The organism is Actinokineospora globicatena, from assembly GCF_024171945.1.
GTDB classification, from domain to species: domain Bacteria; phylum Actinomycetota; class Actinomycetes; order Mycobacteriales; family Pseudonocardiaceae; genus Actinokineospora; species Actinokineospora globicatena.
On record NZ_JAMTCR010000002.1, the window covers coordinates 1426882 to 1654542 of the forward strand.

A 227661-nucleotide genomic window follows, 5' to 3' on the forward strand; every position below is an offset into this window, starting at 1 on the left:
CTCGTCGCCAACCACGGGAGCAAGATCGACTGCGTTGAGCCGGGGCGGGTCCAATTGACCGTCGAGGCCGGTGAGGACTGGGACACCGTCGTCGCCGGGACGGTGGAGGCCGGGTTGGGTGGGCTGGAGTGCCTGTCCGGGATCCCCGGGCTGGTCGGGGCCACGCCGGTGCAGAACGTCGGCGCGTACGGGGTCGAGGTGTCGCAGGTGCTCGTCTCGGTCGACCTGCTCGACCGGGCCACCGGCGAGGTCAGGACCCTGCGGACCGACGAACTCGGGCTGGACTACCGGACGAGCGTCCTCAAGGGCACCGACCGGGCCGTGGTGCTGCGGGCGCGGTTCGAGCTGTCCGACGACGGGTTGTCCGCGCCGGTCCGCTACACCGAGCTGGCCAGGGCGCTCGGGGTCCGGCAGGACGAGCGGGTCCCGGTGGCGGACGCTCGGGCCGCGGTGCTGGACCTGCGGCGCGGCAAGGGCATGGTGCTCGACCCGATCGACCACGACACGTGGAGCGCCGGGTCGTTCTTCACCAACCCGATCATCCCGCTCCCGGCGGTCGACGACGTCCTCGCCCGGATCGTCGCCGTCGTCGGGCCGGAGACCACCGTCCCCCGGTACCCGGCCGGGCCGGGGGCCGCCAAGCTGTCCGCCGCCTGGCTGATCGAGCGGGCCGGGTTCGGCAAGGGCTTCGCGCGCGGGCCGGTCGGGTTGTCGACCAAGCACACCCTCGCCCTCACCAACCGCGGGTCGGCCACCACCGCGGACCTCCTGGCGCTGGCCAAGCAGGTCCGCGATGGCGTGCACACCGCGTTCGGGGTCGCGCTGCACCCGGAGCCGATCCTGATCAACTGCGCGCTGACCTGAGTCCCGGGTACGTCAGCCGGTGCGGTGCGCCCGGGTCGCGGAGGCCTGGGCCCTGGGCTTGAGGACGATCTGGTCCAGGTTCACGTGCGGGGGCCGGGTCAGGGCGAACGCGATCACCTCGGCGACGTCGTCGGCGGTGAGCGGCGTGATGCCCTCGTAGACCTTGTTCGCGCGGGTGGTGTCGCCGTTGAACCTGACCAGGGAGAACTCGGTCTCCACCATGCCGGGCAGGACCTCGGTGAACCGGACGGGCTCGCCGAGGTGCTCGCCGCGCAGGGTGCGGTGCAGGGCGGACTGGGCGTGCTTGGCCGCGGTGTAGCCGGAACCGCCGTCGTAGACCTCGATGGCCGCGATGGAGGTGACGGTCACCACGTGGCCGTTGCCGGAGGCGATCAGCTTGGGCAGCAGCGCCTTGGTGACCCGCAGCGTGCCGAGCACATTGGCCTCGTACATCCAGTTCCAGTTGTCCTCGTCGGCCGCGTCGACGCGCTCGAGGCCCTTGGCACCACCGGCGTTGTTCACCAACGCGTGGCACTCTGGAACCCGGTCGGCGAACGCCGCGACTGAGGCGGGGTCCGTCACGTCCAGTTCGATCGCGGTGCCGCCTACCGAGTCGGCGACCTCGGTGAGCCGGTCCAGCCGCCGGGCGCCGAGCACCACGTGGAAACCGGCCGCGGCGAGGTGGCGGGCGGTGGCCGCGCCGATGCCCGCGCTCGCCCCGGTGACTACTGCGATTGGCTTGTTCACGGTTGTCGATCCTGCCCCGCGACCGCGTGCGGGGACCGGGCGCGGGACTATGAGCACTGTCACACCCGACGTGGCGCACCCCATCGCCACCCGGGCGTCCTTCATCGGTGGGGGAAAGACTAGACACTGGAGGTTCCACGGTGAGACGACCGGCTTCGAAGGTCAGGACCAACGGCATCCTCGGTGCCCTTGCCCTGGTCCTCGCGCTGCTCGCCGGCTGCACCTCGGAGCAACCGGGGACACCGGGCGGCGGTGGGGGTGGCGGGGACGGCGGCCAGCAGCAGGCGGCCGAACCCAAGGCGAAGCTGACCGCGAGCCTCGCCGCGGACGCCGCCGACGTGCCGCCGGGGGACCCGCTCAAGATCAGCGTCACCGACGGCGCCATCGACTCGGTCCAGGTGCTCAGCCCGGACGGCAAGGCGGTCAAGGGCGCGGTGGCGCAGGACAAGCTCTCCTGGGCCTCGGCCGAGGTGTTCGGGTACGCCAAGAAGTACACCTACACCGCCGCGGCCACCGGGTCCGACGGCAAGAAGGTGGAGCTCAAGGGCGCGTTCACCACGCTGCAGCCCGCCAAGACCCCGCGCGCGACGATCAACCCGGCCGACAACGCCACCGTCGGTGTCGGCATGCCGATCAGCGTGAAGTTCCCCGAGGGCAAGGTCACCGACAAGGCCGCGGTGGAGAAGGCGCTCGCCGTCGAGACCTCCAAGCAGGTCGAGGGTTCCTGGGCCTGGCTCAACGACCAGCAGGTCGACTGGCGGCCCAAGGAGTACTGGCCCTCGGGCACCAAGGTCACCGTCACCGCGAAGCTCTACGGGCTGGCCTACGGCGGCGGCGCCTACGGCAAGGCGGACCTGACCACCTCGTTCACCATCGGCCGCAACCAGGTCGTCAAGGTCAACACCCCGGACCACAAGATGAACGTCTACCGGGACGGCAAGCTCACCGCGAGCTACCCCTCCAGCAACGGCAAGGACGCCGACCCGGACCTGAACACGCCCAACGGCACGCTGATCGTCATGCAGAAGGACCCGATCGGCGACTTCTCCAACCCGCGCTACGGCTACACCAACGTCAAGAAGAAGTGGGCCGTGCGGATCTCCAACCACGGCGAGTTCATCCACGAGAACGAGGAGAACCGCGGCAACATCGGCAAGGCCAACACCTCGCACGGCTGCGTGAACCTGCTCGAGCCCGACGCCAAGGCCTACTTCGACTCGGCGCTCATCGGCGACCCGGTGGAGATCACCGGCTCCAAGGCGAACATGCCCACCAGTTCCGACGTCTTCGACTGGCTGATCCCGTGGAGCCAGTGGCAGAAGATGTCGGCGCTGCGTTGACCCACTCCGTGCTCGGTGCGGGCGGCACCAGGTTGGCCGTCCGCACCGCCGGGGACCCCGCCGCGCCGCCCATCGTGTTCGTGCACGGCTGGGCCCAGTCCAGCCGCTGCTGGGCGGCCCAGTTCGCCGATCCGGCGTTGGCCGTGGCACACCACCTGATCGCCGTCGACCTGCGCGGGCACGGCGAGTCAGACGTTCCGGACAGCGGCTACGACGAGTCCGCCGTGTGGGCCGAGGACCTGGCCGCTGTGCTGGCGTTCGCGGGCGTGCCCGCGGTGCTCGTCGGCTGGTCCTACGGCGGTCTGGTGATCACCGACTACGTGCGCGAACGCGGCTGCGCCGACCTCGCGGCCATCGTCCTGGTCGGCGCGATCACCGAGATCGGCAAGGGCCACCCGGGCGGTCGGATCGGTCCGGCAATGGCCGCGGCCTTGCCCGGAGCGTTCGCCGAGGACCCCGCGGTGGCCATCCCCGCTGTCGCGTCCCTCACAGTCGGGATGACCGCCGAGCCCGTCGCCGGTGCTCTCGCGCAGTCCTGGCTCGGCGACTCGCTGCGGGTGCCGCCCGCGGTCAGGAAGGCGTTGTTCAGGCGCGATGTGGCCAGCGCGGACGTGCTGGCGTCGATCACCGTGCCCACCACCGTGGTGCACGGGACCGCTGACGCGGTGGTCGATCCTGCCGGTGCCGAGTTTTCGGCGGGGAAGATTCCCGGTGCCACACTGCGTTGGTTCCCACGGGTCGGGCACGCGCCCTTCGCCGAACGGGTCGATGAGTTCAACGGTGTGCTCCGCCAAGCCGCTCCGGCCGCGGAGGGCCGGAAGGGGTGAATCCGGGGTGACTCCCACGCAGCTGCGCAGGCCTCGCCGCATCGCGGTCCTGTCAGTGCACACGTCCCCGTTGGAGCAGCCCGGCACGGGGGACGCGGGCGGGATGAACGTCTACATCACCGAGACGACGACGCGGATGGCGCAGCGCGGCATCGCCGTCGAGGTGTTCACCCGGGCCACCGCCTCCGACCTGCCGCCGGTCGTCGAACTCGCCCCCGGGGTGCTGGTGCGGCACGTCTCGGCAGGCCCGTTCGAGGGCTTGCAGCGCGCTGAGCTGCCGGACCAGCTGTGCCCGTTCACCGCGGGCGTGCTGCGCGCCGAGGCCAGGCACGAGCCGGGCCACTACGAGCTGGTGCACTCGCACTACTGGCTGTCCGGGCAGGTCGGCTGGCTGGCCCGCAAGCGCTGGGGGGTGCCGCTGGTGCACACCGCGCACACCCTGGCCAAGGTCAAGAACGCCGCGCTCGCCGCTGGGGACTCCCCGGAGCCGCTGGTGCGGGTGCTCGGCGAGCAGCAGGTGGTCGACGAGGCCGACCAGCTGATCGCCAACACCGCCGTGGAGGCCGCGCAGCTCGTCGAGCTCTACGACGCGGCACCGGAGAAGGTCCGCACCATCGCGCCGGGGGTCGACCTGGACCGCTTCCGCCCCGGTGACCGGGCCGCCGCGCGGGCCAGGCTGCGGCTGCCCCAGGACGCCGTGGTGGTGGCCTTCGTCGGCCGCATCCAGCCGCTGAAGGCGCCGGACGTGCTGCTGCACGCCGCCGCCGAGCTGATCGCCAGGGGCACCGTGGCCAGGGACAAGCTGGTCGTCCTGGTCGCGGGCGGGCCGTCGGGCACCGGTCTCGACCAGCCCGCCGCCCTGCAGGACCTGGCCGTCGCGCTGGGCATCACCGACGTGGTGCGGTTCCTGCCGCCGCAATCCGGCGCCGCGCTGGCCACCGTCTACCGCGCCGCCGACGTGGTCGCCGTGCCCAGCCACAACGAGAGCTTCGGCCTGGTCGCCCTGGAGGCCCAGGCCTGCGGGACACCCGTGGTCGCCGCCGCCGTCGGCGGGTTGCCGGTCGCGGTCGCCGACCGGGTCTCCGGCCTGCTGGTCGACGGGCACGCCACCACCGACTGGGCCGACTCGCTCGGCCGCCTGGTCACCGCCCCCGGGCTGCGCGCCGAGCTCGGCGTCGGCGCGGTGCGGCACGCCAGGGCGTTCTCCTGGGACCGCACGACCGACGCGCTCATCGCCGCCTACGTCGAGGCCGACCACGTGCTGCGGTACGCCTCCGCGCGTGCTGAGGTGGCGGTGTGACGGATGCGCATTCACTCGACCAGGTCATCGCGGACGCGCTCACCGAACGGGAGCTGGACTACGAGCGGCCCCAGCCGGGGCGGTTCCACGTCACCCTCCCCGGGATCAAGAAGCAGCGCACCAATTGCTGGCTCATCCTGGGCCGCCACGCGCTGAGCGTGGAGGCGTTCGTGTGCCGGGCGCCGGACGAGGCGCACGAGGAGGTCTACCGCTTCCTGCTGCGCCGCAACGCCCGGCTCTACGGCGTGCACTACACCGTCGACCGGTTGGGTGACATCTACCTGGTTGGCAAGGTCAGCCACGCCGCGGTGAGCGCCGACGAGCTCGACCGGCTGCTCGGCCAGGTCCTCGAGGCGGCCGACGGCGACTTCAACACGCTGCTGGAGATCGGGTTCGCCTCGGCGATCCGCCGCGAGTGGGACTGGCGGACCTCGCGCGGCGAGTCGCTCGCCAACCTGCAGGCCTTCGCCCACCTGCTCGAACCGGCCGGACAACGGGCCCGTGTCGCAGACGAGGCCGACTCGTGATCACCCCCGCCGCAACGCCCTGACCCGCCCGTCTCGTCTGCATGCCAGACGGACAGCGCGAGAGGGGAGCTCGACATGGTGATAGGGAAAGTCGGATTAGCCGGGTTGCTGTTGGTGGCGGGTGCCTTCGCGGCGGGGTGCACGTCCAGCGAGAGCATGTCCTCCGGCGCCGCCGCCCCCGCACCCGCGATGCGGCAGGAGCCCGGCGGACCGGGTGACTACACGGCCGACTCCGCGACCGGGGGCAAGGCCGCGGCGCAGTCCGCGCCGACCGAGGCCAACGGGCAGCCGCAGGAACAGCCCCGGGTCACCCAGCCGGGCGTCGACCGCAAGCTCGTCCGCACCGCGACGGTGGAGCTGACCGCGGGCAAGGTGTCCGACGCCGCCGACCAAGTGCGCGACGCGGTGACCTCCGAGGGCGGGTTCTCCGGCCAGGAGCAGGTCAACGACCGGTACGCGACGCTGACCCTGCACGTGCCGTCCGACCGGCTGGACAAGGCGCTGGAGAAGATCACCGCCGCCGGGCAGGTCCGCAACCGGGCGCAGACCGCGCAGGACGTCACCGAGCAGGTCGTGGACGTGGAGAGCCGGATCGAGACCCAGCGGGCCAGCCTGGCCCGGGTGCGCGCACTGCTCGACCGCGCGGGCACCATCTCGGAGATCGTGCAGCTCGAGGGTGAGGTCACCCGGCGCGAGGCCGAGTTGGAGTCGCTGCTCAAGCGGCGCGAGGCGCTGGCGGGCAGCGTGGCGCTCTCGACGGTCACCGTGCGGATCAGCGTCGACGGGGCGGCGCCGCCGGTCACCGAGGACGACGACTCGTTCCTCGGGGCGCTCGCGACCGGCTGGCGGGCGTTCCTGGACGCCGGGTCGTTCGTGCTGCGCGTGGTCGGCACGGTCCTGCCGTTCGCCGTCGTGCTCGGCGTCCCGGCCTACCTGCTGTGGCGCGCCCGGCGGCGCAACCGACCCGCGGTGACCGCACCGCCCGCGGTAGCAGTACCGGCGACTGAGAACTAATCCCGAAGCTGCCGGTTGTGAGTCGCGGGGCGGTTCGAGCGCACGGGCGCAGTCGCGTTCCCGAAGCTGCTGGTTTGGCTGAGTTTGTGAGTCGCGGGGCGGTTCGAGCGCACGGGCGCAGTCGCGTTCCCGAAGCTGCTGGTTCTTGAAGGTGTGAGTCGCGGGGCGGTTCGAGCGAGGGGGAGTCGCGTTCCCGAACCGCCCCGCGGCTGCCCGCTGCGTCCCGTGGCGGGGGGCACCCGGGAGCCTCGCGGGTCGCGGCTCGGCAGGGGAGTCGAGCCGCGCGGGGCGCCGCCCAGATCAGGGAGTGCGTGGGAGCTGACCCGGGGCGCCTATAGGTCAACTTGGCAGAAGCCGGAGCACCGCACAAGGCCGACACTTACGCCATTCGTGTCTGTCGCAGACCGTTAGTAACTATTCGGTCACGGAAGTCGGTGATCCGACAACTATCCGTGCCTTTGGCGGCGTTTGGGGGTACAAGCTGGGCCAAATCGGGTGTCACTCGATCGGGAGCACCGCCGACTGGCGCAACCAGCGCACCCCTTCAGTCCAGACCGACCGTCGGGTCCGATGGTGAGTAGCGGCACACCGGGCGGGCCCGCCCGGGTCTGGCAGGCTTTCGCCATGGCCATCGGAACCTTGGTGCTGCTCCGCCACGGCGAGAGCGTGTGGAACGCGCTGAACCTGTTCACCGGTTGGGTGGACGTCGCCCTCTCCGAGAAGGGGGTGGCCGAGGCGTCCCGCGGCGGTGAGCTGCTGCGCGACGCGGGCATCCTCCCGGACGTGGTGCACACCTCGCTGCAGCGCCGCGCGATCAACACCGCCCACCTCGCCCTGGACGCGGCCGACCGGCTGTGGATCCCGGTCAAGCGCGACTGGCGGCTCAACGAGCGGCACTACGGCGCGCTGCAGGGCAAGGACAAGAAGCAGACCCTGGCGGAGTTCGGCGAGGAGCAGTTCATGCTCTGGCGCCGCTCCTACGACGTGCCGCCGCCGCCGATCGAGCCGGGCGCCGAGTTCAGCCAGGACGGCGACCCGCGCTACGCCCACCTCGGGTCGGCCGCGCCGCGCACCGAGTGCCTCAAGGACGTCGTGGCCCGGCTCGTCCCGTACTGGGAGACCGAGATCGTCCCCGACCTGCGCGCGGGCAAGACCGTGCTGGTCGCCGCGCACGGCAACTCGCTGCGGGCGCTCGTCAAGCACCTCGACGGGGTCTCCGACGCCGACATCGCCGGTCTGAACATCCCGACCGGCATCCCGCTGCGCTACGACCTCGACGAGGCGCTCAAGCCGACCAACCCCGGCGGCACCTACCTCGACCCGGCCGCCGCGACGGCCGCGATCAGCGCGGTGGCGAACCAGGGTCGTTAGGACCGAGTGGACTGACGGACCGGACGAAGTGGACGCCCAAGCGGGTGTTGGAGTGTCCACTTCGGCCGGTCCGCTCGCGTCGACACGGCGGGCAGTCGTCGACCCGGTGGTGATCCCCCCAACGGACGGTTTACCCCTGACGGTGCCGTCGCCCATACGCACGGAGCCCGATGGTTACTGGCCAGTAGGACACGATCGAGTGAACTAGGCTTGGCCGGGTGGGGAACAAGCGGGCCCAACGGTGTCGGCACGGTCACCAATGCCGTTCCCGGGCTGGTCAAACCGGCGGGGGCCCTGCCTACGATCCTCGGTGTGGCCGCCCCGGTCTATCTCGCGCTGTCGTTCGGCACCCTGCTGATCGGCCTGTTCGTCGGCTTCCTCCTCGGTCGGTCCCGCTCCGGCGGGGCGGGGAGGGCCCCGGACGGCCCCACGGTCGCCGACCTGGTCCAACGGATCATCCAGTCCACCCACACCGGTGTGGTCGTGCTCAACCGGTTCGGTGATGTGGTGATCCACAACCCGAGAGCGGAGGAGCTCGGCCTCGTCCGCAACAACCGCGTCGACGACCGCGCCCGCAAGGCCGCCGAGGTCGTCGTCGAGACCGGCGACCCCATCGAGGTCGACCTCTCGCCGCTGGAGTCGCGCGGCGGGCGCACCCCGGAGGCGGTGCTCGGCGAGGTCCGGCCGCTCGGCGACGGGTTCACCGCCGTCGACGCCGACGACCAGTCCGAGGCCGTCCGGCTGGAGGCGACCCGGCGCGACTTCGTCGCCAACGTCAGCCACGAGCTCAAGACCCCGGTCGGCGCCATGGCGCTGCTGGCCGAGGCCGTGCTCGACGCCGCGGACGACCCGGTCGAGGTGCGCCGGTTCACCACCAAGATCCTCAACGAGGGCAACCGGCTCGGCACGCTGGTCACCGAGTTGATAGCGCTGTCGCGGTTGCAGGGCGCCGAGCGGCTGCCGGAGATGCACACCGTGGAGGTCGACGCCGTCGTGCGCGAGGCCATGGGCCGCGCCCGGCTGGTGATGGAGTCCACCGGCATCGACGTCACCACCGACGACGACAGCGGTCTGCTCGTGCAGGGCGACCGGACGCTGCTGGTCACCGCGCTGTCCAACCTGCTGCAGAACGCGCTCGCCTACTCCACGGCCGGGAGCCCGGTCTCGGTGAGCCGCAGCGTGGCCGACGGCTTCGTGGAGATCGCCGTCACCGACCGCGGCGTCGGCATCCCGGAGGACGAGCAGCAGCGGGTCTTCGAGCGGTTCTACCGGGTCGACCGGGCGCGCTCGCGGGCGACCGGCGGCACCGGCCTCGGCCTGGCGATCGTCAAGCACGTCGCGGCCAACCACGGTGGCGAGGTGCGGCTGTGGAGCAAGCCGGGCCTCGGGTCGACCTTCACCATGCGCGTCCCGGCCCACGCCGAACCCCGGGACCTCACCACGAACGGTGCGGAACCCACCCTGGTGGGCGGCCGCGCGACCGCTCCGTCGAAATCCGACGGCGCCGCTACCGATGGAGGAATGGCATGACGAGAGTGCTGATCGTGGAGGACGAGGAGTCCTTCGCCGACCCGCTTGCCTTCCTGCTGCGCAAGGAGGGCTTCACCGCCGCCGTGGCCGTGACCGGCCAGCAGGCGCTGGAGGAGTTCGACCGCAACGGTGCCGACATCGTCCTGCTCGACCTGATGCTGCCCGGCATGAGCGGCACCGACGTGTGCAAGGCGCTGCGCCAGCGCTCCGCGGTCCCGGTGATCATGGTGACCGCCCGCGACAGCGAGATCGACAAGGTCGTCGGCCTGGAGCTGGGCGCAGACGACTACGTCACCAAGCCGTACTCGGCCCGCGAGCTGATCGCCAGGGTGCGCGCCGTGCTGCGCCGCGGCGGCGAGACCGGTGGCGACGGCGAGCTGCTGCCCCAGGTGCTCGCGGCCGGACCGGTGCGAATGGACGTCGAGCGGCACGTGGTCACTGTGGACGGCACCGACGTCCCGTTGCCGCTCAAGGAGTTCGACCTGCTCGAGTACCTGCTGCGCAACGTCGGCCGGGTGCTCACCCGCGGCCAGCTCATCGACCGGGTGTGGGGCGCGGACTACGTCGGCGACACCAAGACCCTCGACGTGCACGTCAAGCGGTTGCGCTCGAAGATCGAACCCGACCCGGCCTCGCCGCGGCACCTGGTGACGGTGCGCGGTCTGGGTTACAAGTTCGAGTCCTGATCGTCTCCCCGGTACGGTGCCCCAGTGCGCCTAGGTGTGCTCGACGTCGGGTCCAACACCGTCCACCTGCTCGTGGTGGACGCTCGTCGGGGTGCCCACCCCACGCCCGCGCGGTCTGAGAAGACCGTGCTGCGGCTGGCGGAGCGGATCACCCCGTCCGGTCAGCTGTCCAAGGTGGGCGCCGACGACCTGGTGCGCACCGTCGCCGCGGCCAAGGAGTCCTCGGTCCGGCTGGGCTGCGCCGACCTCATGGCCTTCGCCACCTCCGCGGTGCGCGAGGCGGGCAACTCGGCCGCGGTGCTGCGCCGGGTGCACAAGGAGACCGGGGTCGAGCTCAAGGTCCTCTCCGGTGAGGACGAGGCGCGGCTCACGTTCCTCGCCGCCCGCCGCTGGTACGGCTGGTCGGCTGGCAACCTGCTGGTGCTCGACATCGGCGGCGGCTCGCTGGAGATCGCCGCCGGTATCGACGAGGACCCGGACTTCGCCTGGTCGCTGCCCCTGGGTGCCGGTCGGCTGACGAGAACCCGGTTCACCAGCGACCCGCCGACCCGCGACCAGGTCGAGCGCACGGTCGGCTGGCTGGCCGAGCAGTTGGCCCCGGTGGCCCGCAGGGTCGCCAAGTACGGCACCCCCGACCGGGCGGTCGCCACCTCCAAGACCTTCCGCACCCTGGCGCGGCTCACCGGTGCCGCGCCGTCCTCGGCCGGACCGCGGGTCCGCAGGGTGCTGACCGACACCGCGCTCAGCCAGTTGATCGCCTTCATCTCCCGGATGTCGGCGGCCGACCTGGCCCAACTCGACGGCGTCAGCCCCGGCCGGGCGCACCAACTGGTAGCCGGTGCGCTGGTGGCGCAGGCCACTATGCGAGCGTTGTCACTGCCCGAGGTGGAAATCGGGCCGTGGGCGCTGCGCGAAGGGGTCATCCTGCGGCGGCTGGACCAGACGAATGGTGAGGACCACACTGTTCACTCGGATTGACGAGATCCGGGTGGCCCCTGACCCCGAGGGGGCGGTGCCGCCCGCGGCGCGGGTGGGCACTGGACGGATCGGCCTGCACGGGGCACGGTGGAGTGGATGAGTCAAGAAGGTGGTTCGGAGCGCACGCAGCGCACCGTGGCCGAGTTGCTGGCCAAGTACGGCGGCTCCCCTGGCGACGGCGCGCCACGCAGGCGCCGCCGCAAGCCGGACGACGCCTCGGAGACCGCCCCCCAGGCGATCATCGACCGGGTGATGTCCGACAGCGGCAAGCTGCTGCCGATCCGCGAGGACCAGCCGCCGCACGAGCGCGTCTCGCACCGGCAGGACCGGGGGCCCGCACCGCAGGGTGCGCAGCCGTCCCAGCCGCTGCCCAGGCGCGGTCGGCCGGAGCAGCCGCCGGTCAGGGCTGAGCAGCAGCCGCCGAGGGTGGAGCCGCCGCAGGCCCGCGTCGACCAGCAGCCGCCGACCCAGCAGCACCCGCCGGTCGCGCCGCCGCGCCGGGAACCGCAGGTGGACCCGCGCCAGGCCGTCCGGCCCGCCGCGGAGCCCCGCCTGCCCGAGCCGCCGCGCCCGCAGCCGAGACCGGACGACCCGCGGCTCCCGCAGGGCAGGCCGGAGCAGCTCGACCCGCGCGCCGAGCCCCGGCGACCGGTCGACCCCCGTGACCAGCAGCACACCCCGGTGGCCGCGCCGCGGCCGCGCCCGGACGCCGAGCCGCACACCGAGCAGCTGCCCAGGGTGCCCGCCGACGACCAGGCCCCTGACCCGGGCGAGCCGCCCGCCGGGCTGGCCAAGGCGCCGAACCGGGCACCGCTGCCCAGGCGCGCGCCCGCCGGTGGCAGGCGACCGCAGAACCCGCCGCCGCAGGTCTCGCAGCCGCTGCCGGTCCCGCCGCAGGCGTCCCAGCCGCTCCCCGTCCCGCAGGTGTCGCAGCCGTTGCCGGTGCCCCCGAGGCAGCAGCCCGGCTACCACGGTGAGTACGCGGGCGACTCGGCCGAGACCGCCGTGGACCCCGCGGGCCCGCCGCCGGAGTTCCGCGAGGAGTTCAGCGGCTTCGACGACAAGGCCGCGACCCGGTTCACCGACTACTCCGCGCACGACGAGTTCGCCGACACCGACGACCGGCTCGACGACGACCTGGACGACCGGTTCGACGAGGACGACGAGCCAAGCCGCGACCGGGTCCGTGATCGCGACCGCGACGACCTGGACGACGACGAGGACGAGCCTGCGGCCGACGGGGAACCCCGCTCGGCAGGCCGCGAGTGGCTGATCATGGTCGGCCAGCTCGGGCTCGGCGTGGTCGGCGGCGCCGTGGTGTGGCTGATCTTCAACTGGCTGTGGCGGGTGCTGCCCGCCGCCGCGCTGGTCGGCGCGCTGGCGGTGATCGTCGGGCTGGTGCTGATCGTGCGCAAGGTCCGCCGCGCGGAGGACCTGCAGACCACCGTGCTCGCGGTGCTTGTCGGGTTGTTGGCGACGGTCTCCCCAGCCGCGTTGTTGCTGCTCGGCCGGTGATCCCGGTCGGTCTGTCGACCGCGTCGGTGTGGCCGAGGACCGCGTCGACGGCCTTCGCCCTGGCCGGGTCGCTCGGCTACGACGGGGTCGAGGTGATGGTCTGGGCCGACCCGCTGAGCCAGGACGTGCCCGCGCTGGCCCGCCAGTCCCGCCGCAGCGGGGTGCCGGTGCTGGCCGTGCACGCGCCGTGCCTGCTGGTCACGCAGCGGATCTGGTCGCCGGACCCGGTTGTCCGGTTGCGCCGGGCCGTTGAGGCGGCGCAGGACCTGGGCGCGCCGACCGTGGTGGTCCACCCGCCGTTCCGCTGGCAGCGCGGGTACGCCGAAGGATTTGCTGATCTGGTCTCGGGTCTAGAGGAGACCAGCGGTATCGCGGTCGCTGTGGAGAACATGTTCCCGGTGCGACGCGGCGCCGTCGCGGTCAGCGCGTTCCGCCCCTCCATCGATCCGACCGACGTCGGGCACCGCCACTACACGTTGGACTTGTCGCACACCTCGGCCGCGCATGTGGACGCCATGGCGTTGGCCGCGCGGATGGGCAGCGGGCTGCGGCACGTCCACTTGGCAGACGGGACCGGGCTGCCCAAGGACGAGCACCTGGTGCCCGGGCGCGGTGACCAGCCGTGCGCGCGGCTGTGCCGACACCTGGCGGAGACCGGGTTCACCGGCCAGGTCGTGGTGGAGATCAGCACCCGGCGTGCGCGCACGAGTCGCCAGCGTGCGGACGACATCGGCGCGGCACTGCGGTTCGCGCGGTCGCACCTGGGGCGAGAGTAGACAGTTCGGCGCAAACATAGGACGACCGGATGGCTGGTTGGTTCGAGAGGACACGAGCCGTACAGTTCCCCCCGTGAACCCGTTGCGTTCCTTGATCCTGGCTGCCGCCCGAAACGGCACCATCCGCCGTCTGGTGGCCACCGCTCCCGTCAGCAGGGACGTGGTGCGCCGCTTCGTGGCGGGCGAGACCACAGCAGACGCCGTCGCCGTCACCCGGCGACTGGTCGACTCCGGCCTCACCGTCACCCTCGACCACCTCGGTGAGGACACCACCGACACCGCGCTCGCCGAGCAGACCGTCCAGGCCTACCTGGAACTGCTCGACCAGCTGCACGCCGAGGGCCTGTCGGACCGGGCCGAGGTGAGCGTCAAGCTCTCCGCCGTCGGGCAGATGTTCGACGAGGACCTCGCGCTGGCCAACGCCAAGCGGATCTGCGCCGCGGCCGAGGCGGCGGGCACGACAGTCACCCTGGACATGGAGGACCACACCACCACGGACTCCACGCTGCGCATCCTCGCCGAGCTGCGCCGCACCTGGCCGTGGGTGGGCGCCGTGCTCCAGTCCTACCTGCACCGCACCCTCGACGACGTGAACGCGCTGGCCACCTCGGGCTCGCGGGTCCGGCTCTGCAAGGGCGCCTACAAGGAGCCCGAGACGGTCGCCTTCCAGGACCCGATCGAGGTCGACAAGAGCTACGTCCGCTGTGCGAACGCGCTGCTGGCAGGCGACGGCTACCCGAAGTTCGCCACCCACGACCCGCGCCTGGTGCGGATCATCGGGGAGCGCGCCGAGGCGCACGGCCGCAAGCCCGGCAGCTTCGAGCACCAGATGCTCTTCGGCATCCGACCCGACGAGCAGCTCCGGTTGGCGCAGCTCGGCCACACCGTGCGGGTGTACGTGCCCTACGGCGGGGAGTGGTACGGCTATCTGATGCGCAGGATGGCCGAGCGACCCGCGAACACCGCCTTCTTCCTCCGCGCCCTCGCCAGCCGGAGCTGAGAAGATCGCCGATCCGTGGCACAGCGCAAAATCGCGGACGCGGGCGTGGCAGGCTATCGCCCATGAGTAGTGCTGCAGGGCACGGCGACGTCCGGGCGGGCGGGCCCGCGCAGGCTGGTGGGGCGTTCGCCGCGGCGGTCCGGGTGCGGCCGCTGGGGGACGGCACCTTCACCGCCGACCTCCCCGCGCCGTGGACGGTCGGCGGGCGCCCGCACGGGGGATTCCTGATGGCGTTGCTGGCCAAGGCGGCGGTGGCCACGCACAACGGCGCCGGTGCGCCGCTGGTCGACCCGCTCACGGTGAGCGCGCAGTTCCTGCGCCCACCGGGGGTCGGGCCGGTCCTGCTGCGCACCGACGTCCGCAAGTCCGGGCGCCGCACCACGGTCGTGGCGGTGCACCTGGAGCAGAGCGGGCACAGTTGCGTCGAGGGCGTGGTCACCACCGGCCGGTTACCCCGGGAACGCGCCGCCTGGACGGATTTGCCGAACCAGTCGGCGGAACCGCCCGGCAACGCGATCGACCTGTCCACGGTGCCCTCGGCCTCGGTGTTCAAGCTGAGCGAGGTCTGCGACGTGCGGCTCGACCCCAACGGGGCCGGGTTCCTGCACGGGCACATCGGCGACCCGCTGCGGTTGCGGCTGTGGGCGCGGCCGCGCGGTGAGCACCCGGACCCGCTGTTCGCCTTGGTGGCCGGGGACATCTCGATGCCGGTGACCTTCAACCTCGGTCGCCTCGGCTGGTCGCCGACGGTCCAGCTGACCGCGCACCTGCGGTCGCGGCCCGCCCCGGGCTGGTTGCGGATCCAGGTGGAGTCCAAGGCCGTGCACGGTGTCTGGTTCGACTCCGACGCGACCGTGGTCGATTCCACCGGCAGGCTTGTCTGCCAAGCGCGCCAGTTGGCGCTATCGGCGGCCGGTTAGTACATCACCGTTCTCGCTCTCTTTTTCACTGTTTTCCACAAAGGGCCGCCGGTTGGTCTGGACCACGCTTTCCGGCGGTCGCGCATTCGCCACCGGCGCACCCGATCGGGGACCGCTGCCGGGAAAACCGGTACCGGGTCGTTAGCCTGTCGGCCATGACTGAGGCGAACGCGCGACCGGTGATCGCCGTGCTCGGCGCGGGCAAGATCGGCGAGGCCCTGCTCTCCGGGCTGCTGCACGGCGGCAGGCAGGCCGACGAACTGCTCTTCACCGAGCGCTCCGCCAGCCGCTGCGCGCAGCTGACCGACACCTACGGCATCGACGCCGTCGACGTGCCGACTGCGGCCAAGACCGCCGACGTCCTCGTGGTCGCGGTCAAGCCGCAGGACATCGACCCGCTGCTCGACGACCTGGCCGCCTCGGTCAGCGCCGACACCCTCATCGTCTCGCTCTGCGCGGGCCTGCCGACCGCCCTGTTCGAGCGCAGGCTGCCCCCCGGCGTCCCGGTGGTCCGGGTCATGCCCAACACCCCGATGCTCGTCGGCGAGGCCATGAGCGCCATCTCACCGGGCAAGCACGCCAGCTCCGCGCACCTGGCCACCGTCGAGGAGCTGCTCTCGGTCGTCGGCAAGGTCGTGCGGGTCCCCGAATCGCAGCAGGACGCTGTCACGGCGCTGTCGGGCTCCGGGCCCGCCTACTTCTTCTTCCTGGTCGAGGCCATGATCGACGCCGGGATCCTGCTCGGCCTGCCGCGCGCGGTGGCCGAGAAGCTGATCATCCAGTCGGCGGTCGGCGCGGCCGCGATGCTGGCCGAGACCGGCGAGCACCCGGTGACCCTGCGCGAGGCCGTCACCTCGCCCGCGGGCACCACCATCATGGCCATCCGCGAGCTGGAGCGGCACGGGGTGCGCGCGGCGCTGCTGGCCGCCATCGAGGCCGCCAGGGACCGCTCGCGCGAACTGGGCGCCGCGCACGACGCAGATTGAACCCGAAGTGACGTCGCACTCGTCACACGTGTCCCGCTACTCTCGATCGGTACACGTGCGTGTCGAATCCGCCGGTGGGGAAGCCGACGGCGCGACGCGTGGTTAAGGACGCGGTGGATCATGCCTGCGAGCAAGCGCGACTCCGATCCGCCCGGCCTCCCGCAGGTGCAATTCCTGACGGTGGCCGAGGTGGCGGCCCTCATGCGGGTCTCGAAGATGACGGTGTACCGGCTGGTGCACAGCGGTGAGCTGCCCGCGGTGCGGGTCGGCAAGTCGTTCCGGGTTCCGGAGAAGGCGGTGCACGACTACCTGCAGAACGCCTACTTCGACGCGGGCTGAGCGGGCCGCGCACTGCCCGCCCGCGAGCACGCCGAGGCGGCCCGGTAGGCTGGCCAGCCGTTGTGCCTGGTGTCTTGGCGCGCGTCGTTGACGTGTCCGCCGCACCGGAGCGCCGGACACCTGGAACGACCTAGAAACACGTAAGGACACACATGGGCTCGGTCATCAAGAAGCGTCGCAAGCGCATGTCGAAGAAGAAGCACCGCAAGCTGCTCCGCAAGACTCGCGTCCAGCGTCGCAAGCTCAAGAAGTAGTGTCTGCCGGCGGCGTCCGCTGGTGCGGGCGCCGCAGGTAACACCCCGTGTGACCTGCGTTAACAGTGCGTTGCCCATCCGGGGTGGCTCGGCGGGCGCGAGTAGGCTCGTCCCTGCAAGCGCCCACTGCCCCCGGGGGTTCCCATGGCACCACGGACCGTCCTGGTCACCGGTGTCGGCGGGTACCTGGGTGGCCACCTGGCCGCCCGGCTGGCGGCGAACCCGGCCGTCGGCCGCGTGCTCGGCGTCGACACCGTCGGCCCGCACCGCGCGGTCGCGGGTCTGCTCGGTCGCGCCGAGTTCGTCCGCGCCGACATCCGCAACCCGCTCATCGCCAAGGTCATCACCTCGGCCGAGGTCGACACCATCGTGCACGCCTCGCTGACCGCCAACCCGCCCGGCCCGTCCCGGCGCAGCGCGGTCAAGGAGATGAACGTCATCGGCGCGATGCAGCTGCTCGCCGCCTGCCAGCGCGCCCCGTCGGTGCGCAAGCTCGTCGTCAAGTCCACGGCCGCCGTCTACGGCGCCGGTGCCCGGCTGCCCGCGGTGCTGACCGAGGACGACCCGCCGCGTGAGCTGTCCTCCAGCGGTTACGCGAAGGACGCCGTCGAGGTGGAGGGCTACGTCCGGGCCTTCGCCCGCCGCCGCCAGGACGTCGACGTCACCGTGCTCCGGCTGACCAACATCGTCGGCCCCAGCATCGACACCGTGCTCACCCGCTACTTCGCGCTCCCGGTCGTGCCCACCGTGCTCGGCTACGACCCGCGCATCCAGCTCCTGCACTCCGAGGACGCCCTCGCCGCTCTGGAGCTCGCCGCCACCGGTTCGGTCCCCGGCGTGTTCAACGCGGGCGGCGACGGGGTGCTGCTGCTGTCCCAGGCCATCCGCCGCGCCGGGCGGATCCCGTTCCCGGTGCCGCGCGGGGCCATGCCCACCGCGGGCAGGCTGCTGCGGGGCTCCCGCCTGGTCGACTTCTCCGCCGACCACGTCCGCTACCTCAACCACGGCCGGGTGCTGGACACGACCCGGCTCCGCTCGGTCTTCGGGTTCACCCCGCGGTGGACCACCCGGCAGGCCTTCGACGACTACGTCCACGGCAGCGGGTTGCGCCCGGTCGTCGACGCCTCGGCCATCGAGCGTCTCGAACGTGCCGTGGCGGGTACCCGATGAGGGTGACGCGCACGCAGCACGCCCAGGTGATCCCGCTGGACCGCGCCGAGCGGCAGCGCAAACCGACGCAGGACGGTCCAACGGTCGAACCGACCCCGTTACGCCCGACCCCGGCGGTTGAGCCTGCCGCGGGCCTGCGGGGTGCTCTGGCGGACGCTCTGGGCTTCGCCCGACGGCGCCTCACGGGCGACTACACCGTCGACCAGTTCGGTTTCGACCCCGAACTCACCGACGCCGTGCTCCTGCCCCCGCTGCGGGCGGTCTACCGCCACTGGTTCCGGGTCAAGGTCACGGGCGCGGAGAACCTCCCGGAGACCGGCGGGGCGCTCGTCGTGTCCAACCACTCCGGCACGCTGCCGTGGGACGCGCTGATGACGGCGGTGGCGGTCAAGGACAACCGCGACCGCTACCTGCGGATGCTCGGCGCCGACCTGGTGTTCCAGACCCCGGTGCTCGGCGCGCTGGCCCGCAAGTCCGGGCAGACGCTGGCCTGCAACCCCGACGCCGAGCAACTCCTGCGTTCCGGCGAGCTGGTCGGGGTGTGGCCGGAGGGGTTCAAGGGCGTCGGCAAGCCGTTCTCGGACCGCTACAAGCTCCAGCGCTTCGGCCGCGGCGGGTTCGTCTCGGCCGCGCTGCGCACCGGCGTGCCGATCGTGCCCTGCTCCATCGTGGGCGCCGAGGAGATCTACCCCAAGATCGCCGACGTCAAGCCGCTCGCCCGGCTGCTCGGCCTGCCCTACTTCCCGATCACCCCCTTCTTCCCGCTGCTCGGTCCACTCGGGGCGGTGCCGCTGCCGTCCAAGTGGCACATCCACTTCGGCGCTCCGGTGTCCACAGCGGACTACGCCACCGACGACGACCCGGTCGTGGTGTTCACGGTGACCGACCAGATCAGGGAAACCATCCAGCAGACCCTGTACCGGATGCTCAACCAGCGCGGGAACCCGTTCCTCGGCTAGCGGGCTCCACAGTGGTGCGGCCGTTCAGTGGTGCAGCCGCAGGGACCGCAACCCCCTGATCACCGTGGTCGGCCGCCACCTCGGGGTCCCGACGACGTTGAGCGTGGGGAAGTGCGCGCTCAGCACCCGCAGCGCGACCTCGGCCTCCAGCCGCGCCAGCGGGGCGCCGAGGCAGTAGTGCGCGCCACTGGAGAAGGCCAGGTGGTCGTTCTGCCCGGTGCGGCCGATGTCGAACTCGTCGGGCCGGTCGAACGCGGCCGGGTCCCGGCCAGCGGCGCCGATCAGCACGATGACCATGCCGTCCTTGGCGACCGGGACGCCCGCGATCTCGGTGTCCTCGTGCGCGAACCGCGCGGTCATCTGCACCGGCGCCTCGTAGCGCAGCACCTCGTCGACGGCCGGGCCGAGCAGGGTGTCGTCCGCGCGCAGCCGGTCCCACTGGTCGGGGTTGCGGGCGAAGGTCCACACCGCGTTGCCGATCAGGTTGATCGTCGTCTCGAAGCCAGCGAGCAGCAGCAGTTCGCAGGTCGTGGCCAGTTCCAGCTCGGTGAGCTCGGCGGAAGCGGCCAGTGTGCTGATCACGTCGCGACCGGGGTTCGCCCTGCGCTCGGCGATGAGCCGGGTGAACAGCCCGCGCAGCTCCCGGTTCGCCCTGCGGACCAGGAGCGCGTGCCGCACCGACTTCACCCCGTCCAGCGACGCGCCGAGCACCCGGCCGTAGCGGGCGAACACCGTCGCGTCGACGTCCGGGACGCCGAGCAGCGAGCTGATCACCGCGATCGGCAGCGGCGCGGCGAACTGCGCCATGAGGTCGAAGTCGTCGTCGAACAGCAGCGGCACCATCAACTTGGACGCGACCCCGCCCACGTCGTGGCGGTAGCCCGCGATCTTCGCCGGGCTGAACGCCGGCCTGGCCAGCGCGCGCAGCCTGGTGTGGTCGGGCGGGTCCAGCTCCAGGAACGACGGGATGACCGGCACCCCACCGGGCAGCCCGGAAGCGGCGAACGGCGGCGGCTCGACCCCGTCGGCGGTGCGCACGCCGAATGTCCGGTCCCGCAACACCTTCGAGCACAGCTCGTGCGACGCCACCACGGTCAGGCCGGTGCTGCTGCGGTGCACCCCGGCGCCCTCCCGCAGTCGCTTGTAGACGGGGTACGGGTTGCCGCGCCAGGGTGCAGACACCAACCGCGCCAGGTCGTCGCCGCGGGCCGCCATGGCCCACAACGCCGCGCGCTGCACCCCTAACCGCGCACCGAGCGCGAGTTCCGCCTTCATGTCCCGATTCCCCCCAGCAACGTGTCGTACGCCAGTCTCGGCGCGTCCAGCGGCGCCAGCTTCCCCTCGGCGACGCCCTCCCACGCGGTGTAGACCACGGCGTAGAGCGACGACACCGCCCACCACGGCGCCACCCCGGGCCGCAGCACCCCCGCCTCGGCCGCCTCGCCCATGAACCGGGTGAGCGGGCGGTCGACCTGCTTCCAGCGCTCCAGCAGCTCCGGCTCGGCGTCGAGCGAGGGCTGGCGCAGCAGGAACTCCAGGCGCGGCCCCAGCGGCACCAGCGCGTCGACCAGCCCGCGCAGCCCCGCCGCCGGGTCGACACCCGCCGGGAGCGCCGCGCCCACCGCCCGGTCGAGCAGCTCCAGCGAGTCCTCGGCCACCGCGACCAGCAGGTGCTGGCGGGTCGGGTACCGCTTGTGCAGCGTGGTCCGGCCGATCCCCGCGGCCGCCGCCACCTGCGCCAACGACGCGGTCGCGTCCCGCAGCAGCACCTCGGCGGCCACCGCCAGAACGGACTTCGCTGTTCGCACCTGAACACTCATGTTCACAACGGTACAGACGACTCCGCCCAGCATCGAGCGATCAGGGGATCAGACCGCGCGCTTGCGGTACGCCAAGCCCGCGGCGACCGCGCCTGCCAGCGCGCCCGCGCCGAGCACCGACGGGACGCCGATCTTGGCCGCCTTGCGCCCGGTGCGGAAGTCGCGGATCTCCCAGCCCCGCTTGCGGGCCACCTCGCGCAGACCGGAGTCCGGGTTGACCGCCACCGCGGTGCCCGCCACCGACAGCATCGGGATGTCGTTGGACGAGTCCGAGTACGCGGTGCAGCGGCGCAGGTCCAGCCCCTCGCGGGCGGCCAGCGAGCGCACCGCGTGCGCCTTCGCCGGGCCGTGCAGCATCTCCCCGACCAGCTTGCCGGTGAACACGCCGTCGGTGCTCTCCGCGACCGTGCCGAGCGCGCCGGTCAGCCCGAGCCTGCGGGCGATGATCGCCGCCAGCTCCACCGGGGTCGCGGTGACCAGCCAGACCCGCTGGCCCGCGTCCAGGTGCATCTGGGCCAGCGCCCTGGTGCCCGGCCAGATCTTGTCCGCCATCAGCTCGTCGTAGATCTCCTCGCCGAGCGCGCTGAGCTCGGCGACCGTGTGACCGGCCACAAAGGACAGTGCCTGCTCCCGGCTGCTGCGGATCCCGTCGGCGTTCTCCTTGCCGCCGACCCGGAACATCACCTGCTGCAGCGCGAACTTGGCCAGGTCGGAGTTGGAGAAGAACTTGCGCGCGGCCAGGCCGCGGGCGAAGTGGAAGATGGACGCGCCCATCATGATCGTGTTGTCCACGTCGAAGAACGCCGCCGCGGTCAGGTCGATCGGGACCGGGGTGTCGGACTGTTCGATCGCGACGGATGCCGCCTCGGCGCTCGCCTCACCCGCGAGCGCGGCGAGGCGTTCGAGTTCGGGGTTCTTCTGACCCCCACGCCGCACGGACACCGCACGCCTCCCCGCTGGATCTCACCTGTGCCCACCAGGGTAGCGATCCGCCGCCCGGTTCGGCGCCCGCCTCAGCCGATCCGGATGGGGCCGATGCCGAGCAGGGGCGGCAGTTCGATGGTGGGCAGCGGCAACGGCAGCGGCACCGACACACCGGGGGCCGGTGTGCTGGTGCCGGAGGTCGGGCTGGGGGAGCCGATGATGGGCGGCAGGTCCACCAGCGGTGGTGGCGTCGTGGTCCGCGGCGCGCCCGGTGTCGTCGTTACGGGTTGTCCACCCGGTGGCGGCGCGGTCGGTTGCACCGTGGGCGACGCGCCCGGCTGCCCGTCCGGGCCGGTGCCCGCCTGCGAGCTCGGCGGGGTCGTCAACACCCGCGGCGCGTCCGGTCGCACCTCGCACACCGCGGTCGCGGGCAGCGCGCCGATCTCGTCGAGGTCACCGGAGGTCACCTGGTAGCACGGCACCCTGGCCAGCAGCGCGGCCGCGCGGCCCTCCACCTGGTCGAGCAGCGCCAGGGAGGCCGAGAGCCTGCTGTCGGTGGCCTGCGGGAGCTTGGGGCGCAGCGCGGCCAGCCGGGCGCCCTGCTGGTCGGCCCACGTGCGCAGGGTGGCCAGCTGGCTGCCGTCGCCGGAGGCGGCCACCGAGGTCAGGCCGCGGCTGCCCGCGGTGGCGTCGTTGTCGAAGTCGCCGAGCGCGTCCAGGTAGCCCGCGGTCGGGGCGCCGTCCCGGTCGGCCTGGCGCAGCGCGAGCGTCTCGATCTCGCTGATCCGGGCGGTGGCGAACTCCAGGTGCTTGAACGCCTTCTCCTCCTGCCCGAAGGTCAGGCCGAGTGCGGCGGCCTCGCCGGTCCGCTTCACCCCGTAGAGCGCGTCACCGGGCAGCGCGTCGCGGGCCAGCAGCAGGCTCATGCCCGCCAGCGAGAACACCAGGGCGAGGGCGGCGACGGCGGCGACGGTGAACCGGGCACGGGCCGACCCGCGCGGGGTCGGCGACGGGCGGGTCGCTGGCGCCGAGTCCGGATCGCGGCGCCCGCGGGGAGCCCTCCCGGAGCGCGGCGGTCTGCCAGGTCCCACGGCACCGGCCCGGCGCGGGGTCGGTGACGGGGGCACCTGGTCGGGTCTTTGCTCGGCGCGGGGCTCCGGGTGGATCGGCTCGGCGACCAGGCTCGCGGTGATCCTGGCCCGCATCCTGGACCTGGCGTCGTCATCGGGTGCGGTGTCGCGGGCGAGCGCGGCCAGCAGTTCGACTATGGCGTGGTCGTCGTCGGTGAACTCGGGTCCCAGTTCGTCGACCAGACCAGGGTGCGCGCGGCCCGCGCGCGGTCTGTCCGCCCGCTCGCCCTGGGGTCCGGTCGACCCCGCTCCGCTGTCCACCATCCCGCTCCGACTCCTGTGGGTCTCGCTGTGGATGAAACGACTCGCCTGCCTCCGGGTTACGGCCCGGCCACGTGGCACATATCGATTGACCCCAACGGGTCAACGCACACTCTCCCACCGGGGTGCGCCGAATCGGCTCGAACCCACCGGATCACCGCAGTTCGGTCGGCAGCAGCTGGGCCAGCCTGCGCACCGCGCGGTGCTGCAGCGCCTTGACCGCGCCCTCGTTCCGGTTCATGATCTCCGCCGTCTCGGCGACGGACAAGCCCTGCAGGAACCGCAGGACGATGCACTCGCGCTGGTCGTCGCCCAGTTGGTCGACGCAGCCGAGCAGCGCCTCCCTGGTGACCTTGGACATCACCTGCTGCTCGGGACCGGCCTCGACCCGCTCGGAGTCGCGGATCTCCGGGGTGGTCACCTCGAGCCGGAACCGGCTGGACTTGACGTGGTCGAGCACCAGGTTGCGGGCGATGGTGACGAACCACGCGCCGACGTCGCGGCCCTGGTAGGTCACGGAGGTGATGCGGCGTAAGGCGCGTAAGAACGTCTCGCTGGTGACGTCCTCGGCCAGTTCCCGGTCGCCGACGCGGAACAGGACGTAGCGGTAGACCACGTCCACGTACCGGTCGTAGAGCTGCCCGAAGGCCACCGTGTCGCCCTGCTGCGCGGCGTGCACCAGCGCCCACGACTCGCTGTGCGCCTGGTCCGGCACCGCCCCGTCCTGCCCGGCGCCGTCGGTTGTCGACCGTGCCGAGGGCACGTTGCGGCTGGACGGGTCGGATCGCGTCTGGCGGGTCATCGGACGGCCGCACACTCCCTCGGGACCCGGCGGTCGCGCCACCGCCGGGGCATCGCAGCTTGGCTTGGTGTTACTTCTCGGTCGTGAGCGGTGTCGTGACCAGGACGGGAACGGAACGAGTAGTTAACCGTGACGTGGGTGATGCGTGCCACACTGCGGTGCCGCTGCTTCCTGGTTGGTGATCGATGTGGGTGGGATGGAACGAGGGAGGTCCGCCGATGGCCGACACACCGACCCGCAACGTCGCCGACCTGGTGACCGCGGCGAGCGAGAACGTACCTGCCCACCTCGGGCTGGTCGACGTCCCCGAGTCGCGTTCACTCAGCTGGCAGCGGCTGGACACCGCCGTCAGCCGGTACGCGAACACCCTGGTGGGGGTGGGGCTCGCCCCGGGTGACCGGGTGGCGCTCGTGATGTCCAACGACCTCCAGGCCTGTGTCGTGCTGTTCGCGGTGCTCCGGGCGGGTGCGGTGGCCGTGCCGCTCGGCACCGACGCGGTCCCCCGCGAAGTCGAGCGGGTTCTCGACCACAGCGGTGTGTGTTTCGCTTTCGGCGTACCCAGGGTTACCGATCGCACCGGCGGAGTTGTCACCGCCCTCCCCGATCCGGTGCTGGACGACTCCCCGGAGCCGGTGCCGCCGTTCCCGGCCGTCGGCGGCGGCGAGGACATCGCCCTGCTCTGCCACACCTCCGGCACCGCGGGCACCCCGCGCGGCGTGATGCTGTCGCACCGCGCGCTGCTGGCCAACGCCGCCCAGTGCGCCGCGCTGCGCCCCGCACCGGTGACCCCGACCGACCGGGTGCTGCTCGCCGTCCCGTTGGCCCACGCCTACGGGCTGTCCGGCCTCTGGCAGGTCGCGCTCACCGGGGCCACGGGCGTGCTGACCGGCAGGTTCACCGTCGACACCGCGCTCGACGCGTGCCGCGAGCACCGGGTGACCACCCTCGTCGGCGTCCCCGCCATCTACCAGGCGCTCGCCACCGCGGGCCGCGACCGGCTCGGCGACGCGCTGGCCACCGCCCGGATGCTGACCTCCGGCGCCGCCCCGCTCGACCCGCGCACCCTCGCCCTGTTCCAGCAGCAGACCGGCCTGCCGATCTACGAGGGCTACGGCCTGACCGAGACCGGCCCGGTGCTCACCTCGACCCTGGTCGGCGGCGCGGCCAAACCCGGCTCGGTCGGCCGGGCCATCCCCGGCGTGGAGCTGCGGCTGGTCGACGCGGACGGCGCCCAGGTCGCCAACCCCGCCGACGAGGACGACCCCGACTTCGGCGACGACTCCGACACCGGCCTGGTCGCCGCGCGCGGGCAGAACCTGTTCAGCGGCTACTGGCCCGACGGCGCCGACGGCCCGGACGCCGACGGCTGGTTCCGCACCGGCGACGTCGGCTACTTCGACCCCGACGGCGACCTGCGGCTGGTGGACCGCGCGGGCGACCTGATCATCGTCAACGGGTTCAACGTGTACCCGCACGAGGTCGAGCAGGTCGTGGCGGAGCTGCCGGAGGTCGCCGAGGTCGCGGCGGTCGGCGTGCCGGACGAGCGCGCGGGCGAGCGGGTGAAGCTGGTCGTCGTCGCGCGGGCGGGCGTCGAGCTGACCCGCGAGCGGCTGCTCGAGCACTGCCGGGTCAACCTGGCCCGGTTCAAGGTGCCGACCGTGGTCGAGTTCGCCGCCGAGCTGCCGCACTCGGCCACCGGCAAGATCCGCCGGGCCGGGCTGCGCGGTAGCGTCGAGGCATGAGCAGGGTGACCGTCATGACCAGGCAGGGCTGCCACGCCTGCGAGGTCGCCGAGTCCGATGTGGCCCGCGTCTGCGCCGACCTGGGCGTCGACTGGTCCGCGGTGGACGTCGACAGCGACCCGGAACTGCGCGCCGAGTACGGCGACCGGGTCCCGGTGATCCTCGTGGACGACGCCGAGCACGGGTACTGGAAGGTCGAGGAAGACCGGCTGCGCGCGGCGCTCACCTGATCGAGTCCCGATCCGCGGGGCCGTCCGCTCCGAATCACCCCCGTGGACACTTCTGACAGGCTCGGCAAGAGGGTGGCCGCACTTGTCGGCGTCCTCGCCGTGGCCGCCGCACTCGCCGCTGGTCACGTCGTCGCCGGGTTCGTCGGCCCGAACGCGTCCCCCTTCCTCGCCGTCGGCAACACCGCGATCGACCTGACGCCGTCCTGGCTGAAGAACTTCGCGGTCCGCACCTTCGGCACCTACGACAAGGTCGTCCTGCTCGGCGGGATGGGCCTGACGATCGTGGTGTTCGCCGTCGTGGCCGGGCTCCTGTCCCGCCGGACGCCGTTGCCGGGTCTCGTGCTGGCCAGCGTGCTCGGGCTGCTGGGTGTGGCCGCGGTCTTGAACCGGCCGGACCTCGGTGCGCTCGCCGTGGTCGCGCCGCTCGCGTCCCTTGTGGTCGGCGTGGTGGCGTTCCGGTTCCTGCACAACTCCGCTCGCGCGCGGGGGTCCTCCGACGAGTCCCGGCGGACGTTCCTGAAGGTGTCCGGTGGGGTCGCGGTCGGGGCGGGCGTGCTCGGCGGGTTCGGGCAGTTCCTGTCCGGGCGCGTGGACGTGGAGGGTTCGCGGGCCGCTGTCGGTCGGCTGACGCCGAAGGTCGCCGCACCGGCCATCCCGCGCGGGGCCGAGTTCCCGGGCAACCCGACGTTCATCACGCAGAACCGGGACTTCTACCGCGTCGACACAGCGCTGACCGTGCCCCGGCTGCGCGCGGAGGACTGGCACCTGCGCATCCACGGCCTCGTCGACACCGAACTCAACCTGGACTACGGCGACATCCGCGGTCGGCCACTGGTGGAACGCACGATCACCATGACCTGCGTGTCCAACGAGGTCGGCGGCCCCTACATCTCGACGTCCAACTTCATCGGCATCCCCCTGCGCGACTTGCTGATGGAAGCAGGAGTCCAGCCCTCGGCCGACCAGCTGTTCTCCTCCAGCATCGACGGCTGGACCGCGGGCACCCCGGTCGCCGACCTGATGGACCAACGCCGCGGCGCCCTCCTCGCCATCGGCATGAACGGCGAACCGCTCCCGCTTGAACACGGCTTCCCCGCGCGGATGGTGGTGCCGGGCCTGTACGGGTACGTCTCCGCGACCAAGTGGGTCGTCGACATGGAACTCACGCGCTTCGGGGAGAAGCCGTTCTACTGGGAGGAGCGCGGGTGGGGCACTCGCGGGCCCATCAAGACCCAGTCCCGGATCGACGTACCGCGCGGCTTTGCTTCTGTGCCTGCGGGCCCCGTGACGATCGCCGGTATCGCTTGGGCGCAGACGGTGGGGATCGCCCGGGTGGAGGTCCGGATCGACGGCGGGGCTTGGCAGGAAGCGGACCTCGGGGTGGAGGTCAACGACCAGACCTGGCGGCAGTGGCAGACGACATTCCAGCTGACCGCGGGCAGTCACCGGGCCGAGGTACGAGCGACCGACCGCCGGGGGATGGCGCAGACCGAGATGCGAGTGCCGCCGATCCCTGATGGCGCAACGGGTTGGCACTCCTCTCTGTTCACTGTGGAGTGATCATTTCCGGGTGTCCCGGATTTCATCCTTGCGGGGTACAGAAGTTATCCACATGTGGATCTCCGCGGGGGTCGGTTCAAGATCGACTGTCGGTGGGTCCCGGTAGACTGGCCCAGGGACGCCCCCCGGAGAGGGTGGGGGCTGGGCGGGGGAGGGACCGCGCGCGGGCGCGATCCGGGGGCGGTAGGCCAGAGGGGGCGCTCGGCGAAGCCGCGCCGGTAGACCGGGAGGGGCGTCCGGCGGAGTGGGGCGGGTAGGCCGGGAGCAGCGTCTGGCTAGGCGGGGGCGGTCGTGGCGGCCGCGATGGTGAAGCTCCGGGTGGTCAGGGCGCTTGCGTCCGAGCGTGGGGATGGCCGGTAGGTCGGGGTCGCGTTTGGTGGTGTGGAGCCGCTGGGGGATGGGCCTGGGGTGTTCGAGGCGTGTTGTGGTCGGCCTTGGCGGTGTGGAGCGATGTTGGGGGCGCGCGAAGTCGTGGCGGGACTTCTGGGGGAAATCACCCGTTCGTGAGGGGGAAAGTGTTGTGTGGGGCCAAACCGGGGGTGGGGTGGGGGCGAATTCCTGGGGATTGTCCACAGTTGGAGGAGATTCTGGTGAGCAACCTCAAGCCGGTCCTAGGCGCTGCCGCTGTTCTGGTTTTGGCGCTGGGTGGGTGTGGTGACAAGGATTCGGGTACGGCGGCTTCGACGGCTGCTGTGCCGACCACGACGACTACCGCTGGGGCGCAGATGGGGGCTGCCGCGGCGGCGGCGGATGGGGTGACCACGGCGGCGGAGGTGTTCGGGCCCAGTTGCAAGGACCTGCCGCAGGGGGACGCGGCGGGTGGGTTGACGTCGATGGGGCCGCAGCCGGTGGCGACCGCTGCCAGTACGAACCCGTTGTTGACGAAGTTGGTGGCCGCGGTGAAGGCGATCCCGGGGTTGGTGGACACCCTGAACACCACCGACAACCTGACGATCTTCGCCCCGGCGGATCCCGCGTTCGCGGCGCTGGGGGACGCGCAGTTCCAGGAGTTGGCGGCGAACCCGGCCGCGTTGGCGCCGATCCTGCAGTTCCACGTGGTGCCCAAGCGCTACAACCGGGACGGGTTGGTGGCGGCGGGCACCGTCAAGTCGCTCAACGCGGCGGGTGGGGATATCAAGATCGAAGGCACCGGGGACGACATCACGATCAACGGGGCCAAGGTGCTGTGCGGGAACATCCCGACGAAGAACGCCACGGTGTTCGTGATCGACACCGTGCTCACGCCGAAGGGCTGACCGGCGGGCGGACCGCGGTACTGATCGATCGGCGCAGGTGGGCGGGTGCGCACCCGCCCACCTTTCGCGTCCCCGGGGCCCCCGGTGTGGGCTTGGTCAAGCCGCTGGCCACTGACTTTGTGCACACGTTCACAAGCGGTACCGTTATGGCGACCCGGAGACGAAAACCCTCGAGGAGCTACAGCGTGGCGGCACAGCGAGGCCAGCGGAACGGGGTCGGCGTCACCCCGCCCGCCCCCACCGCCGCGGAGATCACCACCCCCATCCCGAGGGTCACCGAGGTGCCCGCCGCTCGGGAGCGGGCGCGGGCGATCCCCGAGGCCGCCGTCGCCAGGCTGGCCGTCTACCTGCGGGTGCTCTCCGGCATGCAGGAGCACGGCTCCGGCACCGTCTCCAGCGAGGAGCTCGCCGCCGCCGCCGGGGTCAACTCGGCGAAGCTGCGCAAGGACCTGTCCTACATCGGCTCCTACGGCACCCGCGGCGTCGGCTACGAGGTCGCGGTGCTCATCGAGGAGATCGAGCGGATCCTCGGGCTGACCCGCAAGCACAGCGTCGCGGTCGTCGGGATCGGTAACCTGGGACACGCCCTGGCCAACTACGGGGGGTTCCCAGGACGGGGTTTTCCCGTGACCGCTCTGTTCGACGTCGATCCCGACCTGGTCGGCGTGCCCGTCGGCGGGCTGCCGGTCGGCCACATCGATGACATCGCCCGCGTGTGCGCCGAGCGCGAGGTCTCCATCGGTGTGATCGCCACGCCGCCGCCCGCAGCGCAGGCCGTGTGCGACCGGTTGGTCTCCGCCGGTGTGCAGTGCATCCTCAACTTCGCGCCGGTCGTGCTGCAGGTGCCCGACCACGTCGAGGTCCGCAAGGTCGACCTGGCCGTCGAGCTGCAGGTCCTCTCCTTCCACGTGGCCCGCCGCGCGGACAACGCCGCGGTCTTGGCCGAGGCGAACGGTCGAGCAGCGAACGGCAGGGCGGTGGACGGGATGGTGGTCTCGTGAGCGTGATCGCCGTCGGCATGTCGCACCGGTCCGCCGAGGTGCGCCTGCTCGAGCGGGTCACCGTCGCCGCCGTCGACGTGCCCAAGCTGCTCGGCGAGCTGCTGGACTGCCCGAACGTGTCCGAGGCCGTGCTGGTCTCCACGTGCAACCGGGTCGAGGTCTACGCCGTCGTCGACGCGTTCCACGCCGGGCTCGCCGACATCGCGGGCGTGCTCTCGCGGCACTCCGGCACTGACGTGGCCGCCCTCTACGACCACCTCTACGTGCACTACGCGGCGGCCGCCGCCCAGCACCTGTTCACCGTCGCCGCTGGCCTGGACTCCATGGTCGTCGGCGAGTCGCAGATCCTGGGCCAGGTCCGGCTCGCCTACGGCGCGGCCACCGACGCGGGCACCGTCGGGCGCACCCTGCACGAGCTGGTCCAGCAGGCGCTGCGGATCGGCAAGCGGGTGCACACCGACACCGGTCTCGACCAGGTCGGCGGCTCGGTGGTGTCCGAGGCGCTCGCCGACGCCGACGCCGCCCTCGGTGGGCTGGCTGGTCGCCGGGCGCTGGTCGTGGGCGCCGGGTCGATGGGCGGGCTCGCCGCCGCCGCGCTGCGCCGGGCCGGGATCGGCGAGGTCGTCATCGCCAACCGGTCCGAGGCCAACGGGGCCCGGCTGGCCGCGTCGCTGGTCGAGCAGGGCGTGCCCGCGAGCGCGACCGGGCTCGACGCGCTGCCCGCCCGCATCGCCGAGGCCGACCTGGTGGTGTCCTGCACCGGCGCGGTCGGCGCGGTGATCACCGAGGACTCCGTGCTCCCCCGCTCGGGCAAGCCGCTGGTCGTCTGTGACCTCGGCCTCCCGCGCGACGTCACCGACGCGGTGGCCGACCTCGCCGACGTGCGCGTCGTCGACCTGGCCAGCCTGCAGCGCCGGTTGGCCGACGCGCCCAGCGGCACCGACACCGCGCTGGCCACCGAGATCGTCGCCGAGGAGGTGCGCGGCTACCTCGCCGCGCAGCGCTCGGCCGAGGTCACCCCGACCGTCACCGCGCTGCGCCGCCGCGCCGCCGAGGTCGTCGACGCCGAGCTGCTGCGCCTGGACGCGCGGCTGCCCGAGCTGGACGCCCCCGTGCGCGAGGAGCTGGCCCGCACCGTGCGCCGGGTGGTCGACAAGCTCTTGCACACCCCCACCGTCCGGGTCAAGGAACTGGCCTCGGGACCGCGGGGCACCGGTTACGCCGAGGTGCTGCGCGAGCTGTTCGCGCTCGACCCGCAGCACCCGGCGGCCGTCACGACCCCGCACGAGTCTCCTGTGGACGGTGGTAAGCCATGGACCGAGTGATCAGGATCGGTACCCGGGGCAGCGCGCTCGCCCTGACCCAGACCCAGTTGGTCGCCGACGAGCTCGAACGCGCGGGCGCCAAGGTCGAGATCATCACCGTGTCCACCCCCGGTGACCGCTCGTCCGCGCCGATCGCCGAGATCGGTGTCGGGGTGTTCACCTCGGCGCTGCGCGACGCGCTCGCCGAGGGCGCCATCGACGTGGCCGTGCACTCCTACAAGGACCTGCCGACCGCGCCGGACTCCCGGCTCTCGCTTGCCGCGGTGCCGCGCCGCGAGGACCCGCGCGACGCGCTGATCGCCCGCGACGGCCTCACCCTCGGTGAGCTGCCGCCCGGCTCGCGCCTGGGCACCGGCTCGCCGCGGCGCGCCGCCCAGTTGCGCGCGCTCGGCTTCGGCCACGAGATCGTGCCGATCCGCGGCAACGTGGACACCCGCATCGCCATGGTGACCTCGGGCGCGCTCGACGGTGTCGTGCTGGCCCGCGCTGGCCTGTCCCGGCTGGGCAGGCTCGACGAGATCACCGAGACCCTCGACCCGATCCAGATGCTGCCCGCGCCCGCGCAGGGCGCGTTGGCGGTGGAGTGCCGCGTCGACGACGTCGACGTCGAGCACCTCCTCCAGTCCACAGTGGACGACGAAGCAACCCGGGTGGCCGTCGCGGCGGAGCGGGCGATGCTCGCCGCGCTCGAAGCGGGCTGCAGCGCGCCGGTGGGCGCGCTGGCCGAGGTAGTGGAAGACCTCGACGCCGACGACAGGGTGGTCCACCGCCTGTCGTTGCGCGGGGTCGCCGCCGCGTACGACGCCAACGACCCGGCCGGGGCCGTTGACATCATGCGCGCATCGGCAACCGGTGACCTGACCGCAGGAGAGCAGCTCGGTCGCGCGCTGGCCGCCGAGCTGCTGGAACTCGGGGCCGGGGTGCTCTCCGGTCCCGAGGCGTAGTTGATGGGAAGTGGCCTGACAATGACCACCCGTGCACGAAAGTCCCCCGGACGCGTCGCTTTCGTGGGCTCCGGCCCCGGCGACGCGGGACTGCTCACCGTTCGCGCGAAAGAGCTGCTCCAACGCGCGGAGCTCGTGGTGACCGACCCCGACGTCCCCTCCGGCGTGCTCGCGCTCGCCAGGGCGGGCGCCGAGGTGCGGCCAGCCGTCGGCGAACCGGCCGACGTGGCCAAGGACCTCGCAGGCGAGGCCAAGGCGGGGCGGGTCGTGGTCCGCCTCGTCGCGGGCGACCCGCTGACCCACTCCGCGGTGGTGGCCGAGGCCCAGGCCGTGGCCCGCACCAGCGTGGTGTTCGACGTGATCCCCGGCGTCTCCGCCGCGACCGCCGTGCCCGCCTACGCGGGCATCGCGCTCGGCTCGACGCACACCGAGGTCGACGTGCGCGGCGACATCGACTGGGCCGGTCTTGCCGGGGTGCCCGGACCGCTGGTGCTGCACGCCAGCGCCAGCCACCTCGCCGAGGCCGCGTCCTCGCTGGTGGAGCACGGCCTGGCACCGCAGACCCCGGTCGCGGTCACCGCGGACGGCACCAACACCAGCCAGCGCACCATCGACACCACGCTGGCCTCGTTGGCCGCCGACGCCGGGGAGATCTCCGGCCACCTGGTGGTCACCGTCGGCGCCGCCGTGGCGCAGCGCTCGAAGCTGTCCTGGTGGGAGTCGCGGGCGCTCTACGGCTGGCGGGTCCTGGTGCCGCGCACCAAGGACCAGGCTGGCGAGATGAGCGACCGGCTGCACCTGCACGGCGCGATCCCCAGCGAGGTGCCGACCATCTCGGTCGAGCCGCCGCGCAGCCCGGCGCAGATGGAGCGCTCGGTCAAGGGCCTGGTCGACGGCCGGTACCAGTGGGTCATCTTCACCTCGACCAACGCGGTGCGCGCGGTGTGGGAGAAGTTCGCCGAGTTCGGTCTCGACGCCCGCGCGTTCTCCGGTGTGAAGATCGCCTGCGTCGGCGAGGCGACGGCGGCGAAGGTGCGCTCGTTCGGCATCAACCCCGAGCTGGTGCCCTCCGGTGAGCAGTCCAGCGAGGGCCTGCTCGCCGACTTCCCGCCCTACGACGACATCCTGGACCCGGTCGAGCGGGTCCTGCTGCCGCGCGCGGACATCGCCACCGAGACCCTGGCCGCCGGTCTGCGCGACCGGGGCTGGGAGATCGACGACGTGACCGCGTACCGGACCGTGCGCGCGGCGCCGCCGCCCGCCGAGACCCGCGAGATGATCAAGACCGGCGGGTTCGACGCGGTGTGCTTCACCTCGTCGTCCACCGTGCGGAACCTGGTCGGCATCGCGGGCAAGCCGCACGCGCGGACCCTGGTCGCCTGCATCGGGCCCAAGACCGCGGAGACGGCCCGCGAGTTCGGCCTCCGGGTCGACGTCCAGCCGGAGCACGCGACGGTGCCTGCCTTGGTGGACGCGCTGGCCGAGCACGCGGCCAGGTTGCGGGCCGAGGGCGCACTACCCCCGCCGCGCAAGACCAAGCGCGCGCGGCGCTAGACCGCTTGCGGGCGGCGTGCACACCAGCACGCCGCCCGCACTGCTTCAAGACCAGCCTGGAGAGGCTCTTCAGGCAAGCCCGGAGAGGCGACCATGTTCCCCAACCACCGCCCGCGCAGGCTCCGCCGCACGCCTGCCTTGCGCCGCTTGGTCAGTGAGACCGAGGTGCGCCCGAGGCAGTTGGTGCTGCCGATGTTCGTGAAGGAGGGCGCCACCGAGCCCGTCCCGATCGCGAGCATGCCGGGCGTCGTCCAGCACACCCGCGACACGCTGCGCAAGGCGGCGGTAGCTGCGGTGCAGGCCGGGGTCGGCGGGATCATGCTCTTCGGCGTGCCGCAGACCCGGGACGCCACCGGGTCGGGCGGGGTGGACCCGAACGGCGTGCTCAACGTGTCGCTGCGCGACCTGCGCGCCGAACTCGGCGACGACACCGTGCTCATGTCCGACCTGTGCCTCGACGAGTTCACCGACCACGGCCACTGCGGCGTGCTCGACGACAACGGCAACGTCGACAACGACGCCACCCTCGCCATCTACGCCGACATGGCGCTGGCGCAGGCCGAGGCGGGCGCCCAGTACCTCGGGCCGAGCGGGATGATGGACGGCCAGGTCGGGGTGGTCCGCGAGGCGCTCGACGCCGCCGGGCACGTCGACACCGGTGTCCTCGCCTACTCGGTGAAGTTCGCCTCCGCGTTCTTCGGCCCGTTCCGCGACGCGGTCGAGTCGCAGCTCACCGGCGACCGGATGAGCTACCAGCAGGACCCGGCCAACGTCCGCGAGGCGCTGCGGGAGACCGCGCTCGACCTCAACGAGGGCGCTGACCTGGTCATGGTCAAGCCAGCGCTGGCCTACCTGGACGTGATCCGCGCGGTGCGCGAGGTGGCCGACGTGCCGGTCGCCGCCTACCAGGTGTCCGGCGAGTACGCGATGGTCGAGGCGGCCGCCGCGAACGGCTGGCTGGACCGGCGGCGCACCGTGCTGGAGTCGCTGCTGGCGATCCGCCGCGCGGGCGCCGACGTGATCCTGAGCTACTGGGCCACCGAGGCCGCGGGCTGGCTCGACCAGCGCTGACGGGTATGTTCGCCCGGTGACGGTGCCCGAGGAACCCCCGGTCATGCCCACCGCCGACGAGGCGGAGGTCCGGACCGACCCACCCATCGCGGTGCGGGTCTCGTTCTGGATGTGGGTGCTCGCGGGCGCGCTCGGCATCGTCGGCGCGGTGCTGTTCTTCCGGCTGCGCGACGACTGGGCGCTGCGCGAGTACGAGCGGTTCCGCGCTGCGGGCAAGTCCGAGGTGAGCGCGGCCGACCTGGCGGCGACCGCGAACGGGCTGTCCTGGTGGCTGCTGCTCGGGTCGGCGATGTTCTTCGGCTTCTTCCTGCTGCTGGCCTACCAGGCGCGGCGCGGGGTGCGGAAGGCGCGGACGCTGCTGCTGGTCGTCGCGGTGTTCGCCGCGCTGTTCCAGTACTCCGTCGGCCGGGTCACCATCTACGGCCTCGGCAGCTCGCTGGTGATCATCGTCGCGGTGGGCCTGCTGTTCGGCAAGGGCGGCCGCCGGTTCTTCCGCGCCGCACCGTGATCGACCCCGACGAGGGGCCGGTGCTGTTCGCCGAACCCGGGTCGACGCGGTGGCCGCTGCTGTGGGGGCCGCTGTTCAGCGCCGCGGGCATCGGGGTGGAGGCCGCGAGCGGGCGGGTGCACTGGTTCGCCTGGGCGATGGTCGGCCTCGGGCTGTTCGCGATGACCGCCGGGTGGGTCGGCGTGCGGCGCAAGGTGTGCCGGGTCGTGCTGACCCCCGCCGCGCTGCACCAGGGCCGGGAATCGTTGCCGGTGGCCAGGATCGTGTCGGCGACCGACGTCGGCACCCCGGTCGGTGCCCGCCCGCTCGGGGGTGGCTGGACGGTGCCGAAGAAGACCACCGAACTGCCGCTGGAGCTCGACGACGGCACCGTGGTGCTCGCCTGGGCGCTCGACGCGGTCGCCCTCGCCGCCGCGCTGCGGCCGCTGATCACTGGACCACCCCGGTGAACTCCGGTGACCGCTGGGGCACAACGCCCGAAACGGGCGTGCGTCGCCTCTCAGGAACCAATAACTTCTCCGCATGACTACGAGCGGACCCGGTCCCCAGGACAACGAGCCCACCCCGCAGCCGCTGCCCGCCGCGCCGCCGGTGCAGATCCCGCTGCCGCACCAGGAGTGGCCGACCGAGCGGCCCAAGGCCGTGCGGACCGCGTTCACCCTGCTGCTGGTGCAGGCGGGCCTCAACCTGCTCGCCGTGGTGCTGGTGCTCGCCATCGGCCGCAAGGGCTTCGAGAAGGTGATCAGGGACGGCCTCGTCGAGTCGGGGCAGGCGGCCACCGCGGAGGCCGTCCAGCTCGGCGCCACCACCGCGTTCGCCTTCGCGCTGGTGCTGGCCCTGATCCCGGTGATCGCCTACGGCGCGCTCAGCTTCCCGGTGCGCAACGGGCACAACTGGGCGCGGCTGACCGTCTCGATCTTCGCGGTGGTGCACGCCGTGCTGCTGCTCCTGGGCCTGCTCACCGGCGGCGGCGGCGCGGTGCTCTCCGTGCTGCAGATCGTGCTCCTGGGCATCACCGTCGCCCGCCTCTACGGCAAGGAAGCCAAGCCGTACTTCGACAAGCAGCGGCTCGCGAGCTGACCCCGCTGGTCACGGGTCCAGCGCGGCCAACGGGTCGACGACATCTCGGCTAACAATCGTGCGTTCGCACCCGGGGTCCAATAACTTGCCAGCATGACTACGAGTGGACCCGATCCCCAGAACAACCCGTACCAGCCCTTGCCCGCCGCGCCGCCGGTCACCGGGTACGGCCAGCAGGCCCCCAAGCCCGCGTCGGTCGAGAACGCCTTCAAGCTGTGGGTGCTCAGCGGCCTCCTCGGCCTCGTCGGCTTCGTCCTCACGCTGCTGCTCGGCATGGACGCCCTGCGGGAGAACGCCGCGCGCGAGCTCGCCAAGAGCAACGCCGCGGGCCTCACCGTCGACGGCGCGGTCACCGCGGGCCTGGTGTTCGGCGGTGTGGTCGCGGTGGGCTTCTTCGCGCTCTACCTGCTCTTCGCGTTCAAGATGCGCGCCGGGCGCAACTGGGCCCGGATGACCCTGGCCATCCTCGGCCTGCTCGGCATCCTGGTCTCCGTGCTCGGCCTGGTGACCGAGGGCGCGGCACCGGTCGACATGGTGATCAGCGTGATCCAGGTGCTCATCGTCGGCGGCGCGATCTACTTCATGTTCACCGCCGAGGCCAAGCCGTACTTCGAGCAGCGGCACGCCGGCTGAGATCGGTCATGGCGGCGTCCTGACCTGGGTACACCTGTCCGAGAGGGCGGGGGGCCCGGTTCGGGACGCCGCTGCCGACGTGGCGAGCGCCTCGTAACACCGGGATGGCCTGGGGCTACATAACTCCCGTGACCGAGCCGACCCCCAGCACGGACCCGGACAACACCCCCGACGAGTTCACCGGCAGGCCCGCCGCGGTGACGCTCGCGGTCTGGGGTGCGGTCGTGAGCGCGGTGCTGACCGGGGGGCTGCTGGTCTCCGGCGACCGGCCACCGGGGTACCTGGGGTTCGGCGCCGGGCTGTCCGCGATCGCCGCACTGCTGCTCGCCTGGCCGGTGCGCGCGGGCAAGCCGTGGGCGCGGGTCGCGCTGATGGCCACCGCGCTGGTCGGTGCGCTGGGCGCCCCCGCCGCGGCCAACGCGCACGCCAGCTCCTCGCTGGCGTTCCTGCTGTTCGTCCTCATCGTCGTCATCTGGGTGACTGTGGTGACGCTGCTGCTGCGGGTGGACACCCGGGTGTACTTCACCGCCGCGCCGGTTGGCGAGGCGTGAGGGCCCCGGCATGAGAGGCTGAGCGGGTGAGCACACCGCAGACCTCGGAGCCGGAGGCCGTCGGGCTCGGCTGGCCGGACCCGACCGGTGGGCTGAACCGGCCCCGCCGCGCCGTGGCCGCCGCCGTCGAGCTGGTGCTGGTCGGCGCGCTGGTGTGGTTCGCGCTGTGGGCCTACGACCGGGGCACCGTGCAGCTCGCCCCGGTGGCCGAGCGGCCCGACCTGGACTTCCAGCACTTCGCGGGCAACTGGATCGGCATCTCGGTCGCGGTGGGCACCCTCGCCGCGCTGCTGCTGCTCGACGCCGGTCGCCAGCTCGCGCTCGCGGTGCGCACCAGGTCACGCCGGGCGTGAGCGCGGCCACCCGACCGGGTTTGCGAGACTGGTCGGGTGACAGCGCAGGAGCAGGCACACGTGCGCGGCTCGGCCGCGCTCTTCGAGCGGGCCAAGGCGGTCATCCCGGGCGGGGTGAACTCGCCGGTGCGGGCCTTCAACGCGGTCGGCGGCACACCCCGGTTCATGGTCAGCGGGCTCGGCGCGTACCTGTGGGACGCCGACGACAACCGCTACGTCGACCTGGTGTCCTCCTGGGGGCCGATGGTCCTCGGGCACGCCCACCCGGCCGTGGTCGACGCGGTGCGCTCGGCGGCCACCAGCGGGCTGTCCTTCGGCACCCCGACCCCGGGCGAGCTCGACCTGGCCGAGGAGATCATCCGGCGGGTCCAGCCGGTGCGGAAGGTGCGGCTGGTCAACTCCGGCACCGAGGCCACCATGAGCGCCATCCGGCTGGCGCGCGGGTTCACCGGCCGCAAGCGCGTCGTCAAGTTCGCGGGCTGCTACCACGGCCACGTCGACGCGCTGCTCGCCGAGGCGGGCTCCGGGCTCGCCACGCTCGGCCTGCCGACCACCCCCGGGGTCACCGGCGCGCAGGCCGAGGACACCCTGGTGCTGCCCTACAACGACCTGGACGCGGTGCGCGCGGTCTTCGCCGAGCACGGGCCGTCGATCGCCGCGGTGATCACCGAGGCCGCCGCGGGCAACATGGGCGCGATCGCCCCGGTGCCCGGGTTCAACGCGGGCCTGCGGGAGATCACCGCCGAGCACGGCGCCCTGCTGATCATGGACGAGGTGATGACCGGCTTCCGGGTCTCGGCCGGGGGTTGGTACGGCATCGAGGGCGTCGAGGGTGACCTCTACACCTTCGGCAAGGTCATGTCCGGCGGGCTGCCCGCCGCCGCTTTCGGTGGTCGCGCCGACATCATGGACCACCTGGCCCCGGTCGGTCCGGTCTACCAGGCGGGCACCCTCTCCGGTAACCCGGTCGCGGTCGCCGCGGGCCTGGCGACGCTGCGCGCCGCCGACGCCGACGTGTACCGCGCGCTCGACGACAACGCGACCCGCCTCGGCGCGCTGCTGACCACCGCGCTGTCGGAAGCCGGTGTGGCGCACCGGGTCCAGTTCGCGGGCAACCTGCTCAGCGTGTTCTTCACCGAGGACCCGGTCGTCGACTACGCGGGCGCCAAGGCCGCGCAGACCTGGCGGTTCCCCGCGTTCTTCCACGCGCTGCTCGACCACGGCGTCTACCCGCCGCCGAGCGCCTTCGAGGCCTGGTTCGTCAGCGCCGCGCTCGACGACGCGGCGTTCGAGCAGATCGCCGCCGCACTGCCCAAGGCAGCGGCCGCCGCCGCGGCCGCGAAGGAGCCCGCGTGACCCAGACGATCGTGCACCTGCTGCGCCACGGCGAGGTGCACAACCCCACCGGCGTCCTCTACGGCAGGCTCCCCGGCTTCCGGCTCTCCGACACCGGCAAGCGCCAGGCGCTGACCGTCGCCGAGCACCTCGCCGACCGCGACATCGTGCACGTGGTCGCCTCGCCGCTGCAGCGCGCGCAGGAGACAGCCACCCCGATCGCGGCGTCGCACCGGCTGGAACTGGCCACCGACGACCGGCTGATCGAGTCGTCGAACGTGTTCGAGGGCAAGAAGGTCTCCGTCGGCGACGGTGCGCTGCGGTCCCCGGCCAACTGGCCGCACCTGCGCGACCCGTTCACCCCGTCCTGGGGCGAGGCCTACCTGGCGATCGCGCACCGGATGCTCGGCGCCGTGCACCGCGCGCGGGCGGCCGCGGTCGGCCACGAGGCGGTGTGCGTCTCACACCAGCTTCCCGTGTGGACGGTCCGGCGCTACCTGGAGGGCAAGCGGCTCTGGCACAACCCGAGCAAGCGGCAGTGCTCGCTGGCGTCGTTGACCAGCCTGGTGTTCGAGGACGAGCAGCTGGTCGGCCTGCGCTACACCGAACCGGCGGGCAGCAGCGACCCGAAGAACACCGGCGCGTGATGCGGGTCCTCGCCGGCGTCCTCGGCGCGCTGCTGCTGGTGTCGGGCTGCTCGTCGTCGAAGGACGCGGTCGCCAGCGGGACCGAGTTCGTGTTCGTCTCCCCGGGTGGCAAGACGGACATCACCTACGACGGCGCCGACCGCAAGCAGCTGCCGGAGGTGTCCGGACCGTCGCTCATGGACGACACCCGGATTTCCCTTTCGTCCTACCGGGGCAAGGTCGTCGTGCTCAACATCTGGGGCCAGTGGTGCGGCCCCTGCCGCGCCGAAGCCCCGCAGCTGCAACAGGTCCAGGACCGCTACCCGGACCAGGTCCAGGTCGTCGGCATCGATGTCCGCGACAACCAGCGCGACGCCGCGCAGGACTTCATGCGCGACCGCGGCCTCACCTACCCGTCCATCTACGACCCGCCTGGGAAATCCCTCATCGTGCTGAAGGGCTATCCCCGGGCGGTCGTGCCCGCCACTTTCGTGCTCGACAAACAGGGCCGGGTCGCCGCGGCATTCATGCGCGACCTGCTGGCCGAGGACCTGACCCCGCTGGTCGACCGGCTCATCGCCGAATCGGCGACTAATTGACGTGAATTGACTGGAATGTCCTGACCTCGTATTTGTCGCGAGCCCGGCGCCGAACCGCGCGCAATGCCCGGTCCACCTCGGACACCGATCGCCCGGACACCTCGGCGATGTCCTGCCTGCGGTAGCCCGCGCTGACCATGTCGAGCATCCAGACGTCCGGCTCGCGCAGCACCCCGCTGTGCCGCAGCAGCCACTGGGCGTGCACCCGCTCGACCACTGCCTCCGCGTGGTCGCCGGTCGGGGCGGGCTGCAGCGCGGCGTGCCTGAGCAGCCGCCGCCGCGCCGCCTCGCTCGCCGCGAGAACCAGGCAACGCCGCCACACCACGGTCTCCAGCAACGCGTCGAACCCGTCCGGGTAGAGCCTCGGCATGGCCATGACCGCGACGAACGCGTCGTGCACGACGTCGTCCACCTGGTCGTCGAGGCCGAACCGCACCACCATCCCGCTCAACCGCTCCCGGCGGCCGACGCACCGCTCCCACGCCTGGCGGCTGGTCAACAACGACGCCTCAGCCATTCCCGCTCCACCGCCCACCACTCGGTCGGGACCGCTGGCGCGGCCGGGGCGGGGAGTGCGGGGACACCACGGGCACCGGTCGACCGGTGCCGACCAGACGGCGACGTGCGCGGTGTCCCCGCACCATGTGGGGTATTCCCTGCAAATACCCACTGCGCTGAGCGAGCGCTGGTGACGACATTGCCGTGCTCGCCGCGCGAGGGCAAAGGTTGCGATTTCCGGAGTTTCCCCGCCTAGTCTCATCAGGTGAAGTCCGGGGCGCCGTGCGGATGGTGTCGCAAATGACGCCGGATGTGATCGCTGTCATATTTGTCTCCAGACGTGGTGGTCACCAACGCCGGGGTCTGGAGCGCTCTCCAACTATTCCCCCGGCCGGGACCACCCGCCACGCGCACCACTCGAAGGGACCAGTACCGCCCGGTCCCGGGGTCCACAGTGCGGGACTAGGGTGTTGGCGTCGTGCTCGCCGGGTGCGGAGGTGACTCGCTCAACAGGAAGTGGCGAGTACGTGACCGATGCGGGACGGGCTGGCCACCTCGCGGAGTTGACCGAGTGGATCGCCGCCGCCACCGCGGCGCACGGCGGTGCCCTGACCCCGGACCGGTTGTGCGACCTCGTCCAACGCAGACTCGCCGTCGACGGCGCGGTCCTGGTCGTCGCGGTCGACAACGGCGCCTTCGGCACGCACTCGACCGGCGAGACCGGCCTGCGGTTGGCCGAGTGGGAGCTGACCGTCGGCGAGGGACCGCTCACCACGGCGTGGGCGACCAGCGGGCCGGTGCTGGTGCCGGACCTCGCCGGGGCGCTCGCCGCGGGCACGTGGCCGCTGTACGCGGGCGCGCCAGGACTCGCCGGGATCGCGTCAGTGTTCGCGTTCCCGATGACGATCGGTGCGATCCGCCTCGGCGCGCTCGGCGTCTACCGGCACACGGCGGGGGAGTTGTCCTCCCTCGCCCGCGCCGACGCCGTGTTCTTCGCCCGCGTGGCGATGGACCTGCTGATCTCCGAGCCCGCCGTGCTGACCAGCCCGCAGATCCACCAGGCCACCGGGATGGTGGCCGTCCAACTCGGCACCGACGTCTCCTCGGCGTTCGCCAGCCTGCGGGCGCGCTCGTTCGCGGAGGGGCGCCCGCTGGTCGACCTCGCCGACGACGTGGTGGCCCGCAAGGTGCGGTTCGCCGACCCCGGCCGGGACCTGTCCCCGGAAGACCCCGACACAGGAGGTGAGTCCCCGTGAAGCACCAACGACTCTTCGAGACCTTCGTCGAACTCGCAGACACCCTCGTCGACGACTTCGACGTCTTGGACTTCCTGCAACTGCTCGTGGGCCGCTGCGTCGAGCTGCTGGCCATCGACGCGGCGGGGATCCTGCTCGCCACCGTGGACGGCGAGCTGCACATGGTCACCAGCTCGAGCGAGGCGGTGCGCAGGTTGGAGCTGTTCCAGCTGCGCCACGGCGAGGGGCCGTGCCTGGCCGCCTACCGCAGCGGCCGCACGGTCTCGCGGCCGGACCTCACCCGGGTCGACGCCGCCGACGCGCGGTTCGCCTCGGCCGCCATCGCCGACGGGTACCACGCCGTGTTCGCCCTGCCGATGCGCCTGCGGTCGGAGACGATCGGCGCGCTCAACCTGTTCCGGTCCACCCCCGGCGACCTCGACGACCTGTCCATGCACACCGCCAAGGCACTGGTCGACGTCGCCACCATCAGCCTGCTGCAGGCGCGCGCGGTCCGCGACCACGCGCTGCTGAGCGAGCAGCTGCAGGAGGCGCTCACCAGCCGGGTGATCATCGAGCAGGCCAAGGGCGTGCTCGCCGAGCGGCTCGGGCTGGACATGGCGGCGGCGTTCGACCTGCTGCGCGGGCACGCCCGCGACACCAACACCAAGCTCAGCGAGCTGGCCAGGGTCGTGGTCACCGAGACCGGTTGGACCCCGCCGGACAGCCGCTGAGGCCCCGGTGTGACCCACGTCCTGCGGTAGGCCACCCCAGGACAGCCCTCAGGACCGCTTCCCTACGCTGACCCGGTGGACCCGACGCAGCTTGCCATCTCCGGGCCGCTGCTGGTGGCGGCCGGTTTGTCGCTGCTGGCCGGGTTCCTCTCCTTCGCCTCGCCCTGCGTCGTCCCGCTGGTGCCCGGCTACCTCGCCTACCTCGCCGCGCTCGTGGGTGCCGAGGCGCCCGCGGTGAGCGACCAGGAGGAGCGCAAGAAGGGCCGCTACCGGGTGCTCGGCGCGGCCGGGTTGTTCGTGCTCGGGTTCACCGCGGTGTTCACCGCGACGATCGGCAGCCTGGTGTGGCTGGCCGACGCGCTGCTGATCAACGAACAGGTGCTGCAGCGGGTCGGCGGGGTGGTCACCATCGCCATGGCGCTGGTGTTCATCGGGCTGGTCCCCGGGCTGCAGAAGGACATCCGCATCCACAAGACGCCCCGGTTCGGGCTCGCGGGGGCGCCGGTGCTCGGCGGTGTCTTCGCCCTCGGGTGGACGCCCTGCGTGAGCCCGACGCTGTCCGGGGTCATGACCATCGCCGCGTCCACCGGGGGCACCGCAGCGCGCGGGTTCCTGCTGGTCATCGTCTACTGCCTGGGGCTCGGCATCCCGTTCCTGGTGATTGCCCTGGGCGCGCGGTGGGCGGTGCGCGCGACCGCGTGGCTGCGCGCGCACGGCCGCGGCGTCCAACTCTTCGGTGGCGCGCTGCTGATGGTCGTCGGCATTCTGCTGGTCACGGGGCTGTGGGCCGACCTGGTGTCGTGGCTGCGCAACACCGTCGTCTCCGACTACGAGATCCCGCTGTGAGCCGGGTGGCCCGGGCGCGGGCGTTCGTGCGCAACACCTGGCGCGGCCTGACCTCCATGCGCACCGCGCTGATCCTGCTGTTCCTGCTCGCCCTCGCCGCGATGCCCGGCGCCCTGCTGCCGCAGCGGTCGTTGAACCTGCCGCGCGCGCTGGACTACATCGAGGCGCACGGCTGGTGGGGCGCGCTGCTCGACCGGCTGCAGTTCTTCGACGTCTACGCCAGCGTCTGGTTCTCCGCGATCTACCTGCTGCTGTTCATCTCGCTCGTCGGTTGCCTGGTGCCGCGCACGGTCGAGTACGCCAAGGCGCTGCGGGACAAGCCGGTGCTCACCCCGCGCAACCTCACCCGCCTGCCGCACCACCTCAGCGCCGAACTCGACACCACGCCCGAGCGGGTCATGGCCGACGCCAGGGCCCGGCTCAAGGGCTGGCGGCTGGTCGAGACCGAGGAGGACGACGGCGCCCGCAGCGTCAGCGCCGAGCGCGGCTACCTGCGCGAGGCGGGCAACCTGGTGTTCCACTTCGCCATGCTCGCGCTGATCGTGTCGCTCGCGGTCGGCAAGATGACCAACTACGAGGGCCAGGTCATCGTCGTGGCCGACGGGTCCGAGTTCTGCAACGCGGGCACCCTCGGCTACGACTCGTTCCGGCCCGGCCTGCGCGTCGACGGCACCGACCTGACACCGTTCTGCGTGCGGGTCAACAGCTTCGAGGCCAAGTACCTGCCCAACGGGCAAGCCGACTCCTTCTCCGCGGGCATCGACTACCAGGCGGGCGACGAACTCGCAGGCGACACCTGGACCCCGTACAAGCTCAAGGTCAACGACCCGCTGCGGGTCGCCGGTGACCGGGTCTACCTGCTCGGCCACGGCTACGCGCCCACCTTCACCGTCACCTTCCCCGACGGGACCAAGCGCACCCAGACCCTGCAGTGGCGGCCGGTGGACAACCTGACGCTGCTCTCGGAGGGCGCCACCAAGTTCGACCCGCCCGGGGTCACCGACGCCGCCGAGCGGCGCAAGCGGCAGCTCGCGGTCACCGGCCTGTTCGCCCCGACCGCGCTCATCGAGGACAAGCTGCTCACCTCGGTGCACCCGCAGCTGTCCGACCCGGCGGTCGCCGTCGACGTCATGCGCGGCGACCTGGGCATCGACTCCGGTCGCGGGCAGTCCATCTTCCAGATCGACCAGTCCCTGGTGGACAGTGGGCGGCTCACCAGGGTGGCGCGGCAGAACCTGCGCCAAGGCGAGGCGATCACCCTCGACGACGGCACGAAGGTGAGCTTCGACGGCGTCGTCCCGTGGGTGTCGCTGCAGGTCTCGCACGACCCGACCCAGCTGTGGGTGCTGGTCGCCGCGGTCACCATGATCCTCGGGCTCGGCGTGTCGCTGACCGTGCGCCGCCGCAGGCTGTGGGTCCGCGCGACCCCCGGCGACGCGGGCCGTACCGTGGTGCGCGTCGGTGGCCTCGCCCGCACCGACCAGGCGGGTTACGGCGAGGAGTTCCACAGGCTCGCTGCCCAGCTGCTCGGTCGAGGTGCCGGGTCAGGCGGGGCGGGGACAAGCAGGAGAGGTACCTGACATGCCGGTCAATGACACGCTGGCCACCTACAGCGACTGGCTCTACCGCGCCGCCGCGCTGGTCTACGTGTTCGCGATGATCTTCTACACCATCGAACAGGCCTTCACCCGCAAGGCGAAGAAGTCCGAGTTCGCCAGGGAGCTGATCGGCGCCGGGGCACCGACCACACCGGACACCCCGGCCGTCGGCCGCATCGAGGAGCCTGCGGGCGCGGGCAAACCGGAGCGGTTCGGGCGGATCGCCGTCGCGCTGACCGTGCTGGGTGCCCTGCTGCACCTGGGTTCCATCGTGACGCGCGGTGTCGCGACCGGCCGCGCGCCGTGGGGCAACATGTACGAGTACGGGGCCGCGACGATGTTCGTCGCCGTGGTGGCCTGGCTGGTGCTGCTGCGCAAGTTCGACGTGCGCAGGCTCGGCGCGTTCGTGCTGACCCCGGTGGTCATCCTGATGTTCCTCGGCGGCACCGCGCTCTACACCTCGGCCGGTCCGGTGATGCCCGCGCTGCAGTCGTACTGGTTGGTCGTCCACGTCTCCGCGGCGATCCTGTCCAGCGGGCTGTTCCTGGTGCCCGGTGTGGTCAGCGTGCTGTACCTGGTCAAGGTCCGCCACGACGCCAACCCGGCGAAGTTCGCCAAGATCGGCCCCCGGCTGCCCGCCGCGGAGTCGCTCGACCGGCTCGCCTACCGCACCACGATCTTCGCCTTCCCGATCTACACCTTCGGCATCATCTGCGGCGCCATCTGGGCCGAGGCCGCCTGGGGCCGGTTCTGGGGCTGGGACCCCAAGGAGACCGTCGCTTTCGTCGCCTGGGTCGTCTACGCCGGGTACCTGCACTCGCGGGCGACGGCGGGCTGGCGCGGCAGCCGGGCCGCGATCATCAACTCGGTCGCCTTCGCGCTCGTCGTGTTCAACCTGTTCTTCATCAACCTGGTCATCGCCGGGCTGCACTCGTACGCCTGACCCCCTCCGACCTGCGGTTGCTTGTGCACACCGCGTTACCCCCTTCGGTGGGTGGCGCGGTGAGCGACTACCGTCGCAGCCACAGGGTCGAGGTTCGCGGGAGGGGTCTCAGGGGTGACTGGACGCCATGACGAGTCCGAGGTGGCCTGGCGGCCGCCGGTGGTGACCGGGGGAACCGGTACCGGCACGCCCGACTTCGGTCCGGATCCCGAGCTCGCGGAGGCGCACCTCGCCGGACCGGAGCAGGCGGCGCCGCTCGAGCAGGCCGTCGACCCGGCCGCGCTGTACCTGCCGCCCACCGGCGGTCCTGACGCGCCTGCCGCCGGTACCCAGCCGATGACCCCCCGGGGCCCGGCCCAGCAGGCACCCGCGGTCGCCGAAGAGCCGAACCCGAACGAAACGCAGATCGTGCCCAACCCGGCGCGCGTCAACCCGGGCCAGCCCGCGCAGCAGCAGGGCCAGCAGCCCCCGGCGCACCAGCACCAAGCCCCGCAGCAGCCGGTCCAGCCGCAGGTCCCGCCGGTCCAGCACCAGCAGGCGCGGCCGCCGGTCCAGCACCAGCGCCCGGCGCAGCAGCCGGTCCCGCAGCAGCAGCCGCCTCAGCACCACGCGCAGCAGCAGCCGATGCAGCAGTTCCCGCCGCCGATGCAGCACTTCCCCGGCCCCGTACCGCAGCAGGGCCAGCAGAACCCGTACGCGCAGAACCCGGCCGTCACCGGGCCGCACCAGGTCGGCCCGGGGTACGGCCAGCCGGGCCACGGTGAGGAGCTGTCCTCGGCCAGGCTGCTCAAGCAGTCCAAGCGGGCGCCGCAGTCCGGCTGGCGCAAGGCCGTCTACGTCGCCACCGGCAGGCTCATCAACGTCGGCGAGAGCCCGGCCGAGGTGCGCAGGCGGGAGCTGATCGGGCGGGTCAACCAGCCGCTGCGCGGGTGCTACAAGATCGCGATGCTCAGCCTCAAGGGCGGCGTCGGCAAGACCACCACGACCACCACGCTCGGCTCGACGTTCTCGTCGCTGCGCGGTGACCGGGTCATCGCGGTGGACGCCAACCCCGACCGCGGCACGCTGAGCCAGAAGATCCCGCTGGAGACCACCGCCACCGTGCGGCACCTGCTGCGCGACGCGGGCCGCATCCGCCGCTACAGCGACATCCGGGCCTACACCTCGCAGGGGCCGTCGCGGCTCGAGGTGCTGGCCAGCGAGCAGGACCCGGCGGTGTCGGAGGCGTTCAGCGAGGACGACTACCGGCGCACCGTGTCGCTGCTGGAGCACTTCTACAACATCGTGCTCACCGACTGCGGCACCGGACTGATGCACTCGGCCATGAAGGGCGTGCTCGACGTCGCCGACTCGCTGGTGATCGTCTCGTCCGGCTCGGTCGACGGCGCCCGCAGCGCCTCGGCGACGCTGGACTGGTTGGACGCGCACGGCTACCGGACGCTGGTCGCCCGCTCGGTCGCGGTGATCAACTCGGTGCGGCCGAAGTCCGGCTCGGTCGACCTGGACAAGCTGGCCCAGCACTTCGGCGCCCGCTGCCGGGCGGTCTGCCGGATCCCGTTCGACCCGCACCTGGAAGAGGGCGCGGAGATCGAGCTGGAGCGGTTGGCGCCGGAGACCAGGCTGGCACTGCTGGAGATGGCCGCCACCGTCGCCGACGACTTCGCCAGCGGCCCGCGGCCCCGCACGGCCTAGAAGGGTAAAGCCCGCCTTGACCCGTTCGGGTCAGGCGGGCGGCTTGTCCTCGCCGTCGGGCTTCTCACGGAACTTGTCCAGGCCCCGCAGGAACTCGGGGTCGTCGTCCGGGGCGATCACGTGCCTCGGGCGCTGGGCGACCTCGGCCGGGCGGACGCCGAACGCCTTCCACAGCAGCACGCCGACGGTGATCGCGCCGACCGCGGCGAGCAGGTAGAGCATGCGTGGCCACCTTTCGAACGGGTCAGGTGTTCGAGGTTAGCCGGTTTGTCGGGTTAGCGGGTGGGCCGGTCGACACGGGTTAGCGGGTGGGCCGGGGATCACTGGGTGGGCCGGTCGACCTGGGGACCTGCGGGGGGCGCCTGCCGGGGCGGGCCGACCTGGTGGTGGCGTGGTCGGCCCGTGCCGGTCAGACAGCCTGGTCGATGGCCTCGGTGGTCAACTCGGCCAGCAGGGTCTTGACCTCGGACTCGCGGAACCGGCGGTGCCCACCCGGGGTGCGGATGGAGCCGATCCGGCCCGCCGTCGCCCACCTGGTCACCGTCTTGGGGTCGACCCGGAACAGCGCGGCGACCTCCCCTGGGGTCAGCAGCCGCTCTCCGACGTGCGCCACAGTCATGGCCGCCTCCTTGGCTCGTCGATCGGGGGTACCCGTCGATCGGGGGTGAAACCAGGAGCAATCGTGGCACTTCGACCATCGGGTACTCGAACGGTTGGGTGATGGTAAAGAGGTAGTAAGGGACAAATCGACCGGTTCGGACACCGGGTGCGCACGCCGTACGCTTTCGCCCCGTGGACAACGTCGATCGCCGCATCATCGCCGCGCTGCGCACCAACGGCCGGGTCACCTACGCCGACCTGGGCCGACAGGTGGGGCTCTCCGCCTCCGCCGTGCACGAACGGGTCGGCAAGCTGGAGTCGTCCGGGGTGATCACCGGCTACCACGCCCAGGTCGACCCGAGGGCGGTCGGTCTCGGGGTGACCGCCCTGGTCGGGATCCACCCGACTGACACCGCCGACGACGAGGAGGTCGCCGACGCGCTCGGCGAGCTGGTCGAGGTGGAGTCCTGCTACCGGGTGGCGGGCGACGAGGCGTTCGTGGTCAAGGTCAGGGTGGCCACGGTGGACGACCTGGAGCGCGCGCTCGGCCGCCTGCGCCGCATCAAGGGGGTCGCGCGGACCCGTTCCACGGTCGTGCTGTCCACCCGGTTCGAGGGCAGGCCGAACACCGTGGACGAGGACGACGAGTAGCCTCGGGGCCGTGGACAAGCCCGACAGCACCCTGGGTCGTGACCTGGCTCTCTACACCGCGTTGCGCCTGGTCCTGGTGGCCGTGGTCGCGGTGCTGCTGGTGCTGTTCGACATCCCGCTGCTGGTCGCCATCGCGGTCGGGCTGGTGGTCGGGTTCCCGCTGGGCCTGCTGCTGTTCCGCGGCCTCAACGCCCGGGTCACCGCCGGTCTCGCCGAGCGGCACAAGGACCGCAACGCCGAGCGCGCCCGGTTGCGGGCCGAGCTGCGCGGCGACTCCTGATCCTCGTTCGCCACCCGTTGGGGCGGTGGTGAAAGCGCTGCTGGGCGATAATGTTGGTACATGACCGCCGTGGACAGGTGCAGCGACAAGACCCGGGCCTGGGTGTGCGAGGCCGTGCGGATCATCGAGGCCGACGCCAACCGCAGCGCCGACACGCACCTGCTGCCGTTCCCGCTGCCCGACGAGTGGGGCGTGCGGCTCTACCTCAAGGACGAGTCAACCCACCCCACTGGCTCCCTCAAGCACCGCCTGGCCCGGTCGCTGTTCCTCTACGCGCTGTGCAACGGCTGGATCGTGGAGGGCACCCCGGTGATCGAGGCGTCCTCCGGCTCGACGGCGGTCTCGGAGGCGTACTTCGCCAGGATGCTCGGCCTGCCGTTCATCGCCGTCATGCCGCGCACGACCAGCCAGGAGAAGGTCCAGCTGATCGAGCGCCAGGGCGGCCGGTGCCACTTCGTCGACGAGCCCAGCCAGCTCTACGCCGAGTCCTACCGGCTGGCCGCCGAGCTGGGCGGGCACTTCATCGACCAGTTCACCCACGCCGAGCGGGCGACCGACTGGCGCGGGAACAACAACATCGCCGAGTCGGTGTTCGACCAGATGTCGCTCGAACCGCACCCCGAGCCCGCCTGGGTGGTCGTCGGCGCGGGCACCGGCGGCACCAGCGCCACCATCGGCCGCTACATCCGCTACCGCAGGCTCGGCACCCGGCTGGCCGTGGTCGACCCGGAGAACTCGGTCTTCTTCGACGCCTGGCGCGACACCGAGCCGGGGCTGACCGGCTGCCGGGGCTCGCGCATCGAGGGCATCGGCAGGCCGCGGGTGGAGCCCTCGTTCCTCGGCCAGGTGATCGACCGGATGATCAAGGTGCCGGACGCGGCGTCGGTCGCGGTCATCCGGCGGGTCGAGCGGGTGCTCGGGCGGCGGGTGGGCGGGTCGACCGGGACGAACCTGTGGGGCGCGTTCGAGATCGTCGCCGAACTGGTGGCCGCCGGGGTCAGCGGGAGCGTCGTCACGCTGCTGTGCGACGGCGGGGAGCGGTACGCGCACACGTACTACGACGACGGCTGGCTGGCCGCGCAGGGCATCGACCCGACGCCGTACAACGAGGTGCTGGACGCGTTCCTCACCACGGGCGTCTGGAACGGCTAGGACAACCCGCTGTTCTTAGGACAAGCCAGCTTTAAGTCAAACCAACTGTTCTTAAGTCAACCCGACAGCGGTAGCGGTGACCACGGCCCAGGTCAGCATCGCCAACCCGGTCTGCTTCAAGACCGGGATCAGGTTCAAACCCGTCTCCCCGCGAGCGACGCGCCGCGCGGCGGGTACGACGAAGACGATGGAGACCAGGCCGACGAGCGCGATGGGCGTCGCGAACGCGGCCGCGACCGTCACGACGAACGGGATGGTGACCAGGACCTGGTAGAGCACCCGGGTGCGGACCTCGCCCAGTCGCACCGCGAGCGTGTGCTTGCCGGCGACCCGGTCGGTGGGGACGTCGCGGAGGTTGTTCGCGACCAGCACCCCGGCCGAGAACGACCCCATCGCGACAGCGCCCGCGGCGCCGAACCAGCTGACCCGGTCGGCCTGCACGTACTCGGTGCCGAGCACGGCGATGACGCCGAAGAAGAGGAAGACGGCGATCTCACCGAAGCCCGAGTAGCCGTAGGGCTTCTCACCGCCGGTGTAGAACCACGCCCCCGCGATGCACGCGGCGCCGATGGCCAACATCCACCACTGCCCGGACAGCGAAACCAGCACCAGACCCGCGACCGCGCCGAGGCCGAAGCAGGCGAAAGCGGCCGCCTTCACAGCGCCGGGGGACGCCACGCCGGAACCCACGAGCCGCAACGGGCCAACCCGATCGCTATCGGTGCCCCTAACGCCGTCGGAGTAGTCGTTGGCGTAGTTGACGCCGATTTGCAGTGCCAAGGACACGAACAACGCCAATGCCGCTCGGGCCAAGGAGAAAGCGCCGATCGCGGCCGCCGCCCCTGAGCCGACGAGGACCGGCGCCACCGAGTTCGGCAACGTGCGAACCCGCGCGCCCTCGATCCACTCCGCGACTGTCGCCATCGGTCCATCTTCACCGATCACGAGCAGTCACGTGTTGAGGGACTGGTCACGTCTTGTGCCGGACCCAGACATTCGGCTCGATGTACACGGCGTAACCGTGTTCCGCGTCGCAGTGCACCGGTACCAGGGCGCCGGGGACGAGCACCGGGCCGGTGCGGTCGAACGGCAGGCCGGTCCACTCCCGCCACTCGACGAGGGTGCCCGCGATGGTCATCGACCGCACCGCGATCGCCTCGACCACCCCGCCCGCGCGCACGTGGACCCGCAGCCACGGGTCGACCGGGAGGCCGTCCTCCCTGGTCCAGCCCGCGTACTCGCCGGTGGGCACCTCGGGGTGCGCGGGTTTCCCGTTCGGCCGCACCGGGGCGACGAGGGTGTCGTACCCGAGCGCGCGGACCGAGTCGCGCATCGCGGTCAGCATCACCGACGAGAGACCGGTGCCGCGCAGGTCGGTTTGGACGTTGATCTCCAGCGCGGAGACCAGGTTCGGCTCCTCGCCGGTCGCTCGCCCGATCGTGGCCCGCTCGATCACCCGGTCCCAGCCGCCGGGCGGCAGGAACTCCTCGGTCCACCGGAACGGGACGCTGTGCGCCTTGGCCACCAGCCGTTCGGGGTGGTCGCGGTCGTAGGCGACCAGCACGTGCTCCGGGTAGTGCTGAGCCGCCACCGAGTAGTACAGCCCGGAGGTCGGGTCCTTGCGCATGAACTCGGGCCAGCTGTCCGGGAAGTGCTCGAGCAACGGCTCCAGGTCGGGTCGCTCGGCCAGGGAGGAGATGACGAGGTCCACGGTCGCTGGACGCTACTCCGCCCCCACCGGCCCCTCCACCGATTTCGCCTGGCTAGAGTCGGCCCGAGGGGGATGATCATGCGCTGGGTGGTGCTCGCCGCGGTCGTGGGGCTGGTGGCGGCCGGTTGTGGGACGACGGAGCCGCCGCGACCGAACGGCGCGCTGGTCCCGGTCGGTGCGCGGGATGTGGTGGTCGAGGTCAGCGGGGAGGAACTGCTGACCGGGGCGGCCGTCGCGACGCGGGACCTCGACGGGACCGCGCTCGTGGTGAACGTGTGGGGCGCTTGGTGCGCGCCGTGCAGGCACGAGTTCCCGCAGTTGCAGAGGGTCCACGCCGAGACCCGCGAACTCGATGTGGACTTCCTCGGCATCGACGTGCGCGACAACGACCGCGAGTTCGCCGTCGACTTCGTGCGTGACCGCCAGGTCGAGTACCCGTCGCTCTACGACCCGGCGGCGCGGTCGTTGCTCGGGTTCGGCAAGTACCGCAACGCGACAGTGCCATCGACGTTCGTGCTCGACAAGCAGCACCGGGTCGCGGCCGTGTTCTACGGCGGCGTGTTGGCCGACGAGTTGTTGCCCCGGGTGCGTGAGGTTGCCGCAGAGGCAAGCAGTTGAGCGACGGCGGCGCGGTCGACCTTGCCTGGCCCGCGTAGCGGTATCTCGGCGATGACGTGGACCTGCTTCGGGGCAGCGTGTAGGCCGAGTTGGGCTCTTACGGCAGCGATGAGGGATGCCGTGTCGACATCGCCGTTGGCTACGATCGCGGCCGCGACTCGTTGGCCCCATTCCGGGTCCGGTAGGCCCACCACACACGCTTCGGCGACTCCGGCTTGAGCGGTCAGCACGCGCTCGACGGCCGTTGGCGCGACCTTCTTGCCCCCGGTGTTGATGAGATCGTCGGTGCGGCCCAGGATCTCCAGCTTGCCGTCGACGATGCGGCCGAGGTCGGAGGTGTGGAACCAGCCATCCGTGAAGGCAGGGTTATCCGGGTCGAGTCGGTAGCCGTGCGCAAGAGTCGGGCCGCTCAGGTGGACCACTTCGTCCTCTAGTCGCACTCGAACACCGTCGAGCGGAACGCCGTCGTACACACACCCGCCTGCTGTTTCCGACATGCCGTAGGTGGTGACCACCTTGATCCCGGAGTCCTTGGCCTGGGCGAGCGTGGTCGGGCTCGTCGCCGCGCCGCCGACCAGAACCGCGTCGAACGAACGGGCAGCGGCCAGCGCGTCCCCCCCTTCGGTCAACAACCGGGTCAACTGTGTCGGCACCAACGCCGTGTACCGCGGACCGTCGGCGGCGAGCACGTCCGATGCCGCCTCTACGAACCGCCGCCCACGGAAGCCCCCTGCCGGTAGTACTGCCAGTGGCGTTCCCGCCAACAGCGACCGGATCACGACCTGGACCCCGGCGATGTGGTGCGCGGGCATCGCCAGCAACCAGGTCCCCGCGCCACCGAGCCGCGCGTGCGTCGCCGTCGCGGAGGCCCGCAACGCCGCGGCCGACAGCAGGACCCCCTTGGCGGCGCCGGTCGACCCCGAGGTGCGCACGATCAACCCCGTGCCCGGCTCCACCGGCAGGTCAGGCCGCATGTCCGACGGTGATTCCCCCGGGGCCAGCGGCAGCACCGCGGAGCCGCCCGAGCCGTCCAGGAGCGGCCGCAGGGCCCGCGCGAGGGCGTGGACCGCCGCCTCGGTGCCGTCGAGCGTGACGGGGTGCATGGGGGCCATCCTGGCAGCTGTGTCGGTGCCGGTGCTTACGCTCGACGCACAACGCGAGAGGAGCGGTGACTGTGTCCACAGCGCGACAGAAGGTGACGACCTTCCTGATGTTCGAGGGCAGGGCGGAGGAGGCGATCACCTTCTACACGTCCCTGTTCGACGACGGCGAGGTCCTGCTGCTCAACCGGTGGGGCGTGGACGGCCCGGGCAAGGAGGGCACGGTCTACCAGGCGAGCTTCCGGGTGGGCGGCCAGGTGATCAAGGCGTTCGACAGCCCGCCCGCGCACGCGTTCACCTTCACGCCGTCGACCTCGCTGTGGGTCGAGTGCGACACCGAGGCCGAGCTCGACCGCCTCTACGCCGCGCTCAACGAGGGCGGCCAGGCCCTGATGCCGTTGGGCGACTACGGCTTCAGCACCAAGTACGGCTGGACCAACGACCGGTTCGGCGTCTCCTGGCAGCTGAACCTTGCCTGAGCCGCTCCCACTCGACGACCCCCGGCGCGCCGACCGGTCGTGGCGGCGGCCGGTCGACACCGACCTGCGGGACGCGTACCTGCTGCGCCTGGGGGTGGTCGGCGCCGCCCAATCCGACGCTGGACACCCTGGTCGCGCTGCACAAGGCGCAGACCGCGCTGGTGCCCTACGAGGTCGTGTGGATCGCGCTGGGTGAACGGCGCACGGTCGAGCCGCTCGACTCCGTGCGCTACGTGGTCGCCGGTCGTGGCGGCTACTGCTACCACCTCAACGGCGCGCTTGGGTGCCTCTTGGACTGGCTCGGGTTCGACGTCCACTGGCGCGTCGGCGGTGTCCAGGGTCCGCAGTGGGCGGAGCCGGTTGGCGCTAACAGCAACCACTTGGTCATCGAGGTTCATGGCCTGCCCAGCCCCGACTGCCCAGACGGTGTGTGGGTTGTCGACACGGGGATGGGCGACGCGCTTCACGAACCACTGCCTCTTGTCGCGGGCAAGTACCGGCAGCCGCCGTTGGAGCTGACACTACGACCGTCAGATGTCGTCGAAGGCGGTTGGCGGCTAGACCACGACGACTGGGCACGCTGCCCCGGCATGGATTTCGCCCCTTACGAAGCGACCGTCGAGGACTTCCTCGTCGAACACGAGAAGCAGTCCACCAGCCCCGACTCGGGTTTCGTCCGCATCGCCGCACTGTGTCGACGCGACGGCGACAGCGCCACGGTGCTGCGTGGTCTCCTGCTGGACCGCCACAGCACTGCGGGCGACGACCGGCGGGAGATCGGCAGCGCGGGGGAGTACTTCGCCACCCTCGCTGACGTCTTCCACCTCCCACTGTCCGATGTGGACGAGGAGCGCAAGGCGGCCCTCTACCGCAAGGTGCGCGCGGACCACGAGGAGTTCCTGCGGAGCCAGCGCGAGCAGGCCCAGCAGGAGCAGGCTCAGTAGTAGTACGGGAAGCGGGACCAGTCCGGGTCCCGCTTCTCCAGGAACGAGTCCCGGCCCTCCACGGCCTCGTCGGTCATGTACGCCAGCCGGGTCGTCTCGCCCGCGAACACCTGCTGCCCGATCAGGCCGTCGTCGATGGCGTTGAACGCGAACTTGAGCATCCGCTGCGCCGTCGGCGACTTGCCGTTGACCTCCCGCGCCCACTGCAGCGCGGTCTCCTCCAGCTCCGCGTGCGGCACGGCCTCGTTCACCGCGCCCATCCGCACCATGTCCTCGGCGGTGTAGGTCCGGCCGAGGAAGAAGATCTCCCTGGCGTACTTCTGGCCGACCTGCCTGGCCAGGTACGCCGAGCCGAACCCGCCGTCGAAGCTGCCCACGTCGGCGTCGGTCTGCTTGAACCGCGCGTGCTCCCGGCTCGCCAGGGTCAGGTCGCAGGTCACGTGCAGGCTGTGCCCGCCACCGGCCGCCCAGCCGGGGACGACCGCGATGACCACCTTCGGCATGAACCGGATCAGCCGCTGCACCTCGAGGATGTGCAACCGGCCCGCGCGCGCGGGGTCCACCGTCTCCGAGGTCTCCCCGGACGCGTACTGGTAGCCGGTGCGGCCGCGGATGCGCTGGTCCCCGCCGGAGCAGAACGCCCAGCCGCCGTCCTTGGGCGAGGGCCCGTTGCCGGTCAGCAGCACGCAGCCCACGTCGGAGCTCATCCGCGCGTGGTCGAGCGCGCGGTAGAGCTCGTCGACGGTGTGCGGCCGGAACGCGTTGCGCACCTCGGGGCGGTCGAAGGCGATCCGCACGGCCCCGGTGTCCACCGCCCGGTGGTAGGTGATGTCGGTGAAGTCGAAGCCGTCGACGGCGCGCCACCGCGCCGGGTCGAACAGTTCGGAAACCTCGCGCTCAGCCACGTCCACGAGGATGCCGGCGGGGCTGTGGACAGTCGTTCGCGGGGTTGGCCGTCGCCGTGTCAAGCTGGGTTCGTGCACGACCTGGACTCGGCCCTGGAGGTCATTCGCGCGCGTGATGACACCGCCGCGAAGCACGCGCACGCGCTCTGGCACGTCATGCGGGCCACCGCGGCCCACCCGACCAAGGTCACCCGCTACGACGTGCAGCAGATGGTGTGGGGCACGCTGCCGCAGGCGCACCGCAGCCCCGGCGGGCAGGGCGCGTTCGACGACCTGCACCAGACCTGCGAGTCCTTCGCCGAGCTGCTCGACCTGCTCGGCCACGACGGGTACGCCCAGGTCTGCCGGGCGGAGGCGACGCACACGATCCTCGACGCGGCCGAGGACGAGGACCGCTACCGGCGGCTGGTGGCCGCCGCGTGGCGCGCGTCCGGGGTGTGGCCGCCGGACACCCCGCTGATGACCTGGTCCGAGCACGGCGGCCCGATCGAGAGCGCGCTGCACGCGGCGGCGGGCAGGCTGCTGGAGGAGGCGGTGGACGCCGGGACGCTGCCGGTCGACGGCGGCGACGCGATGCGGGTCGGCCTGGTGATGCGGCTGCTGACCAGCCCGGAGAACGAGGGCGACGAGACCTGGTTCGTCCGGCTGCTCGACGAGCGGCTCGACGAGTGGACCCTGGGGCACGGCAGCCAGACCCGGCGCGAGCTGATGGTCCGGCTGCGGCCGGAGGTCCGCCGCGCCCCCGACAGCGACGGCGCCCAGCTGCCCGCGTTGAGCTACCTGCTCACCCAGTGCCGCGAGCAGGGCGCCCGGTTGACCGGCAGCGGCTACCTGCCGACCACGCTGGTCAGCGAGTTGATCGACCTGATGCCCACCTGCGCCGAGGTCACCGCCGCCGGTCGCAGCGAGTCGCAGTGGCCGCCGGTGAAGCTGCTGCGCGAGCTGTCCGGTGACTTCGGCCTCACCGCCCGCGCGGGTGCCCGGCTGCGGCTCACCGAGCAGGGCGCCGCGCTCGTCGACGATTCCGACTCCCTGCTGATGACCGTCGGTGAGCGGTTGGTCTCCCTGGAGCGCTCCGCGCTCGGCACGGTGCAGGAGGTCGTCTTCGCGGCGCTGCTGCTGGAGGACCGGATGTCGCCGAGCCGGGTGTTCGAGAAGGTCGCCTACGTCCTCGCCGAGGAGGGCTGGTCCGAGGGCGGTGGCGCTGACTTCGGACCGACGCGGGCGGCTGAGGTCGGCTCGTGGTTCTTGCGCCGCCTCCGCGTGCTCGACGCTGTTGACGCTGACTGGAACGCGCGCCGGATAGGGCTGACGGACGCGGGTCGCGCGATAGCCCGCTGGAGCCTGCGCGCGCGTGTGCTGTTCCGGCACCGCCCCGACGACCTGACCCTCGCGTGAGCCCGGCATCGGAGGGTTCCAGTCCGACGCCCAGGTCACCTGGGCGCGGGAGGACCACCGGTCCGGTTGGGCGCGCTCCCATTCCCTTGCGGGCGCAACGGGATCCGGCCGATCTTCGCCCAGTTGGCGGGCGCCGGTTGCCGGTCGGGGCGGCGGCGGTGAAGGGTCGGGGGCGGGTGGGTGCCCTGGCGTGCCGGTCGGGGGACCCCGGGACGGTCGTCGACGTCATGGTCCTGAGGGGACCTGACGCGGCGGTGGACGGCGCTGGGAGGGGTGCGGCGGTGGGGGGATCAGCACGGCGGGCAGTGGTCCTGAGGGATTTGGCACAGCGGGAATCGGCGCAGCGGGCAGTGGTTCTGAAGGAACTGGCACAGCGGGAACTGGTGGAGTGGGACGTGGTGGCGCGGGAGTCGGGCGTGGACGTGGGTGTCCTGGGTAGCGGGTCGAGCGCTGTGGACAGTGCCACCGCGGTGTGGACCGGGTCGCGGTGAACCCGTCCACCGCGATGGCCACCGTCGTGGTCGACGAGTTGGTGCGCAACGACGTCCGGCAGGTCGTGCTGTGCCCCGGGTCGCGCAACGCGCCGGTCGCGTTCGCGCTGTTCGAGGCGGCCAACCGCGGCGAGCTGACCCTGCACGTGCGGGTCGACGAACGTTCGGCCGGGTACTTCGCGCTCGGCCTCGGCCGGGCCTCCGGTAGGCCTGCCGCCGTGGTGTGCACGTCGGGGACGGCGGTGGCGAACCTGCACCCGGCCGTCCTGGAGGCGCACCACTCCGGGGTCGGGCTGCTGCTGATCACCGCGGACCGGCCGCCCGAGCTGCACGGCACCGGCGCGAACCAGACCATCGACCAGCGCGGCATCTTCGGCAGCGCGGCGGTCACCGTCGACTTCCCGGTGGCCGAGCGACGGGCCGGGTTGAACCCGGTCTGGCGCGGCCTGGTCTGCCGGGGTGTGGCCCGCGCGGAGACCGGGCGCCCGGTGCAGCTGAACATCCCGTTCCGGGAGCCGCTGGTGCCGACCTTCGGCGACGAGTGGCCGGACCAGTTGGTCGGCAGGCCGGGTGGGCTGCGCTGGACGACGTCGTCGGCAGCCCGTTCGGTCCCGGGCAACCGGGTCGACTTCCCGTTGCCCGCGCGGACGCTGATGGTGGTCGGTAGCGGTGACGCGGCTAGAGCGACGTCTGCCGCCGGGGTGGCCGCGAAGGCGGGGTGGCCTGTTGTCGCTGAGCCCGTTGGTGCTGCCGCCGCGATCGCGGGCGGCGCGCACGTGCTGCGCGGGGGTCCGTTATTGCTGGGGACCGGTGCGCTGCCGGAGTCGCTGAGGCCAGACGCGGTTGTCGTCGTCGGTAGACCTACCTTGTCGCGCGGGGTGCGCGGGTTGATGGACCGGGTGCCGGTGTACGGCATCGGCGACCATCCACAGTGGACCGACCCGCAGTTCGTCGCCACCCACGTGCGCGGCTGGCTCGACCAGGACGACCTGGTCCACGTCACCGGGCACGACCACTCCTGGCTGGCGGGTTGGCAGGACGCCGAGGACGGCGCGGCCGAGGCGGTCGGCGCGCTGCTCGCCGCCGAGCCGTGGCCGACCGGGCTGCACGTCGCCAGGGACGTGGTCGCCGCGCTGCCGCCGGGGGCGACGCTGTTCCTCGGCTCGTCCAACACCGTGCGCGACGTCGACCTGATCGCCCGGCACCGGGTGGACATCGCGGTCCACGCCAACCGGGGTGTCGCGGGCATCGACGGCAACCTGTCCACGGCGGCCGGGGTGTCGCTCGGCGGCGGCGCGCCGACCTACGCCCTCGTCGGCGACCTGACGTTCCTGCACGACGCGAACGGCCTGCTCATCGGCCCCGGCGAGCAGCGCCCCGACCTGACCGTCGTCGTGCTCAACGACGACGGCGGCGGCATCTTCTCGCTGCTCGAACAGGGCGCGGCCGAGCACCGGGCCAGCTTCGAGCGGGTGTTCGGCACGCCGCACGGGGTCGACCTGGCCGCGCTGTGCCGGGCCCACGGCGTCGCGCACACCGAGGCGGCCACCCCGGCTGACCTGCGCCGCGCGCTCGACCCGGCACCCGGGCTGCGCGTCGTGGAGATCAAGGCGACCAGGGACGGGCTGCGCGACCTGCACGCCCGCCTGCGGTCCGCCGTCGGCGCCGCGATCGCCTGACGCCCGCCACCGGCGGTGGATACCCTCCACCCGTGGATGACCAACTCACCCGCCCGCAGCGCCGCCGGGCGGTCGCCGCGCTGGTGGCCTACGTCCTGGCGGGGCTGGTCGCCGCGCTCGGCGTGCTGCTGGTGGTGGGCGCGTTCACCGAGGACGCGGCGATCGAGCGCTACACCGGCAACGCCAACGCCGACGTGGTGAGCGTGTCGTTCAGCCGGACCCTGGTCCGCTTCCAGACGCCGGACGGCGCCGAGCACCTGCCCAGCGTGGGGGTGCTCTACCCGGAGGCGCTGGAGGAGGGGCAGGTGGTGCGGGTCGAGTACGACCAGCGCAACCCGGACCTGGTGCGGGTGGCCGGGCGCGGCGCGGCGCTGACGATCCTGCCGGTGAGCACGGCCGTGTTGGGCGTGTGGGTGGTCGCGGGCGCGTTCCTCTACTGGCTGCGGCGGCAGGGTCCCCTGAACGTGCGGCGCCTGCGCCCCCGTCGGCGGATCCGGCTATGACACTTCTCCGCAGATTTGGCGTTCAGGTGTAACATCTGGGGCGTGGACCTGGAACGCGAGTTCGAGCAGACCGTCGCCGCCGACCACCGGGTCGAGCCGCGGGACTGGATGCCGGACGGGTACCGGGCGACCCTGGTGCGCCAGATCGCCCAGCACGCGCACTCCGAGATCATCGGGATGCAGCCGGAGGGCAACTGGATCAGCCGCGCGCCCTCGCTGCGCCGCAAGGCGATCCTGCTGGCCAAGGTGCAGGACGAGGCCGGGCACGGCCTCTACCTCTACGCCGCCGCCGAGACGCTGGGCGCGGACCGCGAGGAGTTGACCGAGAAGCTCATCGCCGGTCGGCAGAAGTACTCCTCGATCTTCAACTACCCCACGCTGACCTACGCCGACGTCGGCGTGATCGGCTGGCTGGTCGACGGCGCCGCCATCTGCAACCAGGTGCCGCTGTGCCGCACCTCCTACGGCCCGTACGCGCGCGCGATGATCCGGGTCTGCAAGGAGGAGTCCTTCCACCAGCGGCAGGGCTACGAGCTGCTGATGACCATGATGAGCGGCACCGAGCAGCAGCGGGCGCTGGTGCAGGAGTCGGTGGACCGCTGGTGGTGGCCGTCGCTGATGATGTTCGGCCCGCCGGACGCGGAGAGCTCCAACACCGAGCAGTCGATGCTGTGGCGGATCAAGCGGCACACCAACGACGAACTGCGCCAGCGCTTCGTGGACATGTCGGTGCCCCAGGCGGCGAAGCTGGGCGTCACGCTGCCCGACCCGCACCTGGTGTGGAACGCCGAGCGCGGCCACCACGACTTCGGTGAGATCGACTGGACCGAGTTCTGGCAGGTCGTGAAGGGTGCCGGTCCGTGCAACGCGCAGCGGGTCGAGCACCGGCGCAAGGCGCACGAGGACGGCGCCTGGGTCCGCGAGGCGGCGACCGCGTACGCGCGCAAGAAGGAGCAGGCGGCATGACCAGGTCTTCGTGGCCCCTCTACGAGGTGTTCGTGCGCGGCAAGCGCGGCCTCAACCACGTCCACGTGGGCTCGCTGCACGCCCCTGACGACGAGATGGCGCTGCGCAACGCGCGCGACCTCTACACCCGGCGCAACGAGGGCGTGAGCATCTGGGTCGTGAAGGCCGAGGCCATCACCGCCTCCAGCCCGGACGAGAAGGACCCGTTCTTCGCCCCCAGCGGCGACAAGGTCTACCGCCACCCCACGTTCTACGCCATCCCCGAGGACGTCCCGCACCTCTAGAACGGACCCGCCATGGATAACGCCTACGACGGCCTTACCGACGCGGGCGAGGAGAAGCACTGGGCGTTCGGCACCGGCTTCACCGCAGCTCTCGCCGGGGTCGGCCGCGACATCCCCGCCGTCGACCGCGACAGCCTCACCGCGTACTGCCTGATGCTCGGCGACGACGCGCTCGTCTACTCGCAGCGCCTCGCCGAGTGGTGCTCGCGCGCGCCCGAGCTGGAGGAGGACGTCGCGCTGGCCAACATCGCGCTCGACCTGCTAGGCCAGGCCAGGTTGCTGCTCTCCCGGGCGGCCGAGGTCGAAGACGCCGGGCGCGACGAGGACGCGTTGGCCTACCTGCGCGACGAGCGGCAGTTCCGCAACGTCCGGCTGGTCGAGCTCGACTGCGGTCCCGGGCCCGGCGGCGACTTCGGCACCACGATCGCCCGGCTGCTGGTGTTCTCGACCTGGCGGCTAGCGGTGTTCCAGCGGCTGGTCGGTTCGGCCGACCCGGTGCTCGCCGCCGTCGCGGCCAAGGGCGTCAAGGAGCTGGCCTACCACCGCGACCACGCCGCCCAGTGGGTGCTGCGGCTCGCGGGTGGCACCGAGTACTCCCGGGAGCGGATCGTCGCCGGGCTGGACAAGGTGTGGGCGTTCACCGAGGAGCTGTTCGCCACCCACCCGATCGAGGCGGAGTTGGACGGGGTCGCGGTCGACCCCGCCGCCGCCCGCGCCGAGTTCGACCAGGTCATCGACACCGTGCTGTCCGCCGCCGGCCTGGAACGGCCGCGGACCACGCAGGTCGCGGCGCTCGCCGGTCAGGCCGGGCGCGACGGCATCCACACCGAGGCCATGGGCTACCTGCTGGCCGAGCTGCAGCACATCGCCCGGTCGATGCCAGGAGCGGTCTGGTGAGCGCCCGCCAAGTCGCCGAGCAGGTGCTCGACCCCGAGCTCCCGGTGCTGACCCTCGCCGACCTCGGGGTGCTGCGCGACGTGCGCGAGGACGACGGCCGGGTCACCGTGACGATCACCCCGACCTACTCCGGCTGCCCCGCGATGGACGAGATGCGCGCCGACCTTGTCGACCAGCTGACCGCCGCCGGGTACGCCGACGTCGAGGTCAGGACGGTCCTGCACCCCGCGTGGACCACCGACTGGATCAGCGAGGACGGCCTGCGCAAGCTCGCCGACCACGGCATCGCGCCGCCCCAGCGGATCGGGCCGCGCGCGGTCGGGCCGGTGCCGCTGAACCTGGAACCGCCGTCGCGGCGGGTGCCGTGCCCGCGCTGCGGGTCCGCCCGCACCACCGAGCTGTCCCGCTTCGGCTCCACCGCCTGCAAGGCCCTGCGGCGCTGCGAGGACTGCCGGGAACCGTTCGAGCAGATCAAGGAACTGTGACCGTGCGCGCCTTCCACCCCCTCCCGGTCGCCCGCGTCGACCGGCTCTGCGACGACGCGGTCGCGATCACCTTCGCCGTGCCCGCCGACCTCGGCGAGCGGTTCGCGTTCAAGGCCGGCCAGTACCTGACGCTGCGCCAGGACGTCGACGGCCGCGAGGAACGCCGGTCGTACTCGATCTGCGCCCCGGTCGGCGCCGCGCCGCGCATCGGCGTGCGCCGGGTCGAGGGCGGGCTGTTCTCCGCGCACCTGGTCGACTCGCTCAAGGCGGGCGACACCCTGGACGTCCTGCCGCCGCTCGGCGCGTTCACGCCGGTCGTCGAGCCGGGCAGCCACCACGGCCTGGTCGCCGCCGGGTCGGGCATCACGCCGGTGCTGTCGATCGCGGCCACCGTGCTCGCCGACCCGACCACCCGGGTCACGCTGCTCTACGGCAACCGCCGCAGCGACACGGTGATGTTCGCCGAGGACCTCGCCGACCTCAAGGACCGCTACCCGAGCAGGCTGCAGCTCGTGCACGTGCTCTCCCGGGAACCGGGCGACGTGGAGCTGTTCTCCGGCAGGCTCGACGCGGCCCGGCTCGGCTCGTTGTTCGACCGGGTGGTGCCCGCCCAGGACGTCGACCACTGGTGGCTGTGCGGCCCGTTCGGGCTGGTCCAGGACGCGCACGCGTTACTGACCGCCCGGGGCGTGCCCGCCGAGCGCCTGCACCGCGAGCTGTTCTACGTCGACGAGCCGCCGCCGGAGCCCAAGCGGGTCGAGGAGGGCGTCGACGGGCCAACGTCGGCGGTGACGGTGATCCTCGACGGCCGGGAGACGACGCTGTCGCTGCCCTACGACGAGCCGATCCTCGACGCCGCCCAGCGCGTCCGCGCCGACCTGCCGTTCGCCTGCCGCGGCGGGGTGTGCGGCACCTGCCGGGCGAAGGTGGTCACCGGTGAGGTCCGGATGCGCCGCAACTACGCGCTGGAGCAGCACGAGGTCGACGCGGGGTTCGTGTTGACCTGTCAGGGTTTGCCGGAAAGCGCGGCTGTCACGGTGGACTTCGACGCGTAGTTTGGTGCCGTGCGCACTCGTCGGGGTCCCGAGCTCGACGTCGGCCCTGGTCGGACCGCGGACGGCCACCGGGTGGAGCTCCTCGCCGACCTGACCGGGCCCGACCCGGTGCCCGGCGCCGAGGGCGTCGGCCTGGTCCGGACCGAGTTCCTGTTCGTCGGCCGGTCCCGCCCGCCCGCGGTGCACGAGCAGCAGGCCGCGTACCGGGAGGTGCTGGCGCCGCTGGTCGGCCGCAAGGTCGTCGTCCGCACCCTGGACGCCGACACGCCGATCCCGTACGCGGGGACCGGCTCCGCGCTGGGCGTGCGCGGCTTCCGCATCTCCCGCGCCCGCCCCGACCTGCTGCGCGACCAACTGGAGGCGTTGGCCCGCGCGGCCGCCGACACCGGTACCACGCCCTGGGTGGTCGCCCCGATGATCACCACCGCGACCGAGGCCGCCGCGTTCGCCGCCGCCGTCCGGGACCACGGCCTCACCACGGCGGGCGCCGTGGTCGACGTCCCGGCCGCCGCCCTCCGCGCCGCGGACATCGCCGCCGAGGTCGACTTCCTCACCATCGGCTGCGACGACCTCGCCCAGCACACCTTCGCCGCCGACCGGCACCGGCCAGACCTGGCGGATCTCACCGACCCGTGGCAACCGGCGTTGCTCGACCTGATCGCAGGCGTCGCGGCCATCCCGAAACCTGTGGCGATCTGTGGCGAGGCGGCGGCTGATCCGTTGCTGGCCTTGGTGTTCACCGGCATGGGTGTCGACACCCTGGTCATGCCGCCGGTAAGCCTGCCTGCCGTCCGCACCATCCTCGCCGCGCACACTCTTAGCGCGTGCCGCGAACTTGCTGCCGCTGTCCGCCGCGCCACTACTCCGGCCGAGGCCAGAGCGGCAGCGCGCTGGTTGGTCAGCTGAAGAACCGCACCAGTTCCGGCGCTAGAACCCGGATGTCGACGTTGTGGGTCTGGTCCGGCAGGGACACCTTGGTCGCGTTGGGAACCGCCTCGGCCACACTCTTAGCGGCGTCGCGCAAGAAGGGCGGACTAGCGTCACCGTCGACCACCAGGACTGGAATCTCCAGCGCCGCCAACGCATCGGTCGATCCGCGCGCGACGATCCTCGCGTCGTAAGACAGCGTGTGCGCGAGACCAAGCAGGTAGGGCCACGCAGGCCCTTGCCGCATCCCGTCGATCTCCTGCGGCGGCATCCCGGTCGTAGCCAGGAACGCCTCCACCGCCTCCTCCCGACTCCGCCGAGCCTGAGCCTCCGCGAACTCCTCCGACGGATCATCGTTGAACGGCGGCTCATACACAGCGACCCGGCTGATACCAAGCCCCTGCAACGCCGCCAACAACACCAAGATCCCACCGGACGACATCCCGTAGACAACGCTACCGCCCACAGACTCAAGCACCGCCGCCAAGTCCTCGATCTCCCGCTCAACGGCATAGGGCTGCGTGTCGGAGCTATCCCCACGCCCTCGCCTGTCGTAAGAGACAGCGCTCAGCCCCGCCTCCGCCAGCAGCCCGCCCAGGTCCGCCGTGGAGTTCCGGTCGTTGAAAGCGCCCCCCACCAAGACAACCGGAACCCCGCTCCCTACAACCTCGACCGCGATCCCCGTCCCATCCGCCGACGTGACTGCCCGCATCCACCTCACCCATCCCCTCGAGACCTGTCCCTGGCCCCCAGCATCCTCCCGCCCATCTCCCGGCTCGACCACCCCACACGCCGCAACTGTCGCATGTGGATCACAGGCCACCGGGGCGGCAAGGGGAAATCGGGTCAGACAGCGGTCTCCTGCCACCAGGACAACACCGTCTCCGCGACCCCAGGCGCGGCGACAAGTAGTCCGTCCACAGGCAACGGTGCGTCCTCACCACGGCGGTCGAGCACCAGCGCGCCCGATTCCAGTGCCAATGCGACAGCTCCAGCAACGTCCCACTCGTGGTAGCTGTGTAGCACCGCTGCGGCCGCGTGGCCCAAAGCGACCTGTGCGACAGCAAGGGCGGCCGACCCCAGGACCCGGACGCCTGCGTGTGCGGCGGATGCGCGTTCGATGAACCCGCCCATGCCCGGCCACGGTCCGTTGCGCGCGAGTTCCGTGCACACGATCGTGCCCGCCGTCGACGTCCGGTCGGTCAGTTGCACGCGGACGCCGTTGGCGCGGGCGCCTCGTCCGCGCGCCGCCGCGTAGATCTGGCTGCGGTACGGGTCCGCGACCACACCGACGACGGGGCCTTCGGCGTCGACGAGGGCGAGGCTGTAGGCGCACCAGGGGACACCCGCGATGTAGTTGGCGGTGCCGTCGACCGGGTCGACCACCCAGCGGTACTCGGACTCGTCGGAGCCGAGGTCGGCGCCGAACTCCTCGCCGACGACCGGGATGCCGGGGAACTCGGCGGTCAGGACCCGGCGGGTGTGCCGCTCCAGGATGCGGTCGGTGTCGGTCACCCAGTCGAACGGGGAGTCGAGCACCACCGGTCGGGCGCCGCGGCCCGCGGTCGCGGTGATCACGTCGGTCGCGTCGTTGGCCAGCCGGCCCGCGACCTCCAAGGCCCGGGACAGCAGCCCCGGTTCCACCGGCTTGCGGGAGCGGGAGGACAAGAGCGTCATGCCAACCTAGAGTGACCACACCGTGTGGCCGGGGCGCGTCCGGAACATGAAAAGCCGGGTAGCGCCAGGCCAAGGTTGGTCGTTCCGGCGGTACCCACCCGCTGTTCCGGTGTCGTTCGCCGCGCTGTCACGCGGTCGACCACCCCGATGACGGCACGGGGTGCGACGGTCGCACCCGTGCGCGTCGCCATCGTGACCGAGAGCTTCCTGCCCCAGGTGAACGGCGTCACCAACTCCGTCCTGCGGGTGCTCGAACACCTCAACCAGCGCGGGCACCGGGCGATGGTCATCGCGCCGGGGCCCGGGCCGGACCGCCACCTGGGCGTCGACGTCGTCCGGGTCAGGGCGGTCGACCTCCCGGTGATCACCTCGCTGCCGATCGGGCTGCCCACCCCCAAGGTGCTGACCGACCTCGCCGAGTTCGACCCGGACGTGGTGCACCTGGCGTCACCCTTCGTGCTCGGCGCGGGCGGGTTGTGGGCGGCGAAGCGGCTCGGGGTGCCGACCGTGGCGGTCTACCAGACCGATGTCGCCGGGTTCGCCGCGTCCTACGGCCTGAGCCGGGGGTCGCGCGCGGCGTGGCGGTGGATCCGCAGGCTGCACTCCGGCGCCGACCGGACCCTGGCGCCGTCGTCGGCCGCGGTGGCCGACCTGACCGGGCACGGCGTTCCCCGGGTGCACCGGTGGGCGCGCGGTGTCGACATCCGCCGGTTCGCGCCCGAGCACGTCGACCGGTCGTTGCGGTCCCAGCTAGCGCCCAACGGTGAGCTGCTCGTCGGTTACGTGGGCAGGCTCGCGCCGGAGAAGCGTGTGGAGCATCTAGCCGCGCTCGACGCGTTGCCTGGTGTGCGCGTGGTGGTCGTAGGCGACGGGCCGGACTCGAAGGTGCTGCGGGAGCGGATGCCCAACGCGGCGTTCCTGGGCTTCCGCGACGGCGCTGACTTGGCCGCCGCTTATGCCAGCCTGGACGTGTTTGTGCACACGGGCCCGCACGAGACGTTCTGCCAGGCAGTGCAAGAGGCTATGGCGTCCGGATTGCCGGTAGTCGCGCCGGACGCTGGTGGGCCGCGTGATCTCGTGGACCACGGTCGTACTGGGTTCTTGCTCGACCCGGACCACTTCGCCGAGCAGTTGGTACCTGTCGTAGACAGGCTTACCGACGCGTTGTTGCGCCGTCGGATGGGGGCGGCAGGCAGGGCGGCGGTGCTCGGTAGAACCTGGAGCGCGGTGTGCGAGGAACTCCTCGGCCACTACGACGCGGTCGCGCTGGGAAGAAGGTCGAAGGCCGCGTAAGCCATGCGGATCGTGCAGCTCGCCAACTTCTATGGCCCACGCTCGGGCGGACTGCGCACCGCATTGCACCACCTCGGCGCGGGCTATGTGGCCTGCGGACACGAGGTTGTTCTAGTCGTGCCTGGTAGACGTACCGGTGATGAGTTGCTGCAAAGTGGAGTTCGCCGGATAACCCTGCCTGCTCCGCACATTCCCGGCACCGGTGGCTATAGAGCCGTCGACCCACTTCGGGTGTCGGCGCTCTTGTCCAGGCTGAAGCCAGACCGTCTAGAGGTGTCAGACAGGCTTACCTTGCGCGGCATGGGGCGTTGGGCTGCCGAGCGCGGGATCCCGAGTGTCGTCATCTCCCACGAGCGCCTAGACCGGCTCTTGCAGCAGTTTCTGCTATCTGGCGTGGTGGCCCGGTCCGTCGCCGATGCCGCAAACCGACGGATGGCGGACAACTACGACACCGTCGTGTGCACTACCGGGTTCGCGCGCGCCGAGTTCGACCGCATCGGCGTGACCAACGTCGCCCGCGTACCGCTAGGCGTCGACCTGATCACGTTTACCCCCACTCGCCGAGACAGCACTCTCCGCTCCGAACTCGCCATGGGTGCCGACGCGCTGTTAGTCCACTGCGGCCGCCTGTCACCTGAGAAGCACGTCGACCGCAGCATCGATACCCTCGCCGAGCTCCACGCCGCAGGGACCAAGGTCCGACTCGTAGTGGCGGGCGACGGGCCGAAGATGGCCTCGTTGCGCAGGCGTGCGGCAGGCCTACCTGTGACGTTCCTCGGTTTCGTTGCCGACCGCGCAGACGTCGCCCGGCTGTTAGCCACCGCAGACGTCTCCCTCGCCCCTGGCCCGCACGAGACCTTCGGGCTCGCGGCTCTAGAGGCCCTCGCGTCCGGTACACCTGTCGTGGTCTCGGAGTCGTCAGCGCTACCGGAGATCGTCAGGCCAGGCTGTGGTCAAGCCGTATCCGATGACGCGCCCGCGTTCGCCGGAGCTGTCGAGGGCCTCTTATCGGTGCCGGAACACGACCGGCGAGCGGCGGCACGGGCGCGCGCGGAGGAGTTCGATTGGCCCAGCTCCGTGCGGGGGATGCTCACCGCCATGAGCCTGGCATGACGCGATTGCACGGACCCTCGTAGTCTGCGCACATGATGGCCCGCGCCGGTTTGGACAAGGACCCCCGCGACATCGCCGTGATGTTCGACGGGGTCGCCAAGGGGTACGACCGCACCAACACGGTGATGACGATGGGCTTCGACCGCCGCTGGCGCGAGATCACCCGCCAGGTGCTCGACGCCGCGCCGGGGGAGAAGGTGCTCGACCTCGCCGCCGGGACCGCCGTGTCCACGGTGGAGTACGCCCGCTCCGGCGCCTGGTGCGTCGCGGCCGACTTCTCCCTGGAGATGCTGCGCGGGGGTGCCGACCGGGGGGTGCCCAGGGTCGCCGCCGACGCGTTCCACCTGCCGTTCGCCACCGACGCCTTCGACGCGGTCACCGTGTCCTTCGGCCTGCGGAACATGAACGACACCGTCGCTGCCCTCACCGAGATGCGCCGCGTCGTCCGCCCCGGCGGCCGCCTGGTGATCTGCGAGGTCTCTCAACCGCCGCTGCGCCCGCTGCGTTGGCTCTACCGCAACACCGTGCTGCGCGGTCTGCCCCTGATCACCAAGCCGTTCTCGTCCAACAGCGAGGCCTACTCCTACCTCGCCGAGTCCATGCGCGACTGGCACGACCAGCGCGCCGTGGCCCAGCTCATCGCCACCGCGGGCTGGCGCGACGTCGAATGGCTCAACCTCACCTTCGGCGTCGTCGCCCTGCACCGAGCGATCAACCCGGCCTAGCCCTCTCTCGCCGGCAATCCCCTCGAAGCCCCGAACGTCGGCACCAGGCGCCCACAAGCCGTCCCGCCGCTCCCGAAGCCCCGCTCAGCTCTCGGAGGCCCACCCCACGCCACCCCGGCGGCCGCGTCAGCCCGCTTCCGGAGGCCGTCCCCGCGACTCCCAGCCCCCACCCTCTCCGGGGGGCGTCCCCGATGCCAGTCTACCGGGGGTGGGGGTCGGCGCGAAGGGGTCGCGGTTGCCTGTGGACAACTCGAGGGGTTGTGGATAACGCGAACTGGGGAAATGAGGGGGAGTGGCAAGGGATTTCACCTGGTCAGGGGACTGTGCGGCTGTTGGTCGAGGCCGACGCGGCCAGGATCGAGGCGGAGAGAACCGACCCGGCTGGGTACCGACGCGGACGGGCCGATGCGCAGAGGAGCGACCTGATCAGGACCGACCCGGCCGGGACCGGCGGGGAGGGGCCAGCGCGGCGAGAGCGACGCGGCCAGGAAGGACCAGCGCGGTCTAGCGGATGAGCTCGCGGTCGTCCTGCCAGCGGTCGACGCGGCGCATGATGATGAGGATGGCCAAGGCGGTGAGCACGGCTAGGCCGCCGCTGATCGAGTTGGCGAAGAAGACCGACTCGAAGGTGGCGACCGAGCTGTCCCGGGTCAGCAGGTTGACCGCGAACAGGTCGACGGCGTGCATCAGCACGAACAGCGCCCACCAGATCGCGATCAGCTTGCTCGCGGGGACCTTCCGCAGGTCGCCGCCCCGTGCGGGGGTGTCGGGCCTGCTCGCGCGCCAGACGTCGCCTAGCACCATCTGCGGCAGCCACAGGTTGCCGATCGGTACGAACCACGCGAGCACCGCCCACCGGATGCGCAGCCGTTGAGGCGCGTCACACATGCGGGCGGAGTTGATCCGTGCGCGCCAGAGCCACGCCAGGAACGCGATGCCGGATAGCGCTACCCCGGCCAGCCAGGCGTAAGACAGGAGGGTGGTGCGCTCTGTCGCTTCCCGCAGTTGGTCCTCCGTGACCGTTGGCACTGCCGAGAACACGTCCCTGACCAGCCAATACGACCGCCACGACTGCCATGCCGCTAAGAGGGCGACAGCGGTGCTGAGGAGGATAAGAGCGGATGCGACGAACCGGGCGGCGCGCGCGGGCTTGGCTCGGGGAAGATCTGGTGGGAGCTGCACCACGGGGATGCCGAACGCCGGTGTGGCCTGGTCTGGGTCGGTCATCAGCGGCGTCTCCTGCTCTGGCGCGTCCCCGGTGGATCGCTGATCACAGTCCAGCCGTTTCACTTGCCTCTAGACTCGACCGAGTACGTGAAGGCTTTCACAAGGAGCGCGATGAGCACGACTGTCGGCCGCCGCAAGGCTGGCGAGGACGCTGAGGTCATCGTGGTCGGTGCCGGTCCAGCCGGGTCGACCGCGGCGACCTACCTGGCCAGGGCCGGGCTCGACGTGCTCCTGCTGGAGAAGAGCACCTTCCCCCGGGAGAAGGTCTGCGGCGACGGGCTGACCCCGCGCGGCGTCAAGCAGCTCATCGACCTGGGTATCGACACCCGCGAGGAAGCGGGCTGGCTGCACAACCGCGGCCTGCGTGTGGTCGGCGGCGGCATCACCATGGAGCTGGACTGGCCGGACCTGGCCACGTTCCCCCCATACGGCGTCGTCCGCCCCCGTCAGGACTTCGACGAGATGCTGGCCCGCACCGCGCAGCGCGCCGGGGCCCGGCTGCTGGAGCAGACCACGGTCACCGGCGCGGTCGTCGAGCGCGGCCGGGTCGTCGGCGTCAGCGCCAAGGCCGGTCCGGACAAGGCCCCGGTCACCTACCGCGCGCCGCTGGTCCTCGCCTGCGACGGCGTGTCGGCCCGGCTGGCCCTGTCGGTCGGCATGGAGAAGATCGACAGCAGGCCGATGGGGGTCGCGGTCCGCAGGTACTACGCCTCGCCGCGCAGCAAGGACGACTACCTGGAGTCGCACCTGGAGCTGTGGGACCGCTCCGACCCGGCCAACCCGGTGCTGCTGCCCGGCTACGGCTGGATCTTCGGCATGGGCGACGGCACGGTCAACGTCGGCCTCGGCATCCTGTCCACGTCCAAGGCCTTCGGCAGCACCGACTACCGCCAGCTGATGCGCTCCTGGCTGGACGGCACCCCCGAGGAGTGGGGCTTCCGCGAACCCAACGCCATCGGCAAGGTCGGCGGCGCTGCCCTGCCCATGGGCTTCAACCGCACCCCGCACTACCGCGACGGCCTGCTGCTGGTCGGCGACGCGGGCGGCATGGTCAACCCGTTCAACGGCGAGGGCATCGGCTACGCCATGGAATCGGCCCGCATCGCCGCCGAGGTCGTGGTGCAGGCCCTCGCCCGCGCCGAGGGCCCCGCCCGCGAACGCGCCCTCGAGGGCTACCCCGTCGCCATGCGCCAAGCCCTCGGCAGCTACTACCGCCTCGGCAACGTCTTCTCCCGCCTCATCGGCAACCCCACCGTCATGGGCGTCGCCACCAAGTACGGCCTGCCCCGCAAGACCCTGATGAAGCTCGTCCTCAAACTCCTCGCAGGCCTCTACGACCCCAAGGACGGCGACGCCTACGACCGCATCATCACCGCCGCCACCCGCCTGACCCCCAGCGCCTGACCCCTATGCCTTCGTGGCAGAAACAAGAGCGGCAAGCTCCACTGGCACGACATGAAGCGCGAAGCGCGGATGCAGGCTGCCAGAACTCTTGCCGCAGCGGGTGGCAGTCATGTGGTCGTGCTCGGAACGGCGGTCGCCATCGCGGAGCAAGAGCGGGGTCGGGCGAAGTGTTCGGAACGCCTCGTTGACGAACTGCACGTCCGGGGTGTGACTGCTCTGGGCTGCCGCCATCTTCGCTGGCGCTGCCCATACAGGCCTTGCGGGTGCTTCTGAGCCGTGGGACATGCTCGCCCCCCGGGTGACCGAGTGCGCTGTCCCGATCAGACAGTGATTGATCAGCCTCAAGACATGCGCAGGGCCAGGGTCCCCCGGTATTCCCCGGGGAGCACCTGGCCGTACGACTCGCCGCCCGCCCACGACGGGGGACTCCTCTGGTGCGCGCGGTCAGGGTCCCGGTCTGCCCCGGGGAGCACCTGACCGCACGGCTCGTCCGCCGCCCGCGGCGGGGGACTCTCGGGGGTCAAGCTACTGGGTCGGCCGGGTATTCGGGGGGTTGAGTTCGGGTCTATCACTCGGTTGTGTGGCTGGACTGCGCGATTCCGTACCGCGCACCAGAATTCATTCGATGAGTTCTCGAATTGGTCTGGTAGCTGGTGCAAGCGGCGCGTTAGCGCTGGTCAGCGGTCTGGAAAGGATCATCGAGTGTTCACGGAGAGTTGCCGAGGGGGTCCGGTTTCCGGCTGTGAGCAAGGTCCTACACTGGCCGGGACGCGTGTGAAGCCGTTCACAACTCCGAGCCGAGCTTGTGAATGTTTTCACAAGCGCGTCAAACTGTCGGTTAGGTGAGCCTAACCGACGGTGGTGAGAACCAGGGCCCATAGGGTTCCGGCCGAGGACGCGGGAAAGGACGACGAAGGTGCCCACGCTCAGGCCTTTGCTCACGGAGTCGCTAGCCCTAGCACCATCGGCACAGCCGCCGGACGTGGTGTCCAACCTGGGTGTCTACCTGCCCCTGGTGGTCATGTTCGTGCTGGCCGCGGGCTTCGCCGTGTTCTCCGCGCTGCTCGGTCCGCTGCTCGGACCCAGCCGCTACAACCGGGCGAAGGTGGCCGCCTACGAGTGCGGCATCGAGCCGTCGCCGCAGCCGGTCATCGGCGGTGGTCGCGTCCCGGTCGCGTACTACCTGACCGCCATGCTCTTCATCCTCTTCGACATCGAGATGGTGTTCCTCTACCCGTTCGCGGTGTCGGCGGACTTCCTCGGCCTGTTCGGCCTGGTCGAGATCTTCTTGTTCATCGCGACAGTCGGCTTCGCCTACGCCTACGTGTGGCGGCGCGGCGGGCTCGACTGGAACTGAAAGGGGGGCGGACGGACATGGGTATCGAGGAGAAGCTTCCCAACGGCATCATGTTGGCCAGCCTGGAGAAGCTGGTGAACTGGGGCCGCAAGAACTCGCTGTGGCCCGCGACGTTCGGCCTGGCCTGCTGCGCCATCGAGATGATGACCACCGGCGGCCCGCGCTACGACATCGCCCGGTTCGGCATGGAGGCCTTCCGGGCCTCGCCGCGCCAGGCGGACCTGATGATCGTGGCCGGTCGGGTGACCAACAAGATGGCCCCGGTGCTGCGCCAGATCTACGACCAGATGGCCGAGCCGCGCTGGGTGCTGGCGATGGGCGTGTGCGCCTCCTCCGGCGGCATGTTCAACAACTACGCCGTGGTGCAGGGCGTCGACCACGTGGTCCCGGTGGACATGTACCTGCCCGGCTGCCCGCCGCGGCCGGAGATGCTGCTCGACGCGATCCTCAAGCTGCACGCCAAGATCGGCGACGAGCCGATCAACGCGACCCGCGCGGCGATCCGCGCGGCCAGCGGTGCCCGCACGGAACTGATTGCCTCATCCGTGAAGTTCGCCAAGAAGAAGTGACCTGATGGCTGACAACCCCACCACACCGGAAGCCGACGCGGGCAAGGAGACGGGCGCCGCGCACTCCAGCGCCCAGCAGCCCGCCGAGGGGCTCAACGACCCCACCGCCGTCGCCGAGCACACCAACGCGCCCGCCGAGCCGGTCCAGGCCGGTCGCACCCGCAAGGGCATGTTCAACGTCGCGGGCACCGGCGACACCTCCGGCTTCGGCGGTCTCGTGCTGCCCGCCTACAGCCCGGCCCCGGCCGAGCGGCCCTACGGCGGCTGGTTCGACGAGTTCACCGACGACCTCAACGCCGCGATGGCGACCAGGGGCGTTCCGGCGGACGCGATCCAGCAGGTCACCGTCGACCGCGGCGAGATCACCTACTACGTCCACCGCGACCACCTGCTCGAGCTGTGCCGGTTGCTGCGCGACGAGCCCGCGCTGCGCTTCGAGCTGTGCAGCTCGGTGTCCGGTGTGGACTACGGCGTGGACGTGCCGCAGCGCCTGCACTCGGTGTACCACCTCACGTCGATGACCTACCGGCGCCGGATCCGGCTCGAGGTCGCCGTGGACGTGGACGACGCGCACATCCCCTCGGTGGTCGAGGTCTACCCGACCGCCGACTGGCAGGAGCGCGAGGCCTGGGACATGTTCGGCATCGTCTACGACGGCCACCCCGCGCTGACCCGCATCCTCATGCCGGACGACTGGGACGGCCACCCCCAGCGCAAGGACTACCCGCTCGGCGGGATCCCGGTGGAGTACAAGGGCGCGGAGATCCCTCCGCCGGACCAGCGGAGGTCGTACTCGTGACCACCAGCGAGAACATCCAGGATGCCAGCTCCAGGGACACCACCGAGGGCCGCGTCTACACGGTCACCGGCGGCGACTGGGACACCGTCCTCGAGGACGCCATCCACGACGAGCGCATCGTCATCAACCTCGGTCCGCAGCACCCGTCCACGCACGGCGTGCTGCGGCTGGTGCTCGAGCTCGAGGGCGAGTCGGTCACCCAGGCCCGCAGCGTCATCGGCTACCTGCACACCGGCATCGAGAAGAACTGCGAGTACCGGACCTGGACCCAGGGCGTCACCTTCGTGACGCGGATGGACTACCTGGCGCCGCTGTCCAACGAGGCCGCCTACTGCCTCGCGGTGGAGAAGCTGCTGGGCATCGAGGCGCCGCGCCGGGCGCAGGTCATCCGGGTGCTGCTGCTGGAGATCAACCGCATCTCCTCGCACCTGGTGGCGCTGGCCACCGGCGGCATGGAGCTGGGCTCGCTGACCGCGATGACCTCCGGCTTCCGCGAGCGCGAGGAAGCGCTGCACGTGCTGGAGTTCATCACCGGCCTGCGGATGAACCACGCGTTCATCCGCCCCGGTGGCGTGGCCCAGGACCTGCCGGACGGCTACGAGGTCAAGGTCAAAGAGTTCCTGCAGACGATGAACAAGCGGCTGCCGGACTACGACAAGCTGCTGACCGGTCAGCCGATCTGGCGCAACCGGCTCAAGGACGTCGGCTACCTCCCGGTGGACGCCTGCCTCGCGCTCGGCGTCACCGGCCCGATCCTGCGCTCCGCGGGCCTGCCGTGGGACCTGCGCAAGACCGAGCCGTACCTGGGCTACGAGGAGTACGACTTCGAGGTCCCGACCTCCAACGACGCCGACTCCTTCGCCCGCTACCTGCTGCGCGTCGAGGAGATCCACCAGTCGCTGCGGATCATCAACCAGGCGCTCAAGAAGCTCGAGCCCGGCCCGGTGATGGTCGAGGACCAGAAGGTCGCCTGGCCCGCCAAGCTGACCATCGGCCCGGACGGCATGGGCAACTCCCTCGAGCACGTCCGCAAGATCATGGGTCAGTCGATGGAGTCGCTGATCCACCACTTCAAGCTGGTCACCGAGGGCTTCCACGTCCCGGCGGGCCAGGTGTACGTGCCGGTGGAGTCCCCGCGCGGCGAACTGGGCTACCACCTGGTCTCCGACGGCGGTACCCGCCCGCTGCGCGTGCACGTGCGCGAACCCAGCTTCGTGAACCTGCAGTCGATGCCCGCGATGTCCGAGGGCGGCCAGGTCGCCGACGTGATCGCGGCCGTGGCGTCGATCGACCCCGTGATGGGAGGGTGTGACCGTTGAGCAGCACCGGTTCCACGTACGGCGGCTCCAGCGTCGGCGCCGGGCGGACGCACCAGGCGTCGGTGGGTGACACCGACGTGCTGGCCGTCTCCCCGGTCGAGGCCGAGCACCTGGTCACCGACATCGCCGAGGACCTCAGCGTCTTCGACGGGCTGACCGTCGAGCGGGCGCAGGCGATCATCGCGCGCTACCCGCAGGCGCGGTCGGCGCTGCTGCCGATGCTGCACCTGGTGCAGTCGGTCGAGGGCAGGGTCAGCCAGGCGGGCATCCAGTTCTGCGCCCTGCAGCTGAACCTGAGCGCCGCCGAGGTCAGCGCGGTCGCGACCTTCTACACCATGTACAAGCGCAAGACCTGCGGCGAGCACCTGGTCAGCGTCTGCACCAACACGCTGTGCGCGGTGCTGGGCGGCGACGAGATCTACAAGAAGCTCGGCGAGCACCTCGGTGAGGGCGGCAAGCGCGTCGGCCACAACGAGACCGCGGGCGAGCCCGGTGCGCCCGGTTCGATCACGCTGGAGCACGCCGAGTGCCTGGCGGCCTGCGACCTCGGTCCGGTCATCCAGGTCAACTACGAGTTCTACGACAACCAGACCCCGGAGAAGGCCGTCGAGCTGGTGGACGCGCTGCGCCGCGGCGAGAAGCCCGCGCCGACCCGGGGCGCCCCGCTGCGCGACTTCCGCACCGCGGAGCTGGAGCTGGCCGGGTTCTGGCCCGAGGACGAGCCGGGCTACCGGGCCACTGTGGACGGTCCGTCGGCCGCGGTCGAGACCCTGCGCGGCGCCAAGCTGGCCGAGGACCGCGGCTGGACCGCGCCCGCCATGCCGAACCCGCCCCTCCCGGAGGTGGAGAAGAAGTGACTACCCCGGTGAACAAGCCCGCCCCGGTGACCCCGGTGCTGACCAAGCGCTGGCTGTCCCCGACCTCGTGGTCGATCAAGACCTACGAGCAGCTCGAGGGCTACACCGCGCTGCGCAAGGCGCTCGCGGGCACCCCCGAGCAGCTCGTCGAGCTGGTGAAGGCATCCGGTCTGCGCGGTCGTGGCGGCGCGGGCTTCCCGGCGGGCATCAAGTGGTCGTTCATGCCCCCCAACGAGGACAAGCCGCACTACCTGGTGATCAACGCCGACGAGGGCGAGCCGGGGACCTGCAAGGACATCCCGCTGATGATGGCCGACCCGCACTCGCTGATCGAGGGCTGCGTCATCGCCTCGTACGCGATGCGGTCGCACCACTGCTTCATCTACGTGCGCGGCGAGGCATTGCACTGCATCCGCCGCCTCAACGCCGCGGTGCGCGAGGCGCACGCGGCGGGCTACCTCGGCAAGGACATCCTGGGCTCCGGGTTCGACCTGGAGATCACCGTCCACGCCGGGGCGGGCGCCTACATCTGCGGTGAGGAGACCGCGCTGCTCGACTCGCTGGAGGGCCGTCGCGGCCAGCCGCGGCTCAAGCCGCCGTTCCCCGCCGCCGCGGGCCTCTACGCCGCACCGACCACGGTGAACAACGTCGAGACCATCGCCAGCGTGCCGTTCATCGTCAACGGCGGCTCGGACTGGTTCCGCACCATGGGCACCGAGAAGTCGCCCGGCCCGAAGATCTACTCGATCTCCGGGCACGTCACCAACCCCGGCCAGTTCGAGGCGCCGCTGGGCACCACGCTGCGCGAGCTGCTCGAGTTGGCCGGTGGCATGAAGGACGGCGTCCCGCTCAAGTTCTGGACCCCGGGCGGCTCGTCGACCCCGATGTTCACCGCCGAGCACCTCGACGTCCCGCTGGACTTCGAGGGCGCGGCGGCCGCGGGCTCCATGCTCGGCACCACCGCGGTGATGGTCTTCAACGAGACCGTGTCCGTGCCGTGGGCCGTGATGAAGTGGACGCAGTTCTACGAGCACGAGTCCTGCGGCAAGTGCACCCCGTGCCGCGAGGGGACCTACTGGCTCACCGGGATCCTGGAGCGGATGGTCGAGGGCAAGGGCACCGAGTCCGACATCGACACCCTGCTCGACATCTGCGACAACATCCTGGGCCGGTCGTTCTGCGCGCTCGGCGACGGCGCGGTCAGCCCGATCACCAGCGGCATCAAGTACTTCCGCGACGAGTTCCTGGCGCTGTGCGACCAGAACCGCGCGGGGCGCAACTCCCAGGCTTACGCAGGAGCGCAGTCATGACCATCGCGCCGGAGAACCCCACCACGACGAAGCCGCCGGTGCCGGAGGGCTACGTGCGGCTCGTCGTCGACGGCCACGAGGTGGACGCCCCCAAGGGCGAGCTGGTCATCCGCACCGCGGAGCGCCTCGGCATCCAGATCCCCCGGTTCTGCGACCACCCGCTGCTCGAACCGGCCGGGGCCTGCCGCCAGTGCCTCGTCGAGGTCGAGATGGGCGGGCGGCCGATGCCCAAGCCGCAGGCCTCCTGCACCATCACCGTCGCCGACGGCATGGTGGTCAAGACCCAGCTGACCTCGCCGGTCGCCGACAAGGCGCAGCAGGGTGTGATGGAGCTGCTGCTCATCAACCACCCGCTGGACTGCCCGATCTGCGACAAGGGCGGCGAGTGCCCGCTGCAGAACCAGGCGATGGCGCACGGCCGCACCGAGTCCCGCTTCGTCGAGACCAAGCGGACCTTCGCCAAGCCGATCCCGGTGTCCACCCAGGTGCTGCTCGACCGGGAGCGCTGCGTGCTGTGCCAGCGCTGCACCCGGTTCTCCGCGCAGATCGCCGGTGACCCGTTCATCGAGCTGCTCGAGCGCGGCGCCCAGCAGCAGATCGGCATCGCCGAGGAGAAGCCCTTCCAGAGCTACTTCTCCGGCAACACCATCCAGATCTGCCCGGTCGGCGCGCTCACCAGCGCCGCCTACCGGTTCCGGTCCCGCCCGTTCGACCTGGTGTCCACCCCGAGCGTGTGCGAGCACTGCTCCTCCGGGTGCGCCGAGCGCACGGACTGGCGGCGCGGCAAGGTCATGCGCAAGCTCGCTGGCGACGACCCCGAGGTCAACGAGGAGTGGATCTGCGACCGGGGCCGCTTCGCCTTCCGCTACGCCACCCTCGGCGACCGGATCACCCGGCCGCTGGTGCGCGACGCGGCGACCGGTGAGCTCGTCGAGTCCAGCTGGACCGAGGCGCTGCAGGTCGCGGCGGCCGGGCTGGTCAAGGCGCGCGACGGCAAGGGCGTCGGGGTGCTCGCGGGCGGTCGGCTGACCGTCGAGGACGCCTACTCCTACGCCAAGTTCGCCCGGATCGCGCTGGGCACCAACGACATCGACTTCCGCGCCCGGCCGCACTCGGCCGAGGAGCTGGAGTTCCTGGCGTCCACTGTGGTCGGCACCACCCCGGAGACCGGGGTGACCTTCACCGGCATCGAGCACGCCCCGGCCGCGCTGCTGGTCGCGCTCGACCCGGAGGAGGAGGCCCCGATCGTGTTCCTGCGGCTGCGCAAGGCGGCCCGCAAGAACCGGACGAAGGTCTTCCACCTCGGCCAGTGGACGACGCCGAGCGTCACCAAGACCAACGGCACGCTGCTCGCCTGTGTTCCCGGCAGCGAGCCTGCCGCGCTCGACGGTCTCGCCGCGCACGCCCCCGACGTCACCGCCGCCCTCGGCACCGCAGGGTCGGTGATCCTGGTCGGCGAGCGCGCCGCGCAGGTCCCCGGCCTGCTCAGCGCGGTGCTGCGGCTGGCTGGCTCGACCGGCGCCAAGATCGCCTGGATCCCGCGGCGGGCCGGTGAGCGCGGCGCGCTCGACGCCGGTGCCGCGCCGACCCTGCTGCCAGGTGGCCGCCTGGTCGCCGACGCCGACGCCCGCGCCGCGGTCGAGCAGACCTGGGGCCTGGCCGCCGGTTCGCTGCCCGCGACACCGGGCCGCGACACCGACGCGATCCTCGCCGCCGCCGACAACCACAAGCTCGACGGCCTGGTCATCGGCGGGGTCGACCCGTACGACCTGGCCGACCCGGAGCTGGCGCTGCGCGCGATCGCCGAGGCCGGGTTCGTGGTGAGCCTGGAACTGCGGCACAGCGCGGCGACCGCGCTCGCCGACGTGGTGCTGCCGATCGCCCCCGCGGTGGAGAAGTCCGGCAGCTACCTCAACTGGGAGGGTCGCCGCCGCGAGTTCGGCAGCACCCTGGAGAGCACCGGCGCGCTGCCCGACGGCCGGGTCCTGGACTCGCTCGCCGTCGAGATGGACGTCGACCTGTTCACCCAGACCCCGGCCGCGAGCGCGGCCGACCTGGCCAGGCTCGGCTCGGTCGCCCGCTCGGCCACCGCCCCGGACGTCGCGGCCACCGCGGCGCCGACGGCCGGTGCCGGGCAGGCCGTGCTGGCGAGCTGGCGGCAGCTGCTGGACAACGGGTCGGCGCAGGACGGTGAGCCGAACCTGGCTGGTACCGCGCGCCAGGTCTACGCCCGGCTCTCGCTCAAGACCGCGACCGACCTCGGTGTCGCGGGAACCGCCAGGGTGGCGACCGACCGCGGCGCGGTCACCGTGCCGGTTCAGATCGCGGACCTGCCGGACGGCGTTGTCTGGCTGCCAGGCAACTCCGCGGGCTCGACCGTGCGCAGGACCCTCGGGGTCGGCCACGGTGCCGTGGTGACGGTGAGTGGAGGCAATTCATGACCAGGGCCCAACTCCTGGCCGACGACCCGATCTGGCTGATCCTGATCAAGGCGGTCGTGCTGCTGCTGCTCGGCGCGGTGGCGACGATGGCAATGATCATCCTGGAGCGCAAGATCGTCGCCAGGATGCAGCACCGGCCCGGTCCCAACCGGGTCGGGCCCAACGGCTGGTTCCAGTCCATCGCCGACGCGATCAAGCTCCCGTTCAAGGAGCAGATCATCCCGGACACCGCGGACCGGAAGGTGTACTTCCTGGCCCCGATCATGTCCACCATCCCGGCGTTCCTGGCCTTCTCGGTGATCCCGTTCGGCCCGGAGGTCTCGATCTTCGGCGAGCGCACCGTGCTGCAGCTGGTCGACCTGCCGGTCGGCGTGCTGGTGGTGCTGGCCTGCTCCTCGATGGGCGTCTACGGCATCGTGCTCGCGGGCTGGTCCTCCGGCTCCCCGTACCCGCTGCTGGGCGGTCTGCGGTCGGCGGCGCAGGTGATCTCCTACGAGATCGCGATGGGACTGTCCATCGTGGCCGTGATCCTCTACTCGGGATCGCTGTCCACCGGTGACATCGTCGACAAGCAGGCCAGCGGCTGGTACTTCTACCTGCTGATCCCCAGCTTCGTCATCTACTTCATCTCGATGATCGGCGAGACCAACCGGGCGCCGTTCGACCTCCCCGAGGCCGAGTCCGAGCTGGTCGGCGGTTTCCACACCGAGTACAGCTCGATGAAGTTCGCGCTGTTCTTCCTCGCCGAGTACGTCAACATGGTCATCGTCTCCGCCTTCTGCACCACGCTGTTCTTCGGCGGGTACATGGCGCCGTGGCCGATCTCGCTGATCGACGAGAACTACTTCAACACCGGCTGGTGGCCGCTGCTGTGGTTCTTCGGCAAGACCTGGATCTTCCTGTTCGTCTTCATCTGGCTGCGCGGCACGCTGCCCCGGATGCGCTACGACCAGTTCATGCGGCTGGGCTGGAAGGTCCTCGTCCCGGCCAACCTGGTCTGGATCGTGCTCGTGGTCGCGCTGCGCGCGATCCGCAACGAGAGCGAGATCTCGACCAGCACCTTCCTCATCGTCGGCGGCATCGCGCTGCTGGTGCTCATCGGCGTGGTGTTCCTGCTGCCCGAGCGGGCACCGGCGCCGGACGGGCCGGTCGTACCGGTCACCGGCGGTGGCTACCCGGTCCCGCCGCTCGACCTCAAGGTCCCGGACAAGGCCGACCTCAAGCCCAGGGTGCGCCGCAGGCGGGAGAAGGCGGCCGTCGGTGCGGGCGCCGACGTGCAGAAGGAGGCTGGGCAGTGAGCATCTTCGACCCCCTCAAGGGGTTCGGCGTGACGTTCTCGACGATGTTCAAGAAGGTCGTCACCGAGGAGTACCCGGAGAACTTCCCCGGCACCGCGCCCCGCTACCACGGCCGCCACCAGCTCAACCGGCACCCGGACGGGCTGGAGAAGTGCGTCGGCTGCGAGCTGTGCGCGTGGGCCTGCCCGGCCGACGCGATCTTCGTCGAGGGCGGCGACAACACCGACGACGACCGCTACTCCCCTGGTGAGCGCTACGGCGCCGACTACCAGATCAACTACCTGCGCTGCATCGGCTGCGGCCTGTGCGTCGAGGCCTGCCCGACCCGGTCGCTGACCATGCTCAACGACTTCGAGCTCGCCGACGACGACCGGCAGCGGCTGATCTACACCAAGGAGCAGCTGCTGGCGCCGCTACTGCCCGGCATGGAGCAGCCGCCGCACCCGATGCGCCTCGGTGAGAACGAGCAGGACTACTACGTCAACGGCCCGCAGCTGGCTCGGAACGCGGAGGCGGCGAAGTGAGCGCTCTCCTGTTGGCCCAGGAGGCCGCGACGCACGTCACCACCGGTGAGGCGATCGCGTTCTGGGTGCTCGGCCCGCTCGCCCTCGCTGGCGGGCTCGGCATGCTCTTCGCCCGCAACGCGGTGCACTCGGCGCTGTTCCTGGTGCTGACCATGCTCAGCCTCGGGGTCATCTACATGGTCCAGCAGGGCCCGTTCCTCGGGTTCGTGCAGATCATCGTCTACACCGGCGCGATCATGATGCTGTTCCTGTTCGTGCTCATGCTGGTGGGCAGGGACTCCTCGGACTCGGTCGTCGAGGTGCTGCGCGGCCAGCGGTTGTGGGCCACGGTGTTCGGCGTCGGGCTCGCGGTGCTGATCGTGGCCGCCGTCGCCCGCGCGTTCACCGACGTCCGGCCGGTCGGCCTGGCGGGCGAGACCGCGAACGGCGGCCAGGGCAACGTCTACAACATCGGCAAGGCCCTGTTCACCGACTACGTCTTCCCGTTCGAGCTGACCTCGGCGCTGCTCATCACCGCCGCCGTCGGCGCGATGGTGCTCGGCTACGTCGACCGGCACACCCGCGGCCGCAAGACGCAGAAGGAACTGGTCGAGGCCCGCTTCCGCGGTGAGCACGACCGGCCGTCCCCGCTGCCGGGTCCCGGCGTGTTCGCCACCTCCAACTCGGTCGCCACCCCGGCGCTGCTGCCCGACGGCTCGGTCGCCGAGGAGTCGCTCTCGCGGCTCATCGACGCGACCGCCTCGGCCAAGCTCGACGAGGAGCGCAAGGCCGTCGCGGGCACCCTGCCCGGTCCGGACGCCCGCGCGCTCGCCCCAGGCAAGGAGGAGTCGTGACCCCGACGTACTACCTGCTGCTGTCCGCACTGCTGTTCACCATCGGCGCCGTCGGCGTCCTGGTGCGGCGCAACGCCATCGTGGTGTTCATGTGCGTCGAGCTGATGCTCAACGCGGTGAACCTGTCGCTGGTGACGTTCTCGCGGATCAACGGCGGTCTTGACGGCCAGATCATGGCGTTCTTCGTGATGGTCGTGGCGGCGGCCGAGGTGGTGGTCGGTCTGGCGATCATCATGTCGATCTTCCGGACCCGCCGGACCGCGTCGGTCGACGACTCCAACCTGCTGAAGTACTAAGGGGAACCTCCGGTGACGGGAACCATCAACCTCGCGGCCGAGGTTCAGCAGGCCTCCGGGGTCGCGAACCTCGCGTGGCTGCTGCTCGTGCTGCCCGCCTTCGGCGCGGCCGTGCTGCTGATCGCGGGCCGCCGCGCCGACAAGTGGGGCCACCTGCTCGGCAGCGCCACGGTCATCGGCGCGTTCGCCTACGCCGTGCTGCTGTTCTTCGACACGACGTCGTTGGCCGCCGACGACCGCACCCGCGAAGCGCACCTGTTCGACTGGATCTCGATCCACAGCCTGAACGTCGAGTTCGGACTGCGGCTCGACCCGCTGTCGCTGACCTTCGTGCTGCTGATCACCGGGGTCGGGTCGCTGATCCACATCTACTCCATCGGCTACATGTCCGACGACCGGGACCGGCGGCGGTTCTTCGCCTACCTGAACCTGTTCGTCTCGGCGATGCTGCTGCTGGTGCTCGGCAACGGGTTCGTGACCCTCTACTTCGGCTGGGAGGGCGTCGGTCTCGCCTCCTACCTGCTGATCGGCTGGTACCAGGGCAAGGACTTCGCGGCCACGGCGGCGAAGAAGGCGTTCCTGATGAACCGGGTCGGCGACGTCGGCCTGGCGCTGGCGATCTTCCTGATGTTCAAGAACATGGGCAGCACCCAGTACTCGGTGGTGTTCGACAAGATCGGCGAGCAGTCGACCGGCGTGATCGTGGCCATCGGCATCCTGCTGCTGCTCGGCGCCTGCGGTAAGTCGGGCCAGTTCCCGCTGCAGGCCTGGCTGCCGGACGCGATGGCCGGTCCGACACCGGTGTCCGCGCTGATCCACGCCGCGACGATGGTGACCGCGGGCGTCTACCTGATCGCCCGCTCCAACCCGCTGTACTCGCTGCCGCAGGCCGAGGACGCCCGGCTGGTCGTGATGATCGTCGGCGCGGTGACGCTGCTGATCGGGTGCGTCATCGGCTGCGCCTACGACGACTTCAAGAAGGTGCTGGCCTACTCGACGGTCAGCCAGATCGGCTACATGATCCTGGCCGTCGGCCTCGGCCCGGCCGGGTACGCCTTCGGCATCCTGCACCTGCTCACGCACGGCTTCTTCAAGGCGGGGCTGTTCCTCGGTGCCGGTTCGGTCATGCACGGCATGAACGACGAGGGCGACATCCGCCGACTCGGCGGGCTCGCCAAGAAGATGCCGATCACCTTCATCACCTGGACGCTGGGCTACCTGGCGCTGATCGGGTTCCCGTTCCTGTCCGGCTACTTCTCCAAGGACGCCATCATCGCCGCGGCGTTCAGCGAGGGCGGCAGCCGCGGCTGGATCTTCGGCGGCATCGCGCTGCTGGGCGCGGGCCTGACCGCGTTCTACATGACCCGCCTGCTGATCCTGGTGTTCCTGGGCAAGCCGCGCTGGGAGAACCTCAAGAGCGAGGACGGTCGGGCCTACCACCCGCACGAGTCCGGCTGGACCATGACGCTGCCGATGATCGTCCTGGCGGTCGGCTCGGTCGGCGCGGGCGCCATCCTCTCCGGCGTGCTCCCCGAGTGGCTGGCCCCCACCCTCGGCGAGCTGGTCGAGGAGCACGGTCCGCTCTCGCACACCGTGATCGCGATCCTGACCGTGGCCATCTCGGCCATCGGCGCGGGCATCGCCTTCGCCCTGTTCGGTCGCCGCGAGCAGCCGGTCACCCGGCCGCAGCGGGTGTCCTTCCCGGTCCGCGCCGCGCGCGCCGACCTCTACGGCAACCACCTCAACGAGGCGCTGTTCGCCCGCCCCGGCGTCTGGCTCACCAGGTTCCTGGTGTTCGTCGACAACCGCGGCGTCGACGGCCTGGTCAACGGCATCGCGGCGGGCCTGGGCGGTAGCTCGGGTCGGCTGCGCAGGCTGCAGACCGGCTTCGTCCGCTCGTACGCGCTGTCCATGCTCGGAGGGTCGATCCTGGTGATCGCCGCACTGCTGATGGTGAGGTTCGCATGAGCACCTCCTCGACCGGGTCCTGGCTGCTGGCGGCGTTGCTGCTGCTGCCGCTGGTCGGTGCCGCCGTCGTGGTCGCGCTGCGCGGCAACGACAGCACCGCCAAGGCCGCCGCGCTGGCCTTCTCGATCGCCGAGTTCGCGCTCGCCATCGTGGCTTGGGTCCAGTTCGAGCCGGGCGGTGCCCGGCTGCAGCAGGCCTTCTCGTTCGACTGGATCCCGGCCTTCGGCGTGCACGTCTCGTTCGCCGTGGACGGCATCGCGCTGGCGATGATCGCGGTCATCGGCCTGCTGGTGCCGCTGGTGATCGGCGCGGGCTGGCTGGACAAGCTGCCCGAGGGCCGCACCAAGGGCGGCTTCTTCGCGCTGATCCTTCTGGAGCAGGCGCTGACCGTCGGCGTGTTCGCCGCGACCGACGTGTTCCTGTTCTACGTGCTGTTCGAGATCATGCTGATCCCGATGTACTTCCTGATCGGCTCCTACGGCGGGGCGCGCAGGCAGTACGCGGCGGTCAAGTTCTTCCTGTACTCGTTCCTCGGCGGCCTGATCATGCTGGCCTCGGTGATCGGCTGCTACGTGCTGGCCGTCGAGCAGAACGGCACCGGCACCTTCGAGTGGGCCGAGCTGGTCAAGGTGGTCAGCACCGCGCCGCTGGAGACGCAGATCTGGCTGTTCCTCGGCTTCTTCGCGGCCTTCGCGATCAAGGCGCCGCTGGTGCCGGTGCACACCTGGCTGCCCGACGCCACGGCCGAGGCGCCGATCGGGGTCGCCGTCCTGCTGGTCGGCATCCTGGACAAGGTCGGCACCTTCGGCTTCCTGCGCTACCTGCTGCCGATGTTCCCCCTGGCCAGCAAGGAACTCGCGCCGCTGGTGCTGGTGCTCGCGGTGGCAGGCGTGATCTACGGCTCGATGCTGGCCACCGGGCAGCGGGACATGAAGCGGTTCCTCGCCTACGTCTCGATCGCCCACTTCGGCTTCATCGCGCTGGGCATCTTCGCCTTCAGCTCCCAGGCGATGGTCGGCTCGGTGACCTACATGGTCAACCACAGCCTCGCCACCGGCATGCTCATCCTGGTGGTCGGCATGGTCATCGCCCGCGGCGGTTCCAGCCGGGTCGCCGACTACGGCGGCATGGCCAAGCTGACCCCGGTGCTGGCGGCCATGCTGCTCATCGCGGGCCTGAGCTCGATGTCGCTGCCGGGCACCAACTCGTTCGTCAGCGAGTTCCTGGTGCTCATCGGCTCCTTCCCCAACGCACCGGTCTACACGATCATCGCCACGGTCGGCATGGTCCTCGCCGCGCTCTACGTGCTGTGGCTCTACCAGCGGGTCATGCAGGGACCGGTGCGCGGTGACGCGCTGGTCGGCGCCGCGGGCGGTCCCGGCACCATGGTCGACCCCGCGGTCGGCGCGAAGAAGGCGATCGCGGACCTGAGCGGTCGGGAGAAGCTGGTCCTCGCCCCGCTGGTGGTGCTGATCATCGGGCTCGGGTTCTTCCCGAAGCCCGTGCTCGACGTCGTGACTCCGGCCGTGGACGCCACGATGTGCCAGGCGGCCCTGGCCGACCCGGTCCAGTCTGGAGAGAGGCAGTTGCAGTGTCGGTGATGTCCTCCGTGCTCCTGCTCGCCCAGGAGCAGGCGCCCGCCGCCCCGGTCCGGGCCGAGGCGCCCCCGGTGACGGCGATCTGGCCGATCCTCATCGTGCTGGGTGCCGCGTGCCTGAGCGTGCTGTTCGAGGCCCTGCTGCCCAAGGACCTGCGGTGGTCCTTCCAGGTCGCGTTGACCCTGCTGACCATCGCGGCCGCGGGCGTCAAGCTGATCACCTACGTCTCCGACGCGCCCGCCGCGGGGGAGACGGCGATGTTCGGCACGCTCGCCGTTGACCGGCCCGCGCTGTTCTTGTGGGGCACGCTGCTGGCGCTCTCCTTGGGCGCCGTGCTGCTGATCGCGGACCGCTCGGTCGAACCGGGCGGTTCGTTCGTGGCCACCGCCGCGATCCGGCCCGGCACCGTGCAGGACCGCGCCCAGGTCGCCTCCACCGGCATGCAGACCGAGGTCTTCCCGCTGACGCTGTTCGCGCTCGGCGGCATGATGACCTTCTGCGCGGCCAACGACCTGCTGACCATGTTCGTCGCGCTGGAAGTGCTGTCGCTGCCGCTGTACCTGATGTGCGGCCTCGCCCGCCGTCGCCGCCTGCTCTCGCAGGAAGCGGCGGTCAAGTACTTCCTGCTCGGCGCCTTCGCCTCCGCGTTCTTCCTCTACGGTGTCGCGCTGCTCTACGGCTACGCGGGCTCGGTCCGGCTGGCCGACATCGCCGAGGCTGCCGCGGGCAGTGACCGCTCCGACACGCTGCTGTTCGCGGGCATGGGCCTGCTGGTGGTCGGCCTGCTGTTCAAGGCGGCCGTCGGTCCGTTCCACACCTGGACCCCGGACGTCTACCAGGGCGCGCCGACCCCGGTCACCGCGTTCATGGCCGCCTGCACCAAGGTCGCCGCGTTCGGCGGGATCCTGCGCGTGCTGCAGGTCGCGCTGGAGTCGACCCAGTGGGAGTGGCGCGGGGTGCTGTGGGGCGTGGCCATCGTGTCGATGGTGATCGGCGCGGTGCTCGGCCTGACCCAGACCGACGTCAAGCGCATGATCGCCTACTCCTCGGTGGCGCACGCGGGCTTCCTGCTCATCGGCTCCATCGCGGTGACCGACAAGGGCCTGTCCAGCACGCTGTTCTACCTGCTCACCTACGGCTTCACCACGATCGCCACGTTCGGCGTGATCAGCCTGGTGCGCGACTCCTCCGGTGAGGCGACGCACCTGTCGCAGTGGGCAGGCCTGGCCAAGCGGTCGCCGCTGCTGGCCGGGGTGTTCACCTTCCTGCTGCTCGCGCTCGCGGGCATCCCGCTCACCAGCGGGTTCGTCGGCAAGTTCGTGGTGTTCGAGGCCGCGCTGTCCGACGGCATGGGCCCGCTGGTCGTGGTGGCCCTCGTGGCTTCCGCGGTGGCCGCGTTCTTCTACCTGCGGGTGATCGTGCTCATGTACTTCAGCGAGCCCGCCGCGGACGGTCCGACGGTCACCGTGCCGGGGGCGTTCACCACCGCCGCGATCACCCTCGGGGTCATCATCACGCTGCTGCTGGGCATCGCCCCGGCGTTCGCGCTCGACTGGGCGTCGAGCGGCGTGTTCGCCATCCGGTAACCCCAGATCGGTTGTCCTGTCGCGAAGGCCACCTCCCACCCGGGGGGTGGCCTTCGAGACATCCAGGCCTGGTCACGCCGGGATGCCAAGTAGGCTCGGCATTCCACAGCCACAGCTGATCAGGAGTGCCGCCGCCGTGACCACCACCGAGAACTCCGGCATCCCCGCGTTCCTGGGGCTCGACGACGCCGACCCGGTGTTGGTCAGCACCGTCACCGAGGGGTTGGCCAAGGTCGAGTCGCGGCTGCGCGAGGTGGTGCACAGCGACTTCGAGTTCGTCGACGAGGCCGCGCTGCACCTGGTGAAGGCCGGGGGCAAGCGCTTCCGCCCGCTGTTCACGCTGCTCGCCGCCCAGTTCAACCAGGGGAGCACCGACCACGTGATCACCGCGGCCGCCGCGGTCGAGCTGGTGCACCTGGCGACGCTCTACCACGACGACGTGATGGACGAGGCCACCATGCGCCGCGGCGACGCGAGCGCGAACGCCAGGTGGGACAACTCGGTGGCCATCCTGACCGGCGACTTCCTGTTCGCGCACGCCTCGATGCTGGTCGCCGACCTGGGCGCCGACGCGACCAGGGTGATCGCCGAGACCATGCGCGAGCTGGTCACCGGGCAGCTGCGGGAGACCGTCGGCCCCGGCGACGCCGACCCGATCGAGCACTACCTGTCGGTGATCGCGCAGAAGACCGGCTCGCTGATCGCCACCGCCGCCCGCTACGGCGGCATGTTCTCCGGGGCGTCGGCGGCCGAGGTGCGCGCGCTGTGCCGCTTCGGTGACCTGATCGGCGCCGCGTTCCAGATCTCCGACGACGTCATCGACATCGCCTCGCCCGCCGACGAGTCCGGCAAGACCCCCGGCACCGACCTGCGCGAGGGCGTGCGCACGCTGCCGATGCTCTACGCGCTGGCCGACGGCGGCGACGTCCGGCTGCACCAGCTGCTCGCCGGTCCGATCACCGACGACGCAGAGGTCGAGGAGGCGCTCGGCCTGCTCCGCCGCTCGGGTGGTCTAGACCGCGCCCGGCAGACGCTGGACTCCTATGCGGACCGCGCCTATGCGGAATTGGCCGCACTACCCGCGTGTGCGGCCCGCGACGCGCTGGAGCTACTGACACGTTATGTAGTCGCCCGAACCCGATGAGGCACTCTCGCGCGTACCGAACTGTGACGTAGCGGCTAATTGCGCGGCATGCCGCCGATGGTCCGACGCGTCGCAGTAACCTCCCCTAGGCTTGAGCAACCGTATGCCGCGTCGACCGGGACGCGACCGGGAGGGAGACATCGGCGATGCCGTTCTTCGGGCAGGTGTGGGTGTGGAGCCTCGCCGGTTTCCTGGTCGGAGCGGCCCTGTGCTGGCTGCTGATCGCCCTCCCCGCCCGCAAGCGCGCCACCGAGCTGGAGGGCAGGCTCACCGCCGTCCGCAAGCGCGAGTCGCGGCTGGCCGCCGAGGACAGCGGCTACACCGCGGCGCTGGTGCCAGGCTTCACCGACTCCCGCGACGACACCGGGTACGTCCAGCCGCGGCGCACCGGTGAGGACTCCATCCGGCGCGGGCTGCTGACGCTGTCGGACGAGGACGAGAACGGCCTGCGCTCGATGCCCGCCCCCGCCACCGGGGTCGACGAGCGCGCCGAGTACGACCGCGACGACCGGCTGGGTCACGACGACGACGGTGCCGAGCGGTACGACCGGGATGATCACGACGACCGGGATGAGCGCGAAGACCGTGACGACCGGGCTGACCGGTTCGACGGTGGGCGCTACGACGACGAGGACCGGCACGACCGGTTCGAGGGCGAGCGCGCCGACGGTGACCGGCTCGACGACGACCGGCACGGGGATGACCGGGACGACGACGAGCGGCACGACGACGAGGACCGGCACGGCGATGAGCGGCATGACGACGACCAGATTGCCGGCGATCGGCTCGACGGGGACCGGCTTGCCGGGGACGACGAGCGGGTCGAGCGGGACTGGGACCGCGAGCCGGAGCCGAGCGCCGCGGAGCTGACGCAGTACATCCCGCCCGCCGTCGAGTCCGGCACCGACTACCGCGAGGACGCGGCCGCCGAGGTCGCCGACTACCGCGACGGGTTCCGCGCCGCCGCCGAGCAGGACGCGGACCGCGAGGGCGCCGACTACCGCGAGGGCTTCCGGGCCGCCGCCGAGCACGCCGACGACCCCGACTGGTTCGACCGCGACCGGCCCGACCGCCTGGTCGACGACCTCGACGAGTCGGTCGACAGCGAGACCGAGTCCCCCTACTACGCCGACGACGACCGCCCGGCCCGCGGCAGCGTCCCCGGTGACCACAGCGCCGAGGACCACCGCTTCGCCGGTGACCACGCCCCCGAGGACGACGCCGACGACCTCGACGACGAGCGGCCCGCCGCCGGGTACGAGCGCGACGACGACACCGGCACGATCTTCACCCAGCACACGACGCCGATCCCGGCCGAGCTGATCCGCCGCATCGACGCCGAGGGCGCCGGTGGCGAGGTCGACCACGCCGCCCCGGTCAACGGCACGGCGCTGTCCGACGCCGCCCTGGTCGACGACCTCGACGACGAGCCCGACTTCGACCGCACCGGCTTCCTCGACCCCGAGGCGGTCGCCCGCTACGGCGACCACGCCGCCAGCGGTGACCTGACCGACGACGAGCAGTACGCGCCGGTCAGCCACGACACCGACGAGGAGACCCCGGAACGCCGCGCTGACGACCCCGCGCTCAACACCGTCGACGCGACGCGGTTCGCGCTGGCGGAGCCCGTCGAGCCGGAGGTCGAGCGGCAGCCCGCGCACGCCGCGGTCGAGTTGGAACCGGTTGGTCCCGTCGAGCAGGAACCGGCGCTGGCGGTGACCGACCAGCCCGGGTTCCAGCAGCCAATTCAGCCGACGCCCGCTTACGCGGAGGCGCTGCCGGAGAGGAGCTCGAGCGTGTTGCCCAAGCGGGTCCCCGCCAAGCCGCAGAACAGGTTCCCCTTCGGCGTGCAGACCTCGTCCGCGCCTGCCGCGCCCGTCCCCGCCGCGATACCCGAGCCGGTCGCCGTGGCCAGGCAGACCACCCCGGACCGCGAGCGGTCGCTGTTCGAGCCGATCCTGCCCGCCGACACCGCCGAGGCGGCCAAGCCCGCGCCCCCGCCGCCGAACCGGCTGCGCGGCGCCAGGACCCTGCAGCAGTCCCCGTCCGGCGTCGACCCGTTCGTCCCGCCCGGCCCGTTCGGCCCCGGCTCGGCGATGCCGCTGCCCGGCGGCCGCTCCCCGTCGAGCGAGTACACCATCAAGGCCAGCGTGACCGCCCTGCGCTACTGCGCCCCGGACTCGGCCAAGTTCGACCGCACGGTCGCCGAGGTCTGGTTCCGCTCGGTCGCCGACGCCGAACGGGTCGGCTTCCGCCCCCTCGGCTGAGGTCACTCGATAGTGGCCGGTCCGGGTCCCGTCCGGCCGCGCCTAGGTGGCACCTGCCCACCCAGAGTGATACAAGGGTTCTCAGGCTGTGCCCGACCGCGAACGCGGTGGGGAGCGTCGGCGGCACTGAGGAGGCATCCGGTGAGGCGACCGGTTCTGTGGTGCGTGCTGTCCTTCCTGCTCGGTATCGCCCTCACCTGGCGCTACCTCACCCGCACGCCCCCACCCGCCCCGCCCTGGGTGATCCCCACCCCCAAGGTCCGCATCCCCCTGCAGTCCCAAGCCGCCCCGGACGACGAGTTCACCCAGGTCTCCGGCACCCTCGAAGACGCCTTCACCGCCGTAGCCGCCCCCGCGGGCCCCGACGGCATGGCCCCCTCCACGGACTACACCGTCAAGGGCACCCACGGCATCTTCCACACCACCGAATCCCCCGCCTACCCCACCACCACAGCCACCGTCTGGTTCCGCACCGTAGCCGACGCCGAACGCGCGGGCTTCATCCCTTGGACGGAGTAGCGGGGTCGTCCGGGTCGTCGCTGTCCCCGGTGTCTTCGCGGTGGTCGTCGACCGGGCCGTCGTCGGCCGTCTCGTTCTGCGGTGCCCACTCGTCCACGCCGTAGCGGTCGCGAGCCTTGTCGGCGAGGTCGGGGTGGCCGTGCTTGTCGAGGGCGTCGACCAGGGTCCGGCCGAACAGCGCGTTCCCGTCGTCCTCCGGATCGGGCAGCAGGCTCTCCGGCGTCTCCATGGGCTCGGCCGGGCTGTCCACCACCCCCGCGCTGTCCACCACGAACACCCCCGGGCCTGCGAACCCGTTCCCGTGGAACGGCTCGTCGCGCGCGGGCCGCTGGTCCGCGGGGACCAGGTGCTCGAAGGCCTCGTCGATCTCCTTGTCGTTCGCCGCCGCGGACAGCCGGGCCAGCGAGCCGATCAGGTCGACGGTCTCCTGGACCTTGCTGCTGTCCTTGGCCAACCACCACACGACGGTGCTCCCGACGCTGGCGAGCACGTCCTCGCCCAGGTACGACCGGACCGCGCGTTCGTTCTCGATCCGCAGCTCGCCCAGCAGCCGCTCCCGGCGCAGCCGCACCAGTTCCCGCAGGTAGATGCTGTGCTCCTCGTCGATGGTGACCGCCAGGTCGACGGCCCAGGCCCGCACGGTGTTCGAGCCGTCGGGGGTCGCGGTGCTCAACGCCGCGGCGAGGGCGTGGTGGACGGTGGTGTCCTCCTCGGGGTGGTGCGCCCGCGCCACCTGCCGGGCGCGGTGCAGCACCGCCTGGACGGCCAACGCCCCCGGCTCGGCGTGCCCGTTGGCCTGCTGGTGCCACAGCACGGTGCAGGAAAGGGTGAACGGGATGCCCTCCACCGAACTCGGCAGCCGCACCGAGGTCACCGGACGGCTGGCGGGCGGCGGCGGGGTCACCGGCACGTGCCGCGGTTCTGGGTCGACCGGGGGCTGGAAGACATCCTCCTGCCAGCCGGGCCGACGTCGCGGGCCGAAGTGCTTGTCGGGGCGGAGCGCGGCGAACCCACCAGCCACCAGCAGCACCGCGATCAGCACCCCGGTGACCCAACCTGGCCACTCGAACAACGCGCCTGCGGCGATCGGCAGCACCAACGCCGCCACGACCGCCACGATCACCTTCGTGTCCTTGCTCATCCTCGTCCTCCCGATTCGGTTCCGTGCATCGCCTGGTCGATGAGCCGCTGGAGTGTGGTGGCGCGGGCGATGGCCTCTTTGCGCTCCACCGGGTCCACTTCACGGCGGACCCGATCACGGGCGAGCACGTACAACTCGTTGAGCAGCGCCACCCGGCCCGCGCACGCGCTCACCACCAGGCCCGGGTCCTTGCCGATCCACTCCCACAACACCCCGGGCTCGACCACCCGGGTGCTGTCAGCGAACATCCGTTGCCACAGCACCGACAGATCGCGCCGGGTGCGGTGCCCCACCTGGTCGGACCGCAGGTCGAGCGCGAGCAGGATCGCCAGGTTCACCGAGTCCATTTCCTTTGTGGACAGACGATCCAACAGCCACAGCACATAGCCCTGCGCGAGCACGAGGTCGATCAGTGCCTTGTGCGCTGCGGCCGCCACCGCGGCGTCGGTGTGCCTGGCGAAGTGGTGCAGCCGGACCATGGCCTGCGTCGGCTGATTGGGTGCGATCTCCTGGGTGCACATGTCGATGAGCACCCGGGCCAGCTCCGCGTCCCGATCGGACTCGAGCGATCGGAGGTAGACGAAGCGCCGGAACTCCATCGACCACCGGGCATCGCGCAGCCCGGCCGCCATGACCCGCCTGGCCAACTCGGGTCGGCTGCCCTCGCGTGCCCACCACCGCGCCAGGTTCCACAGCGGGACGGCGGGCCCGGAGCTGAGTTGGGCCTCGGCGAACCGGTCCGCCAACCCGGCCGCTGCTTGGTCGGACAGGTGCGAAGAGATGGCCACGTCCCGCACCCACACGACCATCTCCTGGCGCAGGGTCGGGAAGTAGGTCCAGAAGTGCCCGCGCAGCGCGGTGTCCAGTGCGACGTCGGTGAACTCCACCGTGCGGTGGCCCGCGACTCGCAGGTGGGCCGCTGCCATCCGCTCGGCCAGGTGCGTGCCACCGAGCACGTGCGGCTCGGCGGGCGATACCTTGATCATGTTGTGCAGCGCCGACTCGGCCCACACCAGGGTATCGATCGGCGCACCGGGCAGGAACGCTGCGGCGACGAGCAGTGCTCGTTGCGCCGCGTGTTGCTCGCCGGAGAACAACTTCTGCGCTTGTGCCGCGCGGTCGAGCCGGGCGGCCACCGCCTCGCGGAGCCAGTCGGTGACGGTCTTCCACGGTTCGAGGTCGCGGGCCTTGACCGCGTACCTGGCCAGTTCGGCGATGTGGCCGACGGAATCGGATTTCAGGCAGTGCGCCAGCCGGTGCACCCTGGGCAGCTCCGCCGGGAGTTCGATCCCCTCGACGGCCAGGTGTGTCCGCAGGACAGCGGTGCCGTCGGGGCGGCCGATGTCGACGCGCACCGCTGCGAGCGAGTCGGGTAGGTGCCGCACCTGGTCGGGGTGCACGATCACCACGAGGGTGGCGCCCTTGGCCGCCGCTACCGCTTGGTACGCCTCGAGTTCGGAGCGCAGCGCGGCCACCCGGTCGTCACCGGAGTCACACAGGTCGAGCAGGAAGCGCTCGCCGTCGTGCAACTCGTCGGGATCGAGCGCACGGCCGTTCTCGTCGGTGCGATCGTCGACCACCCGCAGTGTGTCGAGGTGGTCGGTGCCCTTGTCCGTCAGCACCATGAACGCCGCGGTGCGGGTGCCCGCCTCGCTCGTCCCCACCAGCACGATCGTCCGCGACCGGGCGAACGGGTTCGTGGGGTAGCCCGGGGGAACGATGAAGGTCCTGGCCCGCCTGCGGATCTCGTCGGCGGCGATGAACCACTGCCTGCGGGGCTCGTTCGGCGCGAAGTTGTTGAAGGTTTGGTTGTACTGGTCCCCGGTGCCGGTGTTGACGTTCTCGGGCTGGTAGAAGTCGAGCTTGTTCTCGGTGGTGGTCATCGCGGGCCGCGGTGGTCGCGGACGCCGTTGATCTGGTCCCCCGAGCCGGTGTTGACGTTCTCCGCTTGGTGGAAGGTGTAGTTGTTGTTGTGCGTCTGAGCGACGTCCCGGCCTGCCTGGACGACCTTCCCGTGCACGTGCTGCGCGGTGTTGGTCGTCGTTCCGGCGACGGGTTCCACCGCGGTGGCCGCCTCTGGTTCGGCGGGTGGCAGGAAGCCGCGGCCGAGCAGGTCGCCGGTGGGCACGGGCACTCGCAGGTAGGCCAGGTCGCTGTAGGTCTTGACCTTGACCGGGACCTGGACGTAGAGGTCCGCGGGCTCGTTGGCGTACCCGCTGGCCACCGCGTCGTGGTACGCGCGCCCGGACACGATCGCCGCGACGTGCGTGCTCGGTCCCGAGCGGGTCAGCAGGTCGCGCACCGGGGTCGCGTCCAGCAGTCGGTGCGCCTCGACCCTGGCGACACCGCTGCCGTCGCTGGCCAACTCCTGCCCGGAATCGGTCACCGGTCCAACGTGGACGGTGACCCGCATGCGCAGCGGCACCGGGTCCGCGGCCACCTCCGCGCGGTAGGCGAGTTCGCTCTGCAGCACTCGCAGGAACGGGTTGAGCAGCCGCGGCAGGACGCCGGTGTGCAGTCCGACCACGTACCCGTCGCCGGTGCTGAAGCCGAACAGCCTGCTGTTCCAGTACTTGTCGAGCCCGCACCGCTCGAACACGGTGTTGAGCACCACGGGCACCAGGTCGGTGATCTCGGCGTGGTGCACGCCCGGCACACCGCTGAAGTCCTTGATGTCGACCACCAGCAGCGCCCGGTACGGCGGCAGTTCGGCCCCATGGACGGCCACGTCGTCCTCCTCGTCGTCGGTTCCGCGACGAGCTTGGCCATCCCGGGGTGGGCGGGTTGTCCGGCTCCGGACAGACTGGGTGCGAGCTGGGTCACACCCCGGCGGCGGTCCGCAGCACGGCGTGGTCGGCCACCGCCAGTCGTGGGCCGGGCAGCAGCGCTCCGGCGTCCTTGAGCCGCTGCAGGTGCAGCGCGACCGTGCTGCGCGACATCCCCAGCGCGTCGGCCAGTTCCTGCTGGGAGAAGGGGATCCGGTCGCGGTCGGCCACGGTGCGGTCGGCGAGGGCCACCAGTTCGAGCAGCAGCCGCGCGAGCTTGCGCTCGGGCCGGAAGTGGATCAGCGCGACCTCGTAGGACCCGGTCTGCGACAACTTCGCCATCGTGTAGTCGGCCAGCACACCCTGGCTGCCCTGCTCCTCCAGGAAGGTGTTGAACCGCTCGGCCCGCACCACCCGCACGGTGCACTCGTCGATCGTCTCCACCGTCGCCGTCCGCTGCCGCGACGGCGTCCGCACCGCGATCTCCCCGAGCAGGTCACCCGCGCCGCGCAATGCGAGCAGCAGTTGGCCCCCGTCCGGCTCCGTGCCGAACACCTTCACCCGACCGGACACGAGCGCCAGGACCGTCGTCCCCGGCTCCCCTTGCCGCAGCAACGGCACTCGGGGCCGGTGCACCCGCGGCACCCCCAGTTCCAGCAACCGCGCCCACTTCGCTTCCCCCAGCATGCCGCGAAATCCCCGCGCACCCTTGTTCACGCAGGATGAATACCGCAACACGCACCGTGATGGCGGGTGCCGCCCCCTGGTCACCCGTTCGCCGATGCCCCGCAACGGATCGAGCCCCCCACCGCGGGCGGTGAGGGGCTCGATCGGTGGGGCGCTAGGCGATGACGGTCCAGGTGTCCTTGCCGTGGAGGAGGGCGTCGAGGTCCGCGGGGCGGGTGGCCTTGGCGTCGTCCACCTGGGCGCGGGCTTGGTCGTCGTAGGTGGGGCGGGTGACCGAGCGGAAGACGCCGGTGACGGTGTGGCTGAGGTCCTGGGTGGAGAGGCGGGAGAGGGCGAAGGCGTAGGACGGGTCTTCGGTGTGCGAGTCGTGCACGACCAGGGCGTCCTCGCCGACCTCGCTGACCTTCGCGACGGCCAGCGAACCGAAGCCGGAGCGGATGACCCCGTACTCGCCCTCCGCGCCGAAGCGGATCGGCTTGCCGTGCTCCAGCGGGATGAGCCTGCGCTCGGCCTCGCCTGCCTCCTTCAGGATGTCGAAGGCGCCGTCGTTGAAGATGGGGCAGTTCTGGTAGATCTCGACCAGGGCCGAGCCGCGGTGTTCGGCGGCCTGGCGCAGGACCTCGGTGAGGCCCGCCCGGTCGGAGTCCAGCGCGCGCCCGACGAAGGTGGCCTCGGCGCCCAGTGCCAGCGACACCGGGTTGAACGGGTAGTCCAGCGAGCCCATCGGCGTGGACTTGGTGACCTTGCCCGGTTCCGAGGTCGGCGAGTACTGGCCCTTGGTGAGCCCGTAGATCCGGTTGTTGAACAGCAGGATCTTGAGGTTCACGTTGCGGCGCAGGGTGTGGATCAGGTGGTTGCCGCCGATGGAGAGCGCGTCGCCGTCGCCGGTGACGACCCAGACCGACAGGTCGGGGCGGGCGGTGGCCAGGCCGGTGGCGATGGCCGGGGCGCGGCCGTGGATGGAGTGCATCCCGTAGGTGTTCATGTAGTACGGGAAGCGCGACGAGCAGCCGATGCCGGAGATGAAGACGATGTTCTCCCGGCGCAGCCCCAGCGACGGCAGGAACGACTGCACGGCGTTGAGCACCACGTAGTCGCCGCAGCCCGGGCACCAGCGGACTTCCTGGTCGGACTTGTAGTCCTTGGCCTTCTGCGGTTCGTCCGTTGTCGGCACCCCGGCGAGTCCGGGGAGCCCCAAGTCGATCGTGGTCATCCCGCATCGACCCCCTTCACGATGTCGGTGAGCACGTTCTGCAGCTCCTCGGCCTTGAACGGCAGTCCTGCGACCTTGGTGTAGCTGACGACGTCGACCAGGTACTTGCCCCTCAGGAGCAACGCCAGCTGGCCCAGGTTCATTTCCGGCACCACGACCTTGTCGTACGAGCGCAGCACGTCGCCGAGGTTGGCCGGGAACGGGTTGAGGTTGCGCAGGTGCGCCTGGGCCACGGAGTGCCCGAGCTTGCGCACCCGGCGGCACGCGGCGCCGATCGGGCCGTAGGACGAGCCCCAGCCCAGCACCAGCACCCGCGCCTTGCCGGACGGGTCGTCCACCAGCAGGTCGGGCACCGGGATGTTGTCGATCTTGGCTTGGCGCAGCCGGACCATCCGGTCGTGGTTGTCGGGCTCGTAGGAGATGTTGCCGGTCCCGTCGGCCTTCTCCAGACCGCCGATGCGGTGCTGCAGACCGGGGGTGCCGGGCACGGCCCACGCGCGCGCCAGCGTCTCCGGGTCGCGCAGGTACGGCCAGAACGCCGACCCGTCCGGGGAGTTGGGCTCAGTCGCGAACTGCACCGTCAGGTCGGGCAGGTCGGCAGCGTCCGGGATCAGCCACGGCTCGGACCCGTTGGCGACCGCGCCGTCGGAGAGCAGCAGCACCGGGGTGCGGTACGTGAGCGCGATGTGCGTCGCCTCGAGCGCGGCGGCGAAGCAGTCGGCTGGCGACTGCGGGGCGATGATCGGCACCGGCGACTCGCCGTTGCGGCCGTACATCGCCTGCAGCAGGTCGGCCTGCTCGGTCTTGGTCGGCAGGCCGGTGGACGGGCCGCCGCGCTGCACGTCGATCACCAGCAGCGGCAGCTCGGTCATCACGCCGAGGCCGATGGTCTCGGACTTGAGCGCGACACCGGGACCGGAGGTGGAGGTGACGCCGAGGGCGCCGCCGTAGCTGGCCCCGAGCGCGGCGCAGATGCCCGCGATCTCGTCCTCGGCCTGGAAGGTCGTGATGCCGAACTGCTTGTACTTCGACAGCTCGTGCAGGATGTCCGACGCCGGGGTGATCGGGTAGGTGCCGAGCAGCACCGGCAGCTTCGACTGCTGCGCGGCGGCGACGATGCCGTACGCGAGGGCGGTGTTACCGGTGATCTGCCGGTAGGTGCCCGGGGCGAGCTTGGCCGGGGCCACCTCGTAGGTGACCGCGAAGGCCTCGGTGGTCTCGCCGTAGTAGAAGCCCGCGCGGAACGCCAGCACGTTGGCCTCGGCGATGTCCGGCTTCTTGGCGAACTTCTCGCGCAGGAACCGCTCCGTGCCCTCGGTCGGCCGGTGGTACATCCACGACAGCAGCCCGAGCGCGAACATGTTCTTGCACCGCTCGGCGTCCTTCTTGCCGAGACCGGTGTCGGCGAGGGCGCCCTGGGTGATCGTGGCCATCGCGACCTGGTGCACCTGGTAGGCGGCGAGGGAGTCGTCCTCGAGCGGGTTGACCGCGTAGCCGACCTTGGTCAGGTTCCGCTTGACGAACTCGTCGGTGTTCACGATCAGGGTGCCGCCCGCGGGCAAGTCGGCGATGTTGGCCTTGAGCGCGGCCGGGTTCATCGCGACGAGCACGTCGGGGCGGTCACCGGGGGTCAGGATGTCGTAGTCGGCGAAGTGCACCTGGAAGCTGGAGACGCCGGGGATGGTGCCCTGGGGGGCGCGGATCTCCGCTGGGAAGTTGGGCATGGTGGAGAGGTCGTTGCCGAAGGCAGCGGCCTCGGAGGTGAAGCGGTCGCCGGTGAGCTGCATGCCGTCACCGGAGTCCCCGGCGAACCGGATCACCACTCGGTCGAGTTTGGTGACCGCGGCCGCCCGCGGGGTACCGGTGGCGGCAGTACCACCGTCCACACCTGTGCTCATGAGCTGCCGATCCCTCTCTCCTGACACCCGGACTGGCTGGTCGTGTCGCGTTCAACGGTAGGCATCGCCGGACCCCGGACCCGAGCAACGCGCTCCAGATCACAGTCCCGCACCGGACCCCCGACCCAAAGTATCGGGTAAGGGCCTGGTGCGGTCCCGGTGTGAGTGTAACCGGCGGTAACACTTATCCCGGATGGTGGGCGGCGCGGTTCGACCCGGTGGGACGCCGCGAACAGCCTACGGGGTCGCCGCCGCCGAGATCCTGGCCTTCATCTCCGCGAGGAGCTGGGCGAACGCGGGGGAGTCCATCGAGGTCAACTGCGCGGCCAGCTCGGTCTCGATCGCGTCGTCGTGGCCGGTTTGCGCCGCGGTGGCGCGCATCGACCGCTTGATCGAGAGCACCAGCTCCTTGGGCGCCCCGGTGGTGGCCGACGCGAGGTCGACGGCGGCCTGGACGAGCGCGTCGTGGTCGCCGTCGACGGTGCTGAGCGTCAGCCCGACCCGCTGCGCCTCGGCGGCGTCCGGGACGTGCCGGAACAGGGTCATCGCGGTCGCGGTCTGCGGGCCGACGAGCCGCTGCAGCATCCACGTCATGCCGCCGCCGGGGTGGATGCCCAGCTGCAGGAACCGGGCGTCGAACCGGGCCTTCGGTCCCGCGACGCGGACGTCGGCCGCCAGCGCGAGGTTCAACCCGGCCCCGACCGCCGCGCCACCGACGGCCGCGATGGTCGGCAGCGAGCAGCGGGCCACGGCCAGGAACCCGGCGTAGATCCCGCGCAGCCCCTCCTCGCGGGACTCGCCGAGCACGGTCAGGTCGGCACCGGCGCAGAACGCGGGCGGCGCCCCGGTCACCACGATCGCGGCGGTGTCCGGGTCGGCCTCGCACTCGGCCACCAGCTCCGCCAGGCGCGCCGACATGGGGATGGTCAGGGCGTTGCGCCGCGCGGGGTCGTTCAGGGTGATCACCGCGACGCCGCCGCGCCGCTCAAGCAGGACGGTCATGTCCGCGCACCCTAGCCGGGCTCGGGCGCGGGCGGACGCTCCAAAAGGGTGGACAGGACGACGGTCGAGACGGTCCTGGAGACCATGTCGACCGCGCGCAACCGCTCCAGCGCGTCCTCCAGGTGGTGGATGTTGGCCGCGCGCAGGTGCACGATCGCGTCCGCCGAGCCGGAGACGGTGTAGGCGGCCACCACCTCGGGCAGCGGTTCGAGCCGCTGGCGGATCCGGTCGGGGGAGACGTTGCCCTGGCAGTGCACCTCGACGAAGGCCTCGGTGCCCCAGCCGAGCGCCTCCGGATTCACCACGGCGGTGAACCCGCGCAGCACACCGGTCTCCAGCAGCCGGTCCACCCGCCGCTTCACCGCGGGAGCCGAGAGCGAGACGGCCTTCCCGATCTCGGCGTAACTCGACCTGGCGTCGGCCACGAGCTGTGAAATGATTCGCTGATCAATGACGTCCACACGCAACATTCTGCATGTTGAAGGGCGTCGAAGCGACATTGATGGCTGCTTTCCGGGGCTCTACATTTCGATCCATGACCTCGGCACCCGTGCGGAACCCCGCGACCACCCGCCTCGCCACGACGCGGCGGTACCTCATGTGCGCGCCAACGCACTTCGCGGTCGAGTACTCCATCAACCCCTGGATGGACCCCACCCGCCCGGTCAGCACCGCGGGCGCCATCGCCGAGTGGGAGGCCCTGCGCCAGACCTACCTGCGGCTCGGGCACACGGTCGAGACCATCGACCCGCAGCCGGGCCTGCCGGACATGGTGTTCTCCGCCAACTCGGGCACGGTCATCGACGGCGTCGTCCTCGGTGCCCGCTTCCGCGCCCCCCAGCGCGCCGCCGAGGCCGACTTCTTCCGCACCTGGTTCCTCGACCACGGCTACCGCGACATCGTCATGCCCGAGAAGATCAACGAAGCCGAGGGCGACCTCACCTGGACCGGCGACCTGCTGCTCGCGGGCACCGGCTTCCGCACCGATCCCGGCGCCCACGCCGAAGCCCAGGAAGTCCTAGGCGTCCCCGTGGTCTCGCTCCACCTGGTCGACCCCCGCTACTACCACCTGGACGTGGCGCTGTTCGTGCTCACCGAGGCCACCCCCACCTCCCGAGCCCACATCGCCTACTACCCAGAAGCCTTCTCCCCCGGCACCCAACGCCTCCTCCGCCGCCTCTACCCCGACGCCATCCTCGCCACCGCAGAAGACGCCGCCTGCCTAGGCCTAAACGCCATCTCCGACGGCCGCAACGTCATCCTCCCCAAGGAAGCCACCACCCTCACCACCCAACTCCACGCCCACGGCTACACCCCCCACCCCGTAAACATCACCGAACTCCGCAAATCCGGCGGCGGCCCCAAGTGCTGCACCATGGAACTCAGGGGTTAATCCGGCTACTGGGCGTGACTTTCGGTGGTGTAGCTCGGGGTGCAGATGGCCTTGCTGAACTGCGAAAACTCGGGTTCTGTCAGGTTTGGCCGTCTGTGACTGTCCGTGCCTGGTTGGGGCAGTTTGGCGGTGTTCGCGGAACCCTGACGGAACGGCGAAACGGCCCCCGGTTCGTCACCGAGAGCCGTTCTACCTGCGGATACCGTCACCCTAGCCATGCGTCGATCCGGCTGTTCGACGCTCCACGCTGCCCATCCAGGCATTGCGCGTACACCTTCAACAGCACGTCGACGGTGTGCCCCGCTCGTTCAGCGACCTCAGCCACCGGCACCCCCGCCGCAAGCCACATCGACACCGCCGCGTGCCGGAGGTCGTAAGGCCGCTTCGCCAGCGGTGACCTCGCCTGCTCGCCAAGCGCGATCACCCTCGCCCGCTTCCACACATCGGTGTAGACCGAGGGCGTGACGGGCTCGCCTTTGATCAACCCCCGGAACAGTCGCCCGTCCCAGGTCGTCCCGAACCGCTCGATGTGCTCGCGCAGGATGGCCACGAGCTGAGGTGGGATCGGCACTACCCGAACCGCGCCCTCTGCCCGCCGCTTGAGTACGCGTTCCTCCCATCGGTCCCCGGTGTCGCTGTACCGAGGCGTTGTCAGCGAGGCTGACTGAGACAGCACGAGTTGCCCCCAGCCTGTCTCGGGGAGCGTGCAGTCCTCTAGGCGCAGCCGATTCGCCTCGGCTGGCCGGAGTCCGGCGTAGTAGAGGGTGGCGAAGAACGCGTAGAGGTAGTCGTACCGGCCGCCGTGTCCCAGCCGCCCGACGTAGGTCACCGCGGAGAGCAGTTGGCGAGCTTGAGCCGGATTCGCGACAACCCGGGGATCCACCTCCACGTTCCCCTTGGACTTGGTCTTCAGCCCGTCCAACGGGTTCTTGCCCAGCTCGCCGAGGTCCACCGCGCAGTCCAAGGCATGGTGCAACGTGCCCCGCCTGGTGCGCGTCGTCCAAGCCGCCGCAGGCTTGCCGTCCAGATTGCGACCCAACGCCCGGATGAGGTTGGTGACCTCCACCTTGTCGGCCAAGTCCGCCACCGGCCGCGAATTGGTGATCACCCACTCGGCGGTCTCCGAGTCGACGTCACGGGCATTGCTGGGCAGCAAGCCCATCGTCAACGCCCGCCGGATCTCCCGCGCATCCGGAGCCGACTTCGAGGGATGCAGGAACGCGCCCACCGCCGTAGCCAACGCATCCACATACCGCCGCCGAGTATTGGGCGCCGCGTCGTCCCACTCGATGTCGATGAACCGCTGAACGACCTGCAATAGCGTCCGGCTGTTCGCTGCCCGATACATCGACTCAGGCAGCCCACTGGGGATGTCGAACGCCTCGCCCTGCTTGGCCGCAGCCTGCAAGTCGCTGAGGTGATTGATCGCGAGCGCCTTGGTGGGGAACCACTCCGAGTGCTCACGGCCAGCGGTAACCCACCGAACTCCATACGGTCGCGGGTACTTCGTCCCATCCTTGCGCGGCGCCCGCACCTTGATCGACCAGAAGTGAACCTGACGCGTCGGCTTCACGCCGCCGACCTCTGCTGCGCCGCCAACCAGTCGAGCAAGCCGGACTCAGGAAATCGCAGGTGCCCGTTGGGCAACTTGAAGGCCGGAGGAGCAGCGTTCACCTCCCGCCACTCATACAAGGTGTCGCGACTGATCCCGAGGTACTCGCACAACTCCGGCGTGCTGAACAGCTTCTCGAACTTCGCTCCCATGACTCCCCCTAGGCCGCAGTTGCTGAAACATCAGCCGCCAGTAACGCGGCGTCGTATTCGGCTCTCCAACGGATGCGCTCGGAGATGGCGTGCATCAGGAGGTGCACGCGCGGGGGGACGGAGGGGTCGCCGGGTTTGACCTTGTGCCAGGTCTGTTGTGACCGGTCAGGTTCGGGTTTGACGATGCCGATCGCTGCTAGGGCTTGGGTGACGAAGGCTCTGCGGTCGGCTTTGTGGTCAGCCAGGGTCTTCCCGGACCACTTGCGAGACACCAAGACCCGGCGTCCTGGCAGCCCCAGAGTGGTTCGGCGGTGTGCTCGCGACCGGCAGTGGCCGGGGGTCGTGCGGCTGTTCGCGCTCAAAGGCTGGATGCCGTAGAGCAGCCAGACCGCGCACCGGGGCGAACAGGGGGTGATGGCCAGCTCCGCGTGGAGGCGGTCGTGGTGAGCCCGCTGCCGTTCGGTGTGGGCCTCGATTACCTCGCCTGTGGCCTTGGTGAGGTATTTGGTCAGGTACCCGATGTGGCGTCCTGCTTCCTCGCTGCCGCCGAGGATGCCTTTGGAGTGCACTTGTGCCCCGAAGGTCGCCACGTGCGCCGGGTCTTGGACCTGGTCGAGCGCGTCGCCCCAGGGCGTGAGGGGTTGCTGGCTGTCTGGGTCGACGAACCGGCCATCGACCCAGACCGGGAGCCGGTCGCTGTAGACCGGTTCGTTGTGGGGTGGCCACCAGATTTGGAGGTAGGTGGCTGCGGTGACCTGCCGCAGCACCTCATGCGAGATCGAGCCCCGCACCGCTGCGTGCAGGTGCGGCGCTACCCGTCGCTGGGGTTCGACGGTGGCGAAGTATTGGACGTCCCAGCCGACGACGCGGCGGAGGTTCTGCCACCACCGGTCGACCAGGGAGGCGAAGTGCACCGCGTCCCTGGCAGCCCGCCGATAGTCGTACCGGTCAGGATTGACCGGAGTCCCGTCATCGCGAACAGGGCCGTAGCTGTCACAGGTGAGCGTGACGAACATCGACGGTCGGAACCCGCCCGCGTACTCGCGCCCCACTGTGCGCCGTTCCACCTTGCGCCGAGGCAGGTTGGGCGCGTCCTGTCGCCGCTTGGTGGACCGAACCGGAGCCCGGTGGGGCTGTGCATCGGGGGAGGGGAGCCGTCCCCGGACGCCGAGCTGGTGGAGCTCATCGTCCAGGGAACGGATCTCTTCCCGCAGGTCATCAGCATCCGCGCCCACCGCCGTCTGATACTCGGCGACCAGGTCGGCGCGCCGTTCCATCAACTCCCGCTGCTCAAGCGACGGCTCCGCGAGGACGGTGACGGGTTCTTCGGTGAGGTGCCAGCCCTCACGGCACTGGGTCATCCTCAGCGCCCGGGCCTTGCGCGCACAGGGCTGGCACACCGACTCCACCGTCGACCCGCACGGCATACCCACGTACCGGGTGCTGCCGTCGGCCCGGTCGGTGACTTCCATGGTGAACGGCCGCACGCACACCCCGTGCTGTTCCGCCGTTGCCCTGACGACGTCAGCGGCCAGTGGTCCCCGTTCGAGGGTGATGACCTGTGCGGTCATGCGGTCTCCACGGCTTGCCAGCGGAGCCAGTGCAGCACCCATTCACCGGTCCTGTCCGACTCGACCCCGTGCAACCGCGTCGGGTCCAGCGGCGCGACGACGGTGATCGGCGTGCCGTCAGACAGTTGGGCGTAGGCGCGGGCCTGCGGGTCGTCATCGCAGTAACGCAGCACCAGCGTCGCGTGGTCGAGCGTGTCCATCCACGCCAGCAATCCCGCGCACGCCTTCGGCTGATCCGGAGCCGGGACGAACACCTCAACCCGCCCCGGGCTCTCCCCAGCCGCGTGGACACCGAGACTGCCCACCACCAGCTGCCGGTGCCTATCGGTGTGCGCGCGCACCGACGCGGCCGCGTGGTCGATCTGTCCCCACGAGACAGTGACAGTGGTCTCCAGTGTGGCGGTCATGCTGCTTGTCCTCCATACGTTGTGTGTTCAGGAAAGGGAATGACGGTCGCCGCTGTGCCGGTGATGAAGTGGCGCAGCTCGACCAGGTTCGAATCAGTCACGTTGAACACGCGCGCCCGCACCGGGTCACGCTGACCGTCCTGCTTGACCCAGGCCACACCCGGAGTCGCTTCGGGGATCTCGTGCGCGTTGGCACCCCTGGCCCTCACACCGTCACCGAGCACCATGTCCACCTGGGTGTGCTCATCCAGCCGCATCGCCACCCGGGTCGGGAACAGATGCCGGAACGGCACGACCTCCTTGCGCGGGTCTTGGACGAACCCCAGCACCGCGAGTCCTGGTGCGCGGCCTTGGGACGCGATGGTCTGCAAGGCCCCCTGTGCGCGTTCGCGGAGCCGCCTGTCAGTTTGGTAGGCGATCAGGTCGGCCAGTTCATCGACCACCAAGAGCGTGAACGGGTCACCGGTCTCTGGGGACCACCCGCGTCGCACCCCGCGATACGACCCAGCCCGTTCCCGCACGTCAGACGCGGTCTGTTCCAGCAGGGTCACCGCGGCTTCCCCACCGTCATAGACGACCCTGTCGAAGACGTCAGGGACCTGGCCAAGTTCCATCCCACCCTTCGGGTCCACCCCGACCAACCGCACCGCCCCGGCCTTGACCATCGGCGCCAACGCCCAGATCACCGACCACAGCAGCGAGCCCTTACCCGCTCCGGTTACCCCCACCGTCAGGACGTGGTTGCCCAGCAACCGCACCCGCCATGGCTTGCCTGTCTCAGTCCGCCCCACCGGTACGCGCCGCAAGTCCACGGCCTGTCCCAGCCCGGGAAGCACCACAGGCGAGGCCAACGGGTCGGAGTGCACCAAGTCCAGTTCGATGGTCCCCGGCTTGATCACCCGGACCCGACAAGAGCGAGCCCGGAAAGAGTGCGCCAACCCGGAAGCCCGCGCTTCCCACTGCTCCGGCGCCTGCCCTTTCACCATCCGTACCCGGACCCGGTCCCGCCACCCCTCCGAGCGTGTCCGCCGCAACCGGGGCAGGTACTCACGGCCCTTCGCACGCGCATCCAGGCTCGCCAACCGCATGACCGTCCGCCATTGCCACGCATAGACCGCTGCCCGCCGCACTTCTGTTCGCGCCCAACACATCCGGACGTCAAACCGGCCCTCGGCTCGCCACCACCACACCGCCACACCCACGCCGATGACGACGGCCACCGAGCCCACCACCCACGGCCCGCACCACACCCACAGGCCAAGCCCAACCACGCCAGCCGCCACGGTCGCCGGGTAATACCAACTCGCCCGCAACGCCCGGACCGCCAACCACACAGCCACCCAGACCGCCGCAACCGGCAGCAGCACGACCTTTGCCTTACCAGGCAACAACGTCCACCAAGGCAGCCGAGGCCGAGCCACCTCCAACGGCGCCGGATCAACCCACCTACCCACGCGACATCACCACCCGATGCGGTACCTGAAATGAGATCGCCAAGACCCTGGCCACAACACCTACGATTTCCACGTCTGCTCCCTCACGAGCCGACAGGCACAGAAGCGGGCACTTGGGGGCACACCACGTGACCCGCTTCTGTGCCCACAAACGAAACGTTCAACGAGAACGACGAAGTTCGTCGACTTTCCGATGCAGATCCTCGACAAGACTCACCAAGCGCGCTTGTTCTTGTGTCCACGCCACGAAGAACTCCTGTGACGGGTTCTCCGGCGGTTGCGCCGGCTTGGGGACATTTCCGAGCGCGACGTCCAGCAAGTGCGACGGATGCAGCCCCAGTGCGACCGAGATCGCCTCAAGAGTGCGCGCACTACGCCGCCGCTGGTTGGTGTCGTACTGCAACTCCCGCACGATCGCCTGCGACACCTTCGCCCGCTCCGCCAACTGCCGCTGCCGCCACCCCAACACCGCCAGCCGGTCAGTGATCACCTTCGCCACACCGGCCCACCCCGCAGGCCCTCCGCGCTCCAACCCTCAGTCCTTGTCCCTGAACTGGAACACCTGAAGCCACCGACACGCCTCAATCACCCCATACGCGGTGGCGTCGAGGCTGTCGATCGCGGAACCCTCGCCGAAGCTCTCCTTGGCGAAGCTCTCCTTGACCTCCCGCGCGTAGTCGATGAGGTCATCAAGATCGGAAACCAAGGTCGGCACGAAGGTGGGCCAGCCCTGCCCCATCTCCACAGCCCGCGCCCGCACCTCCGCCGTCGTCTGCGGCGCCCTGGACAACATGAACTGATCCCCCGCCACCGGAGCCACCTTCAGCACGTTCCGCGCACACCCCACCTGCCTCACCTTCCCGACAGCGGCGAGAACACATCCGCTCCGACGGGAAGTACGCCCGACAACCGCCGCGACGGGTCAGCGAAGAACCCCGTCTGAGCAGCCGCCCACGCCGACCACTCCCGCCCCTGCGCGTCAAACGCCTCCGCCGCCGTCACCAACCCCGCGACCAACCACCACGGGCACCCGGGCACAGCGGCCATCTCCCGCCACAACGCCCCCACATCCCCGGACGCCTCCGCCACACCCTCCGGTCCCGTCCAGCCATATCGGGCGTAAACCGCCTCCCACTGCTGCACCAACCCCGGCGGCATCTCCGGCACACAGCACGACGCGTATCCCATCTCTACGCCGCCTTGCCAGCTACGTCAGACGCCTTCCCGCGCGACCCACCGGCCGAAGCCTCCGCGAACCCCGCCGCCCGGTAGTTGAACGACAAGTACTTGAACTCCCCATTCCCCGACACCCGAGGCTCCGCCGTCAACCCCACCAACTCCACCGGCCGCATCCCCGGCAACACCTCAGCAGTAGTCGGCACCGGCTGCACATCGGCCAGCAGCGTCACCTCAAACGACGCCCGCTTGGCATTCGTCTCACCCGGGTCAGTGACCGTCGCCTTCCACTGCCGCTGTCCGGTCACCTCGTCGATCCGCTGCCGCGTCGGCCGCCCCGCAGCCCTGTCCTCCCGAGACTGGTACTCCGTGTCCGGGCCCACCTGCCCCACCAACACCAACCCCTGCGGAAACGCCACCGCGAACTCCACCGGGAACCGAAACCCCTTCGGCATCGCCATCTCGACCTCGCTGTTGTCGCTGGTTGTCCCCCTGCCAACGCCAAGCTACCCGCACTCCGTGTGCGAGTCAACACTATGAGTGCGGGTAGCGTACAAAATGTGCGGGTCAGATGGTCGGGCTGATCGTTCCGGAGAGTTCGGCCAGGTCAGGGTTGGCAGGATCAGCGCGCAAGGCGTCTGCCAGGACTTCACGGGCAGACGGATGGTTCTGGACCTGCTCCGGCGCGACCCGCAATGCCTCGCGGAGGACGGAAGCCACCAGATCGGGTGAACGCCGCTGGTTGTGAGCCCGTGCGACGTCGATCAGCAGGCGGGCTTGCCGCTCGGGCGAGAGGTTGGACGTGTCGGCCTTGCCAGCCACCCGTAGCGCTCGGCCAGCGTCACCGAGTTCCACAGCGATGTTGACCTCGTGGAGCAGCACGTTCGTGGGACCGAACTCGGTGTTGTAGTCGTTGCGGTCGACCTCCAGCGTCCGGGCCAGCGCCGCAGCCTGGTCGAGGTAGCCGTAAGCCTCATCGCCCTCATTGCCGCGAGCAGACGCCACCGCGAGCTGGAGGTAGAGCGCACCGGTCAACGCGAGCGCCTCGTCCTCGCCAGACGCGACCAGGCGGGACAGAGCGTTGATCGCGGTCATCGCCGCGCGCTTGGCCAGGTCGAGCTTGCGAGCACCCTGGAACACGATCGCCAAGCGGAACGCGCCCGCCGCCATCAACAACGGCTCATCAGCGTCCTCTGCCGCCGAGATGGCCCGGTCGACCGCCACCCAGGCCGCGCCGACCTCCCCGAGTTTCGACAGGACACCCGCGGCTGCCTGGTACGCCTTCGCCTTGGCGACGCACATCCGGCGCCGGTCCGAGCCTGCTGTCTTGCGGGTGGCGTACTCCAACTCGGGGATCAACGTCCCCAGCAGCTCACTCAGGTTCTCGTACTGCGACCCGTGCGCGTACTCCCACGCCTGATCCGCGCTACGCCCCAACCGCTCCACGTCCACCGGCGACACATCGGACAGCACCGCATGGAGAGCGTCGCTCGAACACAACGCCAAGCTCAACGACGTGGCCGCCCGGGGCCTGGTGGTCGCCGCCACCACGTTCGCCTCCGGCGCCAACTCGGCAAGCTCGATCTCCAGCGCCTCCGCGACCGCCTCCAGCACCGACATCCGATCGATGCGCCGAGCACCCCGCTCAACCTGACTGACCCAGCTCTCCGACCGGCTCAGCATCTTCCCCAGCTGCCCCTGCGTCAGCCCCCGCTTCCCCCGGTGGAACGCGATCCGTCGACCTAGTGCCTTCTCGTCACCAGGAGACGACATCACACCCCCTTGCCAGTCAACGAGGTCAGGAACTCCACCCGGAAGTCCGCCAGGTACTGCGCCCGCTCAGCCAAGAACTGCTTCGTGTGCGCCTGCTCCTCATGCACCTCGAACGCTGCCCTGTCCGCGTACACCTCGTAGAACACCCGCGACAACGGCGCGTCCGCCACCTCGTGCACCGCGTACACCAACGTCCCCGGCTCAGTAGCGATGATCTGCGGCAACGTCTCCGCCACCAGCGCATCAAACCCCTGCGCAGCCTGCTCGTCCCGCAGCTCGAACCGCACCACCAACGCCCACATGGCGCCTCCCATCCATCGAGGTCGCACATATAGTACGTGCCCGCAGCGCTGGTGCGGAACGCTCGCAGGCGGCAAGGGGTACCGGGGCTGGCGGCCTTGGCCACTTGAGGCGTGAAGGGTGGCGGTCGAGCTAGTGCCGCTACTCGATCAGATAACCCTGATCGACAGTCCAAACGCCAGGAGGGTAGGTCGCCTCCGCGAACTCCAACAGCCTGTCGTCCTGGTCGTACACGGTGTGCCTGGACACCAGAACCGCGGCTTCGCCGGGCAGCTCCAGCGTCTCGCGCTCCTCATCCGTTGCCGCACGAGCCGCAAACTGGTCGTACGCATGTGCCGCAGTCCGGCCGGTGACGACTCGATGTAACCCACCGAGCCCCTCTTGATCCGCTCGGAAACAAGCAGGTCCGGCGCTACCTCAACTATAGTGCCGTCTGCCTACGAGACCGACATCTCCACTGGCTGATCAGCGTCGTTGTGCATCACCCGCAGCGACATCCAAAAGGAGAATGCGCAATACTGTTTTTACACCAGCATCCCGACTTTCTAACCAAGATCTAGGGCGCGGCTCCATCATCAGTGCGTCGAGGTTCTGCGCATTGCTCGTCCCTCGACGAGGTCGAACCATGTGACATATAAACGTTTGCGTGACGGTGGATCAACCTAGATAAGTGGTTAGAGTCCTCACTGCGTGAGGCGCTCAAAGCCTTGGTCCGAGCAGCACCCAGAAAGCCAAACTAAACAGTCTTCGCCGACTTCGGTGGGGTTAATCCATTGCAATCCGCCAAGCTTCTTGTAACGTTCCGCCAATGCGCACAGATAGACGCGTTGCTTGTTGTCCAGCGAGATTACCGCGATGTTTAGCAGTAGTGCGGCCTCTGTCAGGTGGGCGTCTTTTTCGATGGCCGCTCGGATATGCGGATCTTCGACCCTTTTTAACACTCTTCGAAAGTCGGCAACTTTGCGATCCTTGAAGTGGCCGACTCTACGTCGGGATTCCATGCTGGCAAGCCAACGTATCATGAATCTACTGGAGTGTCTTACCCACTCCTCATTCAGCGAAGGAGTCATGCAGATCCCGATAGGCCCGGATTTCAATCTTTGTACCAACTCGTACGAGTGATGGAGTCCGATTGCGGGGGGATTTCCGAGCGCCTTTGCCACCGATGCGTCAATTATGGTGTATCCCGAAAGTTTCACTTTGACGCCTCCTCGACAGCCATGATGAAGTCGAAGTCGGACTGCTCTGCGACATCATCGAAATCTACTGGCCAGTCGCCAAATCGTCCATACTCGTCGATTTCGGCACTGTTCATGCGACTAAAACCTGACTCGCTATCCCTGTAGAACCAGTTGAGTCCGACCAGGTTTGGCGAGATTTGACGACGTGCAATCGCAGTTTGTACTGAACGAATGAGTAGCGAGCTGTGTGTTTCGGCAACCACGCGAACACCGCGATTGGCGGCTTCGACAAGCAGCAGTCCGAGGACCATCTGGGCTTTCGGGTGTAGATGAATTTCGGGCTGCTCGATATAGACGATCTGATCCTTCTCTGCAGCGTGCAATGCTACAAGAATTGGTAGTACTTGACTGACGCCGAATCCGACATCGGCAATGTTAACAAGATCGTGCGCGCCGCTCGATTGCGCATTGGGGAGTCGCCCGACCCGGAGTTCAACTCTAACGTCATCAACTCTATGCGCCACTACTTTCCAGGTCAATCCAAGTCGCTGTAGATCGGTGTAAAGTCTCGCCGCCTTACCTTTGAGCAATTCGTCTCCAGTTTGCCACGCGTAAATCAAGCTAGCCGCATACTTCTCCATAGTCCCCGGAAACTCGGACGCCGTCGCCGAAGCTGGGTAGACCCGCTCCGGATTCCCTCTGAGTCCAGGAACATGAATAATGGATGCGAGCATCTGGACGATAGCTTGGTCGCCAAGAGCTACTGCGGGAAGTGCCAATTCGGTGCCCTGTCTGATATTCAATGCTACCCTTGCTTCAAGGAAACATCGATTTCTTACAACGGAGCCATGAAGATCGGCATCGACGTTCAATTTTCGCTTCCGGCGACTACCATGCACATTTCTGTGAACAGACTCGAAGATTTTCGCCATCTCGGTCGGAAAGACTGCCATAACCTGATCGTGCGTCATGTTTGGCGTAACTTCGACTGGGCCTGCGGCGGTATTGTATGAAGTTCGAGCTAGCCTAAGAGCCATATTGCGGTCTCTTTCATAGCTATTCCGAACGCTTCGTTCGTTGTAGTCGATACCGATAGTGAATCGCTTTACGGTAGAGTCTTTGCTCCTGCCTCGACTGAATGCCTGAGACCAATCGGTCAATTGAACGTTGGGACCGTGCATGAGTAGCGGGCCCGGATCGAAGGTTGACTCAAGCGTCTGCTTCAGCATGAGGAATGGTTGCATGAAGCTGGATTTTCCAGAACTATTCGTACCAGATATCAAAGTGAGTGGCTTGATGTTTAGATTAATGTTCTCTCTAATCGCCTTGTAGCCTGCAAGGCGAAAAGAAATTTCTGCGGTTTCCATTCGATTGAATCCTGCTCGTCGGGTTTTCGGGCGGTTAGTTGCATTCATGCAGGCAGTCTCAGGGCGTGAGTTTGGCTGCTGAATATACCTCTACAGGATCAAGGCCGCGCCGCCTGCGCGGCACGGCTCGCGGAGGGCCTGTCGCGGTTGGGGGCGGGTCGCGTCCATCGCGCCACGGCGCGGGCTGCCGCTTCGCTACGCCCGCGCAGGCGCGCGGCGCGGCACCGGCGTGGGCTGGGTGCGCGCCGCGCCGCACAGGCAACACGGGTAGGGCAACTCTCATTCGGACGCGGGCAGTTGGCCGAGGCAATGCGGAGCTGAGCTGAGAGGTACCAGGGGCGCCCCGCCCCTGGACCCCTGGGAGCCCGTGGCACGGTTCGCGCCCTACCTTGATTGGCGGTGCCTGGTGCTTCGGCGCGAACCGTGCCACGGGATCGACCTTTGGTGGTCGCTGGGCGAGGGGGAGGCCACAGGGACGCATCCGTTCACCCCTTCGTACGCACGACGCTGTGAGGGGGCGATCGCTACTGAGCGCATGAGTGTTACAGCAGGCTGTAGCGATTGTGCGACGCGGCGTAGATCGAACCCGCCTAGAGAGCGCGGAACCAGGGCGGAACGGCAAGCCTCAGAGGATCTTGAAAAGGTGCGTTTCCGCAGGTCGCGGAGGTCCTGATGTCTGATGGTCAGACCTGCACCATGGAACTCCGCGACCGAACCTGACTACGCCAACGAGTAGGCGAAGTGGGCAGCTATTAGGCCGAGGATCGAGAGGGTGTGGGCTCGCCTTGGCTCGGTAGGTGGAACGGCGGCAGCGTCTACTGGTCGTGTGGTCGGTGGTTGGACGCTGGTGTTGAGCGGTGAATTGTCGTACCCGGGTGGTCCACTTTGCGGGAGGCCGTTACAGCCCGGTGGAAGTTGGGCACTTCTGGGCCGACAGTTGATCGTGGGAGGACGAAGATGAGTGGTGTTGTTCAGCCGGTGAAGCCGCAGGTGCCGGTGTTCCGCAGTGGGGTTGCCGTTGAGGTGCCGCAGGTGGTTGGGCCGGTGCGGCGGGTTGCGGTGGGGAATCCGGTGTTCAGCGCGGCGAAGGGGAACTAGCGGGGGAGCCGGTTCGCGACCTCGCGGCGTTGACCGCGAGGATGGGGGGCGATGAGCACGCAACCCGAGGCCCGTAGGCGCTCCCGCAGGCAAGAGACCCGGCTGTGGCGTGTCCCGGTGACCCGGGTCGAGCGCGTCACGCCGCACATGGCGCGGGTGACTGTCGCGCACGAGTCGTTGGCGTCCCTTGCCGGGGCGAGCACCGACCAGAACGTGATGCTCTACCTCTACCCAGAGGGCACCGAGCTCCCCGAGCCGCTCACCCTGGAGTCAGCACGCGGATTGTGGGCGCACACCAGGCCGCTCACCCGGACCTACACGATCCGCAGGCACGATCCGGTGGCCAATGAGGTCGACTTCGACTTCGTGCTGCACGGTGACGCGGGCCCGGCCTCGGCGTGGGCGTCGCGGGTCCAGCCGGGCGACGAGATGATCTTCGTTGGGCCCTCGCCCGCCTACCAGCCGGACCCCGCGGCGGACTGGTACCTGCTCGCCGGGGACGAGACCGCCATCCCCGCGATCGCCGCGATCCTGGCCACGGTGCCGCAGGACAAGCAGGTCCTGGCGTACATCGAGGTGGCCGACGCCGCGGAGGAGCAGCCGGTCGACGGGGTCACCTGGCTGCACCGCGACGGCGCCCCCGCGGGCCAGAACACCGTGCTCGTCGACGCCATCCGGGCCGCCGACCTGCCGGAGGGGCTCCCCGAGGTGTGGATGGCCGGGGAGCGGTCGGCCATGCTCGCGGTGCGGGCGCACCTGCTCGATGACCGCGGCTACCCCCGCCAGCGCGTGCGCCCCACGACCTACTGGCGCCTCGGGGAGAGCGGCAACTGATCGACTGTCCGGTTGGAACTTCTCACCCTGGGCGCTCGTTGGACTCCCGGGCCAGGGAGAACCGAGGAGGCGGGCGGTGCACGGACATGTCAACGGAGTGCGGACCGCGCTCCTGCTGGGTGGGCTCAGCGCGCTGATCGTGGTGGTGGCCTCGTTTTTCGGCCGCACGGCGCTGGTCATCGGGGTGCTGGTCGCCGCCGGGGTCAACGGCTACGCGTACTTCAACTCCGCCAAGCTCGCGCTCCGGGCGATGCGCGCGCGGCCGGTGTCGCAGGCCGAACACCCCGCGCTGTACCGGATTGTGCGTGAGTTGGCCACCGCCGCCCGGCAGCCGATGCCGCGCCTGTACGTCAGCCCTACCGCCGCCCCGAACGCATTCGCCACCGGCCGCAACCCGCGTAACGCCGCCGTCTGCTGCACCACGGGCTTGCTGGACCTCTTAGACGAACGGGAACTGCGCGGCGTGCTGGCTCACGAGCTGGCCCACGTCTACAACCGCGACATCCTCATCTCCTGCGTCGCGGGAGCTCTAGCCACGGTTGTTGGCCTCTTGGCCAACCTCGCACTGTTCGCGGGTGTGTTCGGTGATGACGACGATGACCGCACCAACCCGATCACGCTGCTGCTGATCGCGTTGCTCGGCCCCATCGCCGCGACCATCGTGCAGCTGGCCGTCAGCCGCTCACGCGAGTACCAGGCCGACGAGTCCGGCGCCCGCCTCACCGGCGACCCGCTCGCCCTGGCCTCGGCGCTGCGCAAGCTGGACGAGGGCACCCGCGCCGCGCCGCTGGCCCCCGAGCCCGCCGTCGCCGCGCAGTCGCACCTGATGATCGCCAACCCGTTCCGCCCCGGCGACGGCATCTCGCGGCACTTCTCGACCCACCCGCCGATCGCCGACCGTGTCGCGCGGCTGGAGCGGATGGCGTTGGAGCAGTCCTAACCGGTGGCGCCAGCGGCCTTGGCCACCGACATGACGTACTCGCCGTAACCGGACTTGGCCAACTTGGTCCCGAGCGCATAGCACTCGTCCGGGGTGATGAAGCCGCGGTCCAGGGCGATCTCCTCCAGGCAGGCGATCCGCACGCCGGTGCGGTGCTCGAGCACCTGGACGAACTGGCCCGCCTCCAGCAGCGAGTCGTGCGTGCCGGTGTCCAGCCAGGCGAAGCCGCGGCCGAGGTCGAGCAGCCTGGCCCGGCCCTGGCGCAGGTACTCCAGGTTGACGTCGGTGATCTCCAGCTCGCCGCGGGCCGACGGCGACAGGCTCTTGGCGATCTTGATGACGTCGTTGTCGTAGAAGTACAGCCCGGTGATCGCCCGGTTCGACTTGGGCACGGCGGGCTTCTCCTCGATGGAGAGCAGCCTGCCGTCCGCGTCCACCTCGCCGACGCCGTAGCGCTGGGGGTCCTTGACGGGGTAGCCGAACAGGACGGCGCCGTCGAGGTCCGCGATGTTGGCCTGCATCATCTGCGAGAACCCGAGGCCCCAGAAGATGTTGTCGCCGAGCACCAGCGCGACGGAGTCGTCCCCGACGAAGTCCTCGCCGAGGATGAACGCCTCGGCCAGCCCGTTGGGCTCCGCCTGCTCGGCGTAGGAGAAGGCGACCCCGAACTGGCTCCCGTCGCCGAGCAGGCGCTGGAAGTTCGGCAGGTCGGCCGGGGTGGAGATGATCAGGATGTCCCGGATCCCGGCCAGCATGAGCACCGAGAGCGGGTAGTAGATCATCGGCTTGTCGTACACGGGCAGCAGTTGCTTGGACACCGCCTGCGTGATCGGGTGCAACCGGGTCCCACTGCCCCCAGCGAGGACGATGCCCTTCATCACGGCTCCTGTCGTGTTCACCAATCCGAGGCTACCCACGTAAGAGCCACCCGCATCCCCTATTGAGCGGCCGACTCCCCGGACACTGCATCGCCCCTAGTGCACACCGAGTTACCAACCATGCTCCACCCCACACCCCGCCCCGTGAGTGCCCGGGGTGCCGCCAGCACGACGACAGACGACCGGACCTACCGACGTGAGTTCAGGTAGTACAGCAGTGACACGAGGGTCCCGGAGCCCAACAACTCTTGGCGCTGCGCCAACTCGTTGACTCGATCCAGCGGAACCCACTCGACCTGACCCACCTCTTCGGTGTCGGTCGGCTCACCGAGCCGTTCGGCCTGACGCCAGAGGTAGGCATCCACCTGGGCCGTCACCTGCCCCGGCAACGGCTGAAAGGTGACCAGATGTTCCGGTTCGCCGACCGGCCGCCAGCCGCTCTCCTCCGCAGCCTCCCGCGCAGCTGTCGCGGCAGCGTCCTCACCGTCGTCGACCAGGCCCCCAAGCAGCTCGTAGCCCCACTGTCTGGTCGGGAAGCGGTAGCGCCAGAGCATCAACGCCTCGTCGCGCTCGTTCACGATCAGCGCGATGGCGATCCGAGCGAGGTGGACGACGTGGTAATCCCACCGCTCGCCATTGGGCGCCTCGACATCGGCAAGCCCGACTCGAACCCACCGGTTGTCGTAGACAGTTCGCTCACCGAAGACCGTCCAGGCACCGCGCTCGCCGCCCACGCGGACACGATACCGACGTAACCCGCCGGCGCAGGCTACGTGCCGGTCATGACTTCGGACGCCGCTTGGGCATCCGCGAGGCGAGGCTCGCAGGTCCACGCCTGCGGTCAGCAGTTCGGTCGCGGAGTAGTGGCGGCGTTCATGGATGTGAGCGCGCAGTCCTCCCGCGCCGTGGGCGACAGCCCCATTGGTTACATACTTTGATGCGATGACCGAAGGTCAAGCGAGCCCCGCTGGGTCCGGCGCCTGCCGCACCGTGGGGGTCTGGGGGTCGCCCCCCAGAAACGACGACAGACGACCAGGTCCACGCATTCCGTGGACACAGGTCGCCTGAGTCTGTGGCGGGTAGAGGATTCGAACCTCTGTAGCTTTCGCGACGGATTTACAGTCCGCTCCCATTGGCCGCTCGGGCAACCCGCCGGGGTGTCCGGCGCTGCCGGACGACGGGAACCTTACCCAATGGGGGTGGGGAAGTTCCACCGGGTACCCCCTCTGCGCGGCGGGCCCGTGGTCGGGGGTGGCGGCGGTACCATCCGTGCCGACCTGAACTACACCTGAACAGCGGAGGTGCGAGGCACGTGGCGGACCCGTCATTCGACGTGGTGAGCAAGGTGGACCGGCAGGAGGTCGACAACGCGCTGAACCAGGCGGCCAAGGAGTTGTCGACCCGGTTCGACTTCCGCGGCACCGGGGCGAAGGTCAACTGGGCTGGCGAGGAGGCGATCACCTTCGAGGCCGAGACCGAGGAGCGCTGCGCGGCCGCGATCGAGGTCTTCAAGGAGAAGCTGATCAAGCGCGGCATCTCGCAGAAGGCCTTCGACATCGGCGACCCGGCGCTCTCGGGCAAGGTGCACAAGGTGACCGGGTCGCTGGTCCAGGGCATCACGGCGGAGAAGGCCAAGGAGATCGCCAAGAAGATCCGCGACGAGGGCCCCAAGGGCGTCCAGGCCCAGATCCAGGGCGACCAGTTGCGCGTCTCCGGCAAGAAGAAGGACCACCTGCAGGACGTCATCAACCTGCTCAAGGCGGGCGACTTCGGCATCGCCCTGCAGTTCACGAACTACCGCTGACGCCCGGTGGTGGGCTGGCCAGGTGACCAGCCCACCGCGGTCGCCCTGTCCGGAGGTGCGCCGGTGAGCACGCAGGTCTGCGAGGTCGTCATCACCGCGGCGGACGCCGGGTGGCTGGTCGAGTTCACCCGCGGGCTCGTGGCCGACCGCCTGGTCGCGTGCGGGCAGCACATCAGCCCGATCCGGTCGGTGTACCGGTGGGACGGCGAGGTCCAGGACGACCCGGAGGCGCGCGTCGCCCTGCACACCCGGTTGTCGCTCGTGCCGGAGATCGTCGCCCGAGCGGACCGGGACCACCCGTACGACGTGCCGTGCGTCTTCGCGCTGCCGATCCAGGCGGGCAACCCCGATTACCTGGCGTGGGTCGTCGCCGAGACCAGGGAGCCCACCGATCCCGGCTGAGCGGGCGGCTGACAGCCGGTCGAGCGGGCGTTGCGCGTGGTTGAACGGCCCGTCCAGCACCACCGCCCGCACGCGCTGGGGGTGTAGTTCGGCGTAGGCCTGGGCGGCGATCGTGCCGTAGGACCGGCTGTAGATGTTGATCCGCCGCTCGCCCAGCGCGATCCGGATGGCCCGCCCCGCGCGGGTCCAGGGTGACGACGTCGTAGCGCTCGTCTTGATCAAATATCCAGCACCGGTGAGCCGGGCGGCGCCTCGGGGGAACCCTGACGTGGTCCTGGGAATGATTCCGCGCGGGGCGGTGTCCCCGGCGCGGAACCCTTCGTCAATTCTGCGGCCGGGGAATGGAACGAAATAAGTGGGACCGGCCACACCCCTGCACAGTGTGGCCGGTCCCTGGCGTCCGCATCGCGCGCGAGGGCGGCGCGATGGGGACGCTATTTCCGCGGGGGAGCCAACCCGGCGGAAAATCTTTGTTCACAGTTACCAAGAATGGGTCTGAGGCTCGGGCGGATGCTCGGGATCATCCGGCCTGGGCCAGGTGGTGGTCGCTGCCGGTAATTAACAGAATAGCCGGGTTGCGCTGAACGGGGGGTGGGGCTGGTCCGCTCGGCGTGCGCGTGGGCAGCCATCTGCTTCATTAGGCCTGGTCAACGGCCTATTTCCGGGGGGTGTCACCCGAACGCCGGACGTGCGGTGGTTGGTGCACTGGCTAGCTTTCCTTTCCTGTCTTCCGGGTCTACGTAGCGGGGGTTTAGCCCATGTCTTCGATAAAGCGTTTCGGTGTGGTTCTGCTGGCGATAGCCGCGGCGGGGTCGATGGTCGCGCAGGCCGGTGCGCAGACCGGCGGCACGAACGCCGACCGGGTCGAAGTCGCCAAGCAGACCACGGCGCGGCCGAGCAAGGACGCGCCACTGGTGCCGCTGGTGCCAGACGACGGGAAGGACCGGCCCACCGGGGAGGGGGTCGCGATCCAGGCCGTCTCGCTGCCGTTCACCTTCAACTTCGACATCACCTCGTCGCTGGCCTCGCGCACGTTCTGGCCGACCAGCGGCGGCCGGACCTGCGTCAGTCTCCGTGGCCAGGGTGGGAGCGATCCCATCTACTTCGGCAAGGAGATCAAGGTCGAGATGTGGAACGCCTACGGCACCGACACCAAGGTCGGGCCGACGGTGCGCTACTCGCTCAACGGCAACTCGTACGGGTACTGCTGGACCGGCCTCTACCCCTACCACGAGCACTACTTCCGCCTGGTCAAGGACTGGAGCCCGACGGTGCGCGTGTGGGGTACCGGCTGGGCGTCGGCCACCTGATCCGGTCGAGCGGGCCCACGGGCGGGACGACCGGTGTCGTCCCGCCCGCGTCTCGCCGACCGGCCCGTTCACTTGCCCCCGATCCGCAGCGCCGAGGTGGCCGCGACCACGCCGGGCACCCGCTCGGTGCGCCACCCCTGGTCACCCTGGTGCAGGGTGCCGATGTCGAAAGCCAGCTCCGGCCGGTTCCACGCCAGCACCTGCAGCCGGTTCCCCTCGGAGATCAGCCCGTCCGCGGTCGGCTCGAACACCACGCCCGAGGTGCCGTCCACCAGCCTGCCGGGGATCGCCGATGTGGAGGTCTGGACCTTGCCGAGCGCCCCGATGGTGGTCAGCCGCGTGTCGACGGTCCCGTCCGCCGCGCTGACCACCCCGATGATGCCCTCCGGTGTCGCGATGATGTCGCCCGGCCGGATCCCGGCGCCGCTCGCGCGGACCGTCCCGTTGCCCGACCGCAGCGACACGTGGTCGACCACCGGGTCGCCGATGCCCGCCGCGATGGCGAACCGCTGCTTGTGGTCACCCGGCGTCCGCAGCACCAGTTCCGCGTTCCACGCCCCGGTGCCCTGTTCCGGCGCGGGCCACACGACCCCGGCCGGGATGTTCGTCTGCCGCGCCTGGTCGAGCACGAGCGGCGTGCGGACCTCGATCTCGGCGAGTCCCGGCGCGGTCAGCGCGACGCCGATCGCACCGTTGCTGCTCACGTGCTCGTCCTCGGGCACCCTGGTCGTCGACAGGAAGCCAACGGCCTGTTGCCCGGCGGGCACCGTCGTCACCGCGCGCAGCACCAGCCGCGTCTGGTCCGGCTTGCCGGTCACCGAGATCGGGGTGGTCACGAACGCGACCTGCTCCGTGGATCCCGCCGCGTCGGCGACGAGCACGATCAGGTCGAAGCACACGGAGATGTTCGGCGAGCGCCCGGCGAACACCGCGCGCACCGGTGCGGCTGGCGCGTACGCCGAGGCCTTCCACGTCTGCTCCGCGCGCTTCACCAGGTCAACGTTGCCCGCGAGGTCGCCGCGTAGCTGCCACTGGGTGACGGCGGCGACGGTGTTGCTCTTCTCGGGCCCTTCGCCGTCGCGCGAGGTCACGACGAACGCGCCCGCGACGGCGAACACAACGACAGCCACGGCGGTGAGCATTTGCACCCGCTGCTGCCGTTGTGCGCGTCTGCGCCCGTGCACGTGCCGGAGCACCCGGTCGACGTGGTCGGGGGAGCTCGCCAGCCGCACCCCGTCGAGCTCGTCGCGCAGCCGGGCGACGGCACGGTCCTCCTCGTCGGCGATCACGCCCGCCCCCTTCCCTGCGACGCGGGCGTCTGTGCCGCCCACAACTGCCTGACCCGGGCCATCCCCCTGCTGGTCAGCGACTTCACGGTGCCGACGGAGCAGGCGAGTTCCACCGCCGTCTGCGCCTCGGACAGGTCGAGCACCACCCTGGCCACCACCGCGGCGCGCTGCCTCGGGGGCAGTTGCTGCAGCAGGACCAGCACGTGCTCGCGTTCGACCACGGCGCCGGTGAAGTCGTCGAGGTCGAGTTGCTCGGTGAGTTCGTCCAGCGATACCTGCGGTTTCCGCTTCGCTACGCGTAAGAACTCGTGGTAGACGGCCTTACGTGCGTACGCGAGGGCGTTGTCCGCGGGCACACGGCGCCATCTGCGCAGACAGCGCAAGAGGGCCTCCTGCACGATCTCCTCGGCGTCCCACTTGCGGCCGGTGAGCATGACGGCATAGCGCAGCAGTTGGTCGTACCGGTCTCGGACGAACTGGTCGAAACCGGTCTCGCTGCCGTGCAAGCCGTCACCTCCCTTCGCTGTCACTCACCCCCTAGACCGCATCGGCTCCCGGAAAGGTTGCCAAGCCGCCGAGAAATTTCTGGAGGTAGCGTCAACCCCCATGACCAGGCCCGCGTTCCACCTCGCCATCCCGGTCGACGACCTGACCGCCGCCCGCCGCTTCTACGGCGAGGTGCTCGGCTGCCCCCAGGGCCGCGACTCCGACACGTGGGTCGACTGGGACCTCGCCGGGCACCAGGTCGTCACCCACCTCGCCCCCGGCCGCCGGGGTGACGCCGCGACGAACCCGGTCGACGGGCAGGGCGTCCCGGTGCCGCACTTCGGCCTCGTGCTGCCGGTCCCCGACTTTCACGCCCTCGCCGACCGGCTGCGCGCCGCGGGCACCGAGTTCGTGATCGAGCCCTACGTCCGGTTCGAGGGTCAACCGGGCGAGCAGTGGACCATGTTCCTGCGCGACCCCGCGGGCAACGCGCTGGAGTTCAAGGCCATGGCCGACCCGAGCAGGTTGTTCGCCAGGTGAACCCGGTCGCGCGGACGGTCGCCAACGGCCTGGCGGGTCCCCGGGCGGTCACCGTGGTCGACGCGGTGCACCGGGTGGTCGGGATCCAGTCCCAGGACGTGCGGCCCGCTCGGCTCGCGATCCGGGCGAGGACCGAGGGGCTGGTTCGGTCCGATGTGGACAGAGCGGTCGCCGACGGTGCCGTGGTCAGGACCTGGGCCATGCGCGGCACCCTGCACATGGTGACCGCCTCGGACGCGGGTTGGCTGGTGCAGCTGCTCGGCCCGCGCTTCGCGCACGCGACCCGGGGGAGGCGGCGCAGCCTCGGCATCGACGACGCTCTCGCCGAGGCGGCCGCGGAGGTCATCACCACTGACGAGGCGCACAACCGCGCTGAACTGGTTGCGCTGCTTGCGGAAAATGGCATCGCTGTCGACGCCACGACCCAGGCTCCCGCGCACCTGATCTCTTACGCCGCGATGACCGGCCGGATCCGCCGCGGCCCCGATCGCTCCGACAGCGAACCGACGTACGTCCGCTTCGACCCGGGTGCGCCGGTGGATGAGTCCGCCGCCGTCGAACGCCTCGCCGAGCGGTACCTGGCCGGCTACGGCCCCGCTACCGCTGAGGACTTCGCGACGTGGTCTGGGCTTCCGCTCGGCAAGGCTCGGGCGGGCATCGGTGACCGGGTGGCCGCGCCGGTCGCCGACCCGGGGCCGACGACGCGCTTGCTTGGCCACTTCGACACGTACTTGCTGGGCTATCGGAGCCGCGAGGGCATCGTGCCGCCGTCGTTCGCGAAGCGCGTGCAGTCCGGGGGCGGCTTCATCATGCCGGTGGTGCTCCGCGACGGGGTCGTCGTCGGGACTTGGCGGCTGGAGGGGGACTCGGTCGTCACCGATCCGGAGCTGGACGTCGCGGAGGAGGCTGCGGACATTGCCCGCTGGAACCGCGGATGATCACTCGCGGGGCGATCTGGCTTCGGCTCGGGGCCGGCGGTTGGCTGTGGGGCTGTGACCTGGGGTTCTCTCTTTACCTGCTGCCTGAAATCCCCTCTTCTGGGTGACAGAAGTTATCCACATGTGGATCTCTGCGGTGGTCGGTTCAAGATCCACTGTCAGGGGGTGCCGGTAGACTGGCCCAGGGACGCCCCCCGGAGAGGGTGGGGGCCGGGCCAGGCTTGGGGGTGGCCCCCGGGGGTGTCAAGGGGCTTCGCTCGAAGGTGTGACGCGGGGGTTTCGCGGGAGGCGGCTGGGCCGTCGGGGCGGCTCGCTTGAGGCGGGACGTGAGGCCGCCGAGAGGGCTCGCCAAGTCCGCGTTTTTGTGGGGCCGTCGAGGCAGCTCGCTGAGGGGGCTGAGCTTTGGTGGGGCCGGCGGGACGGCTCGTTCGGAGCGTGGCAGGGGTGAGGCATGGGGCCGCTCGATCGGGGTGGGGAGCCGTCGATGGGGTGGGGGTTAAGAGGGAGCGGTTAGCGGAGGAGGGGGCGGCGGGTCCAGGTGGTCCAGAGGGGGCGGTAGCCGTTGCGGTACCAGAAGGGGGTGGAGCGGGGGTTGGGGAGTGCGTGGTGCAGGAGGACGGTCGGGGCCTCGGCTGCGTCGAATACCTGGTGGGCGTGGGCGACCAGGGCTGAGCCGACGCCAGTGCTGCGGTGGTCGGCTCGCACGCTAAGGGTCGACAGATAGCCAGCTCTCGGGGCGGTTGAGTAGCGGTCGCACCAGGAGGATTCTGGGGGGAGTTGGATCTGGAGCAGGCCCAGGACCTCGTCGTCGCGGGTGGCTAGCCAGGTGCGGGGCGGGCCTGCGAGGGCTCCGGCCATCTGGAGGCGCAGCGCGGCGATGGCCTCTGGGCGGGGGGTGACCTTGCCGAACGGCGCGTCGTACTCGACCACCGCGACAGCCAACTCCAGCGCCGCCTCCAGGTCCGTGGGCTCGGCCGCGCGGATCGTCACGTCGGTTGGTCCGACCGCTGGCCCGCGTCCCGGCGGCCGCACCGCGAGCACGCTCGATGGGACGAAGCCGCGGTGCACCAACGCGAGTACGCCAGCGGTGTCGCGGCTAGGGATCTCCACGATCGCCGCGCAGTCCAGGTCTCCTGGCGTCACCGAGCTGTGGATCAGGTCGAACCAAGAGTCCAACAGACCGCCCAGGGACGACGGTTCCGATAGCCGTACCTCGAGCATGTGCTTGCGCTGCGGCCCCCAAAGGTCGGTCAACGGAGACTCTTGGCGCCAGGCGATCCCCGCGCCCCCATCCACCGTCAGCAGGTGACCAGCTCCAGGCGCCAACGGCGGCGGTACGGGTAAGAGCGGATCCAGCGCGGCGACTCGAGCGGCGTGCGCGGCCTCTATCTCTGACACGTCCATCGGGCTATCCAAGCGCAGTACCGTCGAGACCCATGGACGTTTACGTCGTCGACTCCTTCACCGACCGCCCCTTCCGCGGTAACCCTGCCGCTGTCGTGTTGCTGACCGAAGACAGGCCTGTCGAGTGGATGCAGGCGGTTGCCGCCGAGATGAACCACTCCGAGACCGCGTTCGTCGACATGCGCGGAGAGGACCCGATCCCCCTTCGCTGGTTCACCCCGGTCGCCGAGGTAGACCTATGCGGCCACGCGACCCTCGCCGCCGCGCACGTCCTCGGGGGCGATCGCCGGTTCACGACCCGCAGCGGGGTCCTGACCGCCACCGCGACCGATGGCGGGATCGAGTTGGACTTCCCCGCCGATCCCCTCCAGCCGGTCGAGCCGCCCGCCGCGCTCGTGGCCGCGCTGCCCGGCGTGACCGTGCTGGAGGTGCACCGGGGACGGGAGGATTTCCTGGTCCGGGTCGCCTCCGCCGACGAGGTTCGGGCGTTGCGGCCTGATCTCTCTGCGTTCGCGTCCGACTCGTCCAGAGGGGTGATAGTCACCGCACCCGGTGATCAGGGTGCCGACTTCGTCAGCCGCTGCTTCTACCCGGCCGTCGGCGTCGACGAGGACCCAGTGACCGGCTCGGCGCACTGCACGCTCGCCGCCCACTGGGGTGCCGAGCTCGACAAGACGTTGCTGGTGGGCAACCAACTCTCGGCCAGGGGCGGGACCGTCCAGGTCCGCGTCGACGGCGACCGGGTTCGGTTGACGGGGCAGGCCGTGACGGTCCTGTCCGGGCGTCTCACCTGCTGAACGGCCGCTGAACTTGGTGGCCGCGGGTAACTAGCACACGTGCTTCCTTCCCCTGATCGGGGTACAGTCAGCGGGCCGTCGGGGTCCCGCCATGCGCCGGGAAGGTCACCAGGGCCACCGCCCGCGGCCGTTGGAGGAGGTTGCATGCCGGACCACCCTGGCGCGGCCGAGCCGGGCACGGCGCACCTGGAACCCGGCCACCACGACCCGGCACGGGCCGAGGCGTGGCAGGCCGAGGAGCAGGGCCCAGACCGCCGCTTCCTCTTCTTCTCCATCCTGGTGCTGGTCTCCGGTCTCGTCGCCGCCGGGCTGACGTCCTGGTGGTTGCCCAGCCGCGACACCCCGAACGTCGTCGTGGTCGGTCTGCTGCTCGCGCTGGGCTTCCTGGTCGCCGAGCAGCTCGCGATCAACATCGACGTGCGCACCGGCGTCTCCTGGTCCATCTCCTTCTGCGAGATCCCGCTCGTCATCGGGCTGTTCGTGGCGCCGTTCGAGGTCGTGCTCGCCGCGCACCTGCTCGCTGGGGTCGGCACCCTGCTGGTGCGCAAGGTGCAGGACCGCATCCTCTACAACGCGGGCGCGATGATCTTCGAGATCACCAGCGCGTTCGCCGTGGCCAAGTGGGTCGCCGACGTGCTCGGCGACTTCGGCCCGGCCTGGGCAGGTGTGCTGGCTGGCGCCCTGGTCGCGCCGCTGTCGAGCACCCTGCTCGCCCTGGTCTGCGTGCGCGTCCTCGGCCGCAGCATGCGCCTCAACGCCGCGGTCCGGCTGGTGCTGCGCACCCTGGTCCTCGGCCTGGTCAACGCGTCCATGGGCGTCGTCGGCTACCAGGTCGTCTCGCACGCCGAGGCGGGCTGGCCGCTGCTGGTGCTCGCCCTCGCGGGCCTGTCCGCCCTCTACATCGCCTACTCCGGGCTGCTGCGCGAACAGCGCGACCTCGAAGCGCTCGCCGAGGTCAGCCTGATCGTCGCGCGCTCCGGTCACCAGGCCGCGGCCAAACCGTCGCTGGGCCGCACCGAACCCGCTGACGTCGCCGAGATCGCCGACAGCGACGAGTGGCAGACCATCGCCGACCGGATCAAGGACCAGCTCGGCGCGGCCAGGGTCGTGCTGCGGCTGCGCTTCGAGCCGCAGCTCCCGCTGCACACCGTGGTCTCCGGCGACGAGCTGCCGCCCGAGTCGCACGACGTCGAGGCCACCGGGTCGCGCGCGGACGCGCTGCTGCGGCTGCCCGGCGCGCACGTGCGGCACTTCCGCCGCGGCGACGCCACCCCCGAGATCCGGCACGCCCTGCTCCGCCGCGGTGCCGACGAGGCGCTGGTGGTCCCGCTGCGCAGCGCCAGCCACCTGCTCGGCGTGGTCGAGGCGCACGACAAACTCTCCCGCTGGCGCGGCTTCGGCCAGGCCGACGTCCGGTTGATCGGCACCATGGCCAGCCACCTGGCCACCGCCATGGACAACCGGCGGCTGCTGGCCACCCTGCGCCACGACGCCTACCACGACCCGTTGACCAACCTGCTCAACCGCCCCGGCTTCCGCCGCGCCGCTGGTGACCCGCTGCGCCGCCACCACGACTCGGTCGTGCTGCGCGTCGACCTCGACGTGCTGTCCACCGTCAGCGACGCGCTCGGCTACGCCTGGAGCGACCGCATGGTCGTCGCCGCTGGCCGCCGCCTGCGCGACGCGCTGGGCCCCGAGGTCGCGCTGGCCAGGCTGGAGGGCGGCCAGTTCGCCGCCCTGCTGCTCAACACCTCCCCGGAGCAGGCGCACGCGATCGCCGAGCGGTTGCGCGCCGAACTCGCCGCCCCGTACCCGGTCGACCGGCTGACCGTCGAGGCCAACTCCGTGGTCGGCTACTCCGGCCCCCGCTGCGGCGAGCACGAGGGCGCCCCGCTGGAGACCGACGTCGACGCCTTGCTGCAACGGGCGGACGTGGCCCTGCGTGCGGCCCGCTCCAGCGGTGACACGGTCAAGGCGTACCTGCCCACCATGGGCCAGATCTTCCTGCGCCGCTTCCAGCTGGTCACCCAGTTCCGCCAGGCGCTGGAGTCCGGCCAGGTCAAGGTGCACTACCAGCCCAAGGTCGCGCTGCCGAGCCGCCAGGTGCTCGGGGTCGAGGCCCTGGTCCGCTGGCGCCACCCCGAGTTCGGCAGGCTCGACCCGGACGAGTTCGTGCCCGCCGTCGAGGCCGCAGGCCTGGTCGACGCGCTCACCACCTTCGTCATGGACCAGGCGCTGATCCGGGTCCGCAAGTGGATGGACCGGGGCCTGCGCATCGCCGCGGCGGTCAACCTGTCGGTGCGCAGCCTGGACGACCCGTCGTTCCCGGACCGGGTCGCCGAGGCGCTGGACCGGCACGGGGTGCCGCCGGAGCTGCTGACCCTGGAGCTGACCGAGTCCGGTGTCATGGCCGACCCGCAGCGCGCCCTCCCGGTGCTGCGCCGCCTGCACACCCTCGGCGTCGTGCTCGCCGTCGACGACTTCGGCACCGGCTACTCGTCGCTGGCCTACCTGCGGCAGCTGCCGGTGGACGAGGTGAAGATCGACAAGAGCTTCGTGCTCGGCATGGGCACCGACCTCGGCGACCTCGCCGTGGTCCGCTCCATCGTCGAACTGGGCCACTCGCTCGGGCTCACCGTGGTCGCCGAGGGCGTCGAGGACGACGCCGCGCGCGATCAGCTGGCGGGCATGGGCTGCGACGTCGCCCAGGGCTACTTGATCTCCCGGCCGCTGTCGGAGAGCAGGCTCGAAGCGTGGCTGCAAGCCAGGACGATGCAGGCCAGGGGCATGCGCGACGAGACGGTGCTGACCTTGCTGTCCTAGATCGACCCCCCGTTTTGGAGCTTCGCGGAGGGCTGTGTAAAGTACTCCACGTCGCCAGGGGGAACCCTGGAGGACAAGCCCCTTTAGCTCAGTCGGCAGAGCGTCTCCATGGTAAGGAGAAGGTCTACGGTTCGATTCCGTAAAGGGGCTCGACGGTTCGGCTGCGGTACACCGGGTAAGTCTGCGGTGTGGCGCGGCTTGATCCATGTCACAGCGGTGTAGCTCAGTTGGTAGAGCAAGCGGCTCATAATCGCTGCGTCGCCGGTTCAAGTCCGGCCACCGCTACGCGATGGGCGATGTGTGCCAGGTGAAAGCCCCGGCCGCGTCGCTTCGCCATTGCCTCTGGGGGTCTAGCCCCCAGGCCCCAACCGGGGGGCGAGCCCCCGGACCCCCAGCCGGGGGGTGGAGTATCCGGTGCCCAGCCGGGGGTGACCCCCGGACCCCCAGGGCGGGTTGGCTGTCCGTGGGGTTGTTGATGTTTGTGAAGGGCTGGTTGTTGTGGCTTCAACTGACGTGCGGCCGAAGATCACGCTCGCGTGTGAGAGCTGCAAGCACCGCAACTACATCACCAAGAAGAACCGGCGCAACGACCCGGACCGGGTGGAGCTGAAGAAGTTCTGCCCGAACTGCAAGACCCACAAGCTGCACAAGGAAACCCGCTAAGACGGGTTCGACAAGGCTCACCGCCCGCGGTGGGCCTTGGTGCGTTGTACCGACCGGAGGCCATCCCACCTGTGTGGGATGGCCTCCGTCGTGGGTGGGTAGGGTTGCCGCGTGGCGCTTGAGCAGTCGTTCGTGGGGCGTGAGTATCCGCCGGAGTCGGTGTACGAGGTCGGCAGGGAGAAGATCCGGGAGTTCGCCGAGGCGATCGGCGACCCGCGCCCGGAGTACCTGGACGTCGAGGCGGCGAAGGCCCTCGGCTACGCCGACGTGGTGGCGCCGCCGACCTTCACCACGATCGTGAACCTGGCGTCGATCAACCGGATCGTGAACGACCCCGAGTTGGGGCTGGACTACAGCCGGATGGTGCACGGGGACCAGAGCTTCACCCACCACAGCCCGGTCGTGGCCGGTGACCGGCTCGCGGTGACCACGGTCGTGGAGAGCGTCTCGCGGCGCGCGGGCAACGACTTCATCACGCTCAAGGCGGAGATCCGCACCGAGTCCGGCGAGCCCCGGGTGACCACCAGGGCGCTGCTCGTGGTGCGCGACGCCGAGCAGGAGCAGGCATGAGCGAGATCGCCGTCGGCGACGTCCTGCCCGAGCTGCGGGTGCGCATCACCCGGGCGGACCTGGTCCGCTACGCCGGTGCGGCGCTGGACTTCAACCCGATCCACTGGAACGAGGCGTTCGCCAAGGGCGTCGGCCTGCCCGACGTCATCGCGCACGGCATGCTGACCATGGCGCTGGCCGGTCGGGTCGTGACCGGCTGGGGCGTGGGCGCGCTGGTCGACTACCAGGCCCGCTTCACCCGCCCCGTGGTCGTCCCCAACGACGACACCGGCGCGCTGGTGGAGCTCAGCGGCAAGGTGGGCGCGATCCTGGAGGACGGCACCATCCGGGTCGACCTGTCGGCCAAGTTCGACGGCCGCGCGGTGCTCGGCAAGGCCATCGCGATCGTGCGCCCGTAGTCGCTGCCGGGCGTGGTCGACCCCGACGGCCATGCCACGCCCGGTTCATCTAGATTCCACGCGTGACGGCATCTGAACTCATCTCCTTCGCCCGCGGCGCCCCCTCCCTCGACATCATCGACGTGGAAGGCCTCAAGGCCGCCGCGGACGCCGCACTCACCAAGTCCGCTGGCGCCGCGCTCGGCTACGGCACCGCGGTCGGCTACCTCCCGCTGCGCAAGCACCTCGCCGACCAGCACGGTGTCGACGAGAACCAGGTCCTGGTCACCAACGGCTCGATGCAGGCCGACGCGTTCCTGTTCGACCAGCTGGTCACCGCCGGTCAGCCGGTCGTCGTCGAGCGCCCGACCTACGACCGCACGCTGCTCGGCCTGCGCCAGCGCGGTGCCGACGTGCGCCCGGTCTCGCTAGCGGTCGACGGCATCGACACCGACGAGCTGGCCGACCTGCTCGCCGGTGGCTTGCGCCCGACGTTCGCGCACATCATCCCGAACTTCCAGAACCCGGCGGGCTACACGCTGGGCCTTGCCAAGCGCAAGCGCTTGCTCGAGCTGGCCGAGCAGTACGACTTCCTGATCTTCGAGGACGACCCGTACGTCAAGATCCGCTTCGCCGGTGAGCCGCTGCCGACCATGCTCGAGCTCGACGAGGGCCGCGGCCGCGTGGTCTACGCCAGCTCGTTCTCCAAGACGGTGGCCCCCGGCACCCGGGTCGGCTACCTGGTCGGACCGGCCGCGCTGATCGACAAGATCCGCGTCGCCGCGACCAACACCTACATCTCGCCGAACATGCTGGCGCAGGCGATCGTGCACCAGTTCGCCATCGGCGGCCGGTTCGAGTCCGCAGTGGCCACGGTCAACGCGGCACTGGCCGAGCGCGTCCAGGTGCTGTGCGACTCGCTGGCCGAGCACCTGCCCGAGGCGAAGTTCACCGCTCCCGAGGGCGGCTACTTCATGTGGGTGGAGCTGCCCGACAGCATCGACGTCGGCGAGCTGCTGCCCGCCGCGGAGGAGCGCGGGGTGACGTTCGTGAAGGGCACCGACTTCCTCCTGGAGGGCGGCCGCTCGACGATGCGGATGGCCTACTCGGGCGTGCGCGTCGACGAGATCCCCGAGGGCATCGCCCGGCTCGCCGCCGCGGTCCGCTCGCTGGGTGCCTGATCGTCCCGCCGGTTCGCCGTGTTCTTGATCACCACGGCGAACCGGCAGGTCAGGGCCTTGATCGGGGCTCGGTTTAGGAGCTGCGGTACCGGTACCGTATGCTCTCGTGCTTGGAACGACTTGACCGTCCCCCTCGGGCTTTCCGGTGGGGATAGTGGAGTGCGTCCGAACGCGGTCCGCCGGTAGAGTGGCCAGCGGAGTGCGAAGGGGTGTAGCTCAATTGGCAGAGCAGCGGTCTCCAAAACCGCAGGTTGCAGGTTCGATTCCTGTCGCCCCTGCGTTGAACGTCCGGTCCGGTTGACCCCGCGCCGGGCCGGGTAACACCATCGAGCGGAGGAAGCGTGGCCGAGGACCAGGACCGGGAAGAGGGGCAGGAGCGCCCATCTCGTCCGTCCACCGCCGCTGCCCGGCGTGAGCGCCGGGGCGCGGCTCGACCGGCCGCGCGCAAGGACGCCGACGGCAAGCCCGAGGCGCGGGCGAAGGCCAGGCCGGAGAAGTCGGCCAAGGCCGACTCGACCGCCGCCGACCGCAAGGGCCGCCCGACGCCCGCTCGTGACCGCAAGGACGACAAGGGCTCGATCTTCGGCCGGATCTCCCGCTTCCTGCGCGAGGTCGTCGCCGAGCTGCGCAAGGTCATCTGGCCGACCCGCAAGCAGCTGATCGGCTACACCGCCGTCGTGCTCGTCTTCGTCGCGTTCATGGTGGCGCTGGTCGCGGGCCTGGACGTCGGCTTGGGCAAGGGCGTGTTCTGGCTGTTCGGCTGAGTCCCCGCCGCCCCGCCGGACACGTGCTGCACGAAAGGAAGCGAGACCAACTGTGACCTCCGAGAACGGCGCGGCCCCCGCGAGCGACCTGACCCTCGCCGATGACCCCGCCGAGAGCACCGACGAGGTCAGCACGGACGAGGTCGTCGAGGCGGACACCGAGGAGGCCGACGCCGAGACCTCGGTCGAGGCCGAGGACGTCGACGACGCGGACGATGACAACGACGACGCCGACGCCGATGACGACGTGGCCGCCGAGGCCGCGCCGATCGACGCGTCCCCGGCCGACCCGGTCGCCGAGATGCGCGACGCGCTGCGGTCCGCGCCTGGCGACTGGTACGTGGTGCACTCCTACGCCGGGTACGAGAACAAGGTCAAGACCAACCTCGAGACCCGGATCCAGACCCTCGACATGGAGGACTACATCTTCCAGGTCGAGGTGCCGACCGAAGAGGTCACCGAGATCAAGAACGGCCAGCGCAAGCAGGTGCAGCGCAAGGTGCTGCCCGGCTACATCCTGGTCCGGATGGAGCTCAACGACGGCTCGTGGTCCGCGGTCCGCAACACCCCGGGTGTCACCGGGTTCGTCGGCGCGACCTCCAAGCCGTCCCCGTTGACCATCGACGAGGTGCTCAAGTTCCTCCTCCCGCAGGTCGAGGAGGCCAAGCCCGCCGCGGCCAAGGGCTCGTCGACCGGTGGCGGCCGCGGTAGCACGGTCGAGGTGGACTTCGAGATCGGCGAGTCGGTCACCGTCATGGACGGCCCGTTCGCCACGCTGCCCGCCACCATCAGCGAGGTCAACGCCGACGGGCAGAAGCTGAAGGTCCTGGTGTCGATCTTCGGCCGGGAGACCCCGGTCGAACTCTCGTTCAACCAGGTCTCCAAGATCTGACCGGTCCGAGGGATCGGACCGGGCAGGCACACCGCGCGACGCTGCCATTCGTCGGCGGTGTGTCCACCGCGGCGCCGCACGCGCCGCACACCGGAAGCCACAAGGAAGCACGAAAATGCCACCCAAGAAGAAGAAGCTCGCAGCGATCATCAAGCTGCAGATCAAGGCGGGTCTGGCCAACCCGGCTCCGCCGGTCGGCCCCGCGCTCGGTCAGCACGGCGTCAACATCATGGAGTTCTGCAAGGCCTACAACGCCGCGACCGAGTCGCAGCGCGGGACCGTCATCCCGGTCGAGATCTCCGTGTTCGAGGACCGCTCGTTCGACTTCAAGCTCAAGACCCCGCCCGCGGCCAAGCTGCTGCTCAAGGCCGCCGGGATCGAGAAGGGCTCGGCAGAGCCGCACAAGACCAAGGTCGCCAAGGTCACCTGGGACCAGGTCCGCGAGATCGCCGAGACCAAGAAGACCGACCTCAACGCCATCGACATCGACCAGGCCGCGAAGATCATCGCGGGTACCGCCAGGTCCATGGGCATCACGGTCGAATAAGACCACCGCAGTACCCGTGGGAGGGCCACGCGCTGGCTCGCACCACACCTGATCCGCGCGCGGCGGGTCCGCTTCCCGGCCGGTCGCGCACACTTTCGTTAGAAGGAACAGCAATGGCAAAGCGCAGCAAGGCATACCGCCAGGCGGCCGAGCTGATCGACCGCGAGCGGCTCTACACCCCGCTCGAGGCCGCCCAGCTCGCCAAGGACACCTCCAAGGTCAAGCTGGACGCGACCGTCGAGGTCGCCATCCGCCTCGGCGTCGACCCCCGCAAGGCCGACCAGATGGTCCGCGGCACGGTCAACCTGCCGCACGGCACCGGCAAGACCGCCCGGGTCATCGTCTTCGCGACCGGCGACAAGGCCGCCGAGGCCGAGGCCGCAGGCGCCGACGCGGTCGGCTCCGAGGACCTGATCGAGCGCATCCAGGGCGGCTGGCTCGACTTCGACGCCGCGATCGCCACCCCGGACCAGATGGCCAAGGTCGGCCGGATCGCCCGCATCCTCGGCCCGCGCGGTCTGATGCCGAACCCGAAGACCGGCACGGTGACCCCCGATGTCACCAAGGCGGTCAACGAGATCAAGGGCGGCAAGATCAACTTCCGGGTGGACAAGCAGTCCAACCTGCACCTGGTGATCGGCAAGGTCTCCTTCGACCAGGCCAAGCTGGTGGAGAACTACGCGGCCGCGCTCGACGAGGTGCTGCGGGCCAAGCCGTCCGCCGCCAAGGGCCGGTACCTGCGGAAGATCACCTTCTCCACCACCATGGGCCCGGGCATCCCGGTCGACACGGCGAAGCTCCGCAACCTGCTCGAGGACGACGCCCAGGCGTAGTCCGTCGTTGTTCGTGGAAGAGGCCCCGCTCCGGCGGGGCCTCTTCTGCGTTCAGCCGACCCGCTTCTTGGCCCGGTCGAGCAGTTCCAGCGCCACCGCGCAGCCGACGACGACCGCGCCGGACACGATCCACCACAGCGGGTCGGGCAGCCGCAGCGGGAACGCCAGGAACGGGTCCCAGTCGAAGACCTTGGACACGAGGGGCAGCAGGCCCTCGTAGATCCCGACCAGGAACACCACCGCCTGCAGCCCGTCGTAGCCGCGCTCATCCATGCCCGCGACGGTAGGGCCGGTGGGCGTGCGGGCGAGTCATGCCACGGGGTGGGGGCCGTGTCGTCCCGCGGGGTGAGTCACCCGTCCCGGTGAGCCCGCGGTTCTGGCCGGGCGCGGGGTGGTGGGGGTCCGAAAAGATCGCCCGCATGAAGACTTCTCGGGTGTTGGCCGCCCTCGCGCTCGCGTTCAGCGCCGTCCTGGTTCCCGCCTCCGCCACCGCGTCCCCCGCGGCGCCGCAGACCGTCAGCGAGCCGCACTGCGGTGATTGGGTCGACTACAACGGCAGTGGGAACCGCCGGATGAAGAGCTGGCTGTGCTTCTACGACTCCGGCGACGGCGGCGTCTACCCGATGCTGTGGACCGAGTGCGGCTGGCTGGCGCTGTTCGGCATCGGCTGGGAGAAGCCGCCGAACGGCTGCCGAGTCTGGGAGCCCAGCTATTACGAGATCACGTTCCCCGACGGCACCAAGACCACCGACAAGACCTTCCCCGGTGCGTCCGGCTCGAACACCGCCAACTCCGCCGCCGAGGCGTACTCCTGCCAGGAGGGGCCCTGGCGCGTCTACTCCTACTACGGCGTGCAGATGAAGGACGTGCTCGGCAACTGGGGCAGCGGCGTCTCCGCGACCCACGAGGTCACCGTCGAGGTCAGCTGCCCCTAGCCGGTCGGCTCGACCGCGGTGGCCGGGCACGGGGTGGGTTCGTCGTCGTGGCGGATGATCGTCCACTGGTCGCCGCGGGAGCCGGGGATGACCTTGACGATGAACCGGCCGAGGCGGGGGCCGTCGTAGACCTCCATCTCGCAGGAGCTGATGACGACCGTGCCGTCCGTGCGGGTGGTCAGGTCCATCGACAGCGGGAAGCGCGGTTCGGCGTAGTCGTTGGCGCGGCCGACCTCGGCGTGCAGGCGCTTCACGGCGGTAGGACAATCAGGGGCGTTGAAGTGCCGGGCGAACTGGTCCTCTATCTCCTGGGTCTCGAACCGGGTGCACGCGTCCGGCAGCACCTCTTGCGCGATGTTGTCGTAGAGGGCGCGCACGGCTTCCTTGGCGGAGGTCGCGAAGAGGACTGTCCTGGTGGTCTTACCGCCACCGGTCTGCGAGGCCGGGAGGTCTTCGTCCGGGTTGCCGAGGTAGTGCTGATAGGCCCAGGAGAGGGCTAGCAGCGCGACCAGCAGGTAGACCAACCTGCGGAACCACTTAGCTAGCAGCAACCTCAGCCACAGCGGGCGCCGCTTCGGGCCGCTGGGCGGCGGGGGGAGCGTGCCGTCGGCCTGGCCGCGCTGGAACTCCTGGAACCGCTGGAACTCCTGGAACTGGCGCCACTGCTCCTCGTCGGGCATCGGCACGGCGGGGGGCTGCCCAGGCGGGCGGATCGCGGGCGGTCCGGCTGGCGGGTGCTCGTCGCGGTCCGGCTGCTCGTGATCGGCCATGGCGACCATCATGCCGTGTCCGTCGACCCCGGTTTGGCGCGCCGCGGGACTACGGCTAGTCTTGTGCCTGGTTCACCGAAGACCGCTGGTCCCCGTCACGTGAGTGGCGGGTGAAGGCCCCACAGACCGTGGGCGGCCCGCGCAGGGGGACATGGACAGTGCTTCCGGGTGTCTTGACACGCCCAGCCGCGCCCCGTGCCGCCTTCGCGCCGGGGCGTTCCTCGTTCTCGGGGGTCGACCAGCGACCCGAACACGAGAGGAGGCGACCCATGGCGAAGCCAGAGAAGGTGGGCGCTGTTGCCGAGATCGCGGACAAGTTCCGCACCAGCTCGGCCACCGTCGTCACCGAGTACACCGGCCTCTCCGTGGCCCAGCTGACCACGCTGCGTCGCGCTCTCGGCACCGGCACGACCTACCGTGTCGCGAAGAACACCCTGGTCAAGCGGGCAGCCGCGGACGCCGGGGTGGAAGGTCTGGACAGCCTGTTCATCGGCCCGACCGCCATCGCCTTCGTCGAGGGCGAACCGGTCGACGCCGCCAAGGCCATCCGCGACTTCGCGAAGGACAACAAGGGTCTGGTCATCAAGGGCGGCTACATGGATGGCCGCCCGCTCACGGTCGACGAGGTCGCGCGCATCGCCGACCTCGACAGCCGTGAGGTGCTGCTCGCCAAGCTGGCGGGCGCGATGAAGGGCAACCTCGCCAAGGCCGCCGGGCTGTTCAACGCCCCGGCCTCGCAGGTCGCCCGCCTTGCCGCGGCGCTGCAGGAGAAGAAGGCGGCCGCTGAGGGCGGCGCTTCCACTCCCGCTGACGACGCAGCCGAGAGCTGAACACCCCACCCGGAATAATTCGCGCCCGCTCAACCGGGTGTGTTAGTGAAAGGAACGCCACCATGGCGAAGCTCAGCACCGACGAGCTGCTCGACGCCTTCAAGGAGATGACTCTCCTGGAGCTCTCCGGCTTCGTGAAGCAGTTCGAGGAGACCTTCGAGGTCACCGCCGCCGCGCCGGTCGCCGTCGCCGCCGCCGCCCCGGGCGCCGCCCCGGCCGAGGCCGCCGAGGAGCAGGACGAGTTCGACGTCATCCTCGAGTCCGCTGGCGACAAGAAGATCCAGGTCATCAAGGTCGTCCGCGAGGTCGTCTCGGGCCTGGGTCTCAAGGAGGCCAAGGAGCTCGTCGAGGCCGCCCCCAAGGCCGTCCTGGAGAAGGTCGCCAAGGAGGCCGCCGAGGCCGCCAAGGAGAAGCTCGAGGCCGCTGGCGCCAAGATCTCCGTCAAGTAGTTCCAGCTTTCCCGAAGAGCCCGGCACCCCCACGGTGCCGGGCTCTTCGGCGTTCCCAGCCCGCGAACGCCCCGCCTTAACTGCCCCTGCTCCACCAAGTCCCTAGTGGCATGGCTACCCCCGCGCTCCACCAAGTCCCCACGCCAGCCCTAGCCCACCACCGACGACTGGCCAAGACCCCGCCAACGTTGCCCCGCCACCCGCCGACGACGTTGGCCGACACGCGCTCCACCACGGCGCTGGTGCCAAGTGCTCGATGGTGCACACCATGAGTCACGATCACTAGCCCATAGTTACGGTGTGGGCTAAGTCATAACCCGGTTGAGCGTATGGGGAGGGATCCGAGTACTTTTCCAACTCGGCAGTAACTTCGTAGTAACCCGGTTGGGTCGCCCTCGTTGTGCAGGGGTGAGCGGGGCGGGGACGGGTTGGGAGGGTCGATGGGCGCCGAGGTGGTCGTCGAGGGGCTGACCAAGTCTTTCGGGAGTCAGGCCATCTGGCGGGATGTCACGCTCACGCTGCCGCCGGGGGAGGTTTCGGTGATGTTGGGGCCTTCGGGGACCGGGAAGTCGGTGTTCCTGAAGTCCATGATCGGGTTGCTCAAGCCGGACCGCGGGCGGTGTGTGGTCAACGGGGTCGACATCGTGACCTGTTCGGAGGCCGAGCTCTACGAGGTGCGCAAGCTGTTCGGGGTGTTGTTCCAGGACGGCGCGCTGTTCGGGTCGATGAACCTCTACGACAACGTCGCGTTCCCGCTGCGGGAGCACACCCGCAAGTCCGAGGCCGAGATCAAGCGCGTCGTCATGGACAAGCTCGAGCTGACCGGGCTGCAGGGCGCCGAGCGCAAGCTCCCCGGTGAGATCTCCGGCGGCATGCGCAAGCGCGCCGGTCTGGCCCGCGCCCTGGTCCTCGACCCCGAGATCATCCTGTGCGACGAGCCGGACTCCGGCCTCGACCCGGTGCGCACCGCCTACCTGAGCCAGCTGCTGATCGACCTCAACGCGCAGATCGACGCCACCATCCTGATCGTCACGCACAACATCAACCTCGCCAGGACCGTGCCGGACAACCTGGGCATGCTCTTCCGCAAGGAACTGGTCATGTTCGGCCCGCGCGAGGTGCTGCTGACCAGCGACGAACCGGTGGTCGAGCAGTTCCTCAACGGTCGCCGCCTCGGGCCGATCGGGATGTCCGAGGAGAAGGACGCCGCCCAGATCGCCCAGGAGGAGGCGCACGCGGCGGCAGGTCACTCCGACGGGTCGTCCGAAGAGGACCTGCGGGGCATCGTCCCCCAGCTCGAACCCACCCCCGGCCTCCCCGAGCGCCAGGCCGTGCGCAGGCGCAAGGACCGCGTGATGCAGGTGCTGCACGCGCTGCCGACCGCCGCCCAGGACGGCATCATCGCCTCGCTCACCCACGAGGACCGCCTCCGCTACGGCCTCACCGCGCCGAGCCCGCGACCCGCGCACGACGACACCCAGGAGATCCCGGCCTGGCCGGGTGGTCGACCGTGACCGCCGCGACCAGGTCGTTCCCCGGGGCTGGCGCGCTGCGCGAGACCGGGAAGCTGTGCGCGCTGGGCATCGACGTGGTGGTCAACATCTTCCGGCGGCCGTTCCAGGGCCGGGAGTTCGTCCAGCAGTGCTGGTTCATCGCCAGCGTCACGATCCTGCCGACGGCGCTGGTGGCGATCCCGTTCGGCGCGATCGTCGCGCTGCAGCTCGGGACGTTGATCGTCCAATTGGGAGCGCAGTCGTTCACCGGAGCGGCGAGCGTCCTGGCGATCATCCAGCAGGCCGCGCCTCTGGTCACCGCGCTTCTAGTCGCAGGCGCGGGCGGTAGCGCTATCTGCGCTGACATCGGTTCTCGCACTATCCGCGAGGAGATCGATGCCATGGAGGTCCTAGGCGTCTCGCCGGTGCAGCGGTTGATCGTGCCTAGAGTCCTGGCCGCCATGCTCGTGGCCGTACTGCTCAACGGGCTCGTCAGCGTTGTCGGCGTCATGGGCGGCTACTTCTTCAACGTCGTCCTCCAAGGCGGCACCCCCGGGGCCTACCTCGCCAGCTTCTCCGCGCTAGCCCAGCTCCCAGATCTCTGGATCAGTGAGCTCAAGGCGCTCATCTTCGGGTTCATCGCCGGGGTCGTGGCCGCCTATAGAGGGCTCAACCCGAAGGGTGGGCCTAAGGGCGTGGGGGACGCGGTGAACCAGTCCGTGGTCATCACGTTCCTGCTGCTGTTCTTCGTCAACTTCGTGCTGACGGCGGTGTACCTCCAGGTCGTCCCGGCGAAGGGGAGCTGACGTGGTGCTCAAAGCGCTCGACAACCTCGGGGACCAGCTGTCCTTCTACGTCCGCGCGATCGCCTGGATCCCGCGGGCCCTGCGGCGCTACACCCGGGAGACACTCCGGCTGCTGGCCGAGGTCAGCTTCGGCAGCGGTGCCCTCGCGGTCATCGGCGGCACCGTGGGCGTCATGGTCGGCCTGACCGTCTTCACCGGCGTGGTCGTCGGCCTCCAGGGCTACGCCGCGCTGGACCAGATCGGGACCGCCGCGTTCTCCGGGTTCGCCTCGGCCTACATCAACACCCGCGAGATCGCCCCGCTCGTCGCCGGTCTCGCCCTCTCCGCGACCGTCGGGTCCGGCTTCACCGCGCAGCTCGGCGCCATGCGGATCTCCGAGGAGATCGACGCGCTGGAGGTGATGGCCGTGCCGAGCCTGCCGTTCCTGGTCACCACCAGGATCATCGCCGGGTTCATCGCGGTCATCCCGCTCTACATCATCGGCCTGCTGACCTCGTACCTCGCGTCGCGGACGATCACGGTCCACTTCTACGGCCAGTCCGCGGGCACCTACGACCACTACTTCACCCTGTTCCTACCCCCGGAGGACGTCTTCTGGTCCTTCGGCAAGGTGCTGGTCTTCGCGGTGATCATCATCCTGTCGCACTGCTACTACGGCTACACCGCCAGCGGCGGCCCGGCCGGGGTCGGCATCGCGGTCGGCCGGGCGGTCCGGACCACCATCGTCACCGTCGCGCTGGTCAACTTCTTCATCGGCTTCGCGATCTGGGGCACCACGACGACGGTGAGGATCGCGGGATGAACGCGCGGACGATCCGGCGCAGGCTCAACGGGCTGCTGTTCATCGTGGTCGCGGCGGCCCTGGTCGGGCTGAGCATCGCCATGTACGCCAAGGTGTTCACCCCGGTCGCCGCCGTCACGCTGAGCACCGACAAGGTCGGCAACCAGCTCGCGGTGCACTCCGACGTCAAGGTCCGTGGCCTGGTCGTCGGTGAGGTCCGGCGCATCACCCCCACCTCGGACGGCGCCGAGCTCGACCTCGCGCTGGACCCGGACAAGATCGACGTCATCCCCAGCAACGTGTCCGCGCGCTTCCTGCCCAAGACGCTGTTCGGCGAGCGCTACGTCTCGCTGCAGATCCCCGAGGACGCCGCGCCGACCCCGCTGGCCGCCGGGGACCGGATCGAGCAGGACACCTCGGTGCGCGCGGTCGAGCTGGAGGACGCGTTCGAGAGCCTGCTGCCGGTGCTGCAAGCCGTCCAGCCGCAGAAGCTGTCGAGCACCCTCACCGCCATCGCGACCGCGCTGGAAGGTCGCGGCGAGGACCTCGGCAAGACCCTCGCCGACCTGGGTGAACTCGTCGGGGAGCTGAACCCGCACCTGCCCAAGCTCCAGCAGGACCTGCGCACACTGGCCACGGTCGCCGACACCTACAGCGACGCGACGCCCGACCTGGTGGCCGCGCTGACCGACCTGACCGTCACCTCCAAGACCATCGCCGACCAGCGCGCCAACCTCGACGTGCTGTTCGCGACGACCACCACCGCCGCCCGCGACCTGGACGCCTTCCTGCGGGTCAACAAGAACAACCTGATCCAGCTCGCCGACACCTCGCGGCCCACGCTGGAGGCACTGGCCCGCTACTCCCCGGAGTACCCGTGCCTGCTGCAGCTGATGGCCGAGGCGGTGCCGGAGCTGGACAAGGCGTTCGGCAAGGGCACCAACAAGCCGGGCCTGCACGCGACCATCGAGATCACCGTCAACCGCGGCCCCTACCGGCCGGGCAAGGACGAGCCGCGCTACGACGAGGACCGCGGCCCGCGCTGCTACGACTTCACCCAGTTCCCGTCGCCGTTCCCGCAGTCGCCGCCGGACGGCCCGCTGCGCGACGGCGCCACGAACCCGCCGCCCGCCCGGTCCGTCCAAGATGGACTGCTCCCGCCCGGCAACACCACGCCCAACGCCGCAGGTGACGGTGCCGATCTCGGCATCGCCAACTCGCCCCAGGAAGCCGCGTTCCTGGCGCAGATCATCGCCCCCGAGCTGGGCACGACCCCCGAGGGCGTCCCTGGCTGGTCGACGATGCTGCTGGGCCCGGCCTTCCGCGGCGCGGAGGTGAGGTTCCCATGAGGAGTCTCGTGGCCCCGCTGGTGAAGCTGGCGATCTTCATGGTCGTCACCGTCGCCGCCACCGGGGTGCTCGCGATCAGCATCGCCAACGTCGACCTCAGCTCGACCACCTCCTACCAGGCCAGGTTCACCGACGCGACGCTGCTGCTGCCCGGCGACGACGTCCGCATCGCCGGTGTGCGGGTCGGCCAGGTGGAGGAGGTGGCCGTGGCCGACCGGACCCAGGCGATGGTGACCTTCTCCGTCGCCGCCGACCGCAAGCTCCCGGCCTCGGTCACCGCGCAGATCAAGTTCCGCAACCTGGTCGGCCAGCGGTACGTTTCCCTCGGCCAGGGCACCAGCGACAACCCGAACGCGGTCCTTGCCCCGGGCGACACCATCCCGGTGCAGCGCACCAAGCCCGCCCTTGACCTGACGCAGCTGTTCAACGGGTTCAAGCCGCTGTTCCAGGCGCTGTCGCCGGACGAGGTGAACAAGCTGTCCTACGAGATCATCCAGGTGCTCCAGGGCGAGGGCGGCACCGTCGAGACACTGCTGTCGCACACGGCATCGCTGACCAGCACGTTGGCGCAGAAGGACCAGGTCATCGGCGAGGTGATCACCAACCTGAACACCGTGCTGACCACCGTCAACGCCCACGGTGACCAGCTGTCCACGGTCATCACCCAGGTCCAGCAGCTGGTCAGCGGGTTGGCCGAGGACCGGGTGCCGATCGGGCAGGCCATCGACGCCCTCGGTGGCCTGACCACGACCACCGCCGGGCTGCTCGACGAGGCGCGGGCGCCGCTCAAGCAGGACATCGCCAACCTCGGTGGCCTGGTGCGCACGCTCAACGAGAACGAGCAGACCGTGGAGCACTTCATCCAGTTCCTGCCGACCAAGACGGCCGCGCTGACCCGCACCGTCAGCTACGGCTCCTGGTTCAACTTCTACCTCTGCGAGGCCTCCGGCGAGGTCAGCGTGCCCGGTCTGATCAGCACGCCGCTCGACATCCCGGTGCTGCCCGCGAGCCAGCCGAGGTGCCTGCGATGAGCCGGTCGTTCCGCTCCCGCAACCCGATCCCGATCGGGCTGGTCAGCCTGCTCACCATCGCCCTGGTGCTGCTCGCGGCGGTCTACTCCGACGACCTGCCGATCATCGGCGGCGGCACGACCTACAGCGCCGAGTTCAGCGAGGCGGCGGGCATCCAGGCCGACGACGAGGTGCGGGTCGCGGGCATCAAGGTCGGCTCGGTGTCCGATGTGGACCTCGACGGCGACCGGGTGGTGGTCCGGTTCAAGGTGAAGGACGCCTGGGTCGGCGACCGCAGCCGGGCCGAAATCAAGATCAAGACACTGCTGGGCCAGAAGTTCCTGTCGCTGGTCCCCGAGGGCGACGAGGTGCTCGACCCCGGCACCCGCATCCCCCGCGAGCGCACGACCGCGCCCTACGACGTGCTGGAGGCCTTCCGCGGCCTGGCCGACACGGTCAACGAGATCGACACGACCCAGTTGGCCCGCAGCATGGAGGTGATCGCCGAGACCTTCGCCGACACCCCCGACGAGGTGCGCGGCGCGCTCACCGGCCTGCAGTCCCTCTCGCGCACGATCTCCTCCCGCGACGAGCAACTGGCCTCGCTGCTGGCCAACACCAGGGAGATCTCCACGACGCTGGCCGACCGCGACGCCGAGGTCGCCAAGATCCTCGCGGACGGCAGCCTGCTGCTCAACGAGCTCAACAACCGCAAGAACGCGATCTCCGCGCTGCTCACCGGCACCAAGAACCTGGCGACCGAGCTGCAGGGCTTGGTCGACGACAACAACGCGCAGCTCGGCCCGGTGCTGCAGAACCTCGACCAGCTCTCGTCGATGTTGCAGCGCAACCAGGACTCGCTCGCCGAGGGCATCCAGAAGTTCGCCCCGTTCGTCCGGCAGTTCAACAACGCGATCGGCACCGGCCGCTGGTTCGACAACTACATCTGCGGCCTGCTGCCCCCGTCCATCGGTCCGGTCAACCAACCCGGCTGCCTGGGGGAGACGCGATGAGCACCTTCGACACCAAGAACCGCCGCGACGCCGCCCGGGTGCTGGCCCTGATCTGCGTGCTCGGCCTCGTGGTCGCCGCCGCGCTGTGGTGGCTGCTGCGCGAGCCCAACGAGAAGCGGTACACGGCGGTGTTCAGCGGGGTCGTCGGCCTCTACGAGGACAACGACGTGCGGGTGCTCGGGGTCAGGGTCGGTACCGTCGACAAGATCACCCCCAGGGGCGACCGGGTGGAGGTCGAGCTGCTGGTCGACCGGACCGTCGAGGTGCCCGCCGACGCGAAGGCGGTCATCGTGGCGCCGTCGCTGGTGTCCGACCGGTACGTCCAGCTCACCCCCGCCTACACCGGCGGCGCGGTCATGGCGGTGGGCGCGGTCATCCCGCGCGAGCGGACCGCCACCCCGCTGGAGGTCGACGACCTCTACGCCAGCCTGGCCAGGGTCAGCGAGACCCTCGGCCCGAACGGGGTCAACAAGGACGGCGCGCTCTCGGACTTGCTGATCGCCCTGTCGAAGAACCTCGACGGCAACGGGCAGGCGGTCAACGACACCGTCACCCAGCTCGGGAAGCTCAGCAGCACGCTCTCGGGCAACTCCGACGACCTGTTCGCCACCATCACCCAGCTGCAGAAGTTCACCAGCACGCTGGCCGCGAACGACGAGCACGTGCGCACCTTCACCACGGAGCTGGCCGAGGCCTCGGAGTTCCTCGCCGGTGAGCGCGGCAACCTCGCCGCCGCCGTCGACCAGCTCGGCATCGCGCTGGGCAGCGTGCAGAAGTTCATCAACGACAACCGGGGTCATCTGAAGTCCAATGTGGACAAGCTGGCCTCGGTGACCCAGGTGCTGGTCGACCAGCGGGCCGCGCTGGCCGAGACGCTCGACATCGCGCCGCTCGCGCTGAGCAACGTGATCAACACCTACAACGCGTCCTCGGGCACCCTCGACGCACGGGCCAACCTCAACGAGCTGACCCAGCCGCCGATCGTGACCGTCTGCAAGCTGGTCCGCCAGGGCACCGCGCAGCCGCTGCCGCAGACCCTCGCCGACCTGTGCGACCAGCTCGCGCCGGTGGTCCAAGGCGCGGTGCCGCTGCCGTCTCCCGCGCAGGTCATCGAGGGCATGCGTACCGGGAAGCTGCCGACGTTGCCGCTACCGATCGCCGGTGACGCTTACTCGCTGGGAGGTCGGTGATGGCCCGCGTGAAGCTCGCCGCCATGTTCGCCGCCGCCGCGATGGCCCTGTCTGGCTGCGGTTTTACCGGCATCTACGACCTGCCCTTGCCCGGTGGCGCTGACCTCGGCGATCACCCCTACCGGGTCAAGGTGCAGTTCCGCGACGTCCTGGACCTGGTGCCGCAGTCCGGCGTGAAGGTCAACGAGGTCACCGTCGGGCGGGTCGACGAGATCGCCCTCGCCGCCGACGGCTGGACCGCCGAGGTGACCGTCCTGGTCAACGGCGACGTCGACCTCCCGGCCAACGCGCTGGCCAAGCTGCGGCAGTCCAGCCTGCTCGGGGAGAAGTACGTCGAGCTCGGCAGGCCGCCCGCGGGCCAGGGCAGCGGCAAGCTCACCGACGGCGCCCTGATCCCGGTGGACCGCACCAACCGCAACACCGAGGTCGAGGAGGTCCTCGGCGCGCTGTCCCTGCTGCTCAACGGCGGCGGGGTCGAGCAGTTGCAGACCATCACCAAGGAGCTCAACAACGCCACCGCGGGCAACGAGACCGCGCTGCGCGCCCTGCTCGACAACGTCAACACCATGGTCACCACCCTGGACGCGGGCAAGTCCGACATCACCCGCGCGCTCGACGGCGTCAACCGGCTGACCAGCACCCTCAACGCGCAGAAGGACCAGCTCGTCGGGGCCATCGACGACATCGGGCCGGGCCTTCGGGTGCTCTCCGACCAGCGCCGCCAGTTGGTGACGATGCTGCAGAGCCTCGACACGCTCTCCGACGTCGCCGTGGACACCGTCAACAAGAGCCAGGCCGACCTCGTCGCCGACCTCAAGGCGCTCACCCCGACGCTGCAGAAGCTCGGCGAGGCGGGCGCCAACCTGCCCCGGTCGCTGGAGCTGATGCTGACCTTCCCGTTCACCGACCAGGCCGTGAAGGGCGTGCAGGGCGACTACTTCAACCTGTACGCCAAGATCGACCTGAACCTGCAAAGCGTGCTGGACAACCTCAGCCGCAGCCGCCAGAACCCGTTGCAGGACATCCCGATCCTGGGACCGGCCACCAACGGCACCAACGGCGTCCCGACCACCGCGCCCGCACCGCTGCCGCTGCCCACGCTCGGCGTCCCGCGCCCGGCGCAGCAGAACCAGCCGGGTCTGGGCAGCCTGTTCGACATCCTGCTCGGAGGCGGTGCCTGATGCTGACGAAGAAGGTCCGGCTCCAGCTCGTCGCGTTCTTCCTGATCGCCGTGGTATCGGTGGTCTACGCCGCGTTCCGGTTCACCGACGTCGGCAGGGTCTTCGGCGCCAACGGCTACCGGGTGACGTTGCAGCTCACCGACTCCGGCGGCATCTTCACCAACGCCGAGGTCACCTACCGCGGCGTGAACGTGGGCCGGGTCGGCGACATCCGGCTGACCCACGCGGGCATGGACGTCGACCTCGACATCGACCCGTCCGCCCCCCAGATCCCCGCCGACCTCGACGCGGTGGTGGCCAACAGGTCCGCGGTCGGCGAGCAGTTCGTCGACCTCCGGCCGCGCGCCGACGGCGGCACCCACCTCGCCGAGGGCACCGTCATCCCGGCCGACCGCACGAAGACCCCGGTCAGCACCGACACCGTGATCCGCGATCTCGACGCCCTCGCCGACTCGGTGCCGACCGACGCGCTGCGCACCGTGGTCGACGAGCTGGACAAGGCCTTCGCGGGCACCGGCGACGACCTGCGGGTGCTCATCGACACCACCGGCGAGTTCACCGAGGCGGCCAGGGCCAACCTGCCGCAGACGATCAAGCTCATCGACGACGGCGCGATCGTGCTCGGCACCCAGGCCGCGCAGTCCGGCAACATCAAGTCCTTCGCCGCCGACCTGCGCGACCTCTCCGCCCAGCTGCGCACCTCGGACCCGGCGATCCGGCAGCTGATCGCGGCGACCCCCGGCGCCGCCGACGCGGTCACCGGCCTGCTGCGCGAGTCCGGCCAGGGCATCGGCTACCTCACCGCGAACCTGCTGACCGCGTCGAACATCCTGCTCACCAGGGTCGACGGCCTGGAGCTCGCGCTGGTCGCCTACCCCGTGGTCGCCGTCGGCCCGAAGACCGTCGTCCCCGGCGACGGCACCGCGCACCTGGGCCTGGCGCTCAACCTGTTCGACCCGCCCGCCTGCACCCGGGGCTACGAGGGCACCCAGCGCCGCGCGGGCAACGACCTCACGCCGGTACCGGAGAACGCGCGGGCCTACTGCGCCGAACCGGTCGGCAGCCCCATCAACGTGCGCGGGTCGCAGAACGCGCCCTTCGGCGGCAAGCCGGTGCAGCCCACCCCGCAGGACTTGGCCGCCAACCGCGACCGACCCGCCCAGCAGCTCGCCGACATGGCCCAGAACAGCATCCCCGGCACCCTCACCCAGCCGGGCATCGGCGGTCTTGCCAGCCTCGCCGGGCTGCTCGGCCTGGGGGGCTAACCTACCTCCGGGTAGAGAAGGAGCGCGATGACCGCCGACACCGAGCCGCACCCCCCGCAGCGACCGGCCCCCTGGCCGAGTGCGCCGCAGGTGGGGTTCCGCGTCCCCGCAGTCGTGGTGTACGCGCTGGTCCTGCTGGTCATCGCTACCCTCGGCACCGCCCTGTGGTTCGGCGTCGCCTGGGCGCGCGCGGGCGCGGACGACGACTTGGCGCTGGCGGGCACCCGCGACGAGGTCTCCCGGGTCGCCAGTTCCGCGCTGGTCACGGTCAGCACGCTGGACTACCGGAAGGTCGACGAGGACCTCAACCACTGGGAGGGCGCGTCGACCGGTCCGCTGCTCGACGAGTTCAAGACCCGGCGGGCGAGCAGCAAGGGCACGCTGGAGCAGGCCAAGACGGTCACCACCGCGACGGTGCTCAAGATCGCGGTCACCGACCTGCGCGAGCGCGAGGGCAAGGCCGAGGTGATCGCCGCCGTCCGGGTGGACGTCACCCCCGAAGGCAAGCAGGCCACCCCCAAGTACCTGCGCCTGCAGGCCGCGCTCGACCGCACCGCCGACGGCTGGAAGCTCAGCGGCGTCACCCCCGTGCCCTTCACCCCGGCTGGCTGAGAGGACGCCCGTGCCAACCCCACCCCGCCGCCGCACCCCCGCCGCCGGACCCACCCGCCGCCCCCGCGTCGCAGGCCTGCGCAAGCCGACCGCGCCCGCACCCACCGACGACACCCAGGTCACGCCCGAAGCCACGCTGACCGGCCCGGGGTCCGTCACGCCGCCGGTCAACCAGGACCCCGCCGACCTGCCCGACGAGCGCGGATCCGAGTCCGCCGACCAGCCGGATGATCACGCGGACCAGCGTTCGGCCGCGACGCCGCGACCCGGGTCCGACGACCGCACCAGCCCCGCTGACCTGCCCGACGACCACGCCGACCAGGGCGACAGCCCCGCTGACCTGCCTGAAGCGCACACCGAACCGCCCGGGGCGGTGCTCGGCCAGCCGCTCGACGTGGCCGGGCCCGCACGCGCGGTGCCCGCCCCCATCGACCCCGACCCGGCCGACCACCAGAGCCCGGTTCGCACCACCGGCGTCCTCGGCGCCGACGATCAGGACGACCCCGAGGACATCGCCGACGACCCGGTGTCGCGCCCTACCGGCAAGCGCCGCGCGACGGGCACACCCCTGGTCCCCGAGGCCCCCGCTCCCGTTGCGGCGCGGGCTACAAGGTCGATGGACCGCGTCGTCGTGCTGCTCGTCTTCGCGGTGCTGTTCGGCGGGTTGGCGCTGTTCTTCAAGGGACAGCACGACTCGGTGACGTCCCAGGTCGACAGCGGCAACACCGCGCTGGTCGACGCGGCCGCGACCAGCGAGGTCACCGGCAGGCTCACCGTCGCCGTCGAGCGGACGCTCTCCTACAGCTACACCGACCTCGACGCGAACGCCAAGGCCGTGAAGGAGACGCTCGCGGGGACCGCCACCTGCGAGTACGACAAGCTCTTCGGCCAGGTCCGCAAGCTCGCCCCCGAGCAGAAGCTGGTGCTGACCACCAAGGTCCGCAAGATCGGCGTCACCCGGCTCGACGGGGACCGGGCGGACCTGCTGGTGTTCGTCGACCAGTCGACCACGCGCGCCGACCAGGCCCAGACGACGGCCAGCGGGGCGGTCTTCGGGGTCCGCGCGGAGCGGCTCGACGGCGGTTGGAAGATCACGGATTTCGACATGCTCGACCAGGCGCTCCCGGGTGGCCAGAGCACCGAGGGCTGCTAGGCGCGAACGGGGTAGCAGCTGCGTTTGTGCTGGTCAAGCGTTGATCGGTGAGCGGATGTGCACTGCTGCAAAAGTGGTCTGGTTCGCGTGGCATCTTGACTAGGCGACCGCGCGGGGTCACCCTGTTACCCAGCACGCACTGAGCGGGAGGACCGATTGAGCGGCGGGCCTCGACAGTCGCCTCTATAGTGGCTAGACTGCCCCTTTGCGCTGCCCACTTTCCGCACGCCCTTTGCCAAGAGCTAGGATGTTGGGCACCACGGCACCCTTGACAGCCGCGCTATCTGTTGCTAGCGCTGCTGCCAACCGCTCATAGTCCTGGAAGGACGCATCTTGGCAGTCTCCCGCGCGACCAAGGCCACTGCTGCGACCAACTCCACCCTCTCGAACTCGGGCATCCCGAACGCCCCCCGCCGGGTCTCGTTCGCCAAGATCCGCGAGCCCCTGGGTACCCCCAACCTGCTGGACCTGCAGATCCAGTCGTTCGAGTGGTTCACCGGCGCCGAGGCGTGGTTCCAGCGCCGCGTCGACGCCGGTGACGAGAACCCCGTCGGCGGTCTTGAGGAAGTCCTCAACGAGATCTCCCCGATCGAGGACTTCTCCGGCTCCATGTCCCTGTCCTTCTCCGACCCGCGCTTCGACGAGGTCAAGGCCTCCGTGGAGGAGTGCAAGGACAAGGACATGACGTACGCGGCCCCGCTGTTCGTCACCGCGGAGTTCACCAACAACACCACCGGCGAGATCAAGAGCCAGACGGTGTTCATGGGCGACTTCCCCGTGATGACCAACAAGGGCACGTTCATCATCAACGGCACCGAGCGTGTCGTGGTCTCGCAGCTGGTCAGGTCGCCCGGTGTCTACTTCGACACCAACATCGACAAGACGACCGACAAGGACGTCTTCAGCGTCAAGGTCATCCCGAGCCGGGGTGCGTGGCTGGAGTTCGACGTCGACAAGCGCGACACCGTCGGGGTGCGCATCGACCGCAAGCGCCGCCAGCCGGTGACCGTGCTGCTCAAGGCACTGGGGTGGACCACCGAGGCGATCCGCGAGCGGTTCTCCTTCTCCGAGACGCTGCTGGCGACGCTGGAGAAGGACCACACCGCGGGCACCGACGAGGCGCTGCTCGACATCTACCGCAAGCTGCGCCCGGGTGAGCCGCCGACCAAGGAGTCCGCGCAGACCCTGCTGGAGAACCTGTTCTTCAAGGACAAGCGCTACGACCTGGCCAAGGTGGGTCGCTACAAGGTCAACAAGAAGCTGGGCCTGTCGCTGCCGGTGCACACCGGTGTGCTGACCGAGGACGACATCGTCACCACGATCGAGTACCTGGTCCGGCTGCACGCGGGCGACACCAACATGACCTCGGGCAAGGGCGAGGACGCGACCGACATCCCGGTCGAGGTCGACGACATCGACCACTTCGGCAACCGCCGCCTGCGCACCGTGGGTGAGCTGATCCAGAACCAGATCCGGGTCGGCCTGTCCCGCATGGAGCGCGTCGTCCGCGAGCGGATGACCACCCAGGACGTCGAGGCGATCACCCCGCAGACCCTGATCAACATCCGCCCCGTGGTGGCGGCGATCAAGGAGTTCTTCGGCACCTCGCAGCTCTCGCAGTTCATGGACCAGACCAACCCGGTCGCGGGCCTGACCCACAAGCGCCGGCTGTCCGCGCTCGGCCCCGGTGGTCTGTCGCGTGAGCGCGCGGGCATGGAGGTCCGCGACGTCCACCACAGCCACTACGGCCGGATGTGCCCGATCGAGACGCCGGAAGGCCCGAACATCGGCCTGATCGGCTCGCTGTCGAGCTACGCGCGGGTCAACCCGTTCGGCTTCATCGAGACCCCGTACCGCAAGGTCGTCGAGGGCCAGGTCACCGACCAGATCGACTACCTGACCGCGGACGAGGAGGACCGGCACGTCATCGCGCAGGCCAACGCCCCGCTCGACGACCAGAACCACTTCGCCGAGGAGCGCGTGCTCGTCCGCAAGAAGGGCGGCGAGGTCGAGTTCATCGAGCCGTTCGACGTGGACTACATGGACGTCTCGCCGCGCCAGATGGTCTCGGTCGCGACCGCGATGATCCCGTTCCTCGAGCACGACGCGGCCAACCGCGCGCTGATGGGCGCCAACATGCAGCGCCAGGCGGTGCCGCTGCTGCGCAGCGAGTCCCCGCTGGTCGGCACCGGCATGGAGCTGCGCGCCGCGGTCGACGGCGGCGACCTGGTGGTCGCGGCCAAGGCCGGTGTGGTCGAGGAGCTCTCCGCCGACTTCATCACGATCATGGCCGATGACGGCACCCGCCAGACCTACGGGATGCACAAGTTCCGCCGGTCCAACCAGGGCACCTGCATCAACCAGAAGCCGATCATCGCCGAGGGCGACCGGATCGAGGCAGGCCAGGTCATCGCCGACGGTCCGTGCACCGAGGACGGTGAGATGGCCCTGGGCAAGAACCTGCTCGTGGCGATCATGCCGTGGGAGGGGCACAACTACGAGGACGCGATCATCCTGTCGCAGCGCCTCGTGCAGGACGACGTGCTCACCTCGATCCACATCGACGAGCACGAGATCGACGCCCGCGACACCAAGCTCGGTGCCGAGGAGATCACCCGGGACATCCCGAACGTCTCCGAAGAGGTCCTCGCCGACCTCGACGAGCGCGGCATCATCCGCATCGGTGCCGAGGTCGGCGCCGGTGACATCCTGGTCGGCAAGGTCACGCCCAAGGGCGAGACCGAGCTGACCCCGGAGGAGCGGCTGCTGCGCGCGATCTTCGGCGAGAAGGCGCGCGAGGTGCGCGACACCTCGCTGAAGGTGCCGCACGGCGAGACCGGCAAGGTCATCGGCATCCGGGTCTTCTCCCGCGAGGACGAGGACGAGCTGCCCCCCGGCGTCAACGAGCTGGTCCGGGTCTACGTCGCGCAGAAGCGCAAGATCCAGGACGGCGACAAGCTCGCGGGCCGCCACGGCAACAAGGGCGTCATCGGCAAGATCCTCCCCGTCGAGGACATGCCGTTCCTGCCCGACGGCACCCCCGTCGACGTCGTGCTGAACACCCACGGTGTGCCCCGTCGTATGAACATCGGTCAGATCCTGGAGTCCCACCTGGGCTGGATCGCCAAACAGGGTTGGCAGATCGACGGCAACCCCGAGTGGGCGTCGAAGCTGCCCGAGGACCTCTACGACGTCGAGCCCGACACCAACACCGCGACCCCGGTGTTCGACGGCGTCAAGGAGAACGAGCTCTCCGGTCTGCTCGCCTCCACCCGGCCCAACCGCGACGGTGAGCGGATGGTCAAGGAGGACGGCAAGGCGCAGCTGTTCGACGGCCGCAGCGGCGAGCCGTACCCGTACCCGGTCTCGGTCGGCTACATGTACATCCTCAAGCTGCTGCACCTGGTCGACGACAAGATCCACGCCCGCTCGACCGGCCCGTACTCGATGATCACCCAGCAGCCGCTCGGTGGTAAGGCGCAGTTCGGTGGCCAGCGCTTCGGTGAGATGGAGTGCTGGGCCATGCAGGCCTACGGCGCCGCGTACACGCTGCAGGAACTGCTGACCATCAAGTCCGACGACGTCCTGGGCCGCGTGAAGGTCTACGAGGCGATCGTCAAGGGTGAGAACATCCCCGAGCCGGGCATCCCGGAGTCGTTCAAGGTGCTCCTCAAGGAGCTCCAGTCGCTGTGCCTGAACGTGGAGGTCCTCTCCAGCGACGGTGCCGCGATCGAGATGCGCGACGGGGACGACGAGGACCTGGAGCGCGCAGCCGCCAACCTCGGCATCAACCTGTCCCGCAACGAGTCGCCGTCCGTCGACGACGTCGTCAACTAGTCCGCCTCCCCGACCTTTTTTGAAGTGGTTGCGGTGCGCGTAGCTGTTCCGACCCGGGGTCACCGTGGCGAAGTGTCGTCACGGTGACCCTGGGGCGCGGTTGCGATGGCCCAACGCAGCCACACATAAGTCCTAGGAAGAAGGAACCGACGTGCTGGACGTCAACTTCTTTGATGAGCTTCGCATTGGTCTGGCGACTGCGGACGACATTCGCCAGTGGTCGTTCGGCGAGGTCAAGAAGCCCGAGACCATCAACTACCGGACGCTGAAGCCGGAAAAGGATGGGCTGTTCTGCGAGAAGATCTTCGGTCCCACCAGGGACTGGGAGTGCTACTGCGGCAAGTACAAGCGGGTCCGGTTCAAGGGCATCATCTGCGAGCGCTGTGGCGTCGAGGTCACCCGCGCCAAGGTGCGCCGCGAGCGCATGGGCCACATCGAGCTGGCCGCGCCGGTCACCCACATCTGGTACTTCAAGGGCGTCCCGTCCCGGTTGGGCTACCTGCTCGACCTGGCCCCCAAGGACCTCGAGAAGATCATCTACTTCGCCGCCTACGTGATCACCTCGGTGAACGCCGAGCTGCGGCACAACGACCTGCCGACCCTCGAGTCCGAGATGGGCGTCGAGCGCAAGCAGGTCGAGAACAAGCGCGACGCCGACATCGAGGGCCGCGCCCAGAAGCTCGAGGCCGACCTGGCCCAGCTCGAGGCCGAGGGCGCCAAGAGCGACGTCCGGCGCAAGGTCAAGGAGGGCGGCGAGCGGGAGATGCGCCAGCTCCGCGACCGCGCCCAGCGCGAGCTCGACCGGCTCGACGAGATCTGGACGACCTTCACCAAGCTCGACTCCAAGCAGCTCATCGCCGACGAGATGCTCTACCGCGAGCTGATCGACCGCTACGGCGACTACTTCACCGGGTCGATGGGCGCCGAGGCCATCCAGACCCTGGCGCGCGACTTCGACGTCGACGCCGAGGCCGACATCCTGCGCGAGACCATCCGCAGCGGCAAGGGCCAGAAGAAGCTGCGCGCGCTCAAGCGGCTCAAGGTCGTCGCCGCGTTCCAGGCGACCCGCAACTCGCCGATGGGCATGGTCCTGGACTGCGTCCCGGTCATCCCGCCGGACCTGCGGCCGATGGTGCAGCTCGACGGTGGCCGCTTCGCCACCTCCGACCTCAACGACCTGTACCGCCGCGTGATCAACCGCAACAACCGGTTGAAGCGGCTGATCGACCTCGGCGCGCCCGAGATCATCGTCAACAACGAGAAGCGGATGCTGCAGGAGGCCGTCGACGCGCTGTTCGACAACGGCCGCCGCGGTCGTCCGGTCACCGGCCCGGGCAACCGGCCGCTGAAGTCGCTCTCCGACCTGCTCAAGGGCAAGCAGGGCCGGTTCCGCCAGAACCTGCTCGGCAAGCGCGTCGACTACTCCGGCCGTTCGGTCATCGTGGTCGGCCCGCAGCTCAAGCTGCACCAGTGCGGCCTGCCCAAGGCGATGGCGCTCGAGCTGTTCAAGCCGTTCGTGATGAAGCGGCTCGTGGACCTCAACCACGCGCAGAACATCAAGTCCGCCAAGCGGATGGTCGAGCGCGCGCGCCCGGCCGTGTGGGACGTGCTCGAAGAGGTCATCACCGAGCACCCGGTGATGCTCAACCGCGCGCCCACGCTGCACCGCCTCGGCATCCAGGCCTTCGAGCCGCAGTTGGTCGAGGGCAAGGCCATCCAGCTGCACCCGCTGGTCTGCGAGGCGTTCAACGCGGACTTCGACGGTGACCAGATGGCGGTCCACCTGCCGCTCTCGGCCGAGGCCCAGGCCGAGGCCCGGATCCTGATGCTGTCGTCGAACAACATCCTGTCCCCGGCCTCGGGTCGCCCGCTGGCGATGCCGCGACTGGACATGGTGACCGGCATCTACCACCTCACCCGGCCCAAGGAGGGCGGGCTCGGCGAGGGCCTGGCGTTCTCCTCCCCGGCCGAGGCGATCATGGCCTTCGACCGCAAGATCATCGGTCTGCAGTCGGCCGTGAAGATCCGCATCCACGACCGCTACCCCGGCCCCGGCATGCAGCCGGAGGGCTGGACCCCCGGTCAGCCGTGGCTGGCCGAGACCACCCTCGGTCGCGTGCTGTTCAACGAGCTGCTCCCGGCGGACTACCCGTTCATGAACGAGCCGATGCCCAAGAAGCGTCAGGCCGCGATCGTGAACGACCTCGCCGAGCGGTACCCGATGGTCACCGTGGCGCGGACGCTGGACAAGCTCAAGGACGCGGGCTTCTACTGGGCCACCCGCTCGGGTGTCACCATCGCCATCTCCGACGTCGTCGTGCCGCCCGCCAAGCAGGGCATCCTCGACGAGTACGAGAAGAAGGCCGACACCGTCGAGAAGCGCTACCAGCGCGGCCAGCTCTCCTCGACCGAGCGCAACAACGAGCTCGTCAAGGTGTGGTCGAACGCGACCGAGGACGTCGCGCGCGCCATGGAGGAGAACTTCCCCGACGACAACCCGATCCCCACGATCGTGAAGTCCGGCGCGGCGGGCAACATGACCCAGATCCGCCAGCTCGCCGGCATGAACGGTCTGGTGACCAACCCGCGTGGTGAGTTCATCCCGCGTCCGATCAAGGCCAACTTCCGTGAGGGCCTGTCGGTGCTGGAGTACTTCATCGCGACGCACGGTGCCCGCAAGGGTCTCGCCGACACCGCGCTGCGCACCGCCGACTCGGGTTACCTGACCCGGCGCCTGGTGGACGTGTCGCAGGACGTCATCGTCCGCGAGGTCGACTGCGGCACCTCGCGCGGCATCCTGATGAAGCTCGGCGAGCAGGCGGGCGACAAGGTCGTGCGCGCCCAGTACGTCGAGACCGGCGTCTACGCGCGTTGTGTCGCTGGCGAGGTCAAGGACGCGGACGGCAACGTCATCCTCAACCGCGCCGACGACCTGGGCGACCCGGCCATCGAGCGGCTGCTGTCGTCGAACGTCACCGAGGTCAAGGTGCGCTCCGTGCTCACCTGCGAGGCCCAGGTCGGCGTCTGTGCGACCTGCTACGGCCGTTCGATGGCGACCGGCCAGCTCGTCGACATCGGCGAGGCGGTCGGCATCGTCGCCGCGCAGTCCATCGGTGAGCCCGGCACCCAGCTGACCATGCGCACGTTCCAGCAGGGTGGCGTCGTCAACGACGACATCACCACTGGTCTGCCGCGTGTGCAGGAGCTCTTCGAGGCCCGCGTGCCCAAGGGCAAGGCGCCCATCGCCGACGTCGACGGCCGCGTGCGCATCGAGGACGGCGACCGGTTCTGGAAGATCACCCTCACGCCGGACGACGGCAGCGAGGAGATCATCTTCGAGAAGCTGTCCAAGCGCCAGCGGCTCGCGGCCACCCCGGACGGCCCGCTGTCCGACGGTGACCACGTGGCAGTCGGCCAGCAGCTGCTCGAAGGTACCCGGGACCCGCACGAGGTCCTGCGCGTGATGGGCCCCCGCGAGGCGCAGCTGCACCTCGTCGACGAGGTCCAGAAGGTGTACCGCGCGCAGGGTGTGTCGATCCACGACAAGCACATCGAGGTCATCGTCCGGCAGATGCTGCGCCGGGTGACCATCCTCGACAGCGGCGCCGCGGAGTTCCTGCCCGGAGCGCTCATCGAGCGCGCCGAGTTCGAGTCCGAGAACCGCCGCGTCGTGGCCGCCGGTGGCGAACCCGCCTCCGGCCGCCCGGTCCTGATGGGCATCACCAAGGCGTCGCTGGCCACCGACTCGTGGCTGTCGGCGGCCTCCTTCCAGGAGACCACCCGAGTCCTGACCGACGCGGCCATCAACGGCCGTTCGGACCGGCTCGTGGGCCTCAAGGAGAACGTCATCATCGGTAAGTTGATCCCGGCTGGCACGGGCATCAACAAGTACCGCAACATCCAGGTCCAGCCGACCGAAGAGGCCCGGGTCGCCGCCTACGCGATCCCGTCCTACGACGACGGCTACTACACCCCGGATGTCTTCGGCACCGGCACCGGCGCAGCCGTCCCCCTGGACGACTACGACTTCGGCCGCGACTACCGCTAGGTCCTACCGCGGAAACGCCCCCCAGCCACTCGTGGCCGGGGGGCGTTTTGCTTGTTCCAGTTTGGAGGGCGAGTGTGACTTCGTTGGTGCGGGGCTACGGGAATCCGGTCACCTTCGCGTTGGGGGTGATGCTCCTGCTGCTCACGGCGCTCACCTGGGTGTTGGCAGGCAAGGACGCCCGTCGGCGCGAGCGGTGGGAAGCGCGGCACTTGGCGTGTGGGTGCTGGTGGTCGCGTACGTGACCTTGTTGGCGGGCAGCGGTGTGCGGCTGCCGGTCAGCCTCATCCCGTTCGCCGACATCGTTGGCGGGCTGGCGGTCGCGCCGGAGAACGTGGTGGTGGCGGTGGCCGCCAACATCGCCCTGTTCGTGCCGCTGGGCGCGCTCGTGGCGTTGATCAGCCCGCGGTCCCGGTGGGTCGTGCCGGTGGCGGCCGGACTCACGGTATCCGCGGCGTTCGAGGTGACCCAGTACCTCACCGAGGGCGGAGTCACCTCCGTGGACGACCTGATGGCGAACACCCTCGGCGCCGCAGCGGGCTGGGCATCGGCACGACGAATCCGCCGCGTGGTGTTCAGCCCTGGACAACGACTCCGGCCGTGACTCGTCAGGCCTGGGTTATGTCGGCGTTCCAGAAGTGGAGCACGCAGTAGCGGTCGCCGACCCGTCCCACCGTCACCATGGGGTAGACGGTGGCAGGTGGGGTCTTGCGGTCGCCCGCGAGCTTGTAGTGCACGAACTGCCGTTCGAGGTGCGGCTCCTCGGAGATCACTGCGAGCCCGGACACCTTGCCCCGCACGACCTTCTCGATCTCCTTGACGGCCTCGGCGCTCTCGTCAGGTTTGCAGAGCATCGACCGCACCGGCCCGAGCCCGCCCGGCACCGCCTCGGCGAACCGCGTCGCCACCGCCATCGCGCGTCCGCCCTCGAACGGCTCGGGACCACTCGCCCGCAGGAACCCCGGATACACGAACGCCGCGGCGGCCAGCCCCAGCACAACCACCACAGCCACACAGACTGCGACGACCGCCCCGCCGGAACCCCCACGCGGCGGAGGCCCCAGGTAGCCAGGCCCCTGGTACGGCACCGGCTGGTGCGCCCACCCAGGCGTCCCACCGTGCGGCGTCCCCCTGTACTGCGACCCCCACCCCGACTGCGGCGCGCCCCCACCCTGCCCCGGTTGCCACCTTGAATCGTTCACCGCGCCCCCTTGATCATCTCCCGGCCCACGCTAGCCAACCGCACACCACCGCGACCTGAGATCGAGAGACACCGTGACCGGAGACCTTCTGTCCACTGTGGACACCTGAAGGTTGGTGGCAGCTTAGTTGATCTCCCCGGTCACCACTTCGGGCGGACGAATGGTGTCTGGTTGCCCCCATGTGCTCCGACCTGGGGATCCCTATCTGCCTGCTGCCTGAAATCCCCTCTTCTGGGTGACAGAAGTTATCCACATGTGGATCTCCGCAGAGGTGCTTTCAAGATCGACTGTCGGGGGGTGCCGGTAGACTGGCCCAGGGACGCCCCCCGGAGAGGGTGGGGGCCGGGCACTCGCTTTTCGCGCGCGCGAGGCGGTGTTGGCGGGGTGATTTGGGTGGGGTGGGGCACTCGCTCTTCGCCCGCGAGGCCGCTCCGGTGGGGCGGTTGAGGTGGGCGGCTGGGCACCGCTTTCGCGCACGCGAGGCAGCGCTGGCGGGGGGGTGAAGTGGGGCTGGGCACTCGCTTTTCGCCCGCGAGGCCGGTCGGCGACGGTGGTTGGGACACTTGTCTTTCGCCCGCGCGAGGCCGGTCCGGTGGGGCGATTGGGTAGGCGCCAGGACACTCGTCTTTCGTGCGCGAAGCCGGTCGGTGGCGGTGGTCGGGGCGCTCGATTTTCGCCCGCGCAAGACCGCTCCGGCGAGGGCGATTGGGGTCGGCGGCAGGGACACGCGTTCGCCCGCGACGCCGGTCAGTGGCGGTGGCTGGGCACTTGCTTGTCGCGCGAGGCCGGTCGGCGGTGCAGGCAGCTACTGGGTGGTCCCGAGCTTCGAAACCCTGTGATCCCGCACCGCGTTCAGCGCGACGGGGACCATGCTTGCCAGTAGCAGCAACAGGTACAGGTTGCTGAGCACGAACCACAGCGGCCCGCTGGAGAGCGCCGGGGTGCCCTCCAGCGGGTTCACGACGGCCAGCACCGGTGGCGCGGTGGCGAGCAGGAACGGCACCGGCACCAGCCACACCCACCGGCGCAGCGCCAGTTCCCGCACCACCACGGCGATCAGCGGGACGACCCACACCCAGTGGTGCCCCCACGACCACGGCGACACCGCCGCCCCCGCCATCCCCACGAGCGCGACGGCGTGGGTGCGCTCGACCCGGTTAGCCAGCCAGAACGCGACCGCGAGCACGGCGGCCGAGATCGCGACCCACACCAGCGGATCCGCCACCCCGAGCCGCAGCAGCATCCCCCGCACCGACTGGTTGTGCGGCGACCCAGCCCCAGCGAACACCCGCGTCGAGTCGGCGAACATCCCGTTGAGCCAGTAGTCGACCGAGTCGCCCGGCAGCAGCAGGAACCCGACTCCCACCGTCCCCAACGCGGTCGCACCCGCCACCGACGCCGCCGCGAACTCCCGCCGCACCACCAAGTGCGCCACGAAAACCAACGGCGTCAACTTCACCCCCGCCGCGATCCCGACCCCGACCCGCGGCGCCGCCAGCACGAGCGCCACCAGGGCGAGGTTGACCTGCCCCAGGTTCACGCTCGTGTGCACCGCCTCCGTGCACAACGCGACCACAACCACCACCGGCCACCACCGCGGCGCACACCGCCAGGCGATGAAGCAGAGCAGCACCCCGTTGACCACGACCACCACGGTCTGCGCCACACCCAGGCTCATTACCGTCAACGGCAGGAACACAATGGCGGAAAACGGCGGATAAGTGAACTGGAGACCATTGTTGACCGGGCCAGTGTACAAATTGGTCCCGGCCCAGGCAAATTCCGCACCGGCACGGTAAACAGCCAGGTCAACCGGCACGGCCTTCGTCGCGTGGAGCAGGATCCCGCAGGTCACAAGCCCTGCGAGGGCGCAAACAACCCACCATCGCACCAATTGTTTCCCACCGGTCGACATCGGTCCCCAGGCGGGAAAATCCTCTCACAGCTCGGCGGGTCCAGTTCTGGAATTCGCCGCCAACGCCAGCACAACCGCGAACAGCACCAGGTACAGGTTCCCGACCAGGAACCACAGCGGCCCTTCGGCCAGCACCGCCGGACCCGCACCGTCAGGCGGGTCGGCGAGGGCGAGGACCCAGGGGAAGGTCGCCAGCAGCAGCACCCCCGGCACCGCCCAAATCCGCTGTCCGCGCAGGAAGACCCGGTCGGCCACCACGACGGTCAGCGGGATGATCCACACCCAGTGGTGCCCCCAAGACCAGGGCGACACGGCGGCGGCGCACAGGCCGACCAGGGTTACCGCGAGGAGCCGGTCGCAGCGGCGGGCGATGAGGAAGGTGACCAGGCAGACCAGGGCGGCGATCCAGGGCCAGAGGTCCGGCAGGCCCGCGCGGAGGAGGAGGCCACGCAGGGACTGGTTGTGGGTGGAGGTGAGGTCGGCGTAGATGCGGCTGGGATCGCCGACCACGCCGCCGAACCAGTAGGTCACGGAGTCGGCGGGCAGGATGACAAACCCGACGACCACCGTGCCGATTGCGACCCCCACCGCTACCGCCGCGTCCCGAAACCGCCCCACCACGACCAGATAAACCACGAACACCAGCGGCGTCAACTTGAGCCCGGCAGCCAACCCTACCCCGATCCCACGCCCACGCCCGGTGAGATCCCCCAACACCAACGCGACGAGCAGCAAATTGACCTGCCCCACGTAGATGCTTGCGTGCACCGCCTCCGTGAGCAGCACAAACCCCACAACCACCGCAACAACAGGCCGACCACCGATCGCACGCCACGAACGCCGCACGATGAACACGAGCAGCGCACCGTTTCCCGCCACCGCGCAAACCTTCGCAACGAACGGCGACACCAACGCAAACGGCACGAACACCACCGCGGCAACCGGCGGATAAGTGAACTTGAGATCCCGCCAAACCGCTGCGTCGTAAAGGTTCCCGCCGGACAAGACGACCTCCCCAGCCGCCCGGTACACGGCAAGGTCAATGGCCTCGGCCCGCACCGCAAGCACCAGCACAACAACGGCAAAACCCCCCGAGCCGACAGACACGGCTCGGCAAACCAGCTGTTTCACTTGAATCCCCAGGGAAACAGGCACTCGACAAGGCGCCCACTGGGAGTTCAGTACGCCCCCGAACCCCATCCCGTTGCCCCAAAGACCTTACAAACCCCTGACGCCCCACCACGGATCCCGCAACCACCACAACCCAGCCCTACCCGAACCCCGCGCCCCGGCCGCCCACACACCCCCGATTCCCCGACTGCTCGCCCCACCGGCTCCGCCAACCCCCAAACGGCTCCGCCCGCCGCCGCGCCCCAATCGGTCAGCCTGCCCGCCGCCCACCCCACCGGTCCGGTCCGCCAGCCCCCGCTCGCGCCCCACCCAACAGGCCCCACTGCCCCACAGCCCACGCGCAGCCCAACGCCCTCGACCAACCGCCCCACCCGAACGGCCTCGCCAACCTCCCACCCGACCACCCTGCCGGGGCGGCCTCGCGTGCGCGAAAGCGGTGCTCAGCCGCCCACCTCAACCGCCCCACCGGAGCGGCCTCGCGGGCGAAGAGCGAGTGCCCCAACCACCGCCACCGAGCGGCCTCGCGGGCGAAAGCCGAGTGCCCTACCCCACCCCAAATCGCCCCGCCGGGCTGCCTCGCGCGCGCGAAAAGCGAGTGCCCGGCCCCCACCCTCTCCGGGGGGCGTCCCTGGGCCAGTCTACCGGGACCCCCCGACAGCGGATCTTGGAAGCACCCCTGCGGAGATCCACATGTGGATAACTTCTGTCACCCAGAAGAGGGGATTTCAGGTGGCGGGCGAACGGAGAACCGCAGGTCGAGGGGTATGAAGGCTGTCGGAAAGCTGGGGCGTGGGCGAAGTGGGGGGTGGGGAGATCGACATCTCTGCAGGAGGGCTGGGTCAGGTCACGAATACCGGGGAGACCCAGTAGCTGGTGCCGTTGTAGGTCGAGCGGGGGAAGGTGCCCGGTGAGCCGTAGAGGCCGGGGGAGGAGAAGGGGAAGGGCTCGTAGTGGTCGTAGTGGGCGGTGATTGCGCCTGTGGTGTAGCGCTTGGTGAAGAAGCCGGGGGTGGCGTAGTAGACGCCGTCTGGGGTGGTGAAGCTGACGACGTAGGCGGCGTAGGGCTCTAGGCGGACCGGTGACTCTAGGGGGAACGTGAAGGCTTCGTCGTGCTGGGTTCCTCTGGCAAGGAGGGTGCCCTTGTCCGTCCACAGGCTCACGGTGATGGCGTTGGTCCACGCCCCGAGGCCGCTCGGGAGGCTGACGGCGTTGACGCTGCCGGGGCGGTCGACGAAGAAGCGCAAGCCGAGTTCCAGTGCGCCGCCGCCACGGTAGAGCGTTGGTTCGTTCTCGCGGGCCGGGTTGAAGGTGCACGGGCACGCGCCGGGTCCGGGCTGTGCGTCGGCGACTCGCAGGTGCAGGACCTCGACGGTGGCGGTCTGCCAGTTGTCCAGGACGACCCGCGCGTACACGGTCAGCGGTCCGATCCGCGGTGCGCCGGGGGTGAAGGTGTACTCCCAGTCGTTCTGGCCCGCGCCCGCGATGACGATGAAGTGGTTCTGGTCGTGCAGCGAGATCTCGGTGTACTTGACCCCGGACTCGGCCACGCCTGTCGAGTGCCCGCGCAGGGTCACCGGCTGGTCGAACTGGACCAGCGCGTTGTCCGCCGGTAGGTCCACCCGGGCGGTCGGACTGGCCGCGGCCGCCGTTCCCGCGGTGAGCGTCGAGCCGATCAGCAGCACGGACAGCACAAGCACGACTAATCGGCGCATAACGCCCTCCCTGGGGTGGAAACGTTGCGCGCCAACGTATCCGAGCGGGCAGCGACCTGGACGCGGCCAGTCGGGTGACTCGCGCCGCACGGGTCATGACCACTGCGCCGAGTGGTGGCCGACACCCCGAGTGGGCGACTCGGCCGAGTAGGGCGGGCTACGAGTAGAACAGCGGCAGGACCGAGTACGCGCTGTGGGCGTAGGTCTGGGACGGGACGCCCGAGCTGCCGTCGTCCCAGTAGCGGTAGACGCCCGCGTCCGGCTCGATGGTGAAGTTGTTGGTCGACAAGATCTTGAGGACCTTGCCCGGGCGGTCGACCTGGAAGCGCAGGCCGAGCTCGACCGGGCGGGGGTCGTCGTCGACGGGGTTCTCGGTGGTGTCGCCGCGTTCGTACAGGGCCGGTTGGGAGTAGGCGTAGGCCTTCGGCAGCGGGCCGCCGCCGCCGATCCAGAACGTCTCCACCATCGGGCGGAGGGTCTGCGGTTGCGTGGCCGTCCTCGCGCGGACCGTCACCGACACCCGGCCGGGGATGGTGAACGTGTGCACGAGGCTCCAGGTCGTTTCCGGCAGGTCCCGCCTCGCGGCGGGGTGCCAGCTGCCCGGGTCGTCGCTGATCTGGAGTTCGACCGCGGCGACGGACTCCTCGCTGTTGGTCCTCGCGATGCCCGTGATCAGCACGGGCCGCGCGATCGGGAGCACGTTCTCCGGGCCCGGACTGAGGAGGGCCGACATGATCCGGTTGCCCTGCGCCACCGCGTGGGCGGGTGCGACGAGAAGGGCGGCGAGAACCAGGGTGACGAGCTTGCGCGGCACAGTTCCCCCATGGCCTCGAGCTGCTGGAAGTGGTTGTGCGCCAACGTATCCGAGGGTGGGCGAGGCTGGCCGCCGCCACTCGGGTGACTCGGGTCGTGCGGGGTAGTGCCGCTGCGCTGGGTGGTCGCCGACACCCCGAGTGGGCGAGGTGGGCCCGGTCGGGGCACCATGCGGGGCGTGGGCGGCCGTTGGCGCGGCCGTCCACAGAGGACGCGGTCCCCGGGTGCTGACACCATCCGGGGGCCGCGTCCGCCCGGCCTACCTGGCGGCCAGGGCCTCGGTGGCGACGGTGATCAGCCTGCGCAGGCTCTCCGGGCGGTAGATCATCTCGACCCCGTCCCGCTCGCCGAGCACGATGGCGATCCCGTCCTGGCCCGCGTTGAAGCTGTGCATCGGGCAGTCCGCGGCCACCTCCAGCCCAGCGCTGACCCGCACCTCGGTGGAACTCGAATACATCCGGCCCTCCTCGTTGACGTACCGCTATCGCTGGCGAGCGTATAGCTATCAACGAAGCTACAGCTATAACACCATCGGGTGATATCGCGGAGGGTGACCGGTGCGGCACACTGGGCCGCCTCAACGAGGACGGGGAGTGCGAGATCGTGGAACGTGTTGACCCCTCGGCGCTGCGCTGGCTGATCGGCGTCGAGCTGACCAACTACCGCAAGCAGGCGGGCGCCTCGCAGGCGGAGGTCGGCAAGGCGCTCAAGATATCCGGCGGCATGGTCGCCCACTTCGAGGTCGGCCGTCACTTGCCCTCACCGCAACAGATAGACGTCATGCTCAGCCACTACGGCGCCCCGCGCTACGACATCGACCGGCTGAGCTACCTCGCTGGTCGGGCCGACAAGAGCAGCTGGCTGGCCCGCTGGAACGACGTCATCCCGGACTGGGCGCGGACCTACGTCGGACTGGAGGGATTGGCCTCCCACGTTGTCGCCTACGCACCATCAGTCCTCAATGCGCTTACGCAGACGCGGGAGTACTCACTCGGTGCGACCGCGCACAGCGCTCGGGTCAGGGCTGATCAGGAAGAGCGCATGGTCGGCTTGCGGATGGAGCGGCAGCACCGCCTGTACGGCGAGAACTCGTTGCACCTCACGATGATCATCGAAGAATCGGTGCTCGACCGGCCCATCGGTGGGCGCGAAGTAATGCGCGGCCAGTTGGAGCACCTGCTCGACTTGGCTGAGCGCGACAACATCGACATCCTCGTCCTGCCGATCACCGTGGGGCGCCACGACAGCCTCGAAGGCAAGTTCAGCCTGCTCCACTTCCGCGACGCCGAAGGCCAGCCCCAGGCTCAATCGGTTGTATACGTGGAGATCCCGGATGACTCGATCTACATCCAGGAGCAGCGCCAAGTGGCCCAGTACACTCGTAACGCGGACCAGCTACGCGAGGTGGCCCTCTCCCCGGCAGAGTCCGCCGCCGCGATCCGAACCCGACTGGCCGCGTTCGAGTGATCCCGGAGGCCCCCATGACCCACACCTGGCGCAAGTCCACCCGCAGCAACAACGGCACCGACTGCGTCGAAGTCCGCAACGACCTCACGGCTGTCCGCGACTCCAAGAACCCCACCGGCCCCACCCTGCCGGTCGACCTCCAGTCCCTGGTCCGCCACCTCAAGGGGTAGGTCATGACCTGGCGCAAGTCGACCCGCAGCAGCAACGGCAGCAACTGCGTCGAGGTCCGCAACGACCTCACGGCGCTCCGCGACTCCAAGAACCCCACCGGACCCGAGTTGCCCGTCGATCTCCAGTCCCTGGTCCGCTACCTCAAGGGTTGACCGCGCGGTGGCCCCTGATCGCCTCAGGGGCCACCGAGGTCGTGACCGAAGCAGCGTCGGCACGCCAGCAGGGGAGAGCGCGGACCCGCTCGGTCGCGCACCTGCCACCCCTCTGCAAACACGATGAGGGGGTCGGCAGGTTTGCCTGGAGGGCAAGCGCGACAGGGGAACCCAGCTCGGCTAGTTCCGGTGCGTCTCCACGGACTTCCGCGTCGACCACATCGCCAAGTCGGCCACGGCGCTCATCTGGTTGCCGGACTTCGTGGCGGGCGCCTACATCGCGGCCAGGTTCCACGGGGAGGCTGAACCGTGGGAAATGATCACCACAGGCCACGTTGTCGACGTGATCAGCCTCTGAACAGCGCGAAACCCGGGGTCCCACGACGACGCGGGCACGTTCCCGGGTTCACTTCTGCCGCATCCGCAGATCGACAGCTTGTACGGTCGAGGCTAGCCGAGATCGCTCGGCTCATCAACTCGACGGCCGCGCTGACTGAGAGCGACGCCACACCACCGGGTGCTTTCGGGGCCTCGTTCGGGTGGACCAGCGGCGGGGCCGGTTGGGTACCCCCGTTTTGACCTCCCCGTCACGACCGGGGTATCTTTGCTACTCGTGCCCGACCCATGTCGGGTCGGTCCGTGTGCCTGTGCCGCGCGGTCCGCTCAGACGTCCAGCCCCCTGGATGTCGCCGGGTGGACTCCTGCCAGTCACGCCGGAGTTCCTCCCGAACCCCGCTGGGATGGTTTTCTTCCCGTGCGGGTGCCGCGAGAGAGGGCGACACGCCCGACCTCGGGGGGTGGGCGGAGCAGCAGGAACCGCAAGTACACAGTGCCTTCGGCGCCCTCGCGGGGTGTCGAGAGTTAAAGAGAAAGCCGGTCTATGCCCACGATCCAGCAGCTGGTCCGCAAGGGCCGCCAGGACAAGGTCGCCAAGCAGAAGACTGCGGCTCTCAAGGGGAGCCCGCAGCGGCGTGGCGTGTGCACGCGCGTGTACACCACCACCCCGAAGAAGCCCAACTCCGCGCTCCGCAAGGTCGCTCGCGTCAAGCTGACCAGCGGCATCGAGGTCACGGCGTACATCCCTGGTGAGGGCCACAACCTGCAGGAGCACTCGATGGTGCTCGTGCGCGGCGGTCGTGTGAAGGACCTCCCGGGTGTTCGCTACAAGATCATCCGCGGCTCGCTGGACACGCAGGGCGTGAAGAACCGCAAGCAGGCGCGCAGCCTCTACGGCGCGAAGAAGGAGAAGAGCTGACATGCCCCGTAAGGGACCGGCCCCGAAGCGGCCGCTGATCTCCGACCCGGTGTACAGCTCGCCGCTGGTCACCCAGCTCATCAACAAGGTGCTCAAGGACGGCAAGCGCTCGGTCGCCGAGCGCATCGTCTACGGCGCCCTCGAGGGTGCCCGCGACAAGACCGGCACCGACCCGGTCGTCACGCTCAAGCGCGCGCTCGACAACGTGAAGCCCACCCTCGAGGTGAAGAGCCGCCGCGTCGGTGGCGCCACCTACCAGGTGCCGATCGAGGTCAAGCCCGGTCGCTCGACCACGCTGGCGCTGCGCTGGCTGGTGTCGTTCTCCCAGGCCCGCCGCGAGAAGACGATGATCGAGCGGCTGATGAACGAGCTGCTCGACGCCTCCAACGGTCTTGGCGCCAGCGTCAAGCGCCGCGAGGACACGCACAAGATGGCTGAGTCCAACAAGGCCTTCGCCCACTACCGCTGGTGATCACGGGCGTCCGCCATCCGGCGGACGCCTCAGCGGCGCCGTAGCTCAAGGACAGGGGAAGAACCCGTGGCACTCGACGTGCTGACCGACCTGGCCAAGGTCCGCAACATCGGGATCATGGCCCACATCGACGCGGGCAAGACCACGACGACCGAGCGGATCCTCTTCTACACGGGGATCAGCTACAAGATCGGCGAGGTGCACGACGGCGCCGCGGTCATGGACTGGATGGAGCAGGAGCAGGAGCGGGGCATCACGATCACCTCGGCTGCCACCACCTGCTACTGGAAAGACCACCAGATCAACATCATCGACACCCCCGGGCACGTCGACTTCACCGTCGAGGTGGAGCGGTCGCTGCGGGTGCTCGACGGTGCCGTGGCGGTGTTCGACGGCAAGGAGGGTGTCGAGCCCCAGTCCGAGCAGGTCTGGCGGCAGGCGTCCAAGTACGACGTGCCGCGCATCTGCTTCGTCAACAAGATGGACAAGCTCGGCGCCGACTTCTACTTCACCATCAAGACCATCTCCGAGCGCCTCGGTGCCAAGCCGCTGCCGATCCAGATCCCGATCGGGTCCGAGGGCGACTTCATCGGCGTCGTCGACCTGGTCGAGATGCGGGCGCTGACCTGGCGCGGTGAGGTCAAGAAGGGCGAGGACTACGCGATCGAGGAGATCCCCGCCGACCTGCAGGAGCTCGCGGACAAGTACCGCGACGAGCTCCTGGAGGCCGTCGCGGAGACCAACGACGAGGTGATGGAGCTCTACCTCGGCGGCGAGGAGATCTCGGTCGAGCAGATCAAGACCGGTATCCGCAAGATCGTCACCGACGCGACCGCGTACCCGGTGCTCTGCGGCTCGGCGTTCAAGAACAAGGGCGTGCAGCCCATGCTCGACGCCGTGATCGACTACCTGCCGTCGCCGCTGGACGTCCCCGACGTCGAGGGCACGCTGCAGGACGGCGAGACCAAGGTGACCCGCAAGCCCAGCGTGGACGAGCCGTTCTCCGGGCTGGCCTTCAAGATCGCCGCGCACCCGTTCTTCGGCAAGCTGACCTACGTCCGCGTCTACTCGGGACGGGTCGCCTCCGGTGCCCAGGTCATCAACTCGACCAAGGACCGCAAGGAGCGCATCGGGAAGCTCTTCCAGATGCACGCCAACAAGGAGCAGCCGGTCGACGAGGCCATCGCCGGGCACATCTACGCCGTCATCGGGCTCAAGGACACCACCACCGGTGAGACCCTGTCCGACCCGGCGAACCCGATCGTGCTCGAGTCGATGACCTTCCCGGACCCGGTCATCCAGGTCGCCATCGAGCCCAAGACGAAGGCCGACCAGGAGAAGCTGGGCACCGCGATCCAGAAGCTGGCCGAGGAGGACCCCACCTTCAAGGTCAGCCTGGACGAGGAGACCGGCCAGACGATCATCGCGGGCATGGGCGAGCTCCACCTGGACATCCTGGTGGACCGCATGCGCCGCGAGTTCAAGGTCGAGGCCAACATCGGCAAGCCGCAGGTGGCCTACCGCGAGACCATCCGCAAGACGGTCGAGAAGCTGGACTACACCCACAAGAAGCAGACCGGTGGGTCGGGCCAGTTCGCGAAGGTCGTCATCAAGCTCGAGCCGCTCGACACCACGACCAGCGACGGCGCGCTCTACGAGTTCGCCAACGGGGTCACCGGTGGCCGCGTCCCGCGCGAGTACATCCCCTCGGTCGACGCCGGTGCGCAGGACGCCATGCAGTACGGTGTTCTCGCCGGTTACCCGCTCGTGGGGCTGAAGCTGACGCTGCTCGACGGTGCCTACCACGAGGTGGACTCCTCCGAGATGGCGTTCAAGGTCGCCGGTTCCATGGCGCTCAAGGAAGCGGCCCGCAAGGCCGGTCCGGTCATCCTGGAACCGATGATGGCGGTCGAGGTGACCACGCCCGAGGACTACATGGGCGAGGTCATCGGCGACCTCAACTCCCGCCGCGGCCAGATCCAGGCCATGGAGGAGCGCAGTGGGGCCCGCATCGTCAAGGCGCTGGTTCCGCTGTCTGAGATGTTCGGGTACGTGGGCGACCTGCGGTCCAAGACCCAGGGCCGAGCCAACTACTCGATGGTGTTCGACTCCTACGCCGAGGTTCCCGCGAACGTGGCGAAGGAAATCATCGCCAAGGCGACGGGGGAGTAATCCCCTACCCGCGTGAAGCGGGGCCACCCGGCCCCGCCGCCCCGCAACAGACCCAGATAGCCGCTCCCTGGTCGGGCAGATAATGTCCGGCCTGGGAAGTGGAACAGAGCAAATCCAGTCCAGGAGGACAGTCCAGTGGCGAAGGCCAAGTTCGAGCGGACCAAGCCGCACGTCAACATCGGCACCATTGGTCACATCGACCATGGCAAGACCACGCTGACCGCGGCCATCTCCAAGGTCCTGCACGACAAGTACCCCGACCTGAACCCCTTCACGCCGTTCGACGAGATCGACAAGGCGCCGGAGGAGAAGCAGCGCGGTATCACCATCTCCATCGCGCACATCGAGTACCAGACGGAGAAGCGCCACTACGCGCACGTCGACTGCCCGGGTCACGCCGACTACGTCAAGAACATGATCACCGGTGCGGCGCAGATGGACGGCGCCATCCTGGTGGTCGCGGCGACCGACGGCCCGATGCCGCAGACCCGTGAGCACGTGCTGCTCGCCCGCCAGGTCGGCGTGCCCTACATCGTGGTCGCGCTGAACAAGGCCGACATGGTCGACGACGAGGAGATCCTGGAGCTCGTCGAGCTCGAGGTCCGCGAGCTGCTGTCCGCTCAGGACTTCCCGGGTGACGACCTCCCGGTCGTGCGCGTCTCCGCGCTCAAGGCCCTCGAGGGCGACGCCGAGTGGGGCGCCCGCCTCATCGAGCTCATGGACGCCGTGGACGAGAGCATCCCGGAGCCCGAGCGCGACGTCGTCAAGCCCTTCCTCATGCCCGTCGAGGATGTCTTCACGATCACCGGCCGCGGCACTGTCGCGACCGGTCGCATCGAGCGCGGCATCATCAACGTGAACGAGGAGGTGGAGATCGTCGGCATCAAGGAGAAGGCGCAGAAGAGCACCGTCACCGGTGTCGAGATGTTCCGCAAGCTCCTCGACCAGGGTCAGGCCGGTGACAACGTCGGTCTGCTGCTGCGCGGCATCAAGCGCGAGGACATCGAGCGCGGCCAGGTCATCGTGAAGCCGGGCACCACGACCCCGCACACCGAGTTCGAGGCCCAGGTCGTCATCCTGAGCAAGGACGAGGGCGGCCGTCACACCCCGTTCTTCAACAACTACCGCCCGCAGTTCTACTTCCGCACCACGGACGTGACCGGCGTGGTGACCCTCCCCGAGGGCACCGAGATGGTCATGCCGGGCGACAGCACGGGCATGACGGTCAACCTGATCCAGCCGATCGCGATGGACGAGGGCCTGCGCTTCGCCATCCGCGAGGGTGGCCGCACCGTCGGCGCCGGTCGGGTCGTCAAGATCCTCAAGTAGTGCCACCGGGGGGTCGGACCAGTCGGTCCGACCCCCCGATTTGGATCGTCGCACCTGCGTGTGGCATCCTTCATGGGTTGCTCGTCGCGGGGCGGCCGGGTTGTACGTACCGGCCGCCTCCGCGTGAGAGCTGAGGTCCTTCGACCTCTCTAGACACCAGATGCTCGGCTAGCCCAAGGATTTCGTCCAAGGGACCGCCATGCGAAACGGGCGCGACACGCCCGACCGCGTGGACCGGGAGCCGCAGGATCGCACGATGTGAACAGGGAAGCGGCGCGGTTCGGCCTGACAGGTCTGCCGACATCGCAACGAACTAGAGGAACGGCAAGCCACCATGGCGGGACAGAAGATCCGCATCCGGCTCAAGGCCTACGACCACGAGGCGATCGACGCGTCCGCGCGAAAGATCGTGGAGACCGTGACGCGCACTGGCGCGCGGGTCGTGGGGCCAGTGCCGCTGCCCACGGAGAAGAACGTCTACTGCGTCATCCGCTCGCCGCACAAGTACAAGGACTCGCGCGAGCACTTCGAGATGCGCACGCACAAGCGTCTCATCGACATCCTCGACCCGACCCCGAAGACGGTCGACGCGCTCATGCGCATCGATCTGCCTGCGAGTGTCGACGTCAACATCCAGTAAGCGTGCGGCGCTGAGCGGCGGAGAGAAACACAGTCATGTCTGACAGGCAGATGAAGGGAATCCTGGGCACCAAGCTCGGGATGACCCAGGTCTTCGACGAGAACAACCGGATCGTCCCGGTCACCGTCGTCAAGGCGGGACCCAACGTGGTCACGCAGGTGCGCACCCAGGAGACCGACGGCTACGTCGCGGTCCAGCTCGCGTACGGCGCCATCGACCCGCGCAAGGTGAACAAGCCCGAGGGCGGGCACTTCACCAAGGCCGGAGTCACCCCGCGCCGGGTACTCGCTGAGCTGCGCACCACCGACGCCGCGTCCTACGAGCTCGGCCAGGAGATCACCGCTGAGGTGTTCGAGGCGGGCCAGGTGGTCGACGCGACCGGTACGACCAAGGGCAAGGGCACCGCGGGTGTCATGAAGCGCCACGGCTTCAAGGGCCTCGGCGCTTCCCACGGCACCCAGCGCAAGCACCGCTCGCCCGGCTCCATCGGCGGCTGCGCCACCCCGGGCCGCGTCTTCAAGGGTCTGCGCATGGCTGGCCGCATGGGCCACGTGCGCGTCACCACCCAGAACCTCACGGTGCACCAGGTGGACGCCGAGTCCGGCCTGATCCTGCTCAAGGGTGCCGTTCCCGGCCCCAAGGGCGGTCTGGTGTTCCTCAAGACTGCCGCGAAGGGCGGTGCCTGATGACCAGCGTTGACATCAAGGCCCCGGGCGGTAAGACCGACGGCAGCGTCGAGCTGCCCGCCGAGGTCTTCGACGTCCAGGCCAACGTGCCGCTGATGCACCAGGTCGTGGTGGCCCAGCTCGCCGCGGCCCGCCAGGGCACGCACTCCACCAAGACCCGCGGCGAGGTCGCGGGCGGTGGCAAGAAGCCGTACCGCCAGAAGGGCACCGGCCGCGCCCGCCAGGGCTCGACCCGCGCGCCGCAGTTCGTCGGCGGTGGCGTCGTGCACGGCCCGCAGCCGCGCGACTACACCCAGCGGACCCCCAAGAAGATGAAGGCCGCCGCGCTGCGCGGTGCCCTCTCCGACCGGGCGCGCGCAGGCCAGGTGCACGTGGTGACCGGCCTGGTCGACGGGGACACCCCGTCCACCAAGACCGCCCGGCTGCTGCTGGAGTCGATCACCAGCGCCCGTCGCGTGCTGGTCGTGCTGACCCGCGACGAGGACGTCGCCTGGGTGTCGGTGCGCAACCTGCCGCACGTGCACGTGATCGCGCCCGACCAGCTCAACACCTACGACGTGCTGGTCAACGACGACGTGGTGTTCACCAAGGCCGCCTACGACGACTTCCTGTCCCGGCCGGTCAAGGTCGCCAAGGCCCGCGCCACCTCGGCCGAGGCCGCGGCGGAGAAGTCCGAGGAGGACAAGTGATCCCCGACCCCCGAGACATCCTTCTCGCGCCGGTGATCTCCGAGAAGTCCTACGGGCTGCTCGAGGAGAACAAGTACACCTTCGTGGTGCACCCCGACGCCAACAAGACCGCCATCAAGATCGCGGTGGAGAAGGTTTTCGGCGTCAAGGTCGTCAGCGTCAACACGTTGAACCGCAACGGCAAGCGCAAGCGCACCCGCACCGGGTACGGCAAGCGCAAGGACACGAAGCGGGCAATCGTGACGCTGTCCGCCGAGAGCAAGCCGATCGAGATCTTCGGCGGCCCGGCCGCGTAAGGGACTGAGCAGACATGGGTATCCGCAAGTACAAGCCGACGACCCCGGGTCGTCGCGGCGCCAGTGTCTCGGACTTCGCCGAGATCACGCGGTCGACGCCGGAGAAGTCGCTGATCCGTCCGCTGCACGGACGGGGCGGTCGCAACGCGCACGGCAAGATCACCACCCGGCACAAGGGTGGCGGTCACAAGCGCGCGTACCGACTGATCGACTTCCGGCGCAACGACAAGGACGGCGTGCCCGCCAAGGTCGCGCACATCGAGTACGACCCCAACCGCACCGCGCGCATCGCGCTGCTGCACTACGCCGACGGCGAGAAGCGCTACATCATCGCGCCGAACAAGCTGTCGCAGGGCGACCCGATTGAGAACGGCCCCCGCGCCGACATCAAGCCGGGCAACAACCTGCCGCTGCGCAACATCCCGGTCGGCACCGTGATCCACGCGATCGAGCTCCGCCCCGGTGGCGGCGCGAAGATCGCGCGGTCCGCGGGCACCAGCGTGCAGCTGGTCGCCAAGGACGGCCCCTACGCGCAGCTGCGCATGCCGTCCGGCGAGATCCGCAACGTCGACGTGCGCTGCCGCGCCACCGTCGGCGAGGTCGGCAACGCCGAGCACTCCAACATCAACTGGGGCAAGGCGGGCCGCATGCGCTGGAAGGGCCGCCGCCCGACCGTCCGCGGTGTCGCGATGAACCCGGTCGACCACCCGCACGGTGGTGGTGAGGGCAAGACCTCCGGTGGTCGCCACCCGGTGAACCCGGCCGGTAAGCCCGAGGGCCGCACCCGCAGCCGCAAGAAGGCCAGCGACAAGATGATCGTCCGCCGCCGCCGTACCGGCAAGAAGCGCTGAGCAGGAGGTTAAGACAATGCCACGCAGCCTGAAGAAGGGCCCGTTCGTGGATGACCACCTGCTCAAGAAGGTGGACGTCCTCAACGAGTCCGGCAAGAAGACCGTCATCAAGACCTGGTCGCGTCGCTCCACGATCATCCCCGACATGCTGGGGCACACGATCGCGGTGCACGACGGCCGCAAGCACGTCCCGGTGTTCGTCTCCGAGGCCATGGTCGGGCACAAGCTGGGCGAGTTCGCCCCGACCCGCACCTTCAAGGGCCACATCAAGGACGACCGCAAGGCCCGTCGCCGCTAGTCGGCGGCTCGATCACCAGAGCAAGCTAGAAGAGAGCAAGGGAAGCAGCGATGAACGCCCGTAACGATGCCGAGGCGCAGGAAGAGTTTCCGCGCGCCGTGGCTCGGGCTCGCTACGTTCGCGCCACGCCGATGAAGGTGCGCCGCGTCGTCGAGCTCATCAGGGGACGTAGCGCCAGCGAGGCCCTGGCCGTGCTCCGGTTCGCGCCGCAGGCAGCCAGCGACCCGGTGGCCAAGGTGCTCGCGAGCGCCGTCGCCAACGCAGAGAACAACCTCAACCTCGACCCCGACACCCTCTGGGTGGCCGTGGCGTACGTGGACGAGGGCCCGACGCTGAAGCGGTTCCGGCCGCGCGCCCAGGGGCGGGCGTACCGGATCCGCAAGCGCACGAGCCACATCACGGTCGAGGTGGAGTCGCGTCCGGTGGTGGCCAAGCAGGCGCCCAAGCGCCGGACGAGCACGAAGGGTGGTGCCCGCTAGATGGGGCAGAAGATCAACCCGCACGGCTTCCGACTCGGCATCACCACCGATTGGCGGTCGCGCTGGTACGCGGACAAGCAGTACGCGGAGTACGTCGCTGAGGACGTGAAGATCCGCAAGCTGCTGTCCAAGGGCATGGAGCGCGCGGGCATCTCCCGCGTGGAGATCGAGCGCACCCGGGACCGGGTCCGCGTCGACATCCACACCGCCCGCCCGGGCATCGTCATCGGTCGCCGCGGCGCCGAGGCGGACCGGATCCGCGGCGAGCTGGAGAAGCTCACCAAGAAGCAGGTGCAGCTCAACATCCTCGAGGTCAAGAACCCCGAGGCGGACGCCCAGCTGGTGGCCCAGGTCACCGCCGAGCAGCTGTCCAACCGCGTGTCCTTCCGCCGCGCGATGCGCAAGGCCATCCAGTCGGCCATGCGCTCCCCGCAGGTCAAGGGCATCCGGGTGCAGTGCGGTGGCCGCCTCGGTGGCGCCGAGATGTCGCGCTCCGAGCACTACCGCGAGGGCCGCGTCCCGCTGCACACGCTGCGCGCCGACATCGACTACGGGTTCTTCGAGGCCCGTACGACCTTCGGTCGCATCGGCGTCAAGGTGTGGATCTACAAGGGTGAGGTCGTCGGCGGTCGTCGCGAGTCCGACACCCGCTCGGCCGCGCCGGACTCCCGCCGCGAGCCGCGTCGCGAGCGCCCGAACCGCGCTCGCCGCTCCGGTGCCACCGGCACCACCGCCACCAGCACCGAGGCGGGCCGTGCGGCCGCCGAGGCGCAGACCAAGGTCGACGCCCCCGCGGCGGAGACCGCTTCCAACGGGGAGGGCTAGACCCATGCTGATCCCCCGCAGGGTCAAGCACCGCAAGCAGCACCACCCGAAGCGGTCGGGTGCTGCCAAGGGCGGCACCCGGGTCACCTTCGGCGAGTTCGGCATCCAGGCGCTCGAGCCCGCGTACGTGACCAACCGGCAGATCGAGTCCGCGCGTATCGCCATCAACCGGCACATCCGCCGCGGTGGCAAGGTGTGGATCAACATCTTCCCGGACCGGCCGCTGACCAAGAAGCCCGCCGAGACCCGCATGGGTTCCGGCAAGGGTTCCCCGGAGTACTGGGTGGCCAACGTCAAGCCGGGTCGCGTCGTCTTCGAGATGAGCTTCCCGAACGAGCAGGTCGCGCGCGAGGCGCTGCGTCGCGCCATCCACAAGCTCCCGATGAAGTGCCGGATCGTCACGCGTGAGGGTGGTGACTTCTGATGGCGGCGGGAACCACGACGACGGACCTGCGTGAGCTGACCGACGAAGAGCTGGTGCTGCGTCTGCGCGAGGCGAAGGAAGAGCTGTTCAACCTCCGCTTCCAGATGGCGACCGGGCAGCTGGACAACAACCGCAGGCTGCGGACCGTCCGGCACGACATCGCCCGGGTCTACACCGTGATGCGCGAGCGCGAGCTCGGACTGTCGGCGTCCCCGGACGCTTCCAGCAATGAAGGTGCCGCATGAGCGAGAACGAGACCGTGACCGAGACCGAGGTCGCCGAGCGCAACACCCGCAAGGTCCGCGAGGGCCTCGTGGTGTCCGACAAGATGGACAAGACCATCGTCGTCGCGCTCGAGGACCGCAAGAAGCACCCGCGCTACGCCAAGGTCCTGCGCTCCACCACCAAGGTGAAGGCGCACGACGAGGCGAACACCGCGGGTGTCGGTGACCGGGTCCTGCTGATGGAGACCCGCCCGCTGTCGGCGACCAAGCGCTGGCGGCTGGTGGAGATCCTCGAGAAGGCCAAGTAGTACGCAGACAGCTAGGCCGAGCCTGTCAGGTCGGAAATCTGGCAGGCCACGAATGGTCAGGGAGTTGAGCAAGTGATCCAGCAGGAGTCGCGGCTGCGCGTCGCCGACAACACCGGTGCGAAGGAAATCCTTTGCATCCGTGTTCTCGGTGGCTCCGGCCGCCGCTACGCGGGTATCGGCGACATCATCGTCGCCACCGTCAAGGACGCGATCCCCGGTGCCGGTGTGAAGAAGGGTGACGTCGTCAAGGCGGTCATCGTCCGCACCGTCAAGGAGCGTCGCCGCCCCGACGGTTCCTACATCCGCTTCGACGAGAACGCGGCCGTCCTCATCAAGAACGAGGGCGAGCCCCGCGGGACCCGCATCTTCGGCCCGGTGGGCCGCGAGCTGCGCGACAAGAAGTTCATGAAGATCATCTCGCTGGCGCCGGAGGTGCTCTGACATGAAGATCAAGAAGGGTGACACCGTCGTTGTCATCTCGGGCAAGGACAAGGGTGCGAAGGGCAAGGTCATCCAGGCCTACCCCACCACCAACAAGGTCCTCGTCGAGGGTGTCAACCGGATCAAGAAGCACACCCGGATCTCGCAGACCCAGCGGGGCGCGCAGTCCGGCGGCATCGTGACCCAGGAAGCCCCCATCCACGTCAGCAACGTGATGCTCGTGTCCGACGGCAAGGCCGTCCGGGTCGGCTACGCGTTCAACGACGACGGCCGCAAGGTCCGCGTGGCCCGCGGCAAGGGCAACGGGAAGGAGATCTGATCATGACTACCACTGAGAAGGTCATCCCGCGGCTCAAGACCCGCTACCGCGAGGAGATCATCACCTCGCTGCGGGGCGAGTTCGACTACGCCAACATCATGCAGATCCCCGGCGTGGTGAAGGTCGTCGTCAACATGGGTGTCGGTGACGCCGCCCGCGACGGCAAGCTCATCGAGGGCGCCGTCCGCGACCTGGCCACCATCACCGGCCAGAAGCCCGAGGTCCGCAAGGCCCGCAAGTCCATCGCGCAGTTCAAGCTCCGCGAGGGCATGCCGATTGGCGCGCGCGTGACGCTGCGCGGCGACCGCATGTGGGAGTTCCTCGACCGCCTGCTGACGATCGCACTGCCCCGTATCCGCGACTTCCGCGGCCTCTCGGGCAAGCAGTTCGACGGCAACGGCAACTACACCTTCGGTCTCAACGAGCAGTCCATGTTCCACGAGATCGACCCCGACTCCATCGACCGGCAGCGCGGCATGGACATCACCATCGTGACCACCGCGACCAACGACGAGGAGGGCCGGGCGCTGCTCAAGCACCTGGGCTTCCCCTTCAAGGAGCAGTGATCCATGGCTAAGAAGGCTCTGGTCGCCAAGGCAGCCCGCAAGCCCAAGTTCGCGGTCCGCGCTTACACCCGGTGCAACCGGTGCGGTCGCCCGCACTCGGTGTTCCGCAAGTTCGGCCTGTGCCGGATCTGCCTGCGGCAGATGGCGCACCGCGGCGAGCTGCCCGGCGTGAGCAAGTCCAGCTGGTAAGTGGTTGGTAGGGCCACTCCTGATCGGGAGTGGCCCACCGGCGCTCTACCGGCTTGTATCCCCTCAGTTCGCCGTAGGCCCTCCCCTGGGAACCCCGGCGAGAAAGGTTGACAGGTCACCATGACGATGACCGACCCGATCGCAGACTTCTTGACGCGTCTGCGCAATGCCAACTCGGCGTACCACGACGCGGTCGTGCTGCCGCACAGCAAGCTCAAGGCCAACATCGCCGAGATCCTCAAGCGCGAGGGCTACATCGCCAGCTACCGCGATGAAGACGGCGAGAAGGGCAAGAACCTCGTCGTCGAGCTGAAGTACGGCCCGAACCGCGAGCGCAGCATCGCCGGTCTGCGACGGGTGTCCAAGCCCGGCCTCCGGGTGTACGCGAAGTCGACCAACCTGCCCAAGGTGCTCGGCGGCCTCGGCGTGGCGATCATCTCCACGTCCGGTGGCCTGCTGACCGACCGCCAGGCAGGCAAGCAGGGCGTGGGCGGCGAAGTCCTCGCGTACGTCTGGTAAGGGGGAAACAGAATGTCTCGCATCGGAAGGCTTCCGATCCCCGTCCCAGCCGGGGTTGACGTCACCATCGAGGGGCAGAGCGTCAGCGTCAAGGGTCCCAAGGGCACCCTCTCGCTGACCGTGTCCGAGCCGATCACCGTGGAGCGCGCCGAGGACGGCACGCTCGCGGTCAGCAGGCCCAACGACGAGCGGCAGAACCGGGCCTTGCACGGCCTGACCCGCTCGCTGGTCAACAACGTCGTCATCGGCGTCACCGCCGGTTACGAGAAGAAGATGGAGATCCACGGCGTCGGTTACCGCGTCGTGGCCAAGGGCTCCGACTTGGAGTTCGCGCTCGGCTACAGCCACCCGGTCAAGGTCACCGCCCCAGACGGCATCACCTTCGCGGTGGAGAGCCCGACCAAGTTCTCCGTCTCCGGCATCGACAAGCAGCGCGTCGGCGAGGTCGCGGCCAACATCCGCAAGCTGCGCAAGCCCGACCCGTACAAGGGCAAGGGCGTGCGGTACGCGGGCGAGAAGATCCGCCGCAAGGTCGGAAAGACGGGTAAGTGATCATGAGCGACTCCACTACCACGAAGCGCACGCCGGTGGGCAAGGACATCTCGACCCGCCGCCGCGTCGCCAAGGCTCGCAGGCACTTCCGGCTCCGCAAGAAGGTCGCGGGCACCGTCGAGCGGCCGCGCCTCGTCGTGCACCGGTCGGCCAGGCACATCACCGCGCAGGTCATCGACGACCTCGCTGGGCACACTCTGGTCAGTGCGTCCAGCCTGGAAGCCGACGTCCGCGCGGTCGACGGCGACAAGAAGGCCCGCGCGGCCAAGGTGGGCGCTCTGCTCGCCGACCGCGCCAAGGCCGCTGGCATCGCCAAGGTCGTCTTCGACCGGGGCGGCAACAAGTACACCGGCCGGATCGCGTCGCTGGCCGACTCGGCCCGCGAAGCGGGGCTGGAGTTCTGATGATGGATCTGCACAAGGGAAGGAACGCCTGATGCCGGGACGTACGCGGCAGTTCGGCGGCCAGCAGGGTGGCGGCCAGGGCGGCGGTCAGGGCGGTAACGACCGCGGCGAGCGCCGCGACCGTCGCGACCGGCGTGACGGCGGCGGCCGGGGTGCCCCGGCCGAGAAGACCCCGCACCTCGAGCGGGTCGTCGCCATCAACCGGGTCGCCAAGGTCGTGAAGGGCGGTCGTCGCTTCAGCTTCACCGCCCTGGTCGTGGTCGGTGACGGCGACGGCATGGTCGGTGTCGGCTACGGCAAGGCCAAGGAGGTGCCCGCCGCGATCGCCAAGGGCGTCGAGGAGGCGAAGAAGAACTTCTTCCGCGTCCCCCGCATCGGCGGCACCATCCCGCACCCGATCCAGGGTGAGAAGGCGGCTGGCGTGGTGCTCCTGCGCCCGGCCAGTGCCGGTACCGGCGTCATCGCCGGTGGCCCGGTCCGCGCCGTCCTGGAGTGCGCGGGCGTGCACGACGTGCTGTCGAAGTCGCTGGGTAGCGACAACGCCATCAACATCGTCCACGCCACCATGGCCGCTCTGCGCGGCCTGCAGCGCCCCGAAGAGGTCGCGGCCCGCCGCGGTCTCCCGCTGGAGGACGTGGCTCCCGCAGGCATGCTCCGTGCCCGCGCCGCCGCGGCCACCGCCGGGTCGGGGGTGTGAGCATGGCCCAGCTGAAGGTCACCCAGGTGCGCAGTTCCATCGGGACCAAGCGCAACCACCGGGAGTCCCTCCGCACCCTCGGACTGCGCAAGATCCGCCAGTTCACCGTGCGCGAGGACACCCCAGAGGTGCGCGGCCTCATCCACACCGTCCGCCACCTCGTCACCGTCGAGGAGGTCGACTGATGGCTATCAAGATCCACCACCTGCGGCCCGCCCCGGGTGCCAACACCGCCAAGACCCGCGTCGGTCGTGGTGAGGGCTCCAAGGGCAAGACCGCCGGTCGCGGCACCAAGGGCACCAAGGCGCGCAAGAACGTCCCCGCGCGCTTCGAGGGCGGCCAGATGCCGATCCAGATGCGGCTCCCGAAGCTCAAGGGCTTCAAGAACCGCTTCCGGGTCGAGTACCAGGTCGTCAACGTCGGCGACGTCGCCACCGCCTTCCCGGACGGCGGCGACGTGAGCATCGCGGACCTGGTCCACGCGGGCCTCGTCCGCAAGGGCTCCCTCGTCAAGGTCCTCGGCGACGGCGACCTCAACGGCGTCAAGCTGAACGTCACGGCGGACAAGTTCTCCGGTTCGGCCACGGAGAAGCTGACCGCCGCCGGTGGCACCGCCACCCTGGCCAGCGCCTGAGCACTGCTTTTCCGAGATCCCGGTACCGCCTGGCGGTACCGGGATCTTTTTTTGCGCGGCCATGTCGAGAACCCGGGACCGGCGTCGTCCCAGGGGCAGAACGCGGCCAGAATGGGCCGGGTCGGCACGACAGGGAGACCAACGATGGCCAAGTACCTGATGCTCAAGCACTACCGCGGCGCGCCGAACGCGGTCAACGACGTCCCGATGGACCAGTGGACGCCGGAGGAGATCACCGCGCACTTCGACTACATGAACGACTTCGCGGCCCGGCTGGAGCAGACCGGCGAGTTCGTCGAGAGCCAGGCCCTCGCCCCCGACGGCGTGTTCGTCCGGTTCGACGGGGAGGGCCGCCCGCCGGTGACCGACGGGCCGTTCGCCGAGACCAAGGACCTCGTCGCGGGCTGGATGGTGATCGACGTCGACAGCTACGAGCGGGCGCTGGAGCTGGCCGGGGAGCTCTCGGCCGCGCCCGGCGCCGGTGGTCGACCGATCCACGAGTGGCTGGAGCTGCGCCCGTTCCTCGGCTGCCACTCGCCGGTCACCGGTGGATGAGGCACTCGTCCGGCAGCTGACGCCGGGGGTGCTGGGGGTCCTCGTCCGCCGCGGAGCCGATTTCGCGGCGGCCGAGGACGCCGTGCAGGACGCGCTGGTGGAGGCCATCCGGGTGTGGCCGGTCGACCCGCCGCGCGACGCCAAGGGCTGGCTGGTCACCGTCGCGTGGCGCAAGTTCCTGGACGCGACCAAGGCGGCCACCGCGCGCCGCCAGCGGGAGGACCACGTCGACGCGCCGCAGGGGCCGGTGCCCGACGTGGACGACACACTCCAGCTCTACTTCCTGTGCGCGCACCCGTCGTTGACCCCGTCGTCTGCGGTAGCGCTGACGCTGCGCGCGGTCGGTGGGCTGACGACGCGCCAGATCGCGCAGGCCTACCTGGTGCCTGAGGCGACCATGGCGCAGCGCATCAGCCGGGCCAAGCGCACCGTCGCGGAGGTGCGGTTCGACCAGCCCGGGGACGTCGCCACGGTGCTGCGGGTCCTGTACCTCGTCTTCAACGAGGGCTACTCGGGCGATGTCGACCTCGCGGCGGAGGCGATCCGGCTGACCAGGCAGCTCGCCGGGGTGATCGACCACCCGGAGGTCGCCGGGCTCCTGGCCCTGATGCTGTTGCACCACGCCCGGCGCGCTAGCCGGACCGCCGCTGACGGCAGCCTGGTCCCCCTGGCCGACCAGGACCGCGGCCGCTGGGACACGGCGATGATCACCGAGGGCGTCGCGATCCTCCAGGCCGCCCTGGCCCGCGACCACCTCGGCGAGTTCCAAGCCCAAGCCGCCATCGCCGCCCTCCACGCCGACGCCCCCACAGCCGCCGAAACCGACTGGCCCCAGATCGTCGAGTGGTACGACGAACTCGCTCAGCTGACCGCCAACCCCGTCGTCCGCCTCAACCGCGCCGTAGCCGTGGGCGAGGCCGATGGCCCCCACGCAGGCCTCGCGGCCCTATCCACCATCGACCCCGCCCTACCCCGCTACACCGCCGTCGCCGCCCACCTCCACGAACGCACCGGCGACCTAGCCACAGCCGCCCGCCTGTACGCGGAAGCCGCCCGCGCCGCCCCCAACCTCCCCGAGCGCGACCACCTAACCCGCCAAGCCGCCCGCCTCAACAGCCAGCTCCCACGCTGACTCGCTCCAAACAGACCTCGAGCACGGCCACGGGGTGTGGACAACTGACTCCCCACTGTGGACAGCTTGACGGGATCTGTGGACAGCCGGCGAGAACTGGGGACAACTCGGGGCGAGGTAACTCTGGTGATTTCCCGGATTAACCCCTTGGCCGGTGGAGCCATCGGATGATAGGACTCCGCCATGTGGGTCCTTGTGTTCCTCGGTGCGGCGTTCCTGGTGGCCATGACGCCGGGGGCTAACAACCTCCTGGGTATGCACCACGGCATGCGGTACGGCCCTGCGCGTGGGGTCACCGCGTTGTTCGGGCGGCTCACCGGGTTCGCGTTGCTGATCACGGCAGTGGCGGCGGGGTTGGGGAGCTTGCTCGCCGCGTCCGAGGTCGCGTTGACGGTCGTGAAGTGGGTGGGTGTCGCGTACCTGGTCTACCTGGGGGCGAAGATCCTGCTGACCAGGGCGACCACCCAGGAGGTGGTCGATGAGCCGGTGGCGCCGAACCTGATCAGCCTGGCGCGCAAGGAGTTCCTCGTCGCGGTCACCAACCCGAAGGCCGTGCTGATCTTCACGGCGTTCGTGCCGCAGTTCGTCGAGCCGGATCGCGGGCCGGTGACCGTGCAGGTCCTCGTGCTCGGGGCCCTCTACCTGTTGGCCGAACTGGTGGCCGGGAGCATCTACGTCGGGGTCGGCGCGGTGGTCCGGGCGGTGCGGATGAGCGGTCGCGCGCACCGGCGGTTGGATCAAGGAACCGGCGTGGTGCTGCTCGGAATGGCCGCGCTGTTAGCCACGTCACCCCGCTGACGGCCCCCGTCCGGCAGGTTGTGAGTACCTCGGGGTGCTGAAGGCCACGGGCGTGCTGTTAGAGTCGAGAGCACGCTTCGAGGCTTGTTGCCCCGGGGCGCCCCTGGCCTGCCAGCACCTGGCAGACCGACCCTGTACCCGCCGGCAACTAGCCGGTTCAGCCGTTCACCGGTAATGAGCTGCCGGTGACGCCGAGGAGGTTCTTGCGTGTTCAGCGCCTTCCGCTCGGCTCTCGCGACGCCGGACTTGCGCCGTAAGATCCTTTTCACGCTCGGGATCATCGTGGTCTACCGGATCGGTGCCTTGCTGCCGTCGCCGGGCGTGTCCTACCCGAACGTGCAGAAGTGCCTCGACCTCGTCGACAGCGGCGGCATCTACGGCCTGCTGAACCTGTTCAGCGGCGGAGCCCTGCTCCAGTTGTCGGTGTTCGCGCTGGGCATCATGCCCTACATCACCGCGAGCATCATCATCCAGCTGTTGACGGTGGTGATCCCCCGCTTCGAGCAGCTGAAGAAGGAAGGCCAGGCGGGCCAGGGCAAGCTCACGCAGTACACGCGCTACCTCACCATCGCGCTGGCCGTGCTGCAGGCGACCGGCATCGTCGCGATGGCCGACCGCAAGCAGCTGTTCGCCAACTGCCCGGACGACATCATCCCGAACAGCAACGTCTTCACGCTGTCGGTCGTGGTCATCACGATGACCGCGGGCACCGCGCTGATCATGTGGTTCGGTGAGCTGATCACCGAGCGCGGCATCGGCAACGGCATGTCGCTGCTGATGTTCGTCAACATCGCGGCCCGCATCCCGTCCGAGGGCATGAACATCCTCAACCAGAACGGTGGCCTCGTCTTCGCCATCGTCTGCGTCTTCGGCCTGCTGATCATCGCCAGCGTCGTGTTCGTCGAGCAGGGCCAGCGCCGGATCCCGGTGCAGTACGCCAAGCGCATGATCGGTCGCCGGATGTACGGCGGCACCTCGACCTACCTGCCGCTGAAGGTCAACCAGGCTGGCGTCATCCCGGTGATCTTCGCGTCCTCGCTGCTCTACCTGCCGGACCTGATCTCCCGGCTGGTCGGCCAGGACAGCTCCGGGTGGCAGCGCTTCATCGCCGACCACATCGTGAAGCAGTCGAGCTGGGTGCACATCAGCGTCTACTTCGCTCTGATCATCTTCTTCACGTACTTCTACATCACGATCACGTTCAACGTGAACGAGCGCGCTGACGAGATGAAGAAGTTCGGCGGGTTCATCCCCGGCATCCGCCCGGGCCGCCCGACCTCCGAGTACCTGAGCTTCGTGTTGAGCCGCATCACGCTCCCCGGCTCGATCTACCTCGGCATCATCGCGGTGCTGCCGAACTTCTTCCTCGACGTCACCGGCGATGGTCAGAACCAGAACTTCCCCTTCGGCGGTACCGCCGTCCTCATCATGGTGGGCGTCGGCCTTGACACCGTGAAGCAGATCGAGAGCCAGCTGATGCAGCGAAACTACGAAGGGTTCCTCAAGTGACACGTGTTGTTCTCGTTGGACCGCCCGGAGCGGGCAAGGGCACCCAGGCGACCGCGTTGAGCGAGCAGCTCGGCGTACCGCACATCTCCACCGGGGACCTGTTCCGGGCGCACATCGCGAACAACACCGAGCTCGGCCAGGACGTCCGCAGGTACCTGGACTCCGGCCAGCTGGTGCCAGACGAGGTCACCAACGAGATGGTGCGCGAGCGGCTGGACGAGCCCGACGCGCGCGCCGGGTTCCTGCTCGACGGCTTCCCGCGCAACGTCGGCCAGGCCGAGGTGCTCGGCAAGATCCTCAGTAGCACCGGCCAGTCGCTCGACGCGGTGGTGGAGTTCAAGGTCGACGAGGACGTCGTCGTCAAGCGGCTGCTGGCCAGGGGCCGCAACGACGACAACGAGGACGTCATCCGCCGCCGCCAGGAGATCTACCGCTCGGAGACCGCGCCGCTGCTGGACTACTACGGCGGCTCGGTGATCACCGTGGACGCCGTCGGCGAGGTCGGCGACATCACCGAGCGCGTGCTCTCGGCGCTGCGCGACCGCACGTGACCGGTGGTCTGTTCGGCGGGTTCCGCATGGCGCTCGCCTCCTGGAAGGCTCGGATGATCGAGATCAAGACCCCCGGCCAGCTCGACGCCATGCGCGCGGCCGGGCTGGTGGTGGCCAACTCGCTGGCCGCGGTCGCGGCGGCGGCCAAGGCCGGGGTCAGCACCGCCGAACTCGACGAGCTCGCCGAGCAGACCATCCGGGACGCGGGCGCGGTGCCCTCGTTCAAGGGCTACCACGGCTTCCCGGCCAGCATCTGCGCCTCGGTCAACGAGCAGATCGTGCACGGCATCCCCTCGCGCGAGCAGGTGCTCGCCGAGGGCGACCTCATCTCCGTGGACTGCGGCGCGATCCTCGACGACTGGCACGGCGACTCGGCGGTGACGCTGTTCGTCGGGTCGGTCACCGACGCCGAGCAGGCACTGTCGGACGCGACCAGGGCCAGCATGCTGGCGGGCATCGCCGCGGTCACCCCCGGCGCCCGGCTCACCGACATCTCCCACGCCATCGAGACCTCGGTGCACGCGAGCGAGAAGGCGCACGGCCGCGAGTACGGCATCGTGCGCGAGTACGGCGGCCACGGCATCGGCAGCGCCATGCACATGGACCCGTTCCTGCCGAACTACGGCAAGCCCGGCAAGGGCCCGCGGCTGCGCGTCGGCATGGCCATCGCCATCGAGCCGATGCTCACCCTCGGCGTCGAGGAAACCGTCGAGCTCGAGGACGGCTGGACCGTGGTCACCGCGGACGGATCCCGTGCGGCGCACTGGGAGCACACCGTCGCGGTCACCGACGACGGCCCGTGGGTGCTGACCGCCCCCGAATAGCCCGTCCCCCGGCTGATACCCCCCGATTTGGGGCACCGCGTACGCGCGCGTACACTTGACCGCTGGCGCTGTATAGCGCCGATTCCGTCGTGCGTGTCACCCGGGTGTGGGTTGTTCTGGCCACCCCACGCGTCCGGCGGTAGCCGAAGCTACACCCACCGTCACGAAACGCGGAGGACATGGGCAAGAAGGACGGGGCCATCGAGGTCGAAGGCCGCGTGGTCGAGCCACTCCCCAACGCGATGTTCCGCGTCGAGTTGGAGAACGGCCACAAGGTGCTGGCACACATCAGCGGCAAGATGCGGCAGCACTACATCCGCATCCTGCCCGAGGACCGGGTTGTCGTAGAGCTGTCGCCCTACGACCTGTCCCGCGGCCGCATCGTCTACCGCTACAAGTGACGTTCCCGGCCGACCAGCCGGGAAGCCACTATCGGTGCCCCCGCACGGGGGCACGCGGCCGAAGCAGGAGAAGACAGACGTGAAGGTCAACCCGAGCGTCAAGAAGATCTGCGACAAGTGCAAGGTGATCCGCCGCCACGGCCGGGTCATGGTGATCTGCGAGAACCTGCGCCACAAGCAGCGCCAGGGCTGAGCACCCTCACCGCCTAGCCGCTCGCCGAGCTACGCGACAGCAAGGAAGAGGACCTCCCGCCACCTGTCGGGTCACACGGACCTGACTCACCCCCGGACTCCAGGCCGGGGCCCGAGTACCCACTCGGGGCGGTGCGGGAGAAGACCTGGGGACAACGACGAGGAGATACCGCCGCAATGGCACGTGTCGCTGGCGTAGACCTCCCCCGCGAGAAGCGGATGGAGATCGCGCTGACCTACATCTTCGGTATCGGCCGGACCCGCTCCAAGGAGCTGCTGGCCGCCACCGAGATCAGCCCGGACCTGCGGGCCAAGGACCTGTCCGACGAGGACGTCGTCCGGCTCCGCGACTACATCGAGAACAACTTCAAGGTCGAGGGTGACCTCCGCCGCGAGGTGCAGGCCGACATCCGGCGCAAGATCGAGATCGGCTGCTACGAGGGTCTGCGGTGGCGCCGCGGTCTTCCCGTCCGCGGTCAGCGGACCAAGACCAACGCCCGTACCCGCAAGGGACCGAAGAAGACCGTCGCAGGCAAGAAGAAGGCCGGAAAGAAGTGACCAAGAGCTGCGAGACCGTGCACGCCGTCGTTCCCCAACGACGTCGGAACCGGGCCTTCATGGCCCTCACCGTCGCGCCCAGGTGTGCCCGCCCGGCCGCCCTGCGCGAGCTCTACACGGACGCCGGATCGATCATCCGCAACGCAGCTCCTGAGATCACCACCTCGCGCCCCAGGTAGGAGAAACCCGCAGACATGCCACCGAAGTCTCGTACCGGCGCCGGAGTCAAGAAGGTCCGGCGCAAGGAAAAGAAGAACATCTCGCACGGGCACGCCCACATCAAGAGCACGTTCAACAACACGATCGTCTCCATCACCGACCCGACCGGCGCCGTCATCGCGTGGGCGTCCTCCGGTCACGTCGGCTTCAAGGGCTCGCGCAAGTCGACGCCCTTCGCCGCGCAGATGGCCGCCGAGAACGCGGCCCGCAAGGCAGCCGAGCACGGGATGAAGAAGGTCGACGTGTTCGTGAAGGGTCCTGGCTCCGGCCGGGAAACCGCGATCCGCTCGCTGCAGGCCGCCGGTCTCGAGGTCGGCACCATCCAGGACGTGACCCCGCAGCCGCACAACGGTTGCCGCCCGCCCAAGCGGCGCCGGGTCTGAGGAACGGGGAGGACTAGAAAGACATGGCACGCTACACCGGCCCAGCCACCCGTATCTCGCGGCGCCTCAAGGTCGACCTCGTCGGCGGCGACCAGGCGTTCGAGCGCCGTCCCTACCCGCCCGGCCAGCACGGCCGCGGTCGGAGCAAGGACACCGAGTACCTGCAGCAGCTGCAGGAGAAGCAGAAGGCGCGCTACACCTACGGGATCCTGGAGCGGCAGTTCCGCCGCTACTACGAGACCGCCGCGCGCCGCCAGGGCAAGACCGGTGAGGTCCTGCTCCAGCTGCTCGAGTCCCGCCTCGACAACGTGGTCTACCGCGCGGGCCTGGCCCGCACCCGGCGCCAGGCGCGCCAGCTGGTCAACCACGGGCACTTCATCGTGAACGGCAAGAAGGTCAACATCCCCAGCTTCCAGGTGTCGAAGTTCGACATCATCGACGTGAAGCCGAAGTCGTTGCCGACCCTGCCCTTCGTCGCCGCCAAGGAGTCCGTCGGCGACCGCCCGATCCCGGGCTGGCTGCAGCTCGTGCCGTCGACCCTGCGCATCCTCGTGCACCAGCTGCCCGAGCGCGCGCAGATCGACGTCCCGGTCACCGAGCAGCTCATCGTCGAGTACTACTCGAAGTAGGTCGCGTGGGGGCGGTGGCGAATGGTGCCACCGCCCCGACCGTCCCCAGTGGACGGTCAACCCCAGCACCACCGGCGTCAAATAGCGGGCGCCACCGGGAAGGAAGAACTTAGAAGTGCTCATCTCACAGCGTCCTGGCCTCGCCGAGGAGCCGGTCAACGAGACCCGCTCCCGCTTCGTCATCGAGCCGCTCGAGCCCGGTTTCGGCTACACCCTGGGCAACTCGCTGCGGCGGACCCTGCTGTCCTCGATCCCCGGTGCCTCGGTCACCAGCATCCGCATCGACGGCGTGCTGCACGAGTTCACCACCGTGCCGGGGGTCAAGGAGGACGTCACCGACATCATCCTCAACCTCAAGGAACTCGTCGTCTCCTCGGAGGAGGACGAGCCGGTGACGATGTACCTGCGCAAGCAGGGCCCCGGTGAGGTGACCGCAGGCGACATCGTGCCGCCCGCTGGCGTCACGGTGCACAACCCCGACCTGCACATCGCGACCCTGAACAGCAAGGGCAAGCTGGAGATCGAGCTCGTCGTCGAGCGCGGTCGCGGCTACGTCCCCGCTGTGCAGAACAAGCAGGCGGGCGCGGAGATCGGCCGGATCCCGGTCGACTCCATCTACTCGCCGGTCCTCAAGGTCACCTACAAGGTCGAGGCCACCCGAGTCGAGCAGCGCACCGACTTCGACAAGCTCATCCTCGACGTCGAGACCAAGCCGTCGATCACCCCGCGCGACGCCGTGGCGTCCGCCGGTAAGACGCTGGTCGAGCTGTTCGGGCTCGCCCGCGAGCTCAACATCGACGCGGAGGGCATCGAGATCGGCCCGTCGCCGCAGGAGGCGGACACCATCGCCGCCTACGCGATGCCGATCGAGGACCTCGACCTCACCGTGCGCTCCTACAACTGCCTCAAGCGCGAGGGCATCCACACCGTGGGTGAGCTCGTCTCGCGCAGCGAGGCGGACCTGCTGGACATCCGCAACTTCGGTGCCAAGTCCATCGACGAGGTCAAGATGAAGCTCGTCGGCCTGGGCCTGGCGCTCAAGGACAGCCCGCCCGGGTTCGACCCCACCGCGGCCGCGACGGACTTCGCCGCCGACACGTGGACCGACAGCCCGGACGCTGGCACTGATGACGGCCAGGACTACGCAGAGACCGAGCAGCTCTAGTCCTGACTGGACTCCCTGAGCAGCGGATTTCCCCAAGGAGCAAGCAATGCCCACCCCAACCAAGGGCGCCCGCCTCGGCGGCGGTCCGGCCCACGAGCGGCTGCTGCTGGCCAACCTGGCCACCGCGCTGTTCGAGCACGGCCGGATCACCACCACCGAGGCCAAGGCGAAGCGGTTGCGCCCCTACGCCGAGAAGCTCATCACCAAGGCGAAGGTCGGTGACCTGCACAACCGCCGCGAGATCATGAAGGTGATCCGCGACAAGGACGTCGTGCAGCGCCTGTGCACCGAGATCGGCCCGTTCTTCAGCGACCGCAACGGCGGTTACACCCGGATCACCAAGACCATGCCGCGCAAGGGCGACAACGCCCCGATGGCCGTGATCGAGCTGATCCAGGAGAAGACGGTCACCGCCGAGGCCGAGGCCGCGCGCAAGACCAAGTTCGCCAAGGACGCCAAGAAGGACGAGGCGCCCAAGGCCGTCGAGGCCGACTCGGACGCGGTCGAGGAGACCAAGGTCGAGGATGCCCCGGTCGAGGACACCACCGAGGACAGCAAGGTCGAGGACGCCCCCGAGGCGACCGACGCCGACGCTGCCAAGGACAAGTCCTGACCCAGCAGCACCGCGACGAGCCCGCCACCCCCACCGGGGACGGCGGGCTCGTCCGCGTTCGGCTCGACATCGCCTACGACGGCACGGACTTCTCCGGCTGGGCGGTCCAACCGGAGCGGCGCACGGTGTGCGGGGTGCTGGAGGAGTCGCTCTTCCACGTCCTGCGGCGCAAGGTCCGGCTGACGGTCGCCGGGCGCACCGACGCCGGGGTGCACGCCACGGGTCAGGTCGCGCACGTGGACGTACCCGCCGACGTCGAGCCGGACGAGGTGGTCTTCCGACTGGCCCGCGCGCTGCCCGCGGACGTCCGGGTCACGGGCGCTCGCCGCGTCCCACCCGAGTTCGACGCCCGCTTCGGCGCGCTGCGACGGCACTACGCCTACCGGGTGTGCGACACCCAGTGGCGCGCGGACCCGTTGAGCCGCAAGCACATCGTCACGTGGCCCCGGCAGTTGGACCTGGACGCGCTCAACGCCGCGTCGGCATTGCTGGTGGGAGAGCACAACTTCGTCGCGTTCTGCAAACGCCGCGAGGGCGCCACCACCATCCGCGAACTCCAGCAACTGCGCTGGACCCGCTCGGACAACGGCACCCTGACCGCCCACGTCTCCGCCGACGCCTTCTGCCACTCCATGGTCCGCAGCCTCGTCGGCGCCCTCCTCGCCGTCGGCGAAGGCCGCAAACCCGTCGACTGGCCCGCCTCCATGCTCACCGCCACCGAACGCCCCAGCGCCATCACCGTCGCCCCAGCCCACGGCCTGACCCTCACCGCCGTCGACTACCCGGCCGACGACGACCTCGCCACCCGCGCCGAGCAGACCCGCCGGGTGCGGACACTGTAGACAGTCGCTTGTGGACAAATTTGGGCACGGCGAGAACCCCCGGGGCGACTTCCCTGTCGTCCCGGGGGTTCTCGGTTGTTCAGCAGTGCCTAGCGGTCAGCTCAGACGTCGAGGGTCCAGCTGTTGAGGTAGCCCACGTCGGCCTTGTAGCCGTCCTTGACGGAGAGCTTCCAGTTACCGGCGGCGTTCTTGGCGGACAGGTTGACCGTGTAGGTCTCCTTGATGTTGTCCGCGGAGTCGCTGGTGGAGGTGTTCTTCAGGCGGTAGGTGGTGCCGTCGGGGGCGATCAGGTCGATGCTGATGTCACCGCGGTAGGTGTGGATGACGTCGACGGTCACCTTGCTGGCGGCGTCGGCCTTACCGGTGCAGTTGACGGTGACCTGGCTGGTGACCGCGGCGCCCATGTCCGGGATGTTGACCTTGCCCGCGGCGGTGACCGCGGCGCAGCCGACCGGGGTGGGGGTCGGGGTGGGCGTGGGGGTCGGGGTCGGGGTCGGGGTGGGGGTCGGCGCCGGGGCGGCCACGACCTGCAGGAGCTTGTTCGGCGAGCCGGTGCCCTCGTTGGTGACCTTGCCGGTGGCGGCGGCGCCGAGCAGCGCGGTGCCGACCTGGGCCGGGGTGGCGTTCGGGTTGGTCGCCAGGTAGAGCGCGGCCACACCGGCCACGTGCGGGGACGCCATCGAGGTGCCGCTGATGGTGTTCTTGGCGGTGGTGCCGCCGATCCACGCCGAGGTGATGCCCTCGCCCGGGGCGAAGATGTCGGTGCAGGTGCCGTAGTTGGAGAAGCTGGCACGCGCGTCGGTCTTGGTGGTGGCGCCGACGGTGATCGCCTCCGGCACGCGGGCCGGGGAGTAGCTGCACGCGTTGGCGTTGGAGTTGCCACCGGCCACCGCGTAGGTGACGCCAGCGGCGATGGAGCGCTGCACGGCCTGGTCGAGCGCGGTGGAGGCAGCGCCGCCGAGGCTCATGTTCGCCACAGCGGGCTTGACCCGGTTCGCGGTCACCCAGTCGACACCGGCGATGACGCCGGAGGTGCTGCCGGAGCCGTTGCAGTCGAGCACGCGGACGCCGACCAGCTTGGCCGCCTTGGCCACGCCGTAGGTGGAGCCGCCGATGGTGCCCGCCACGTGCGTGCCGTGGCCGTTGCAGTCGGTGGCGTTGTTGTCGTTGTCGACCTTGTCGATGCCGCTGACCGCGCGGCCGCCGAAGTCGGAGTGGGTCAGGTTGATGCCGGTGTCGATGACGTAGACGTTCACGTTCGACGCGGTGGTGGCGTAGGTGTACTTGTTGTTCAGCGGCAGCGCGGCCTGGTCGACGCGGTCGAGGCCCCACGACGGCGGGGTCAGCTGGTCGACGGTCGCGGCGACCTTCTGGTCGGCCTCGACGTAGGCGACGGACGGGTCGGCCGCGGTGTACTTGGCCTGCTGCTCGGTCATCTTCGCCGAGTAGCCCTTCACCGTCTGGGAGAAGCGCTGCTTGATGGTGCCGCCGAACTTCTTGGTGATGCCGTCCGAGGTCGCGGTGGCCGCCTGGGCGGTCACCCCGTCCTTGAGCACGACGATGTAGCTGCCCGCGATGGCGGTCGGCTTGTCGGCGCCCAGGATCGGGCCCTCCGCCGCGGTCGCCGAGTTGGACAGGCTGAAGCCGATGGCGGCGGTAGCGACCGTCGCGGTGACCGCGAGACCGACTCCGCCGATTCGCCGCATCCTTGCGGCGCGAGACATACCCATTCCTTGGACTCCTTCACAGGAGGAACACCGTGCGGCTCGGCCCTTTTCGCACAACGGGGCCACCGGCGGAACAGGCGCGCGGAAACGACGACTCTCCAGTCCGGTGGTCTCGCTGCACGAAGGTGGGAACCGACCCGTTCGTGTGCCTGAGACCGACAGTCGCGGCGCTCTCGGTTACCCGTTAGCGTCGCTCGGGACCACCAGTTCGGCCGTTCGTGGGCACTTCTGAGGGGTCATCGACTGCGGAGAGTGTGATGGGCGCGGCGCTACGCCGACTGCCGCCGGGTCTTAGGACACCGGGCGTTCGTATTCGGTTCCGGTGCGCGACGGTAGCAGGACAGTTGCGCCGGAAAACGGGTCCGGAAATGGACGCCGCGCACCCGGGCGATTACCGAGCGCGAATGCGCGCTCCGGTGGTGTGACCTCAGTCTCCGCGCCGGACCGGACCCAGGATCTGCTGTTCCTTCTGGGTGGTCACCAGGCGCAGCGGGCGCCACAGGTTGCGGCCGAGCGCGACCACCTGGTCGTCGGCCAGCGTGGTCAGCTGCTGGACCATCGGCGGCGGCAACCGCCACACCCTGGCCGCGAGCTGCGCCTGACCGACCGGGAGCCGCTGCAGCAGCACCAGGTCGGCCGCGTTCGCGGTCGCCCCGGCCTGCGGGTGCATGTAGGGCAGCACGTAGACCGTGGTCTGCCACGGCGACCGCGGCGGGAACAGCTCCTGCGGCGTCGGGCCGCCGTCGTGCACGACCAGCAGCGGGCTGTCCTCCGACGGCCTCGGCAGCTCGACCGGGCTCAACCGGCGGATCTGCACCAGCGGCGCCTGCCGCCCGTCCGGCCCGGTCCCGGCGGCCTTCTGCAGCACCTGCCAGGCGGCGGGGCGCCCGGTGGCGACCACCACCCACGCGCCGACCGCCATCGCCCGCAGCGCGACCTGCCTGGCCAGGTACAGCCCGCCGACCAGCACGATCCTGGTCGGCGTCGGCCGGAGCGCGGAGATGGTCAGCGGCTCGCCCTGCAGGCCGGACCCCAGCACCATCCCGCCCCGGTCGCCGGACGGGCTGACCGCGTCGAGCATGTCCGGCGAGACCAGGAACTCCGGCGCGATGCCACTGGCGCCGCCCTTGGTGTCGAGCAACCGGCTCGAGCTCATGCCTGGCCTCCCAGCGGCAGCGTGGCGGCCAGCCCGGCGACCTGCAGGCCGCGCAGCGGGGTCAGCGTGATGCCGAGCCGGTCGGAGATGGCGTTGAGGCGCTCGTCGGCGTGGCTGAGCTCGTCCGGCGTGCGGGCGCTGACCCGGACCAGGCCGCGCAGGCCGACCTGGCCCTCGTCGGCACCCGGGGTGATCGACATGGCCACCGTCGCCGACAGGGCGCGGACGCCGGTGAGGGCGTTGAGGCTGGTCGCCGCCTTGCCCTGGGGCCAACCGGTGATCGCGTAGCTCGCGTGCCCGATGCCTGCCGCCGTGACGCCGGTCCAGCGCTCACGCAGGCCGACCGGGTTGTTCGACCCGGCGACAGCGGTCAGCTCCGCGGAGGCGATACCGGCCTTGAGCAGCTCGTCGGGGTCCAGCGGGCGGGTCGGCACGCCGCGGGACTCCAGGGCGTTGCGGACCCGCGACAGCGCGCCGATCAACGCCCGGTGCGCGCCGACGACACCGCCACCGCGCTCGCGGACCGCGGCCGGGCAGCGCCTCGGGTCCAACCGCACCGCGACCCACGTGGTGCGGCGCGCGGCGGCCGGGAGCGGGCCGAGCACCTCGAGGTAGGACGCCAGGGCGGGGGAGTTCGGGGGCAGCGACGCGCTGCCCGGGTAGCAGTGCCAGATCACCTGGATCGCGTCGAGCACCACACCGCGGTCCTCCAGGCACGGCGCCAGCGCGCCAAGCGGCAGGCTCGGCGTCGACCCGACCTGGCTGACCAGCGCGGGCGCCGGGTCGACCAGCAGCACCGCGGTCCAGGTGCCCTCGTGCCAGGCGAGGCCGAGCGGCCTGCGCTCGTGGTCGGCCCCGTGCGCGACGACCAGGTCCGGCACGGCCAGCCGCAGCAGGCTCACCCTCGGGTCGTCCGGCCCGGTGACCGCGGACCCGTCGGCGGCGGCCAGTTCCTCGATGCTCACCGGGGCGGTCGGCTTGCTGACGCGGGCGTGCGAGCGGACCGAGTAGCGGACGGTCACGCCGATCCACTGGGTGAACCAGCGACCGCGCCACCGCAGGAACGCCACGACGAGCGCGACGGCCGCGACACCGATCGAGACGTAGACCAGCTTGGTGGAGATGGCCAGCAGCACCAACCCGATCGCGACGCCGACCTCCAGCACCACCAGGTTCGCCACCGGCAGCGCGCCGAGGCTCGCGCCCCGGTTGCGCCTGCGGGCGGCCACCCGGGTGCCGGGCTTGGCCGGGTGCGCGGGCTGGGGGCTCGGCGCGGACGACGGCCCACCAGGTCCACCGGGGCCGTTGGGGCCACCAGGACCGCCTGGACCACCGGGGCCGTTGGGGCCACCAGGACCGTCTGGACCGCCAGGGCCTCCGCCGGGCGGGCCGGGGGGCGGGCCAGGCGGCTTGGCACCCGGTGGCGGGCCGGGCGGTGGTCCACCCGCGGGCGGACCGGGCAGCGGACCGGAGGGCTGGGCACCCGGGTGCGCGCCGGGCGGCGGACCGGGCGGACGGCCTGGGCCGCCGGGACCGGGCGGCATCCCGCCGGGGCGGGGGGGCTGACCAGGGGGAGGCGTGCGGCCGTGCCGTCCAGACGTGCTCACCGACATCCGCTCGTTCTCTTCCCCTCGTCGCGATCACCGGGCGGGTTGTCCACAGGTTTCGCGGAGACCCGCGTCCGGCCGACACCGTACGGCTATCCTGCGGAACCGTACCGCGACGGGGAGAGCAGCAGGCCGAGAATGCCATCAACACCGACTACCAAGTCCCAGGTCCAGGCGTACCGCTTCGTGCTGCGGCGGATGCAGTCCGCCCTGGTGCGCAAGGACGCGGTCATGCTGCACGACCCGATGCGCACGCACAGCAGGGCCACCGTGGTCGGCGTCTGCATCGCGGCCGTCGGCGTGATCGGCTTCCTGGTGTACGGGCTGCTCAGCCCGGCGCCGAAGCTGCCCAACGAGTCCGGGATCATCATCGCCAAGCCCTCCGGCGCGGTGTACGTGCTGCTCACCAACACCGAGAAGGGGAAGGTGCTCATCCCCACCTTCAACCTCGCCTCGGCCAGGTTGTTGCTGCTGGCGCGCACCAACCCGGGCGCGCAGGGCCAGCCGGGCAGCCAGACCGACGCCGGTGGCGCCACCGAGGCGACGCCTGCCGAGGTCATCCCGGACGACAAGCTGGTCGACATCCCGCGCGACCGGCTGACCGGCATCCAGGACGGCCCGCAGCTGCTGCCCGAGCCCGCGCAGCGGGTCAGCGCCGACTGGGCGGTGTGCGACGAGTACAAGCTCGACCCGAGCTTGAACAACCAGGCCGCCGACGACAAGATCGAGACCACCGTGGCAGGCGGGGTGCGCGACCTCGGGCCTGAGCTCAACCCGAACGAGGCGCTGCTGGTCAAGTCGGTGACCGAGGACACGTACCTGGTCTACCGGACGCCAGCCACGGCCAACATCAAGAACGCGAACACCGTGCGCGCCAAGGTGGACATGAGCAAGGGCAACATCCTGGCGGCGCTCTCGCTGTCGGAGGGCTCGGTGCGCAAGATCACCACCGGCTTGCTCAACGCCATCCCCGAGGCCCCGGAGCTGACCCCGCCGACCATCCCCGGTCGCGGTGAGCGCGGCCAGACCGACATGAACGGGTTGCCGGTCGGCTCGGTCGTGCAGGTCGAGCGGGCCGGGCAGATCGACTACTACGTGGTGCTCACCGACGGCGTGCAGCAGATCAAGAAGACCACCGCCGACCTGATCCGGTTCACCACCACCGAGGGCGGCGCGGCGATCACCAAGGTCCGCCCGGACCAGATCCCGGCCGCCTCGGCCAAGCGCGCCTTCGAGGACAAGTCGTTCCCCGAGGTGGTGCCCGAGGTGCTCAGCCCGGTGAACTACCCGGTGGCCTGCCTCGGCTGGAACATCGTCGGCGACGGCCCGTCGGCCGACCAGCACACCGAGGTGCACATCGGCAAGGAGCTGCCGCTGCCGCGCAACCAGGCGGGCAAGCCCGCCTCGGTGCGGGTCAGCACGCCGAGCCCGGACGGCCAGCGGCTCGACTACTTCTACATGCCGCCCGGCCGCGCGGCCGTGGTGCGCGGTGCCACCTCGCGGCAGGACTTCGCCACCGGCCCGATCTACCTGATCTCCGACCGGGGCGTGAAGTTCGGCATCCCCGACCAGCGCACCGCCGCCGCGCTCGGCCTCGCCGCGCAACTGCCCGCGCCGGACGCGATCGTGCGGCTGCTGCCCAACGGGGCCTCGCTCAACACCAGGGACGTGCTGCAGACCTACGACACCGTGCCGGTCGGCGCGGGCCAGTTCCCGTCGACCACCCCGGAGCCGCTGCCGCCCAAGACCCAGCAACCGCCCGCGACGCCCTGATCCCCCCTTCCCAGCCGGGAACCAAGCGGGGAGCATCGACGTCGAAGGAGGCACCGGACTCGACGACCGGGAGGTCAGCCATGGCTGCGATCGAGGTAGACCCCGCGTGGATCAGCGGGTACGCCACCACGGTGGCCGCTGCCGCCGATGAACTCGGCAAGGGCGCCGACGTGCTGCGCACCGCGCCGCTGACGCCGGAGTCGTTCGGCTCGCTCGGCAAGTCGACCAGGGTCACCGAGTCCTACACCCGCGCGTCCGACCTGCTGCGCTCCCAGCTGACCCGCGGCGTCGAGGCGCTGGAGGCGGCGTCGGCTGCGTTGAGCCAGATCGCGGACAAGCACCAGGGCTCCGACGACGACGGCGCCCAGTCGATCAAGCGCAGCGGCCAGGGCTGAGGGGGCGGCGATGACGCGGCGAGCGGACGAGGACGACAGCTGGGACTGGGCGCCGGTGGTCAGCACCACCGACGACTGGCAGCCGACGCCACCGCGGGAGGCGGCGCTGGCCACCGCCGACCCGCAGGACCGCGCGGCAGCGGAACCGGCGTGGGGGCAACCGGAACTCGCCTCCGCCGCACCGGCGGTGCCCGCGCAGGGCGGCCTGGACGGGCCGGACCTGCAGTCGAACTTCGCGACCTACCTGGACTTCCTGAGCAGGCTGTGCCGCCAGCTCGGCATCGCCGACCCGGTCGAGGAGTACTTCGCGCCGGTGGTCGGGCGGTGGAGCGAGCTGCACGCCGAGGCGGGCCGCTGGCGCGCGGTCGGGGCGTACTCCGAGGTCGTGGTCACCGAGCTGACCAAGCCGCTCGGCGGGCTCGACGCGGCGTGGCAGGGCGCGGACGCGGACTCGTTCATCGAGTACATGAACCGGGTCGGCCTCGCGGGCAACGACATGTCCGACGCGATGATCGCCATGGGCGAGGTGCTCGACCTGACCGCCGACGGCCTGCGCGAGATCGTCACCGAGATGGCCGGGCTGCTCGCCGAGGTCGCGCACAACACCTCCCAGGCGATGGCCCAGCCCGGCCGGGGCGAGGACCGCAGCCGCCAGTACGTCGACTCGATGAACCGGCCGACCCGCCAGCTCTTCGAGGCCGTCCGGCAGATCCTCGACGCCCTGGTCCGGCTGTGCGACGGGCTCGACGGCTCCAAGGTCTTCGAGCCGATCACCATGGCGCACACCTTCCCGGCGGAGAACTGGGCGGTACCCGAGGTGCCGACGGTGACCGTGCCGAGCAGCCCCACCACGTCCATCCCGTCGTCCGCGCCGATCTCCAGCGGCCTCGGCTCGTCGGGTCTCGGCGGGGGCGGCCTCGGTGGCTTCGGCGGCGGTGGCAGCGGACTCAGCGGCACACCGTCCACGCCACTCGGCCCGGGCGGTTACGTCACCACCGGTGAGGCCGTGCCGAGCCAGCCGGCGGGCGGCATGTCCGGAGCGGGCGGCGCGGCAGGCGGAGGCGGCAAGGCAGGCGGCACCGGCGGCATGATGGGCGGCGGCATGCCCATGGGCATGGGCGGCGGCATGGCAGGCGGAAGCGACTCCGAACACAAGCGCCGCACCCGCGTCACCGGCGACCCGGAGGAGATCTTCGGCAAACCGACCAAATCCTCCCCACCGGTCATCGGCGACGACTAAACCGGGATCGGCTAGACCTGGATCGACCTATCCGGAATCGGCTAGGCCGGGATTGGCCGCAGGCACAGGACGACGCTGAGTTCCGAGCGCGTGGGGTGGGTGTGGATGCTCGGGATGTCCTTGCCGCACTTGTCGCCGTTGGTTGTGCCGTAGTGCTTGGCGGAGACGGTGAAGCCGCCGGGTTTGCACCTGCCGGGGATGGCGTCGCCTGCGGCTGTCGGTATGACACACGAGCCGACCGCCAGGTTGCCTGTCCCGTTCGGATAGCGGTACCGCAGGCACAGGGTCGAATCTCCCGACCGCAGCAACCAGTTCGCGCGGTCGTCCGCCCAGCACGCTTCGCTCTCCGCTGAGGCGGGTAGCCGTCGTAAGAGTTCGTAGGTGCCGTCAGCGCAATCGGCCAACGTGAAGTCGTGTGACGGTCCGGTGCTCAGGTCTTGGAAGCACGCGCCGACCCGCGCGCGGCGGAGGTCGTCGACTGCGGTAGTCGCGGGGATTGGCTCTCCGGCGTGCTTCGGCGGTAAGGCTGTCTGCGTGGTCGCGGCGGGTGGGGCCGCGTGACCAGGAGCCGGTTCGGGGGCGCGCAACAGGACGGCGGCCACCAGCAACGCACCCGCTATGGGCCAGATGAACACGGAGGTGGACCTCTCCGGTCGCCACCTCGGCGGGGCGATCGGGCGGATCCGCGGTCGGCGAGCCACAGCACCTCCCGTCGTCCCACACGTGGGCCAAAGCGGAGGGTATGACCAACCAGGGCAAGGGATTCCGCACCGGTGCGGAATCGAACTCGAACTGGTGACGAGGACAACCCTTATGCCGAGCCGCGCGCCTCCCGCTGCGCGCCATGGCGGTTGCGGCGGGCCGTGTGCACCACGAACAGCGTCAGCAGCAACAGCAGCACGCCACCGGCCGAGCCGATCAACGCGACCTGGGTCGGCGCCCAGTTCTTGATCTCCGGGGCGGGCAGCACGGCCTTCACGTCGAGCGCCGCGTCGTCGGCGACGCCCTGCTCGCCGGGGATCAGCGTGGTGAGCGCGCCGATCGGGTTGATCATGCCGTGGCCGACCAGGTTGTCCCGCCCGCCCGGCGCGGCCGGGTGCGAGGCGGTCAGCTTGATCCGGTCGGCGACCTGGGACGCCTTGAGGTTGGGGAACCGCTCGCGGATCAGCGCGGCGAGGCCTGCGACGTAGGGCGCGGCGAAACTGGTGCCCTGGATGGAGGTCTGGTCGCCGTTGTTGAGCACCTGCAGGTTCGCCAGGCCGTCGGTGGCCGGGTCGAGCGAGATGATGTCGGTGCCGGGGGCGGCCACGGTGACCCACGGGCCCTGCACCGAGAACGACGCCGGGTCGCCGTTGCGCGACATGGCGGCCACCGAGATCACGTAGTCGGCGAACCACGGCGGGGTCACGATGTGCGTCGGCTTGTACGGGTCGATGCCGTTGCGCTGGTCCGGGCAGCCCTTCTCGCCGGTGTTGCCCGCCGAGGCGACGAGGACGACGTCCTTCTGCTCGTAGGCGTAGCGCAGCGCGGCCTGCAGCTGCTTCTCGGCGGGGCTGATCGGGCCCTCCGCCACCGCGCGGCAGTTGTCCACCGACATGTTGATCACCCGCGCGCCCTGGTCGGCGGCCAGCACCACGGCCTTGGCCAGGGTCTCCAGGGTGCCCGCCTGCAACTCCTCGCCCTCGGGCCGGGCCGCGGTGACCCGGTTGCCCTTGTAGTTCGCGCTCGACTGCCGGATGGTCAGGATCCGCGCCTCTGGCGCGATGCCGCGGAAGCCGATGTCGCTGCTGGCGGGCGGGTTCGCCGCGATGATCCCGGCGACCTCGGTGCCGTGCCCGTCGCAGTCCTCGAGGCCCTGCTTGTCCTTGACCACGAAGTCGCCGCCGGGCTGCACGCGACCGCCGAAGTACGGGTGCGCGCGCACGCCGGTGTCGATCACCGCGACCAGCACGCCCTTGCCGGTGGCGAACTGGTGCAGGTCGTCGAAGCGCAGCTGCGACTGGCCCCACGGCTTGTTCTTCAGGTCCGTGGTGCCCTGGCTCAGCGACCCGATGCAGTTGCTCTTCAACGCGTACACGGTGTCCGGGTCGGAGCCGCTGGGCACCGGGAAGTCGGCGGGCAGCGGCGGCGGCTCGGCCATGGACGCGATGCGCTTGGCCTTCTCGTCGGCCGCCGTCGTCGTCGGGGCGGGTTTCGCCGTGCTGGTCGGCTGGGCCGCCGAGGACTGGTCCTGTGCGGACGCGGGGATCGGGAGCGCGACGGCTAACGCGGCCGCCCCGATCGCGACGGCGAACCTGGTCGGCGTCCTCATGAGAAGCTCGTGTGCCGCAGCGTCGAGTACAGGTCCATCACCGCCAGCGCGATCGGGAGCACCACCGCGATGCAGATCGCCTCGATGATCTCCACGGACCGCCGCAGCGGCGGGGAGAACCGCTGCTCGGGGAACACCACGCCGAGCACGAGCGCACCGGCGGAGAGCACGACCAGGGTGCCGAACACCCACAGCAGCCTGCCGAAGGTGTCCGCGGTGAACAGCCAGCCGAGCACGATGCCGACGGCACCGAGCATCCCGGTCGCCAGCAACGCGATGGCCTGGCTGCCGTTGGCGTAGGTCCGCGCGCGCAGCAGCAGCACCAGCGTCCCCACGACACCGAGCAGCACGCCCCACACGCCCGGTGCGCCCGCCGAGACGATCGCGCCGATCGCGGCGGCGGAACCGCAGCCGATGATCATGCCGGTCATGTACTCGTGCGCCAGCCCCGCGCGCCGCTCGATCGAGCGGTAGTCCGGGAAACCGGTGTCTTCCTTCAGGTCCTCGGCGTTGCCGGGGACGTTCGGCAGCGGCAAGCGGGCCAGCTGGATGGTCAACCTGGGCAGCACCGACAACGCGCCGAGCGCCACAGCGACCGTCCCGGCCGCGATCCCGGCCGCGGGGTGCGCGATCAGCGTCGCCACGGCGAACGCGATCACCCCCAGCGCGGCGGCGGTCCCGGCGGCGACGAAGGTCGTGATCCCCGCGCCGATCACCATGATCGACGCCGACGACACGATGAGCACCAGCGCGCAGGCCAGCAGCAGGTTCGGCCGACCCGGCTCACCGGGCACGATGGACAACCCGCTGACGAACGCCAGCGGCAGCCCACCAGCGGCCGCGATCAGCACACCGGTCGTGCGCGCCTGGTAGACCCGGGCGAACACCGCGCCGACGATCACCGCGACCACCGCGCCGGTCCCGCCCGCGATCGCCGGGCCGAGGTTGCCGCCGCCCCACAGCGGACCGGCCATCAGCACCGCGAACGCCGCGGTCACCAGCGCCAGCGCGCCCGCGATGTGGCCGATCCGGTTCGCCGTCTCCTTGGTCCACGGTCGGTAGCTGTCCGGCGTGGACTCCGCGATGGCGTCCACCACGTCGTCGTAGAGCGGTGGTGGCGGGTTCTCCGCGCGCTTGCGCAACTGCAGCATGTCGCCGTCGACGACGCCGAGCGACCCGAGCGTGCGGCTCGGGTCCAGCGGGTTGTCGCCCAGCTTGGCCAGGCACCAGCCACCGTGCCGGGCGCCACCGTCCGGGGTGGTCTCACCAGCCATCTCCAGCAGCATCGGCAGCAGGTCGGCGACCGAGACGTCGGCCGGGAGTGCCACGTCGATGCGCGTCCTCGGCGCGACCACGGTCACCCTGCTGAACACGGTCGTACCGGTTGCCACTGCCCGCCCCCTCGTGAGTTGTCCACAGGTCTGCTCGGACCGACCCCGGCGCGACCGGAATCGGTCCTAGTATGGCCGCACCGATATCCCGGGACGCGCCGGTTCGGCGGAATCGGGTTCTGGCTGGGTGCGAGGGGGTGTGGGATGCGCGACGGTCGTGGTCACCCGGTGGCCGCCCGCGGTGCCGCGCTGCCCGTTCCCACCGCGGCGCGGCCGGGTGGTTCGGTAGTTTCTCCCAGTACCGCCCTCGCCCGTCGAGACGAAGAGGTGTCCCCCCGGTGAGCACGCTGCAGTTCAAGCGTTCGCCCCGCCTTGCCGCGCCGAGGCAGCCAGGCGGCGAGGTCCACCTCGAACCGCCACCCGAGGTGCCCAGGGTCATCCCGGGCAACATCATGATGAAGATCCTGCCCGCCGTCATGATCGTGGCGTCGATCGGGATGATGGTCTTCATGTTCGTCATCGGCGGACGCAACCCCACCTCGCTGCTCTTCGGCGGCATGTTCCTGATGTCGACGGTGGGGATGATGGCAGGCGGCATGGGCGGGCGCGGTGGCGGCCAGAAGAAGGCCGAGATGAACGAGGACCGCAAGGACTACTTGCGCTACCTCGGCCAGATGCGCGACCGGGCCCGCGAGGCCGCGCTCGACCAGCGCTCGTCGCTGGAGTGGACCCACCCCGACCCGCAGGCGCTGTGGTCGATCGCCACCAGCAGGCGGATGTGGGAGCGCCGCCAGGCCGACTCGGACTTCTGCCACCTGCGCGTCGGCCGCGGCTCGCAGCGGCTGGCCACCCGGCTCGTGCCGCCGCAGACCGGCCCGGTCGACGAGCTGGAGCCGATCGCGACGCTGGCGCTGCGCCGGTTCGTCCGCGCCCACTCGATCGTGCCGGACCTGCCCATCCAGGTCGCCGTGCGCGGGTTCGCCGCCGTCGGGCTCACCGGCGACAAGGCGCTCACCCGCGGCCTGACCCGCGCGCTGCTGGCCCAGCTGGTCACCTTCCACACCCCCGACGACGTGCTCATCGCCGTGGTCACCTCGGGCAAGGCCAAGGCGGAGTGGGAATGGGCGAAGTGGCTGCCGCACGCCCAGCACCCCACCCTGGTCGACGGCATCGGCCAGCTGCGGATGATGGCGGGCTCGCTGGCCCAGATCGAGGCCTGGCTCGACGACGAGCTGCGCGACCGGCAGCGGTTCACCCGCAACGCCCCGCCGCAGCCCGACCAGCCGCACGTGGTGATCGTCATCGACGACGGCGAGGTCACCCGCGAGGAGCAGATCATCCTGGAGGAGGGGCTGGTCGGCGTCACGCTGGTCGACCTGTCCGAGAGCCTGGGCAACCTCACCGCCCGGCGCGGCCTGCGCCTGGTCGTCGAGGAGGACCGGCTCGGCGCCCGCAGCGCGTCCGGTGTCGAGTGGTTCGCCGACCCGGACACGCTCAGCGTCGCCGAGGCGGAAGCGCTGGCGCGCAAGCTGTCCCCGTACCGGCTCTCGGCCACCGCCGCCGACTCCGGTGACGAGGAGCCACTGCTGTCGAACCCGACGCTGCTGGAGCTGCTCGGCATCCCCGGCGACCCGATGACCTTCGACGTGCAGCAGGCGTGGCGGCCCCGGCCGGTCCGGGACCGCTACCGGGTGCCCTTCGGCGTCGGCGAGTTCGGCCAGGCGGTCGAACTCGACATCAAGGAAGCGGCCATGGAGGGCATGGGCCCGCACGGCCTGTGCATCGGCGCGACCGGCTCCGGCAAGTCCGAGTTCCTGCGCACGCTGGTGCTCGGCATGCTCGCCACGCACTCGTCGACCACGCTCAACTTCATCCTGGTCGACTTCAAGGGTGGCGCGACCTTCCTCGGGCTCGGCTCCGCGCCGCACGTCGCCGCGACGATCACCAACCTGCAGGGCGACCTGACGCTGGTCGACCGGATGAAGGACGCGCTCGCCGGGGAGATGAACCGGCGCCAAGAGGCGCTGAAGAACGGCGGCAACTTCAAGAACGTGTGGGAGTACGAGAAGGCCCGCGAGAACGGCGCCGACCTCGATCCGCTGCCCGCGCTGTTCATCGTCGTCGACGAGTTCTCCGAGCTGTTGTCCGCCAAGCCGGACTTCATCGACCTGTTCGTCGCGGTCGGACGACTCGGCCGCTCGCTGCAGATGCACATGTTGCTCGCGTCGCAGCGGCTGGAGGAGGGCAAGCTGCGCGGTCTCGACTCGCACCTGTCCTACCGGATCGGCCTCAAGACGTTCTCCGCGGCCGAGTCCCGCGCGGCGATCGGCGTCCCGGACGCCTTCGAGCTTCCGTCGATCCCCGGTTCCGGCTACCTGAAGTTCGACACCAGCACCATGGTGCGGTTCAAGGCCGCGTACGTCTCCGGCCCGTACCGCCCCACCGGGATGCAGGCCGTCGGCCCGGTCGCCGCGGTCACCGGTGACCGGCGCGCGAAGCTGTTCGTGCCGGACTACGTGGAGATCCCCAAGGAACCGGAGAAGCCGCTCGAACCGGTCGTCGAGGAGAAGAAGCCCGAGGGCGGCCAGGAGGCCAGCGAGCTGGACGTGATCGTCGGCAGGCTGGTGAAGCAGGGGCCGGACGCGCACGAGGTGTGGCTGCCACCGCTGGACAAACCGGACTCGCTCGACCTGATGTTCCCGCCGCTGCAACCCACCGAGGACCGGGGGCTCTCCCCGGTCGGCTTCTACGGCAACGGCAGGCTCCAGATCCCGCTCGGCATCGTCGACAAGCCGTACGAGCAGCGCCGCGACCTGCTGTGGGCCGACTTCTCCGGTGCCGCGGGGCACGCCGCGATCGCGGGCGGCCCGCAGTCGGGCAAGTCCATGATGTTGCGCACCCTGGTCATGTCGATGGCGTTGACGCACACCGCCGAAGAGGTCCAGTTCTACTGCCTCGACCTCGGTGGCGGCACGCTCGGCTCGATCGAGGGGCTGCCGCACGTCGGTGGCGTCGCGGGCCGCATCGACCCGGACAAGGCGCGCCGGATGGTCGCCGAGGTCACCGGTCTGATCGCCGAGCGCGAGCAGCGCTTCCGCGACCTGGGCATCGACTCGATGACCGACTTCCGCAACCGCAAGCGCCGCGGCGAGATCGCCGACGACCCGTTCGGCGACGTGTTCCTGATCGTCGACGGCTGGCTGAACTTCCGCCAGGAGTTCGAGGCGCTGGAGATGCAGGTCGTCAACCTCGCCGCGCAGGGCCTGTCCTTCGGCATCCACGTGATCGTCGCGGCCAACCGCTGGGCGGAGATCCGGCCCGCGCTCAAGGACCTGCTCGGCACCCGGTTCGAGCTGCGCCTCGGCGACCCGTCGGAGTCCGATGTGGACCGCCGGGTCGCGGTGAACATCCCGGCCGGTCGCCCCGGCCGCGGCCTCTCGCGCGACAAGCTGCACTTCCTCACCGGCCTGCCGCGCATCGACGGGTCGAACAACGCCGAGGACGTCGCCACCGGCGTCCAGGACGCGGTCGCCAAGATCAAGGCCGCCTGGCGCGGCCGCACCGCGCCCAAGGTCCGGCTGCTGCCCGAGGTGCTGCCCTACGAGGACCTCATCGCCCAGGACCCGCGCCGCGACTCCAAGCTCGTCCCGATCGGCGTCGACGAGAACGACCTCGCCCCGGTGTACCTCGACCTGGAGTCCGAGCCGCACTTCATCGCCTTCGCCGACGGCGAGTCCGGCAAGACGAACCTGCTGCGCACCATCGTGCGCGGCATCATGGACCGCTACACGCCCAAGGAAGCGGTCATCATCCTGGTCGACTACCGGCGCACCATGCTCGGGTTCGTCAACACCGACCACCTGCTCGGCTACGCGGTGTCCTCCAACCAGCTCGGCGACATGATCAAGGACGTCCGCGGCTCGATGCTCAAGCGGCTGCCCGGCCCCGACGTCACCCAGGAGCAGCTCAAGAACCGCTCCTGGTGGAAGGGCCCCGACCTGTTCGTCATCGTCGACGACTACGACCTCGTCGCCACCCAGGGCAACAACCCGCTGCAGCCCATCGCCGAGTTCCTCCCGCAGGCCAAGGACGTCGGCCTGCACGTCATCACCGCCCGCCGCACCGGCGGCGCCAGCCGCGCCATGTTCGACCCCGTCCTCGGCAAGCTCCGCGAAATCGCCAGCCCCGGCGTCGTCATGAGCGGCAGCAAGGACGAGGGCGCCCTCCTGGGCACCGTCAAACCCTCCGCCATGCCGCCTGGCCGAGGCACCCTGGTCAGCCGCAAGGTGGGCCAGTCCCTCATGCACATCGCTTGGATCTCGCCTGAGTGATTGGGGGGCGGCTCGCCTTCGGCATTGCGGACGGAGGGCCAACGTTGTCGGCAGGCGGTTGGGGGCCAACGTCGTCAGGTTCGGCTGACGACGTTGGCCGCCCCGCGCCCCATCGAGCAAAGCTCGAAACTCGCGCCAGTCCGCAATGCCGCAGGCGAGCCGACGACCGCAGCGAAGCGAAGGCAAGAGACCCCCTCACCCGCAGCGATGCGGAGCCAGCCACGTAGGGTGACGTTGGACATACCGCCGGGGTGGGTGGCTGTTGCTGCCAGGGAGGTGGCGCGCGTGCTGCGGGTCGCGGTGGACTTCGGTACCTCCAGCACCTGTGTGGCGGTCTCCGTGCGGGGGCGCGAGCCGCAGGTCGTCGTGGTCGACGGGCAGCCGTTGCTCTCGTCGGCGGTTTACGCCGGGTCCGACGGCACGTTGTTCGTCGGTCAAGAGGCCGAGCGGCAGGCGGCTCTTGACCCGTCCAGGTTTGAGCCGCACCCGAAGCTTCGGGTGGACGAGGCGGAGTTGCTCCTCGGTGACCTGGTCATCCCGGTGCCCCAGGTGTTCCGCGCGGTGCTCGGGCGCGCTGTCGCCGAGGCGCGGCGGGTCGCTGGTGGGCTGGCGGTGGACCAACTGGTGTTGACGCACCCCGCCGACTGGGGTGGTGTGCGCACGCAGGTGTTGCGGCAAGCCGCCACCGGGTTGGCGAACCGGGTCCACCTGGTGCCGGAACCCGTTGCGGCGGCGGTGTTCCACGCGGCCAGCTTCCCCGGACCCGGTCGGATCCTGGCCGTGCTCGACCTCGGCGGCGGCACCGTCGACGTCAGCGTTGTTCGGACGGAACCGAACACCACCCTCTTCACTGTCTTGTCCACCAAGGGGAACCCGTCCTTCGGCGGCGCCGACGTCGACCAGTTGCTGATGGAGCACCTCGGCCGCGTGGTCGGCCACCCCGAGGCGTGGGAGGCGCTGACGCAGGGCCGCGACCTGCTCGACCGGCGGCGCAGGCGGGTGCTGCGCCAGGACGTGCGCGGCGCCAAGGAAACCCTGTCCCGGCACACCTACGCCGACATCCCGCTCCCGTCGCCGTTCCCGGACGCGCACATCACCCGCGACGACCTCGAGCGGTTGATCGCCGAGCCCATCGGGGCCGCCGTCGACCTGACCCTCGCCGCCGTGCGCGACGCCGGTCTGGTGCCCGCGCAGCTGTCCGGGATCTTCCTCGTCGGTGGCGCGAGCCGGATCCCGTTGGTGGCGCGGCTGGTCGCGGAGCGCACCGGGGTCGTGCCGGTGACGCTCGACCAACCCGAGACCGTCGTCGCCCGTGGCGCGCTGCGGGCGGTGTCCCCCGACATCGCGCACACCGGGCACCTGACCGGGCCCCGCGCCGCCATCCAGCCGGGCACCGGCCCGCTGCCAGTCCAACCGCCCCAACCGAACACCGGCCCGCTGCCGGTCGCCTTCCCGGTCGCCCCGGCGAAACCGGTGAAGGCCGCGCGCGGCAAGACCGGGCTCTACGTCGGGATCGGGTTGTTGCTCGCTGTGGTCGGCGGTGGTGTCGGGCTCTTCCTCGCGCTCGACGGCGACGACCCCGCGGCGACCACGATCTCCCGCTACGACTACGGCTTCACCCTGCCCGACGGCTGGACGCAGACCGGGGGCAGCCCCGAGATCATGCGCACCGAGATCAAGCCGACCGGTGCCGAGAAGGGCAACGACCTCGTCCTCGTCCAGGAACGCGAACTCGCTTTCGACAGCGGGACCGACCGGGCACGGGCACTGGAACGGCTGCGCTCCGATTACGACAAACGCGAGCCGGACGTCTCCGATTACGACGAGAGCGCCAGTTTCGGCGGGCGGGACGTCGTGTTCTACCGGGAGCACCTGGCCAAGCAGGGAGCTACCGTCGAGTGGTATGTGGTCCTGGCGGGCAGGTACCAGGTCAGCATCGGCTGCCAGTACACCGAGGACGGCCGGGACCGGGTCCGGCAGGCTTGCGAGACAGTGGTGCGCTCCACCACCGTCAAGCAGGGCTAGCAGCGAGCAGGAGGTGCCGGGTGAGCGAAGGGTTCGGCGAGCAGGTGGCCAGGTTCCGCGCCGAGGTGGCCTCCGCGATCACGCAGGCGCGGCGCGCGTCCGCCGAGGCGCGCGAGACCAGTGCCGCGTTCCGGCGCGACACCCAGCGGTTGGCGGCCAAGGCGGCGACGGTGCCGCCGCCCGAGCCGGAGCGCTCGACCCCGCCGCCACCGGACGACGACGACTTCTCCCAGGACCAGATCCTGCTGCACGGCGGCTGACCTGCGGCGATCATTCACACCTGTGAACTCCTCGCGGCCTTCTCGCGGCGGCGGAACCGGTCATGACCTGCGGGTTCAGTGAGAACACCGTTAACGGGAGCAACGACCTACAACCAACCCGCCCCGAGGGGGAACCAAACCTGGCAGGGTCTTCGTCGTAAGCGGCGTACGAACGAAGAAGGCGTACGACCCAACCACAAGCCAGGGGGTTTCTCCCAATGTCCGGTTACGGAATCACGCCAGAAGAGATGGCCAAGGCCGCTGTTGACGTCGACAACGTCAACGAGGAGAGCCAGAACTCCCTCAAGAGCCTGGGCAGCGCCCTGCAGCCGCTGCACGACAACTGGTCGGGTAACGCCGCCCGCGCCTTCGCCACGCTGATGCAGCGCTACAACGACGACGCGAACAAGCTGCACACCGCCCTCGAGGCGATCTCGCAGCAGCTCAAGGAGAGCAACGCGGCCTACGTCCGCCAGGAAGAGGAGTCCTCCTCCTCGCTCTCGAACATCACCAGCGTCCTCGGCGGCTGAGTCCCCTCTCCGCGGTAGTGCTTTCCGGCCCACCCCGTACTTGTTAGACGACTCCCAGGGAGAAACCCAATGTCCGGCGACATCATCAAGGTCAATTTCGCGGAGGTCGCGAACGCGTCGCAGTCGCTCGCGTCGACCTCCAGCCAGCTGGAGACCCTGCTCGGCGACCTGAAGCAGCGCCTCGCCCCCCTGGCCGCCGGGTACACCGGTGCCGCCTCCGAGGCCTGGAACGCCAAGCAGGCCGAGTGGGACAAGGCCTACGACGAGCTCAAGCAGGTCCTGTCCTCCATCGCCGTCGCGGTGCAGCAGTCCGGCGAGAACTACGAGGCCACCGAGCGCGCGAACGCCAACCGCTGGGGCTGAGCCGACCCGTTCTCCGCTCGTACCCACAAGGCCCGGGAGCACCCCTCCCGGGCCTTGTCGCGTGTCTGATACCGGCCCATCCTGTGCTGCCGTGCGCCCGTCCGCTGCCAAGCCGGGAACGATGCCGGGCGGGGACGTGGGGGCGGGTGGCGGGAGGGAGTGTCACAGTGTCACAGGCCACACCTGAGTGGGTGAGGGAGGGCGGTTTTGACCCTCCAACGGGCACCCGGTATCTTCTTACGTTGTTGTGCGGCGCGGGGCGTAAAGCTCGGCTTGTTCAGTGCGAGTCGAGCCGCGTTGCGCGCTTCTGGGCGACCCGTTCGCCCAGGGGTGATGCCCGCACAGGCACCCATGACGCATGTTGACGATGAGGTAGACCCGTGCCCACGTACAGCCCTAAGCCCGGCGAGGTCGACCGAGCCTGGCACGTGATCGACGCCGAGGACGTGGTGCTCGGTCGTCTCGCCACGCACGTCGCGACGCTCCTTCGCGGCAAGCACAAGCCCACTTACGCCCCCCACGTGGACACCGGCGACTTCGTCGTCATCGTCAACGCGGAGAAGGTTGTCCTCACCGGCAACAAGCGGGACCAGGCGTTCGCCTACCGGCACAGCGGCTACCCCGGCGGTCTGCGCAAGCGGTCCTTCGGCGAGCTGCTCGACACCCGCCCCGACCGGCTGCTCGAGAAGGTCGTCAAGGGCATGCTCCCCAAGAACAAGCTCGGCCGTGCGCAGGGCAAGAAGCTCAAGGTCTACGCAGGCCCCGAGCACCCGCACACCGCCCAGCAGCCCACGCCGTTCGAGATTGCGAAGGTCGCCAAGTGAGTGACGACGCCGTGAACCCCGAGGCCGTCGAAGCCGACGCCGCCGTCGAGGACACCGCTGCCCCCGTCGAGACCGACGACGCGCCCGCCGCCGAGGAGGCGCCGGTCGAGGAGTCCCAGGCTGACGAGGGCCAGGCCGTCGACGCCGACGAGGCCCCGGTCGCCGACGAGGCGACCGCGGTCGCCGAGTTCGACGCGCTCGACGACGAGGCCGACGAGGCCGAGGCCCCGGCGCTGCCGCACCTGACGTCGGAGACCGCGCAGACGGTCGGCCGCCGCAAGCAGGCCATCGTCCGCGTCCGGATCACCCCGGGCAGCGGCAAGTTCCAGCTCAACGGCAAGTCGCTCGAGGACTACTTCCCGAACAAGGTCCACCAGCAGCTCATCCGCGAGCCGCTCGTGGTCGTCGAGAAGCCCGAGTCCTTCGACATCCGCGCGATCCTGCACGGCGGCGGCATCACCGGCCAGGCCGGTGCGCTGCGGCTGGCGATCGCCCGCGCGCTGATCGAGCTGGACTCCGAGGACCGCCCGGTCCTGAAGAAGGCAGGCTTCCTCACCCGTGACCCGCGGGCCAAGGAGCGCAAGAAGTACGGCCTGAAGAAGGCCCGCAAGGCGCCGCAGTACAGCAAGCGCTGACCTTCGGCGGCAGCACCGGCACCACCCAGCGGGAGCAGCACGTTCGCGACATCGAACACGCTGCTCCCGCTGTGCTTTTCCCCAGGTCAGGCCCGATTTCGTCCCCGGCGCGCGACCAACCCTGCCTCCCAGCCCGTCCCCACACGCGGAGGAACCCGTCCATGGCTCGACTCTTCGGCACCGATGGCGTGCGCGGCCTCGCCAACTCCGAGCTCACCCCGGAACTGGCGCTGTCCGTCGCCGCGGCGGCGGCCCGCGTGCTGACCGCCCACGACGGCGCGCACCGCCCGGTCGCCGTGGTCGGTCGCGACCCGCGGGCCAGCGGCGAGATGCTGCAGGCGGCGGTGGCCGCCGGGCTGGCCTCGGCCGGGGTCGACGTGATGCAGGTGGGCGTGCTGCCCACCCCCGCGGTGGCGTTCCTCGTTGGTGACCTGGGCGCCGACCTGGGCGTGATGATCTCCGCCTCGCACAACCCGATGCCGGACAACGGCATCAAGTTCTTCGCCGCCGGTGGCCAGAAGCTGCCCGACACCGTCGAGGACGAGATCGAGGCCGCGCTCGCCGCGCCCGCCGACCGCCCCACGGGCGCGGGTGTCGGCCGGATCTACGACATCGCCGACGCGCACGACCGCTACATCGCGCACCTGCTCGCCGCGACCCCGAACCGGCTCGACGGCCTCAAGGTCGTCGTCGACTGCGCCAACGGGGCCGCCTGGGCCGCCGCCCCGCAGGCCTACCGGGAGGCGGGCGCCGAGGTCATCGCGATCCACGCCCTGCCCGACGGCGAGAACATCAACGACGGCTGCGGCTCGACCCACCTCGACGACCTGCGCGCCGCCGTGGTCGCCGAGGGCGCCGACCTGGGCATCGCGCACGACGGCGACGCCGACCGCTGCCTGGCCGTGGACGCCACCGGCGCCGACATCGACGGCGACCAGATCATGGTCGTGCTCGCGCTGGCCATGCGCGAGGCGGGCGAGCTGGTCGACGACAGCTTCGTGGTCACCGTGATGAGCAACCTGGGCCTGCACGTGGCCATGCGCGACGCCGGGGTGAAGCTGCGCACCACCGCCGTCGGCGACCGGTACGTGCTGGAGGAGCTGCGGGCCACCGGCCTCGCGCTGGGCGGCGAGCAGTCCGGCCACGTGCTCATCCCCGCCCACGCCACCACCGGCGACGGACTGCTCACCGCGATGCGGCTGATGGCCAGGGTCGCCGCCACCGGCCGCTCGCTGGCCGACCTGGCCGGGGTGATGACCAGGATGCCGCAGGTGCTGGTCAACGTCCGGGTCACCGACAAGGCGACCGTCGCGGCGTCCCCGCTGGTCAGCACGGCCGTGGCGGCCGTGGAGGCCGAGCTGGGCGACACCGGCCGGGTGCTGCTGCGCCCGTCGGGCACCGAGCAGCTGGTCCGGGTCATGGTCGAGGCCGCCAACGAGGAGGCCGCGCGCACCGCCGCCGACCGCCTGGCCGCCGTCGTCGCGGACGTTCGTTAGTGCGCTGAGTCCTAACCCCTTGGCGCGGGGCGTCGTTACGATGCCCGCGCCGAGAGGGGGCCGTGGTGAGCATCGGGTTGTCCGAGTTCCTGATCGTGGTCATGGTCGGCCTGGTCCTGGTGACGGTCGTCGTTGTGGCGAGGGCCACGGAGAAGCAGCGCCGCGAACGCGAACTGCGCGCCGAGCAGGAGCGGGAGCTGCTCCCGCCAGACGATTCCGGCCCGCCTCCCTTGAGTTAATGCAGTGATTCCTGGGTCGTCACACAGCATTGCTGAGTAGGTTCTTCTTTGCGTAAGTGACGGCACCCCAGGTCAGCGGGCCGCGTCCAAGCGCGTGACCACATCGAGGGGCAGGACAGTCAGGGGGAGCGGTGGCGCTCGACGAGACCATGAAGATGGACCACGAGGTGGTGCGGACCGCCGGGCTGGACATGGCCGACCTGGCCGTCTCGCTGCAAGGGGTGCAGCGCTACGCCACGGGGGACGGGCTCAAGGCCGAGCACTTCGGCCAGAACGCTGACGGCGCGGCCGCGTTCACCGCGCTCAACGGCGTCATCCAGCAGCTCGCCGGGTCCGTCGGCAAGGCCCAGCAGTACTGCGTCGAGGCGGCCAAGCGGCTGACCGACTCCGCCAAGGCGACCGACGGCACCGACGTCGACAACGCGTGGGGCATCACCGCGGCTGGGGGTGCGTGAGCATGGCCGAGCAGTTCAGCCACGAGGTGCAGGACGCCCTGCAGACCCCGTCGGACGTGCACACCGAGGACCACTCCGAGGCCATGCTGGCCAAGTTGGACGACTTCCTCAAGGTCATGGGCCGCGACTACCTCGGGTTCCTCTACGAGAAGTGGCGCAACCACCCGGCCTGCCTGCCCGGCAACCGCAGCCGCTGGTCGTCGCAGCCGGTCTGCGGGGACGGCTGGCAGGAGAAGACCGACAGCTCGGGTGGCCTGTACAAGCTCAAGATCATCAACTGGGGCTTCCTCTGGGGCGCCCGGGGCAGGCTCGACAACCTGGCCAAGGCCGCTGGCGCGATGGACGGGGCCGCGGGGGCGGTCACCGCGAAGCTGCAGGGCGCGTGGAGCAGCAAGGCGGGTGAGGCGGCCGCAGCGAAGGTCAACGACCTGCGCGCCGCGTCGATGGACTACCAGTCGCTGCTGACCCAGCTGCGCGACCACGTCGACGGAGCGCGCTCGGCGACCCGGTCCGTTGTGGAGAAGCTCGCCGGGTTCGCGGATTCCTCCGACGTCGGCGGGAAGCCGATCGTCGACCGGTACGGCAAGTACGCCATCGGCGGGCCGTTCGACATGTTCCCGCGCGACCAGTACGCGACCTACATCGACGAGATGGGCCGCATCCTGGAGAGCGGGACCTGGGCATCCGGGTTCTCCGCCAAGGAGGAGGCGACCTTCCTCAGCGGACTCGGCCAGGGCCTGCTCAACCTGGGAACCGTGTCCCAGTCGGCCGAGTCGCTGCACCAGCCGGGCCAGGTGCGGCTGACCGACGGCGACAACCGGTGGTCGGACCAGATCTGCCGCGAGCTCAACGACTTCTGCGAGTGCTACTTCCTCACCGTCGGCAACCTGCGCCGCCGGATCGAGGAGACCATCCGGGCCGTCGAGTCCGCTTGGGACGAACTGAACTCGGCCACCATCACCATGACCGCCGACCCGTTCGGCAAGCTCAGCCTCACCGGGGCGTCCCAGCCGCCGCCGGAGGAGAAGAAGCCGGACGCGGACAAGAAGCCTGAGGCCAAGCAGCCGGTGCAGACCGCCGGTGGGCCGAGCGACACCGGCGGGGGTCCCGGTGGTGGCGGGCCTGGCGGTGGTGCTTACGAGCCGCCCGCGATGCCGCAGCCGCCGACCCCGGGTGCGACCGACCCCGCCTCGGCCATCCCCGAGACGCCGCAGGTGCCGGGCACTCCGCAGGTGCCGACCACCGGCGCGCCGGAGACGGTGACGATCACCGACGGCGACCGGTCGATCAGCGTGCAGAGCCCCGACGGGCAGGGCAAGGTCAGCGTCACGGTCGACGACGGGTCCGGGAAGCCGAAGACCTACGAGCTCGACTTCGGGCAGTCGACGCCGGGCGCGGTCGACCCGGCGACCGGCAAGCCGGTGGTCGACCCGGTGACCGGGCAGCCGGTGCCGGATCCGGCGACCGGGCGGCCGGTGCTGGACCCCGTGTCCGGGCAGCCGGTGCCGGGGCAGGACGGTGTGCAGCACATCCAGGCCAGCCCGGACGGGAAGGCCGTGATCCACGACGGCGACCTGACCATCACCGCCGAGCGCTCCGCCGACGACCCGGACACGGTGAAGATCACCGTCGACGACGGTACCGGCGAGCCGGTCACCTACACCGTCGACTACCAGGACCCGGCGGCGCCGACCGTGGGGCAGCCCGAGGCCAAGCCGGTCGCAAGCGCTTTCGCGCCGGGTGAACCCGGTGCGCGCGTCCTCCCCGGGGAGTCCCAGCCGGGAGGGCCCGCTTCGGCTCCGCAGGGTTTGTCCGGTGAGCCGGTGGCGGCTGCCCAGGGGGTGCCCGCGCAGCAGAACGGCGGCTACTCCGAGTACCAGGGCGGCGGGTTCGCGGCCGAGGCCCAGCCCGCGTACGACGGCCAGGGTGGCGGCTCGCAGTCGACCTTCGCGGCCAGTGACCAGTCCGGGGCGTGGGGCGCGGCGGGCAGCGTGTTCGACGACCTGGACCGCGGCGCCGACCAGGGCGACCTGTCCGGGGCCAGCGGCGACACGCACGCGTCCGGCTCCGGCGAGGCCGGGTTGGCCACGGCCCAGCCGGGTGCCGGTGACCACGCGGGTGGTCAGGCCGGGTCCGGTCTCGGCGGCATGCCGATGGGCGGCATGGGCGGCGGCGGTAGCAGCGGCGGGTCGGGCGACTCGGAGCGCGCCGGGTCGCAGTGGCGCACCAGCGGCCAGCTCTTCGACGACGACTACGCCACGGCGGAGTCCAGGATCAGCAGCGCGATCGACGGGGGCCGGTGAGCATGACTCCGGAGACCAGGCAGGTGTTAGCCCGCTACGAGGACATCACCGCGCAGTACACCGCGACGGTCAACGAGGTCGGCGAGGAGTTCGCCGCGGCGCTGGCCCGGCACGACGCGGAGGTGGCCGAGCAGAAGCGGCTCGCCGCCGAGCAGCTGCCCGCGATCGAGGCGGCGGACGCGGCGGCCAAGGCCGAGTTCGCCCGCGCGCAGGCAGCCGCCGCTGAGGAGAAGCCGACCACGTGGGCACGGGAGTCCCGTCCGACGGTGCTGAGCTTCGGCGACGAGGAGGACCGGCCCGCGCCGCCGCCACCTCCGCCGGTGGTGCACACCCCGCCGTCACTGCCCGCCGTGGTCGTCCCCGAGCCGGTCACGTGGACGAGGGACCAACGCCCCTCCGTCCTCTCCTTCGGCGTCGACGACGACCCCGAGCCCGCTGCGCCTGCCCCACCTGCCGCCCCGCGTCGCCCCGCACCATCGGACGACCAGGACGACGACTGGTCCGGCCGGAGCTGGGTGCGCTGAAGTGACGCTGCGCCTCGACCACGAAGCGGTCACCGCGCTCGCCACCGAGGTCACCGACCTCCAAGCCGCGGTCACCGCCATCGCCACCTACGCCCGAGTCGAACCCCTCACCCCACGCCACTTCGGCCCCCTGGGCGCCCGCGCCGCAGCCGCCTTCACCGCACTGCAAGACGACCTCCTCACCGAGATCGAGAACGCCGCCCCCGCCCTGGAGAACGCCGTCTCCGGCTTGATCAAGGCCGCCGAACAGGTCATCGAGGTCGACCAGGACGCCGCTGTGCGGATCACTCGGGCTGGTGAGCGGTGACGGCCGTGCGGCGGTTGTTGGTGGAGCCGGTCGTCGGGGGTGAGGTGTCGGATGCGGTGATTGATGGGGGGTTGGCCGGGGTTCGGCGGGCTTTGTCCACTCGGGAGGGTGGGGCGGTTTTTGAGCGGTGGCGGGGGCATCCGGCGGCCGTTGGGGGGTGGCGGCAGGAGGTGTGGGGGCCGCGGGATGAGCGGTTGCTTGATGACCTGCGTGGCACGGATTTCGGGGCGTTGGAGGCTGCTGCTGAGCGGTTGGCCGCGGTAGCTGCCGCGGCGGAAGCTGTGCGGGATAGGGCTGATGGGTTGCGGGGGCGGCTGTCCGACACCTGGGGTGGGCGTGGCGGGGATTTGGCTGCGGGGCGGTTCGACGGGTTCGCGCGTGAGGCGAGGGGGTGGCAGGAGAAGGCGGTTCGGCTTGCTGCTGCTGTTGACGGGGCGCGGGTGGCGGTCAGTTCGGCGTTGCGGGACTGGGCGGAGCAGGCGGGCACGGTGCGGGGGATCGCGGTCGACCACCTGCCCACCCGGTTGACCCAGATCGACCGGCTCGACGGCGCGGTACGGGCCAACCCGGTCGAGTCGCTGCGGGTCCACGGTGCCCACGCGTTGAACGCGCCGGGCGAGGAACCGTGGTCGTCCGCCGAGGTGATCGAGTACCTGGACGCGTACTGCTCCCGCTACGAGGCCGCCATCGCCCGGTTCCGGCGCGACCTGGCCGCCGTGCACAAGGCGACCACCGACACCTGGGACCTGTTCGTCCAGCTGCTGCCCCAGGACACCCCAGAGCCCGCCGTCGCAGTGACCGCTCGCCAGGACTCGGTGGCGGTCTCGGTCGACGGCAAGCAGTACGTGATTGACGGCCTACGCCAACCCAAGCCCGAGCCCACACCTGCCCAGCCCCAGCCCCAGCCTCAACCCGAGCCCGCAGCAGCACAGTCCACCGGCGCTCCGGTCGCAAGTGGACACACCGGCGGCCCGGGAGTCTCCAGTGGACACAGCGCGGCCGGTCAGGAACTGGGCCCTGGCATGGCAACTGGCGCCGAAGCCCCACCCGCCACCGAGCCCCAACGCCAAGCCCCAGCCGCGCAGAGCGCCGGCCCTGGCACCAGCGGCGGGATGATGGGCGGCGGCATGGGTGGGGGTATGGGCGGCGGCGCAGGCGGTGGTGGCGGTGACACCGAACGCAAGTCCAGCCAATGGCGCCTGGTCGGCAGCCTCTTCGACGACGAGGACCCCGCCTCCCGCTTCGACGGCATCGTCGGCGAGGACCCGGCCAACCGAGCCAGGGGCTGACCCGTGCTCAACGACGACGACCCCGCGGTCCGCGCCATCCGCGCGCCATTCCAGCAGCTCAGCGCCGCCCTGGCCGACGAACTGGCCCGCTCCCGCGTCACCTACGAGCAAGACATGGCCAAACCTGAAGACCGTCCCCGCAGGCGCCGCGCCCACGCCCCGGACCCCTCGGACACCGGCACCTTCACCGTCAGCTGGATGACCACCAGGTGACCCCAGGGCCTACCCGGCGAGCGTCGGCACCGTCTCGTAGGTGACCGGGGCGGTCTTGGTGGATTCCTCCAGCAGCGGCAGGTACTTCTTCTCGCCCGTCAGGTGGACCAGGAAGAACGCCGTCAGCAGCGCCCGGCTGATCCGGTGGGTCGCGTGCTCCGCCTTGCCGTGCACGAGCAGGCCGCTCCAGTGCCGTCCCTCGGCGAACCCCAGGTGCGAGGCCTTCGGCAGGACCCGCAGCTGTGTCGGGCCGCCCCAGGACTGCGCGATCAGCTCCCCGTGCGACCTGGGCGGCGCTACCAGGTCGTTCCCGCCGACCACGTGCAGTGACGGCATCTGGCACTGCCGGGCGGCGTCGGTCGCGAAGGGCTTGGTCTGGGCCGGGGCCAGGGTCGCCACGGCCTTGACGCGGGAGTCGTCGGCGGCGGCCAGGACAGCGGCACCGGCGCCGGTCGAGTGGCCGGCCAACCCCAGCCGGTCCTGGTCGACGCTGATGGCGCCCTCACCGAGCCGGACCCCGACGCACACGTCCAGTGCCGTCCGCAGGTCGGCGGCCAGCAGCCGGGCCGACCCGAGCGGGCCGACGTGGGTGCCGGGGGCGGCGACCACGACGCCCCACGACGCCAGGTGCCGGAACAGGCCCCGGTAGCGGCTGGTGGGCTGCAGCCAGCCGTGCCCGAAGGCGATGGCCGGGAGGCCGAGGCCCGCCGCTGGGGTGAACACCACTCCCGGCAGGCCGACCAACGCCAGGTCGCCGCGCAGAACCTGGTGCGGACCCCGGCGGGTGAGCTCGTCGAGCAGGTGCTTGGCCGTGCGTGCCATGGGGCAAGCCTATCGGTGGTCGAGCTTTCCGGTCGTTACCCTGGTGCGCGTGTGCGGAATCGTGGGATATGTGGGGCACAGACCGGCTCTCGACGTGGTGCTCGCCGGGCTGCGCAGGCTCGAGTACCGGGGGTACGACTCGGCCGGGGTCGCGGTCCTGTCCGGGGACGGCCTCGCCGTCGAGCGCAAGGCGGGCAGGCTGGCGAACCTGGAGGCCAGGCTGGACGAGGTGGGCCGGGACGGGTTCGCGGGCACCGCGGGCATGGGCCACACCCGGTGGGCCACCCACGGCGCCCCGGTCGACCGCAACTCCCACCCGCACCGCGACACCACCGGCCGGGTCGCCGTCGTGCACAACGGGATCATCGAGAACTTCGCCGCGCTGCGCGCCGAGCTGGAGGCGGCCGGGGTCGAGCTGTCCAGCGACACCGACTCCGAGACCGTGGCCCACCTGGTGGCCCGCGCCTACGCCGACGGCGACACCCGGGGCGACCTGCCCGCCAGCGTCCGGCTGGTGTGCCGCCGCCTGGACGGGGCGTTCACCCTGGTCGTCACGCACGCCGACGTGCCGGACCTGATCGTCGCCGCCCGGCGCAGCTCGCCGCTGGTGGTCGGCATCGGCGACGGCGAGACCTTCGTCGCCTCCGACGTGGCCGCGTTCATCGAGCACACCCGCGAGGCCGTCGAGCTGGGCCAGGACCAGCTGGTGCTGATCACCCGCGACGGCTACGAGGTGCTCGACTTCCACGGCGAGCCCGCCCCCGCGAAGCCGTTCACCGTCGACTGGGACCTCTCCGCCGCTGAGAAGGGCGGCCACGAGTACTTCATGCTCAAGGAGATCGACGAGCAGCCCACGGCCCTCGCCGACACCCTGCGCGGGCACTTCGCGGGCGGCCGGATCGTGCTCGACGAGCAGCGCCTGTCCGACCAGGACCTGCGCGACGTCGACAAGGTGTTCGTGGTGGCCTGCGGTTCGGCGTACCACTCCGGGCTGGTCGCCAAGTACGCCATCGAGCACTGGACCCGGCTGCCGGTCGAGGTCGAGCTGGCCTCGGAGTTCCGCTACCGCGACCCGGTGCTCGACCGCGACACCCTCGTCGTCGCCGTCTCCCAGTCCGGTGAGACCGCCGACACGCTGGAGGCCGTCCGGCACGCGCGTGAGCAGAAGGCCAGGGTGCTTGCGGTCTGCAACACCAACGGCGCGCAGATCCCGCGTGAGTCCGACGCGGTGCTCTACACCCACGCCGGGCCCGAGATCGGGGTCGCCTCCACCAAGGCGTTCCTGGCCCAGATCGCGGCGAACTACCTGGTCGGCCTGGCCCTGGCGCAGGCGCGCGGCACCAAGTACCCCGACGAGGTGGCCCGCGAGTTCCACGAGCTGTCCGCCATGCCCGACGCCGTGCGCCGGGTGCTGGGCACCACCGCCCAGGTCCAGGCACTGGGCCGGGAGCTCTCCGATGCCAAGGCCGTGCTGTTCCTCGGCAGGCACGTCGGCTACCCGGTGGCCCTGGAGGGCGCGCTCAAGCTCAAGGAACTGGCGTACATGCACGCCGAGGGCTTCGCCGCCGGTGAGCTCAAGCACGGCCCGATCGCGCTGATCGAGCCGGGCCTGCCGGTGGTCGTGGTCATGCCCTCGCCCAAGGGCCGGGCGGTGCTGCACTCGAAGCTGGTGTCCAACATCAGCGAGATCCAGGCCAGGGGTGCGCGCACCATCGTCATCGCCGAGGAGGGCGACGACACGGTGCGGCCCTACGCCGACGAGCTGATCGAGGTCCCTGCCGTGCCCACGCTGCTGCAGCCGCTGGTCTCGACCGTGCCGCTGCAGGTCCTCGCCGCCGAGATCGCCAGGTCCCGGGGCTACGACGTGGACAAGCCGCGCAACCTGGCCAAGTCGGTCACCGTCGAATAGGAGCCGCGTTTGCTGGGCGTCTGGACCACCACCGCTGTCCGCGAGGCCGAGGCGCAGGTCTTGGCCGCGACCGCGCCAGGCGCCCTCATGCGCCGCGCCGCGCACGCCGTCGCGCTGCACGCGGCCGGGTTACTGGACCGGCGGTGCGGCGGCGTGTCCGGGCGGCGGGTGGTCCTGCTGGTCGGCGCGGGCGACAACGGTGGCGACGCGCTGTGGGCAGGCGCGTACCTGCGCAAGCGCGGGGTCGGCGTGACGGCGGTGCTGCTCGCGCCGGACCGCGCGCACGCCGAGGGGCTGGCGGCGCTCAAGCGCGCGGGTGGTCGGGTCGGCACGCCCGAGGACGTCGACTTCGCGGACCTGGTGATCGACGGGATCGTGGGGTTGTCGGCGAGCGGCCCGCTGCGGCCGGACGCCGCCGCGGTCGTCGCCCGGGTCCGCGCGCCGGTCGTGGCGGTCGACCTGCCCAGCGGGGTCGACCCGGACACCGGCGCCGTGACCGGACCGGCGGTGACGGCCGATGTGACGGTCACCTTCGGCGGGCGCAAGCCGGTGCACTTCCTGGCCGGCGGGCGCTGCGGCGAGGTGCACCTGGTCGACCTCGGGCTCGACCTGCCGGAACCCCGGTTCTCGGTGCTCTCGGCCGAGGACGTCGCCGACGCGTGGCCGGTGCCAGCGGCCGGGGACGACAAGTACACGCAGGGTGTCGTGGGGGTGGCGGCCGGTTCGTCGACCTACCCGGGCGCCGCTGTGCTGTCGGTCGGCGCGGCTGTGCTGTCGACCTCGGGGCTGACCAGGTACGCGGGCTCGGCGGCCGACGAGGTGCGCCGCCGGTGGCCGGAGGTCATCGCCACCGGGTCGCTCGGGGACGCGGGACGGGTGCAGGCCTGGGTCGCCGGACCGGGGATGGGGACCGGCAAGGCCGCGCGTGACGTCCTCGGGGACGTCCTCGGCGCGGGCGTGCCGGTGTGCGCGGACGCCGACGCGATCACCCTGCTGGCGGCGAACCCGCAGCTGTGGGACGCCAAGGACCCGGACGCGCCGGTGCTGATCACCCCGCACGACCGCGAGTTCGCGCGGATCGCCGAACCGCACGGGATCGAACTGGGCACCGACCGGGTCGCCGCCGCGCTGCAGTTGGCGGCCGAGTTGAGCGTGACCGTGCTGCTCAAGGGGCATGTCACGGTGATCGCGGACCCGACGGGCGCCGTACTGGTGAACGCCGCCCGGTCGCACTGGCTGGCCACCGCGGGTTCCGGCGACGTGCTGTCCGGGATGATCGGCGCGTTGCTGGCAGCCGGGCTGGAACCGCTGCTCGCCGCCGCGTGCGCCGCGTTCGTGCACGTCCGGGCCGGTGAACTGGCCGCTCGGGGTGCTCCAGCGCCCGCATCGGCGATCGTCTCGGCGTTGCCGGATGCGATTCGGTCGGTGTTGTCGTGAGTCGGGCTGAGGTTGTTATCGACTTGGATGCGTTGCGGCATAACGTGTCGCTGTTGGTGCGTCGTGCCGCAGGCGCCGAGAGCATGGCCGTGGTCAAGGCCGACGGTTATGGGCACGGCGCGGTCCCGGTTGCCAAGGCCGCACTGCAGGCGGGCGTGACGTGGCTCGGGTCGTGCTCGCTCGAAGAGGCGCTTGCCTTGCGGGAAGCGGGGATCACGGCGCCGATTCTGTCCTGGTTGGACGGGCCGGATGTGGACATGTCGACGGCGGTGGCCGCTGGTGTGGACGTCGGGGTGTCCTCTGTGGAGCAGCTGCGGCGGCTGTCCGGCGCCCGGGTGCACCTGAAGATCGACACGGGGTTGAGCCGCAACGGGTGTCCGCCGGAGCGGTGGGCGGAGCTGGTGCGCGCCGCGGCGGCTTCGGACAACGAGGTGTACGCGGTCTGGTCGCACCTGGCTTGCGCGGACGACCCCGGCCATCCGTCGATCGACGAGCAGGCCAAGCGGTTCGCTGACGCCTACGACGAGGCGGTGTCGGCCGGGCTGCGGCCCAAGCGGCACCTGGCGAACTCGGCGGCGACGCTGAACCGGCCGGACCTGCACTTCGACATCGTGCGGCTCGGCATCGCGATGTACGGGCTCAACCCGTTGGCGCAACCCGAGGACCTGCGCCCGGTCATGACGTTCCGCTCCCAGGTCGCCCTGGTCAAGCGGATCCGGGCGGGCGAGTCCGTCTCCTATGGACAGACGTGGACCGCGACCGAGGACACCACGCTCGCGCTGGTCACCGCGGGCTACGCCGATGGTGTGCCGAGGTTGTTGTCCAACCGCATGGAGGTGCTGCTCGCGGGTGCGCGGCGGCCGATCCGGGGACGGGTGTGCATGGACCAGGTGGTCGTCGACTGCGGTGACGCGGACGTGTCCGAGGGCGACGACGTCGTCCTGTTCGGCTCGGCGGCGCGTGGTGAGCCGACCGCGACCGAGTGGGCCGAGGCGATCGGGACGATCGACTACGAGATCGTCACCGGCATGTACCGGCCTCGCGTGCGCCGCAGGTATGTGGGCGAATGAACCGCATCGGGAAGGTCGCCGCCGGCGCGGGTGTGCTCGCGGCCGCCGCAGCCGCCGTCGCTGTCGGGGTCCGCAAGCGCACGCCGAACGAGGACCCGTACCGGGACGAACCGCTGGGGGAGTTGAAGCCCACGCGGAGCGGGTCGGTCGTTGCCAGCGACGGGGTTGTGCTGTCGTACGAGGAAGTCGACCCGGCCGACGGCGGCACCCCGGAGGTGACGGCGGTGCTGGTCCACGGGTTCGCGATGAGCAGGCTCGCGTGGCACTTCCAGCGCCGTGACCTCGCCGCGCTCGTGGACCCCAGGGTGCGGCTGGTGCTCTACGACCACCGCAGCCACGGCCGCTCCGGTCGCGCCGACGCCGCCTCCAGCACGATCGACCAGCTCGCCGACGACCTCGACGAGGTGGTGCGCGCGGTCGTCCCCGAGGGGCCGATCGTCCTCATCGGACACTCGATGGGCGGCATGGTCGTGATGGCGCTGGCCGAGCGCGACCCGGAGCTGTTCGCCGAGCGGGTCACCGGGGTCGCGCTGATCGGCACCTCGGCGGGCGAGGTCGGCCGCAGCGGGCTGCCCCGGCCGCTGCTGTCCAAGTACAACCCGCTGACCAGGGTGCTCGGCCGGGTCGCCGAGTGGCAGCCCGCCGCCGTCGAGCTCATCCGCACCGCTGGCGGCGGCATCACCCGGCAGGCGGCCCGCACGATCGGGTTCGGCCCCGGCAACACCAGCCCCCGGCTGGTGGACTTCGCGGTCAAGCTGCTGGACGTGACGCCGGTGCGGGTGCTCGCCGACTTCGTCGACACCCTGGGCAGCCACAACCGGTACGCCGCGCTGGCCGGGCTCAAGCACTGCCAGGTGCTGGTGCTCAGCGGCGACCACGACTGGATGACCCCGTTCGCGCACGCCGAGCGGATCGCCGCCGAACTGCCCGACGCCCACCTGGTGCGGGTCCCCGGCGCCGGGCACCTGGTGATGCTGGAGCAGGCGGACCTGGTCGACGAGCACCTGGCTACGCTGCTGCGCGAGAGCTGCAAGGGAGGGACCCGTGGCCGGGACTGAGACCGTGGCACTGCCCACCGCGGGCGACACGCACGACTTCGGGCGCGCGCTCGGCGGAGTGCTGCGCGCCGGTGACCTGGTGCTGCTCGCCGGGCCGCTCGGCGCGGGCAAGACCGCGCTCGCGCAGGGCATCGGCGCCGGGCTCGGCGTCGCCGGGCGGGTCAGCAGCCCGACGTTCATCATCGCCCGCGAGCACCGCGCCGGGACCAGGGGCATCCCGATGGTGCACGTCGACGCCTACCGGCTCGGCGGGTCGCTCGACGAGCTCGACGACCTGGACCTCGACACCGAGCTGGTCGCGTCGGCGGTGGTCGTGGAGTGGGGCGAGGGCAGCGCGGACCGGCTCTCCGCCGACCACCTGCTGATCCGGCTGGACCGGCTGGCCGACGACTCCCGCGTGGCCACCGTCGAGCGGTACGGTGCCTGGGTCGACCGACCGATCGGGTGAGCCCTGCGGGGCACCGGGATGGGGGCCTGAAGGTGCGCGCGGTGATCTTCGACTGGGGCGGCACGCTGACCCCGTGGGTGACCATGGACCACCTCGCGGCCTGGCGGGCCTACGCCGATGTCGTGCACCCCGACGACCAGGCCAGGGCGACCGAGCTGGCGGCCGCCGTGCTCACCGCCGAGAACGCCGCGTGGACCCTGGTGCGCGACCAGCACGTCGCGTTCACGCTGGCGCAGGTGCTCGACACCGCCGCCGCGCCTGCGGACGAGCGCGCGCTGCGGGCGTTCCGCGACTACTGGGACCGTGCGACGTACACCGACCCCGAGGTGGCGCCGATGCTGACCGGCCTGCGGGAACGGGGTCTGCGCACCGGGGTGCTGTCGTCGACCGCGTGGCCCGCGGCGTGGCACGAAGAGGTCCTGCACCGCGACGGCGTGCTCGACCTGTTCCACGCGCGGGTGTGGAGCAGCGACCTGCAGTACACCAAGCCGCACCGCGCCGCGTTCGAGGCCGCCATGGCCGCCGTCGGCGTCGACGACCCGGCGGACTGCGTGTACGTCGGCGACCGCCCGTACGACGACATCAGCGGCGCCAAGGCGATCGGGATGCGCGCGGTGCTGATCCCGCACAGTGACATCCCCGTCACGCAACAGGTACCTGTCGACGTCACCCCGGACGCCGTGGTGCAGCGGCTCTCGGAACTCCCCGGCGTCGTGGACCGCTGGTTGACCTGATCGGGGTGCTGAACAAGCCGACCGGGGGATCGGCGCGGGCCACCGACCGGGCCAGGGTGGGTCCAGACGGGACTGTCCCGTCTGGACGTTTCCCCTTGGAGGGTCATTCATGAAGGCGCGCAACGTGGTCGCCGTGGTCATCGGCGCGGTCGGTGGCCTGCTCGCCGCCGTGCTCCCCGCGGCGGCGGACGAGTTCGGCACCTGGCACGAGCTCAAGCCGCGCAGCAGCGACAAGTGCCTGGACGTCGACGGCGGCTCCACC

The 227661-nt window shown here is 70.3% G+C and carries 241 protein-coding genes, 4 tRNA genes and 1 pseudogene (2 of these 246 cut by a window edge); 187 read left to right on the plus strand and 59 right to left on the minus strand.

Annotation, left to right across the window (positions count from 1 at the left end; all coding sequences use genetic code 11):
* Positions 1–864, plus strand: partial view of a UDP-N-acetylmuramate dehydrogenase gene (locus LV79_RS06855; protein WP_253833195.1) — the 3' portion only. 225 nt of this gene lie to the left of the window's left edge; 864 of the gene's 1089 nt are visible here — the last part of the coding sequence; the start codon falls outside the window, past its left edge; its stop codon occupies positions 862–864.
* Positions 865–876: 12 nt separating this feature from the next.
* Here LV79_RS06855 and LV79_RS06860 read toward each other — a convergent pair whose 3' ends face one another.
* Positions 877–1611 (minus strand): SDR family NAD(P)-dependent oxidoreductase, encoded by a 735-nt coding sequence (locus LV79_RS06860; protein WP_253833197.1) that lies wholly within the window; start codon positions 1609–1611, stop codon positions 877–879.
* 140 nt (positions 1612–1751) lie between these two features.
* On the opposite strand from LV79_RS06860, the gene LV79_RS06865 reads away from it, so the two are divergent.
* From LV79_RS06865 to LV79_RS06950, 18 genes are all read left to right on the plus strand, one after another.
* A complete protein-coding gene (locus LV79_RS06865) occupies positions 1752–2951 on the plus strand; it encodes a L,D-transpeptidase (RefSeq protein WP_253833199.1) in 1200 nt (399 codons plus the stop codon).
* Entirely contained in the window at positions 2948–3778 is an 831-nt protein-coding gene (locus LV79_RS06870; protein WP_253835861.1) for an alpha/beta fold hydrolase, read from the plus strand. Before LV79_RS06865 ends, LV79_RS06870 begins: the two co-directional genes overlap by 4 nt.
* Before the next feature lie 7 nt (positions 3779–3785).
* Entirely contained in the window at positions 3786–5078 is a 1293-nt protein-coding gene (gene mshA / locus LV79_RS06875; protein ID WP_253833201.1) for a D-inositol-3-phosphate glycosyltransferase, read from the plus strand.
* 26 nt (positions 5079–5104) lie between these two features.
* Positions 5105–5605, plus strand: a complete 501-nt coding sequence (locus tag LV79_RS06880; protein WP_372495329.1) for a type III secretion system chaperone family protein — start codon at positions 5105–5107, stop codon at positions 5603–5605.
* A gap of 75 nt (positions 5606–5680) precedes the next feature.
* Positions 5681–6619: a DUF4349 domain-containing protein gene (locus LV79_RS06885; RefSeq protein ID WP_253833205.1), complete on the plus strand. Its 939-nt coding sequence runs from the start codon at positions 5681–5683 to the stop codon at positions 6617–6619.
* Between the two features lie 624 nt (positions 6620–7243).
* On the plus strand, positions 7244–7990 hold the full coding sequence (locus LV79_RS06890; RefSeq protein ID WP_253833208.1) for a phosphoglyceromutase: 747 nt from the start codon (positions 7244–7246) through the stop codon (positions 7988–7990).
* A 312-nt stretch (positions 7991–8302) separates the two neighbouring features.
* Positions 8303–9520 carry a sensor histidine kinase gene (locus LV79_RS06895; protein WP_285469554.1) on the plus strand — a complete coding sequence of 406 codons (1218 nt, stop codon included), beginning with the start codon at positions 8303–8305 and terminating at the stop codon, positions 9518–9520.
* The gene (locus tag LV79_RS06900; RefSeq protein ID WP_253833210.1) at positions 9517–10206 is read left to right on the plus strand and encodes a response regulator; all 690 of its coding nucleotides are present in this window, start codon (positions 9517–9519) and stop codon (positions 10204–10206) included. The genes LV79_RS06895 and LV79_RS06900 overlap by 4 nt, the downstream gene beginning before the upstream one ends.
* A 24-nt stretch (positions 10207–10230) precedes the next feature.
* On the plus strand, positions 10231–11184 hold the full coding sequence (locus tag LV79_RS06905; protein ID WP_253833212.1) for a Ppx/GppA phosphatase family protein: 954 nt from the start codon (positions 10231–10233) through the stop codon (positions 11182–11184).
* A gap of 96 nt (positions 11185–11280) precedes the next feature.
* Positions 11281–12699: an Rv0497 family membrane protein gene (locus tag LV79_RS06910; RefSeq protein ID WP_253833214.1), complete on the plus strand. Its 1419-nt coding sequence runs from the start codon at positions 11281–11283 to the stop codon at positions 12697–12699.
* Complete coding sequence (locus tag LV79_RS06915) at positions 12696–13475, plus strand: sugar phosphate isomerase/epimerase family protein (protein WP_253833216.1); 780 nt, start codon at positions 12696–12698, stop codon at positions 13473–13475. Before LV79_RS06910 ends, LV79_RS06915 begins: the two co-directional genes overlap by 4 nt.
* 73 nt (positions 13476–13548) lie before the next feature.
* Positions 13549–14475 (plus strand): proline dehydrogenase family protein, encoded by a 927-nt coding sequence (locus tag LV79_RS06920; RefSeq protein ID WP_253833218.1) that lies wholly within the window; start codon positions 13549–13551, stop codon positions 14473–14475.
* Positions 14476–14537: 62 nt separating this feature from the next.
* Entirely contained in the window at positions 14538–15395 is an 858-nt protein-coding gene (locus LV79_RS06925; RefSeq protein WP_253833220.1) for a thioesterase family protein, read from the plus strand.
* A gap of 155 nt (positions 15396–15550) precedes the next feature.
* Positions 15551–16381: a pyrroline-5-carboxylate reductase gene (proC, locus tag LV79_RS06930; RefSeq protein WP_253833222.1), complete on the plus strand. Its 831-nt coding sequence runs from the start codon at positions 15551–15553 to the stop codon at positions 16379–16381.
* 120 nt (positions 16382–16501) lie between these two features.
* Positions 16502–16720, plus strand: coding sequence for a helix-turn-helix domain-containing protein (locus LV79_RS06935; protein ID WP_204449182.1), 219 nt, complete (start codon positions 16502–16504; stop codon positions 16718–16720).
* 152 nt (positions 16721–16872) lie between these two features.
* Entirely contained in the window at positions 16873–16974 is a 102-nt protein-coding gene (locus LV79_RS06940) for a 30S ribosomal protein bS22 (RefSeq protein WP_018684825.1), read from the plus strand.
* A gap of 144 nt (positions 16975–17118) precedes the next feature.
* A complete protein-coding gene (locus tag LV79_RS06945) occupies positions 17119–18144 on the plus strand; it encodes an NAD-dependent epimerase/dehydratase family protein (RefSeq protein WP_253833223.1) in 1026 nt (341 codons plus the stop codon).
* Positions 18141–19103 carry a lysophospholipid acyltransferase family protein gene (locus LV79_RS06950; RefSeq protein ID WP_372495276.1) on the plus strand — a complete coding sequence of 321 codons (963 nt, stop codon included), beginning with the start codon at positions 18141–18143 and terminating at the stop codon, positions 19101–19103. The genes LV79_RS06945 and LV79_RS06950 overlap by 4 nt, the downstream gene beginning before the upstream one ends.
* A gap of 24 nt (positions 19104–19127) precedes the next feature.
* On the opposite strand, the gene LV79_RS06955 is transcribed toward LV79_RS06950, so the two are convergent.
* From LV79_RS06955 to LV79_RS06975, 5 genes are all read right to left on the minus strand, one after another.
* Positions 19128–20378 carry a cytochrome P450 gene (locus LV79_RS06955; protein WP_253833227.1) on the minus strand — a complete coding sequence of 417 codons (1251 nt, stop codon included), beginning with the start codon at positions 20376–20378 and terminating at the stop codon, positions 19128–19130.
* A complete protein-coding gene (locus tag LV79_RS06960) occupies positions 20375–20923 on the minus strand; it encodes a TetR/AcrR family transcriptional regulator (protein WP_253833229.1) in 549 nt (182 codons plus the stop codon). The genes LV79_RS06955 and LV79_RS06960 overlap by 4 nt, the downstream gene beginning before the upstream one ends.
* A gap of 48 nt (positions 20924–20971) precedes the next feature.
* Positions 20972–21865, minus strand: coding sequence for an HAD family hydrolase (locus LV79_RS06965; RefSeq protein WP_253833231.1), 894 nt, complete (start codon positions 21863–21865; stop codon positions 20972–20974).
* Positions 21866–21936: 71 nt separating this feature from the next.
* The gene (locus tag LV79_RS06970) at positions 21937–23241 is read right to left on the minus strand and encodes a DUF5667 domain-containing protein (RefSeq protein ID WP_253833233.1); all 1305 of its coding nucleotides are present in this window, start codon (positions 23239–23241) and stop codon (positions 21937–21939) included.
* A gap of 151 nt (positions 23242–23392) precedes the next feature.
* Positions 23393–24040: a sigma-70 family RNA polymerase sigma factor gene (locus LV79_RS06975; protein ID WP_253833235.1), complete on the minus strand. Its 648-nt coding sequence runs from the start codon at positions 24038–24040 to the stop codon at positions 23393–23395.
* Positions 24041–24258: 218 nt separating this feature from the next.
* On the opposite strand from LV79_RS06975, the gene LV79_RS06980 reads away from it, so the two are divergent.
* From LV79_RS06980 to LV79_RS07065, 18 genes are all read left to right on the plus strand, one after another.
* Positions 24259–25782 (plus strand): AMP-binding protein, encoded by a 1524-nt coding sequence (locus tag LV79_RS06980; RefSeq protein ID WP_253833237.1) that lies wholly within the window; start codon positions 24259–24261, stop codon positions 25780–25782.
* Positions 25779–26012 (plus strand): glutaredoxin family protein, encoded by a 234-nt coding sequence (locus LV79_RS06985; protein ID WP_253833239.1) that lies wholly within the window; start codon positions 25779–25781, stop codon positions 26010–26012. Before LV79_RS06980 ends, LV79_RS06985 begins: the two co-directional genes overlap by 4 nt.
* Before the next feature lie 42 nt (positions 26013–26054).
* Positions 26055–27572: a molybdopterin-dependent oxidoreductase gene (locus LV79_RS06990; protein WP_253833241.1), complete on the plus strand. Its 1518-nt coding sequence runs from the start codon at positions 26055–26057 to the stop codon at positions 27570–27572.
* A 692-nt stretch (positions 27573–28264) separates the two neighbouring features.
* Positions 28265–28828 carry a fasciclin domain-containing protein gene (locus LV79_RS06995; RefSeq protein ID WP_372495330.1) on the plus strand — a complete coding sequence of 188 codons (564 nt, stop codon included), beginning with the start codon at positions 28265–28267 and terminating at the stop codon, positions 28826–28828.
* 185 nt (positions 28829–29013) lie between these two features.
* Positions 29014–29829, plus strand: a complete 816-nt coding sequence (locus LV79_RS07000; protein WP_253833245.1) for a redox-sensing transcriptional repressor Rex — start codon at positions 29014–29016, stop codon at positions 29827–29829.
* 17 nt (positions 29830–29846) lie between these two features.
* Entirely contained in the window at positions 29847–31154 is a 1308-nt protein-coding gene (locus LV79_RS07005) for a glutamyl-tRNA reductase (RefSeq protein ID WP_372495331.1), read from the plus strand.
* Positions 31142–32098 (plus strand): hydroxymethylbilane synthase, encoded by a 957-nt coding sequence (hemC, locus tag LV79_RS07010; protein ID WP_253833249.1) that lies wholly within the window; start codon positions 31142–31144, stop codon positions 32096–32098. The genes LV79_RS07005 and hemC overlap by 13 nt, the downstream gene beginning before the upstream one ends.
* Positions 32099–32119: 21 nt before the next feature.
* Positions 32120–33652 (plus strand): bifunctional uroporphyrinogen-III C-methyltransferase/uroporphyrinogen-III synthase, encoded by a 1533-nt coding sequence (locus LV79_RS07015; protein WP_253833251.1) that lies wholly within the window; start codon positions 32120–32122, stop codon positions 33650–33652.
* Between the two features lie 93 nt (positions 33653–33745).
* On the plus strand, positions 33746–34723 hold the full coding sequence (hemB, locus tag LV79_RS07020; RefSeq protein ID WP_253833253.1) for a porphobilinogen synthase: 978 nt from the start codon (positions 33746–33748) through the stop codon (positions 34721–34723).
* A 16-nt stretch (positions 34724–34739) separates the two neighbouring features.
* On the plus strand, positions 34740–35231 hold the full coding sequence (locus LV79_RS07025; RefSeq protein WP_253833255.1) for a hypothetical protein: 492 nt from the start codon (positions 34740–34742) through the stop codon (positions 35229–35231).
* Positions 35228–35680 carry a transport-regulating membrane protein Mce1N gene (mce1N, locus tag LV79_RS07030; protein ID WP_308208925.1) on the plus strand — a complete coding sequence of 151 codons (453 nt, stop codon included), beginning with the start codon at positions 35228–35230 and terminating at the stop codon, positions 35678–35680. The genes LV79_RS07025 and mce1N overlap by 4 nt, the downstream gene beginning before the upstream one ends.
* 73 nt (positions 35681–35753) lie before the next feature.
* Positions 35754–36311, plus strand: coding sequence for a hypothetical protein (locus tag LV79_RS07035; protein ID WP_253833257.1), 558 nt, complete (start codon positions 35754–35756; stop codon positions 36309–36311).
* 93 nt (positions 36312–36404) lie between these two features.
* Complete coding sequence (locus LV79_RS07040; protein ID WP_253833258.1) at positions 36405–36944, plus strand: hypothetical protein; 540 nt, start codon at positions 36405–36407, stop codon at positions 36942–36944.
* 128 nt (positions 36945–37072) lie between these two features.
* Positions 37073–37495 carry a hypothetical protein gene (locus tag LV79_RS07045; RefSeq protein ID WP_253833260.1) on the plus strand — a complete coding sequence of 141 codons (423 nt, stop codon included), beginning with the start codon at positions 37073–37075 and terminating at the stop codon, positions 37493–37495.
* 26 nt (positions 37496–37521) lie between these two features.
* Positions 37522–37848 (plus strand): hypothetical protein, encoded by a 327-nt coding sequence (locus LV79_RS07050; protein ID WP_253833262.1) that lies wholly within the window; start codon positions 37522–37524, stop codon positions 37846–37848.
* Positions 37849–37884: 36 nt separating this feature from the next.
* Positions 37885–39204 (plus strand): glutamate-1-semialdehyde 2,1-aminomutase, encoded by a 1320-nt coding sequence (gene hemL, locus LV79_RS07055; RefSeq protein ID WP_253833264.1) that lies wholly within the window; start codon positions 37885–37887, stop codon positions 39202–39204.
* Positions 39201–39830, plus strand: a complete 630-nt coding sequence (locus LV79_RS07060) for a histidine phosphatase family protein (RefSeq protein WP_253833265.1) — start codon at positions 39201–39203, stop codon at positions 39828–39830. Before hemL ends, LV79_RS07060 begins: the two co-directional genes overlap by 4 nt.
* Positions 39830–40408 carry a TlpA family protein disulfide reductase gene (locus LV79_RS07065; protein ID WP_253833267.1) on the plus strand — a complete coding sequence of 193 codons (579 nt, stop codon included), beginning with the start codon at positions 39830–39832 and terminating at the stop codon, positions 40406–40408. Before LV79_RS07060 ends, LV79_RS07065 begins: the two co-directional genes overlap by 1 nt.
* On the opposite strand, the gene LV79_RS07070 is transcribed toward LV79_RS07065, so the two are convergent.
* Entirely contained in the window at positions 40401–40925 is a 525-nt protein-coding gene (locus LV79_RS07070; protein WP_253833269.1) for a hypothetical protein, read from the minus strand. The two genes, LV79_RS07065 and LV79_RS07070, sit on opposite strands and share 8 nt — an antisense overlap.
* 508 nt (positions 40926–41433) lie before the next feature.
* Between LV79_RS07070 and LV79_RS34360 the strand changes: the two genes are divergently transcribed.
* From LV79_RS34360 to LV79_RS07100, 6 genes are all read left to right on the plus strand, one after another.
* Entirely contained in the window at positions 41434–42162 is a 729-nt protein-coding gene (locus LV79_RS34360; protein ID WP_253833272.1) for a GAF and ANTAR domain-containing protein, read from the plus strand.
* Positions 42159–42875, plus strand: a complete 717-nt coding sequence (locus LV79_RS07080) for a GAF and ANTAR domain-containing protein (protein ID WP_253833274.1) — start codon at positions 42159–42161, stop codon at positions 42873–42875. Before LV79_RS34360 ends, LV79_RS07080 begins: the two co-directional genes overlap by 4 nt.
* A gap of 75 nt (positions 42876–42950) precedes the next feature.
* Positions 42951–43721 carry a cytochrome c biogenesis CcdA family protein gene (locus tag LV79_RS07085; RefSeq protein ID WP_253833282.1) on the plus strand — a complete coding sequence of 257 codons (771 nt, stop codon included), beginning with the start codon at positions 42951–42953 and terminating at the stop codon, positions 43719–43721.
* Between the two features lie 56 nt (positions 43722–43777).
* Positions 43778–45301: a cytochrome c biogenesis protein ResB gene (gene resB, locus LV79_RS07090; RefSeq protein ID WP_253835867.1), complete on the plus strand. Its 1524-nt coding sequence runs from the start codon at positions 43778–43780 to the stop codon at positions 45299–45301.
* Position 45302: 1 nt separating this feature from the next.
* Positions 45303–46262, plus strand: coding sequence for a c-type cytochrome biogenesis protein CcsB (ccsB, locus tag LV79_RS07095; protein WP_253833290.1), 960 nt, complete (start codon positions 45303–45305; stop codon positions 46260–46262).
* A gap of 114 nt (positions 46263–46376) precedes the next feature.
* Positions 46377–47954: a MinD/ParA family ATP-binding protein gene (locus LV79_RS07100; RefSeq protein WP_253833292.1), complete on the plus strand. Its 1578-nt coding sequence runs from the start codon at positions 46377–46379 to the stop codon at positions 47952–47954.
* Between the two features lie 30 nt (positions 47955–47984).
* Here LV79_RS07100 and LV79_RS07105 read toward each other — a convergent pair whose 3' ends face one another.
* Both LV79_RS07105 and LV79_RS07110 read right to left on the minus strand, forming a co-directional pair.
* Positions 47985–48176, minus strand: coding sequence for a hypothetical protein (locus LV79_RS07105; protein WP_253833294.1), 192 nt, complete (start codon positions 48174–48176; stop codon positions 47985–47987).
* Positions 48177–48363: 187 nt separating this feature from the next.
* A complete protein-coding gene (locus LV79_RS07110; protein ID WP_253833296.1) occupies positions 48364–48573 on the minus strand; it encodes a BldC family transcriptional regulator in 210 nt (69 codons plus the stop codon).
* Between the two features lie 173 nt (positions 48574–48746).
* Between LV79_RS07110 and LV79_RS07115 the strand changes: the two genes are divergently transcribed.
* From LV79_RS07115 to cds1, 3 genes are read left to right on the plus strand one after another with little or no spacing between them, the layout of a single operon-like run.
* Complete coding sequence (locus LV79_RS07115; RefSeq protein ID WP_092777448.1) at positions 48747–49205, plus strand: Lrp/AsnC family transcriptional regulator; 459 nt, start codon at positions 48747–48749, stop codon at positions 49203–49205.
* A 10-nt stretch (positions 49206–49215) separates the two neighbouring features.
* Entirely contained in the window at positions 49216–49485 is a 270-nt protein-coding gene (locus LV79_RS07120) for a DUF4229 domain-containing protein (RefSeq protein WP_253833299.1), read from the plus strand.
* Positions 49486–49545: 60 nt separating this feature from the next.
* Positions 49546–50637 (plus strand): L-cysteine desulfhydrase Cds1, encoded by a 1092-nt coding sequence (cds1, locus tag LV79_RS07125; RefSeq protein WP_253833301.1) that lies wholly within the window; start codon positions 49546–49548, stop codon positions 50635–50637.
* 51 nt (positions 50638–50688) lie between these two features.
* Here the strand turns inward: cds1 and LV79_RS07130 are convergent, their stop codons facing one another.
* Together LV79_RS07130 and LV79_RS07135 are read right to left on the minus strand one after the other, a co-directional pair.
* Positions 50689–51561, minus strand: coding sequence for a 1,4-dihydroxy-2-naphthoate polyprenyltransferase (locus LV79_RS07130; protein ID WP_253833303.1), 873 nt, complete (start codon positions 51559–51561; stop codon positions 50689–50691).
* 46 nt (positions 51562–51607) lie between these two features.
* Positions 51608–52348, minus strand: coding sequence for an N-acetyltransferase (locus tag LV79_RS07135; RefSeq protein ID WP_253833305.1), 741 nt, complete (start codon positions 52346–52348; stop codon positions 51608–51610).
* 78 nt (positions 52349–52426) lie between these two features.
* Here LV79_RS07135 and LV79_RS07140 point away from each other — a divergent pair, with 78 nt between their 5' ends.
* Positions 52427–52966, plus strand: a complete 540-nt coding sequence (locus tag LV79_RS07140; protein ID WP_253833307.1) for a TlpA disulfide reductase family protein — start codon at positions 52427–52429, stop codon at positions 52964–52966.
* On the opposite strand, the gene menE is transcribed toward LV79_RS07140, so the two are convergent.
* Positions 52897–54069: an o-succinylbenzoate--CoA ligase gene (gene menE / locus LV79_RS07145; RefSeq protein WP_253833309.1), complete on the minus strand. Its 1173-nt coding sequence runs from the start codon at positions 54067–54069 to the stop codon at positions 52897–52899. The genes LV79_RS07140 and menE overlap by 70 nt on opposite strands.
* A 71-nt stretch (positions 54070–54140) precedes the next feature.
* Between menE and LV79_RS07150 the strand changes: the two genes are divergently transcribed.
* Both LV79_RS07150 and LV79_RS07155 read left to right on the plus strand, forming a co-directional pair.
* The gene (locus tag LV79_RS07150) at positions 54141–54545 is read left to right on the plus strand and encodes a VOC family protein (protein WP_253833311.1); all 405 of its coding nucleotides are present in this window, start codon (positions 54141–54143) and stop codon (positions 54543–54545) included.
* A 128-nt stretch (positions 54546–54673) separates the two neighbouring features.
* On the plus strand, positions 54674–55489 hold the full coding sequence (locus tag LV79_RS07155) for an arylamine N-acetyltransferase family protein (RefSeq protein ID WP_301320800.1): 816 nt from the start codon (positions 54674–54676) through the stop codon (positions 55487–55489).
* Here the strand turns inward: LV79_RS07155 and LV79_RS07160 are convergent.
* Positions 55483–56394, minus strand: a complete 912-nt coding sequence (locus LV79_RS07160) for a 1,4-dihydroxy-2-naphthoyl-CoA synthase (protein WP_253833315.1) — start codon at positions 56392–56394, stop codon at positions 55483–55485. The genes LV79_RS07155 and LV79_RS07160 overlap by 7 nt on opposite strands.
* A 72-nt stretch (positions 56395–56466) precedes the next feature.
* Here LV79_RS07160 and LV79_RS07165 point away from each other — a divergent pair, with 72 nt between their 5' ends.
* The 10 genes from LV79_RS07165 to LV79_RS07210 all read left to right on the plus strand — a co-directional run bounded on the left by LV79_RS07165 (position 56467) and on the right by LV79_RS07210 (position 65058).
* Complete coding sequence (locus LV79_RS07165) at positions 56467–57792, plus strand: hypothetical protein (protein ID WP_253833317.1); 1326 nt, start codon at positions 56467–56469, stop codon at positions 57790–57792.
* A 350-nt stretch (positions 57793–58142) separates the two neighbouring features.
* The gene (locus LV79_RS07170) at positions 58143–58283 is read left to right on the plus strand and encodes a hypothetical protein (RefSeq protein ID WP_253833319.1); all 141 of its coding nucleotides are present in this window, start codon (positions 58143–58145) and stop codon (positions 58281–58283) included.
* Entirely contained in the window at positions 58280–59962 is a 1683-nt protein-coding gene (menD, locus tag LV79_RS07175; protein ID WP_253833321.1) for a 2-succinyl-5-enolpyruvyl-6-hydroxy-3-cyclohexene-1-carboxylic-acid synthase, read from the plus strand. Before LV79_RS07170 ends, menD begins: the two co-directional genes overlap by 4 nt.
* A gap of 32 nt (positions 59963–59994) precedes the next feature.
* Positions 59995–60465 (plus strand): DUF3592 domain-containing protein, encoded by a 471-nt coding sequence (locus tag LV79_RS07180; RefSeq protein WP_253833323.1) that lies wholly within the window; start codon positions 59995–59997, stop codon positions 60463–60465.
* Positions 60466–60507: 42 nt separating this feature from the next.
* Entirely contained in the window at positions 60508–61431 is a 924-nt protein-coding gene (gene paaA / locus LV79_RS07185) for a 1,2-phenylacetyl-CoA epoxidase subunit PaaA (RefSeq protein WP_253833324.1), read from the plus strand.
* Complete coding sequence (gene paaB, locus LV79_RS07190) at positions 61428–61715, plus strand: 1,2-phenylacetyl-CoA epoxidase subunit PaaB (RefSeq protein ID WP_253833326.1); 288 nt, start codon at positions 61428–61430, stop codon at positions 61713–61715. The genes paaA and paaB overlap by 4 nt, the downstream gene beginning before the upstream one ends.
* Before the next feature lie 12 nt (positions 61716–61727).
* The gene (gene paaC / locus LV79_RS07195; RefSeq protein ID WP_253833328.1) at positions 61728–62612 is read left to right on the plus strand and encodes a 1,2-phenylacetyl-CoA epoxidase subunit PaaC; all 885 of its coding nucleotides are present in this window, start codon (positions 61728–61730) and stop codon (positions 62610–62612) included.
* Positions 62606–63097, plus strand: coding sequence for a 1,2-phenylacetyl-CoA epoxidase subunit PaaD (gene paaD / locus LV79_RS07200; protein ID WP_253835869.1), 492 nt, complete (start codon positions 62606–62608; stop codon positions 63095–63097). Before paaC ends, paaD begins: the two co-directional genes overlap by 7 nt.
* A gap of 2 nt (positions 63098–63099) precedes the next feature.
* Entirely contained in the window at positions 63100–64152 is a 1053-nt protein-coding gene (gene paaE, locus LV79_RS07205; protein ID WP_253835871.1) for a 1,2-phenylacetyl-CoA epoxidase subunit PaaE, read from the plus strand.
* 9 nt (positions 64153–64161) lie between these two features.
* Entirely contained in the window at positions 64162–65058 is an 897-nt protein-coding gene (locus LV79_RS07210; protein WP_253833330.1) for a putative PEP-binding protein, read from the plus strand.
* Here the strand turns inward: LV79_RS07210 and LV79_RS07215 are convergent.
* Both LV79_RS07215 and LV79_RS07220 read right to left on the minus strand, forming a co-directional pair.
* Complete coding sequence (locus LV79_RS07215; RefSeq protein WP_253833332.1) at positions 65051–65791, minus strand: alpha/beta fold hydrolase; 741 nt, start codon at positions 65789–65791, stop codon at positions 65051–65053. The genes LV79_RS07210 and LV79_RS07215 overlap by 8 nt on opposite strands.
* 134 nt (positions 65792–65925) lie before the next feature.
* Positions 65926–66756, minus strand: a complete 831-nt coding sequence (locus LV79_RS07220) for an inositol monophosphatase family protein (protein ID WP_253833334.1) — start codon at positions 66754–66756, stop codon at positions 65926–65928.
* A 177-nt stretch (positions 66757–66933) separates the two neighbouring features.
* Here LV79_RS07220 and LV79_RS07225 point away from each other — a divergent pair, with 177 nt between their 5' ends.
* From LV79_RS07225 to LV79_RS07235, 3 genes are read left to right on the plus strand one after another with little or no spacing between them, the layout of a single operon-like run.
* Positions 66934–68049, plus strand: coding sequence for a glycosyltransferase family 4 protein (locus LV79_RS07225; RefSeq protein ID WP_253833336.1), 1116 nt, complete (start codon positions 66934–66936; stop codon positions 68047–68049).
* A 3-nt stretch (positions 68050–68052) separates the two neighbouring features.
* Positions 68053–69162 (plus strand): glycosyltransferase, encoded by a 1110-nt coding sequence (locus LV79_RS07230; RefSeq protein ID WP_253833338.1) that lies wholly within the window; start codon positions 68053–68055, stop codon positions 69160–69162.
* Positions 69163–69197: 35 nt separating this feature from the next.
* The gene (locus LV79_RS07235; protein WP_253835873.1) at positions 69198–69887 is read left to right on the plus strand and encodes a demethylmenaquinone methyltransferase; all 690 of its coding nucleotides are present in this window, start codon (positions 69198–69200) and stop codon (positions 69885–69887) included.
* 504 nt (positions 69888–70391) lie between these two features.
* Here the strand turns inward: LV79_RS07235 and LV79_RS07240 are convergent.
* Positions 70392–71114 carry a DUF4328 domain-containing protein gene (locus LV79_RS07240; protein WP_253833340.1) on the minus strand — a complete coding sequence of 241 codons (723 nt, stop codon included), beginning with the start codon at positions 71112–71114 and terminating at the stop codon, positions 70392–70394.
* Between the two features lie 111 nt (positions 71115–71225).
* Here LV79_RS07240 and LV79_RS07245 point away from each other — a divergent pair, with 111 nt between their 5' ends.
* The 18 genes from LV79_RS07245 to LV79_RS07330 all read left to right on the plus strand — a co-directional run bounded on the left by LV79_RS07245 (position 71226) and on the right by LV79_RS07330 (position 93203).
* Positions 71226–72518 (plus strand): geranylgeranyl reductase family protein, encoded by a 1293-nt coding sequence (locus LV79_RS07245; RefSeq protein ID WP_253833342.1) that lies wholly within the window; start codon positions 71226–71228, stop codon positions 72516–72518.
* Between the two features lie 934 nt (positions 72519–73452).
* Positions 73453–73875: an NADH-quinone oxidoreductase subunit A gene (locus tag LV79_RS07250; protein WP_372495278.1), complete on the plus strand. Its 423-nt coding sequence runs from the start codon at positions 73453–73455 to the stop codon at positions 73873–73875.
* A 17-nt stretch (positions 73876–73892) separates the two neighbouring features.
* Positions 73893–74444, plus strand: a complete 552-nt coding sequence (locus LV79_RS07255; protein WP_092777490.1) for a NuoB/complex I 20 kDa subunit family protein — start codon at positions 73893–73895, stop codon at positions 74442–74444.
* A gap of 4 nt (positions 74445–74448) precedes the next feature.
* A complete protein-coding gene (locus LV79_RS07260; protein ID WP_253833344.1) occupies positions 74449–75243 on the plus strand; it encodes an NADH-quinone oxidoreductase subunit C in 795 nt (264 codons plus the stop codon).
* Positions 75240–76562: an NADH-quinone oxidoreductase subunit D gene (locus LV79_RS07265; protein WP_253833346.1), complete on the plus strand. Its 1323-nt coding sequence runs from the start codon at positions 75240–75242 to the stop codon at positions 76560–76562. The genes LV79_RS07260 and LV79_RS07265 overlap by 4 nt, the downstream gene beginning before the upstream one ends.
* Complete coding sequence (nuoE, locus tag LV79_RS07270) at positions 76559–77419, plus strand: NADH-quinone oxidoreductase subunit NuoE (protein ID WP_253833348.1); 861 nt, start codon at positions 76559–76561, stop codon at positions 77417–77419. Before LV79_RS07265 ends, nuoE begins: the two co-directional genes overlap by 4 nt.
* Entirely contained in the window at positions 77416–78729 is a 1314-nt protein-coding gene (gene nuoF / locus LV79_RS07275; RefSeq protein WP_253833350.1) for an NADH-quinone oxidoreductase subunit NuoF, read from the plus strand. The genes nuoE and nuoF overlap by 4 nt, the downstream gene beginning before the upstream one ends.
* A complete protein-coding gene (locus LV79_RS07280; RefSeq protein ID WP_253833352.1) occupies positions 78726–81170 on the plus strand; it encodes an NADH-quinone oxidoreductase subunit G in 2445 nt (814 codons plus the stop codon). Before nuoF ends, LV79_RS07280 begins: the two co-directional genes overlap by 4 nt.
* Positions 81167–82468, plus strand: coding sequence for an NADH-quinone oxidoreductase subunit NuoH (nuoH, locus tag LV79_RS07285; RefSeq protein ID WP_253833354.1), 1302 nt, complete (start codon positions 81167–81169; stop codon positions 82466–82468). Before LV79_RS07280 ends, nuoH begins: the two co-directional genes overlap by 4 nt.
* A complete protein-coding gene (gene nuoI, locus LV79_RS07290; protein ID WP_253833356.1) occupies positions 82465–82992 on the plus strand; it encodes an NADH-quinone oxidoreductase subunit NuoI in 528 nt (175 codons plus the stop codon). The genes nuoH and nuoI overlap by 4 nt, the downstream gene beginning before the upstream one ends.
* Positions 82989–83825 (plus strand): NADH-quinone oxidoreductase subunit J, encoded by an 837-nt coding sequence (locus tag LV79_RS07295; protein ID WP_253833357.1) that lies wholly within the window; start codon positions 82989–82991, stop codon positions 83823–83825. The genes nuoI and LV79_RS07295 overlap by 4 nt, the downstream gene beginning before the upstream one ends.
* Positions 83822–84121 (plus strand): NADH-quinone oxidoreductase subunit NuoK, encoded by a 300-nt coding sequence (gene nuoK, locus LV79_RS07300; RefSeq protein ID WP_253833358.1) that lies wholly within the window; start codon positions 83822–83824, stop codon positions 84119–84121. Before LV79_RS07295 ends, nuoK begins: the two co-directional genes overlap by 4 nt.
* Before the next feature lie 24 nt (positions 84122–84145).
* Positions 84146–86089: an NADH-quinone oxidoreductase subunit L gene (nuoL, locus tag LV79_RS07305; RefSeq protein WP_372495332.1), complete on the plus strand. Its 1944-nt coding sequence runs from the start codon at positions 84146–84148 to the stop codon at positions 86087–86089.
* A complete protein-coding gene (locus tag LV79_RS07310; protein WP_253833379.1) occupies positions 86086–87690 on the plus strand; it encodes an NADH-quinone oxidoreductase subunit M in 1605 nt (534 codons plus the stop codon). Before nuoL ends, LV79_RS07310 begins: the two co-directional genes overlap by 4 nt.
* Entirely contained in the window at positions 87690–89273 is a 1584-nt protein-coding gene (nuoN, locus tag LV79_RS07315) for an NADH-quinone oxidoreductase subunit NuoN (RefSeq protein WP_253833381.1), read from the plus strand. The genes LV79_RS07310 and nuoN overlap by 1 nt, the downstream gene beginning before the upstream one ends.
* 136 nt (positions 89274–89409) lie before the next feature.
* A complete protein-coding gene (locus LV79_RS07320; protein WP_285469495.1) occupies positions 89410–90417 on the plus strand; it encodes a polyprenyl synthetase family protein in 1008 nt (335 codons plus the stop codon).
* A 146-nt stretch (positions 90418–90563) separates the two neighbouring features.
* Positions 90564–92684, plus strand: a complete 2121-nt coding sequence (locus tag LV79_RS07325) for a sunset domain-containing protein (RefSeq protein WP_253833383.1) — start codon at positions 90564–90566, stop codon at positions 92682–92684.
* A gap of 141 nt (positions 92685–92825) precedes the next feature.
* Complete coding sequence (locus LV79_RS07330; RefSeq protein ID WP_253833385.1) at positions 92826–93203, plus strand: sunset domain-containing protein; 378 nt, start codon at positions 92826–92828, stop codon at positions 93201–93203.
* Here the strand turns inward: LV79_RS07330 and LV79_RS07335 are convergent.
* The 8 genes from LV79_RS07335 to LV79_RS07370 all read right to left on the minus strand — a co-directional run bounded on the left by LV79_RS07335 (position 93184) and on the right by LV79_RS07370 (position 102370).
* Positions 93184–94344 (minus strand): hypothetical protein, encoded by a 1161-nt coding sequence (locus LV79_RS07335; protein WP_253833387.1) that lies wholly within the window; start codon positions 94342–94344, stop codon positions 93184–93186. The genes LV79_RS07330 and LV79_RS07335 overlap by 20 nt on opposite strands.
* Positions 94341–96227 carry a hypothetical protein gene (locus LV79_RS07340; RefSeq protein WP_253833389.1) on the minus strand — a complete coding sequence of 629 codons (1887 nt, stop codon included), beginning with the start codon at positions 96225–96227 and terminating at the stop codon, positions 94341–94343. Before LV79_RS07340 ends, LV79_RS07335 begins: the two co-directional genes overlap by 4 nt.
* On the minus strand, positions 96224–97072 hold the full coding sequence (locus tag LV79_RS07345) for a hypothetical protein (protein WP_253833390.1): 849 nt from the start codon (positions 97070–97072) through the stop codon (positions 96224–96226). Before LV79_RS07345 ends, LV79_RS07340 begins: the two co-directional genes overlap by 4 nt.
* 91 nt (positions 97073–97163) lie before the next feature.
* Entirely contained in the window at positions 97164–97796 is a 633-nt protein-coding gene (locus LV79_RS07350; RefSeq protein WP_253833392.1) for a Crp/Fnr family transcriptional regulator, read from the minus strand.
* 154 nt (positions 97797–97950) lie between these two features.
* Entirely contained in the window at positions 97951–99009 is a 1059-nt protein-coding gene (locus tag LV79_RS07355) for a 2-oxoacid:ferredoxin oxidoreductase subunit beta (protein ID WP_253833394.1), read from the minus strand.
* A complete protein-coding gene (locus LV79_RS07360) occupies positions 99006–100907 on the minus strand; it encodes a 2-oxoacid:acceptor oxidoreductase subunit alpha (protein WP_253833396.1) in 1902 nt (633 codons plus the stop codon). Before LV79_RS07360 ends, LV79_RS07355 begins: the two co-directional genes overlap by 4 nt.
* Positions 100908–101144: 237 nt before the next feature.
* A complete protein-coding gene (locus LV79_RS07365; protein ID WP_253833398.1) occupies positions 101145–101909 on the minus strand; it encodes an enoyl-CoA hydratase in 765 nt (254 codons plus the stop codon).
* 11 nt (positions 101910–101920) lie between these two features.
* Positions 101921–102370, minus strand: coding sequence for an Lrp/AsnC family transcriptional regulator (locus LV79_RS07370; protein WP_092777529.1), 450 nt, complete (start codon positions 102368–102370; stop codon positions 101921–101923).
* A gap of 74 nt (positions 102371–102444) precedes the next feature.
* On the opposite strand from LV79_RS07370, the gene ddaH reads away from it, so the two are divergent.
* The gene (gene ddaH, locus LV79_RS07375; protein ID WP_253833400.1) at positions 102445–103302 is read left to right on the plus strand and encodes a dimethylargininase; all 858 of its coding nucleotides are present in this window, start codon (positions 102445–102447) and stop codon (positions 103300–103302) included.
* A 205-nt stretch (positions 103303–103507) separates the two neighbouring features.
* On the opposite strand, the gene LV79_RS07380 is transcribed toward ddaH, so the two are convergent.
* The 14 genes and pseudogenes from LV79_RS07380 to LV79_RS07440 all read right to left on the minus strand — a co-directional run bounded on the left by LV79_RS07380 (position 103508) and on the right by LV79_RS07440 (position 114295).
* Positions 103508–104875: a tyrosine-type recombinase/integrase gene (locus tag LV79_RS07380; RefSeq protein WP_253833401.1), complete on the minus strand. Its 1368-nt coding sequence runs from the start codon at positions 104873–104875 to the stop codon at positions 103508–103510.
* A complete protein-coding gene (locus LV79_RS07385; protein ID WP_253833403.1) occupies positions 104872–105066 on the minus strand; it encodes a helix-turn-helix transcriptional regulator in 195 nt (64 codons plus the stop codon). The genes LV79_RS07380 and LV79_RS07385 overlap by 4 nt, the downstream gene beginning before the upstream one ends.
* A gap of 8 nt (positions 105067–105074) precedes the next feature.
* Complete coding sequence (locus LV79_RS07390) at positions 105075–106637, minus strand: replication initiator (RefSeq protein WP_253833405.1); 1563 nt, start codon at positions 106635–106637, stop codon at positions 105075–105077.
* A complete protein-coding gene (locus tag LV79_RS07395) occupies positions 106634–107044 on the minus strand; it encodes a hypothetical protein (protein ID WP_253833407.1) in 411 nt (136 codons plus the stop codon). The genes LV79_RS07390 and LV79_RS07395 overlap by 4 nt, the downstream gene beginning before the upstream one ends.
* A complete protein-coding gene (locus LV79_RS07400; RefSeq protein WP_253835877.1) occupies positions 107041–108435 on the minus strand; it encodes an FtsK/SpoIIIE domain-containing protein in 1395 nt (464 codons plus the stop codon). Before LV79_RS07400 ends, LV79_RS07395 begins: the two co-directional genes overlap by 4 nt.
* Before the next feature lie 223 nt (positions 108436–108658).
* Positions 108659–108997: a helix-turn-helix domain-containing protein gene (locus LV79_RS07405; protein WP_253833415.1), complete on the minus strand. Its 339-nt coding sequence runs from the start codon at positions 108995–108997 to the stop codon at positions 108659–108661.
* Positions 108998–109033: 36 nt separating this feature from the next.
* Positions 109034–109309 (minus strand): hypothetical protein, encoded by a 276-nt coding sequence (locus LV79_RS07410; RefSeq protein WP_253833417.1) that lies wholly within the window; start codon positions 109307–109309, stop codon positions 109034–109036.
* A gap of 41 nt (positions 109310–109350) precedes the next feature.
* Positions 109351–109686 carry a hypothetical protein gene (locus LV79_RS07415; protein ID WP_253833425.1) on the minus strand — a complete coding sequence of 112 codons (336 nt, stop codon included), beginning with the start codon at positions 109684–109686 and terminating at the stop codon, positions 109351–109353.
* A 2-nt stretch (positions 109687–109688) separates the two neighbouring features.
* A complete protein-coding gene (locus LV79_RS07420; protein WP_253833427.1) occupies positions 109689–110135 on the minus strand; it encodes a hypothetical protein in 447 nt (148 codons plus the stop codon).
* A gap of 106 nt (positions 110136–110241) precedes the next feature.
* On the minus strand, positions 110242–111447 hold the full coding sequence (locus LV79_RS07425; RefSeq protein ID WP_253833430.1) for a helix-turn-helix domain-containing protein: 1206 nt from the start codon (positions 111445–111447) through the stop codon (positions 110242–110244).
* Positions 111447–111749 (minus strand): putative quinol monooxygenase, encoded by a 303-nt coding sequence (locus LV79_RS07430; RefSeq protein ID WP_253833431.1) that lies wholly within the window; start codon positions 111747–111749, stop codon positions 111447–111449. The genes LV79_RS07425 and LV79_RS07430 overlap by 1 nt, the downstream gene beginning before the upstream one ends.
* Positions 111750–111888: 139 nt before the next feature.
* A pseudogene (locus LV79_RS34770) lies at positions 111889–112095 on the minus strand (UTRA domain-containing protein); the annotation flags it as partial.
* A gap of 335 nt (positions 112096–112430) precedes the next feature.
* Positions 112431–112748, minus strand: coding sequence for a hypothetical protein (locus LV79_RS07435; RefSeq protein WP_253833433.1), 318 nt, complete (start codon positions 112746–112748; stop codon positions 112431–112433).
* A gap of 194 nt (positions 112749–112942) precedes the next feature.
* Positions 112943–114295: an AAA family ATPase gene (locus tag LV79_RS07440; RefSeq protein ID WP_253833435.1), complete on the minus strand. Its 1353-nt coding sequence runs from the start codon at positions 114293–114295 to the stop codon at positions 112943–112945.
* 1149 nt (positions 114296–115444) lie between these two features.
* Here LV79_RS07440 and LV79_RS07445 point away from each other — a divergent pair.
* Positions 115445–116227 (plus strand): siderophore-interacting protein, encoded by a 783-nt coding sequence (locus LV79_RS07445; protein ID WP_253833437.1) that lies wholly within the window; start codon positions 115445–115447, stop codon positions 116225–116227.
* A gap of 76 nt (positions 116228–116303) precedes the next feature.
* On the plus strand, positions 116304–117167 hold the full coding sequence (gene htpX, locus LV79_RS07450) for a zinc metalloprotease HtpX (protein WP_253833439.1): 864 nt from the start codon (positions 116304–116306) through the stop codon (positions 117165–117167).
* Here htpX and rfbA read toward each other — a convergent pair.
* The 3 genes from rfbA to LV79_RS07465 all read right to left on the minus strand — a co-directional run bounded on the left by rfbA (position 117164) and on the right by LV79_RS07465 (position 119199).
* A complete protein-coding gene (gene rfbA, locus LV79_RS07455) occupies positions 117164–118045 on the minus strand; it encodes a glucose-1-phosphate thymidylyltransferase RfbA (protein WP_253835886.1) in 882 nt (293 codons plus the stop codon). The two genes, htpX and rfbA, sit on opposite strands and share 4 nt — an antisense overlap.
* A 188-nt stretch (positions 118046–118233) precedes the next feature.
* Positions 118234–118779, minus strand: coding sequence for an NUDIX domain-containing protein (locus LV79_RS07460; RefSeq protein ID WP_253833441.1), 546 nt, complete (start codon positions 118777–118779; stop codon positions 118234–118236).
* A gap of 339 nt (positions 118780–119118) precedes the next feature.
* A tRNA-Tyr gene (locus tag LV79_RS07465) sits at positions 119119–119199 on the minus strand.
* 158 nt (positions 119200–119357) lie between these two features.
* On the opposite strand from LV79_RS07465, the gene LV79_RS07470 reads away from it, so the two are divergent.
* The 3 genes from LV79_RS07470 (at position 119358) to LV79_RS07485 (ending at position 121561) form a co-directional block, all read left to right on the plus strand.
* A complete protein-coding gene (locus LV79_RS07470; protein ID WP_253833443.1) occupies positions 119358–119849 on the plus strand; it encodes a YajQ family cyclic di-GMP-binding protein in 492 nt (163 codons plus the stop codon).
* A 63-nt stretch (positions 119850–119912) separates the two neighbouring features.
* Positions 119913–120251: a divalent-cation tolerance protein CutA gene (cutA, locus tag LV79_RS07475; RefSeq protein WP_253833445.1), complete on the plus strand. Its 339-nt coding sequence runs from the start codon at positions 119913–119915 to the stop codon at positions 120249–120251.
* 782 nt (positions 120252–121033) lie between these two features.
* Entirely contained in the window at positions 121034–121561 is a 528-nt protein-coding gene (locus LV79_RS07485) for a hypothetical protein (RefSeq protein WP_253833447.1), read from the plus strand.
* A gap of 68 nt (positions 121562–121629) precedes the next feature.
* Here LV79_RS07485 and LV79_RS07490 read toward each other — a convergent pair whose 3' ends face one another.
* Together LV79_RS07490 and LV79_RS07495 are read right to left on the minus strand one after the other, a co-directional pair.
* Positions 121630–122850 (minus strand): hypothetical protein, encoded by a 1221-nt coding sequence (locus LV79_RS07490; protein ID WP_253833449.1) that lies wholly within the window; start codon positions 122848–122850, stop codon positions 121630–121632.
* On the minus strand, positions 122847–123380 hold the full coding sequence (locus LV79_RS07495; protein ID WP_253833451.1) for a sigma-70 family RNA polymerase sigma factor: 534 nt from the start codon (positions 123378–123380) through the stop codon (positions 122847–122849). Before LV79_RS07495 ends, LV79_RS07490 begins: the two co-directional genes overlap by 4 nt.
* Positions 123381–123456: 76 nt before the next feature.
* Between LV79_RS07495 and LV79_RS07500 the strand changes: the two genes are divergently transcribed.
* Together LV79_RS07500 and LV79_RS07505 are read left to right on the plus strand one after the other, a co-directional pair.
* Positions 123457–123876, plus strand: coding sequence for a VOC family protein (locus tag LV79_RS07500; RefSeq protein ID WP_253833453.1), 420 nt, complete (start codon positions 123457–123459; stop codon positions 123874–123876).
* Positions 123873–124814 (plus strand): winged helix DNA-binding domain-containing protein, encoded by a 942-nt coding sequence (locus tag LV79_RS07505; RefSeq protein ID WP_253833455.1) that lies wholly within the window; start codon positions 123873–123875, stop codon positions 124812–124814. Before LV79_RS07500 ends, LV79_RS07505 begins: the two co-directional genes overlap by 4 nt.
* A gap of 510 nt (positions 124815–125324) precedes the next feature.
* Here the strand turns inward: LV79_RS07505 and LV79_RS07510 are convergent.
* Positions 125325–126218: a GNAT family N-acetyltransferase gene (locus tag LV79_RS07510; protein WP_253833457.1), complete on the minus strand. Its 894-nt coding sequence runs from the start codon at positions 126216–126218 to the stop codon at positions 125325–125327.
* A gap of 32 nt (positions 126219–126250) precedes the next feature.
* Between LV79_RS07510 and LV79_RS07515 the strand changes: the two genes are divergently transcribed.
* The 13 genes from LV79_RS07515 (at position 126251) to rplA (ending at position 135665) form a co-directional block, all read left to right on the plus strand.
* Positions 126251–127015: a PhzF family phenazine biosynthesis protein gene (locus LV79_RS07515; RefSeq protein ID WP_253833459.1), complete on the plus strand. Its 765-nt coding sequence runs from the start codon at positions 126251–126253 to the stop codon at positions 127013–127015.
* A 144-nt stretch (positions 127016–127159) separates the two neighbouring features.
* Complete coding sequence (locus LV79_RS07520) at positions 127160–129838, plus strand: putative bifunctional diguanylate cyclase/phosphodiesterase (RefSeq protein ID WP_253833469.1); 2679 nt, start codon at positions 127160–127162, stop codon at positions 129836–129838.
* A gap of 77 nt (positions 129839–129915) precedes the next feature.
* Positions 129916–129988 (plus strand) — tRNA-Thr (locus LV79_RS07525).
* Positions 129989–130050: 62 nt separating this feature from the next.
* Positions 130051–130123: transfer RNA gene (locus LV79_RS07530), tRNA-Met, on the plus strand.
* A 213-nt stretch (positions 130124–130336) separates the two neighbouring features.
* Positions 130337–130501, plus strand: coding sequence for a 50S ribosomal protein L33 (rpmG, locus tag LV79_RS07535; RefSeq protein WP_092777594.1), 165 nt, complete (start codon positions 130337–130339; stop codon positions 130499–130501).
* Between the two features lie 111 nt (positions 130502–130612).
* The gene (locus tag LV79_RS07540) at positions 130613–131071 is read left to right on the plus strand and encodes a MaoC family dehydratase N-terminal domain-containing protein (RefSeq protein WP_253833470.1); all 459 of its coding nucleotides are present in this window, start codon (positions 130613–130615) and stop codon (positions 131069–131071) included.
* Entirely contained in the window at positions 131068–131469 is a 402-nt protein-coding gene (locus LV79_RS07545) for a MaoC family dehydratase (RefSeq protein ID WP_253833472.1), read from the plus strand. The genes LV79_RS07540 and LV79_RS07545 overlap by 4 nt, the downstream gene beginning before the upstream one ends.
* Positions 131470–131531: 62 nt before the next feature.
* Entirely contained in the window at positions 131532–132629 is a 1098-nt protein-coding gene (locus LV79_RS07550) for an aminotransferase-like domain-containing protein (RefSeq protein ID WP_253833474.1), read from the plus strand.
* A gap of 205 nt (positions 132630–132834) precedes the next feature.
* Positions 132835–132907, plus strand: a tRNA-Trp gene (locus tag LV79_RS07555).
* 63 nt (positions 132908–132970) lie between these two features.
* Positions 132971–133393, plus strand: a complete 423-nt coding sequence (secE, locus tag LV79_RS07560; protein ID WP_253833476.1) for a preprotein translocase subunit SecE — start codon at positions 132971–132973, stop codon at positions 133391–133393.
* 52 nt (positions 133394–133445) lie between these two features.
* On the plus strand, positions 133446–134285 hold the full coding sequence (nusG, locus tag LV79_RS07565; RefSeq protein ID WP_253833483.1) for a transcription termination/antitermination protein NusG: 840 nt from the start codon (positions 133446–133448) through the stop codon (positions 134283–134285).
* A gap of 115 nt (positions 134286–134400) precedes the next feature.
* Positions 134401–134832 (plus strand): 50S ribosomal protein L11, encoded by a 432-nt coding sequence (gene rplK, locus LV79_RS07570; RefSeq protein WP_253833484.1) that lies wholly within the window; start codon positions 134401–134403, stop codon positions 134830–134832.
* 113 nt (positions 134833–134945) lie between these two features.
* Positions 134946–135665 carry a 50S ribosomal protein L1 gene (gene rplA, locus LV79_RS07575; protein WP_253833485.1) on the plus strand — a complete coding sequence of 240 codons (720 nt, stop codon included), beginning with the start codon at positions 134946–134948 and terminating at the stop codon, positions 135663–135665.
* Between the two features lie 51 nt (positions 135666–135716).
* Here rplA and LV79_RS07580 read toward each other — a convergent pair whose 3' ends face one another.
* Positions 135717–135938, minus strand: a complete 222-nt coding sequence (locus LV79_RS07580; protein ID WP_253833487.1) for a hypothetical protein — start codon at positions 135936–135938, stop codon at positions 135717–135719.
* Between the two features lie 146 nt (positions 135939–136084).
* On the opposite strand from LV79_RS07580, the gene LV79_RS07585 reads away from it, so the two are divergent.
* On the plus strand, positions 136085–136600 hold the full coding sequence (locus tag LV79_RS07585) for a hypothetical protein (RefSeq protein ID WP_253833489.1): 516 nt from the start codon (positions 136085–136087) through the stop codon (positions 136598–136600).
* Here the strand turns inward: LV79_RS07585 and LV79_RS07590 are convergent.
* Positions 136597–137370, minus strand: a complete 774-nt coding sequence (locus LV79_RS07590; RefSeq protein WP_253833491.1) for a hypothetical protein — start codon at positions 137368–137370, stop codon at positions 136597–136599. The two genes, LV79_RS07585 and LV79_RS07590, sit on opposite strands and share 4 nt — an antisense overlap.
* A 269-nt stretch (positions 137371–137639) precedes the next feature.
* On the opposite strand from LV79_RS07590, the gene rplJ reads away from it, so the two are divergent.
* The 17 genes from rplJ to LV79_RS07675 all read left to right on the plus strand — a co-directional run bounded on the left by rplJ (position 137640) and on the right by LV79_RS07675 (position 158988).
* Complete coding sequence (gene rplJ, locus LV79_RS07595) at positions 137640–138200, plus strand: 50S ribosomal protein L10 (protein WP_253833500.1); 561 nt, start codon at positions 137640–137642, stop codon at positions 138198–138200.
* A 62-nt stretch (positions 138201–138262) separates the two neighbouring features.
* Positions 138263–138649 carry a 50S ribosomal protein L7/L12 gene (gene rplL / locus LV79_RS07600; protein WP_204449085.1) on the plus strand — a complete coding sequence of 129 codons (387 nt, stop codon included), beginning with the start codon at positions 138263–138265 and terminating at the stop codon, positions 138647–138649.
* A 440-nt stretch (positions 138650–139089) separates the two neighbouring features.
* Positions 139090–140163 (plus strand): ABC transporter ATP-binding protein, encoded by a 1074-nt coding sequence (locus tag LV79_RS07605; protein WP_253833502.1) that lies wholly within the window; start codon positions 139090–139092, stop codon positions 140161–140163.
* Positions 140160–140948: an MlaE family ABC transporter permease gene (locus LV79_RS07610; protein WP_253833504.1), complete on the plus strand. Its 789-nt coding sequence runs from the start codon at positions 140160–140162 to the stop codon at positions 140946–140948. The genes LV79_RS07605 and LV79_RS07610 overlap by 4 nt, the downstream gene beginning before the upstream one ends.
* 1 nt (position 140949) lies before the next feature.
* Positions 140950–141750, plus strand: a complete 801-nt coding sequence (locus tag LV79_RS07615; RefSeq protein ID WP_253833506.1) for an MlaE family ABC transporter permease — start codon at positions 140950–140952, stop codon at positions 141748–141750.
* Positions 141747–143078: an MCE family protein gene (locus tag LV79_RS07620; protein WP_253833508.1), complete on the plus strand. Its 1332-nt coding sequence runs from the start codon at positions 141747–141749 to the stop codon at positions 143076–143078. The genes LV79_RS07615 and LV79_RS07620 overlap by 4 nt, the downstream gene beginning before the upstream one ends.
* A complete protein-coding gene (locus LV79_RS07625; RefSeq protein ID WP_253833510.1) occupies positions 143075–144109 on the plus strand; it encodes an MCE family protein in 1035 nt (344 codons plus the stop codon). The genes LV79_RS07620 and LV79_RS07625 overlap by 4 nt, the downstream gene beginning before the upstream one ends.
* The gene (locus LV79_RS07630) at positions 144106–145101 is read left to right on the plus strand and encodes an MCE family protein (RefSeq protein ID WP_253833512.1); all 996 of its coding nucleotides are present in this window, start codon (positions 144106–144108) and stop codon (positions 145099–145101) included. The genes LV79_RS07625 and LV79_RS07630 overlap by 4 nt, the downstream gene beginning before the upstream one ends.
* Positions 145098–146291, plus strand: coding sequence for an MCE family protein (locus LV79_RS07635; protein WP_253833514.1), 1194 nt, complete (start codon positions 145098–145100; stop codon positions 146289–146291). The genes LV79_RS07630 and LV79_RS07635 overlap by 4 nt, the downstream gene beginning before the upstream one ends.
* Positions 146291–147472, plus strand: coding sequence for an MCE family protein (locus LV79_RS07640; protein ID WP_253833516.1), 1182 nt, complete (start codon positions 146291–146293; stop codon positions 147470–147472). The genes LV79_RS07635 and LV79_RS07640 overlap by 1 nt, the downstream gene beginning before the upstream one ends.
* Positions 147472–148737, plus strand: a complete 1266-nt coding sequence (locus LV79_RS07645; protein ID WP_253833518.1) for an MCE family protein — start codon at positions 147472–147474, stop codon at positions 148735–148737. The genes LV79_RS07640 and LV79_RS07645 overlap by 1 nt, the downstream gene beginning before the upstream one ends.
* A gap of 27 nt (positions 148738–148764) precedes the next feature.
* Complete coding sequence (locus LV79_RS07650) at positions 148765–149349, plus strand: Rv1363c family protein (RefSeq protein WP_253833520.1); 585 nt, start codon at positions 148765–148767, stop codon at positions 149347–149349.
* Between the two features lie 10 nt (positions 149350–149359).
* Positions 149360–150502 carry a hypothetical protein gene (locus tag LV79_RS07655; RefSeq protein ID WP_253833522.1) on the plus strand — a complete coding sequence of 381 codons (1143 nt, stop codon included), beginning with the start codon at positions 149360–149362 and terminating at the stop codon, positions 150500–150502.
* A gap of 333 nt (positions 150503–150835) precedes the next feature.
* Positions 150836–154339, plus strand: coding sequence for a DNA-directed RNA polymerase subunit beta (rpoB, locus tag LV79_RS07660; RefSeq protein ID WP_253833524.1), 3504 nt, complete (start codon positions 150836–150838; stop codon positions 154337–154339).
* A 151-nt stretch (positions 154340–154490) separates the two neighbouring features.
* The gene (locus tag LV79_RS07665) at positions 154491–158387 is read left to right on the plus strand and encodes a DNA-directed RNA polymerase subunit beta' (RefSeq protein ID WP_253833526.1); all 3897 of its coding nucleotides are present in this window, start codon (positions 154491–154493) and stop codon (positions 158385–158387) included.
* A 74-nt stretch (positions 158388–158461) separates the two neighbouring features.
* A complete protein-coding gene (locus tag LV79_RS07670; protein ID WP_253833529.1) occupies positions 158462–158629 on the plus strand; it encodes a hypothetical protein in 168 nt (55 codons plus the stop codon).
* Positions 158608–158988: a VanZ family protein gene (locus LV79_RS07675; protein ID WP_253833531.1), complete on the plus strand. Its 381-nt coding sequence runs from the start codon at positions 158608–158610 to the stop codon at positions 158986–158988. The genes LV79_RS07670 and LV79_RS07675 overlap by 22 nt, the downstream gene beginning before the upstream one ends.
* Before the next feature lie 4 nt (positions 158989–158992).
* On the opposite strand, the gene LV79_RS07680 is transcribed toward LV79_RS07675, so the two are convergent.
* The 6 genes from LV79_RS07680 to LV79_RS07705 form a co-directional block, all read right to left on the minus strand.
* A complete protein-coding gene (locus LV79_RS07680; RefSeq protein WP_253833533.1) occupies positions 158993–159391 on the minus strand; it encodes a hypothetical protein in 399 nt (132 codons plus the stop codon).
* Positions 159392–160391: 1000 nt separating this feature from the next.
* Positions 160392–161501 (minus strand): glycosyltransferase 87 family protein, encoded by a 1110-nt coding sequence (locus tag LV79_RS33745; RefSeq protein WP_285469461.1) that lies wholly within the window; start codon positions 161499–161501, stop codon positions 160392–160394.
* A 24-nt stretch (positions 161502–161525) separates the two neighbouring features.
* The gene (locus LV79_RS07690; RefSeq protein ID WP_253833552.1) at positions 161526–162656 is read right to left on the minus strand and encodes a glycosyltransferase 87 family protein; all 1131 of its coding nucleotides are present in this window, start codon (positions 162654–162656) and stop codon (positions 161526–161528) included.
* Positions 162657–163471: 815 nt separating this feature from the next.
* Complete coding sequence (locus LV79_RS07695) at positions 163472–164344, minus strand: DUF4082 domain-containing protein (RefSeq protein WP_253833554.1); 873 nt, start codon at positions 164342–164344, stop codon at positions 163472–163474.
* A gap of 157 nt (positions 164345–164501) precedes the next feature.
* Positions 164502–165158 carry a DUF4082 domain-containing protein gene (locus LV79_RS07700; RefSeq protein ID WP_253833556.1) on the minus strand — a complete coding sequence of 219 codons (657 nt, stop codon included), beginning with the start codon at positions 165156–165158 and terminating at the stop codon, positions 164502–164504.
* Between the two features lie 258 nt (positions 165159–165416).
* Positions 165417–165614, minus strand: coding sequence for a hypothetical protein (locus tag LV79_RS07705; protein WP_253833558.1), 198 nt, complete (start codon positions 165612–165614; stop codon positions 165417–165419).
* Positions 165615–165760: 146 nt separating this feature from the next.
* On the opposite strand from LV79_RS07705, the gene LV79_RS07710 reads away from it, so the two are divergent.
* From LV79_RS07710 to truA, 43 genes are all read left to right on the plus strand, one after another.
* The gene (locus LV79_RS07710; RefSeq protein ID WP_253833560.1) at positions 165761–166624 is read left to right on the plus strand and encodes a helix-turn-helix domain-containing protein; all 864 of its coding nucleotides are present in this window, start codon (positions 165761–165763) and stop codon (positions 166622–166624) included.
* Positions 166625–166638: 14 nt separating this feature from the next.
* Complete coding sequence (locus LV79_RS07715; protein ID WP_253833562.1) at positions 166639–166794, plus strand: DUF397 domain-containing protein; 156 nt, start codon at positions 166639–166641, stop codon at positions 166792–166794.
* 3 nt (positions 166795–166797) lie between these two features.
* Positions 166798–166947: a DUF397 domain-containing protein gene (locus LV79_RS07720; RefSeq protein WP_253833564.1), complete on the plus strand. Its 150-nt coding sequence runs from the start codon at positions 166798–166800 to the stop codon at positions 166945–166947.
* A gap of 880 nt (positions 166948–167827) precedes the next feature.
* A complete protein-coding gene (rpsL, locus tag LV79_RS07725) occupies positions 167828–168202 on the plus strand; it encodes a 30S ribosomal protein S12 (RefSeq protein ID WP_092777655.1) in 375 nt (124 codons plus the stop codon).
* Position 168203: 1 nt separating this feature from the next.
* Positions 168204–168674 (plus strand): 30S ribosomal protein S7, encoded by a 471-nt coding sequence (gene rpsG / locus LV79_RS07730; RefSeq protein WP_026424116.1) that lies wholly within the window; start codon positions 168204–168206, stop codon positions 168672–168674.
* Positions 168675–168740: 66 nt separating this feature from the next.
* The gene (gene fusA, locus LV79_RS07735) at positions 168741–170846 is read left to right on the plus strand and encodes an elongation factor G (RefSeq protein WP_253833565.1); all 2106 of its coding nucleotides are present in this window, start codon (positions 168741–168743) and stop codon (positions 170844–170846) included.
* A 135-nt stretch (positions 170847–170981) separates the two neighbouring features.
* A complete protein-coding gene (tuf, locus tag LV79_RS07740; protein ID WP_092777659.1) occupies positions 170982–172175 on the plus strand; it encodes an elongation factor Tu in 1194 nt (397 codons plus the stop codon).
* A 334-nt stretch (positions 172176–172509) separates the two neighbouring features.
* Positions 172510–172815, plus strand: coding sequence for a 30S ribosomal protein S10 (rpsJ, locus tag LV79_RS07745; RefSeq protein ID WP_003938093.1), 306 nt, complete (start codon positions 172510–172512; stop codon positions 172813–172815).
* Positions 172816–172850: 35 nt separating this feature from the next.
* The gene (rplC, locus tag LV79_RS07750) at positions 172851–173501 is read left to right on the plus strand and encodes a 50S ribosomal protein L3 (protein ID WP_253833567.1); all 651 of its coding nucleotides are present in this window, start codon (positions 172851–172853) and stop codon (positions 173499–173501) included.
* Complete coding sequence (gene rplD / locus LV79_RS07755) at positions 173501–174190, plus strand: 50S ribosomal protein L4 (protein WP_253833569.1); 690 nt, start codon at positions 173501–173503, stop codon at positions 174188–174190. Before rplC ends, rplD begins: the two co-directional genes overlap by 1 nt.
* Positions 174187–174486 carry a 50S ribosomal protein L23 gene (gene rplW / locus LV79_RS07760; protein WP_018682831.1) on the plus strand — a complete coding sequence of 100 codons (300 nt, stop codon included), beginning with the start codon at positions 174187–174189 and terminating at the stop codon, positions 174484–174486. The genes rplD and rplW overlap by 4 nt, the downstream gene beginning before the upstream one ends.
* A 14-nt stretch (positions 174487–174500) precedes the next feature.
* A complete protein-coding gene (gene rplB / locus LV79_RS07765) occupies positions 174501–175337 on the plus strand; it encodes a 50S ribosomal protein L2 (protein WP_092777665.1) in 837 nt (278 codons plus the stop codon).
* A gap of 16 nt (positions 175338–175353) precedes the next feature.
* Positions 175354–175635, plus strand: a complete 282-nt coding sequence (rpsS, locus tag LV79_RS07770) for a 30S ribosomal protein S19 (protein WP_092777667.1) — start codon at positions 175354–175356, stop codon at positions 175633–175635.
* Positions 175636–175685: 50 nt separating this feature from the next.
* Entirely contained in the window at positions 175686–176114 is a 429-nt protein-coding gene (gene rplV / locus LV79_RS07775; protein ID WP_092777669.1) for a 50S ribosomal protein L22, read from the plus strand.
* The gene (gene rpsC, locus LV79_RS07780; RefSeq protein WP_253833571.1) at positions 176115–176939 is read left to right on the plus strand and encodes a 30S ribosomal protein S3; all 825 of its coding nucleotides are present in this window, start codon (positions 176115–176117) and stop codon (positions 176937–176939) included.
* Between the two features lie 4 nt (positions 176940–176943).
* Positions 176944–177363, plus strand: a complete 420-nt coding sequence (rplP, locus tag LV79_RS07785; protein ID WP_253833573.1) for a 50S ribosomal protein L16 — start codon at positions 176944–176946, stop codon at positions 177361–177363.
* Entirely contained in the window at positions 177363–177608 is a 246-nt protein-coding gene (rpmC, locus tag LV79_RS07790) for a 50S ribosomal protein L29 (RefSeq protein ID WP_253833575.1), read from the plus strand. The genes rplP and rpmC overlap by 1 nt, the downstream gene beginning before the upstream one ends.
* Complete coding sequence (rpsQ, locus tag LV79_RS07795) at positions 177605–177895, plus strand: 30S ribosomal protein S17 (RefSeq protein WP_253833578.1); 291 nt, start codon at positions 177605–177607, stop codon at positions 177893–177895. The genes rpmC and rpsQ overlap by 4 nt, the downstream gene beginning before the upstream one ends.
* Positions 177896–177967: 72 nt before the next feature.
* Entirely contained in the window at positions 177968–178336 is a 369-nt protein-coding gene (gene rplN, locus LV79_RS07800; RefSeq protein WP_018682823.1) for a 50S ribosomal protein L14, read from the plus strand.
* Between the two features lies 1 nt (position 178337).
* Positions 178338–178655, plus strand: coding sequence for a 50S ribosomal protein L24 (gene rplX / locus LV79_RS07805; protein ID WP_253833580.1), 318 nt, complete (start codon positions 178338–178340; stop codon positions 178653–178655).
* 2 nt (positions 178656–178657) lie between these two features.
* Positions 178658–179221: a 50S ribosomal protein L5 gene (gene rplE / locus LV79_RS07810; protein ID WP_253833582.1), complete on the plus strand. Its 564-nt coding sequence runs from the start codon at positions 178658–178660 to the stop codon at positions 179219–179221.
* A 3-nt stretch (positions 179222–179224) separates the two neighbouring features.
* Positions 179225–179410 (plus strand): type Z 30S ribosomal protein S14, encoded by a 186-nt coding sequence (locus LV79_RS07815; protein WP_035279543.1) that lies wholly within the window; start codon positions 179225–179227, stop codon positions 179408–179410.
* A gap of 120 nt (positions 179411–179530) precedes the next feature.
* Positions 179531–179929 (plus strand): 30S ribosomal protein S8, encoded by a 399-nt coding sequence (gene rpsH / locus LV79_RS07820; protein WP_253833584.1) that lies wholly within the window; start codon positions 179531–179533, stop codon positions 179927–179929.
* A 12-nt stretch (positions 179930–179941) separates the two neighbouring features.
* Positions 179942–180481 (plus strand): 50S ribosomal protein L6, encoded by a 540-nt coding sequence (rplF, locus tag LV79_RS07825; RefSeq protein WP_253833586.1) that lies wholly within the window; start codon positions 179942–179944, stop codon positions 180479–180481.
* A complete protein-coding gene (rplR, locus tag LV79_RS07830; RefSeq protein ID WP_253833588.1) occupies positions 180478–180885 on the plus strand; it encodes a 50S ribosomal protein L18 in 408 nt (135 codons plus the stop codon). The genes rplF and rplR overlap by 4 nt, the downstream gene beginning before the upstream one ends.
* A 31-nt stretch (positions 180886–180916) precedes the next feature.
* On the plus strand, positions 180917–181582 hold the full coding sequence (gene rpsE, locus LV79_RS07835) for a 30S ribosomal protein S5 (RefSeq protein ID WP_253833590.1): 666 nt from the start codon (positions 180917–180919) through the stop codon (positions 181580–181582).
* A gap of 2 nt (positions 181583–181584) precedes the next feature.
* Positions 181585–181767 carry a 50S ribosomal protein L30 gene (gene rpmD, locus LV79_RS07840; protein ID WP_092778305.1) on the plus strand — a complete coding sequence of 61 codons (183 nt, stop codon included), beginning with the start codon at positions 181585–181587 and terminating at the stop codon, positions 181765–181767.
* The gene (rplO, locus tag LV79_RS07845; RefSeq protein WP_253835888.1) at positions 181764–182216 is read left to right on the plus strand and encodes a 50S ribosomal protein L15; all 453 of its coding nucleotides are present in this window, start codon (positions 181764–181766) and stop codon (positions 182214–182216) included. Before rpmD ends, rplO begins: the two co-directional genes overlap by 4 nt.
* Before the next feature lie 144 nt (positions 182217–182360).
* Entirely contained in the window at positions 182361–182771 is a 411-nt protein-coding gene (locus LV79_RS07850; RefSeq protein WP_253833591.1) for a YciI family protein, read from the plus strand.
* Entirely contained in the window at positions 182764–183903 is a 1140-nt protein-coding gene (locus LV79_RS07855) for an RNA polymerase sigma factor (RefSeq protein ID WP_253833593.1), read from the plus strand. The genes LV79_RS07850 and LV79_RS07855 overlap by 8 nt, the downstream gene beginning before the upstream one ends.
* 183 nt (positions 183904–184086) lie before the next feature.
* The gene (locus LV79_RS07860; RefSeq protein WP_253833603.1) at positions 184087–184701 is read left to right on the plus strand and encodes a LysE family translocator; all 615 of its coding nucleotides are present in this window, start codon (positions 184087–184089) and stop codon (positions 184699–184701) included.
* 207 nt (positions 184702–184908) lie between these two features.
* The gene (secY, locus tag LV79_RS07865) at positions 184909–186210 is read left to right on the plus strand and encodes a preprotein translocase subunit SecY (RefSeq protein WP_253833605.1); all 1302 of its coding nucleotides are present in this window, start codon (positions 184909–184911) and stop codon (positions 186208–186210) included.
* Positions 186207–186761, plus strand: a complete 555-nt coding sequence (locus LV79_RS07870; protein ID WP_253833607.1) for an adenylate kinase — start codon at positions 186207–186209, stop codon at positions 186759–186761. The genes secY and LV79_RS07870 overlap by 4 nt, the downstream gene beginning before the upstream one ends.
* A gap of 53 nt (positions 186762–186814) precedes the next feature.
* On the plus strand, positions 186815–187585 hold the full coding sequence (map, locus tag LV79_RS07875) for a type I methionyl aminopeptidase (RefSeq protein WP_253835890.1): 771 nt from the start codon (positions 186815–186817) through the stop codon (positions 187583–187585).
* A gap of 179 nt (positions 187586–187764) precedes the next feature.
* The gene (gene infA / locus LV79_RS07880) at positions 187765–187986 is read left to right on the plus strand and encodes a translation initiation factor IF-1 (RefSeq protein ID WP_005166804.1); all 222 of its coding nucleotides are present in this window, start codon (positions 187765–187767) and stop codon (positions 187984–187986) included.
* A gap of 79 nt (positions 187987–188065) precedes the next feature.
* A complete protein-coding gene (gene rpmJ, locus LV79_RS07885) occupies positions 188066–188179 on the plus strand; it encodes a 50S ribosomal protein L36 (RefSeq protein ID WP_018682809.1) in 114 nt (37 codons plus the stop codon).
* Between the two features lie 176 nt (positions 188180–188355).
* Entirely contained in the window at positions 188356–188736 is a 381-nt protein-coding gene (rpsM, locus tag LV79_RS07890) for a 30S ribosomal protein S13 (protein ID WP_253833609.1), read from the plus strand.
* Positions 188733–188915, plus strand: coding sequence for a hypothetical protein (locus LV79_RS07895; RefSeq protein WP_253833611.1), 183 nt, complete (start codon positions 188733–188735; stop codon positions 188913–188915). The genes rpsM and LV79_RS07895 overlap by 4 nt, the downstream gene beginning before the upstream one ends.
* Before the next feature lie 15 nt (positions 188916–188930).
* On the plus strand, positions 188931–189338 hold the full coding sequence (gene rpsK, locus LV79_RS07900) for a 30S ribosomal protein S11 (protein WP_026424141.1): 408 nt from the start codon (positions 188931–188933) through the stop codon (positions 189336–189338).
* A 23-nt stretch (positions 189339–189361) separates the two neighbouring features.
* Positions 189362–189967, plus strand: a complete 606-nt coding sequence (gene rpsD, locus LV79_RS07905; RefSeq protein WP_253833618.1) for a 30S ribosomal protein S4 — start codon at positions 189362–189364, stop codon at positions 189965–189967.
* A 115-nt stretch (positions 189968–190082) separates the two neighbouring features.
* Positions 190083–191132: a DNA-directed RNA polymerase subunit alpha gene (locus LV79_RS07910; protein ID WP_253833620.1), complete on the plus strand. Its 1050-nt coding sequence runs from the start codon at positions 190083–190085 to the stop codon at positions 191130–191132.
* Between the two features lie 46 nt (positions 191133–191178).
* Positions 191179–191745 (plus strand): 50S ribosomal protein L17, encoded by a 567-nt coding sequence (rplQ, locus tag LV79_RS07915; protein WP_253833622.1) that lies wholly within the window; start codon positions 191179–191181, stop codon positions 191743–191745.
* A 68-nt stretch (positions 191746–191813) separates the two neighbouring features.
* Positions 191814–192587, plus strand: coding sequence for a tRNA pseudouridine(38-40) synthase TruA (truA, locus tag LV79_RS07920; RefSeq protein ID WP_253835893.1), 774 nt, complete (start codon positions 191814–191816; stop codon positions 192585–192587).
* 101 nt (positions 192588–192688) lie between these two features.
* Here truA and LV79_RS07925 read toward each other — a convergent pair whose 3' ends face one another.
* The 3 genes from LV79_RS07925 to eccE form a co-directional block, all read right to left on the minus strand.
* The gene (locus tag LV79_RS07925) at positions 192689–194317 is read right to left on the minus strand and encodes a S8 family peptidase (RefSeq protein ID WP_372495279.1); all 1629 of its coding nucleotides are present in this window, start codon (positions 194315–194317) and stop codon (positions 192689–192691) included.
* Positions 194318–194741: 424 nt separating this feature from the next.
* On the minus strand, positions 194742–195470 hold the full coding sequence (locus LV79_RS07930) for a hypothetical protein (RefSeq protein WP_253833633.1): 729 nt from the start codon (positions 195468–195470) through the stop codon (positions 194742–194744).
* Positions 195467–196651, minus strand: a complete 1185-nt coding sequence (eccE, locus tag LV79_RS07935; protein ID WP_253835895.1) for a type VII secretion protein EccE — start codon at positions 196649–196651, stop codon at positions 195467–195469. The genes LV79_RS07930 and eccE overlap by 4 nt, the downstream gene beginning before the upstream one ends.
* Before the next feature lie 564 nt (positions 196652–197215).
* Here eccE and eccB point away from each other — a divergent pair.
* The 3 genes from eccB to LV79_RS07950 all read left to right on the plus strand — a co-directional run bounded on the left by eccB (position 197216) and on the right by LV79_RS07950 (position 200485).
* Entirely contained in the window at positions 197216–198850 is a 1635-nt protein-coding gene (gene eccB / locus LV79_RS07940; RefSeq protein WP_253833643.1) for a type VII secretion protein EccB, read from the plus strand.
* 80 nt (positions 198851–198930) lie between these two features.
* Positions 198931–199245, plus strand: a complete 315-nt coding sequence (locus tag LV79_RS07945; RefSeq protein WP_253833645.1) for a hypothetical protein — start codon at positions 198931–198933, stop codon at positions 199243–199245.
* A 10-nt stretch (positions 199246–199255) separates the two neighbouring features.
* Positions 199256–200485 (plus strand): WXG100 family type VII secretion target, encoded by a 1230-nt coding sequence (locus tag LV79_RS07950; RefSeq protein ID WP_253833648.1) that lies wholly within the window; start codon positions 199256–199258, stop codon positions 200483–200485.
* A gap of 41 nt (positions 200486–200526) precedes the next feature.
* Here the strand turns inward: LV79_RS07950 and LV79_RS07955 are convergent, their stop codons facing one another.
* From LV79_RS07955 to eccD, 3 genes are all read right to left on the minus strand, one after another.
* Positions 200527–201120 carry a hypothetical protein gene (locus LV79_RS07955; protein WP_253833650.1) on the minus strand — a complete coding sequence of 198 codons (594 nt, stop codon included), beginning with the start codon at positions 201118–201120 and terminating at the stop codon, positions 200527–200529.
* A gap of 176 nt (positions 201121–201296) precedes the next feature.
* Positions 201297–202796, minus strand: a complete 1500-nt coding sequence (mycP, locus tag LV79_RS07960) for a type VII secretion-associated serine protease mycosin (protein WP_253833661.1) — start codon at positions 202794–202796, stop codon at positions 201297–201299.
* On the minus strand, positions 202793–204187 hold the full coding sequence (eccD, locus tag LV79_RS07965) for a type VII secretion integral membrane protein EccD (RefSeq protein WP_253833674.1): 1395 nt from the start codon (positions 204185–204187) through the stop codon (positions 202793–202795). The genes mycP and eccD overlap by 4 nt, the downstream gene beginning before the upstream one ends.
* Before the next feature lie 278 nt (positions 204188–204465).
* Here eccD and eccCa point away from each other — a divergent pair, with 278 nt between their 5' ends.
* The 15 genes from eccCa to LV79_RS08040 all read left to right on the plus strand — a co-directional run bounded on the left by eccCa (position 204466) and on the right by LV79_RS08040 (position 219921).
* Positions 204466–208458: a type VII secretion protein EccCa gene (gene eccCa, locus LV79_RS07970; RefSeq protein WP_253833685.1), complete on the plus strand. Its 3993-nt coding sequence runs from the start codon at positions 204466–204468 to the stop codon at positions 208456–208458.
* Positions 208459–208743: 285 nt separating this feature from the next.
* A complete protein-coding gene (locus LV79_RS07975; RefSeq protein WP_253833688.1) occupies positions 208744–210483 on the plus strand; it encodes a type VII secretion-associated protein in 1740 nt (579 codons plus the stop codon).
* 20 nt (positions 210484–210503) lie between these two features.
* Positions 210504–210743: a hypothetical protein gene (locus tag LV79_RS07980; RefSeq protein ID WP_253833689.1), complete on the plus strand. Its 240-nt coding sequence runs from the start codon at positions 210504–210506 to the stop codon at positions 210741–210743.
* Between the two features lie 218 nt (positions 210744–210961).
* Positions 210962–211273, plus strand: a complete 312-nt coding sequence (locus LV79_RS07985; protein WP_092777730.1) for a WXG100 family type VII secretion target — start codon at positions 210962–210964, stop codon at positions 211271–211273.
* 69 nt (positions 211274–211342) lie between these two features.
* The gene (locus LV79_RS07990) at positions 211343–211636 is read left to right on the plus strand and encodes a WXG100 family type VII secretion target (protein ID WP_092777732.1); all 294 of its coding nucleotides are present in this window, start codon (positions 211343–211345) and stop codon (positions 211634–211636) included.
* 380 nt (positions 211637–212016) lie between these two features.
* Positions 212017–212460 carry a 50S ribosomal protein L13 gene (rplM, locus tag LV79_RS07995; RefSeq protein WP_253833691.1) on the plus strand — a complete coding sequence of 148 codons (444 nt, stop codon included), beginning with the start codon at positions 212017–212019 and terminating at the stop codon, positions 212458–212460.
* Positions 212457–213095 carry a 30S ribosomal protein S9 gene (rpsI, locus tag LV79_RS34370; protein WP_285469436.1) on the plus strand — a complete coding sequence of 213 codons (639 nt, stop codon included), beginning with the start codon at positions 212457–212459 and terminating at the stop codon, positions 213093–213095. The genes rplM and rpsI overlap by 4 nt, the downstream gene beginning before the upstream one ends.
* A 161-nt stretch (positions 213096–213256) precedes the next feature.
* The gene (gene glmM / locus LV79_RS08005; RefSeq protein ID WP_253833693.1) at positions 213257–214591 is read left to right on the plus strand and encodes a phosphoglucosamine mutase; all 1335 of its coding nucleotides are present in this window, start codon (positions 213257–213259) and stop codon (positions 214589–214591) included.
* Between the two features lie 65 nt (positions 214592–214656).
* Complete coding sequence (locus tag LV79_RS08010; RefSeq protein WP_253833695.1) at positions 214657–214830, plus strand: hypothetical protein; 174 nt, start codon at positions 214657–214659, stop codon at positions 214828–214830.
* Positions 214831–214961: 131 nt separating this feature from the next.
* Complete coding sequence (locus LV79_RS08015) at positions 214962–215285, plus strand: hypothetical protein (protein WP_253833697.1); 324 nt, start codon at positions 214962–214964, stop codon at positions 215283–215285.
* A 2-nt stretch (positions 215286–215287) separates the two neighbouring features.
* The gene (locus LV79_RS08020) at positions 215288–217588 is read left to right on the plus strand and encodes a hypothetical protein (RefSeq protein WP_253833698.1); all 2301 of its coding nucleotides are present in this window, start codon (positions 215288–215290) and stop codon (positions 217586–217588) included.
* The gene (locus tag LV79_RS08025) at positions 217585–218112 is read left to right on the plus strand and encodes a hypothetical protein (protein ID WP_253833699.1); all 528 of its coding nucleotides are present in this window, start codon (positions 217585–217587) and stop codon (positions 218110–218112) included. Before LV79_RS08020 ends, LV79_RS08025 begins: the two co-directional genes overlap by 4 nt.
* Before the next feature lies 1 nt (position 218113).
* Complete coding sequence (locus LV79_RS08030) at positions 218114–218419, plus strand: hypothetical protein (RefSeq protein WP_253833700.1); 306 nt, start codon at positions 218114–218116, stop codon at positions 218417–218419.
* 194 nt (positions 218420–218613) lie between these two features.
* A complete protein-coding gene (locus LV79_RS08035) occupies positions 218614–219708 on the plus strand; it encodes a hypothetical protein (protein WP_253833701.1) in 1095 nt (364 codons plus the stop codon).
* Positions 219709–219711: 3 nt separating this feature from the next.
* A complete protein-coding gene (locus tag LV79_RS08040) occupies positions 219712–219921 on the plus strand; it encodes a hypothetical protein (RefSeq protein ID WP_253833702.1) in 210 nt (69 codons plus the stop codon).
* 9 nt (positions 219922–219930) lie between these two features.
* On the opposite strand, the gene LV79_RS08045 is transcribed toward LV79_RS08040, so the two are convergent.
* Complete coding sequence (locus LV79_RS08045; protein ID WP_253833703.1) at positions 219931–220743, minus strand: dienelactone hydrolase family protein; 813 nt, start codon at positions 220741–220743, stop codon at positions 219931–219933.
* Positions 220744–220792: 49 nt separating this feature from the next.
* Here LV79_RS08045 and glmS point away from each other — a divergent pair, with 49 nt between their 5' ends.
* The 7 genes from glmS to LV79_RS08080 all read left to right on the plus strand — a co-directional run.
* Complete coding sequence (gene glmS, locus LV79_RS08050; RefSeq protein WP_253833704.1) at positions 220793–222652, plus strand: glutamine--fructose-6-phosphate transaminase (isomerizing); 1860 nt, start codon at positions 220793–220795, stop codon at positions 222650–222652.
* A gap of 9 nt (positions 222653–222661) precedes the next feature.
* Positions 222662–224089, plus strand: a complete 1428-nt coding sequence (locus LV79_RS08055) for an NAD(P)H-hydrate dehydratase (RefSeq protein ID WP_253833706.1) — start codon at positions 222662–222664, stop codon at positions 224087–224089.
* Entirely contained in the window at positions 224086–225159 is a 1074-nt protein-coding gene (alr, locus tag LV79_RS08060) for an alanine racemase (RefSeq protein WP_253833707.1), read from the plus strand. Before LV79_RS08055 ends, alr begins: the two co-directional genes overlap by 4 nt.
* Positions 225156–226217 carry an alpha/beta fold hydrolase gene (locus tag LV79_RS08065; protein ID WP_253833708.1) on the plus strand — a complete coding sequence of 354 codons (1062 nt, stop codon included), beginning with the start codon at positions 225156–225158 and terminating at the stop codon, positions 226215–226217. Before alr ends, LV79_RS08065 begins: the two co-directional genes overlap by 4 nt.
* Positions 226204–226665, plus strand: a complete 462-nt coding sequence (tsaE, locus tag LV79_RS08070) for a tRNA (adenosine(37)-N6)-threonylcarbamoyltransferase complex ATPase subunit type 1 TsaE (protein ID WP_253833710.1) — start codon at positions 226204–226206, stop codon at positions 226663–226665. The genes LV79_RS08065 and tsaE overlap by 14 nt, the downstream gene beginning before the upstream one ends.
* A 41-nt stretch (positions 226666–226706) precedes the next feature.
* Positions 226707–227399, plus strand: a complete 693-nt coding sequence (locus tag LV79_RS08075; RefSeq protein WP_253833711.1) for an HAD family hydrolase — start codon at positions 226707–226709, stop codon at positions 227397–227399.
* A gap of 109 nt (positions 227400–227508) precedes the next feature.
* Positions 227509–227661: the 5' end (the start) of an RICIN domain-containing protein gene (locus tag LV79_RS08080; RefSeq protein ID WP_253833712.1), read on the plus strand. It continues 360 nt past the right edge of the window; 153 of the gene's 513 nt are visible here — the first part of the coding sequence; its start codon is at positions 227509–227511; its stop codon lies beyond the right edge, outside the window.

Excerpts from the sequence above, each read along its gene's own strand:
- LV79_RS06950 (WP_372495276.1), top strand. The coding sequence starts at position 18,141 with ATGAGGGTGACGCGCACGCAGCACGCCCAGGTGATCCCGCTGGACCGC.
- LV79_RS07140 (WP_253833307.1), top strand. The coding sequence starts at position 52,427 with ATGCGCTGGGTGGTGCTCGCCGCGGTCGTGGGGCTGGTGGCGGCCGGT.
- LV79_RS07415 (WP_253833425.1), bottom strand. The coding sequence starts at position 109,686 with ATGGGATACGCGTCGTGCTGTGTGCCGGAGATGCCGCCGGGGTTGGTG.
- rpsD (WP_253833618.1), top strand. The coding sequence starts at position 189,362 with ATGGCACGCTACACCGGCCCAGCCACCCGTATCTCGCGGCGCCTCAAG.
- LV79_RS07640 (WP_253833516.1), top strand. The coding sequence starts at position 146,291 with ATGGCCCGCGTGAAGCTCGCCGCCATGTTCGCCGCCGCCGCGATGGCC.
- LV79_RS06900 (WP_253833210.1), top strand. The coding sequence starts at position 9,517 with ATGACGAGAGTGCTGATCGTGGAGGACGAGGAGTCCTTCGCCGACCCG.
- LV79_RS07620 (WP_253833508.1), top strand. The coding sequence starts at position 141,747 with ATGAACGCGCGGACGATCCGGCGCAGGCTCAACGGGCTGCTGTTCATC.
- rfbA (WP_253835886.1), bottom strand. The coding sequence starts at position 118,045 with ATGAAGGGCATCGTCCTCGCTGGGGGCAGTGGGACCCGGTTGCACCCG.
- LV79_RS06940 (WP_018684825.1), top strand. The coding sequence starts at position 16,873 with ATGGGCTCGGTCATCAAGAAGCGTCGCAAGCGCATGTCGAAGAAGAAG.
- rpsK (WP_026424141.1), top strand. The coding sequence starts at position 188,931 with ATGCCACCGAAGTCTCGTACCGGCGCCGGAGTCAAGAAGGTCCGGCGC.
- LV79_RS06935 (WP_204449182.1), top strand. The coding sequence starts at position 16,502 with ATGCCTGCGAGCAAGCGCGACTCCGATCCGCCCGGCCTCCCGCAGGTG.
- rplB (WP_092777665.1), top strand. The coding sequence starts at position 174,501 with ATGGGTATCCGCAAGTACAAGCCGACGACCCCGGGTCGTCGCGGCGCC.
- LV79_RS07260 (WP_253833344.1), top strand. The coding sequence starts at position 74,449 with ATGGCTGACAACCCCACCACACCGGAAGCCGACGCGGGCAAGGAGACG.
- rplD (WP_253833569.1), top strand. The coding sequence starts at position 173,501 with ATGACCAGCGTTGACATCAAGGCCCCGGGCGGTAAGACCGACGGCAGC.
- LV79_RS06975 (WP_253833235.1), bottom strand. The coding sequence starts at position 24,040 with ATGACCCGCCAGACGCGATCCGACCCGTCCAGCCGCAACGTGCCCTCG.
- hemB (WP_253833253.1), top strand. The coding sequence starts at position 33,746 with ATGTTCCCCAACCACCGCCCGCGCAGGCTCCGCCGCACGCCTGCCTTG.
- LV79_RS07385 (WP_253833403.1), bottom strand. The coding sequence starts at position 105,066 with ATGGGAGCGAAGTTCGAGAAGCTGTTCAGCACGCCGGAGTTGTGCGAG.
- LV79_RS07715 (WP_253833562.1), top strand. The coding sequence starts at position 166,639 with ATGACCCACACCTGGCGCAAGTCCACCCGCAGCAACAACGGCACCGAC.
- LV79_RS07650 (WP_253833520.1), top strand. The coding sequence starts at position 148,765 with ATGACCGCCGACACCGAGCCGCACCCCCCGCAGCGACCGGCCCCCTGG.
- resB (WP_253835867.1), top strand. The coding sequence starts at position 43,778 with ATGCGCACCGCGCTGATCCTGCTGTTCCTGCTCGCCCTCGCCGCGATG.
- LV79_RS07590 (WP_253833491.1), bottom strand. The coding sequence starts at position 137,370 with ATGGCCGATCACGAGCAGCCGGACCGCGACGAGCACCCGCCAGCCGGA.
- LV79_RS07325 (WP_253833383.1), top strand. The coding sequence starts at position 90,564 with ATGCCGTTCTTCGGGCAGGTGTGGGTGTGGAGCCTCGCCGGTTTCCTG.
- LV79_RS07360 (WP_253833396.1), bottom strand. The coding sequence starts at position 100,907 with ATGAGCACAGGTGTGGACGGTGGTACTGCCGCCACCGGTACCCCGCGG.
- LV79_RS07580 (WP_253833487.1), bottom strand. The coding sequence starts at position 135,938 with ATGGATGAGCGCGGCTACGACGGGCTGCAGGCGGTGGTGTTCCTGGTC.
- LV79_RS07510 (WP_253833457.1), bottom strand. The coding sequence starts at position 126,218 with ATGGACGTGTCAGAGATAGAGGCCGCGCACGCCGCTCGAGTCGCCGCG.
- LV79_RS06980 (WP_253833237.1), top strand. The coding sequence starts at position 24,259 with ATGGCCGACACACCGACCCGCAACGTCGCCGACCTGGTGACCGCGGCG.
- LV79_RS33745 (WP_285469461.1), bottom strand. The coding sequence starts at position 161,501 with ATGTCGACCGGTGGGAAACAATTGGTGCGATGGTGGGTTGTTTGCGCC.
- nuoH (WP_253833354.1), top strand. The coding sequence starts at position 81,167 with ATGACCAGGGCCCAACTCCTGGCCGACGACCCGATCTGGCTGATCCTG.
- LV79_RS07365 (WP_253833398.1), bottom strand. The coding sequence starts at position 101,909 with ATGACCGTCCTGCTTGAGCGGCGCGGCGGCGTCGCGGTGATCACCCTG.
- LV79_RS07005 (WP_372495331.1), top strand. The coding sequence starts at position 29,847 with ATGTCGCACCGGTCCGCCGAGGTGCGCCTGCTCGAGCGGGTCACCGTC.
- LV79_RS08045 (WP_253833703.1), bottom strand. The coding sequence starts at position 220,743 with ATGGCACGCACGGCCAAGCACCTGCTCGACGAGCTCACCCGCCGGGGT.
- LV79_RS07705 (WP_253833558.1), bottom strand. The coding sequence starts at position 165,614 with ATGTATTCGAGTTCCACCGAGGTGCGGGTCAGCGCTGGGCTGGAGGTG.
- mycP (WP_253833661.1), bottom strand. The coding sequence starts at position 202,796 with ATGAGGACGCCGACCAGGTTCGCCGTCGCGATCGGGGCGGCCGCGTTA.
- rplJ (WP_253833500.1), top strand. The coding sequence starts at position 137,640 with ATGGCGAAGCCAGAGAAGGTGGGCGCTGTTGCCGAGATCGCGGACAAG.
- LV79_RS06960 (WP_253833229.1), bottom strand. The coding sequence starts at position 20,923 with ATGAGTGTTCAGGTGCGAACAGCGAAGTCCGTTCTGGCGGTGGCCGCC.
- LV79_RS07695 (WP_253833554.1), bottom strand. The coding sequence starts at position 164,344 with ATGCGCCGATTAGTCGTGCTTGTGCTGTCCGTGCTGCTGATCGGCTCG.
- cds1 (WP_253833301.1), top strand. The coding sequence starts at position 49,546 with ATGACCGCCGTGGACAGGTGCAGCGACAAGACCCGGGCCTGGGTGTGC.
- rplC (WP_253833567.1), top strand. The coding sequence starts at position 172,851 with ATGTCTGACAGGCAGATGAAGGGAATCCTGGGCACCAAGCTCGGGATG.
- LV79_RS07630 (WP_253833512.1), top strand. The coding sequence starts at position 144,106 with ATGAGCCGGTCGTTCCGCTCCCGCAACCCGATCCCGATCGGGCTGGTC.
- LV79_RS07255 (WP_092777490.1), top strand. The coding sequence starts at position 73,893 with ATGGGTATCGAGGAGAAGCTTCCCAACGGCATCATGTTGGCCAGCCTG.
- rpsL (WP_092777655.1), top strand. The coding sequence starts at position 167,828 with ATGCCCACGATCCAGCAGCTGGTCCGCAAGGGCCGCCAGGACAAGGTC.
- LV79_RS07430 (WP_253833431.1), bottom strand. The coding sequence starts at position 111,749 with ATGTGGGCGTTGGTGGTGCGGTTCGAGCTGCGGGACGAGCAGGCTGCG.
- LV79_RS07950 (WP_253833648.1), top strand. The coding sequence starts at position 199,256 with ATGACGCGGCGAGCGGACGAGGACGACAGCTGGGACTGGGCGCCGGTG.
- LV79_RS06925 (WP_253833220.1), top strand. The coding sequence starts at position 14,538 with ATGAGTAGTGCTGCAGGGCACGGCGACGTCCGGGCGGGCGGGCCCGCG.
- glmM (WP_253833693.1), top strand. The coding sequence starts at position 213,257 with ATGGCTCGACTCTTCGGCACCGATGGCGTGCGCGGCCTCGCCAACTCC.
- LV79_RS07355 (WP_253833394.1), bottom strand. The coding sequence starts at position 99,009 with ATGACCACGATCGACTTGGGGCTCCCCGGACTCGCCGGGGTGCCGACA.
- LV79_RS07520 (WP_253833469.1), top strand. The coding sequence starts at position 127,160 with ATGCCGGACCACCCTGGCGCGGCCGAGCCGGGCACGGCGCACCTGGAA.
- LV79_RS07340 (WP_253833389.1), bottom strand. The coding sequence starts at position 96,227 with ATGACCACCACCGAGAACAAGCTCGACTTCTACCAGCCCGAGAACGTC.
- LV79_RS07515 (WP_253833459.1), top strand. The coding sequence starts at position 126,251 with ATGGACGTTTACGTCGTCGACTCCTTCACCGACCGCCCCTTCCGCGGT.
- LV79_RS06885 (WP_253833205.1), top strand. The coding sequence starts at position 5,681 with ATGGTGATAGGGAAAGTCGGATTAGCCGGGTTGCTGTTGGTGGCGGGT.
- LV79_RS06955 (WP_253833227.1), bottom strand. The coding sequence starts at position 20,378 with ATGAAGGCGGAACTCGCGCTCGGTGCGCGGTTAGGGGTGCAGCGCGCG.
- ddaH (WP_253833400.1), top strand. The coding sequence starts at position 102,445 with ATGACCTCGGCACCCGTGCGGAACCCCGCGACCACCCGCCTCGCCACG.
- paaB (WP_253833326.1), top strand. The coding sequence starts at position 61,428 with ATGACCAGGTCTTCGTGGCCCCTCTACGAGGTGTTCGTGCGCGGCAAG.
- infA (WP_005166804.1), top strand. The coding sequence starts at position 187,765 with ATGGGCAAGAAGGACGGGGCCATCGAGGTCGAAGGCCGCGTGGTCGAG.
- rplX (WP_253833580.1), top strand. The coding sequence starts at position 178,338 with ATGAAGATCAAGAAGGGTGACACCGTCGTTGTCATCTCGGGCAAGGAC.
- LV79_RS07720 (WP_253833564.1), top strand. The coding sequence starts at position 166,798 with ATGACCTGGCGCAAGTCGACCCGCAGCAGCAACGGCAGCAACTGCGTC.
- rpsC (WP_253833571.1), top strand. The coding sequence starts at position 176,115 with ATGGGGCAGAAGATCAACCCGCACGGCTTCCGACTCGGCATCACCACC.
- LV79_RS07215 (WP_253833332.1), bottom strand. The coding sequence starts at position 65,791 with ATGCGGGCAGTCACGTCGGCGGATGGGACGGGGATCGCGGTCGAGGTT.
- rplL (WP_204449085.1), top strand. The coding sequence starts at position 138,263 with ATGGCGAAGCTCAGCACCGACGAGCTGCTCGACGCCTTCAAGGAGATG.
- rplE (WP_253833582.1), top strand. The coding sequence starts at position 178,658 with ATGACTACCACTGAGAAGGTCATCCCGCGGCTCAAGACCCGCTACCGC.
- LV79_RS06910 (WP_253833214.1), top strand. The coding sequence starts at position 11,281 with ATGAGTCAAGAAGGTGGTTCGGAGCGCACGCAGCGCACCGTGGCCGAG.
- LV79_RS07245 (WP_253833342.1), top strand. The coding sequence starts at position 71,226 with ATGAGCACGACTGTCGGCCGCCGCAAGGCTGGCGAGGACGCTGAGGTC.
- rplP (WP_253833573.1), top strand. The coding sequence starts at position 176,944 with ATGCTGATCCCCCGCAGGGTCAAGCACCGCAAGCAGCACCACCCGAAG.
- LV79_RS07425 (WP_253833430.1), bottom strand. The coding sequence starts at position 111,447 with ATGTCGTCTCCTGGTGACGAGAAGGCACTAGGTCGACGGATCGCGTTC.
- eccB (WP_253833643.1), top strand. The coding sequence starts at position 197,216 with ATGCCATCAACACCGACTACCAAGTCCCAGGTCCAGGCGTACCGCTTC.
- LV79_RS07645 (WP_253833518.1), top strand. The coding sequence starts at position 147,472 with ATGCTGACGAAGAAGGTCCGGCTCCAGCTCGTCGCGTTCTTCCTGATC.
- rpmD (WP_092778305.1), top strand. The coding sequence starts at position 181,585 with ATGGCCCAGCTGAAGGTCACCCAGGTGCGCAGTTCCATCGGGACCAAG.
- LV79_RS07930 (WP_253833633.1), bottom strand. The coding sequence starts at position 195,470 with ATGAGCTCGAGCCGGTTGCTCGACACCAAGGGCGGCGCCAGTGGCATC.
- rpsS (WP_092777667.1), top strand. The coding sequence starts at position 175,354 with ATGCCACGCAGCCTGAAGAAGGGCCCGTTCGTGGATGACCACCTGCTC.
- LV79_RS06985 (WP_253833239.1), top strand. The coding sequence starts at position 25,779 with ATGAGCAGGGTGACCGTCATGACCAGGCAGGGCTGCCACGCCTGCGAG.
- rplQ (WP_253833622.1), top strand. The coding sequence starts at position 191,179 with ATGCCCACCCCAACCAAGGGCGCCCGCCTCGGCGGCGGTCCGGCCCAC.
- LV79_RS07990 (WP_092777732.1), top strand. The coding sequence starts at position 211,343 with ATGTCCGGCGACATCATCAAGGTCAATTTCGCGGAGGTCGCGAACGCG.
- LV79_RS07445 (WP_253833437.1), top strand. The coding sequence starts at position 115,445 with ATGAGCACGCAACCCGAGGCCCGTAGGCGCTCCCGCAGGCAAGAGACC.
- LV79_RS07035 (WP_253833257.1), top strand. The coding sequence starts at position 35,754 with ATGACTACGAGCGGACCCGGTCCCCAGGACAACGAGCCCACCCCGCAG.
- LV79_RS07310 (WP_253833379.1), top strand. The coding sequence starts at position 86,086 with ATGAGCACCTCCTCGACCGGGTCCTGGCTGCTGGCGGCGTTGCTGCTG.
- LV79_RS07500 (WP_253833453.1), top strand. The coding sequence starts at position 123,457 with ATGACCAGGCCCGCGTTCCACCTCGCCATCCCGGTCGACGACCTGACC.
- proC (WP_253833222.1), top strand. The coding sequence starts at position 15,551 with ATGACTGAGGCGAACGCGCGACCGGTGATCGCCGTGCTCGGCGCGGGC.
- LV79_RS07235 (WP_253835873.1), top strand. The coding sequence starts at position 69,198 with ATGGCCCGCGCCGGTTTGGACAAGGACCCCCGCGACATCGCCGTGATG.
- rpmC (WP_253833575.1), top strand. The coding sequence starts at position 177,363 with ATGGCGGCGGGAACCACGACGACGGACCTGCGTGAGCTGACCGACGAA.
- LV79_RS07635 (WP_253833514.1), top strand. The coding sequence starts at position 145,098 with ATGAGCACCTTCGACACCAAGAACCGCCGCGACGCCGCCCGGGTGCTG.
- LV79_RS07230 (WP_253833338.1), top strand. The coding sequence starts at position 68,053 with ATGCGGATCGTGCAGCTCGCCAACTTCTATGGCCCACGCTCGGGCGGA.
- LV79_RS07240 (WP_253833340.1), bottom strand. The coding sequence starts at position 71,114 with ATGACCGACCCAGACCAGGCCACACCGGCGTTCGGCATCCCCGTGGTG.
- LV79_RS07435 (WP_253833433.1), bottom strand. The coding sequence starts at position 112,748 with ATGGAATCCCGACGTAGAGTCGGCCACTTCAAGGATCGCAAAGTTGCC.
- map (WP_253835890.1), top strand. The coding sequence starts at position 186,815 with ATGATCGAGATCAAGACCCCCGGCCAGCTCGACGCCATGCGCGCGGCC.
- rplK (WP_253833484.1), top strand. The coding sequence starts at position 134,401 with ATGCCACCCAAGAAGAAGAAGCTCGCAGCGATCATCAAGCTGCAGATC.
- LV79_RS07625 (WP_253833510.1), top strand. The coding sequence starts at position 143,075 with ATGAGGAGTCTCGTGGCCCCGCTGGTGAAGCTGGCGATCTTCATGGTC.
- LV79_RS07390 (WP_253833405.1), bottom strand. The coding sequence starts at position 106,637 with ATGACCGCACAGGTCATCACCCTCGAACGGGGACCACTGGCCGCTGAC.
- LV79_RS07545 (WP_253833472.1), top strand. The coding sequence starts at position 131,068 with ATGAGCGAGATCGCCGTCGGCGACGTCCTGCCCGAGCTGCGGGTGCGC.
- rpsM (WP_253833609.1), top strand. The coding sequence starts at position 188,356 with ATGGCACGTGTCGCTGGCGTAGACCTCCCCCGCGAGAAGCGGATGGAG.
- LV79_RS07130 (WP_253833303.1), bottom strand. The coding sequence starts at position 51,561 with ATGGCGACAGTCGCGGAGTGGATCGAGGGCGCGCGGGTTCGCACGTTG.
- LV79_RS07220 (WP_253833334.1), bottom strand. The coding sequence starts at position 66,756 with ATGACGCTCTTGTCCTCCCGCTCCCGCAAGCCGGTGGAACCGGGGCTG.
- paaC (WP_253833328.1), top strand. The coding sequence starts at position 61,728 with ATGGATAACGCCTACGACGGCCTTACCGACGCGGGCGAGGAGAAGCAC.
- LV79_RS06970 (WP_253833233.1), bottom strand. The coding sequence starts at position 23,241 with ATGGTGGACAGCGGAGCGGGGTCGACCGGACCCCAGGGCGAGCGGGCG.
- LV79_RS07040 (WP_253833258.1), top strand. The coding sequence starts at position 36,405 with ATGACTACGAGTGGACCCGATCCCCAGAACAACCCGTACCAGCCCTTG.
- LV79_RS07985 (WP_092777730.1), top strand. The coding sequence starts at position 210,962 with ATGTCCGGTTACGGAATCACGCCAGAAGAGATGGCCAAGGCCGCTGTT.
- LV79_RS07815 (WP_035279543.1), top strand. The coding sequence starts at position 179,225 with ATGGCTAAGAAGGCTCTGGTCGCCAAGGCAGCCCGCAAGCCCAAGTTC.
- hemC (WP_253833249.1), top strand. The coding sequence starts at position 31,142 with ATGGACCGAGTGATCAGGATCGGTACCCGGGGCAGCGCGCTCGCCCTG.
- nuoN (WP_253833381.1), top strand. The coding sequence starts at position 87,690 with ATGTCCTCCGTGCTCCTGCTCGCCCAGGAGCAGGCGCCCGCCGCCCCG.
- LV79_RS07850 (WP_253833591.1), top strand. The coding sequence starts at position 182,361 with ATGGCCAAGTACCTGATGCTCAAGCACTACCGCGGCGCGCCGAACGCG.
- rplV (WP_092777669.1), top strand. The coding sequence starts at position 175,686 with ATGAACGCCCGTAACGATGCCGAGGCGCAGGAAGAGTTTCCGCGCGCC.
- LV79_RS07605 (WP_253833502.1), top strand. The coding sequence starts at position 139,090 with ATGGGCGCCGAGGTGGTCGTCGAGGGGCTGACCAAGTCTTTCGGGAGT.
- LV79_RS07945 (WP_253833645.1), top strand. The coding sequence starts at position 198,931 with ATGGCTGCGATCGAGGTAGACCCCGCGTGGATCAGCGGGTACGCCACC.
- LV79_RS07105 (WP_253833294.1), bottom strand. The coding sequence starts at position 48,176 with ATGCTCTACCTGCTCGCCGCGGTCGGCGCGATCACCGTCGGCGTGCTG.
- LV79_RS07860 (WP_253833603.1), top strand. The coding sequence starts at position 184,087 with ATGTGGGTCCTTGTGTTCCTCGGTGCGGCGTTCCTGGTGGCCATGACG.
- LV79_RS07280 (WP_253833352.1), top strand. The coding sequence starts at position 78,726 with ATGACCATCGCGCCGGAGAACCCCACCACGACGAAGCCGCCGGTGCCG.
- ccsB (WP_253833290.1), top strand. The coding sequence starts at position 45,303 with ATGCCGGTCAATGACACGCTGGCCACCTACAGCGACTGGCTCTACCGC.
- menE (WP_253833309.1), bottom strand. The coding sequence starts at position 54,069 with ATGCACCCCGTCACGCTCGACGGCACCGAGGCGGCGGTCCACGCCCTC.
- rplA (WP_253833485.1), top strand. The coding sequence starts at position 134,946 with ATGGCAAAGCGCAGCAAGGCATACCGCCAGGCGGCCGAGCTGATCGAC.
- rplF (WP_253833586.1), top strand. The coding sequence starts at position 179,942 with ATGTCTCGCATCGGAAGGCTTCCGATCCCCGTCCCAGCCGGGGTTGAC.
- LV79_RS07065 (WP_253833267.1), top strand. The coding sequence starts at position 39,830 with ATGCGGGTCCTCGCCGGCGTCCTCGGCGCGCTGCTGCTGGTGTCGGGC.
- rpsQ (WP_253833578.1), top strand. The coding sequence starts at position 177,605 with ATGAGCGAGAACGAGACCGTGACCGAGACCGAGGTCGCCGAGCGCAAC.
- rpsG (WP_026424116.1), top strand. The coding sequence starts at position 168,204 with ATGCCCCGTAAGGGACCGGCCCCGAAGCGGCCGCTGATCTCCGACCCG.
- LV79_RS07925 (WP_372495279.1), bottom strand. The coding sequence starts at position 194,317 with ATGGGTATGTCTCGCGCCGCAAGGATGCGGCGAATCGGCGGAGTCGGT.
- rpsJ (WP_003938093.1), top strand. The coding sequence starts at position 172,510 with ATGGCGGGACAGAAGATCCGCATCCGGCTCAAGGCCTACGACCACGAG.
- LV79_RS07350 (WP_253833392.1), bottom strand. The coding sequence starts at position 97,796 with ATGCTGGGGGAAGCGAAGTGGGCGCGGTTGCTGGAACTGGGGGTGCCG.
- rpsH (WP_253833584.1), top strand. The coding sequence starts at position 179,531 with ATGACGATGACCGACCCGATCGCAGACTTCTTGACGCGTCTGCGCAAT.
- LV79_RS06890 (WP_253833208.1), top strand. The coding sequence starts at position 7,244 with ATGGCCATCGGAACCTTGGTGCTGCTCCGCCACGGCGAGAGCGTGTGG.
- LV79_RS07335 (WP_253833387.1), bottom strand. The coding sequence starts at position 94,344 with ATGAGCAAGGACACGAAGGTGATCGTGGCGGTCGTGGCGGCGTTGGTG.
- LV79_RS07440 (WP_253833435.1), bottom strand. The coding sequence starts at position 114,295 with ATGGAAACCGCAGAAATTTCTTTTCGCCTTGCAGGCTACAAGGCGATT.
- LV79_RS07395 (WP_253833407.1), bottom strand. The coding sequence starts at position 107,044 with ATGACCGCCACACTGGAGACCACTGTCACTGTCTCGTGGGGACAGATC.
- rpsE (WP_253833590.1), top strand. The coding sequence starts at position 180,917 with ATGCCGGGACGTACGCGGCAGTTCGGCGGCCAGCAGGGTGGCGGCCAG.
- LV79_RS07070 (WP_253833269.1), bottom strand. The coding sequence starts at position 40,925 with ATGGCTGAGGCGTCGTTGTTGACCAGCCGCCAGGCGTGGGAGCGGTGC.
- LV79_RS07420 (WP_253833427.1), bottom strand. The coding sequence starts at position 110,135 with ATGGCGATGCCGAAGGGGTTTCGGTTCCCGGTGGAGTTCGCGGTGGCG.
- LV79_RS08020 (WP_253833698.1), top strand. The coding sequence starts at position 215,288 with ATGGCCGAGCAGTTCAGCCACGAGGTGCAGGACGCCCTGCAGACCCCG.
- LV79_RS08065 (WP_253833708.1), top strand. The coding sequence starts at position 225,156 with ATGAACCGCATCGGGAAGGTCGCCGCCGGCGCGGGTGTGCTCGCGGCC.
- LV79_RS07585 (WP_253833489.1), top strand. The coding sequence starts at position 136,085 with ATGAAGACTTCTCGGGTGTTGGCCGCCCTCGCGCTCGCGTTCAGCGCC.
- LV79_RS07015 (WP_253833251.1), top strand. The coding sequence starts at position 32,120 with ATGACCACCCGTGCACGAAAGTCCCCCGGACGCGTCGCTTTCGTGGGC.
- LV79_RS07110 (WP_253833296.1), bottom strand. The coding sequence starts at position 48,573 with ATGACTGTGGCGCACGTCGGAGAGCGGCTGCTGACCCCAGGGGAGGTC.
- LV79_RS06945 (WP_253833223.1), top strand. The coding sequence starts at position 17,119 with ATGGCACCACGGACCGTCCTGGTCACCGGTGTCGGCGGGTACCTGGGT.